The 230686-nt window shown below is 63.0% G+C and carries 196 protein-coding genes, 4 tRNA genes and 1 pseudogene (2 of these 201 only partly in view); 111 read left to right on the top strand and 90 right to left on the bottom strand.

The genetic code is table 11. From position 1 onward, the window contains the following. Positions 1 to 429: the 5' end (the start) of an ATP-binding protein gene (locus tag AFIC_RS09880; protein WP_275246062.1), read on the bottom strand. 1350 nt of this gene lie to the left of the window's left edge; only the first 429 of its 1779 coding nucleotides appear in the window; the start codon lies at positions 427 to 429; its stop codon lies off the left edge, out of view. A gap of 364 nt (positions 430 to 793) precedes the next feature. On the opposite strand from AFIC_RS09880, the gene AFIC_RS09875 reads away from it, so the two are divergent. From AFIC_RS09875 to AFIC_RS09855, 5 genes are all read left to right on the top strand, one after another. Next, positions 794 to 867: transfer RNA gene (locus AFIC_RS09875), tRNA-Gln, on the top strand. Between the two features lie 291 nt (positions 868 to 1158). Further along, positions 1159 to 1353, top strand: a complete 195-nt coding sequence (locus AFIC_RS09870) for a hypothetical protein (protein ID WP_275246061.1) — start codon at positions 1159 to 1161, stop codon at positions 1351 to 1353. 405 nt (positions 1354 to 1758) lie between these two features. Beyond that, positions 1759 to 4152 carry a TonB-dependent siderophore receptor gene (locus AFIC_RS09865; protein WP_275246060.1) on the top strand — a complete coding sequence of 798 codons (2394 nt, stop codon included), beginning with the start codon at positions 1759 to 1761 and terminating at the stop codon, positions 4150 to 4152. 11 nt (positions 4153 to 4163) lie between these two features. Beyond that, the gene (locus AFIC_RS09860) at positions 4164 to 5318 is read left to right on the top strand and encodes a PepSY-associated TM helix domain-containing protein (protein WP_275246059.1); all 1155 of its coding nucleotides are present in this window, start codon (positions 4164 to 4166) and stop codon (positions 5316 to 5318) included. Next, entirely contained in the window at positions 5315 to 5524 is a 210-nt protein-coding gene (locus tag AFIC_RS09855) for a hypothetical protein (protein WP_275246058.1), read from the top strand. The genes AFIC_RS09860 and AFIC_RS09855 overlap by 4 nt, the downstream gene beginning before the upstream one ends. Positions 5525 to 5554: 30 nt before the next feature. Here the strand turns inward: AFIC_RS09855 and AFIC_RS09850 are convergent, their stop codons facing one another. Further along, positions 5555 to 6046: a MarR family winged helix-turn-helix transcriptional regulator gene (locus tag AFIC_RS09850; protein ID WP_275246057.1), complete on the bottom strand. Its 492-nt coding sequence runs from the start codon at positions 6044 to 6046 to the stop codon at positions 5555 to 5557. Between the two features lie 147 nt (positions 6047 to 6193). Here AFIC_RS09850 and AFIC_RS09845 point away from each other — a divergent pair, with 147 nt between their 5' ends. Together AFIC_RS09845 and AFIC_RS09840 are read left to right on the top strand one after the other, a co-directional pair. Continuing rightward, positions 6194 to 7345 (top strand): efflux RND transporter periplasmic adaptor subunit, encoded by a 1152-nt coding sequence (locus AFIC_RS09845; RefSeq protein ID WP_275246056.1) that lies wholly within the window; start codon positions 6194 to 6196, stop codon positions 7343 to 7345. Between the two features lie 2 nt (positions 7346 to 7347). Continuing rightward, a complete protein-coding gene (locus AFIC_RS09840; RefSeq protein ID WP_275246055.1) occupies positions 7348 to 10497 on the top strand; it encodes a multidrug efflux RND transporter permease subunit in 3150 nt (1049 codons plus the stop codon). A gap of 132 nt (positions 10498 to 10629) precedes the next feature. Here the strand turns inward: AFIC_RS09840 and fabF (AFIC_RS09835) are convergent, their stop codons facing one another. Both fabF (AFIC_RS09835) and AFIC_RS09830 read right to left on the bottom strand, forming a co-directional pair. Next, a complete protein-coding gene (gene fabF, locus AFIC_RS09835) occupies positions 10630 to 11892 on the bottom strand; it encodes a beta-ketoacyl-ACP synthase II (RefSeq protein ID WP_275246054.1) in 1263 nt (420 codons plus the stop codon). Between the two features lie 38 nt (positions 11893 to 11930). Further along, the gene (locus tag AFIC_RS09830) at positions 11931 to 13214 is read right to left on the bottom strand and encodes an MFS transporter (RefSeq protein WP_275246053.1); all 1284 of its coding nucleotides are present in this window, start codon (positions 13212 to 13214) and stop codon (positions 11931 to 11933) included. A gap of 130 nt (positions 13215 to 13344) precedes the next feature. Here AFIC_RS09830 and AFIC_RS09825 point away from each other — a divergent pair, with 130 nt between their 5' ends. The 4 genes from AFIC_RS09825 (at position 13345) to AFIC_RS09810 (ending at position 17507) form a co-directional block, all read left to right on the top strand. Beyond that, the gene (locus tag AFIC_RS09825) at positions 13345 to 13974 is read left to right on the top strand and encodes a TetR/AcrR family transcriptional regulator (RefSeq protein ID WP_275246052.1); all 630 of its coding nucleotides are present in this window, start codon (positions 13345 to 13347) and stop codon (positions 13972 to 13974) included. A gap of 92 nt (positions 13975 to 14066) precedes the next feature. Beyond that, positions 14067 to 14954, top strand: coding sequence for a 3-hydroxyisobutyrate dehydrogenase (gene mmsB / locus AFIC_RS09820; RefSeq protein ID WP_275246051.1), 888 nt, complete (start codon positions 14067 to 14069; stop codon positions 14952 to 14954). A gap of 15 nt (positions 14955 to 14969) precedes the next feature. Then, positions 14970 to 16193 carry a BaiN/RdsA family NAD(P)/FAD-dependent oxidoreductase gene (locus AFIC_RS09815; protein WP_275246050.1) on the top strand — a complete coding sequence of 408 codons (1224 nt, stop codon included), beginning with the start codon at positions 14970 to 14972 and terminating at the stop codon, positions 16191 to 16193. A gap of 114 nt (positions 16194 to 16307) precedes the next feature. Then, positions 16308 to 17507, top strand: coding sequence for an ABC transporter substrate-binding protein (locus AFIC_RS09810; protein WP_275246049.1), 1200 nt, complete (start codon positions 16308 to 16310; stop codon positions 17505 to 17507). A 71-nt stretch (positions 17508 to 17578) separates the two neighbouring features. Here the strand turns inward: AFIC_RS09810 and AFIC_RS09805 are convergent, their stop codons facing one another. Continuing rightward, positions 17579 to 19396, bottom strand: a complete 1818-nt coding sequence (locus AFIC_RS09805; protein ID WP_275246048.1) for an ABC-F family ATP-binding cassette domain-containing protein — start codon at positions 19394 to 19396, stop codon at positions 17579 to 17581. Between the two features lie 5 nt (positions 19397 to 19401). Further along, positions 19402 to 19860, bottom strand: a complete 459-nt coding sequence (locus AFIC_RS09800) for a YaiI/YqxD family protein (protein WP_275246047.1) — start codon at positions 19858 to 19860, stop codon at positions 19402 to 19404. Between the two features lie 192 nt (positions 19861 to 20052). Between AFIC_RS09800 and AFIC_RS09795 the strand changes: the two genes are divergently transcribed. Both AFIC_RS09795 and AFIC_RS09790 read left to right on the top strand, forming a co-directional pair. After that, positions 20053 to 21105: a Ppx/GppA phosphatase family protein gene (locus AFIC_RS09795; protein WP_275246046.1), complete on the top strand. Its 1053-nt coding sequence runs from the start codon at positions 20053 to 20055 to the stop codon at positions 21103 to 21105. A gap of 30 nt (positions 21106 to 21135) precedes the next feature. After that, positions 21136 to 21816, top strand: coding sequence for an RlmE family RNA methyltransferase (locus AFIC_RS09790; RefSeq protein ID WP_275246045.1), 681 nt, complete (start codon positions 21136 to 21138; stop codon positions 21814 to 21816). Here the strand turns inward: AFIC_RS09790 and AFIC_RS09785 are convergent. Then, a complete protein-coding gene (locus AFIC_RS09785) occupies positions 21813 to 23276 on the bottom strand; it encodes an MFS transporter (RefSeq protein WP_275246044.1) in 1464 nt (487 codons plus the stop codon). The two genes, AFIC_RS09790 and AFIC_RS09785, sit on opposite strands and share 4 nt — an antisense overlap. Positions 23277 to 23619: 343 nt before the next feature. On the opposite strand from AFIC_RS09785, the gene guaB reads away from it, so the two are divergent. The 4 genes from guaB (at position 23620) to guaA (ending at position 28547) form a co-directional block, all read left to right on the top strand. Beyond that, the gene (gene guaB, locus AFIC_RS09780; RefSeq protein WP_275246043.1) at positions 23620 to 25116 is read left to right on the top strand and encodes an IMP dehydrogenase; all 1497 of its coding nucleotides are present in this window, start codon (positions 23620 to 23622) and stop codon (positions 25114 to 25116) included. Positions 25117 to 25195: 79 nt separating this feature from the next. Continuing rightward, the gene (locus AFIC_RS09775) at positions 25196 to 25558 is read left to right on the top strand and encodes a hypothetical protein (RefSeq protein WP_275246042.1); all 363 of its coding nucleotides are present in this window, start codon (positions 25196 to 25198) and stop codon (positions 25556 to 25558) included. Between the two features lie 16 nt (positions 25559 to 25574). After that, positions 25575 to 26879: an RsmB/NOP family class I SAM-dependent RNA methyltransferase gene (locus AFIC_RS09770; RefSeq protein ID WP_275246041.1), complete on the top strand. Its 1305-nt coding sequence runs from the start codon at positions 25575 to 25577 to the stop codon at positions 26877 to 26879. Between the two features lie 72 nt (positions 26880 to 26951). Next, entirely contained in the window at positions 26952 to 28547 is a 1596-nt protein-coding gene (guaA, locus tag AFIC_RS09765) for a glutamine-hydrolyzing GMP synthase (RefSeq protein WP_275246040.1), read from the top strand. Positions 28548 to 28567: 20 nt separating this feature from the next. On the opposite strand, the gene AFIC_RS09760 is transcribed toward guaA, so the two are convergent. The 4 genes from AFIC_RS09760 to AFIC_RS09745 all read right to left on the bottom strand — a co-directional run bounded on the left by AFIC_RS09760 (position 28568) and on the right by AFIC_RS09745 (position 31906). Then, positions 28568 to 29341 carry an anti-sigma factor family protein gene (locus AFIC_RS09760; RefSeq protein WP_420833321.1) on the bottom strand — a complete coding sequence of 258 codons (774 nt, stop codon included), beginning with the start codon at positions 29339 to 29341 and terminating at the stop codon, positions 28568 to 28570. Further along, positions 29341 to 29868 (bottom strand): RNA polymerase sigma factor, encoded by a 528-nt coding sequence (locus AFIC_RS09755; RefSeq protein ID WP_275246039.1) that lies wholly within the window; start codon positions 29866 to 29868, stop codon positions 29341 to 29343. Before AFIC_RS09755 ends, AFIC_RS09760 begins: the two co-directional genes overlap by 1 nt. A 63-nt stretch (positions 29869 to 29931) precedes the next feature. After that, the gene (locus tag AFIC_RS09750; protein ID WP_275246038.1) at positions 29932 to 31386 is read right to left on the bottom strand and encodes a YncE family protein; all 1455 of its coding nucleotides are present in this window, start codon (positions 31384 to 31386) and stop codon (positions 29932 to 29934) included. A 10-nt stretch (positions 31387 to 31396) separates the two neighbouring features. Continuing rightward, positions 31397 to 31906, bottom strand: coding sequence for a DUF305 domain-containing protein (locus tag AFIC_RS09745; protein ID WP_275246037.1), 510 nt, complete (start codon positions 31904 to 31906; stop codon positions 31397 to 31399). Positions 31907 to 32241: 335 nt separating this feature from the next. On the opposite strand from AFIC_RS09745, the gene AFIC_RS09740 reads away from it, so the two are divergent. Continuing rightward, the gene (locus AFIC_RS09740; RefSeq protein WP_275246036.1) at positions 32242 to 32583 is read left to right on the top strand and encodes a Lin0512 family protein; all 342 of its coding nucleotides are present in this window, start codon (positions 32242 to 32244) and stop codon (positions 32581 to 32583) included. A gap of 21 nt (positions 32584 to 32604) precedes the next feature. On the opposite strand, the gene AFIC_RS09735 is transcribed toward AFIC_RS09740, so the two are convergent. Together AFIC_RS09735 and AFIC_RS09730 are read right to left on the bottom strand one after the other, a co-directional pair. Continuing rightward, positions 32605 to 33000, bottom strand: coding sequence for a RidA family protein (locus tag AFIC_RS09735; protein ID WP_275246035.1), 396 nt, complete (start codon positions 32998 to 33000; stop codon positions 32605 to 32607). Then, positions 32997 to 33920, bottom strand: a complete 924-nt coding sequence (locus tag AFIC_RS09730; protein WP_275246034.1) for a LysR family transcriptional regulator — start codon at positions 33918 to 33920, stop codon at positions 32997 to 32999. The genes AFIC_RS09735 and AFIC_RS09730 overlap by 4 nt, the downstream gene beginning before the upstream one ends. A gap of 97 nt (positions 33921 to 34017) precedes the next feature. Between AFIC_RS09730 and AFIC_RS09725 the strand changes: the two genes are divergently transcribed. The 3 genes from AFIC_RS09725 to AFIC_RS09715 all read left to right on the top strand — a co-directional run bounded on the left by AFIC_RS09725 (position 34018) and on the right by AFIC_RS09715 (position 35679). Further along, positions 34018 to 34650: a pyridoxamine 5'-phosphate oxidase family protein gene (locus AFIC_RS09725; protein ID WP_275246033.1), complete on the top strand. Its 633-nt coding sequence runs from the start codon at positions 34018 to 34020 to the stop codon at positions 34648 to 34650. A 21-nt stretch (positions 34651 to 34671) separates the two neighbouring features. Further along, complete coding sequence (locus tag AFIC_RS09720; RefSeq protein WP_275246032.1) at positions 34672 to 35229, top strand: methylated-DNA--[protein]-cysteine S-methyltransferase; 558 nt, start codon at positions 34672 to 34674, stop codon at positions 35227 to 35229. Positions 35230 to 35301: 72 nt separating this feature from the next. After that, positions 35302 to 35679, top strand: a complete 378-nt coding sequence (locus AFIC_RS09715) for an ArsC family reductase (protein ID WP_275248691.1) — start codon at positions 35302 to 35304, stop codon at positions 35677 to 35679. 24 nt (positions 35680 to 35703) lie between these two features. Here AFIC_RS09715 and AFIC_RS09710 read toward each other — a convergent pair whose 3' ends face one another. Then, the gene (locus AFIC_RS09710) at positions 35704 to 36336 is read right to left on the bottom strand and encodes a PAS domain-containing protein (protein WP_275246031.1); all 633 of its coding nucleotides are present in this window, start codon (positions 36334 to 36336) and stop codon (positions 35704 to 35706) included. 257 nt (positions 36337 to 36593) lie between these two features. On the opposite strand from AFIC_RS09710, the gene AFIC_RS09705 reads away from it, so the two are divergent. Genes AFIC_RS09705 through AFIC_RS09690 form a run of 4 tightly spaced genes read left to right on the top strand, consistent with a single transcriptional unit; the run spans position 36594 to position 39891 of the window. Beyond that, positions 36594 to 37346, top strand: a complete 753-nt coding sequence (locus AFIC_RS09705; protein ID WP_275246030.1) for an ABC transporter ATP-binding protein — start codon at positions 36594 to 36596, stop codon at positions 37344 to 37346. Then, positions 37339 to 38055 (top strand): ABC transporter ATP-binding protein, encoded by a 717-nt coding sequence (locus AFIC_RS09700; protein ID WP_275246029.1) that lies wholly within the window; start codon positions 37339 to 37341, stop codon positions 38053 to 38055. The genes AFIC_RS09705 and AFIC_RS09700 overlap by 8 nt, the downstream gene beginning before the upstream one ends. A 2-nt stretch (positions 38056 to 38057) precedes the next feature. Next, on the top strand, positions 38058 to 38921 hold the full coding sequence (locus AFIC_RS09695; RefSeq protein WP_275246028.1) for a branched-chain amino acid ABC transporter permease: 864 nt from the start codon (positions 38058 to 38060) through the stop codon (positions 38919 to 38921). Between the two features lies 1 nt (position 38922). Further along, complete coding sequence (locus tag AFIC_RS09690; protein WP_275246027.1) at positions 38923 to 39891, top strand: branched-chain amino acid ABC transporter permease; 969 nt, start codon at positions 38923 to 38925, stop codon at positions 39889 to 39891. Between the two features lie 95 nt (positions 39892 to 39986). Here AFIC_RS09690 and sugE read toward each other — a convergent pair whose 3' ends face one another. Then, entirely contained in the window at positions 39987 to 40301 is a 315-nt protein-coding gene (gene sugE / locus AFIC_RS09685) for a quaternary ammonium compound efflux SMR transporter SugE (protein WP_275246026.1), read from the bottom strand. Positions 40302 to 40493: 192 nt separating this feature from the next. On the opposite strand from sugE, the gene AFIC_RS09680 reads away from it, so the two are divergent. The 6 genes from AFIC_RS09680 to der all read left to right on the top strand — a co-directional run bounded on the left by AFIC_RS09680 (position 40494) and on the right by der (position 46431). After that, positions 40494 to 42116: a peptide chain release factor 3 gene (locus AFIC_RS09680; protein ID WP_275248690.1), complete on the top strand. Its 1623-nt coding sequence runs from the start codon at positions 40494 to 40496 to the stop codon at positions 42114 to 42116. A gap of 120 nt (positions 42117 to 42236) precedes the next feature. Further along, positions 42237 to 42821, top strand: a complete 585-nt coding sequence (locus tag AFIC_RS09675) for an NnrU family protein (protein ID WP_275246025.1) — start codon at positions 42237 to 42239, stop codon at positions 42819 to 42821. Positions 42822 to 42823: 2 nt separating this feature from the next. Then, entirely contained in the window at positions 42824 to 43654 is an 831-nt protein-coding gene (gene panB / locus AFIC_RS09670; RefSeq protein ID WP_275248689.1) for a 3-methyl-2-oxobutanoate hydroxymethyltransferase, read from the top strand. A gap of 173 nt (positions 43655 to 43827) precedes the next feature. Beyond that, on the top strand, positions 43828 to 44472 hold the full coding sequence (locus AFIC_RS09665) for a tetratricopeptide repeat protein (protein WP_275246024.1): 645 nt from the start codon (positions 43828 to 43830) through the stop codon (positions 44470 to 44472). 4 nt (positions 44473 to 44476) lie between these two features. Next, a complete protein-coding gene (locus AFIC_RS09660) occupies positions 44477 to 44992 on the top strand; it encodes a hypothetical protein (RefSeq protein WP_275246023.1) in 516 nt (171 codons plus the stop codon). Positions 44993 to 45054: 62 nt separating this feature from the next. Continuing rightward, positions 45055 to 46431, top strand: a complete 1377-nt coding sequence (der, locus tag AFIC_RS09655) for a ribosome biogenesis GTPase Der (protein ID WP_275246022.1) — start codon at positions 45055 to 45057, stop codon at positions 46429 to 46431. A 6-nt stretch (positions 46432 to 46437) separates the two neighbouring features. Here der and AFIC_RS09650 read toward each other — a convergent pair whose 3' ends face one another. Continuing rightward, the gene (locus AFIC_RS09650) at positions 46438 to 47178 is read right to left on the bottom strand and encodes an SDR family NAD(P)-dependent oxidoreductase (protein ID WP_275246021.1); all 741 of its coding nucleotides are present in this window, start codon (positions 47176 to 47178) and stop codon (positions 46438 to 46440) included. A 192-nt stretch (positions 47179 to 47370) separates the two neighbouring features. Between AFIC_RS09650 and AFIC_RS09645 the strand changes: the two genes are divergently transcribed. Next, positions 47371 to 47874, top strand: coding sequence for a GNAT family N-acetyltransferase (locus AFIC_RS09645; RefSeq protein WP_275246020.1), 504 nt, complete (start codon positions 47371 to 47373; stop codon positions 47872 to 47874). Positions 47875 to 47880: 6 nt separating this feature from the next. Here the strand turns inward: AFIC_RS09645 and purF are convergent, their stop codons facing one another. The 6 genes from purF to AFIC_RS09615 all read right to left on the bottom strand — a co-directional run bounded on the left by purF (position 47881) and on the right by AFIC_RS09615 (position 56007). Next, complete coding sequence (gene purF / locus AFIC_RS09640) at positions 47881 to 49386, bottom strand: amidophosphoribosyltransferase (RefSeq protein WP_275246019.1); 1506 nt, start codon at positions 49384 to 49386, stop codon at positions 47881 to 47883. Between the two features lie 79 nt (positions 49387 to 49465). Next, entirely contained in the window at positions 49466 to 50110 is a 645-nt protein-coding gene (locus AFIC_RS09635; protein ID WP_275246018.1) for a CvpA family protein, read from the bottom strand. Positions 50111 to 50361: 251 nt separating this feature from the next. Continuing rightward, entirely contained in the window at positions 50362 to 51774 is a 1413-nt protein-coding gene (gene radA, locus AFIC_RS09630; protein ID WP_275246017.1) for a DNA repair protein RadA, read from the bottom strand. Positions 51775 to 51853: 79 nt separating this feature from the next. Beyond that, on the bottom strand, positions 51854 to 53059 hold the full coding sequence (alr, locus tag AFIC_RS09625; protein WP_275246016.1) for an alanine racemase: 1206 nt from the start codon (positions 53057 to 53059) through the stop codon (positions 51854 to 51856). Between the two features lie 59 nt (positions 53060 to 53118). Next, positions 53119 to 54615 (bottom strand): replicative DNA helicase, encoded by a 1497-nt coding sequence (locus AFIC_RS09620; RefSeq protein ID WP_275246015.1) that lies wholly within the window; start codon positions 54613 to 54615, stop codon positions 53119 to 53121. A 141-nt stretch (positions 54616 to 54756) separates the two neighbouring features. Continuing rightward, complete coding sequence (locus tag AFIC_RS09615; RefSeq protein ID WP_275246014.1) at positions 54757 to 56007, bottom strand: SAM-dependent methyltransferase; 1251 nt, start codon at positions 56005 to 56007, stop codon at positions 54757 to 54759. A 408-nt stretch (positions 56008 to 56415) separates the two neighbouring features. Here AFIC_RS09615 and AFIC_RS09610 point away from each other — a divergent pair, with 408 nt between their 5' ends. Next, positions 56416 to 57189: a hypothetical protein gene (locus AFIC_RS09610; protein ID WP_275246013.1), complete on the top strand. Its 774-nt coding sequence runs from the start codon at positions 56416 to 56418 to the stop codon at positions 57187 to 57189. 164 nt (positions 57190 to 57353) lie between these two features. On the opposite strand, the gene rplI is transcribed toward AFIC_RS09610, so the two are convergent. The 4 genes from rplI to rpsF all read right to left on the bottom strand — a co-directional run bounded on the left by rplI (position 57354) and on the right by rpsF (position 59811). After that, entirely contained in the window at positions 57354 to 57953 is a 600-nt protein-coding gene (gene rplI / locus AFIC_RS09605) for a 50S ribosomal protein L9 (protein WP_275246012.1), read from the bottom strand. Positions 57954 to 58009: 56 nt separating this feature from the next. Next, positions 58010 to 58975, bottom strand: coding sequence for a DUF2232 domain-containing protein (locus tag AFIC_RS09600; RefSeq protein WP_275246011.1), 966 nt, complete (start codon positions 58973 to 58975; stop codon positions 58010 to 58012). Between the two features lie 144 nt (positions 58976 to 59119). Further along, positions 59120 to 59359, bottom strand: a complete 240-nt coding sequence (gene rpsR / locus AFIC_RS09595) for a 30S ribosomal protein S18 (protein ID WP_009339254.1) — start codon at positions 59357 to 59359, stop codon at positions 59120 to 59122. A gap of 5 nt (positions 59360 to 59364) precedes the next feature. After that, positions 59365 to 59811, bottom strand: a complete 447-nt coding sequence (gene rpsF, locus AFIC_RS09590) for a 30S ribosomal protein S6 (RefSeq protein ID WP_275246010.1) — start codon at positions 59809 to 59811, stop codon at positions 59365 to 59367. A gap of 380 nt (positions 59812 to 60191) precedes the next feature. On the opposite strand from rpsF, the gene fabD reads away from it, so the two are divergent. From fabD to AFIC_RS09545, 9 genes are all read left to right on the top strand, one after another. Next, entirely contained in the window at positions 60192 to 61148 is a 957-nt protein-coding gene (fabD, locus tag AFIC_RS09585) for an ACP S-malonyltransferase (RefSeq protein ID WP_275246009.1), read from the top strand. Between the two features lie 15 nt (positions 61149 to 61163). Further along, positions 61164 to 61901, top strand: coding sequence for a 3-oxoacyl-[acyl-carrier-protein] reductase (gene fabG, locus AFIC_RS09580; RefSeq protein ID WP_275246008.1), 738 nt, complete (start codon positions 61164 to 61166; stop codon positions 61899 to 61901). A gap of 394 nt (positions 61902 to 62295) precedes the next feature. Continuing rightward, the gene (locus AFIC_RS09575; RefSeq protein ID WP_009339258.1) at positions 62296 to 62535 is read left to right on the top strand and encodes an acyl carrier protein; all 240 of its coding nucleotides are present in this window, start codon (positions 62296 to 62298) and stop codon (positions 62533 to 62535) included. Between the two features lie 84 nt (positions 62536 to 62619). Next, positions 62620 to 63885 carry a beta-ketoacyl-ACP synthase II gene (fabF, locus tag AFIC_RS09570; protein ID WP_275246007.1) on the top strand — a complete coding sequence of 422 codons (1266 nt, stop codon included), beginning with the start codon at positions 62620 to 62622 and terminating at the stop codon, positions 63883 to 63885. A 97-nt stretch (positions 63886 to 63982) separates the two neighbouring features. Continuing rightward, the gene (gene mltG, locus AFIC_RS09565; RefSeq protein ID WP_275246006.1) at positions 63983 to 65350 is read left to right on the top strand and encodes an endolytic transglycosylase MltG; all 1368 of its coding nucleotides are present in this window, start codon (positions 63983 to 63985) and stop codon (positions 65348 to 65350) included. A gap of 131 nt (positions 65351 to 65481) precedes the next feature. Continuing rightward, positions 65482 to 66369, top strand: coding sequence for a YicC/YloC family endoribonuclease (locus tag AFIC_RS09560; protein WP_275246005.1), 888 nt, complete (start codon positions 65482 to 65484; stop codon positions 66367 to 66369). A gap of 5 nt (positions 66370 to 66374) precedes the next feature. Further along, positions 66375 to 67025 carry a guanylate kinase gene (gmk, locus tag AFIC_RS09555; RefSeq protein ID WP_275246004.1) on the top strand — a complete coding sequence of 217 codons (651 nt, stop codon included), beginning with the start codon at positions 66375 to 66377 and terminating at the stop codon, positions 67023 to 67025. Positions 67026 to 67304: 279 nt separating this feature from the next. Further along, positions 67305 to 67535 carry a hypothetical protein gene (locus AFIC_RS09550; protein ID WP_275246003.1) on the top strand — a complete coding sequence of 77 codons (231 nt, stop codon included), beginning with the start codon at positions 67305 to 67307 and terminating at the stop codon, positions 67533 to 67535. Positions 67536 to 68340: 805 nt separating this feature from the next. Beyond that, positions 68341 to 68664, top strand: a complete 324-nt coding sequence (locus AFIC_RS09545; RefSeq protein WP_275246002.1) for a hypothetical protein — start codon at positions 68341 to 68343, stop codon at positions 68662 to 68664. 5 nt (positions 68665 to 68669) lie between these two features. Here the strand turns inward: AFIC_RS09545 and AFIC_RS09540 are convergent, their stop codons facing one another. The 6 genes from AFIC_RS09540 to lptG form a co-directional block, all read right to left on the bottom strand. After that, positions 68670 to 69734 (bottom strand): alcohol dehydrogenase catalytic domain-containing protein, encoded by a 1065-nt coding sequence (locus AFIC_RS09540; RefSeq protein WP_275246001.1) that lies wholly within the window; start codon positions 69732 to 69734, stop codon positions 68670 to 68672. Positions 69735 to 69739: 5 nt separating this feature from the next. Then, positions 69740 to 70591 (bottom strand): 16S rRNA (adenine(1518)-N(6)/adenine(1519)-N(6))-dimethyltransferase RsmA, encoded by an 852-nt coding sequence (gene rsmA / locus AFIC_RS09535; RefSeq protein WP_275246000.1) that lies wholly within the window; start codon positions 70589 to 70591, stop codon positions 69740 to 69742. After that, entirely contained in the window at positions 70588 to 71598 is a 1011-nt protein-coding gene (gene pdxA, locus AFIC_RS09530) for a 4-hydroxythreonine-4-phosphate dehydrogenase PdxA (RefSeq protein WP_275245999.1), read from the bottom strand. The genes rsmA and pdxA overlap by 4 nt, the downstream gene beginning before the upstream one ends. A 5-nt stretch (positions 71599 to 71603) precedes the next feature. After that, entirely contained in the window at positions 71604 to 72548 is a 945-nt protein-coding gene (locus AFIC_RS09525) for a SurA N-terminal domain-containing protein (RefSeq protein WP_275248688.1), read from the bottom strand. 64 nt (positions 72549 to 72612) lie between these two features. Then, positions 72613 to 75066, bottom strand: coding sequence for an LPS-assembly protein LptD (locus AFIC_RS09520; protein ID WP_275245998.1), 2454 nt, complete (start codon positions 75064 to 75066; stop codon positions 72613 to 72615). A gap of 50 nt (positions 75067 to 75116) precedes the next feature. Beyond that, positions 75117 to 76199: an LPS export ABC transporter permease LptG gene (lptG, locus tag AFIC_RS09515; RefSeq protein WP_275245997.1), complete on the bottom strand. Its 1083-nt coding sequence runs from the start codon at positions 76197 to 76199 to the stop codon at positions 75117 to 75119. A gap of 483 nt (positions 76200 to 76682) precedes the next feature. Between lptG and AFIC_RS09510 the strand changes: the two genes are divergently transcribed. The 3 genes from AFIC_RS09510 to AFIC_RS09500 all read left to right on the top strand — a co-directional run bounded on the left by AFIC_RS09510 (position 76683) and on the right by AFIC_RS09500 (position 79417). Then, positions 76683 to 78185: a leucyl aminopeptidase gene (locus tag AFIC_RS09510; protein ID WP_275245996.1), complete on the top strand. Its 1503-nt coding sequence runs from the start codon at positions 76683 to 76685 to the stop codon at positions 78183 to 78185. Positions 78186 to 78218: 33 nt separating this feature from the next. Continuing rightward, positions 78219 to 78686 (top strand): DNA polymerase III subunit chi, encoded by a 468-nt coding sequence (locus tag AFIC_RS09505; protein WP_275248687.1) that lies wholly within the window; start codon positions 78219 to 78221, stop codon positions 78684 to 78686. A gap of 191 nt (positions 78687 to 78877) precedes the next feature. Beyond that, complete coding sequence (locus AFIC_RS09500; protein ID WP_420833320.1) at positions 78878 to 79417, top strand: hypothetical protein; 540 nt, start codon at positions 78878 to 78880, stop codon at positions 79415 to 79417. A 6-nt stretch (positions 79418 to 79423) separates the two neighbouring features. On the opposite strand, the gene abc-f is transcribed toward AFIC_RS09500, so the two are convergent. The 3 genes from abc-f to AFIC_RS09485 form a co-directional block, all read right to left on the bottom strand. Then, positions 79424 to 81283, bottom strand: coding sequence for a ribosomal protection-like ABC-F family protein (gene abc-f, locus AFIC_RS09495; RefSeq protein WP_275245995.1), 1860 nt, complete (start codon positions 81281 to 81283; stop codon positions 79424 to 79426). 56 nt (positions 81284 to 81339) lie between these two features. After that, complete coding sequence (locus AFIC_RS09490; RefSeq protein ID WP_275245994.1) at positions 81340 to 81558, bottom strand: hypothetical protein; 219 nt, start codon at positions 81556 to 81558, stop codon at positions 81340 to 81342. A gap of 216 nt (positions 81559 to 81774) precedes the next feature. Then, on the bottom strand, positions 81775 to 82089 hold the full coding sequence (locus AFIC_RS09485) for a sulfur globule protein precursor (RefSeq protein ID WP_275245993.1): 315 nt from the start codon (positions 82087 to 82089) through the stop codon (positions 81775 to 81777). Positions 82090 to 82373: 284 nt separating this feature from the next. Between AFIC_RS09485 and ndk the strand changes: the two genes are divergently transcribed. The 3 genes from ndk (at position 82374) to AFIC_RS09470 (ending at position 84866) form a co-directional block, all read left to right on the top strand. Further along, a complete protein-coding gene (gene ndk, locus AFIC_RS09480) occupies positions 82374 to 82796 on the top strand; it encodes a nucleoside-diphosphate kinase (protein ID WP_009339292.1) in 423 nt (140 codons plus the stop codon). 130 nt (positions 82797 to 82926) lie between these two features. Then, on the top strand, positions 82927 to 83784 hold the full coding sequence (locus tag AFIC_RS09475; protein WP_420833319.1) for a TerC family protein: 858 nt from the start codon (positions 82927 to 82929) through the stop codon (positions 83782 to 83784). A 245-nt stretch (positions 83785 to 84029) separates the two neighbouring features. Continuing rightward, positions 84030 to 84866, top strand: a complete 837-nt coding sequence (locus tag AFIC_RS09470; RefSeq protein WP_275245992.1) for a YjbE family putative metal transport protein — start codon at positions 84030 to 84032, stop codon at positions 84864 to 84866. Here the strand turns inward: AFIC_RS09470 and AFIC_RS09465 are convergent. The 3 genes from AFIC_RS09465 to purM all read right to left on the bottom strand — a co-directional run bounded on the left by AFIC_RS09465 (position 84856) and on the right by purM (position 87777). Continuing rightward, positions 84856 to 85920: an autotransporter outer membrane beta-barrel domain-containing protein gene (locus AFIC_RS09465; protein ID WP_275245991.1), complete on the bottom strand. Its 1065-nt coding sequence runs from the start codon at positions 85918 to 85920 to the stop codon at positions 84856 to 84858. The genes AFIC_RS09470 and AFIC_RS09465 overlap by 11 nt on opposite strands. Positions 85921 to 86053: 133 nt before the next feature. Then, the gene (gene purN, locus AFIC_RS09460; RefSeq protein ID WP_275245990.1) at positions 86054 to 86707 is read right to left on the bottom strand and encodes a phosphoribosylglycinamide formyltransferase; all 654 of its coding nucleotides are present in this window, start codon (positions 86705 to 86707) and stop codon (positions 86054 to 86056) included. Continuing rightward, complete coding sequence (purM, locus tag AFIC_RS09455; protein WP_275245989.1) at positions 86704 to 87777, bottom strand: phosphoribosylformylglycinamidine cyclo-ligase; 1074 nt, start codon at positions 87775 to 87777, stop codon at positions 86704 to 86706. Before purM ends, purN begins: the two co-directional genes overlap by 4 nt. A gap of 160 nt (positions 87778 to 87937) precedes the next feature. Here purM and AFIC_RS09450 point away from each other — a divergent pair, with 160 nt between their 5' ends. The 5 genes from AFIC_RS09450 (at position 87938) to AFIC_RS09430 (ending at position 94360) form a co-directional block, all read left to right on the top strand. After that, entirely contained in the window at positions 87938 to 88480 is a 543-nt protein-coding gene (locus AFIC_RS09450) for a CDP-alcohol phosphatidyltransferase family protein (protein ID WP_275245988.1), read from the top strand. 8 nt (positions 88481 to 88488) lie between these two features. Then, a complete protein-coding gene (locus AFIC_RS09445; protein WP_275245987.1) occupies positions 88489 to 89178 on the top strand; it encodes a P-loop NTPase family protein in 690 nt (229 codons plus the stop codon). 172 nt (positions 89179 to 89350) lie between these two features. Next, complete coding sequence (locus AFIC_RS09440; RefSeq protein WP_275245986.1) at positions 89351 to 91552, top strand: RNA degradosome polyphosphate kinase; 2202 nt, start codon at positions 89351 to 89353, stop codon at positions 91550 to 91552. 79 nt (positions 91553 to 91631) lie between these two features. Then, positions 91632 to 93095, top strand: coding sequence for an exopolyphosphatase (ppx, locus tag AFIC_RS09435; protein WP_275248684.1), 1464 nt, complete (start codon positions 91632 to 91634; stop codon positions 93093 to 93095). A 146-nt stretch (positions 93096 to 93241) separates the two neighbouring features. After that, positions 93242 to 94360 (top strand): hypothetical protein, encoded by a 1119-nt coding sequence (locus tag AFIC_RS09430; protein ID WP_275245985.1) that lies wholly within the window; start codon positions 93242 to 93244, stop codon positions 94358 to 94360. A gap of 7 nt (positions 94361 to 94367) precedes the next feature. Here the strand turns inward: AFIC_RS09430 and rnd are convergent, their stop codons facing one another. Beyond that, entirely contained in the window at positions 94368 to 95516 is a 1149-nt protein-coding gene (gene rnd, locus AFIC_RS09425; protein ID WP_275245984.1) for a ribonuclease D, read from the bottom strand. A gap of 390 nt (positions 95517 to 95906) precedes the next feature. Here rnd and aspS point away from each other — a divergent pair, with 390 nt between their 5' ends. From aspS to AFIC_RS09410, 3 genes are all read left to right on the top strand, one after another. Continuing rightward, entirely contained in the window at positions 95907 to 97679 is a 1773-nt protein-coding gene (gene aspS / locus AFIC_RS09420; protein ID WP_275245983.1) for an aspartate--tRNA ligase, read from the top strand. A gap of 47 nt (positions 97680 to 97726) precedes the next feature. Further along, positions 97727 to 100027, top strand: coding sequence for an NADP-dependent malic enzyme (locus AFIC_RS09415; protein WP_275245982.1), 2301 nt, complete (start codon positions 97727 to 97729; stop codon positions 100025 to 100027). Positions 100028 to 100179: 152 nt separating this feature from the next. Beyond that, positions 100180 to 100635, top strand: a complete 456-nt coding sequence (locus tag AFIC_RS09410) for a DoxX family protein (RefSeq protein ID WP_275245981.1) — start codon at positions 100180 to 100182, stop codon at positions 100633 to 100635. A gap of 4 nt (positions 100636 to 100639) precedes the next feature. Here AFIC_RS09410 and AFIC_RS09405 read toward each other — a convergent pair whose 3' ends face one another. The 3 genes from AFIC_RS09405 to AFIC_RS09395 all read right to left on the bottom strand — a co-directional run bounded on the left by AFIC_RS09405 (position 100640) and on the right by AFIC_RS09395 (position 103573). After that, entirely contained in the window at positions 100640 to 101185 is a 546-nt protein-coding gene (locus tag AFIC_RS09405; protein ID WP_275245980.1) for a dihydrofolate reductase family protein, read from the bottom strand. A 10-nt stretch (positions 101186 to 101195) separates the two neighbouring features. Then, entirely contained in the window at positions 101196 to 102131 is a 936-nt protein-coding gene (locus AFIC_RS09400; RefSeq protein WP_275245979.1) for a polysaccharide deacetylase family protein, read from the bottom strand. 101 nt (positions 102132 to 102232) lie between these two features. Continuing rightward, positions 102233 to 103573, bottom strand: coding sequence for a L,D-transpeptidase (locus tag AFIC_RS09395; RefSeq protein WP_275245978.1), 1341 nt, complete (start codon positions 103571 to 103573; stop codon positions 102233 to 102235). A gap of 221 nt (positions 103574 to 103794) precedes the next feature. Here AFIC_RS09395 and AFIC_RS09390 point away from each other — a divergent pair, with 221 nt between their 5' ends. After that, complete coding sequence (locus AFIC_RS09390; protein WP_275245977.1) at positions 103795 to 104325, top strand: CreA family protein; 531 nt, start codon at positions 103795 to 103797, stop codon at positions 104323 to 104325. A 58-nt stretch (positions 104326 to 104383) separates the two neighbouring features. Here the strand turns inward: AFIC_RS09390 and AFIC_RS09385 are convergent, their stop codons facing one another. The 3 genes from AFIC_RS09385 to AFIC_RS09375 are packed head-to-tail and all read right to left on the bottom strand — an operon-like array spanning position 104384 to position 105131. After that, positions 104384 to 104641, bottom strand: coding sequence for a DUF6719 family protein (locus tag AFIC_RS09385; protein ID WP_275245976.1), 258 nt, complete (start codon positions 104639 to 104641; stop codon positions 104384 to 104386). Beyond that, a complete protein-coding gene (locus AFIC_RS09380) occupies positions 104638 to 104787 on the bottom strand; it encodes a hypothetical protein (RefSeq protein ID WP_275245975.1) in 150 nt (49 codons plus the stop codon). Before AFIC_RS09380 ends, AFIC_RS09385 begins: the two co-directional genes overlap by 4 nt. Before the next feature lie 11 nt (positions 104788 to 104798). Then, entirely contained in the window at positions 104799 to 105131 is a 333-nt protein-coding gene (locus tag AFIC_RS09375; RefSeq protein ID WP_420833390.1) for a DMT family transporter, read from the bottom strand. A 225-nt stretch (positions 105132 to 105356) separates the two neighbouring features. On the opposite strand from AFIC_RS09375, the gene AFIC_RS09370 reads away from it, so the two are divergent. From AFIC_RS09370 to AFIC_RS09350, 5 genes are all read left to right on the top strand, one after another. Continuing rightward, positions 105357 to 108548 carry an efflux RND transporter permease subunit gene (locus AFIC_RS09370; protein ID WP_275245973.1) on the top strand — a complete coding sequence of 1064 codons (3192 nt, stop codon included), beginning with the start codon at positions 105357 to 105359 and terminating at the stop codon, positions 108546 to 108548. Continuing rightward, positions 108538 to 109716: an efflux RND transporter periplasmic adaptor subunit gene (locus AFIC_RS09365; RefSeq protein ID WP_275245972.1), complete on the top strand. Its 1179-nt coding sequence runs from the start codon at positions 108538 to 108540 to the stop codon at positions 109714 to 109716. The genes AFIC_RS09370 and AFIC_RS09365 overlap by 11 nt, the downstream gene beginning before the upstream one ends. Positions 109717 to 109909: 193 nt before the next feature. Continuing rightward, positions 109910 to 111115 (top strand): methyl-accepting chemotaxis protein, encoded by a 1206-nt coding sequence (locus AFIC_RS09360; protein ID WP_275245971.1) that lies wholly within the window; start codon positions 109910 to 109912, stop codon positions 111113 to 111115. A gap of 242 nt (positions 111116 to 111357) precedes the next feature. After that, the gene (locus tag AFIC_RS09355) at positions 111358 to 112563 is read left to right on the top strand and encodes an efflux RND transporter periplasmic adaptor subunit (RefSeq protein ID WP_275245970.1); all 1206 of its coding nucleotides are present in this window, start codon (positions 111358 to 111360) and stop codon (positions 112561 to 112563) included. After that, positions 112560 to 115727 (top strand): efflux RND transporter permease subunit, encoded by a 3168-nt coding sequence (locus tag AFIC_RS09350; protein ID WP_275245969.1) that lies wholly within the window; start codon positions 112560 to 112562, stop codon positions 115725 to 115727. Before AFIC_RS09355 ends, AFIC_RS09350 begins: the two co-directional genes overlap by 4 nt. A 1-nt stretch (position 115728) precedes the next feature. Here the strand turns inward: AFIC_RS09350 and fabG (AFIC_RS09345) are convergent, their stop codons facing one another. The 3 genes from fabG (AFIC_RS09345) to AFIC_RS09335 all read right to left on the bottom strand — a co-directional run bounded on the left by fabG (AFIC_RS09345) (position 115729) and on the right by AFIC_RS09335 (position 118084). Further along, complete coding sequence (gene fabG, locus AFIC_RS09345; RefSeq protein WP_275245968.1) at positions 115729 to 116409, bottom strand: 3-oxoacyl-ACP reductase FabG; 681 nt, start codon at positions 116407 to 116409, stop codon at positions 115729 to 115731. Positions 116410 to 116445: 36 nt separating this feature from the next. Further along, positions 116446 to 117051, bottom strand: coding sequence for a hypothetical protein (locus AFIC_RS09340; protein WP_275245967.1), 606 nt, complete (start codon positions 117049 to 117051; stop codon positions 116446 to 116448). Between the two features lie 154 nt (positions 117052 to 117205). Continuing rightward, positions 117206 to 118084 (bottom strand): hypothetical protein, encoded by an 879-nt coding sequence (locus AFIC_RS09335; RefSeq protein ID WP_275245966.1) that lies wholly within the window; start codon positions 118082 to 118084, stop codon positions 117206 to 117208. A gap of 304 nt (positions 118085 to 118388) precedes the next feature. Here AFIC_RS09335 and AFIC_RS09330 point away from each other — a divergent pair, with 304 nt between their 5' ends. Beyond that, positions 118389 to 118610 (top strand): hypothetical protein, encoded by a 222-nt coding sequence (locus AFIC_RS09330; RefSeq protein WP_275245965.1) that lies wholly within the window; start codon positions 118389 to 118391, stop codon positions 118608 to 118610. Between the two features lie 64 nt (positions 118611 to 118674). Here AFIC_RS09330 and AFIC_RS09325 read toward each other — a convergent pair whose 3' ends face one another. Continuing rightward, the gene (locus AFIC_RS09325) at positions 118675 to 120045 is read right to left on the bottom strand and encodes a sigma-54-dependent transcriptional regulator (RefSeq protein WP_275245964.1); all 1371 of its coding nucleotides are present in this window, start codon (positions 120043 to 120045) and stop codon (positions 118675 to 118677) included. Beyond that, positions 120042 to 121901, bottom strand: a complete 1860-nt coding sequence (locus tag AFIC_RS09320) for a sensor histidine kinase (protein ID WP_275245963.1) — start codon at positions 121899 to 121901, stop codon at positions 120042 to 120044. Before AFIC_RS09320 ends, AFIC_RS09325 begins: the two co-directional genes overlap by 4 nt. 232 nt (positions 121902 to 122133) lie before the next feature. On the opposite strand from AFIC_RS09320, the gene AFIC_RS09315 reads away from it, so the two are divergent. Then, positions 122134 to 123465, top strand: coding sequence for a dicarboxylate/amino acid:cation symporter (locus AFIC_RS09315; protein ID WP_275245962.1), 1332 nt, complete (start codon positions 122134 to 122136; stop codon positions 123463 to 123465). Positions 123466 to 123552: 87 nt separating this feature from the next. Here AFIC_RS09315 and AFIC_RS09310 read toward each other — a convergent pair whose 3' ends face one another. From AFIC_RS09310 to AFIC_RS09295, 4 genes are all read right to left on the bottom strand, one after another. Then, positions 123553 to 124575 carry a c-type cytochrome gene (locus AFIC_RS09310; protein ID WP_275245961.1) on the bottom strand — a complete coding sequence of 341 codons (1023 nt, stop codon included), beginning with the start codon at positions 124573 to 124575 and terminating at the stop codon, positions 123553 to 123555. After that, the gene (locus tag AFIC_RS09305; RefSeq protein WP_275245960.1) at positions 124572 to 125246 is read right to left on the bottom strand and encodes a c-type cytochrome; all 675 of its coding nucleotides are present in this window, start codon (positions 125244 to 125246) and stop codon (positions 124572 to 124574) included. The genes AFIC_RS09310 and AFIC_RS09305 overlap by 4 nt, the downstream gene beginning before the upstream one ends. 607 nt (positions 125247 to 125853) lie before the next feature. Continuing rightward, the gene (locus AFIC_RS09300) at positions 125854 to 126777 is read right to left on the bottom strand and encodes a DUF5677 domain-containing protein (protein WP_275245959.1); all 924 of its coding nucleotides are present in this window, start codon (positions 126775 to 126777) and stop codon (positions 125854 to 125856) included. Positions 126778 to 126858: 81 nt separating this feature from the next. Continuing rightward, entirely contained in the window at positions 126859 to 130599 is a 3741-nt protein-coding gene (locus AFIC_RS09295; RefSeq protein WP_275245958.1) for a vitamin B12-dependent ribonucleotide reductase, read from the bottom strand. A 663-nt stretch (positions 130600 to 131262) separates the two neighbouring features. On the opposite strand from AFIC_RS09295, the gene AFIC_RS09290 reads away from it, so the two are divergent. Beyond that, on the top strand, positions 131263 to 132198 hold the full coding sequence (locus AFIC_RS09290; protein ID WP_275245957.1) for a DMT family transporter: 936 nt from the start codon (positions 131263 to 131265) through the stop codon (positions 132196 to 132198). Between the two features lie 58 nt (positions 132199 to 132256). Here AFIC_RS09290 and AFIC_RS09285 read toward each other — a convergent pair whose 3' ends face one another. Then, positions 132257 to 132676 carry a BA14K family protein gene (locus AFIC_RS09285; RefSeq protein WP_275245956.1) on the bottom strand — a complete coding sequence of 140 codons (420 nt, stop codon included), beginning with the start codon at positions 132674 to 132676 and terminating at the stop codon, positions 132257 to 132259. Positions 132677 to 132930: 254 nt separating this feature from the next. On the opposite strand from AFIC_RS09285, the gene AFIC_RS09280 reads away from it, so the two are divergent. Further along, on the top strand, positions 132931 to 133341 hold the full coding sequence (locus AFIC_RS09280; RefSeq protein ID WP_275245955.1) for an NADH:ubiquinone oxidoreductase subunit NDUFA12: 411 nt from the start codon (positions 132931 to 132933) through the stop codon (positions 133339 to 133341). A gap of 115 nt (positions 133342 to 133456) precedes the next feature. After that, entirely contained in the window at positions 133457 to 134374 is a 918-nt protein-coding gene (locus AFIC_RS09275) for a DUF2155 domain-containing protein (protein WP_275245954.1), read from the top strand. Positions 134375 to 134394: 20 nt separating this feature from the next. Here the strand turns inward: AFIC_RS09275 and aat are convergent, their stop codons facing one another. The 9 genes from aat to AFIC_RS09230 all read right to left on the bottom strand — a co-directional run bounded on the left by aat (position 134395) and on the right by AFIC_RS09230 (position 143071). Beyond that, entirely contained in the window at positions 134395 to 135081 is a 687-nt protein-coding gene (aat, locus tag AFIC_RS09270) for a leucyl/phenylalanyl-tRNA--protein transferase (RefSeq protein WP_275245953.1), read from the bottom strand. Between the two features lie 31 nt (positions 135082 to 135112). Further along, complete coding sequence (locus AFIC_RS09265; protein ID WP_275245952.1) at positions 135113 to 136195, bottom strand: sensor histidine kinase; 1083 nt, start codon at positions 136193 to 136195, stop codon at positions 135113 to 135115. Further along, positions 136192 to 136632, bottom strand: coding sequence for a response regulator (locus AFIC_RS09260; protein WP_275245951.1), 441 nt, complete (start codon positions 136630 to 136632; stop codon positions 136192 to 136194). The genes AFIC_RS09265 and AFIC_RS09260 overlap by 4 nt, the downstream gene beginning before the upstream one ends. Beyond that, positions 136625 to 138160 (bottom strand): sensor histidine kinase, encoded by a 1536-nt coding sequence (locus AFIC_RS09255; RefSeq protein WP_275245950.1) that lies wholly within the window; start codon positions 138158 to 138160, stop codon positions 136625 to 136627. Before AFIC_RS09255 ends, AFIC_RS09260 begins: the two co-directional genes overlap by 8 nt. Positions 138161 to 138234: 74 nt before the next feature. Continuing rightward, a complete protein-coding gene (accC, locus tag AFIC_RS09250; RefSeq protein ID WP_275245949.1) occupies positions 138235 to 139590 on the bottom strand; it encodes an acetyl-CoA carboxylase biotin carboxylase subunit in 1356 nt (451 codons plus the stop codon). 36 nt (positions 139591 to 139626) lie between these two features. Then, positions 139627 to 140118 carry an acetyl-CoA carboxylase biotin carboxyl carrier protein gene (gene accB, locus AFIC_RS09245; RefSeq protein ID WP_275245948.1) on the bottom strand — a complete coding sequence of 164 codons (492 nt, stop codon included), beginning with the start codon at positions 140116 to 140118 and terminating at the stop codon, positions 139627 to 139629. Positions 140119 to 140154: 36 nt separating this feature from the next. Continuing rightward, complete coding sequence (aroQ, locus tag AFIC_RS09240; protein WP_275245947.1) at positions 140155 to 140610, bottom strand: type II 3-dehydroquinate dehydratase; 456 nt, start codon at positions 140608 to 140610, stop codon at positions 140155 to 140157. A gap of 257 nt (positions 140611 to 140867) precedes the next feature. Further along, positions 140868 to 141632, bottom strand: a complete 765-nt coding sequence (locus AFIC_RS09235) for a DsbA family protein (protein WP_275245946.1) — start codon at positions 141630 to 141632, stop codon at positions 140868 to 140870. A gap of 29 nt (positions 141633 to 141661) precedes the next feature. After that, the gene (locus tag AFIC_RS09230; RefSeq protein ID WP_275245945.1) at positions 141662 to 143071 is read right to left on the bottom strand and encodes a M48 family metalloprotease; all 1410 of its coding nucleotides are present in this window, start codon (positions 143069 to 143071) and stop codon (positions 141662 to 141664) included. Between the two features lie 161 nt (positions 143072 to 143232). Between AFIC_RS09230 and AFIC_RS09225 the strand changes: the two genes are divergently transcribed. Continuing rightward, complete coding sequence (locus AFIC_RS09225) at positions 143233 to 144417, top strand: pyridoxal phosphate-dependent aminotransferase (RefSeq protein ID WP_275245944.1); 1185 nt, start codon at positions 143233 to 143235, stop codon at positions 144415 to 144417. 136 nt (positions 144418 to 144553) lie between these two features. Here the strand turns inward: AFIC_RS09225 and AFIC_RS09220 are convergent, their stop codons facing one another. Next, on the bottom strand, positions 144554 to 147496 hold the full coding sequence (locus AFIC_RS09220; RefSeq protein ID WP_275245943.1) for an Rne/Rng family ribonuclease: 2943 nt from the start codon (positions 147494 to 147496) through the stop codon (positions 144554 to 144556). Between the two features lie 731 nt (positions 147497 to 148227). Here AFIC_RS09220 and AFIC_RS09215 point away from each other — a divergent pair. The 4 genes from AFIC_RS09215 to AFIC_RS09200 all read left to right on the top strand — a co-directional run bounded on the left by AFIC_RS09215 (position 148228) and on the right by AFIC_RS09200 (position 154070). Continuing rightward, positions 148228 to 149493, top strand: coding sequence for an N-acetylmuramoyl-L-alanine amidase (locus tag AFIC_RS09215; RefSeq protein WP_420833389.1), 1266 nt, complete (start codon positions 148228 to 148230; stop codon positions 149491 to 149493). Between the two features lie 180 nt (positions 149494 to 149673). Continuing rightward, positions 149674 to 152163, top strand: a complete 2490-nt coding sequence (locus tag AFIC_RS09210; protein ID WP_275245942.1) for a penicillin-binding protein 1A — start codon at positions 149674 to 149676, stop codon at positions 152161 to 152163. Positions 152164 to 152256: 93 nt separating this feature from the next. Further along, positions 152257 to 153388 (top strand): peptide chain release factor 2 gene (gene prfB, locus AFIC_RS09205; protein WP_275245941.1). Its coding sequence is split into 2 segments (ribosomal slippage): positions 152257 to 152325 and positions 152327 to 153388, totalling 1131 coding nucleotides; the frame shifts between segments, so codons are not numbered across the junction. A gap of 22 nt (positions 153389 to 153410) precedes the next feature. Beyond that, entirely contained in the window at positions 153411 to 154070 is a 660-nt protein-coding gene (locus tag AFIC_RS09200; RefSeq protein WP_275248682.1) for a dihydrofolate reductase family protein, read from the top strand. A gap of 17 nt (positions 154071 to 154087) precedes the next feature. Here the strand turns inward: AFIC_RS09200 and AFIC_RS09195 are convergent, their stop codons facing one another. Continuing rightward, a complete protein-coding gene (locus tag AFIC_RS09195; protein WP_275245940.1) occupies positions 154088 to 155434 on the bottom strand; it encodes a M23 family metallopeptidase in 1347 nt (448 codons plus the stop codon). Positions 155435 to 155504: 70 nt separating this feature from the next. Beyond that, on the bottom strand, positions 155505 to 156122 hold the full coding sequence (gene bcp / locus AFIC_RS09190) for a thioredoxin-dependent thiol peroxidase (RefSeq protein WP_275248681.1): 618 nt from the start codon (positions 156120 to 156122) through the stop codon (positions 155505 to 155507). 279 nt (positions 156123 to 156401) lie between these two features. Between bcp and AFIC_RS09185 the strand changes: the two genes are divergently transcribed. Next, positions 156402 to 159977 (top strand): YhdP family protein, encoded by a 3576-nt coding sequence (locus AFIC_RS09185; protein ID WP_275245939.1) that lies wholly within the window; start codon positions 156402 to 156404, stop codon positions 159975 to 159977. Between the two features lie 14 nt (positions 159978 to 159991). Here the strand turns inward: AFIC_RS09185 and tyrS are convergent, their stop codons facing one another. Next, positions 159992 to 161245 carry a tyrosine--tRNA ligase gene (gene tyrS, locus AFIC_RS09180; RefSeq protein ID WP_275245938.1) on the bottom strand — a complete coding sequence of 418 codons (1254 nt, stop codon included), beginning with the start codon at positions 161243 to 161245 and terminating at the stop codon, positions 159992 to 159994. A gap of 85 nt (positions 161246 to 161330) precedes the next feature. Between tyrS and AFIC_RS09175 the strand changes: the two genes are divergently transcribed. After that, on the top strand, positions 161331 to 162428 hold the full coding sequence (locus AFIC_RS09175) for an anhydro-N-acetylmuramic acid kinase (RefSeq protein ID WP_275245937.1): 1098 nt from the start codon (positions 161331 to 161333) through the stop codon (positions 162426 to 162428). A 3-nt stretch (positions 162429 to 162431) separates the two neighbouring features. Here the strand turns inward: AFIC_RS09175 and AFIC_RS09170 are convergent, their stop codons facing one another. Then, entirely contained in the window at positions 162432 to 163079 is a 648-nt protein-coding gene (locus AFIC_RS09170; protein ID WP_002716045.1) for an alpha/beta hydrolase, read from the bottom strand. A 204-nt stretch (positions 163080 to 163283) separates the two neighbouring features. Here AFIC_RS09170 and AFIC_RS09165 point away from each other — a divergent pair, with 204 nt between their 5' ends. From AFIC_RS09165 to AFIC_RS09135, 7 genes are all read left to right on the top strand, one after another. Further along, entirely contained in the window at positions 163284 to 164465 is a 1182-nt protein-coding gene (locus AFIC_RS09165) for a cysteine desulfurase family protein (RefSeq protein WP_275245936.1), read from the top strand. Positions 164466 to 164558: 93 nt separating this feature from the next. Further along, positions 164559 to 166058, top strand: a complete 1500-nt coding sequence (sufB, locus tag AFIC_RS09160; RefSeq protein WP_275245935.1) for a Fe-S cluster assembly protein SufB — start codon at positions 164559 to 164561, stop codon at positions 166056 to 166058. After that, positions 166055 to 166813 (top strand): Fe-S cluster assembly ATPase SufC, encoded by a 759-nt coding sequence (gene sufC, locus AFIC_RS09155; RefSeq protein WP_275245934.1) that lies wholly within the window; start codon positions 166055 to 166057, stop codon positions 166811 to 166813. Before sufB ends, sufC begins: the two co-directional genes overlap by 4 nt. Before the next feature lie 12 nt (positions 166814 to 166825). Further along, positions 166826 to 168136, top strand: a complete 1311-nt coding sequence (gene sufD / locus AFIC_RS09150; protein ID WP_275248680.1) for a Fe-S cluster assembly protein SufD — start codon at positions 166826 to 166828, stop codon at positions 168134 to 168136. Next, positions 168133 to 169380, top strand: a complete 1248-nt coding sequence (locus tag AFIC_RS09145) for a cysteine desulfurase (protein ID WP_275248679.1) — start codon at positions 168133 to 168135, stop codon at positions 169378 to 169380. Before sufD ends, AFIC_RS09145 begins: the two co-directional genes overlap by 4 nt. Continuing rightward, positions 169377 to 169763, top strand: a complete 387-nt coding sequence (locus AFIC_RS09140) for an SUF system Fe-S cluster assembly protein (protein ID WP_275245933.1) — start codon at positions 169377 to 169379, stop codon at positions 169761 to 169763. Before AFIC_RS09145 ends, AFIC_RS09140 begins: the two co-directional genes overlap by 4 nt. A gap of 78 nt (positions 169764 to 169841) precedes the next feature. Further along, positions 169842 to 170249 carry a HesB/IscA family protein gene (locus AFIC_RS09135; protein ID WP_275245932.1) on the top strand — a complete coding sequence of 136 codons (408 nt, stop codon included), beginning with the start codon at positions 169842 to 169844 and terminating at the stop codon, positions 170247 to 170249. Positions 170250 to 170261: 12 nt separating this feature from the next. Here AFIC_RS09135 and AFIC_RS09130 read toward each other — a convergent pair whose 3' ends face one another. After that, positions 170262 to 171329 carry a GGDEF domain-containing protein gene (locus tag AFIC_RS09130; protein WP_275245931.1) on the bottom strand — a complete coding sequence of 356 codons (1068 nt, stop codon included), beginning with the start codon at positions 171327 to 171329 and terminating at the stop codon, positions 170262 to 170264. Positions 171330 to 171436: 107 nt separating this feature from the next. Beyond that, positions 171437 to 172855: a DEAD/DEAH box helicase gene (locus tag AFIC_RS09125; protein ID WP_275245930.1), complete on the bottom strand. Its 1419-nt coding sequence runs from the start codon at positions 172853 to 172855 to the stop codon at positions 171437 to 171439. A gap of 290 nt (positions 172856 to 173145) precedes the next feature. Here AFIC_RS09125 and AFIC_RS09120 point away from each other — a divergent pair, with 290 nt between their 5' ends. Beyond that, the gene (locus tag AFIC_RS09120; protein WP_275245929.1) at positions 173146 to 174390 is read left to right on the top strand and encodes an FAD-dependent oxidoreductase; all 1245 of its coding nucleotides are present in this window, start codon (positions 173146 to 173148) and stop codon (positions 174388 to 174390) included. On the opposite strand, the gene parE is transcribed toward AFIC_RS09120, so the two are convergent. Next, positions 174387 to 176456, bottom strand: coding sequence for a DNA topoisomerase IV subunit B (parE, locus tag AFIC_RS09115; RefSeq protein ID WP_275245928.1), 2070 nt, complete (start codon positions 176454 to 176456; stop codon positions 174387 to 174389). The genes AFIC_RS09120 and parE overlap by 4 nt on opposite strands. Positions 176457 to 176635: 179 nt before the next feature. On the opposite strand from parE, the gene AFIC_RS09110 reads away from it, so the two are divergent. Beyond that, positions 176636 to 177172 carry a DedA family protein gene (locus AFIC_RS09110; RefSeq protein WP_275245927.1) on the top strand — a complete coding sequence of 179 codons (537 nt, stop codon included), beginning with the start codon at positions 176636 to 176638 and terminating at the stop codon, positions 177170 to 177172. Positions 177173 to 177406: 234 nt separating this feature from the next. Next, on the top strand, positions 177407 to 178465 hold the full coding sequence (gene argC, locus AFIC_RS09105) for an N-acetyl-gamma-glutamyl-phosphate reductase (protein ID WP_275245926.1): 1059 nt from the start codon (positions 177407 to 177409) through the stop codon (positions 178463 to 178465). Between the two features lie 37 nt (positions 178466 to 178502). On the opposite strand, the gene AFIC_RS09100 is transcribed toward argC, so the two are convergent. Then, the gene (locus tag AFIC_RS09100) at positions 178503 to 178901 is read right to left on the bottom strand and encodes an MAPEG family protein (RefSeq protein WP_275245925.1); all 399 of its coding nucleotides are present in this window, start codon (positions 178899 to 178901) and stop codon (positions 178503 to 178505) included. A gap of 115 nt (positions 178902 to 179016) precedes the next feature. Then, entirely contained in the window at positions 179017 to 180816 is a 1800-nt protein-coding gene (locus tag AFIC_RS09095; RefSeq protein WP_275245924.1) for a PHA/PHB synthase family protein, read from the bottom strand. A 206-nt stretch (positions 180817 to 181022) separates the two neighbouring features. Between AFIC_RS09095 and AFIC_RS09090 the strand changes: the two genes are divergently transcribed. The 6 genes from AFIC_RS09090 to recJ all read left to right on the top strand — a co-directional run bounded on the left by AFIC_RS09090 (position 181023) and on the right by recJ (position 187682). After that, positions 181023 to 181373, top strand: a complete 351-nt coding sequence (locus AFIC_RS09090) for a hypothetical protein (protein WP_338063135.1) — start codon at positions 181023 to 181025, stop codon at positions 181371 to 181373. A 68-nt stretch (positions 181374 to 181441) separates the two neighbouring features. Continuing rightward, the gene (locus AFIC_RS09085) at positions 181442 to 182659 is read left to right on the top strand and encodes an LL-diaminopimelate aminotransferase (RefSeq protein ID WP_275245923.1); all 1218 of its coding nucleotides are present in this window, start codon (positions 181442 to 181444) and stop codon (positions 182657 to 182659) included. A 24-nt stretch (positions 182660 to 182683) separates the two neighbouring features. Then, a complete protein-coding gene (locus AFIC_RS09080) occupies positions 182684 to 184006 on the top strand; it encodes a homoserine dehydrogenase (RefSeq protein ID WP_275245922.1) in 1323 nt (440 codons plus the stop codon). Between the two features lie 50 nt (positions 184007 to 184056). Then, positions 184057 to 185052 (top strand): class II fructose-bisphosphatase, encoded by a 996-nt coding sequence (gene glpX, locus AFIC_RS09075; RefSeq protein WP_275245921.1) that lies wholly within the window; start codon positions 184057 to 184059, stop codon positions 185050 to 185052. 16 nt (positions 185053 to 185068) lie between these two features. Next, positions 185069 to 185779, top strand: a complete 711-nt coding sequence (locus AFIC_RS09070) for a haloacid dehalogenase type II (RefSeq protein ID WP_275245920.1) — start codon at positions 185069 to 185071, stop codon at positions 185777 to 185779. A 61-nt stretch (positions 185780 to 185840) separates the two neighbouring features. Further along, positions 185841 to 187682 carry a single-stranded-DNA-specific exonuclease RecJ gene (recJ, locus tag AFIC_RS09065; protein ID WP_275245919.1) on the top strand — a complete coding sequence of 614 codons (1842 nt, stop codon included), beginning with the start codon at positions 185841 to 185843 and terminating at the stop codon, positions 187680 to 187682. Positions 187683 to 187687: 5 nt separating this feature from the next. Here recJ and AFIC_RS09060 read toward each other — a convergent pair whose 3' ends face one another. Both AFIC_RS09060 and efp read right to left on the bottom strand, forming a co-directional pair. Beyond that, a complete protein-coding gene (locus AFIC_RS09060; protein WP_275245918.1) occupies positions 187688 to 188914 on the bottom strand; it encodes a lytic murein transglycosylase in 1227 nt (408 codons plus the stop codon). A gap of 77 nt (positions 188915 to 188991) precedes the next feature. Further along, positions 188992 to 189558, bottom strand: a complete 567-nt coding sequence (efp, locus tag AFIC_RS09055) for an elongation factor P (RefSeq protein WP_275245917.1) — start codon at positions 189556 to 189558, stop codon at positions 188992 to 188994. 141 nt (positions 189559 to 189699) lie between these two features. On the opposite strand from efp, the gene epmA reads away from it, so the two are divergent. The 5 genes from epmA to AFIC_RS09030 all read left to right on the top strand — a co-directional run bounded on the left by epmA (position 189700) and on the right by AFIC_RS09030 (position 192767). Then, positions 189700 to 190725: an EF-P lysine aminoacylase EpmA gene (epmA, locus tag AFIC_RS09050; protein ID WP_275245916.1), complete on the top strand. Its 1026-nt coding sequence runs from the start codon at positions 189700 to 189702 to the stop codon at positions 190723 to 190725. After that, positions 190722 to 191783 (top strand): lysine-2,3-aminomutase-like protein, encoded by a 1062-nt coding sequence (locus AFIC_RS09045; protein ID WP_420833318.1) that lies wholly within the window; start codon positions 190722 to 190724, stop codon positions 191781 to 191783. The genes epmA and AFIC_RS09045 overlap by 4 nt, the downstream gene beginning before the upstream one ends. Positions 191784 to 191817: 34 nt before the next feature. Continuing rightward, positions 191818 to 192093, top strand: coding sequence for a hypothetical protein (locus AFIC_RS09040; protein WP_275245914.1), 276 nt, complete (start codon positions 191818 to 191820; stop codon positions 192091 to 192093). Between the two features lie 189 nt (positions 192094 to 192282). Then, a tRNA-Glu gene (locus AFIC_RS09035) sits at positions 192283 to 192357 on the top strand. A 68-nt stretch (positions 192358 to 192425) separates the two neighbouring features. Beyond that, complete coding sequence (locus AFIC_RS09030) at positions 192426 to 192767, top strand: hypothetical protein (RefSeq protein WP_275245913.1); 342 nt, start codon at positions 192426 to 192428, stop codon at positions 192765 to 192767. A gap of 193 nt (positions 192768 to 192960) precedes the next feature. Here AFIC_RS09030 and AFIC_RS09025 read toward each other — a convergent pair whose 3' ends face one another. Beyond that, positions 192961 to 193410: a VOC family protein gene (locus tag AFIC_RS09025; protein ID WP_275245912.1), complete on the bottom strand. Its 450-nt coding sequence runs from the start codon at positions 193408 to 193410 to the stop codon at positions 192961 to 192963. 254 nt (positions 193411 to 193664) lie between these two features. Continuing rightward, positions 193665 to 193925, bottom strand: coding sequence for a hypothetical protein (locus tag AFIC_RS09020; RefSeq protein WP_275245911.1), 261 nt, complete (start codon positions 193923 to 193925; stop codon positions 193665 to 193667). A gap of 321 nt (positions 193926 to 194246) precedes the next feature. On the opposite strand from AFIC_RS09020, the gene AFIC_RS09015 reads away from it, so the two are divergent. From AFIC_RS09015 to AFIC_RS09005, 3 genes are all read left to right on the top strand, one after another. Continuing rightward, positions 194247 to 194909, top strand: coding sequence for a cold-shock protein (locus AFIC_RS09015; RefSeq protein WP_275245910.1), 663 nt, complete (start codon positions 194247 to 194249; stop codon positions 194907 to 194909). A 134-nt stretch (positions 194910 to 195043) separates the two neighbouring features. Continuing rightward, positions 195044 to 195526, top strand: coding sequence for a DUF192 domain-containing protein (locus AFIC_RS09010; protein ID WP_275245909.1), 483 nt, complete (start codon positions 195044 to 195046; stop codon positions 195524 to 195526). A 56-nt stretch (positions 195527 to 195582) separates the two neighbouring features. Next, positions 195583 to 195659, top strand: a tRNA-Pro gene (locus AFIC_RS09005). Between the two features lie 211 nt (positions 195660 to 195870). Here AFIC_RS09005 and AFIC_RS09000 read toward each other — a convergent pair. Beyond that, positions 195871 to 196260 carry a hypothetical protein gene (locus AFIC_RS09000; protein WP_275245908.1) on the bottom strand — a complete coding sequence of 130 codons (390 nt, stop codon included), beginning with the start codon at positions 196258 to 196260 and terminating at the stop codon, positions 195871 to 195873. Between the two features lie 237 nt (positions 196261 to 196497). Here AFIC_RS09000 and AFIC_RS08995 point away from each other — a divergent pair, with 237 nt between their 5' ends. Further along, positions 196498 to 206340, top strand: a complete 9843-nt coding sequence (locus AFIC_RS08995; RefSeq protein WP_275245907.1) for a DUF5801 repeats-in-toxin domain-containing protein — start codon at positions 196498 to 196500, stop codon at positions 206338 to 206340. A 91-nt stretch (positions 206341 to 206431) separates the two neighbouring features. Here the strand turns inward: AFIC_RS08995 and AFIC_RS08990 are convergent, their stop codons facing one another. The 6 genes and pseudogenes from AFIC_RS08990 to AFIC_RS08965 all read right to left on the bottom strand — a co-directional run bounded on the left by AFIC_RS08990 (position 206432) and on the right by AFIC_RS08965 (position 215041). After that, entirely contained in the window at positions 206432 to 207472 is a 1041-nt protein-coding gene (locus AFIC_RS08990) for a transglutaminase-like cysteine peptidase (protein ID WP_275245906.1), read from the bottom strand. Positions 207473 to 207707: 235 nt separating this feature from the next. After that, positions 207708 to 208961, bottom strand: coding sequence for an HlyD family type I secretion periplasmic adaptor subunit (locus AFIC_RS08985; RefSeq protein ID WP_275245905.1), 1254 nt, complete (start codon positions 208959 to 208961; stop codon positions 207708 to 207710). Beyond that, positions 208948 to 211188 (bottom strand): type I secretion system permease/ATPase, encoded by a 2241-nt coding sequence (locus tag AFIC_RS08980; RefSeq protein WP_275245904.1) that lies wholly within the window; start codon positions 211186 to 211188, stop codon positions 208948 to 208950. The genes AFIC_RS08985 and AFIC_RS08980 overlap by 14 nt, the downstream gene beginning before the upstream one ends. A gap of 187 nt (positions 211189 to 211375) precedes the next feature. After that, positions 211376 to 213057: pseudogene (locus tag AFIC_RS08975) on the bottom strand (TolC family outer membrane protein). A gap of 329 nt (positions 213058 to 213386) precedes the next feature. Further along, positions 213387 to 213848: a hypothetical protein gene (locus tag AFIC_RS08970; RefSeq protein WP_275245903.1), complete on the bottom strand. Its 462-nt coding sequence runs from the start codon at positions 213846 to 213848 to the stop codon at positions 213387 to 213389. Between the two features lie 47 nt (positions 213849 to 213895). Further along, positions 213896 to 215041 (bottom strand): OpgC domain-containing protein, encoded by a 1146-nt coding sequence (locus tag AFIC_RS08965; RefSeq protein ID WP_275245902.1) that lies wholly within the window; start codon positions 215039 to 215041, stop codon positions 213896 to 213898. A 177-nt stretch (positions 215042 to 215218) separates the two neighbouring features. Here AFIC_RS08965 and AFIC_RS08960 point away from each other — a divergent pair, with 177 nt between their 5' ends. Then, positions 215219 to 215524, top strand: a complete 306-nt coding sequence (locus AFIC_RS08960; RefSeq protein WP_275245901.1) for an ETC complex I subunit — start codon at positions 215219 to 215221, stop codon at positions 215522 to 215524. Positions 215525 to 215598: 74 nt separating this feature from the next. Here AFIC_RS08960 and AFIC_RS08955 read toward each other — a convergent pair whose 3' ends face one another. From AFIC_RS08955 to dctP, 3 genes are read right to left on the bottom strand one after another with little or no spacing between them, the layout of a single operon-like run. Further along, the gene (locus tag AFIC_RS08955) at positions 215599 to 216957 is read right to left on the bottom strand and encodes a TRAP transporter large permease (RefSeq protein WP_275245900.1); all 1359 of its coding nucleotides are present in this window, start codon (positions 216955 to 216957) and stop codon (positions 215599 to 215601) included. After that, a complete protein-coding gene (locus tag AFIC_RS08950) occupies positions 216954 to 217502 on the bottom strand; it encodes a TRAP transporter small permease (protein WP_275245899.1) in 549 nt (182 codons plus the stop codon). Before AFIC_RS08950 ends, AFIC_RS08955 begins: the two co-directional genes overlap by 4 nt. After that, the gene (dctP, locus tag AFIC_RS08945; RefSeq protein ID WP_275245898.1) at positions 217502 to 218515 is read right to left on the bottom strand and encodes a TRAP transporter substrate-binding protein DctP; all 1014 of its coding nucleotides are present in this window, start codon (positions 218513 to 218515) and stop codon (positions 217502 to 217504) included. The genes AFIC_RS08950 and dctP overlap by 1 nt, the downstream gene beginning before the upstream one ends. Positions 218516 to 218710: 195 nt before the next feature. Here dctP and AFIC_RS08940 point away from each other — a divergent pair, with 195 nt between their 5' ends. Both AFIC_RS08940 and AFIC_RS08935 read left to right on the top strand, forming a co-directional pair. Beyond that, positions 218711 to 218986 (top strand): DUF7662 domain-containing protein, encoded by a 276-nt coding sequence (locus AFIC_RS08940; RefSeq protein WP_275248677.1) that lies wholly within the window; start codon positions 218711 to 218713, stop codon positions 218984 to 218986. An 86-nt stretch (positions 218987 to 219072) separates the two neighbouring features. Continuing rightward, a tRNA-Arg gene (locus tag AFIC_RS08935) sits at positions 219073 to 219149 on the top strand. 132 nt (positions 219150 to 219281) lie between these two features. On the opposite strand, the gene AFIC_RS08930 is transcribed toward AFIC_RS08935, so the two are convergent. Continuing rightward, positions 219282 to 220091: an aspartyl/asparaginyl beta-hydroxylase domain-containing protein gene (locus AFIC_RS08930; protein ID WP_275245897.1), complete on the bottom strand. Its 810-nt coding sequence runs from the start codon at positions 220089 to 220091 to the stop codon at positions 219282 to 219284. A 257-nt stretch (positions 220092 to 220348) separates the two neighbouring features. Here AFIC_RS08930 and AFIC_RS08925 point away from each other — a divergent pair, with 257 nt between their 5' ends. The 4 genes from AFIC_RS08925 (at position 220349) to AFIC_RS08910 (ending at position 224088) form a co-directional block, all read left to right on the top strand. Further along, positions 220349 to 222091, top strand: a complete 1743-nt coding sequence (locus AFIC_RS08925) for an ArnT family glycosyltransferase (RefSeq protein ID WP_275245896.1) — start codon at positions 220349 to 220351, stop codon at positions 222089 to 222091. A gap of 24 nt (positions 222092 to 222115) precedes the next feature. Continuing rightward, on the top strand, positions 222116 to 222898 hold the full coding sequence (locus AFIC_RS08920) for a phosphatase PAP2 family protein (RefSeq protein ID WP_275245895.1): 783 nt from the start codon (positions 222116 to 222118) through the stop codon (positions 222896 to 222898). 96 nt (positions 222899 to 222994) lie between these two features. Beyond that, the gene (locus tag AFIC_RS08915) at positions 222995 to 223750 is read left to right on the top strand and encodes a glycosyltransferase family 2 protein (protein ID WP_275245894.1); all 756 of its coding nucleotides are present in this window, start codon (positions 222995 to 222997) and stop codon (positions 223748 to 223750) included. Then, the gene (locus tag AFIC_RS08910; protein ID WP_275245893.1) at positions 223750 to 224088 is read left to right on the top strand and encodes a lipid-A-disaccharide synthase N-terminal domain-containing protein; all 339 of its coding nucleotides are present in this window, start codon (positions 223750 to 223752) and stop codon (positions 224086 to 224088) included. Before AFIC_RS08915 ends, AFIC_RS08910 begins: the two co-directional genes overlap by 1 nt. 3 nt (positions 224089 to 224091) lie before the next feature. Here AFIC_RS08910 and metC read toward each other — a convergent pair whose 3' ends face one another. Further along, complete coding sequence (gene metC / locus AFIC_RS08905; protein ID WP_275245892.1) at positions 224092 to 225300, bottom strand: cystathionine beta-lyase; 1209 nt, start codon at positions 225298 to 225300, stop codon at positions 224092 to 224094. A 178-nt stretch (positions 225301 to 225478) separates the two neighbouring features. Between metC and AFIC_RS08900 the strand changes: the two genes are divergently transcribed. The 5 genes from AFIC_RS08900 to AFIC_RS08880 all read left to right on the top strand — a co-directional run. Further along, positions 225479 to 226498, top strand: coding sequence for an amino acid ABC transporter substrate-binding protein (locus AFIC_RS08900; protein ID WP_420833317.1), 1020 nt, complete (start codon positions 225479 to 225481; stop codon positions 226496 to 226498). 14 nt (positions 226499 to 226512) lie between these two features. Continuing rightward, positions 226513 to 227718: an amino acid ABC transporter permease gene (locus AFIC_RS08895; RefSeq protein WP_275245891.1), complete on the top strand. Its 1206-nt coding sequence runs from the start codon at positions 226513 to 226515 to the stop codon at positions 227716 to 227718. Then, positions 227715 to 229079 (top strand): amino acid ABC transporter permease, encoded by a 1365-nt coding sequence (locus tag AFIC_RS08890; RefSeq protein WP_275245890.1) that lies wholly within the window; start codon positions 227715 to 227717, stop codon positions 229077 to 229079. Before AFIC_RS08895 ends, AFIC_RS08890 begins: the two co-directional genes overlap by 4 nt. A gap of 13 nt (positions 229080 to 229092) precedes the next feature. Then, positions 229093 to 229833 (top strand): amino acid ABC transporter ATP-binding protein, encoded by a 741-nt coding sequence (locus AFIC_RS08885; protein WP_275245889.1) that lies wholly within the window; start codon positions 229093 to 229095, stop codon positions 229831 to 229833. Between the two features lie 445 nt (positions 229834 to 230278). Further along, positions 230279 to 230686, top strand: partial view of an OmpW/AlkL family protein gene (locus AFIC_RS08880; protein WP_275245888.1) — the 5' portion only. 135 nt of this gene lie beyond the right edge of the window; 408 of the gene's 543 nt are visible here — the first part of the coding sequence; its start codon is at positions 230279 to 230281; the stop codon falls past the right edge of the window.

Below are 230686 nucleotides of genomic sequence, written 5' to 3'. Positions count from 1 at the left end.
CTCGATATTGACGTAGGCCGAGATCGCCGAATCCTGCTGCAACGCGCCGATGTTGACCTGATCGCGGCCCGTCGGCGTATAGATGGTGCGCAACTCGTTGGTCGTGAGAATATCGACGGCGTCGCCGATGGTCGGATAGGAGGTCACGCCGCGCTGGAAGCGGCCTTCGTGCGAGATCTCGCCGAGCAGATCCACCGACGCGACGGCGATGTGGTTGTCGCGCATGTCGATGTTCTCGCGCGACATCTCGGTGATCATCGCGACGATGGTCCCCCTGGCGCTGCGGATACCGAAGAACTGGCCGACGGTGGCGCGCAGGGTTGTGGGCGTGATCTCGGGACTGGCGATCACGCCGATGCGGGCTTGCGAGCCGCGCACGGAGACGACTCTGCCAAGGGCGGCGATCTGGGGGACGGGCGGATTCAGCATATGAGTTTGGCTTCGGAGACCTGTTTTTCCGGCCAACTATGCGCCCGCCATGTTGCAGAAATTGTTAAGGGATCAGTGCAGTTTGGCTGCTCTTGGGCAGGCTGGAACGCCGCCGTTTCGGGGGCCGGGCGCCTGCGGTGCCGATTTTGCGGTGGTTGTCGTCATTATCTCGTGGTGACAGGGCCGGACGGCTGCCACGGCCTCAAGACATTATTTACCGTCGCGAAGGAGAGCGGTGGTTCCGTACCGTGGGGATGGCAGGTGGAAAGGGGTAGACCGCCGCCCGTTCGCACTTTATATCCACCCCGCGATCGCGATTTGCCCGCCGATCTGAGACGCTTTGCGTCCTGCGCCGGCAGCGCGTTGGGGAATGGTGTAACGGTAGCACAACAGACTCTGACTCTGTTTGTCTTGGTTCGAATCCAGGTTCCCCAGCCAATCATTGCCCAGCCAACTATTTCACTGGCTTGGCGTTTTTTCTTCCTGCCACCGGCAACCCCGGAAATCCGCTCGCGCGAGCCTTCACGCTGTGGGGTCTTGGCGCGGGCTGCTGCGACCAAAGCGCCGATGGGCGGGGTTTGGCTGGAGTCGGAGTCTTCAAAGGTATATTGGTGGGGCGTAGGCAGAGTCTGGCATATGGCCGCAAATGCCTGGGTTACGCCGAGAAGTCGGTTTTGATCTCGCCGGTCGGTGGCAGACGAACTTCCCGCGATTAAAGTGGGACATGTCATGTGGACATTGGACAAGAACGCGATCGGCAGAAAACCGGATGACGGTTCCGCCTCGCCAACCTTAATCCTCATAGCTCTGGGTCTGTTTTCGCTGCTCGTGCTTGGCGCGGCGGACGTGCATCGCGACTTGCTGGTCGCGGCGATCTTTGCAGTCGGCGAATACGGTATCGAACCTCCCTTCGTCGGCCCATAGCCTGCCCGAGACCGTTTAAGAGGCGGGAAGACAGACGGCGACCCGAAGCGGGACGCCGCCGCGAGAGTTCTTGTCCCGCCGTTTGAGAAAAACCGCCTTCGAGATTCGCGAGTGATGAAGGCGCGCGATCCTCGCTGCGATCAAGAATCGATTTTAGATATTCTGCGCCCGGTTCCCGCATGTTCGCACGGTGAGGCGCGGCGAAAAATTAGAACTCATCAAAATCCGAAAACTAGATTCTTTCAAAATTGATTGCGTGATCTCGTTGCGAGACATGAAAGCAACACGCGCGGCAACACTGCCGGTTTTCGATGCCTTCTAATTTTCAAAACCGTGTCGACGCGATTCAGCGTGATAGGAGGAAAAAGAAATCCGCTAGGGGCGGAATAAATTTCGGGGCACGATATGAATAGCAAGTCGAAGGTTTTCAAACGCGCTATCTGCATGGGCGCGGTCAGTTATCTCGCGCTGACGATCAATGCTCCTTCCACGGTTCACGCGCAGACCGCGCAACAATCATCGACGCTTCCCGCGGTCACCGTCGATGCGCCGAAGCCGCAGGTGAGACGCCGCGCGGCGGTGCGTCCTTCATCGCGCGCACGCAGCACCTCGCGCAGCGTTGCGCGGAACAGGGGCACGGAGCAGGTGGCGCCTGCGGGTGCCGTCAACGGACGCGGCGCTGGCGAACGCGGCACGGGGCCGGTCGATGGCTATCTCGCTCATCAAAGCGTGTCCGGCACCAAGACCGATACGCCGCTCTTGACGACGCCGCAGGCGATTTCGGTCGTGACGCAGGATCAGGTTCGCGCGCAAGGCGCGCAAAGCGTGCAGGATGCGCTTCAATACACGCCGGGCGTTTCCCTCCAGGGTTACGGCGCCAATGCGTTCTTCGATGGTTTCAAGATTCGCGGCTTCAACGCGGTGAGCTATCTCGACGGTTTGCGTCTGCCCGCGGACAGCACGACCTTCGCCACCCCCAAAATCGAAACCTATGGGCTCGAGCGTCTCGAGGTCGTGAAGGGTCCGTCGTCGGGTCTCTACGGGCAGACCGAGCCGGGCGGTCTCCTCAATATGGTGAGCAAGCGCCCGACGGCGACGGCGCATTACGATTTCGAGACGACGTTCGGAAACTTCAACTACAGGCAGGGCGCGTTCGACATCGGCGGCCCGATCGATAAGAACGGCGAGTTCCTGTATCGCATCGTCGGTCTGGGCCGGTTGGCCGATACGCAGACCGACTTCATGCAGAACAACATGACGTTCATCGCGCCGAGCTTCACGTGGCGTCCGACAAACGACACCAGCTTCACGATCCTGTCGCAGTATCAGAAGATCGACAACAAGGGTTATCAGCAATACGTGCCGGGACAGGTCTCGTTCCTGCCGAATCCGAACGGGCGCGTGCCGTACAATGTCTATATCGGCGAGCCCGCATACGATGGCTACAAACTGGAACAGAAGTCGATCGGCTATGCGTTCGAGCACAAGTTCGACAACAATCTCCAGTTCCGCCAGAACTTCCGCTACATGGAGGTCAGCAACGATCTGAATTCGGTTCGTTCGGAAGGCATGTTGCTGCTGAATCCGGGCTTTCCTCAGCCGCCGCCGATCTACAGCGATACTCTGGTCTCGCGTTCCTATAACTACGTGAAGGCGCATTCGCAGAACGTCACGCTCGACAACCAGTTGCAGGCCGATTTCCGCACCGGCCCGGTGACGCACAAGGTGCTGGTCGGCTTTGACTTCCTGCACCAGACGGGAAGCGTCGATTATCGCACGCAGGGCGGCCAGCCGTCCGGCACGTTCCCCAGCATCAATCCTTACAACCCGGTCTATGGCGCGGTTCCGACACCGTTCGATGCGCTGTCGCCCTTCATCCTGAACAACAACAAGATCGATCAGGCGGGCCTCTATGCGCAAGACCAGATGAAGCTCGACCGCTGGACGCTGACGCTCACTGGACGGCAGGACTTCGTCAACACGAGTCTGACCAGTCTGTCTCCGGCATTTTATCCGCCTCCCGGCGCATATTCGCGCAGCGATTCCGCGCAGACCGGCCGCGTGGGTCTGAACTATCTGTTCGATAACGGCGTGTCGCCCTACATCAGCTATTCGACGTCGTTCGTGCCGAACACGGGCGCCGCTGCGGGCAGCTCGACGCCGTTCAAGCCGACGACGGGCGACGGCAAGGAGATCGGTGTCAAGTTCATGCCGAATGGTATGAACCTGATGATGACCGCGGCGCTGTTCGAGATCAATCAGAACGACATTCTGACGGGCAACCCGACGATCTTCTTTACGAGCTTGCAGACCGACTCGGCGCGCTCGCGCGGTTTCGAATTCGAGGTGCGCGGAAACGTGACCCGCGAACTGGAGATCATCGGCGGCTACACCCGGCTGGATACGAAGATCACGAAAAGCCTCGCCCCGCCCACGGCCAACAATCTCGGCAAGCATCTCCAGGCTGCCCCGGAAGATCAGGCGTCGTTGTGGGCGAAATATACATGGTATAACGGTCCGATGGCGGGCCTTGGATTCGGCGCGGGCGTCCGCTATGTCGGCAAGAGCTGGGGCGACGGGCAGAACACGTTCGTCATCCCTGACCATACGCTCTTCGATGCGGCGGTCAGTTATGACTTCGCGTATCTGCGTCCGGACATGAAAGGCTGGAGCGCGCAGGTGACCGCGAAGAACCTGACCAACAAGTACTATGTCGAGTCGTGCCTGACCGGTCTTGCCTATTGCGGCCTTGGAACGGCCCGCACGGTTCTCGGCACCCTGCGATATAGCTGGAAATAAAGGAGTCAAAATTGGCGGCGAGCAAGTCACTACGACGATGGTCATGGGTGCACAAATGGTCGAGCATCATTTGCACTGTGTTCATGCTGTTGCTGTGCGTGACCGGCTTGCCGCTGATTTTCCACGAGCAGATCGATGATGTCCTGCATTCGCAGGTGAAGGCGGCGGAGGTGCCTCCCGGTACTCCGCCAGCCAATCTCGACGACGTCATGGCGGCGGTGAAGGCGCAGAAGCCGGACATGGTGCCGCACTTCCTGGTCTGGGATCGGGATGATCCCAACGCGATGATGGTGAGCGTCGGCAAGACGATCAACGCGGATCCTTCCAAGAATACGTTCGTGCGTGTCGATGCGCATACGGCGAAATATCTCGATGCGCCGGATGTCACCGGCCGCTTCACCTACATCATGCTGAGGCTGCACACCGACATGTTTGCCGGTCTGCCGGGCAAATTGTTTCTGGGCTTCATGGGCATCCTGTTCTGCGTGGCGATCATTTCCGGCATCGTGGTCTATGCGCCGTCGATGCGGAAACTCGATTTCGGCACCTACCGGCGCGAGCGCAAGCGGGTGGTGCGCTGGCTCGACGTGCACAATCTCGCGGGCATCCTTTTGGTGATGTGGACGCTGGTCGTCGGCTTCACCGGCGTCATCAACACATGGGCCGATCTCGTCATCAAATACTGGCAGTTCGACCAGCTCGCGGCGATGACGGCGCAGTACAAGGACCGTGCTATCGTCGTGAACCCGGCCTCGGTCAACGAGGCGGTGAAGGTCGCGGTCAAGGCGGAGCCTGACATGAAACCGGCCTTCGTCGCGTTTCCGGGCACGATCTTCAGCAGCAAGAGCCATTATGCCGTGTTCATGCGCGGCGACACGCCTTTGACATCTCGCCTGCTGAAACCCGCTTTGATCGACGCGCAGACCGGCGCGATGACGGACAGCCGCGAGATGCCGTGGTACGTCTCGACGCTGCTCTTGTCGCAGCCGCTGCATTTCGGCGATTACGGCGGCATGCCGCTGAAGATCATCTGGGCGATCCTCGACGTCATCACCATCGTGCTTCTGGTGACCGGGCTTTATCTCTGGCTGCGGCGGCGCAAGTCGGGCGTTTCCGTTGAGCGTTCGGTCGCGAGCGTCTCGGCGCTGGAGCCGCAGACGCCATGAGCGGACGCAGCGTTTTTTCAAGGCACCGCACGCTCGGGCAGATCTTCGCTGTCCCGGCGCTGATCGGCGTCATGAGCATCATCGGCCTCATCGCGGCACTGGTCGGTGACGGCATCTGGGATGGGCTGTCGTGGCTGATGCTGGTCACGCCGGTCATCATCTACGCGGCCTGCATCTACATTCCGCGCCGTCCGAAAACGCGCTGACCGGCGGGATGGCCGGTTGGCGAGCGCGATCTATCGTCGCATTCGCCGCGTCGGAGACGGAGGAGGCGGGGCCGTGTCGGCGGCGGCATCCCCGTTGTTCTTGACGTTATCCTTAACCTGCTGGAGCACGGCGAGCGCGGTCTGAAGCGCGGCCACCGGCGTTTCGCGCAGCGCCTCGGAGGCGATAGAATCGCGCAGGCTGTCGAGGTCATCGACGAGACGGCGTCCCGTATCGGTCAAATATAGTTGATTGGCGCGGCGGTCGGTGGGGTGCGGCCGGCGTTCGAGAAGATCCTGATCGACAAGGCGATCCAGCAGCCGCACCAGCGATATAGGCTGCAATTCCATCACTTCCGCGAGATCGACCTGCGACAACCCTTCCTGCTGACGCAATCGAAATAGCACGATCCACTGCGCGCGCGTGGTCCCGCGGCTCTTGGCGCGATGTTCGATATAATTGCGCAGCACGCGGGAAGATTCGACGAGCTGCGTGATGAACTGCCGTTTGAGATCGAGTGACATGGGCCGGACCGTGACGGTTGCCATGACCAAGGAGTGGGTTGGCCTGACGAAGAATTCATTAGCATGCCATGATATTAAGTGCTTGCATACTAAATAATCGCAGTCTTATGAGTGATATGTAAGAATATCGGGTTTACGAGAGACGGAATGACGAAGTCTGGAATGCCTCGCTGGGGATTTGTGCTGATCGCGCTGGCGATTGTCGGCGCGGGAGTGTTCGGCTGGCGCGAGTTCGGCTCGCGCAAGCCCAAGGCAGCGGCGGCGCCCGCGGTGCCGGTGACGATCGCTCCTGTCGAGAAGGCGGACTTCCTGGTCTACATGTCGGGCCTCGGCACCGTGCAGGGCTTCAACACCGTGCAGGTTCGCACGCGCGTCGATGGCGAGATCACGCAAATCGTTTTCAAGGAAGGGCAGTTCGTCAAGGAAGGCGATCTTCTGGCGCAGATCGATCCGCGTCCGTTCCAGGCGACGCTCGATGCGGCCAAGGCCAAGAAGGTGCAGGACGAGGCGAACCTCAACAACGCCAAGCTCGATCTTGCCCGCTCGACCAAGCTTGGCGAGTTCGCGACCCGCCAGACCGTCGATACCCAGAACGCCAATGTCGCGCAACTGACCGCGCAGATCGCGGGCGATCAGGCCGCGATCGACAACGCGCAGACGCAGCTCGACTACGCCAGCATCCGCGCCCCGATCGCCGGCGTCACCGGCATCCGCATGGTCGATGTCGGCAATATCGTCACCGCCGCGGCGCAGACGGCGATCGTGTCCATCGCGCAGGTCGAACCGATCTCGGTGATCTTCACCGCACCGGAGCAGCAACTGCCCGCGATCGCGGCCGCGATGAAGCGCGGCCCGCTCAAGGTGATCGCCTATACGACGGATGGGCGGAAGCAATTGTCGGAGGGCGTGCTGGCGCTGATCAACAATCAGGTCGACTCCACCAGCGGAACCATCCGGCTGAAAGCGACGTTCGACAATAAGGACCATGCGTTGTGGCCGGGATTGTCGGTTTCCACGCGGCTTCTGGTCGAGACGGTCAAGGATGCCACCGTGGTTCCGGAAGATGTTGTGCAGCATGGCCCGGACGGGCTGTTCGCCTTCGTCGTCGGCGAAGGCAACAAGGCGGTGGTGCGGCCGATCAAGGTCCGGGAAACCGGCAACGGCAAAAGCCTGATCGACAGCGGGCTCGCGCCGGGCGAGGAAGTGGTGACGCGGGGCCAGTACCGGGTTCAGGCGGGATCGCTTCTGGCCACCAGGGTTGCGGGCTCCGGCGACGGCGCCGAACCGAAAGCTGATTGATCATGAGCTACGGCGGCGTTTCGGCTCCCTTCATCCGCTACCCCATCGCAACCTCGTTGCTGATGGTGGGCGTGCTGTTCGTCGGCCTCGTGGCGTACCCGTCGCTGCCGATCGCGCCGCTGCCGCAGGTGGATTTTCCGACCATTCAGGTCTCGGCGAGCTTGCCGGGCGCGAGTCCCGAAACGATGGCGTCGTCGGTCGCCCAGCCTCTGGAGCGGCAGTTCGCGCAGATCCCTGGCGTCGCGCAATTGACCTCGACGAGTTCGCTCGGCTCGACGTCCGTGACGATCCAGTTCGATCTCAACCGCGCCATCGACGGTGCGGCCAATGACGTGCAGGCGGCGATCAATGCCGCCGGCGGCCAGTTGCCGAAAAACCTGCCGAGCCCGCCGACCTATCGCAAGGTCAATCCGGCGGATGCGCCGATCATGATCCTGTCGGCGACCTCCGACACCATGCCGCTGATCGATGTCAATGACGCGATCGACAGCCAGTTGGCCCAGCAGCTCAGCCAGATCACCGGCGTCGCCCAGGTCACCATCGGCGGTCAGCAGAAGCCCGCGATCCGCGTGCAGATCGACCCCGCCAAGCTGGTGGCGAAGGGACTCGGTCTGGAAGACGTGCGCGCCCAGCTGGTGCAGACCACGGTCGATAGCCCGAAGGGCAATATCGACGGCAAGACCCGCAGCTACACGATCTACGCCAACGACCAGTTGCCGGCGTCGAAGGACTGGAACGACGTCATCATCGCCTATCGCAATGGCGGTCCGTTGCGCATCCGCGACATCGGGCAGGCGGTGTCGGGCCCCGAGGACATGAAGCAGGCGGCGTGGGCGAACAACAAGCGCGGCGTGTTCCTTGTCGTCTTCAAACAGCCCGGCGCCAACGTCATCGAGACGGTCGACAAGATCAAGGCGCAGTTGCCGCGGCTGGAGAAAGCCATTCCGCCCGCGGTCAAGGTCACGATCATGAGCGACCGCACCACGACCATCCGTGCGGCGGTCGAGGACGTGCAGTTCACGCTGCTTCTCACCATCGCCCTCGTGGTCATGGTGATCTTCATTTTCCTGCGCAGCTTCTGGGCGACGGTGATTCCGAGCATCACTGTGCCGCTGGCGCTGCTCGGCGCCTGCGCGCTGATGTGGGTGGCGGGCTACACGCTCGACAATCTGTCCCTGATGGCGCTCACCATCGCGGTCGGTTTCGTGGTCGACGACGCCATCGTGATGCTGGAGAACATTTCGCGATACGTGGAGAAGGGGGAGGACCCATACCGGGCCGCGTTGAAGGGCGCGAGCGAGATCGGCTTCACCATCGTGTCGATCAGCGTGTCGCTGGTCGCGGTGCTGATTCCGCTGCTGCTGATGGGCGGCATCATCGGGCGCCTGTTCCGCGAATTCGCGGTGACGCTGGCGATGACGATCTTCGTCTCCATGATCGTGTCGCTGACGCTGACGCCGATGATGGCCTCACGCTTTCTGCAACCGCACCGGGAGCACCAGCAGCACGGCAGGTTCTACCAGTGGAGCGAGCGCATGTTCGACGGCATGCTCTATTGGTACGAGCGTGGCCTGAACGTGGTGATGCGCTGGCGCTTCACCACCCTGATGGTGTTCTTCGCGACGCTGGCATTGTCCGTGATCCTTTTCATCGCGATCCCGAAGGGCTTCTTCCCGCAACAGGACAACGGCCTGCTGACCGGCGCATCGCAGGCGGCGCAGGATATTTCCTTCGCCGACATGAAGCGCAAACAGGAAGAACTCGGCAAGATCGTGATGGAGGACCCCGACGTTTTCAGCGTCGCGATGGCGATCGGCGGCGGCGGCAGCGCGCTGAACACCGGCCGTCTTTACATCACACTGAAGCCGCGCAACGAGCGCACGGCGCTGGCGCCCCAGATCATCGCGCGGATTCGCGCCAAGGCCGAGAAGGTGGAAGGCGCGAAACTCTATCTGCAAGCGTCGCAGGACGTGCGCCTCGGCGGCCGAGCCACCCGCACGCAGTTTGAATACACCTTGCAGGATGCCAACCTTGCCGAACTGAACGAGTGGGCGCCGAAGATTCTGGCGAAGATGGAGACGTTGCCGCAACTGCGCGACGTCGCGACCGACCAGCAGACCAAGGGCACCACGCTGACGCTGACCATCGACCGCGATACGGCGTCGCGTTACGGCATCTCGCCGCAACTGATCGACGATACGCTGTACGATGCCTTCGGCCAGCGTCAGGTCGCGCAGTATTTCACCCAGCTCAACAGCTATCACGTGGTGATGGAGATTTTGCCCGAGATGCAGGGCGATCTGGACAGCCTCCAGAAAATCTACATCAAGTCACCGACGACGGGCGATCAGGTGCCGCTCTCGACCTTCGTGCGCTGGACAACCGATCCGGTGCGGCCGCTGTCGATCAGCCATCAGGGCCAATTCCCGGCGATCACCATCAGCTTCAATCTCGCGCAGGGCGTAGCACTCGGGCAGGCGACAGACGCCGTGCAGAAGGCGGTGGCCGATCTTGGCGTGCCGGGCACGTTGAGCGGCAGTTTCCAGGGCACCGCGCAGGCGTTCCAGCAATCGCTCGGCACCATTCCGCTCCTGATCTTCGCCGCGCTCATCGTGGTGTACCTGATCCTCGGCATTCTCTATGAAAGCTACATCCACCCGATCACCATTCTGTCCACGCTGCCATCGGCCGGCGTCGGCGCGCTCGCGACGCTGATGATCTTCGGCTACGACTTCAGCCTGATCGCGCTGATCGGCATCGTGCTTCTGATCGGCATCGTGAAGAAGAACGGCATCATGCTGGTGGACTTCGCGATCGCGGCTGAGCGCGACGAGCATCTGACCTCGGAGGAGGCCATCCACAAGGCGGCGCTGCTGCGCTTCCGCCCGATCATGATGACGACGATGGCGGCGCTGCTCGGCGGCGTGCCGCTGATGCTCGGCCACGGTACGGGTTCGGAAATCCGCCAGCCGCTCGGCTTCGCCATGGTCGGCGGCCTGCTTGTCAGCCAGGTGCTGACATTGTTCACCACGCCGGTGATCTATCTCTACCTCGACCGCCTGTCGAACTGGATGTCGCAGTTCGGACGCGGCACGCCGTCCGATAGCGATCATTCCGAGCCGCCGAGCGCGGTGTCGGAGGCGGCGGAGTAGATGGCGAGAGCGTCATCCTGAGGTGCGAGCGCGCAGCGCGAGCCTCGAAGGATGACATGCGCGGGTATCGTCACCCTTCGAGGGCCATGCTGCGCATGGCCGCCTCAGGATGACGGCTTGGGAAACCCTGACCTACATCTTGCGGAAGATCACGCTGGCGTTGACGCCGCCGAAGCCGAAGCCGTTGGACAGCACATGATCGATCTTCATGTTGCGGGCCTGGCCGCGGACGAGATCGACGCCTTCCGCCGCATCGTCGGGATCGTCGAGATTCAACGTGGCGGGCGCGGTCTGGTCGCGCAGCGACAGCACCGAGTAGATCGCCTCGAGGCCACCGGCCGCGCCGAGCAAATGACCGGTCGCGGATTTCGTCGAACTCACCGCCACGCTGTTGCTGGTTCCGAACACCGCTTTGATCGCGGCGAGTTCGCCGAGATCGCCCACCGGCGTCGAGGTGGCGTGCGCATTGAGATACTGGATTTGCGCCGGATCAAGTCCCGCCTGTTGCAGGGCTTGCACGACCGCGCGTCGCGCGCCGTCGCCATCCTCGGGACCTGACGTCATGTGATAGGCGTCGGCGCTGGTGCCGTAGCCGATCAGCTCGGCGATCGGCTTCGCTCCGCGCGCCAGCGCATGCTCCAGTTCCTCGATCACGAGGAGGCCCGCGCCTTCGCCCATCACGAAACCATCGCGTGCCTTGTCGAACGGGCGCGAGGCGCGCTCCGGCGTATCGTTGAAACCGGAGGAGAGCGCGCGCGCCGCCGCGAAGCCTCCGAGCGCGGTGCGCTCGACGCAGGCTTCCGCGCCGCCCGCCAGCGCAATGTCGGCTTCGCCCGCACGGATGATCCGCGCGGCGTCGCCGATCGCCTGCACGCCCGCCGCGCAGGCCGTCACCGGCGCACCGAGCGCGCCCTTGAAGCCGTGCTTGATCGACACCTGACCGGCGGCGAGATTGACGAGGAACGATGGCACGGTGAAAGGCGACAGCCGCCGCACGCCGCGCGAATCCGCCAGCCGCACGGAATCGGCGATGGCGGGGAAGCCGCCGACGCCGGAACCGATGATGGTGGCGGTTCGTGTGCGGTCCTTGTCTGTGGCCGGGTGCCAGTTCGCCTGCGCCACCGCTTCCTCCGCCGCGAGCAGCGCGAACAGGATGAAGCGGTCCATCTTCTTCTGGTCCTTGACCGGCGCGGCGCGGTTGGGATCGAAGCCTGCTTCCGGGTCGTCGGTCATGTCCGGCACGAGGCCCGCGACCTTGCAGGGCAGGTCGGCGGACGCTTCCTCAGACAGGCGGCGGATGCCTGATTTTCCGGCGATCAGCCGCGACCAGTTGGCTTCCACGCCGCAACCCAGCGGCGACACCGCACCCATACCCGTGACAACAATTCGCCGCATCGTCCTGCCTTGTCTTCCTAAATCTGGTGTGTACAGACCTAGGCGACTACGGCGCGTTTGTCACGGCGGATCGACAGGACGGCGAGCGAGGCAATCAGACACAGCAGCCCCGCTGTGAAGAATGCGGGCAAATAGCTCGACAAATAGGTCCGCGACAATCCGGCCCCCAGCGCCACCGATGCCGCGCCGATCTGGTGACCGGCGAAAATCCAGCCGAACATCAGATTGGTGCGTTCTGCCCCGAACGTCGAGGCGGTGAGCCGCACGGTCGGCGGAACCGTGGCGATCCAGTCGAGCCCGTAGAACACCGCGAACAGCGACAGGCCGTAGAAGGTGAAGTCGGTGAACGGCAGCATCAGCAGCGACAGCCCGCGCAGGCCGTAGTACCAGAACAGCAGCCAGCGATTGTCGTAGCGGTCCGACAGCCAGCCGGACATCAGGGTGCCCATGAAATCGAAGATGCCCATCGCCGCCAGGAGCGTCGCGGCACCCGTCGCCGGAATCGAATAATCGGCGCACAGCGTGATGAAGTGCGTCTGGATCAGGCCGTTGGTGCTCGCCCCGCAGATGTAGAAGGTGAAGAACAGCACCCAGAACACGCGGCTTCGCGAAGCCTCCTTCAAAGCACCGAGCGCGGCGGAGGTGATCGGCGCGTTCGCGGGCGCGATTGGAGGGATCGGCGTCGTGCCGTCATCGCCGAACGGACGCAGCGCCATGTCCGATGGACGGTCGCGCACCACCAGAAGCACGGCCAGCGCGGCGACGGCCATCAGCGCGCACAGCGCGAGCGTGGCGACGCGCCAGCTATAGAGCTCGGTGAGCTTTGCCATCACCGGCAGAAACAGAAGCTGGCCGGTGGCCGAACTCGCGGCGAACATCCCGACCACCAGTCCGCGCCGTGCGGTGAACCAGCGCGCGGCGACCGTTGCGCCGAGCACCAGCGCGGTCATGCCGGTGCCGAGGCCGACGACGAATCCCCACAGCACGATCAGTTGCCAGACTTCCGTCATGAACAGCGAGAGCACGAGGCCGGAGATGATCGTCGTCAGCGCGCAGATCACCACGTTGCGCATGCCGTAGCGATTGATGAGGGCGGCGGCGAATGGGGCCACCAGCCCGTACAGCAACAGGCGGATCGATAGCGCGCTGGAGATCTCCGCGTTGCTCCAGTGGAATTCCTGCTCCAGCGGCACGATGAACACGCCCGGCGCGCTGATCGAGGCGGCGCTCGCGAGCGTCGTCAGGAACGTCGCGGCGACGACAGCCCATCCGTAATGGATGTCGCGGGAGGCGAGGCGTGCCGAGAGCCAGTTGGAGATCATGATCGGTCCTGTGGGGCAAAGTCGAAAGCTGTGAATATGATAAGTATCATATCACGGAAATTGAATCACGATCCCTTTGCGGGACGGCTTCTTTCGTATTATATGATATGTGACATATAAAGGACAGACGATGCGCTACGCCCGGAATCACAAAGCGGCGACCCGCGAGAGGATCCTGCAAGGGGCGGTCACGCGCCTGAAGGAAAATGGGTCCGGCGGCATCGCCATCGCGGAGTTGATGGAGGATGCGGGCCTCACCCATGGCGGCTTCTATGCGCATTTCAAATCGCGCGATGCGCTGGTCGAGGAATCGTTCCGTCATGCGCTGGAGGGGATCGCGCAGCGCTGGCGGGCGCGGGCCGAGAAGGCGCCGCGAGGCGAGGGGCTGGAGGCCATCGTGAACGGCTATCTGACGCGCGAGCATCGCGACGACGCATCGGGCGGTTGCGCGTTACCGGCAATCGGTGCTGAGTTGGCCCGCTCCAGCGCAAGGACGCGGCGCATTTTCACCGAAAGGCTGGAGGATGCGATCGATGCCGTCGCCGCGCAAAGCGCGGAAAGTCCGGCGAAGGTCGCGCGCGAAGAGGCGATCGGCGTCATCGCGACCATGGTGGGAAGCCTTTTGCTGGCGCGCGCCGCCGGTCACGAACAATTATCGGCGGACATTCTGAAGGCCGGGCGGAAGAAAGCGCTCGCGGAACACAGACCGCGCGCCCGGCGCGCCATTGCGAAACCGGTGCGGACAAAGGTGCCTCGATAGAGGCCGGCGCGTTCGCCTCGTTCTTATGTTGAATATCGCACCCTCTGCGTTCGGGCGCTAAATTGTTTCACGTTCACCAGACGGAGCAGGTCATGACGCAGATTGCTTTTATCGGTCTCGGCAACATGGGCGGGCCGATGGCCGCCAATCTGGTGAAGGCGGGTTTCGCGGTGCGCGGTTTCGATCTGGCCGAATCCTCGAAGAAGGCGGCGGCTGAAGCAGGCATCGCCGTTGCATCCAGCATCAACGATGCGGTGCAGGGAGCCGAAACCGTCATCACCATGTTGCCTGCGGGTCAACATGTGCTCGATGTCTGGAACGAGATCGTGCCGCTGCTCGATAAGGGCGCCTTGATTATCGATTGCTCGACCATCGACGTGGGAAGCGCGGGACAGGCGCATGAACTGGCGGCGACCGCCGGCCTGCGCTCGGTCGATGCGCCGGTGTCCGGCGGCACCAACGGCGCGAAGAACGCGACGCTGACCTTCATGGCGGGCGGCGATCCGAAAGCATTCGCCGCCGCGAAGCCGATCCTGGAAAAGATGGGCGGCAAGATCATCCATTGCGGCGAGGCGGGCGCGGGGCAGGCGGCGAAGATCTGCAACAACATGATCCTCGGCATTTCGATGATCGGCGTGTCCGAAGCCTTCACGCTCGGCGAGAAGCTCGGGCTGTCGCATCAGGCATTGTTCGACGTGGCGTCCACATCTTCGGGACAATGCTGGTCGCTGACGAGCTATTGCCCGGTGCCGGGTCCGGTGCCCGCGTCGCCCGCCAATAACGATTACAAACCGGGATTTGCCACCGCGTTGATGCTGAAGGACCTGCGACTGTCGCAGGAGGCGGCGCGCGCGGCCGGCGCGTCCACCCCGCTCGGCGCGCATGCGCAGGCGCTTTATCAGGCTTTCTCGGATGCCGGACACGGCATGGTGGACTTTTCCGGCATCATCGCGCATCTCAGGGATCAGTCGAAGGGGTGAAACTGGTCTGATGCCGTGACCGCGCCGGATGTTGCCATCATAGGGGCCGGTCCGGCCGGTCTGATCGCGGCCGAGACGGTTGCGGCGGGCGGGGCGTCGGTCATTGTTTATGACCGGATGCCGTCGGTCGCGCGCAAATTCCTGATGGCCGGGCGCGGCGGGCTCAACCTCACCCACAGCGAACCGCTCGAGACTTTTCTCACCCGCTATGGCAACGCCTCTCCGCTGTTGCGCAATGCGATCGAGGCATTTCCGCCGCAGGCGTTGCGCGACTGGGCGCACGGGCTAGGGCAGGAGACGTTCATCGGCTCCAGCGGGCGGGTGTTTCCGAAAACCTTCAAGGCCTCGCCGTTGCTGCGCGCATGGTTGACACGGCTGGACGGTCTCGGCGTGCGGTTTTCGTTGCGACACCGCTGGCTGGGCTGGGACGAGAACGGTGCGTTGCGTTTCGAGACGCCGCAGGGAGTGCATAGCGTTAAGCCGCGCGCGACGATCCTCGCATTGGGCGGTGCAAGCTGGCCAAGGCTCGGATCGGATGGCGGCTGGCGCGACATAGTGTCGGCGCAGGGCATCGCGATCAGAGATCTGAAACCGGCGAATTGCGGTTTCCACGTCGCGTGGAGCGAGTCTTTCCGGGAGCGGTTCGAGGGCCAGCCGCTCAAGAACGTCGCGCTCAATTATGAGAAGCATACATCGCGCGGCGAAATGGTCATCACGAAGGATGGCATCGAGGGCGGCGGCATCTATGCGCTGTCGGCGGCGCTGCGCGACGGCATCGCCGCGAAGGGACACGCGACCCTTCTGATCGACCTGCGCCCGGACCTGTCCCAACCGGACATCGTGGCGCGCCTGTCGCGGCCGCGCGGCAAGCAGTCGGTCGCAACATTTTTACGCAAGGCGTTAACCTTGCCTCCGGCCGCCATCGGGCTTTTGCACGAGGCGGCATTGCATCGCGGTGCGAGGCTTGCGGCGCTCGATCCCGCCACGCTTGCCGGATTGATCCGGGCGCTGCCGCTCCGCTTGGAGGCGACCGCTTCGCTGGCGCGGGCGATTTCGACCGCGGGCGGGGTGTCTTTCGCGGAGATCAACCCCGATTTCAGCCTGCAAAAGCGGCCCGATGTCTTTATCGCGGGCGAGATGCTGGACTGGGAGGCGCCCACCGGCGGCTACCTCCTGCAAGGCTGTTTTGCCACCGGTGCCGCCGCCGGGCGGGGGGTCCTGGCGCGATTGGGCCGTTAAGCGCTTCGGACGATAGAACTATGGCGGCGTCACACAAAACCGGTAGGCTGAGGGGGAACTATTATCTCGTTCATCTCTTTCGCGTTGCAAAATAACGATAGTCGGGAGTGAAACATGAAATCCAAATATCTGTCGGCCATTTCCGCTCTGGCCCTTCTTGCTGCGGCTGGACCGGCGTTTGCCGCCGAGGGCGTCAAGATCGGCGTTCTGAATGACCAGTCCGGCGTCTACGCCGATTTCGGCGGCAAGTGGTCGGTCGAGGCCGCCCGCATGGCCATCGAGGATTTCGGCGGCTCCGTGCTCGGGCAGAAGATCGAACTGGTCGATGCCGATCACCAGAACAAGCCGGATCTGGGCGTCAGCATTGCGCGCCGCTGGTATGATGTCGAACACGTCGACATGATCACCGAACTGACGACATCGTCCGTCGCGCTTGCCGTGCAGGATCTGTCGAAGCAGGAAAAGAAGATCGACATGGTCGTCGGCGCGGGCTCCTCGCGCATCACCGGCGATTCCTGCTCGCCTTATGGTTTCCACTGGGCCTATGACACCCATGCGCTGGCTGTCGGTACCGGCGGCGCGCTCACCGAAGCGGGCGGTAACAGCTGGTTCTTCCTGACCGCCGATTATGCCTTCGGCTATTCGCTTGAGAAGGACACCGCCGAGATCGTGAAGGAGAAAGGCGGCAAGGTGCTTGGCGCGGTACGTCATCCGCTGAACACCTCGGACTTCTCGTCGTTCCTGTTGCAGGCGCAAAGCTCGAAGGCGAAGGTCATCGGTCTGGCCAACGCCGGTCTCGACACCTCCAATGCCATCAAGCAGGCGTCGGAATTCGGCATCGTGCAGGGCGGCCAGAAGCTCGCGGCGCTCCTGTTCACGCTGGCTGAAGTGCATGGCCTTGGTTTGCAAGCCGCTCAGGGCCTGCAACTGACCGAGAGCTATTACTGGGATCGCGACGACAAATCGCGCGAATTCGCCAACCGCTTCTTCAAGAAGACCGGCCGGATGCCGAACATGGTGCAGGCCGGTACCTATTCGGCCGTGACCTCGTATCTGAAGGCCGTGAAGGCCGCCGGTACCAAGGACACCGAGGCCGTCACCAAGAAGCTGAAGGAACTGCCGGTCGACGACGCCTTCACCTCGCACGGCAAGGTTCTCGCCAACGGCCGCATGGTGACCGACCTCTATCTGTTCGAGGTCAAGAAGCCTTCGGAAAGCAAGAAGCCGTGGGATTACTTCAAGGTGATCGCGACGGTTCCGGGCGACAAGGCTTACCCGACCGCGAAGGAAAGCGGCTGCCCGCTGACCAAGTAAGTCTCAACCGATAAAGGAATCCGCGCCGCGCGAAAGCCGGCGCGGATTTTCTTTTGCGCCGGAAAGCGGCATTACGTTCCGCTTTCGATGTCCTCGCGCAGGATTTCCAGCTCCAGCCATTGCTCCTCGGCGGCCGCGAGATCGGCATGGGCTTTAGTCATCGCGGCGGATGCGGAATCGAACGCCTTGCGGTCGCGCGCATAGAGCGTCGGATCGTCGAGTAGGGTTTGCAGCTTCGCGATCTCGGCTTGCAGCTTCGCCATGGTCTTCGGCAGCGTTTCCAGCGCGTGCTTGTCCTTGAAGGAGAGACGGCGTTTCGCGGCGGGCGCGTCCGGAGCAGGCGAGGATGTTTTCGCGGCTTTCGCGGGCGCGGGCGTGCCCTTGACGGTCTTTTCCTTCAGGTCGCTGCCGCGCTGCGCCAGCATGTCGGAGTAGCCGCCGGCATATTCGATCCAGCGGCCTTGTCCTTCCGGCGCGATCACGGAAGTGACGACGCGGTCGAGAAAGTCGCGGTCGTGGCTGATGAGCACCACGGTGCCCTCGTAATCGCCGAGCATGTCTTCCAGCACGTCCAGCGTCTCCAGATCGAGATCGTTGGTCGGCTCGTCCAGCACCAGCAGGTTCGATGGCTTGGCCAGCGCGCGCGCCAGCATCAGGCGTCCGCGCTCGCCGCCGGACAGCGCCTCGAGCGGGGTGCGCGCCTGCTCCTGCGAAAACAGGAAGTCCTTCATGTAACCGATGACATGCTTCGGCTTGCCGCCGACCATGATGTGGTCGCCGCGTCCGCCGGTCAGGGCTTCGGAGAGCGTCGATTTCGGATCGAGGCTTTCGCGATGCTGGTCGAGCGTCGCCATTTCGAGATTGACGCCGAGCCGCACCGTGCCTTCGTCCGGCGGCTGTGCGCCGGTGAGGATGTTGATGAGGGTGGTCTTGCCCGCGCCGTTGGGACCGACGATGCCGAGCCGGTCGCCGCGCGCGATGCGGGTGGAGAAATCGGCGACGATGGCGCGCTCGCCGAACGCCTTCGAGATGTGTTTCGCCTCGGCCACGAGCTTGCCGGACACATCGGATTCGGCGGCGGCGAGCGTCGCCTTGCCGGTTGCGCCGCGATAGTCGCGCCGCTGCTGGCGCAGCGCGTGCAGATTGCCGAGGCGTTTGACGTTGCGCTTGCGGCGGCCCGAGACGCCGTAGCGCAGCCAGTGCTCCTCCATTACGATCTTGCGGTCGAGCTTGTGCTGCTCGCGTTCTTCTTCCGCCAGCACCTCGTCGCGCCACTCTTCGAAAGCATCGAAGCCTTTCTCGATGCGACGGGTCTCGCCACGGTCGAGCCAGACGGTGGCGCGCGACAGGTTGGCCAAAAATCGCCGGTCGTGGCTGATGATGACGAGCGCGCTGCGGCGGGAGGCGAGTTCGCTCTCCAGCCATTCGATGGTGGTGAGGTCGAGATGGTTGGTCGGCTCGTCCAGCAGCAGGATGTCGGGCGAGGGCGCGAGCACCCGCGCCAGCGCCGCGCGTCTTGCTTCGCCGCCCGAAAGGTCCGCCGGATTTTCCTCGCCGGTAAGCCCGAGCTGTTCGAGCAGGTAGCGCGCCTGATAGGAGTCGTCTCCCGGATTAAGTCCCGCCTCGACATAGGCAAGCGTTGTGGCCGCGCCCGAGAAGTCCGGCTCCTGCGGCAGATACCGTACCGTCGCGCCTGGCTGCACGAAGCGCGTGCCGCGATCCGGGTCGATCAGTCCGGCGACGATCTTGAGCAGCGTGGACTTGCCCGAGCCGTTGCGGCCGATCAGGCAGACACGGTCGCCCGCTTCGACGGCCAGTTCCACGCCGGTCAGAAGCGGCGTGCCGCCGAAGGTGAGGGCGATGTCCTTGAGCTGGATGAGGGGAGCCATGTGCCTCAGTTTGCTGGTTGCGCGCGCAGGATGCGGCGGATGGCCTGATCCAGCGCCGAGAGAAATGCCGAACGATCCTTCGGCGAGAAGCCGCGCGGGCCGCCGGTGATCTCGCCGCTGGCGCGCAGATCCGTCATCAGGTTGCGCACCGCGAGCGTCATGCCGATCGACTCTTCCGTGAACGCCTTGCCGTTCGGCGCGATGACGGACGCACCGGCCTTCACGCAACGGCTGGCGAGCGGAATGTCGGCGGTAACGACGACATCGTCTTTCGTTGCGCGTTCGGCGATCCAGTCGTCGGCCGCATCCATGCCGGCCCCGGCGGCGATGCGTTCGATCATGGGATCGTCCGGCACGCGGATGAAATTCCCCGCGACGACGCTCACGGGCCAGTGGTGGCGCGCGGCGACGCGGTAAATTTCATCCTTCACCGGACAGGCATCTGCGTCGATATAGATTCGCATATTGTTCGTTCGTTTAACGTCCTGCGTTTTGCGTTGCGATAACATGGCTCGCGCCGCCGCGAAAGCAGGCGCATTCCTTAGTTTTCAGGCGTTTTGGCGGGGCTGGAACAGGATGGTTGCGCGCGACGCCTGCGCTGATACATTTGGCAACGAATGGTGTTTCGCGCCGCCTCGGCGCAGATTTGGATCTGCATGACGGAGCATGCACAGTTACGCGCCGCCGTGAAGCGGGACGCGACTTTGCTGGCGGGCGAGGCGGAAGCAAGCCATGCTTCCGGCGTGCCTGCCTATGCCGCGATCGATCTCGGCACCAACAATTGCAGATTGCTGATCGCGCGCCCGGCCGGTGACGGCTTCCGCGTGGTCGATTCATTTTCCCGCATCATCAGGCTCGGCGAGGGCATCGTATCGTCCGGCCGCATCAGCGATGCCGCGATCGAGCGCGCTGTCGTCGCACTGTCGGTCTGCCGAGACAAGATGGATGCGCGCGGCGCGGTCCGCCGCCGCACCATCGCCACCGAAGCCTGCCGCGCGGCGGACAACTCGGATTTTTTCCTGTCCCGCATCAAGTCGGAAACCGGAATCGAACTCGAGATCGTCGATCGCGAAACGGAATCGACCTTCGCCGCGATCGGCTGCTCGCCGCTGCTCGACGACCGCGCGCGCGGTGCGATCCTGTTCGACATCGGCGGCGGCTCGACCGAGGTGGTGAAGCTGATGCGGCCCGACGGTCAACCTGATGCGCCGCCGGTGAAAGGACCGTGGATATCGCTGCCGCTCGGCGTCGTGACGCTGGCGGAGCATTTCGGCGGCATCGACGTGACGCGGGAGTCCTATGCGGCGATGGTCGATGAAGTCGCCCGGCATCTCGCGCCGTTCGCGGCCGCGCATAACGGCAACCTCGAAGGCATGCACCTGCTCGGCACGTCCGGCACCGTCACCACGGTGGCGGGTGTCCATCTCGGCCTCGTACGGTACGACCGCCGCAGGGTCGACGGGCTCTGGATGAAGGGCCACGACATCGAGGCGGCGGTCGAGAAGCTGATGACGATGACCTATCGCCAGCGCGCCGATAATGCCTGTATCGGGTCCGAGCGCGCCGATCTCGTGCTGGCGGGCTGCGCCATTCTCGATGCGATCCGCGCGGCGTTCCCGGTGCCGAGGCTGCGGGTCGCCGACCGTGGCCTGCGCGAGGGGATGCTGGTCGAAATGATGCGCGAAGACGGCTATATCCAGCCCGTGTAAGGTCGCGCACGGAATTCTCAAGGCTCACGCATGGCGAAAGACACCACCGGACGGCTGCACGTCACGGTCAAGAGCGGCGGCAAGCGCAAGCTGTCGTCCAAGCTGTGGCTGGAGCGCCAGCTCAACGACCCTTATGTCGCGCAGGCCAAGCGCGACGGGTATCGTTCGCGTGCCGCCTACAAGTTGCGCGAGATGGACGACAAATATCGTTTCCTCAAGCAGGGGCAGGCGGTGGTCGATCTCGGCGCGGCACCCGGCGGCTGGAGCCAGATCGCGGCGAAGCGCGTCGGCGCGGAGGCAGGCAAAGGCAAGGTCGTCGCCATCGACCTTCTGGAGATGGGCGAGATACCCGGCGTCACCTTCGCGCAGCTCGATTTCCTCGCGGACGATGCCCCCGAGAAGTTGCGCGCGATGCTGGGGGGCGGCGCGGACATCGTGATGTCCGACATGGCCGCCAACACCACGGGGCACCGGAAGACCGACCAGTTGCGCATCGTCGGTCTGGTCGAGAGTGCCGCGGCTTTCGCGGCCGAGGTGCTCAATCCCGGTGGCGTGTTTCTGGCGAAGGTGTTCCAGAGCGGGGCGGATGCGACGTTGCAGGCGGAGCTGAAACGCAATTTCGCCACCGTGCGTCACGTCAAGCCCGCGGCGAGCCGTCAGGATTCATCCGAGCGCTACGTGCTGGCGATGGGCTTTCGCGGGGGCGATTAACCCAGCCGGTGGTCGCGCACTTCGGCAGTGGTTTCGTTGGCGGCGGTGTCGGCGGCTTTGGGGCCTTCCATCGCCTCGACCTTCTGGCCGGAGATCTGGTGCCCCGCATTGGCGGGCAGGCGATAGAACGACCAGAACGATGACAGCGAAATTAGCGAGACGACGACAAAGGCCGGCCAGAAATCGGCCGCGGTTAGCTCGGCGCCTTGCCGAAAGTGCACCGTCGCCTCGACCGCGAACGCGCCGACCGCGACGCCCGCCGAAATCGCAAGCTGCTGGTTGACGCTCGCAAGCGTGGTGGCGCGGCTCATCTGCGGCGGCTCGACTTCCGCGTAAGCCAATGTGTTGATCGCGGTGAATTGCAATGAGCGGAAGAAGCCGCCGACGATCAGCACGATCATGATGAGCAGAAGCGGCGTGCCGGGCGTGAACAGCGCGCAGGCGGCGAGCGACGCGGAGGCGACGAACACGTTGAACAGGATGACCGGCCTGAACCCGAAGGTGCGGATGATGCGTGCGGCGAACGTCTTCATGCCCATCGCGCCGATGGCGGAAGCAAACGTCACCATGCCGGACTGGAACGGCGATAGTCCGAAGCCGAGCTGCATCAGGAGCGGCAGCAGGAACGGCAACGCGCCGATGCCCATGCGGAACAGGAAGCCGCCGCCGAGGCTCGCGCGCAATGTCGGCAATTGCAGCAGCGAGAAGTCGAGCACCGGCGAGGCGGTCTTGCGGGCGTGGCGGATGTAGAACAGGCCGGAGACGGCGCCGCCGACGATCAATCCGACGACCAGTTGCCACGGCAGCAGGTTGAGCCCCGCGACCGACAGCCCGAAGGCAAGTCCGGCCACGGCGAGCCCCGCCAGCAGCAGGCCGACGAGATCGAAGCGTTCGGGATTGATGCTGCGGATCGGATCGATGAAGCGGACGGCGAGATAGATTCCGAGAAATCCGATCGGGATGTTGATGAGGAAGATCCAGTGCCACGAGAAATAGGTCGTGATGAAGCCGCCGAGCGGCGGGCCGATCACCGGGCCGAGCAAGGCGGGTACCGTCACCCATGCCATGGCGTTGACGAGTGCGCTCTTGTCGATGGTCCGCAGCAGCACCAGGCGGCCGACCGGCATCATCATCGCGCCACCCATGCCCTGAAGGATGCGGGCGAAGACGAAATCGGTCAGTGTGGAGGAGAGCGCGCAGCCGATCGAGCCGAGCATGAACACGCCGATGGCGGTCGCGAATACCGTGCGCGCGCCGAACCTGTCCGCCATCCAGCCGCTGCCGGGAATGAACACCGCGAGCGACAGCAGGTACGAGGTGATGGCGACCTTGAGCGCCAGCGGATTGGTGCCGATGTCGGCTGCAATCGCCGGGAGCGAGGTCGCGATCACCGTGGAGTCCATGTTCTCCATGAACAGCGCGCAGGCGACGATCAGCGGAATCAGGCGTTCTTTCTGCATCGTCAGGTTGGTAGCAACGGTGGGAGGATCGGCAAAGCCCGGCCAAGGGTGAACATGGGTGAAAAGGGACGAAACTGGCCGGTATCGCGGGCGAGGGCACTCTCGCGGGGTCAACTCGCCGTGACACCGGCCGTTCCGGCGCAAGGGGATGAGGCTGGTATGGCTGCCATCGCGCAAAAGCCTGTCAAAACCGCGAGAAAGGCTTTGAAATACGGGGTCGCCGTGCTATCGACCACCGCCAATCCCATCGATGGGCGACGATTCCCGTGTGGTGCCGCAGCGCCGCCGGATCGCCGCTTATCCTGAGATGTTAGCGCGGCGAGGCCGCTGGAGGGAGTTGGCAATGGCGTCCATCAATCAGACAATCCGGGAAGCGTTTACCTTCGACGACGTGTTGTTGAAGCCCGGCCTGTCGGAGGTGATGCCCTCCGAAGCCGATCTGCGGACCCATCTGACCCGTGCCGTTCCCCTCAACATTCCGATCATGGCCTCCGCCATGGATACCGTCACCGAGGCCCGCATGGCGATCGCGATGGCGCAGTCGGGCGGCATCGGCGTCATCCATCGCAATTTCAACAGCCCCGAGGATCAGGCCGCGCAGGTGCGGCAGGTGAAGAAGTTCGAATCCGGCATGGTGGTCAATCCGCTGACCATTTCGCCCGACGCGCGGCTCGCCGACGCGCTGGCGATGATGAAGGACCACGGCTTCTCCGGCATCCCGGTGGTCACCGGCGGCGGCAACGGCCAGCCCGGCAAGCTCGTCGGCATTCTTACCAACCGCGACGTGCGTTTCGCCACCAACCCGGACCAGAAGGTGTCCGAGCTGATGACGCACGAAAATCTCATCACCGTGCGCGAGGGCGGCGTCAACCAGACCGAAGCCAAGAAGCTCCTGCACCAGAACCGGATCGAGAAGCTGCTGGTGGTGGACGACCAGTACCGCTGCGTCGGCCTCATCACGGTGAAGGACATGGAGAAGGCGGTGGCCTATCCGCTGGCCTCCAAGGACGAGCAGGGCCGCCTGCGCGTCGCCGCCGCGACCACGGTGGGCGACGGGGGTTTTGAGCGCACCGAACGGCTGATCGACGCGGGCGTCGATGTCGTGGTGGTCGATACCGCGCACGGCCATTCGCAGCGCGTGCTCGATGCCGTCAACCGCATCAAGCGGCTGTCCAATGCAGTTCAGGTGGTGGCGGGCAACGTCGCGACCCGGGAAGGCACGCAGGCGCTGATCGATTCCGGCGCGGACGCGATCAAGGTCGGCATCGGCCCCGGCTCGATCTGCACCACGCGCATCGTCGCGGGCGTCGGCGTGCCGCAGCTCACCGCGATCATGGATTCGGTCGAGGCGGCGAAGAAGGCGGGCATCCCCGTGATCGCGGACGGCGGCATCAAGTTCTCGGGCGATCTCGCCAAGGCGCTGGCGGCGGGCGCGGATGTCGCCATGGTCGGCTCGCTGCTGGCGGGCACCGACGAGACGCCCGGCGAAGTGTTCCTGTGGCAGGGCCGCTCCTACAAGGCCTATCGCGGCATGGGCTCGGTCGGCGCGATGTCGCGCGGCTCGGCCGACCGCTACTTCCAGCAGGACATCAAGGACACCCTCAAGCTGGTGCCGGAAGGCATCGAGGGGCAGGTGCCCTACAAGGGGCCAGTCGCCAACGTGCTGCATCAGCTGGCGGGCGGCCTGCGCGCGGCGATGGGCTATGTCGGCGCCAGGACGTTGCAGGACTTCCACGCCAAGGCGGAATTCGTCCGCATCACCGGCGCGGGGTTGCGCGAAAGCCACGTCCACGATGTGACAATCACGCGCGAGAGCCCGAACTATCCCGGCGGAGCGTAGTTATCACGGCGAGCCCGCGATGCATCCCTGAGAGGGGTGCGCGCGGGCGATCCATACTTTGATATTTGGAGACGCCGTCATGATGTATCAGGGCATTTTGTTGCCGGTTTTCGTTCTCGTCGCGCTGACGTTCGGGGTGTTGTTCTGGACCGGGCGCCGCCTCTCGCTGGCGGGAGGGCCCGCCCAGGGCTGGTTCAACTACCACCTTCAGACGCTGTTCTATGTCGTTGTGGCGCTTGCATTGCCATTGCGGCAGGCCGATCTCGTCATGGTGCTGCTGGCATGGGTGTTCGTGGTGCTGCAAATCTTCCATGCGGGGCTGTTCGTCCGCTCATCGGGTGAAGCCGCGCAAGGCTCCTCGCTCTTTATCGCCGGCGCGCTGGTGTTGCTGGCGATGTGGGTGTACTTCGCGCTACGCATCCTGTTTCCCACACTCACATAACGACTGAAGGATAGTCATGACGCCCGCCGCACGGCTGTCCGCTGCCATTGAAGTTCTCGAAGCCATCGACACCGACCGCTCCCCGGCGCAGACCGCGCTGAAGGCGTGGGGCACCGCGCACCGTTTCGCGGGTTCGGGCGACCGCGCCGCGATCGCGGGGCTGGTGTTCGACGCGCTGCGCCGCCGTTCCTCGGCTACGTATGTGATGGACGAGGACAGCCCACGCGGGCGGCTGCTCGGCGCGTTGCGGCTGGAGCGCGGCTTTGAGACCGACGCCATCGCGGCACTGTGCAACGGCGAGCGTTTCGCGCCCGCGCCGCTGTCGGATGCCGAGCGCGCCGCCCTGAATTCACGCACGCTCGACGATGCACCACCCGCCATCGCGGGCGACTATCCCGAATGGCTCGACCCGCATCTGGCGGAAGCCTTCGGCGACGATCGCGTGAAGGAGGCGGCGGCGATGGCGAGCCGCGCGCCGCTCGACCTGCGCGTCAATACGCTGCGCTCAAAACCCGAGAAGGCGCTGGCCGCCCTGTCGCATCTGGGAGCGCAACCCACGCCATGGTCGCCGCTCGGGTTGCGCATCGTGCTCGGGGCGGATGCGCGCAATCCCGGCGTTCACGCCGAGGAGGTTTTCATCAAGGGCGGCGTTGAAGTTCAGGATGAAGGATCGCAGCTTGCGGCCTTGTTCACACAGGCAAAACCGGGCGAACAGGTGATCGACCTGTGCGCGGGCGCGGGCGGCAAGACGCTGGCGCTCGCGGCGATGATGGGCGGCAAGGGCCGCCTGATCGCGACGGATCGCGACAAGCGCCAGCTTGCGCCGATCCATGAGCGGCTGTCGCGCGCGGGAATTCATAACGCCGATATTCGTGCGCCCAAGAGGGCCGAGAACCCGCTCTCCGACATCAATGGGACCGCCGACCTCGTGGTGGTGGATGCCCCCTGTACCGGCACCGGGACGTGGCGGCGCAACCCGGACGCCAAGTGGCGGATGCGGCCTGGCGCGCTGGAGGTTCGGCTCAAGGATCAGGCCGAGGTGCTGGAGCGGGCGGCCTCATTGGTGAAGCCGGGCGGGCGCATCGCCTACATCACCTGTTCCGTCTTGCCGCAGGAGAACGGCGGCCAGATCGACGCCTTTACCGCCCGCCACGGGGACTTCGCCGTGGTCCCGCCTGCCGAGGTCATCGGGGTGCTTGGGGAGCGCGCCGTCGCTTTTGGAAAAGCCGTGCGCCAGTCCCCGCAGGGGCTGCTGATGACCCCGCTGCGCACCGGGACGGACGGGTTTTTCGTCTCCATCCTGCGCAAGGCAGATCACTAAAGCTGCCGATAAGCCCGGTTTGACGGGAGTTCCGGGGTTGCGACTCCGCCCCCCCTCGCGTATCTCCCAGCCATGACAGCACACAGCCAGACCGGTGCCGCGACGCCTGATGTGGCGGCCGCGCACGAGAAGATTCTGATCGTCGATTTCGGCTCTCAGGTCACGCAACTGATCGCCCGCCGCGTCCGCGAGGATGGCGTCTATTCCGAGATCGTGCCGTTCCAGAAAGCCGAGGAAGCCTTCGCGGCGATGAAGCCGAAGGCCGTCATCCTCTCCGGCGGACCGGCCTCGGTGCTGGACGAGGACGCGCCATCCGCGCCGATGTCGATCTTCACGTCGGGCGTGCCGGTGCTGGGCATCTGCTACGGCGAGCAGACCATGGCGCAGCAACTCGGCGGCACGGTCGAGGCGGGGCATCACCGCGAGTTCGGCCGCGCCGCCATCGAGATCACCGACGACTGCGCGCTGTTCGAGGGCATCTGGAAGAAGGGCGAGAAGCACGACGTCTGGATGAGCCACGGCGACCGCGTGACGAAACTGCCGGAGGGTTTTCGCGGCGTCGCCAAGGCGGCGGGCTCGCCGATTTCCATCATCGCGGATGATGCGCGCAAATTCTATGCGATGCAGTTTCACCCAGAGGTGGTGCACACGCCGGACGGCGCCAGGCTGATCAAGAATTTCGTGCGCAAGGTTGCGGGCCTCAAGGGCGACTGGACCATGCGCGCCTTCCGCGAGGAGGCCATTGAAAAAATCCGCGCGCAGGTCGGCAACGGCCGCGTGATCTGCGGCCTGTCCGGCGGCGTCGATTCAGCGGTGGCGGCGGTGCTGATTCATGAAGCGATCGGCGACCAGCTCACCTGCGTGTTCGTCGACCACGGCCTGTTGCGCATGGCGGAAGCCGAGACGGTGGTCGACCTGTTCCGGCATCACTACAACATTCCGCTGGTGCATGTGGACGCGTCCAAGACGTTCCTCGGGGAGTTGTCTGGCGTCACCGATCCGGAAGCGAAGCGCAAGATCATCGGCAAGCTGTTCATCGACGTGTTCGATGAGGAGGCCAAGAAGATCGGCGGCGCTGACTTCCTCGCGCAGGGCACGCTGTACCCGGACGTGATCGAAAGCGTGTCGTTCACGGGCGGACCTTCCGTCACCATCAAATCGCATCACAATGTCGGCGGTCTGCCCGCGCGCATGAAGATGAAGCTGGTCGAGCCGTTGCGCGAACTGTTCAAGGACGAAGTGCGCGCACTGGGCCGCGAACTCGGCCTGCCGGATGTGTTCGTCGGGCGGCATCCGTTTCCGGGGCCGGGGCTTGCGATCCGCTGTCCGGGCGAGATCACGCCGGAGAAGCTCGACATCCTGCGGCAGGCGGACGCAATCTACATCGAGGAAATCCGCCGCGCCGGATTGTACGATACCATCTGGCAGGCATTCGCGGTGCTGCTGCCGGTCAAGACCGTCGGCGTGATGGGCGACGGGCGGACCTACGAATTCGTGGTCGGCCTGCGCGCGGTGACATCGACCGATGGCATGACGGCGGACTTCTATCCGTTCGACATGAAATTCCTCGCCGAAACCGCGACGCGTATCATCAACGAAGTGAAGGGCGTCAACCGCGTGGTCTATGACGTGACGAGCAAGCCGCCCGGCACCATCGAGTGGGAATAAGCGCCGCGGCGAGCGCAGGGTTAAATATCGGGTGAAGTCTGCCTGCGGGCCTCGTCGGCGAGGGGATGGAGGCGCTGCGGCGACGCGGGAGCGACAAGACTGAAGCCGAGACCCTTGTCAGCCCAAGCATAGCCGTTGAGGCTGCCGTTTGTTTGGCGCGCCATCGGCATATTCTGGTCCACGGCCATGCGGCGGGCAAGAATGACGAGTCGCGTGCCATGGTCGTCATCATACATGAACATCGCAGCGGGACCGTGACCGGTCGCGACCACACGGCCGCCCATGAGCCGGAAACCGGATGCCGACAGGTCCGGGATGGCAACGACACGCCCCAGCCGCTCCGTCGTCCAGTTGACGAGGGCATCTCGGTCGGACGCCTTGATCTCGATGGGCCGCTGATGGTCGGGCGCGTACACCGCGTAACTCGCGCTTGCCTCCTCGACGAGGGCCGCGATGCCTTCTGACGGTTGCGTCATGTTCCGCAAGAACCATCCGCCCACTCCGCCCATGCAGAGCAGGACAATCGCGGCGGCGACGGCCATCCACCGTGTGGCGATGGACGGTCTCCGCTGGCGCTCGATGATCCGCGACAGGTTGAGCTGTGGCGGAATCGGTTCGTCGGCGATGGGAGCGTATCCTGCCTTGAGCAGTTTTCGCTGGCGGCTATAGGCGGCCACGCGCCCGGCGATATCCGGATGCGCATCGAGATAGGCTGCGATCTCCTCTTTCCGGCGAACGTCGAGCGTCTGATCGACGAAGGCGTGGAGGTCATCCTCGGTAGTGGGCCGTGCCATTATTTCACCCTCCGCAAATAAGGCTTCGGCGATTGTTCCGCGCTGGCGCCGTCCATCAGTTCGATCAGGCTATCGCGCGCGCGGGACAGGCGCGACATCACGGTGCCGACCGGCAGGCCAAGGACATCGGCCGTTTGCGCATAGGTCAGATCTTCCACGGCGGTGAGAAGAAGCACCGAGCGATGCTCCTCCGGAAGGAGTCCAACGCAACGTAACATATCCTGAACCTCTATTATTCCTTCCTGATGGGCTTCCCGGGAGATATCGCGCTCGCTCGCATGCTCGATAGCGATCTCGGGGGGCGTGCGCTTTTGTTGGCGGAAGCGGCTGACCGCGAGGTTATGGAGAATACTGAACATCCAGGTTTTCGGATCTCCGTCCAGCCGGCGCTGATGCCAGCGGCTGACGGCGCGCTCCAGGCAGTCCTGCACGAGATCGTCGGCGATCGAGCGGTCGCGGACCAGCGCGCGGGCATAGCGGCGCAGCGCCGGGATCAGCGGTTCGATCAGGTGCACCATGTCATTCATGGCAAATTCCCTAGAAAGCCCGCTGCCCGGCCGGTGGTTCGGCCGGGCAGCGCTTTTCGGCGGCTAGTGACCTTGTATCTGGACAACGGTGCCGGGCTTGCCCGCGTTACTTTCCGCGATCACGAGATAGCGCCTTTCGTTCTTCACATCGTTCTGAACGATCTGGCGGATCGGACCGGCGGCGTTGACGATGGCCGATCCCGCCGGGTTGGTCATGAAGTTTGCCAATGGCTGCAACATGCCTTTGCCCTCGGGCCCGGTGGAGAGCGCCAGAACGTAGGGTTTTTTGGCCTCAAGGCCGGTGACGGAGGCCTGGAGAATCTGGATCAAGCCCTGATCGAACAGGGACACACTGGTCGGAGTTTTGCCGTCGTGTTTTCCTGCTGGGGCCAGGGTCAGGTGAGCCGTTTGTCCGGCAAGGCCGAGCGGCTGGAGGTCGTCCGTCCCGGAACCCTCAGGCACTGCATTGGGAACGTAGGCAATTGCCTGCGGAGCCTGGCCGATGGGAATGTTGGCGACGACTTTATTCGTTTGCGTGTCGATCGCCGCCAGTGCATCCGCGTTTTCCAGACCCACGTAGATTCGGCTGCCGTCGCCTGACGGCCAGATGCCGTGGGGCAGGTTGCCAACCGGGATCGTCGCGACCTGCTCGAAATTGTCCGTCCGGAAGACCTTCACCTGATTCAGGCCGCCAATCGTGACATAGGCGAAAGAGCCGTTCTTGTTCACCGCGAAATTGACGTGGTTGGTGATCGGGCCGGTATCGATGGTCTTGATCAGATCGAAGGGAGGTTGTGCGTTGAAGACCTGCGTCTTGCCGATATCCTTCAGCGTGAACCAGACCTGCTTGCCGTCGGCCGTCGCGGCGATATTCGGACAGAAGGGGCTGGCCTGTTTGACGCGCGCCACGATCTGGTGATCGGCGACGCTGATGACATCCGTTTCGGGATTGAAGGACGAGCAGACATAGCCGTACTTGCCGTCCGGCGAAAATATCTGCATGCCGGGACCGTTCGGCGTTTTGATGCGGGTTTTTTCCTCGAAAGTGGCGGCATCGAGCACGTCGACATAATCCTCGCCGCGAACCGTGATCCAGACTTCCTTGCCGTCGGGTGTGAAGAAGGCCTCATGCGGCGAGCGTCCGACATAGGTCGTGTGCTTCACCGTATTCGTGGCCGTGTCGATAAAGGTGACGGAGTTGGAGCCGATCGAGACGATCGCGAGCGTCTTGTGATCGGGTGAGAAGCCCATGCCGTGGACAAGCACCTGTCCCTTGTAGAGGGGACTGAAATTGCCGGGCTGAGGATCGCCAAGACGAATAACGCCGAGCAGTTTGTTGTCGGCCGGATCGGTGACCGACACCGTGTTCGAAAACTGTTCCGCGGCATAGATCCTGTCGCGATGACTGACGGGGATGTCCGGCGCCGAGACAGGCCCCGGGGCTTGTCCGGCCAAGGCGGCCGTGCAGGCCAGAAAGGTGCTGGCGAGCAGACTCACGGAAAGCAGACTGCGGTTCATCTTGATGCTCCTATTTGGTTTTGTTGAGCGGGCTCATCATCATGCCGGGGGACATGAAGGAGTGGTTGTGGTGGGAGGGTGCAGGTGCGGTTGCCGCCGTCGCCTGGGTCGGCACCGCGGCGTCTGCGGGCAAAGGCTGGCCGAGCGCGAGGCGCATCGCCGCGATTTCCTGCTGTTGATCGACGATGATTTCCTGCGCGATGCGGCGGAGTTGCTCATTGTGCCCGTAGCGTAAATACGCGACGGCCATGTCGATCGCGCCCTGATGATGCGGGATCATCATCGCGGTGAAGTCCGCATCGACGTCGCCGGTCGGCTTGACGTCCATCCCGGCCATCATCTTGTCCATCGCCGCGCTGTTCTCGGTGAGAAAAGGCTGTTCCGCCTCGACCGGGAGACTTGCCTGATCTGTCTGGGCTTGCGGTTGGGTGGTCTGGGCGTGACTGCATATCGGGCCGATGGCGAAGCCAATGGCGGCGACAAGCTGAATGACGCCTGTATGTGGTGGGAAGAGAGACATGCGATCCAACTCCTGAACACGAAGGGGTGTTATTGGAGTGGACGCCCGCGCGAGCGAACTATTCCGCGGGGATCGGAAAAATTTTGTTCGGGCAATAAGGTGGAATTTGCGAGGCGGCGCCAACCGTCCGCCTGCTGGCTGCTTCGCGAAAACTTGATATCGCGCGTATCCCTTCTCTTTTTGGAATTAAAAACCTTGACGCCTCAGGGATCAGGGTTCAACCGTCAGCGGAAGGGTTTTGCGGCTATCAAACGGCGCATGACAGGTGTTTGAGAAATTTGGGCAAGAACAAGCGCCGCTGTCGCGGGCTGGAATGAAATAGAAGGACAAGAGCAATGGCAAAAGTACGTTGCATCACCGAGATGGGCATGGGCGTGGACGTTCATGGCAAGGATGGCACCAAGGCGGCCCGCCGCGCGGTGTCGGATGCGCTGCGTCACTCGAGCCTGAGCTTCTTCCCGCTGGTGGGAAAGACGCGCGACGATATGTTCGTCGATGTCACGGTCGCCGTTCCGGACCCGAGCGGAGTGGACACCGCGGCGGTCGCGAAGGAATTGCCGTATGGCAAGATCACCGTGAAGGCGGTGCAGGGCGGTCTGGAAGTGCCTTATGAGGGCAAGGATTCAATCCTGATCGCGAACGCTGCGATTATCGTTTACATCGACGACGGCAAGTAAGCCGTCCGTCTGCCTGCGGCCTCACACCGCCGCGATGCAGTCGATCTCGATGTCGAAATGACCGGGCCATGCCGGCACGTTGATGAAAATGCGTGCCGGCGGGTCTTTCGGAAAGTAGCGCGCATAGATCGCATTGACGGCGCCGAATTTCTCGACCGACGTGCAGTACACGTTGCACTTCAAAACCTTGTCGAGCGACGACCCAGCCGTTTCAAGGCACAGCTTCATCTGTTCGAGCACGATTTCCGTCTGCCTCTCGATGGAGGCATCGACGACTTCGCCCGTTGCCGGGTCGAAAGGCGGAAAGCCGGAGACATAGATCGTGTCGCCGTGGCGCGTGACGGCGGATGTCGGCGCCTTCCATCGTTCCAGATAAGTCGATAGCGGCTCGACCCGGATGATCTCGCGTTTGCTCATGGTGTCCTCTTTGTGGGGGTTGATCCAAGCGCCTTCCTGATCCTTGGTGCCGCGAATTCCAGAAAATGACGCATCTTCAGCGGCAGGATGTTTTGGCCCGCGTGCATGAGATGAACCGGGATCGGCGCGGGCTCGTCATCCTGCAAAACGATTTTCAGCTTTCCCTGCCGGATGGCTTGCTCCGCCTGATAGGACAGCACGCGGGTCAGGCCGATGCCCGCGATCGCGGCATCGACGGCGGCCTCCGCCGTGTTGACCGCAAGGCGGCAGACCGGACGGACCGGTTTCGCGGGTCCTGTCCCGTTTTTCGCGAAGGTCCAGGACGATGCCGGGGACGCGATCGCGAAGGCCACGCACATGTGCGCGTTGAGATCCTCCGGCGTCTGCGGGGTGCCATGCGCCTTGAAATAGGCGGGGCTGCCGCAGACCACCCGCCGGATCGCGCCGACACGGGTGGCGACCATCGTGCTGTCCGGCAGTTCCCCGATGCGCACGGCCATGTCGATCTGATCCTCGATCAGATCGACATTCCTGTCGGACAGGGTCATGCGCACGTTGATCTCGGGAAAGCGCAGCAGGAAGCCGTTGACGACAGGCAGGACGTGCAGCCTGCCGAACGCGACGGGCGCGGTGATGGCGAGGCCGCCGCGCGGCGCGCTGTATTCGCCCGTCGCCTGTTCTTCGGCCTCGTCCACCCATTCCAGGATTCGTTTGCAGGCGGCGATGTAGGCGGTGCCGGCTTCGGTCAGGCCGAGCTTGCGTGTCGAGCGGACGAGAAGCTGGGTTTTCAGGTGCGATTCGAGTTCCGAAACCTTGCGGCTGACGGTGGGGAGCGGAACGCCGAGCTTGCGTCCGGCGGCCGACAGGCTGCCTTCCTCGACGGCCGTGACCAGTAGCGACATCGCCTCGAGCCGATCCATCTTGTTCTCATTTTCCGAGAGAGTGCTTCTCAAAAATACAGGAATATTACTTTCTCCGGTAGGACATATTTTACGGGCAGCCGAGAGGGAGGATGCCATGATCCATCGATTTCTCGAGATTGCTTCAACGCCCAGCGTGAAGGCCGCGCAGGCCGCGAACGGTGTCGCCGAGTACTGGGAACACCTCACGAGCACGCGAACGCGGGATCGTTTCACCGGGGCCGAGATAGCCTTCATCGCCGAGCGCGACAGCTTCTACATCGCGACGTCGTCGGAAAACGGGTGGCCTTACATCCAGCATCGTGGTGGACCAAAGGGGGTCCTGCGCGTGCTGGATGAGAAGACCCTTGCCTTCGCCGACTACCGGGGCAACCGGCAGTACATCACGACCGGGAATCTGGCGGCCAACGACCGCGTCTGCCTGTTCCTGATGGATTATCCCCGGCGGGGACGGTTGAAGATTTATGCGCGCGCCGAGGTTCGGGAGGTTCGGGATGATGCCTCGCTGGCCGAACGTTTTGCGATTCCCGGATACCGGGCCAGGGTGGAGCGTGTGATGATCCTGCATCTGGAGGCGTTCGACTGGAACTGCTCGCAGCACATCACGCCCCGGTTCACTGAGGCCGAACTGGCCGAGGCGCTGGAGCCGGTCAGGGCGCATCTGGCCGAACTTGAGGCCGAGAATACGCGTTTGCGTGAGATGGTTGGGAAGGAGAAGGCGCTGATCTGAAAGCGCCGGATAGGGCAAGCGATGAAGGGTGACAGCTACGCCATTTTTGAAACACGCGCCGGATTTTGCGGCATCGCGTGGAGCGGTAACGGCATCACGCGCTTTCAATTGCCCACGGGTAACGCCGCGGCCACGGAACGGTTGCTGCTCCGGCGCATGTCCGGCGGAAAGGCTGCCGAGCCGACGCCCGACATCGCCGGCGTGATCGAGACGGTGCGGCGCTATTTCGAGGGCGATGCAGCCGACTTCTCGGATTTGAATCTCGACCTCGATGGTCAGGACGATCTGTTCAGGCGGATTTACGCTCTCGCCCGGCGTCTGCCATGGGGACAGACGACGACCTACGGCGCGCTGGCGAAAGAGATCGATGCCGATCCCCGGCTTGCGCGCGATGTCGGGCAGGCGATGGCCAAGAATCCGATCCCGCTTATCATCCCGTGCCATCGTGTGCTCGCGGCGGGCGGCAAGGTCGGCGGGTTTTCCGCGCCGGGCGGTGCGGCGTCGAAAGTCCGCATGCTGGCGCTGGAAGGCGTCGTTCTCGCGCCGGAAGAGCCCGCGCAGGCCTCGCTGGGGTTTTGAACGGCCCGGCGATTTACGCTGTGTGCGCGATGCCGTAGGGTCGGGAGAATGGTTCATCTCAGGGGCGGCGGCGTGTCAGTCACCATCTACGGCATCAAGAACTGCGACACGATGAAGAAGGCGTTCGCCTGGCTCGACAAGGCCGGCGTCGCCTATGATTTCCACGATTATAAGAAAGAGGGCGTCGCCAAGGGCGATCTTGAGAAGTGGTGCAAGGCAGCGGGCTGGGAAACGGTTCTCAACCGCGCGGGCACCACGTTCAGGAAACTGCCGGACGCCGACAGGGAGGGGCTGACCGAACGCAAGGCCATCGCCCTGATGATGGCGCAGCCCTCGATGATCAAGCGACCCGTGCTTGATGACGGCAAGCGCCTTCTGGTCGGCTTCAAGCCGGATGACTACGAGAAAGAACTCGGCGGCAAAAGCGCGCGCAAAAAAGCAGCCCGCTGACGCGGGCCGCAGGTCCGTGTGAGCCTACTCGAACTCGATCTTGTCGCGCGGCGAGATTCGCGGCGGCGGCGTGAAGTAGAGCTTCTTGTCGATCACGGCGCGGACGACATCGATCGGAAGCCGCTCGCGCATGAGCTTCTCGATTTCAAAATGCCCGTCGGGGCTGATCGTCTCGAATGAGGCGAAGATGCGGGTGATGCGCTGGCCGTCGCTGAAGGGCAGCAGCAGCCGTTCGAGATCGACCTTGCGTTTGTCGCGGTCATGCAGCCGCGACACGGTGTAGACCGGCAGCCCGCGCCTGATGCACTCCTCGTACAGAGGCATGATGACGGGGGCGAGCCTTGGGCCGAGATATTCACTGAGTTCCCGGCCGATCCCGATCGCGCCATAGGCTTTGGCGAGGCGCGTGCCGCCATTGTCGATCATGATGCGCTGGCGGCCGTTCTCGATCTTCACGGTATAGAAGACCGCCGCCGCACAGTCCGTCTCGTTGCATTCGAGACGGAATTCCTCGAATGGCGGGGCGTGCTGAAGGGGCGTGTAGAGGCTGAGCCACCTGTTCAGAAGGTCGCGCTGCTGGATGGCGCGAACGACTTCAATGGACGCCCCTAAAAATGGTGCGGTCTCGTCGGGAAGAATGTCTCGTTTGGCCGACATGGTGACAGCCTCCGAAATCAACTTCGATAAACATCCATCATGTTCCTGATATTCACAAACGCAAGGCGGAAATTGGGTTGAGCAGTTCCTAACGCCACTTTTTTAAACTTGAGAAGTTGTGCATCGCACCTCACTGTCCAAAGGTCTCGTTGCGCGGTACGGAAAATTCGCTGCATATTCGGCAAGGGCAGGTGGCGCTTGGGCAGATAAGGCAAACAATGCCGATGCTTATTGCAATGCGAAGGCGGGGATTTTGATTGTCCGACTATATTCTTGAAACACAGGGCCTGACCAAGGAGTTCGCGGGCTTTTCCGCGGTCAGCGACGTCAATCTACAGGTTCGGCGCCACACCATTCATGCGCTGATAGGGCCCAATGGCGCGGGCAAGACCACCTGTTTCAATCTTCTCACCAAATTCCTCCATCCCTCTAAAGGGAAGATTATCTATAACGGGCAGGACATCACCGCGATGAAGCCCGCCGACGTGGCGCGGCTCGGGCTTGTGCGCTCCTTCCAGATTTCGGCGGTGTTTCCCAACCTGACGGCGCTGGAGAATGTGCGCGTCGCCCTCCAGCGCGAACACGGCGAGTCGTTCGATTTCTGGCGGTCGAAATCGGTCCTGAACCGCTTCAACGAGCGGGCGAGGGCGCTCCTGGATGACGTGGGGCTGTCGGCTTTCGAGGACATCCGCGCGGCTGAAATGCCCTATGGACGCAAGCGCGCGCTGGAGATCGCGACCACGCTGGCGCTCGAGCCCGAGATGATGCTGCTCGACGAGCCGATGGCCGGCATGGGCCATGAGGACATTGACAAGATCGCCACGCTCATCAAGAGCATTGCCGCCAACCATACCATCCTGATGGTGGAGCATAACCTCAACGTGGTGTCGAACTTGTCGGACAAGATCACGGTGCTGACCCGCGGCCAGATACTGGCCGAGGGCGATTACGCGACGCTGACGCAGGACGAGCGCGTCAAGGAAGCTTATCTGGGAGCCGGGCATGGCTGAGGCAGCAGCGGTGCCGGTTCTCGACGTCAAGGGCCTGCAAGCCTGGTATGGCGAGTCGCACATTCTTCACGGCATGGATTTTCAGGTCCGGCCCGGCGAGGTGGTGACGCTGCTCGGCCGCAACGGCGCTGGCAAATCGACCACGCTGAAATCGATCATGGGCATCATCGGCAAGCGCCGGGGCTCGGTGATGTTCGAGGGCAGGGAAACGATCCGGCTGACGTCGGACAGGATCGCGCGCCTCGGCGCCGCTTTCTGCCCGGAGGAGCGCGGCATTTTCTCGAGCCTCGACGTGAAGGAAAACCTCTTGCTGCCGCCGACGATCCGTCCGGGCGGCATGCCGGTCGAGCGGATCTTCGACCTGTTTCCCAACCTCAAGGAGCGCCTCACCAGCCAGGGCACCAAATTGTCCGGCGGCGAGCAGCAGATGCTCGCCATCGCCCGCATCCTGCGCACCGGCGCGCGCTTTCTGATGCTGGACGAGCCGACCGAGGGCCTTGCCCCGGTCATCATCCAGCAGATCGGCCGCACCATCTCGCGGCTGAAGGCGGAAGGCTTCACGATCTTGCTGGTCGAGCAGAATTTCCGGTTCGCGGCGGATCTCGCGGATCGCTTCTACGTCGTCGAGCACGGGCAGGTGATCGACACCTTCGCCAGCAGCGAGCTGGAAGCCAATATGCAGAAACTTCACCAATATCTCGGCGTGTGACGATGCAGGCGCTTTACGGACAGCTTCTTGTCGGACTGATCAACGGCTCGTTCTACGCGCTGCTAAGTCTCGGTCTTGCCGTCATCTTCGGCATGCTCGAAATCATCAATTTCGCCCACGGCGCGCTCTATATGATGGGCGCGTTCACCGCGTATTTCCTGCTGTATTATTTTGGCCTGAACTACTGGTGGGCGCTGCTGCTTGCGCCGCTGATCGTGGGCGCGTTCGGCATGCTGCTGGAGCGCACGCTGCTGCGCTGGCTGCAAGGGCTCGATCCCCTGTACGGACTGCTTTTGACCTTCGGCCTCGCGCTGGTCATTCAGGGCATCTTCCAGAACTATTTCGGCTCCTCCGGCATGCCCTATGCGATGCCGGCCGAACTGCGCGGCGGCGTCAATCTCGGCTTCATGTATCTGCCGATCTATCGCGGCTGGGTCGTCATCATGTCGCTCGTTATCTGCCTTGCGACCTGGTACCTGATCGAACGCACGCGGCTTGGCGCGTACCTGCGCGCCGCGACCGAGAACCCGACGCTGGTGCGCGCCTTCGGCATCAACGTGCCGTTGATGATCACGCTGACCTACGGGCTCGGCGTCGGCCTCGCGGCGCTGGCGGGCGTTCTCTCGGCGCCGATCAATCAGGTCGGGCCTCTGATGGGAGCGGACCTCATCATCGTGGTGTTCGCGGTGGTGGTGATCGGCGGCATGGGCTCGATCATGGGTTCGGTCATCACCGGCTTTTCCCTCGGCGTGATCGAGGGACTGACCAAATATTTTTACCCCGAGGCATCCAACACCGTGGTCTTCGTGTTGATGGTGCTGGTGTTGCTGGTAAAGCCGACAGGGCTGACGGGACGGGCGAACTGACATGGCGAGCATCACCGAGAACGCGACGCCCACCAAGAACCGCTCGATGGCGGACGAGATCGTCGGCTTCATCGTCATGGCGGTGCTGCTGGCCGCCGTGCCGCTGACCGGCATCTACCCTTATTTCGTGATGCAGGCGCTGTGCTTTTCGCTGTTCGCCTGCGCCTTCAACCTGCTGATCGGATATAGCGGCCTGTTGTCGTTCGGCCATTCGATGTTCCTCGGCACCGCCGGCTATTTCACGGCCTATTCGCTGAAGTCGTGGGGCGTGCCGCCGGTGGCCGGCATCCTGATCGGCGTGTTCGCGGCGGCCGTATTGAGCGTCATCACCGGCGCGATCGCGATCCGTCGGCAGGGCATCTACTTCGCCATGATCACGCTGGCGCTGTCGCAACTGATGTTCTTCATCTATCTGCGCGCGCCGTTCACCGGCGGCGAGGACGGCATTCAGGGCATCCCGCAGGGCACGCTGTTCGGTTTCATCGACCTGTCGCACACCAACACGCTTTACTATTTCATCCTGGCGGTCTTCCTGCTGGCGTTCCTGCTGATCCACCGCATCGTCAACTCGCCGTTCGGCGAGGTGCTCAAATCGATCCGCGAGAATGAGCCGCGCGCGATCTCGCTCGGCTACAAGGTCGATCAATACAAGCTGATGGCGTTCATCCTGTCGGGTACGCTGGCCGGCCTCGCGGGATCACTGAAGATGTTCGTGACGCAAAACGCCTCGCTCACCGATGTGCACTGGACGATGTCGGGCGAGGTGGTGCTGATGACGCTGGTCGGCGGCCTCGGCACGTCTTTCGGCCCGGTCGTCGGCGCGTTCATCATCGTCGCGATGCAGCAGTATCTCGCGTCGTTCGGCCAATGGGTGATGGTGATGCAGGGCGCGGTGTTCATCATCTGCGTGCTGACCTTCCGCCGCGGCATCGTCGGCGAGATCGCGCATTACTTCAAGCGGTCGCTGTAAGTCTCCGTCATTGCGAGCGAAGCGAAGCAATCCAGAAATTGATGTAATGAAAGCTGGATTGCTTCGTCGCTAACGCTCCTCGCAATGACGAGGAGTCACGTCGCGAGTTTCAATCCGACGATCCCGGCGATAATCAGCCCGATGCAGGCGAGCCGCCCGGTGGTTGCCGGATCGCCGAACAGCACGATGCCGAGGATGGCGGTGCCGACAGCGCCGATTCCGGTCCAGACCGCATAGCCGGTTCCGACCGGCAGCGTTTTCAGCGCGATCGCGAGCAGGATGACGCTGATCGTCATCGCGGCAAGCGTCAGCACCGAGGGAACGAGCCGGGTAAAGCCTTCGGTATATTTGAGCCCGATGGCCCAGCAGATTTCCATTAATCCTGCGAAAAACAGAATGACCCACGCCATGAAGCGCTCCTTCAACTGGCAGGGTCGTCCCCGCGAAAATGATGGGATTTGACGGCTGGGAGAAATCCCGGAGCCGAGAAGCGGGGTCGTCCTCGCTTCCCCTTTATCTAGGCCGTGCGGCAGCGGGGAACAAGGCCGGGCCGGGCGGTTTTCCTTGATCCTGAGGCGTTTCCCTGCCACATGCTCGCGATCATGACCGACACCGCCATTGCCGCCGATTCCGCGTCTCCGCTTGCCCATGAAGTCGAGCGCAGGCGCACCTTCGCGATCATCTCCCATCCCGACGCGGGCAAGACCACGCTGACCGAAAAGCTGCTGCTGTTCGGCGGCGCGATCAATCTTGCCGGGCAGGTCAAGGCCAAGGGCGAGCGCCGCTCGACGCGCTCCGACTGGATGAAGATCGAGCGCGACCGCGGCATCTCGGTCGTCACCTCGGTGATGACGTTCGAGTTCGACAATCTCGTCTTCAACCTGCTCGACACGCCGGGCCACGAAGACTTCTCCGAGGACACCTATCGCACACTCACCGCCGTCGACTCCGCCGTGATGGTGATCGACGCCGCGAAGGGTATCGAAGACCGCACCCGCAAGCTGTTCGAGGTCTGCCGCCTGCGCGACATTCCGATCATCACCTTCATCAATAAAATGGATCGCGAGAGCCGCGATCCGTTCGATCTGATGGACGAGATCGAGAAGACGCTCGCGCTCGACACAACGCCGATGACGTGGCCGGTGGGGCGCGGCCGCGACTTCCTCGGCACCTACGATATCGCGACCGGCGGCGTGCGCCTGCTGGAAGGCGGCGGCGCGAAAACCGGACAGGCCGAGCAGATCGAGATCAAGGAGCTTGCGGGGCGCAATCCCAATCTCGATGCGGCTGCGATCAGCGAAGAACTCGCGCTGGTGTCGGAAGCCTGCAAGCCGTTCGATCTGGAGTCGTTCCGCGAGGGCCATCTCACGCCGGTGTTCTTCGGCTCGGCGCTGCGCAATTTCGGCGTCGGCGATCTGCTCGAAGGGCTCGGGCGCTATGCGCCGCCGCCGCGCGCGCAGGACTCAAGTTCGCGCAAGGTCGAGGCGTCGGAGCCGAAGATGAGCGCGTTCGTGTTCAAGATTCAGGCAAACATGGACCCGAACCATCGCGACCGCATCGCGTTCGCGCGGCTATGCTCGGGCAAGCTGACGCGCGGCATGAAATCGAAGCTGGTGCGCACCGGCAAGAACATGACGCTGTCCGCGCCGCAGTTCTTCTTCGCGCAGGATCGCGCCATTGCGGATGAAGCCTTCGCGGGTGACGTGGTCGGCATTCCGAACCACGGCACGCTCAGAATTGGCGATACGCTGACCGAGGGCGAGGACATCCAGTTCGTCGGCGTGCCGTCGTTCGCGCCGGAAATCCTGCGCCGCGTGCGTCTCGGTGACGCGATGAAGGCGAAGAAGCTGAAGGAAGCCTTGCAGCAGATGTCGGAAGAGGGCGTCGTGCAGGTGTTCCGCCCGCGCGACGGCTCGCCCGCGATGGTGGGTGTCGTCGGCCAGTTGCAGCTCGACGTGCTGAAGGCGCGGCTGGATGCGGAATATTCGCTACCGGTCGATTTCGAGATCAGCGAATTCCAGTTGGCGCGCTGGTTCACGGCGGAAGACCGCAAGGTGTTCGACACCTTCGTCAATGCCAACGGCTCCAGCATCGCCGAGGATGTCGATGGCGATCTGGTGTATCTGGCCAAGAACGAATTCTATCTTGGCTATACCCGCGAACGCTCGCCCGGCATCACCTTCACCAGCATCAAGGACGTAAAGAAGGCGGGCAAGGGCGAGTGAGCCGCGCGTGCCAGCGCAGACTGGCATGCCGGGGATGTGAAGGCGCAGCCGTCAGGCACATTGCGCGGTGCACCATAAAAATGCTACCCGAGCCCCATTGATCCGATGGGTGATGCTCTCATGGGTTTTGCGCTTCTGATTTTGGGACTGGCGCTTGTTCTGGGCGTTCATGTGCTGACGACACGCCGTGAGTTGCGGGCCTCGCTGGTCGCGCGGCTGGGCGAGGGTGGCTACAAGGCGGTTTACAGCGTCGTCGCCGTTATCGGCATTGCGCTCGCGGCCAAGGGCTTCAGCCTCTATCGCGCCACGGAATGGACCGACATCTGGTATCCGCCCAAGGCGATGCGGCATCTCACGCTCGCGCTGATGCTGCCCGCCGTCATTCTGGTTGCGGCGTCCTACATTCGCGGCCGCATTTTCGCGAAGCTGAAACATCCGATGCTGGCGGGCGTGAAGCTGTGGGCGCTGGCGCATCTTCTCGCCAACGGCGATCTCGGCTCGATCATCCTGTTCGGCTCGGTGCTGGCATGGGCGGTGTATGATCGTATCTCGCTGAAGCATCGCGCGGATGCCGGTGCGCCGCCGATTCCGGTCGGCGGCATCGGCAACGATCTCATCGCGGTCGGTGTCGGTGTCGTCGCCTATCTCGCGCTCGCTTTTGCCTTCCACCCGCTGGTGATCGGCGTTCCTGTCGTCGGAGTCTGATGATGTCCATTCAAAACGCAGCCAGGCGCAAGACCGCGCCCGAGATTTTCGCACGCAAGGGCGGCGAGCCGATCGTGATGCTGACCTCGTATCACGCGCACACTGCTGCATTGGTCGACAAATATTGCGACATCATTCTGGTCGGCGATTCACTCGGCAACGTGATGCACGGCTTCGAGACCACCGTGCCGGTCACGCTCGAGATGATGATCCTGCAAGGCCACGCGGTGATGCGCGGCTCGAAGCAGGCGATGGTCGTGGTCGATATGCCGTTCGGCTCCTACGAGGCATCGAAAGAGCAGGCATTCCATTCCGCCGCGCGTGTGCTGAAGGAAACCGGCTGCGGCGGCATCAAGGTCGAGGGCGGCGTGCGGATGGCGGAGACCATCGCGTTTCTCGTCGAGCGCGGCATTCCGGTGATGGGTCATGTCGGCCTCACGCCGCAGTCGATCAACACGCTCGGCTCATTCCGCGCGCGCGGCCGCGACGAGGCGGACTCCGCGATGATTCTGGAAGACGCCAAGGCGGTGTCGGAGGCGGGCGCGTTCTCGATCGTGGTCGAGGCCGTCGCCGAACCGCTGGGGCGCAAGATCACCGAGAGCGTTGCGTCACCGACCATCGGCATCGGCGCGAGCGTCGCCTGCGACGGGCAGGTGCTGGTGCTGGAAGACATGCTCGGTCTGTCGCCATGGGCGCCGAAGTTCGTCAAACGCTATGGCGACCTTGGCCCGGGCATCGAGAAGGCGATCCAGGACTACGCCGACGAGGTTCGCTCGCGCGCGTTTCCGGGGCCGGAGCACGTCTACAACCTCAAGCCGAAAGCCCCGAAGTAGCCACGATCCGGCCCTTATCGGCTTGGCCTATGCAAAACGGCGGTTAACGCTTTGATCCGCCTTGCTTTGCCTTGTGGCTGCCACAGCGTTACTGTATCGGCTTGCGTCGCCCAGGGGATCGGCGCTTTGGGTGCGCCATGGCGGCTGGCCGAAAATCGGTGGGGTTTTCTTAAGTGTCTGAATTATTTAGCGAAGTTGATGAGGAATTGCGGCGCGAACAGCTCAAGAAGCTGTGGGACCGCTATTCGCTGCATATCATCGCGCTGATTGTCCTGGTCGTGGCCGGCGTCGGCGGCTGGCGCGCCTACCAGTATTTCGAAAACCAGAAGGCCGAAGCCGCGGGCAAGGCTTTCGAGGCCGCGGTGGCGTTGACCGATCCCGCGCAGGCGCAGGCGGCGTTCGACAAGATCGCGAGCGGCAATGCGCAGGGCTACAGCACGCTGGCGCGGCTGCATGCGGCAGCGGAAGCGGCCAAGCAGGATTCGCAGAAGGGCATTGCCGCGTTTGACACCATCGCCAATGACGGCAAGGCCGAAGCGCCGATCCGCGAGATCGCCCGTTTGCGCGCGGCGGGCCTGATGCTCGACACCGCGCCTTACGCCGACATCGAAAAGCGGTTATCGGACGATGCCTCCGGCACTCACACGTTCCGCCATTCCGCGCGCGAGTTGCTGGCGCTGTCAGCCTGGCGGGCGAAGAACAACGACGCCGCGCGCAAGTGGCTCGATATGATCGGTGAGGATCCGCAAAGCCCGGCAACGCTGCGCAGGCGCGCGGAAGCCTTGCTGGCGCTGCTGCCTCCGGCCGCGAAGAGCTAAGCCCATGCCGGTCCGCTTTCCCAGACGCTCCGTATCCCGCGCGTTCACCGGCGTCATGTTGCTGGCTGTCGCTTGCGTTCTGTCGGGCTGCGGGGGTGCGGCGAACAGCTTCGATCCGACCGACATGTTGAGCTTCCTCGATACCAAGAAGCCGCTACCCGGAACACGTCATCCGGTATTCCCGGAAGGCGTGCCCGGCGTCGAGCAGGGCGTGCCGAAGGAGCTTTACAAGGGCGCGCAGCAAAACGATCTCGCGGCGACAGACCCTGCTGCGCCGGGAGCTCCCCCTGTAGCGGGTCAGGCAAACGCGGCGCCTGCCGCCGCCGCACCGCCGCCGGAGGAGAAACCGAAGAAGCGGGTGCGTACCGCCAAGCGCAGGAGCATCACCGCTCCGCCGCCGGATGAAGCACCGGCTGCCGCTCCGCCGCCGCCCCAGCAGCAACCGGCTGCCCCTCAGCCTCAGCAGCAGCAATTGTCGCCATTCCCGGCGCCGTTGCCGAGCGGCAGCTTCTCGCATTAAATCTCGACCGCGCCGCGCGGCACTCCGGCACATGACCGCATAAAGGGCGGACGGGATCGATCATGTCCTTCACCATTGCGATCATCGGCCGCCCCAACGTCGGCAAATCGACGCTGTTCAATCGGCTGGTCGGACAAAAACTCGCGCTGGTGGACGACCAGCCCGGTGTGACGCGTGATCGACGTGAAGGGCTGGGCCGTCTCGGAGATCTCGAATTCACCATCATTGATACGGCCGGTCTCGATTCAGGCCCGCGCGGCTCGCTCACCGCGCGGATGCAGGAGCAGACCGAGACGGCCATCGCCGCCGCCGATGCGCTGATGTTCGTGATCGATGCGCGCGCGGGCCTTACGCCGAACGACCGCGCCTTCGCCGACTTCGCGCGCCGCGCCAACAAGCCGGCGCTGCTGCTCGCCAACAAGAGCGAGGGCAAGCAGGGCGAGGCTGGTATCGCCGAATCCTATGCGCTCGGCCTCGGCGATCCGATCGGGATTTCCGCAGAGCATGGCGAGGGCATGGGCGATCTGTACGACGCGCTGCGCGAATTGATGCCCGAGCCCATCGAGGACGAGGATGAAGGCGACGCAGATGAGGACAACGCGGACGATCCCACGCGGCCGATCCGTGTCGCGGTGCTCGGCCGCCCCAATGCGGGCAAATCGACGCTGATTAATCATCTGCTCGGCGAGGAACGGCTGCTGACGAGCCCGGAAGCGGGCACCACGCGCGATTCCATCGCGGTGGATGTGGAATGGAAGGGCCGCAGGCTGCGGGTGTTCGACACCGCGGGGCTTCGCCGCCGCTCGCGCATCGACGACAAACTCGAGAAGCTGTCGGTGTCGGACGCGCTGCGCGCGGTGCGGTTCGCCGAAGTCGTGGTGCTGGTGATGGATGCGCAGAACCGCTTCGAGGAGCAGGATCTGCGTCTGGCCGATCTTGTCGAGCGGGAAGGCCGCGCGCTCGTGCTCGCCGTCAACAAATGGGATCTGGTGGAGCGCGCGCCGAGTGCGATCGGCAAGCTGCGCGAAACCGCCGATCATCTTTTGCCGCAGGTGCGCGGCGCGCCCGTGGTGGCGATCTCGGGCCTGATGGGCGAGGGCATCGACCGGCTGATCGGCGCGATCGAGAAGGCCTATGCCACCTGGAACAAGCGCATCCCGACCAGCGCGCTGAACCGCTGGTTCGAGCAGGCGACGCGCAACAATCCGCCGCCCGCCGTGTCGGGCCGCCGCCTCAAACTGAATTACGTGACACAGACCAAGGCACGGCCGCCGAGCTTCGTGGTGTTCTGCTCGCGCGCCGACGCGGTGCCGCAATCCTATCTGCGCTATCTCACCAACACCCTGCGCGAGGCGTTCGATCTACCCGGCACGCCGGTGCGCATCACGCTGCGCGAGAAGGCCAATCCGTTCGCGCACAAGGCGAAGCGGAAGTCCTAGCTTCCCTCACACCGGATGCCGGAAGCTCATCAGCGTGCGCGTGCGATAGTCGTAGACTTTCCCGGTCTCGTTCCAGTCGGGCATGCACATCGGCAGGATGTATTCGGCGGCCTGTTCGGGCGTGTCGAGCGTCATGGGATCTTCGCCCGGCATCACCGAGGCGCGCATGCGGGTGCGGATCGGTCCCGGATTGAACAGGTTGACGCGGATCGTACTTGTCGCCGTCTCATGCGCCCACACGCGGGCGAGAGCTTCCAGCCCTGCTTTCGAGGCGGCATAGGGGCCGCGATAGGCGCTGGCCTTGGAGGCGGTGCCGGAGGTGATGAACACCGCGCGCCCCGCATCCGAATGGATCAGCAGCGGCTCCATGCAGCGGATCAACTGGAAGTTCGCGGTGAGGTTGACCGCGATCGCATCCGTCCATGGTTTCAGGTCGATATGGCCGAGCGGCGAGGAGGGGCCAGCGACACCGGCATTGCCGATCAGGATATCGAGCTTGCCGTGGCGCTCGTTCAATGCGGCGCCCAGACGCGCCACGCCGTCGTAATCGGTGACATCGAGCGGCACCAGCGTGGTGCTGCCGCCTTCGCTGCGGATTTCATCGTCGAGTTCTTCCAGGCCGCCTTGCGTCCGCGCCACGGCGATGACATGGGCTCCGGCGCGGGCCAGCGCGCGCGCCGCCGCGTGGCCGATGCCGCGCGAGGCGCCGGTGACGAGGGCGATGCGGGAAGCGAGGGGTTTGGTCATGCGGAGCGCCCGTTCTTTCCCTCGCCCCGCTTGCGGGGAGAGGGTGGCGCGCTGCGTTTGCAGGGCGCCGGGTGAGGGGCTTGCTATGGCATATCGATGCCTGCGAATAAACCGTGTTGATTTGCCCTTCATCCGGATCGCCATAGCGATCCGACCCCTTCCCGCAAACGGGGGACAAACGACAGGCCCGAGATGACCGCAGCGTCCACCCGATGGCGTCCGATGACCGCAGCCGATCTGCCTGCCGTGCATGCGCTGGCTGCGCTGATCCATCCGGCCTATCCGGAGGATGCGGCGGTGTTCGCCGAGCGCCTGCGGCTGTACCCGCCGGGCTGCCGGGTGCTGGAGCGCGACGGGGAGCTTGCGGCTTATGTTGTCAGCCACCCGTGGCTTCACCATGCGCCGCCGGCGCTGAACGTGCTGCTCGGCGAATTGCCGGCCCGGCCCACGACCTATTATCTCCACGACCTCGCGCTGATGCCGGAGGTGCGGGGATCGGGCGCGTCGGTGCAGGTGGTGGGGGCGCTGGTTGAACAGGCTCGCAACGAACACCTGCCGTCACTGTCGCTGATTGCGGTCAATGGATCGGCTGCGTTCTGGCAGCGGCAGGGATTTGAATCTGTCGAGGATCAGACACTGACAGACAAACTGCGCAGCTATGGCGGCGATGCGCGGTTCATGATGCGAAGGCTGTAAGCGAACTCAGCTTGCTTCCGCCAGCAGCGAGAGCTGGTGCTGCGGCTGTTCCACCTGCGTCTGGTCGGTGAGGTGGGTCGGATAATCGCCGGTGAAGCAATGGTCCGAGAACTTCGGATTGGCCGGGTCGCGGCCCGGCTCGCCGACCGCGCGATACATGCCGTCGATAGACAGGAACGCGAGCGAATCCGCGCCGATGATATCGCGCATCTGTTCCAGCGTGTGGGTCGCCGCGAGCAGGCCTCCGCGATCCGGCAGGTCGATGCCGTAATAATCCGGGTTGATGATCGGCGGAGAGGCGAGGCGGAAATGCACTTCCTTGGCGCCCGCGTCGCGCATCATGCGCACGATCTTCTTTGAGGTGGTGCCGCGCACCAGCGAGTCGTCGATCAGGATGATGCGTTTGCCTTCGATCGCGGCACGGTTCGGCGCATGCTTCATGCGCACGCCAAGCTCGCGCACGCTCTGCGTCGGCTGGATGAAAGTGCGGCCGACATAATGGTTGCGGATGATGCCGAGTTCGAACGGCACGCCCGATTCCTGGCTGTAGCCGACGGCGGCGGGCACGCCGGAATCCGGCACCGGCACCACCACATCGACGTCCACATGGCTTTCGCGCGCGAGCTGCGCGCCGAATCCCTTGCGCACTTCATAAACGGAACGCCCGCCGACGATGGAATCCGGGCGGGCGAAATAGATGTACTCGAAGATGCAGGGGCGGGGCGGCTGCGGCGGGAAGGGTTTATGAATCTCGGTGCCCTTCTCGTCGAACACGATGACTTCGCCGGGCTCGATGTCGCGGACATATTTCGCGCCGATGATATCGAGTGCGCAGGTTTCCGAGGCGAGGATCGGGCAGCCGTCGAGTTCGCCGAGCACCAGCGGACGGATGCCGAGCGGGTCGCGCGCGCCGATCAGCTTCTTGTTGGTGAGCGCCACCAGCGCGTAGGCGCCCTCGATGGCGCGCAGCGCCTCGATGTAACGCTCGATGAAGCGGCCGCGCTTGGAGTGGGCGACGAGGTGGAGGACCACTTCGGTATCGGTGGTCGATTGCATCATCGCGCCCTGGCGGACCAGCTCGCGACGCAGCGTAAGGCCGTTGGTGAGATTGCCGTTATGGGCGATGGCGAAGCCGCCGGCATTGAGTTCGGCGAACAGCGGCTGGACGTTGCGCAGGATGGTTTCGCCGGTGGTGGAATAGCGGACGTGGCCGACGGCGTTGTCGCCGGGCAGGCGGGCGATGACGTCGCCGCGCGAGAAGGTGTCGCCGACGAGGCCGAGACGGCGCTCGGAATGGAAGCGATGGCCGTCGAAGGAGACGATGCCGGCGGCTTCCTGGCCGCGATGCTGGAGGGCGTGAAGCCCGAGGGCGGTGATGGCGGCGGCGTCGGGGTGACCGTAGATGCCGAACACGCCGCATTCTTCCCGAAGCGTATCGCCGTCGCCGTGCAGATCGATGTCGCGCTGGTCGCGTTCGCCTGTGGCGGCCGTGCTACCGGAGAAGTTGCTCATCGTGTCACCCAGCCTCCGCGCCATTGAGACGATATCTAGCTGAAACCACCACCCGATTCCCGATCATCATGGCCTACAGTTAACGCCCCGTGGCTTTGCCGTCGATTAACGACTTCATACCGTCGCGCTCCGACTTGGCGTAGCCGCCGGGGTCCGACGGGTTTTCCGTCCGGTTGTCCGGCGCGGAATCGGCCGGCTCGTCGCCGGGCTTGGTTTTCTTGAACCTCTGCAAAATGGTGTTTTCAGGGTCATCCGGCAAGAGCGACATCAGCCAGTCGCCGGTTCCTTGCAGCACGACACGCGATTTTGCGCCGCGAACCCAGTCGGGTTGCTGCTTCTCGGGTACCAGCCATGCAAAAAACAGGAAGGCGACGACCATGATCAGGAGCCCGCGGGCGAGGCCGAACAGGAATCCGAGGGTGCGGTCAAGCGCGCCGATTCGCGAATCCAGGATCATATCGGAGATGCGCACGGTGACGATCGACACCACGATCAGCGTGACGATGAAAATGCCGGCGACGACGGCGACGGTCGCGAGCGTGTCGCTGGCGATGTAGGTCTTCGCGGTCGGCAGCAGCTTCTGGTAGGCGTAAAGGGTGGTGAGCGCCGCAGCGCCCCATGCCGTGATCGACAGCACCTCGCGCACGAAACCACGGATCATCGCCAACAGGCCGGAGAGCAGGAGAACGGCGAGGACGATGATATCGAGAAGCGTGATCGGCATCGGAAGGGCTGTTCCATTCAGGGCGGCGGCCCGAATCGGAGGGCGCGCCGGGTTTCAGGAGACGGCGGAGCGGCACGGCGTGCAAGCCGCGCGGGCGTTGTATAACCAGCCATTTTTCGGGCGTCACGCGATGCGGACCCGAAGGGGCCTTGAATCGGGGGCCTGAGGCGGATTTTTCCCCCGCCTGTGGCTTTTCAAACCGTTCATCCGGCGCCATCGGGCCGCCGATACTTCAAATTTTATCTTTGGGCCTATCCCTGCGCGGCGGGACGCAAGCGCTTCTCGCTTCTTGCTGCGATGTCCGCGACCAGCGAGGTCAGGGAATTCACGGTGTTGAGACTCAATCCGACATCGCCCGCGCCTGCATCTCCGCGCGCGGTCTCCGGCAACACCGCACGGGCGAAGCCGAGCTTGGCGGCCTCCTTCAGCCGGGCGGAGGCTTGCGCGACAGGGCGCACCGCGCCCGACAGCGAGATTTCGCCGAAATAGACGGCATCGACCGGCAGCGGCGCGTTGGCGAGAGATGAGACGAGGGCGGCAGCGGCGGCAAGGTCTGCTGCGGGTTCCTGAATGCGCAGGCCGCCCGCGACATTGAGATAGACGTCATGGCCCGAGAGCTTGATGCCGCAATGGGCCTCCAGCACCGCCAGCACCATCGACAGGCGGCTTGGGTCCCAGCCGACCACGGCGCGGCGGGGCGTGCCGAGCGAGGTGGGTGCGACCAGCGCCTGCAATTCCACCAACACCGGGCGCGTGCCTTCGATGCCCGCGAACACCGCCGTGCCCGGACTGCCGAGATCGCGCTCGGACAGGAACAGTTCGGAAGGGTTGGTGACCTCGCGCAGGCCAAGCCCGGTCATCTCGAACACGCCGATCTCGTCGGTCGGCCCGAAACGGTTCTTGACCGAGCGCAGGATGCGGAACTGCTGGGAGCCTTCGCCCTCGAACGACAGCACGGCATCGACCATGTGTTCGACGACGCGGGGGCCCGCGATCTGGCCGTCCTTGGTGACGTGGCCGACGAGGATGAGCGCCGCGCCGGACTTCTTGGCGAAGCGAATGAGCGCCTGCGCCGAGGCGCGAACCTGCGTCACCGTGCCGGGGGCGGATTCCACCGTGTCGGTCCACATCGTCTGGATGGAATCGATGACGACGAGCCGGGGAGGCGCGCCTTCCGAAAGGGTTGCGATGATGTCTTCAACCGAAGTCTCGGCGGCGAGTTGAACCGCCGCATCCGCCAGACCGAGGCGCGCGGCGCGCAACCGCACTTGCGCCACGGCTTCCTCGCCCGAGATGTAGACAGCGCGATGGCCCGCGCGGGCGAGAAGGCTGGTGGCCTGTGTCAGCAGCGTCGATTTGCCGATGCCGGGGTCGCCGCCGACCAGAAGCACCGAGCCGCGCACGAAGCCGCCGCCGGTGACGCGGTCGAGCTCGGCCATGCCGGACGGCAGACGCGGGGCCTGCTGGGATTCGCCGGTCAGGGATTCCAGCGTGAACAGGCGGCCTTTGCGCTTGGGCCGGATGCTGGCGGGCATCGCGGCCGCCGCGATCGAGTCTTCCTCGGACAGCGTGTTCCACTCGCCGCAGCCTTCGCACTTGCCCTGCCACTTGTTGTAGGCGGAGCCGCAGTTCTGGCAGACGAAGGAAGGGGCATGTTTGGCCATCGGGCACCCGCGAACTGAGATGTTCTATCTTTGTTCTTATTCGGGTTAAAAAGTCAACCCATCCTCGGGCGACGGAGGATCAGGCTGACGTATTTTCCGGTGCGGTCTTGTTGTCTGACGCCGCAGGGTCGTGCGCCACGCCGCCCCGGTAGTCCCGTGCATAGCGATGACCGAGGCTGGTCAGCACCTCGTAGCCGATGGTGCCGAAATGATGCCCGAGTTCGTCGAGCGTGAGCCCGTCGCCGATCAGGGTGACGAAGTGGCCGCGCCGTACCGCGCCGTGCGGCACGTCGGTGATGTCGATCGCCATCAGGTCCATCGAAATGCGTCCGACGATCGGGCAGCGTTGCCCCGCGACAACGGCCTGCGCGCTGCGAGTGCCTTCGATGCCGCTGGCGGCGCGGAAATAGCCGTCGGCATATCCGGCGCTGACGATGGCGAGCCGTGTCGGGCGCTTGGCGTGCCACAGCGCGCCGTAGCCGACCGTCTCGCCCTTCGGCACGTTGCGGATCTGGGCGATGCGGACCTTGAGGCCGACCACCGGCTGCATCGGGTTATCGGCTTCCGGCGTCGGGTTGAGGCCGTAGAGTGCAGCACCGGGCCGCACCAGATCCATGTGAAAGTGCGAGCCGAGAAAAATGCCGGATGAATTCGCCAAAGAGGCGGTGACGCCGCTAAATTCGGACGCGATGCCGCGAAAGGCGGCGAGCTGGCGCGCGTTCATCGCGTTGTTCATGTCTTCGGAGCAGGCGAGGTGGCTCATCACCATCGCGATGCCATGGTCGGCCTGCCGGATGCGCGGCACCAGACCGCGCGCCTCGTCGATCGTCAGGCCGAGGCGGTTCATGCCGGTGTCGATCTGGATGCCGGCGAGGCCGCTCCAGCCGCGCGTGCGGCGGAAGGCGTCCCATTCCGCCAGCTCGTTGAGGTCGCCGATCACGGGGCGGGCGTCGATCCTGGCGAAGTCGTCGCCGCAATTGGCGAAGAAACCATTGAGCACATAGATCGCGGCTTTCGGTGCGGCCTCGCGCGCGAGCTTCGCTTCATCGAGGGTGGCGACGAAGAACGTCTTGCAGCCGACGCTGGCGAGCTTGCGCGTCACGGGTTTTAATCCGCAGCCATAGGCGTCGGCTTTCACCACGGCCGAGCATTCCGCAGGCACGGCGCGGCTTTCCAGCGACTTCCAGTTGGCGGCGAGCGTATCGAGATCGACGGTCAGAACGCCGGTCGCTCCCTGCAACGTGTGCGCATCAATCTGGACCGAGGTATCGGGAAAAGGTGTCATGAAGCAACGCGGCTGGAGGCAAAAGTCAGCCTCTCATATCATGCTTCCCGCGCCAAAGATCAAATATGCGCCGGCATGTGATCGTCTTCGACGAGATCGGCGAAGCGGGTGACGCTGGAATCGAAATGCAGCTTGATGGTGCCGGTGGGGCCATGGCGCTGCTTGCCGATGATGACCTCGGCCTTGCCGTGGACCAGCGACATTTCCAGTTGCCACTTCTCATGTTCCGGCGTCCCGACCTTCGGCTCCTTGTTCTGGAGGTAGTATTCCTCGCGGAACACGAACAGCACCACGTCGGCGTCCTGCTCGATGGAGCCGGATTCGCGAAGGTCGGCGAGTTGCGGGCGCTTGTCGTCGCGCGCTTCCACCTGACGCGAGAGCTGCGACAGCGCGATGATCGGAACATTCAGTTCCTTCGCCAGCGCCTTGAGGCTCGTGGTGATCTCGGTGATTTCCTGCACGCGGTTGTCGGAACGCTTGCCCGATCCCGACAGAAGCTGGATGTAGTCGATGATGAGAAGGTCGAGACCCTTCTGGCGTTTCAGCCGCCGTGCCCGCGCCATCAGTTGCGCGATCGACAGGCCGCCGGTGTCGTCGACGTGGAACGGCAGATGCTGCATCTCGGTGGCGTGATCGCGGATTTTCTCGAAATCGTTTTCGGTGATGCCGCCGCGCCGGATCATGCTCGATGAAATGCCGGTGCGCTCGGAGAGAATACGGGTGGCCAACTGCTCGGCCGACATTTCCAGCGAGAAGAAGCCGATCACGCCGCCGTTGACGGTCTTCATCGTGCCGTCGGGTTGCAGTTCGCCCTGATAGGAGCGCGCGACGTTGTAGGCGATGTTGGTGGCGAGCGCGGTCTTTCCCATCGCCGGGCGTCCGGCGAGGATGATGAGGTCGGATGGCTGCAACCCGCCCATCTTGACGTCCATGTCGCGCAGGCCCGAAGCGAGGCCGGAGAGATTGCCGTCGCGCTGATACGCCGCCGCCGCCATGTCGATGGCGACCGTCAGCGCCTGTCCGAATTTCTGGAAGCCGCCGCCATACTGGCCCTGTTCGGCAAGCTCATAGAGCCGCCGCTCGGCATCCTCGATCTGCGCGCGCGGCGCGAAGTCCACCGGCGCGTCATAGGCGACGTTGACCATGTCCTCGCCGATGCGGATCAGGTCGCGGCGCTGGGAGAGGTCGTAGATCGTGCGGCCGTAGTCCTGCGCGTTGATGATGGTCGTCGCTTCGGCCGCAAGGCGCGCGAGATACTGGCTGACCGTGATGCCGCCGAGATCGGTGTCAGCGGGCAGGAAGGTTTTCAGCGTGACCGGGGTCGCGACCTTGCCCGCGCGGATCAGGCTGGCCGCCGTCTCGAAGATCAACTGGTGGATCGGCTCGAAGAAGTGTTTCGGCTCAAGGAAATCGGAGACGCGGTAGAACGCGTCGTTGTTGACGAGGATCGCGCCGAGCAGGCTCTGCTCCGCCTCGATGTTGTGGGGCGCGGTGCGGTAGGCCGGTGCGCCGGCATCGGGCGCGAGCTTGACAATGTTGGAGTCGGAAACGGCCATGGCAGTCAGATGCGCTTTCAAATTGGCAAAGGCGGGGCAGCTATCAAGCACCTGCACCGCAAGAGGCGTAAGTCAGAACTGACTTTATGCCCGATTCCCACACCCGGCCGTGGAAACCCTGCTTCCCTGTAATTCCGCTTGCTATTCGCCGGCGATTTGGAGTGGGGGAGCTTTTGCCGCTTCCAACCCACGCAACCGCTGTTCCTCCTGCGCGATGTAGTCGCGGGTGATGGGAACCACGCCCTGCCTTTTGCTGAACTGAATCTGGAACACCATCATGTTCTGCTTGCGGAAACTCATTTCCGAGCAGGCGAGATAGAAACGCCACATCCGCACGAAGCGCTCGTCATAAATGCGTGCGGCCTCCTCCTGCCGGGCGAGGAACCGTTCGTGCCAGGCCTTCAGCGTGTCGGCGTAATGCAGGCGGAGGATTTCGATGTCATCCACCAGAAGGCCCGATCGCTCGACGGCGGGCAGCACTTCCGACAGCGCCGGAATGTAGCCACCGGGAAAAATGTATCTCGCGATCCACGGGTTGGTGATATCCGGGCCTTCGGAGCGGCCGATGGCATGCAGAACCATCACGCCGTCGTCCGCAAGCAGTTCGGCGCAGCGGTCGAAATAGGTCTGATAGTGGTCGATGCCGACATGCTCGAACATGCCCACCGAAACGATCCGGTCGAACGGTCCCGGCACCTTGCGGTAATCCTCGAGCAGGAATTTGGCGCGCTGGGACAGCCCCTTGGCCCTGGCGCGCTGGTTCGACATCTCGAACTGCTCGTTGGACAAAGTGACGCCGGTGACGAGGCCGCCCGCGATTTCCGCGATGTAGAGCCCAAGGCCGCCCCAGCCGGAGCCGATATCCAGAACACTCTGATCCGGTTTCACCAGCAGCTTGGCGGTGATGTGACGGCGCTTGGCCAACTGGGCCTCGTCGAGCGACATGTCCGGCTGCTCGAAATAGGCGCAGCTATATTGCCGGTCGGAATCGAGAAACAGCGAATAGATCCGGCTGTCGAGATCGTAATGGCTCTGGATGCGGCGCTTCGCCAGACCCATCGGATTGAACTGATGCCACCGGCGGATCAGAAAGCGCTGCAAGTGATGGAGCTTTGCCCAGCCGGGCAGGTCGTAGGGTTGGGCAAGGACCACGGCGAGGACGTCGGTGATCGATCCTTGCTCGATCACGAGTTCTCCATCCATGTAGATTTCGCCGAAGGCCATCTCCGGGTCGAGCAACAGCCTGCGTTGCGCCGAGGGGGTGGTGAAGCGGACCGTGACGGGTGTGCCGGTCCCGTCGCCGCAGGTGAAGGACTGGCCGTCAGCGGTGATGAAAGTAATTGAACCGTAGCGGAAAAACCGGCGGAGAACGGATTTCAGCAAAAAGCTCATGGGCAGTGGCCTTGGCTCTAATGTGCTATTCCTATTGAACTGGCCCCACGGCCCAAAGTTTCTCCCCTCCAGCCTGCTCCTTCAAGCCCGAATAGGGGGCAGGGTTGGCCATGCCGCATCACCGTAATCTTACCGGTGGGGTGGATCTGACATTCGCGCCGCGCTGGCCGCAGCTTCGCAAAGCGAATGCCAAATCCAAAACCCCACTGAAATCTTATATTTGCCAGCGGTCCTTTGATTCCAGCATTCGCAAACACGTGCTCGAATGGGATGCGAATGCTGGAATCGGATCACCAGGTGTTGCATTCTCAACATTTCCATCCGGCGGATTGTCCGCTAAGGACTTGTCATACGATCATTGACCTCCCGGCATGACGATGCCGGTCGAGCAATTTCTGGAGATCATCTATGTCGAGGCGAGCGCTCAGTCTGGCGGCGGCGGTGCTTTGGATGAGCGCTGCCGGTCCGGCGGCGGCGCAAAATCTCGAGGCCGGTAAAACTCCGGCCCAGATTTTCGCTGCGACATGCGCGGTTTGCCACAAGAGTCCCCATGGGCTGCTCAAGAGCGTGGCGCCCGGTTCTCTCCCCGGCTTCTTGCGCCAGCACTATACAACGAGCACCGACATGGCGGGCGCGATGAGCGCCTACGTCCTGTCGAACGGAGCCGCGAACAGGCGGGCCGGTGACGACCTCACGCGGGAGGGGCGCGAGTTGACGTCGCCGAAGCCGCGGGAGCGGGACGCCGAACCGAAGGAACGACAGGAGCGGCATATCGGGGCCGAGAAGCCCGTGCGCGGACATGCCGCCAAGCCGAAGGACGAAGGAGCGGGCGAGGCCGACGCCAAGGGTAAAAAGCCCAAGGTTGACAGGCGCAAGCCGAAGAATGCTCCCGCGAAGGATGAGCCGAAGGATACGTCCAGGCCGGCACCCGACACGGCTGCACAGCCGAAGCCGGAAGCACCGGTCGCCGCGCCTGCAAGCCCGGCGGAGCCGGCTGCTCAGCCCGAATCCAAACCGGCCGCGCCCGCGCCGGAAGCGCCTGCGAAGAAGCCCGACGAGGCCAAGCCCGCGTCGAACATGCCGGTCTTCAATGTCGAGCCGAAAGCGGACACGGCTCCGGCTGCACCTGCGCCGGACAAGCCGGCCGAGACTGCACCGGCGGGCGCCCCGGCCGCGCAATAGGCCTGTCCCGCCGAGAGCGTTTCAGATTTTTCTGGACGTAGATGATTTGTCATGGCCGGGCATGAACGTCCTTTTGTCCCGGCCATGATGAATTGCGGGTTCAACGCATGAAAAATCCGGCCCGTTTCCGGGCCGGATTTTTCACGATTGCAATGGAGTGAGGCTTACTGCTCGCTCGGGGCCGCTTCCGGCGCGTCGCCATGGTCCTGCGCTTCCGGATCGAAGAACTCGCCGGCAGCCGCGATCGCTTCCGCCGCCGCGTCCTGATCTTCCTGACGCGTGGAGATGTCCTCGCCGCGGTTGATGCGCTCGGCTTCCGCCTCGCTGCGCGCGACGGTGGCGGTCACATGAATCTCGACCTCGGGATGAACGGCGATCGTGATCTTGTGCTGGCCGATTTCCTTGATCGGGTGCTCGAGCAGAACCTGATGACGGCTGAGCGAAACGCCGTCGGCAGCCAGAGCCGCCATGATGTCGCGCACCGAGACCGAACCGAAGAGCTGGCCGCTTTCGGAAGCCTGACGGATGACGATGACGTTGCGGCCCTCGATCTTCTCGGCAACCTTGGAGGCTTCGCCCTTGGCCGCGATGTTCTTGGCTTCGAGGTCGGCCTTCATGCCGTCATACTTGGCGCGGTTCGCCTCGGTCGCGCGCAGCGCCTTGTGGCGCTTGAGCAGGAAATTGCGGGCGTAGCCGTTTTTGACGTTCACGATGTCGCCCATCTGGCCGAGTTTGGCGACGCGTTCGAGCAGGATGACTTCCATTGGTATTCTCCTTGAGAAGAGGTGATAGAGGGATCTCTTGAGGTGAAGGTTAAAGTTCAGCCGGGGTCCGGCAGCCCGCCTTGTTTCCGCCAGTAGCGTTTGCGGATGCCGAAGGCGGCGTCGGCGAGGCCGAGCACGATCGCGCCTGCGAGCGGCCAGCCGATGAAAGCGGTGAGGGCGTAGATGCCGCTCAGCATGAAGGAGCGCCCCGCCATGGTCTGGCTGACGGTGTGCAGGACGGCGAATCCGGTCATGCCGTAGGCGAGCAGCAGCGAGGCGGTGATGATCTTGGCGATCAGCGCGGTCAGCCCGCCGAAGAAGCAGAGCACGAGCGCGATGGCGAGCGCGGCGAGTACCGGCTGCGGCATCTCGGTCGCGCGCAGGTCCGGCCACGGGCGCTTCAGAAGCTGCGAGGTCTGGGCGATCTTGGCCGCGAGCCACAGGTTGAGCGTCAGGGTGAGCATCGCGACCAGCGCGGCCGCGCCGGGGGCGATCGCAACCAGTGCCTCGATGACGGGATCGGGCGCGGTGCCATGGGCGATTCCGCCCTGGTTTGCGACGTCGGAGAGGTGCGTCAAACTTTTACGCATCACACCCAGGATCGTATCGACGTCGGTGCCCAGCGTCAGAAGCGCCCCGGCGGTGGTGAGGGACGCAAAGCCCGCGATCCACACAAGGATGCGGCCGACCGGGTACCAGTCGAGAGTGGACGGCGGGGTGTAGCCGTCATCGTTGGTGCGCGCGAGCAGCGCAAGATGGCCGAGCCAGAGCGCGGGCAGGGCGACCATCACGGCGTAGGCCAGCATGTACATCGGGCCGAAGGCCGCGCCGAGACCGAGCACCGCGGCCACGCCCGCGATAAGCCCGGCCCGCGATCCCCAGCCGAGTGCAACGACCATCAGCGGCAGCGGCGCGAGATAAAACAGCGCAAGCGACAGCACCGCGCCCGATGCGATCGAGGCGAACATCATGGCCGACGCGAGCGCGGCCGCCAGTGCGATGAGAATCGTCGTTGCCATCATCAGCTGTCCCGCCCCCTTCGAGCGGTTAGAGGCTTCTGCCCCAACCATCCACGACTGCTGTCGCCGCCGTGTTATGAAAATCGCTCCTCATGGAGCGCGAAATTTGCTCCTCATCCCGTGGGATGAGGAGCGGAATTGTTCGCCTTAGCGGATCACGTAAGGCAGGAGGCCCAAGAACCGCGCGCGCTTGATGGCGCGGGCCAGTTCGCGCTGCTTCAGCGCGGACACGGCCGTGATGCGGCTCGGCACGATCTTGCCGCGCTCCGACACGTAACGCATCAGCAGCTTGGAATCCTTGAAGTCGATCTTCGGCGCATTCGGACCCGTGAACGGGCAGGTCTTGCGACGGCGGAAGAACGGACGGCGTGCACCAGCGTCAGCCATGATTCTTACTCCTCTACCGATGCGGTTGCGTCTTCGTCACGCGACCGGCGCGGGCCGCGCTCGGAACGGAAACCGCCATCGCGGCCGCCGCCGAATCCACCGCCACGGTCATCGCGCTCGCGATCCCGGTCGGCCTTGCGCATCATCGCGGACGGGCCTTCCTCGAGTTCGTCGACGCGAACGGTCAGATAACGGATGATGTCTTCGTTGATGCGCTCCTGCCGCTCGATCTCGGAAACGATCGCGGCCGGGCCATCGATATTCAGCAGCACGAAGTGAGCCTTGCGGTTCTTGTTCATGCGGTAGGTGAGCGAACGCACGCCCCAGTTCTCGGTCTTGGCGACCTTGCCGCCGAGACCTTCGATCACGGAGGTGATCTGGGTGGTGAATTCTTCGACCTGTTGGGCGCTCGCGTCCTGACGCGCGAGGAAGACATGCTCGTAAAGAGGCATGGGAGTCCTTTCCAGTGTTGGCGCGGGTCCTGGCGGCAAGCCCTTCGAGACCTTCGGAAAGGACCTCGATATTGCTCAGAAGGCGGAAGCACGGGACGACGGGCCGACTGGCCCTGTAACCTCAATCGAACGATGATTGATGAAACCGTCCGTTCAGCTCCCGGCCGGGACCCACGGATGCGCGCTTTATAGGCGATTTGCGGCGGTTGGCAAGGGATTAGCGAGGCGGTTTGAGCCGGATTTGGCGCGAAAATCGAGACGTTTACGGTGGTTTGAGGGGCCATGCGCTCAAAACCGGGGATTTGCCTGCGGTTCCGCGCCGTCAGCTTGACAGCCCCCGGCCTGGCGGTGTCTTACCACCCCACGTTTGGGAGGCCTTTATGACGGCAGCATTTACATTTCCGGGACAGGGTTCGCAGGCCGTCGGCATGGGCAAGGCGCTGGCCGAGGCGTTTCCGGCCGCGCGCGCGGTGTTCGACGAGGTCGATGCGGCGCTCGGCGAGAAACTCAGCACCGTGATCTGGGACGGCCCCGCCGAGGCGCTTCAACTCACCGAAAACACCCAGCCCGCGCTGATGGCGATGTCGCTCGCGACCTTGCGGGTGCTCGAGACGGAGGCAGGGATCGACCTTGCGCGGGATGCCGCGTTCGTCGCGGGCCATTCGCTCGGGGAATATTCGGCGCTGGCGGCGGCGGGCAGCCTGTCGATCGCCGACACAGCGCGGCTGTTGCGGATTCGCGGAACCGCGATGCAGAAGGCGACGCCGGTCGGCGTCGGTGCGATGGCCGCCTTGCTTGGCCTCGACTACGAGACCGCCGTGGCGGCGGCCAATGAGGCCGCACAGGGACAGGTCTGTCAGGCCGCGAACGACAATGGCGGCGGTCAGGTCGTCGTCTCCGGCGACAAGGCCGCGGTGGAGCGCGCGGTCGAGATCGCCAAAGCCAGGGGCGCCAAGCGCGCGATGCTGTTGCAGGTGTCCGCACCGTTTCATTGCCGCCTGATGCAGCCTGCCGCCGATGCGATGGCCGAGGCGCTCGCGAAGGTCACCGTCAACAAGCCGGTGGTGCCGGTGGTTGCGAACATCCTCGCGGGTCCGGTCACTGATCCCGATCAAATTCGCAAGCTGCTGGTGGAGCAGGTCACCGGCACGGTGCGCTGGCGCGAAAGCGTCGCTTATATGGCTGCCCACGGTGTCACGCATTTTCTGGAGATCGGTTCGGGCAAGGTGCTCACCGGCCTCGTGAAGCGGATCGCGGATGGCGCGGTCGGCGTCGCGGTCGGCGGCCCCGGCGACATCGCCGCAGCCAAGGATGCCATCGCCGCCGCGCGCGGGTGATTGAAGGAGACGTTGATGTTCGATCTGACAGGCAAGACCGCGCTCGTCACCGGCGCGACCGGCGGCATCGGCAACGCCATCGCCAGGGCGTTGCACACGCAGGGTGCGACGGTCGCGATTTCCGGAACCCGGCGCGAGGTGCTCGATGCGCTCGCGGGTGAGTTGAAGGAGCGCGTTCACGTTCTGCCGTGCAATTTGTCCGACAAGGATGAGGTCGAGGCGCTGGTTCCGGCATCCGAGAAGGCGATGGGGCAGCTCGACATCCTCGTCGCCAACGCAGGCATCACCCGGGACAATCTCTTTGTGCAATTGCGCGACGAGGATTGGGATCAGGTGATCGACGTCAATCTCACCGCGACCTTTCGCCTCGCGCGCGCCGCGACCAAATTGATGATGCGCAAGCGCTTCGGCCGCATCATCGGCATCACCTCGGTGGTCGGCGTCACCGGCAATGCGGGGCAGGTCAATTACGTGTCGTCGAAGGCGGGCCTGATCGGCATGATGAAGTCGATCGGCCAGGAATACGCCCGGCGAAATGTGACGGCGAATTGCATCGCACCCGGTTTTATTGCGACCGCGATGACGGATGCGCTGAACGACAAGCAGAAGGAAGCCATTCTCGGCAAGGTTCCGGCGGGACGGCTTGGCTCGCCCGACGACATCGCGGCGGCGGCAGTCTATCTGGCCTCCAACGAGGCGGCCTACGTCACGGGCCAGACCATTCATGTCAATGGCGGAATGGCAATGATTTGAGCATCTTGGGAGATTCGTTGTGCCGTTTTATGACGGTTTGACGGTATCGCCCGGCTTGGCCAAGCCCCCCGACCTGTGCTATTCGGATGCCGTCTCGTTGCGCGATGTCCGGTCGTATGGGGAAGGTTTTCGACCGGTCGGACCTCAGGGTCGGGGCGGATTCGCCGCAAAACGGCTGGCCGTTTTGGGGTGGGCGCGCAAGGGGAAGAACGTCGTTGCAGGAAATCAAAACCCTGTATATTCCCGATGCGTCATCTGTTGAGGTTCGCAGGGGACTGTCGGTCTGCGGGTGCGCGGATCGAACCGGGCGGGCGGCATAGAGTTTTTAGAAGGTCAACACCGGCTCGTATCGTTTTACGATCGGGTTAAACGAAGCAAACACGAGGTTGAAACGATGAGTGAGATTGGCGAGCGCGTGAAGAAGATCGTTGTGGAGCACCTCGGTGTCGAACCGGAGAAAGTGGTGGATACCGCGAGCTTCATCGACGACCTCGGCGCCGACAGCCTCGACACTGTCGAACTGGTGATGGCTTTCGAAGAAGAATTCGGTTGCGAGATTCCGGACGACGCGGCGGAGACCATCCTCACGGTTGGCGACGCCACCAAGTTCCTCGAAAAGAACGCGAAGAGCTAAGCTCCTTCTGCGGTAGCTGATGTCGGCGGGTTGTTGTGCGCAACGGCCCGCCGTCTTTCTGTTTGGCACATCGGAGCATCTGATATGAGGCGAGTGGTCGTCACCGGCCTCGGCATGGTCTCGCCGCTGGGGGGCGGCGTGGAGCCGACCTGGAAGCGCATCCTCAACGGTGAAAGCGGCGCGCGGAAGATCGAGCATTTCGATGTCTCCGACCTCACCAGCCAGATTGCCTGCGTTGTGCCGCGCGGCGACGGCACCGAGGGCACCTTCAATCCCGATCTGTGGATGGAGCCGAAAGAGCAGCGCAAGGTCGATGACTTCATCATCTTCGCGATGGCGGCAGCATCCGAGGCGCTCAACGACGCCGGCTGGCATCCGTCCACCGAGGAAGAGCGTTGCGCCACCGGCACGATGATCGGCTCCGGCATCGGCGGCATTCAGGGCATCGGCGAGACGGCCGTGCTGCTGCATGAGCGCGGTCCGCGCAAGGTTTCGCCGTTCTTTATCCCGGGACGCCTCATCAATCTCGCCTCCGGCTATGTCTCGATCCAGCACGGCCTCAAGGGTCCGAACCATTCGGTTGTGACAGCCTGCTCGACCGGCGCGCACGCCATCGGCGATGCGTCGCGGCTGATCATGCTCGGCGATGCCGACGTGATGGTCGCGGGCGGTGCGGAATCCCCGGTCAATCGTCTGGCGATGGCGGGCTTCTGCGCGTTGCGCGCGATGTCCACGAAATTCAACGACAAGCCCACGGCGGCCTCGCGGCCTTACGACGCCGACCGCGACGGCTTCGTGATGGGCGAGGGCGCGGGCATTGTGGTGCTCGAAGAATACGAGCACGCGAAAAAACGCGGCGCGAAGATCTACGCCGAAATCGTTGGCTACGGTCTGTCCGGCGACGCCTATCATATCACCGCGCCGGCATCCGATGGCGATGGCGCCTATCGCTGCATGAGTGCCGCGATGAAGCGCGCGGGCCTTCTTGCCTCCGACATCGACTACATCAATTCCCACGGCACCTCGACGCCGCTCGGCGACGAGATCGAACTGGGCGCGGTGCAGAAGCTGCTGGGCAACACGGCCTCGAAGGTGGCGATGTCATCGACGAAATCGTCGATCGGCCATCTGCTCGGCGCGGCAGGAGCCGTGGAGGCGATCTTCTGCGTGCTGGCGCTGCGCGACAATATGGCGCCTCCGACGCTGAACCTCGACAATCCGTCGATCGAGACCGCCATCGATCTTGTGCCGCACAAGGCCAAGTCACGCGAAATTAATGTCGTCCTGTCGAACTCGTTCGGTTTTGGCGGCACCAATGCATCGTTGATCATGAAGCGGGTGGTGAACTGAGGGGGACGCCTCGGCTTCACCGCGAGAGAACTTTCGGTCATATTGCGATCCCAAGTTTGTGCGAGAGATCGGGCCAGAACGGATTCGGATTTCGGACATGAGTCAAAGGCCTCCCATTGAACCGCGCAGCCCGCGCGCGGCGTTAGAGCCGCAGCAGGTTCCGCCTCCGAAGCGTTCCGACAGCGCGCGCAATCCGTTTGTGATCGCGGGCAACGCCATCATCACGATTCTCCTGGTCCTGATGCTGGGCGCGGGCGGTCTTTATATCTACGGCAAGCAGATGCTGGCCGCGAAAGGGCCGCTGACCGCCGACAAGGTCGTCAATATTCCGCCGCGTGCTGGCATGACGGACATCGGCGACATCCTGTTGCGCGAAGGCGTCATCAAGGCGGACCGCTGGACCTTTATCGGCGGCGTGCTGGCGCTCAACGCGCGCACCTCGCTCAAGTCGGGCGAATTCCTGTTCCAGAAGAATGCGAGCCTGTCGGATGTCATCGGAACCATCGTCGATGGCAAGGTGGTGCAGCATGCCTTCACCATTCCGGAAGGTCTGACATCGGAACAGATCGTCCAGCGCTTGCAGGATAACGACATCTTCGCAGGCTCGTTGCGCGAGGTGCCGCGCGAAGGCACGCTGCTGCCGGACACCTACAAGTTTCCGCGCGGCACGCAGCGCGAGCAGGTGATCCAGCGCATGCAGCAGGCGCAGAAGCGGCTGCTCGCGGAAGTCTGGGAGCATCGCAATCCCGATCTGCCATTACGTTCGCCGGAACAGCTCGTGACGCTGGCATCCATCGTCGAGAAGGAAACCGGCCGCGCCGACGAGCGAAGCCGCGTCGCCTCGGTGTTCGTCAACCGGTTGCGCCAGAAGATCAAGCTGCAATCCGATCCGACCATCATCTATGGCCTTGTCGGCGGCAAGGGCACGCTCGGACGGCCGATCAAGCGCAGCGAGATCCAGCAGCCGACGCCATACAACACCTACGTCATCGAGGGGTTGCCGCCGGGACCGATCGCCAATCCGGGACGCGCCTCGCTTGAGGCGACCGCCAATCCCGCGCGCACGCGTGACCTGTATTTCGTGGCTGACGGCACCGGCGGGCATACGTTCACCGAGAATTATAACGAGCATCAGAAAGCGGTGGCGAAGCTGCGCTCGATCGAGCGTCAACAGAACGACGCCGCCGCGCCGGACGACGTGCCGCCTCCGGTCGCAGTTCCCTCCAGCGCGCCATCCGAGCCCGCTGCCGCGCAGCCGCAGCCTCCGGCCGCGCCCGCCAGACGCGCCGCGCCGAAGGCCGCTCCGAAATCATCTCACGGCAAGCAATCGCTGGCTCCCAAGGCCGGTGATGCATGGGCGGGCGTGACCTCGGCGGCGGCGCAAACCCGCAAGCCGGCATCCCACGCCAGACCGGCCACGGCATCGGCCCACGCTGCGGCGGATACGGCTTCCGCAACGCGCTGAATTTCAGGCAATTCGCAGGAAATTCTCAAGGGACGGACGCCAAAACGGTCTGCACCATGGCCCAATTCGGGGTATGGTCGCGGCGGTTCACGCACAGCGAATCCATCTGATTTGAACGGAGCTTTTCGACAATGGCGTTGTCGAGCATGACCGGCTTTTCGCGAAGCCACGGCACCAGCGGACCTTATACGTTCGAATGGGAATTGAAGTCGGTCAACGCCAAGGGTCTGGACCTGCGTGTGCGCCTGCCGCAGGGGTGGGACGATCTCGAAGGCACGGTGCGCAAACGGATCGGTGAGGCGGTGTCGCGCGGCACGGTCTATGCCAACCTCACCGCCAAGCGCGCGGGCTCCGCTTCTGTCGCGCGCATTAACGACGACATTCTCGCTTCGGTGCTCGCCACCGCGCGCGATCTCGCAGCAAAGACAGGCGCCGCGCCGCCGACGGTCGATGGCCTGCTGGCGGTGAAGGGCGTGATCGACATTGTCGAGCCCGAGAGCGACGAGGCCGAAATCGCCGCGGCCAAGGCCGCCGCCATCGCCGCATTCGAGACGGCGCTGTCCGGCCTTGTCGAGATGCGGGATCGCGAAGGCGTTTCGCTCGGCGAGATCCTGACGCAGCGCGTCAACGACATCGAGCGGCTTGCGGCGAAAGCCGAGGCCGCGCCGGGGCGCAAGCCGGAAGCGATCAAGGCGCGCCTCGCCGAGCAGATCGCGACATTGCTCGATGCGTCGGATCGCTTCGATCCGGACCGGCTGTCGCAGGAAGCGCTGCTGATCGCGACCAGGGCCGACATCCGCGAGGAGCTCGACCGGATCGGCTCGCATGTCGCACAGGCACGCGAGCTGTTGGCGAAGGGCGGCCCGGTCGGACGGCGGCTCGACTTCCTGTCGCAGGAATTCAACCGGGAAGTGAACACCACCTGTTCGAAATCGAACGATGTCGAACTGACCAATATCGGCCTCGAGATGAAGAACATCGTCGAGCAGTTCCGCGAGCAGGTTCAGAATCTGGAGTGACCGCGATGGTTCGCAATGCGCTCGCCGGAGAGCGGCGTGGCCTGATGTTCGTGTTGTCGTCGCCATCCGGCGCGGGCAAGTCCACGCTGTCGCGGATGCTGATCGAGAAGACGCCGGGCCTGCGGATGTCGGTATCCGTCACGACGCGCGCGAAGCGGCCGGGGGAAGTCGAGGGCGATCATTATTACTTCGTCGACAAGGAGCGTTTCGACGAGATGGTTCGGAAAAAAGAACTGCTCGAACATGCGCCGGTGTTCGACAATCATTACGGCACGCCGCGCCATGCGGTGGAGAAGGCGCTGTCCGCAGGTGAGGACGTGCTGTTCGATATCGACTGGCAGGGCACGCAGCAACTGCGCGAGAAGGCGCGGGCCGATGTCGTCAGCGTGTTCATCCTGCCGCCGTCGGCGCAGGACCTTGAAAGGCGGCTTCATACCCGCGCGCAGGATTCCGACGCGGTGATCCGTGGCCGCATGGATCGCGCGGCGCATGAACTGAGCCATTGGGCCGAGTACGACTATGTCGTGCTCAACAACGATCTCGATCAGGCCTTCAGCGAGGTCGAGACGATCCTGCGTGCCGAACGGCTGAAGCGCGAGCGGCAGACGGGGCTGTCGGCGTTCGTGCGCGGATTGCAGGATCAGCTAGAGAAATAACATTTTCCTGCTCGTGCGCGGCGCGACGCAGAAGCTGCTCGATCTCGTCGAGGTCCTGCGGTGCCAGCGATGCGCGCGCGGCGGATGCCCATCGCGATGGTGCGATCATCTGATCGTAGGACGGGGCCATCGGAGCCGTGCCTTCGTTCCTGTCGCCCCATATGTCGCGGCGAGGGCCGGGCGTGTTGCGTGCAGCGTGCTCTGCTCGTCCGAAATACCGGAACGTGACGAATCCGAGAATGCCCGCGAACCCCAGGGCGATGAGGAGTGCGCCGAGCATTGTCCGCCACGATGAAAGACTGGCGGGCTGATCGGACGGCGCGGCGTTTTGATCTGGTGTGGCGGTTGTGGACTGTGCGGCAGGCGAGGGAGATGCTGCCGGAGCGGGTTCTGCGTCTTGCGATGGCGCTGGTTGCAGAGGCGCGGGCTGCGAATTCGCAAGTGATGTCGATTGCCCTGTGGTCTGGCTTGTTGGGCGAAAGGCATCTGCGTCCGGCCATTGCTGCGTGAGCAGCGGCGCGGACGCGATGCTGTCAGATGTTGCTTGCGTCGCCGCAGGTTCGCTTGCTTCGGTCGCGGTCGCGGTCGCGGCTTTCGGTGTGAACGGCGCTGCCCGCGAAGGTTTGGCGGTCGGTTGCTCCGGAGCCTCGGCGCGCGCATCGAGATCCTGCCGGGTCGCGGGCTTCGCGTCCGACGTGGATGAGGCTTTGGGTTGTGCTGCCTGCCGCGTGGTTATCTTCGCGCCGGCCTCGCCGAGATACCAGCACTTGCGCCCGGCGCTGCGGTCCGTGTGGTAATACCAATGCTTGCCTTGAGGTGCCGCACCTTTGGGTACGGGCTGGCAGGCATCGGCATTGGCCTGCTGTGCCGGAGGCGCTTGCTGTCCGGAGGTCGCTGCCTGTTGTGCGAGCGACGGCGTTAGGCCGCAGAGAACGGCGATCAGGGCCATCGGCGCAAGTTTGAAATTCCGGTTTGTCATGGTTCCCCCGCGTCGGATCGTGACGTCGTGCGCGGTGCGCGATGGGATCGTTGTCAACGAGATGGGCCGCAATGGGCCGCAAATGCGAAACGCATGAGACAAAATTGGGGCGGTGAAAATCCTCCGGGATCGCCACAATTCCGATTCTCTCGCCGAGAGCGCACAAGGTGAGTGAGCAGGGATGGAATAGGCCGGCTTCACGGTAAGCCCGTGAAGTCTTGCCTACGTATCAACACGGCATTCGCGCCGTGCAACCATGAAATTAAAATCGCATTAACCATGCGGCTTCGATGCTTCGCGTCATCGATCGGCTGACATCGGGAAGCGAGGATTGCCATGACTGGAGACTCTGCAAACGGCGCGGGCGTGTTGAACGAGGAGATCAAGGCGCTTCTGATTTTACTGTTGTTGAAGGGGGGTACGCCGTCCGACGAGATCGAGACGGCGCTGCGTCTTGCAGGCAGCCGTCCGGTGCATTCCAGTTCGCTCGAGCAGGAGGCCATGTGTCCGCTGGCCCGCGCGGCGGTGCTCGCGATGGCGCCGCCGGTAACGGTTGCACAGCGGCCGCAGGCACGACCGGCATCGTTGCAGCCCGTGGCGTCGGCGAAACAGATTTTCAGAAACGATCAATTGGCGCCGCTGCACGGTTACGCCGCGTAGGTGCTTCACACGTCATTGGTGAGAATGATCCGCCCGGTGACGTGACCCCGGCGCAGCTTGTCCATCCAGACGGCCGCTTCGTGCATCGGCGCTTCCTGCATCGGCACGGGTGCGATGCGCCCGCTGCGGGCGAGGTCGAGCAATTCGCGCGCCTCGGTAAGCGTGCCGGTCATGAAGCCTTCGATGCTCATGCGCTTGTGCACCCAGCTTATCGCAGGGACGCTGAAGGAGCCGCCGATCAGGCCGGAGACCACGATCTTGCCGCCGCGCGCGAGCGCGCCCATCGCGAATGCGAGCGAGTTTTCGCTCCCCGCGAAATCGACGATGACATCGAAGCCGCCGCCGCTTTCCTTCAGCATGCGGCGCGCAGTCTCCCGTGCCGCCGGATCGTAAGCCGTCGCAGCGCCTGCTTCGATCGCCGCGGCACGCGCGGCCTTGCTGAGGTCGGCGACCGCGATGGTCTCGATGCCCATCGCGCGGGCGATCGACAGTCCCATCAGCCCGACGCCGCCCATACCGATCAGCAGGAGGTTGCGGCGGCGCGGATGCATAGCGGCGCGCTTCATCGCGCCATAGGCGGTGAGGCCGGAACACATCAGAGCTGCGGCGAAGCTCGCGGGCAGCGGATCGTAGGACAGCAGATAGCGGCTGTCGGGCACGATGACATGGCTGGCGAAGCCGCCGTCGAGTGCCACGCCGAGATAGCGATTGCGCGCGCACAGGTTCTCGTCGCCATTGACGCAGTCGCGGCATGTGCCGCAGCCGATCCATGGAAATGCGACGCGCCGCTGTCCGATCAGATCGCGCGGCAGGTCAGGGCCGACAGCTTCGATGGCGCCGACGATCTCGTGGCCGAGCGTGAAGGGGAGTTTGATGCCGCGCGTGATGTCGATGCGCTGGCCATTTCCCGCGTCGAAGAAGCCGTCCTGCAAATGCAGGTCGGAATGGCACAGACCGCATTTCTCGACGCGCAGCAGCACCTCGCCGCCCTGCGGCACGGGGACATCCACAACGGTCTCGCACACGGGCGCTGCGAATTGCACGAGGGACTGGCGGTGCATCAGGGCCATAGAGATCAGGGTTGCTTGAGTTCGGACAGCCGATTGGCCATCGCGACGAAACCGGAGATCGGCACCGTCTCGGCGCGCCGTGTCGGATCGATTCCGGCGGCTTCGGTGAGCAGCGCGGGATCGACGCCGAGCGGCTTGAGACTCTGGCGCAGCATCTTGCGGCGCTGGTTGAAGGCGGCGGCGGCGACCTGTTCCAGCGCGCGGCGCGGGCAAGGCAGCGGCTTCGCTCTCGGGACGAGGCGCACCACGGATGACGTGACCTTCGGCGGCGGCACGAACGCACCGGGCGCGATATCGAACAGGATTTTCGTCTCCGCGCGCCAGTTGGCGAGCACGCCAAGGCGGCCATAGGCGTCGTCGTTTTCCTGCGCGACGATGCGCTCCGCCACCTCGCGCTGGAACATCAGCACCATCATGTCGAACCATGGCGGCCATGGGTCCGCCGTGAGCCAACCGGTGAGCAAGAGCGTTGCGATGTTGTAGGGCAAATTGGCGACGATTTTCGCGCGCGCGCCATTCAGCATCCTGGCGGGATCGAAGTCGATGGCGTCGCCATGCACGATCTCAAGGCGGCCGGGATAGTGCCGCGCGATATCCTCAAGTGCGGGGATCGCGCGGTCGTCGCGCTCCACCGCGATCACGCGTTTTGCGCCCGTGGCGAGCAAGGCCCGCGTCAGCCCGCCGGGGCCGGGACCGATCTCGATCACGGTTGCCTCGTCCAGCGGGCCTGCCGCGCGGGCGATCCGCGCCGTCAGATTGAGGTCGAACAGGAAATTCTGGCCGAGCGATTTGCGCGGGGCGAGATCGTATTTGCGGATGACCTCGCGCAGCGGCGGCAGATCGTCGATCTGGCTCATGATGCGGCGTTCGCGCGCGCCATGCGGGCGGCGAGACGCAGCGCCGCGATCAGGCTCGACGGGTTGGCGCGTCCGGTGCCCGCGATGTCGAACGCGGTGCCGTGATCGGGCGAGGTGCGGATGAAGGGAAGCCCGAGCGTGACGTTGACGCCGCTGTCGAACGCGAGCGTCTTGACCGGGATCAGTGCCTGGTCGTGATACATGCAGATCGCGCAATCGTAGGTCTTGCGCGCGGCTTCGTGAAACATGGTGTCGGCGGGCAAGGGGCCGCGCGCGTCGATACCCTCGCGCCGCAACTGTTCGACGGCGGGCGCGACGATGGCGTCGTCTTCCTTGCCGAGGGAACCGCCTTCGCCAGCATGCGGATTGAGTCCTGCGATGGCGAGGCGTGGCGCGCGCAGCTTCATCCGGTGCGTCATGTCGGCGACGACGATGCGCGCGGTCTCGACGATCATCCCGGTGGTGAGAGTATCAATCGCTTCACGCAGCGGCAGGTGGATCGTGACGGGTACGACGGCGAGCGTCTCGGACCAGATCATCATCACCGGCATCGGCACTTTGCCGTTCGCGGCCGCCAGTTCGGCGAGGAATTCGGTATGGCCGGGATGCTTGAAGCCCGCGCTGTAGAGCACGCTCTTGGCGATCGGGTTGGTCACGATCGCGGAGGCGATGCCCGCCTTCACATCCGCCACGGCCTGTTCGATGGAGGCGATCGCGGCCCACGCGCTGGTTGCGTCAGGCTGTCCGGGCGTGCCGGTGGCGGTATGTCCGGTCGGTGCGACGGGCAGGGCGCGCGCGAAAATTCCGGCAGCGTCCTGTGGCGATGTTTCGGCGATCTCGATTTGCGCGCCAAGCAGCGCGGCGCGGCGGCGGATCAGGTCGGCGTCGCCGGTCAGGTAAAACGGAGGAAGGTTATCGGCGTTACGCCTCAACCATGCGGCAATCGTGATGTCAGGCCCGATCCCGGAGGGCTCACCGATCGTGAGAGCAAGCGGGGCTTGGTGCATCGGCCTTATTTCTGCTTGTACTCGATCATCGCACCCTTGCGGAGGTCGTCGAGATAGGATTTCGACTTCGCTTCATATTTCTGGGCGAACAGCTTGTCGCGCGCCGCCCGCTTGGCGGGCGTATCTGCGGCGGTCACCTTGCGGTCGCACAACGCGACCATCTCGATGCCCTGCTTGGTGACTTCCGGCGGGGTCATCTTGCCGACCGGTGTTTTGTCGAGAAGCTCGCGCAAATTCGATGGCAGGTCGGCCGAGGTCTTGACGATGGTGTCGCGGATGCTGGCCTGACGCAGCGACTTGAATGTAGTGGCGGCTTCCGCACAACTCTGGACACGGTCGCGGATGATCTCGGCTTCCTTCTTGCGTTGCTCGACGACACCCGGGGACGAGCCGCGCGGGACGAAGATCACGACCGGGCGCAACTGGTACTCGTAGCTTTCCGTCTGTTCCGGCGATGTCGCATCCCCGGAGGCGGCGCGCACGTCGCGCTCGCCGACCATCAGGCTTTGCTTGTAGCGTCCGCGCACCAGTGCGCCCCAGGCGGTGTCGGCTTGCAGGCGCAGCTTCATGGTTTCGGGGCGGACGCCCTGTGCCGTGAGAACCTTGGCCAATTGGTCCGCGGACATGCCCATCCGCTGGCCCATGCCCGCAAAAGCGCCATCGACATCCGATGCGCTCAAATTGATTCCGAACTTCTTGGCCTCCTTGATCTTGAGGCGGTCGTCGATCAACTGCTGGATCACTTCCTGACGCGGCGCGGTCTTGCGTGTGGTCAGGGTGATGAGCCGCGAGCGCTGTTCGATGTCGTAGGTCGTGATCGGCTCGCCATTGACCATCACCACCACGGCTTGCGCTCGCGCGTGCGGCGTCGCTGCGAGAAGCGTCAGCAAGGTTGCGAGGGAAAGAGCGAGGCGGCTGGCAAAAACAGAGAGGAATGTCGCTTTCATCATCACATTGCTGTCGGTTTCACCACGGTCGGGCTGCACCGTAGACGTGCAATCGACCACAATTATGTCACGGGGTGGATGAGGAGACGTTCTGCGAAAGCGAGGTTCCGCCGATGGTACGCAAGCCAAGCTGGAACATCACGCGGTGATCGGTGACGGGCGCGATGCTGCCGATCGTCGTGTAGTTGTAGTCCGTCACGTAGTTGACGGCGAGCAGGAAGCAGTCGTCCACGTATCCTGCGCCCACGATGTACTGGTTCACCTTGCTGTTGGCGATGTCGTAGCGCAATCCGCCCGAGACCTGCCAGTTGGCGGCGAGCTTGAACGAACCGGTGCCGAGCAGGCCCTGACGCTCGGTCAGATAGCCGAGTTCAGGTTGTGGCGCATACTTGCCGTACAGGATGCTCGCCGACCAGCGATCGAAATTGGCGCGGCCTTCGGCTTCGAAACGCTTGATGTCCATCGTCGCTTCGTCGAGCCGGAAGCGCGTCGTCAGACTGAAGATCTTGTTGGGCGCGTAGGAGAGGCGGCCGACATAATCCGAGGCTGGCTTGTCGAGACCGGAATCGAGGCCGGTGTTGGTCAGGCTCTGCACCGTATAGGAGTTCAGGCCGTAAAGCTGGTAGGACTGGCCGAACAGCATGTTGACGGTACCGCCGCGATCGAATTGCGTCGTCGCCTGCACGCCGATGTTGGCGCGGCCGCCGCCCTCGACGCGATCCCAGCCGGAGAATTTGTTGACGCTGAACAGATTGGTGTCGTCGAAGGTGAGGCTCTGCGCGTCTTCGTTCGGCAACTGCCCGGCCTTCTGCTCGTTCGGGCGGATGATGACCTGCGCGATCGGCTCGATCGTCGTGGTGCCCCACGGCTGCACGTTGATGAACGGATAGCGATATTCGAGGCCGACCGCCGGCATCAGGCGGGCTTCCTGATAAGTACCGGGAGCGATGAAGTTGGAAACGCCGGGCTGATTGGCAACGCTGGCGTTGATCAAGTCACCGCGCAACGAGACGAACGGCGTGAAAATCTGGCCCCACGGATCGGTGAAGGACCGTCTCCACTGAGCTTCGCCTGACAAGCGGGTGTAATCCCCTGGTACGCCACGAAGAACGCAATTCGTTCGAGCGAGTGGATCTGCGTTCATGATGCAGGACGTCGGATTCGGCGTCCAATTCGTCTGCATCTGGGTCTGTGCGTTCTTCGAGATTGCGTCGAAGTTTGCTTCGCTGCGCGTCAGGTTGACGAAGTTGCCCTTGTAGCTGAACTCGCCGCCCAGCAGGTTGTGGCCGAGCACGTTGTTGTAGTCGACCACCGGCGCGACGATGGGAATCTGCTTCTGCACGTCGGCGGCGTTGAAGCCGTAGTAGTAGATCGAGCGAATGTCGAAATAGCTGCGGTTGCCGACGCCGGTGAGGTAGACCTGCGAGATGCCTTCGGTCGGCGTCAGCAGGAACGAGCCCAGCGGGTTCTTGTAGGGGCCGAGCTTGTAGTCGCTGAAGAAGCGGTTGTCGGTCGCAAGCACGGCGGTCCAGCCCGCGACCCATTTGTCGTTCAGCGCGAACTGACCGTTCGAATCGAGGCCGCCGCGCCAGTTGCGGTCGCCGACCTGCCCGGCATACGCGCTTGGGTCTTCCTGATGGATGCCGTAGCCGCGGATTTCATACGCGCCATTGACGAGACGCTGGCGGAAGTCGATCTGGCCGAGCACGCCCTGCCGCGTCGTGATGCGCGGCGAAATGGTCATGTCGTAGTTCGGCGCGATCGCCCAGTAGAACGGAATTTCCGCGCTGTAGCCGGTGTACGAGTTGTAGCCCGCCCACGGCATCAGGAAGCCGGTCTTGCGCTTCACGGTCGGATCGGGCGTCGAGAAATACGGCAGGTAGGCGAGCGGCTGGCCGAAGAACTCCACCTTCGCATCCTCGAAGTAGAGCATCTGCTCGGTCTTGTTGTGGATGATGCGCGCGGCCTTCACCTGCCACAACGGCGGACGTTCGGGATGATCGCGGCAGGGCGCGCAGGCGGTGTAGGTGCCGCTCTGGAAAATCGTGATGTCGCCATTGCTGCGATCGGCGCGCGCCGCCGACATCCGCGTCTCGTCGGGCGTGTTGAGGCGCAACGAATCGACGAAGCCGTCGCGATAGTCGTCGGACAGATCGAGCAGGTTGGCATTCACCACCTTGCCGTCGGCCTCGGTGAGGCGGACGTTGCCCTCGGCGTGAAGGCGCTTGGTCTTCTGGTCATAGATGACCTTGTCGGCTTCGAGCGTCGAGCCGTTGTAGTAGATCTGGACGTTGCCGACGGCGGCGACGCGATTGTTGTTGTAGTCGTAATTGATCTCGAGCGCCTTCACGAGCATCTGCCCGTTATTGGCATTCGGGTCCTTCGGCGGTTTCGGCACCGGCGGACGCTTGTTGTAGATGAAATTGTTGGTGGCCGCCGTGGCGGAACCGGGCAGGGCCAGCGCGCCCGCGCCGAGCATCAGGACGGCGGACATGACGAGGCGATAGCGGCGCAGCCTCATGCGCCGCCTGAACCCAGGCGTCCGTCCATGGAGGGCGGCAAAACCAGCCACTACCCGTCCTCCTGATGCAGCAAGGCCAAAAAGCCGGTCAGGCCGCCCACACAGACAGGCAGCCATGCGGCAGCGAGCGGATGCATCAACTCGGCCTTGCTTAAATCCTCAGTTACTTTCGACAGGACATAGAGCAGAAAGCCCGCTGCCACGCCACTTAAAACCATCTTTTGCACGCCGCCGAAGCGGAAGAACCGCAGGCTGACGGCGGCCGCGACGAGCACCATCGAGGCCAGCAAAAACGGCCTCGCGAGCAGCTTCTGGTACTGCAAACGGTACCCCGCTGTGGCCAGACCGGAGCTTGCCGAGGACTGGATGTACCCCGGAAGTTGCCAAAATGACACAGTTTCGGGCGTGGCAAAGCTGTTCCGGACCTGCGCGGGGGTGAGATTCGTTCTGAGCAGGAGGTTGTCCTGAATGACCGGCGCGGCGGTCATGGAATGGATTCGCGCGCCTCCGAGCCTCCATTCGCCGGGCTCCAGATTCGCGTCATTGGCGTCGATTCGGTCGCGGAAGCTGCCATCCGGGTTGAAGCGGAAGACGGTCACGCCGGAGAGCCGCGTGCCCTGATTCTGGGAAAGCGCCGCGCTGATGATGGACTGGCCTTCCGATGTCACCTGATTGATCCAGGACTGTTCGACGTTCTGGACGCCGCCGTTGGAAAACAGCTTCGCTTCCATCTCCTTGCTGCGTTCCTGCATCGCGGCCGAAATCGGATTGTAAACGACGGTCGCCAACACGCCCATGAGGAGGGCGGCGACCAGCGCGGGCGTGATGAACTGCCACGCCGAAATCCCGGCGGCGCGCGCCACAACCAGTTCGAGGCTTCGCGACAGCGCGAGGTAGCAGCTCATCGCGCCGATCAGGATGCAGAACGGCATCAGCTTTTCCAGCAGTTGCGGCACCCGGAACAGCGATGTTTCCGCCACCATGATCGCGGACGCGGTCGGAATGCTCGATGTCCGGCGCACCATTTCGATGTAGTCGACCAGAACCAGCAGCAGGAAAATGCCGAGGAACACCGCGAGCGAGGCGGTGATGAAACGTCTGGCGAAATAGCGGGCGAGCGTGGTGGTCAGCATGCGGCCGATGGCTCGTTTGCGGAATGCTGCGTCAGCGCGCGGGCCCGCCGCGCGCACGCCGCGCAACGACCGAAGGCCGGGTCCGGCATAACGGCCAGCCCCGCGCAGGCGATATCAATCGACGCCATCGAACTACAGTATCCCCAATGTCTCCAGGCGATGCCGGTCCGGACTGGCTGTGAGGCCAAATCCCCCTCGGGCCGGTATCGCCCGGCGTCATTATAACTCAACTATCCCGTTGATCCGCCGATAAAATGGCTGACCCAAGGCAGCGCGGGCGGAGTGGTTAACAAAACCTGCTTGCGTGGCTTTCGCGTCACGATTCGAGGTATCTCCGTCTGCAATCGTGATGCCGCAGCCTTCTCCATCCTTTGCAGGGCGGATGCGGAGGCGCATATAGTGATAATCCCGCCGCATAACACCGTGGTTCGATTCCGATCGACGTATCCGCGATCCGCACGTTCAAGTTTGGAGGATTTTCGTATGACCGACGCCGTCAAGGTCGGCTTTGTCCCGTTTTCGACCGCGCCGAAGGGCGTCCTCGTGGTTTTCACCGATGAATCGATGAAGTTCGGCCCCGCGAGCCGCAAATTGCTGGCGGGCGCGGAGGACTCCATCAAGCGCGCGGCGTCGGCGGCCGACTTTAAGGGCAAAAGCGGCGCGGCGCTCGATCTGCTTGCGCCTCAGGGGTTGAAGGTCGGTCGCCTGATCGTGGCCGGCACCGGCAAGGCCGGTTCGGTGAAGGATGAGGATTTCATCAAGCTCGGCGGCGCCGTGACCGGCAAGCTCGGATCGAATGCGAGCGCGGTAACGCTTGTCGCCGAATTGCCGGGCGGCGCGATGAAGCCGCATCAGGCGGCGGCTGTTGCTGCGGGCGCGCGGCTGCGCGGCTACAAGTTCGACCGCTACAAGACCAAAACGAAAGACAAGGACAAGGCGCTCGTCGCGCAGGTTTCGGTCGCCGTCGCCGATGTCGCGGCCACGCGCAAGGCATTTACGCGCGATGCCAACGTCGTCGATGGCGTTTTGCTCGCGCGAGAACTCGTCAACGAGCCGCCGAATGTGCTGTTTCCGGCCGAATTCGCGCGCCGCGCCGCGCAATTGCGCAAGCTCGGCGTCCAGGTCGAGATCCTCGACGTCAAGGCGATGGAGAAGCTCGGCATGGGCGCGCTGCTCGGCGTGTCGCAGGGCTCGTACCATGAAGGCCGCATGGTGGTGATGCGCTGGAACGGCGCCGCCAACAAATCCGACAAGCCAGTTGCCTTCGTCGGCAAGGGCGTGTGCTTCGATACCGGCGGCATCTCGATCAAGCCAGCAGGCAGCATGGAGGACATGAAGGGCGACATGGCGGGCGCGGCCTGCGTGGTTGGCCTGATGCATGCGCTCGCCGCACGCAAGGCGAAGGCCAATGTCGTCGGCGCGATCGGCCTTGTCGAGAACATGCCGGACGGCAACGCGCAGCGCCCCGGCGATATCGTCACCACGATGTCGGGCCAGACCATCGAAATCATCAACACCGATGCCGAAGGCCGCCTCGTGCTGGCGGACGTGCTGTGGTACGTCGCGCAGAAGTACAAGCCGAAATTCATGATCGATCTCGCGACCCTGACAGGCGCGATCATGGTCGCGCTCGGCACCGAATATGCGGGCCTGTTCTCCAACAACGATCAGTTGTCGGAGCGGCTGTCGAAATCCGGCGACGCCACCGGCGAGCGCGTCTGGCGCATGCCGCTCGGCCCCGAATACGACAAGCAGATCGATTCCAAATTCGCCGACATGAAGAACGCGGCCGGGCGCTGGGGCGGTTCGATCACCGCCGCTCAACTGTTGCAGCGCTTTGTCGATGACGTGCCATGGGCGCATCTCGACATCGCGGGCACCGGGATGGGCGCGCCGTCGAGCGACATCAACACGAGCTGGGGCTCGGGCTATGGCGTGCGTCTGCTCGATCATCTCGTCGCGGAGCATTACGAGGCGAAGCGCTAGCCGCCTGCGATCCAGCGCCGGAGTCCGATGACGATGACGGAAGTCCTGTTCTATCATTTGCAGGATATGAAGCTGGAAAACGTGCTGCCGCCGCTGCTCGAGAAATCGCTCGAGCGCGGCTGGCGCGTCGTCGTGCTGGCGGGCTCGGAGGAGCGCGCCGACATGCTCGATTCCCATCTGTGGACGTATCGCGACGATTCATTCCTGCCGCACGGCACATGGCGCGAAGCCGATGCGGCAAATCAGCCGGTGGTGCTGACGGTGAACGACGCCAATCCCAACAATGCGTCGGTGTGCTTTCTGGTCGATGGCGCGCCGGTGCCAGCGGATTGTTCGGCGTACCAGCGCGTCGTTCTGATCTTCAATGGCGATGACGACGAGGCGCTTGGTGCGGCGCGTGCGGCCTGGAGCGATTGCAAGGCGAGGGGATTCGAGCAGACTTACTGGCAGGCGGACGAGCGGGGCCGCTGGCAGCGCAAGGATTTGCGCGGCGGGGGTTAAGGATAGGTCCAGCTTTCTGTTTTGAGACTTGCGATTAGCCACCATGGTGCCGCAAAGTGATGGTGCAAGCGCCCGTGGGGACGGGTGATTGCCGTTTGCGGGATGAATTTGCCGCAGGCGGGTGATGATGGAACGTGGGGGTTCCAGTTTTGTGGTCGTGTGAATTGAACTGTTCTGTATCTCGATCCGTCGTGAAAGCGGCGCTGGCCGTGCTCGTCATCGCGCCGATGATGAGCGGTTGCGGCGGGACGCTGAGCGATTACTCAATCAAGGATCAGGAATGGTTCACCCGCCCCGGAAAGCTTTTCAATACCAAGTCGCTGTCGCTTGAGACGCCGCCGCTGCATGCGGACAAGCCGGTTTCGCCGGACGATCTGATCACCGCGGAGGGGGCATGTCCCGGCATGGCGCCTGCCGGCTTGCCGGCGGACGTCAATGCGCAGCAGCAGGGCGACCCTGCTGCGCCGCAGGCCGCCCCGGCATTGCCTGCGGGAGGCGTGATCGCGCTCGGTCATACCGAATGCGATGTGGCGCGCGCCGCCGGCACGCCCAACAACGTCAATATCGGAGCGAATGAGCGCGGCGAGCGCCAGACCGTGCTGACCTATACGCAGGGTCCGCGTCCGGGCATCTACACCTTTACCGCAGGACGCCTGTCCGCGATCGATGCGGTGCAGGCGCCGCCACCGCCGAAAAAACCGGCCAAGCCTGCCCGGAAGAAGCGCACGTAATTCGCTTTAACCGGCGCTCTCGTAGGACGCGCTGGCCTCCAGCCATTCTTCCTCGGCTTTTTTGAGCGCCGCTTCGGCGGCGGCGCGTGCCTTGGTGAGCTGGGTTGCCTGCTTCGGATCGCGCTGGAAAATATCGGGCAGAGCGAGCGCGGTATCGATCTTCTCAATGATGCCGCCGATGCGTTCGATCTCGGCTTCCGCGCTGGAGATTTTCTGTTTGAGCGAATTCTTCTCGACCTTGTTCCGCACGGGCTTTTCCGTCTCGCGCTCGGTGCGCGCCTGTGTGGGCGCGCGCGTGCCGCGCGAACTCAGAACGGAGCGGCGATATTCATCGAGATCGCCGTCATACGGTTTCACGGCGCGATCCGCCACCACCCACAATTGATCGGCGCAAGCCTCGATCAGATAGCGGTCGTGCGAGACCATGATGATCGCGCCGGGAAATTCGTTGATCGCTTCGGCGAGCGCGGCGCGGCTGTCGATATCGAGATGGTTGGTCGGCTCGTCGAGGATGATCATGTTCGGTGCGGCAAAGGTCGCAAGCCCGAGCAGCAGTCGCGCTTTCTCGCCGCCGGAGAGATTACTCACCTTGGTGTCGCCGGCCTTGCCGGAGAAACCGATCGCGCCGACGCGGGCGCGCACCTTCGTCTCCGTGGCATCGGGCATCAACCGTCGCAGATGATCGTAGGATGAGCCTTCGAGATCGAGTTCGTCGGTCTGGTGTTGCGCGAAATAGCCCACCGAGAGGTTTGCGGCGCGCACGATCTTGCCTGAGAACGGCGGCAGCTTGCCCGCGAGCAGTTTCACCAGCGTGGATTTGCCGTTGCCGTTGGAGCCGAGCAGGGCGATGCGGTCGTCATTGTCGATACGCAGCGTCACTTTTCGCAGCACCGGCTTGCCGGGCTCGTAGCCGACGCTGACATCGTCGACCGCGATGATCGGCGGCGACAGCAGCTTCTCGGGCGCGGGAAACGTGATCTCGCGCACGTCCTGCGTCACCAGCGCCGTGACCGGCTTCATCCGCTCCAGCATCTTGACGCGTGACTGCGCCTGTTTGGCTTTCGACGCCTTGGCCTTGAAGCGGTCCACGAAATCTTGCAGCCGCTTGCGCTCGTCCGCCTGCCGCTTGGCGTGCTTGGCATCGAGCATCTCGCGCGTGGCGCGTTGCTCCTCGAACGCCGAATAGCTGCCTTTGTAAAGCGTGAGCCTGCCATGATCGAGATGCAGGATCTGATCGACCGAGGTGTCAAGCAGATCTCGGTCATGGCTGATGACGATGACGGTGCGCGGATAGTTCGAGAGGTGATCCTCAAGCCACAACGTGCCTTCGAGATCGAGATAATTGGTCGGCTCGTCGAGCAGCAACAGATCGGGCGCGGCGAACAACGTCGCGGCGAGCGCCACGCGCATTCGCCAACCGCCGGAGAACTCCTGGCAGGCACGCAACTGGTCAGTGGCTGAAAAACCGAGGCCGCTCAGGATTGCGGCGGCGCGCGCGGGCGCGGAATGGGCCTCGATATCGACGAGCCGGGTCTGGATGTCGGCGATCCGTGCTGGATCGTGCGCGGTCTCAGCCTCTTGCAATAGCGCGTGGCGTTCGACGTCCGCTTTCAGAACGACATCGATCAGGCTTTCGGGTCCATCAGGCGCTTCCTGCGCGAGGCTGCCGATCCGCCAGCGCGGAGGGATGGAGATCGATCCGCTCTCCAGCGCAAGGTCGCCACGGATGGCGCGGAACAGCGTGGATTTGCCGACGCCGTTGCGGCCGACGAAACCGACGCGCGCACCCGGCACGATCTGGGCCGTGCTGTTTTCGATCAGCACGCGCCCGGCGATGCGGATGGAGATGTCCTGGATGGAAAGCATGCCGGGGTTCTCCCCGGAATGACGCGCGAGCGCAAGCCGCCTGAATGCGAAAAAAACTAGCGCTGCCGGGCCATGCCCGCATCAGGGACGATCGAGGGGGCATCCTCGATCTCCCGGAAGCGGTTCATGAGTTCCTGAAGATGGCGGGGCAACGTCGCGCTCGGCTTCATCTGATCGCGCAACCGCTCGCCGATGCCGTCGCATACCGCGACGCTGGTGCGGTGATCGATCTCGATGCCGCCATGAGAGGACGGTCTTGCCGAAAGGTTTGCCATGATGCTCACCATCGCCACCATTTCATTCAAATTGATCGTATCTCACCAATGGCGGGAGCCAAGAAATGTTTCGGGCGTTCGAAAATGATGGTGATCAATCGGTAAATATTGAATCGATTTGTCACGACCCGAATCGGGAACCATCGGCGCGCACTGATTCATGCGCACACAAAAAAGCCCGGCGGTGCCGGGCTTTTCTGAAAGAAAGGTCGCGCCTTAGTAGCAGCGATTGATAAGCCGCCAGCGCGGACCCCACGGCGTCGGAACCAGCCGGCGCACGTAGCAGCCGCCATAGCCGCCGTAATAATAGGGGCCGCCATAACCGTAGAAGCGCGGGCCGCCCCATCCGCGATGACCCCAGCCGCCGTGCCAGCCGCCACCGCCATGCCAGTGACCGCCGCCACCGCCGTGCCAATGACCGCCGCCATGGCCACCATGTCCGCCGCGCGCAGAAGCGGTGGATGTCATACCGGCCATGCCGATGACGAGGGCAGAAGCGGCAACCAGTCCGAGACCGAATTTGCGTAACATGATCATTTCTCCTTGCCATGGTGCGTGCGTCACGCCGGTGAGATCTGGCCCGACGTGAACGGCTCACGCGCCGTCAGGTCAAAACTCTATGTCCGTCAACGTGAATGGCGTGCGGATGGCCCCTTCAGATCGGGTTCATTTGGATGAAATCGGCGTAATGTTACGCGTGAAATTCCGGCCGCCGGAAAAGCCTTGGTCTTGAGATACCGGTGCTTGCCGCGCTGCGGGGGCGCCGCTATAAGCCCCGCACATTTCCATTTTCATCCCATCAAGGATTAAGTCTCATGGCGACCGAGCGCACGTTTTCGATCATCAAGCCCGACGCGACCGAGCGCAACCTGACGGGCGCCGTCAACGCCATCATCGAAAAGGCCGGTCTGCGCATCGTCGCCCAGAAGCGCATCCTCATGACCCGCGCCCAGGCCGAGACGTTCTACGCCGTCCATAAGGCCCGCCCGTTTTTCGGCGAGCTGGTCGATTTCATGACCTCCGGTCCGGTCGTGGTGCAGGTTCTCGAGGGCGAGGGCGCCATCGCGAAATACCGTGACGTCATGGGCGCAACCGACCCCTCGAAGGCGGCCGAAGGTACGATCCGCAAGGTGCATGCCAAGTCGATCGGCGAGAATTCGGTCCACGGTTCCGATGCAGCGGAGACCGCGGCCATTGAGATTGCACAGTTTTTCTCCGGCAATGAGATCGTTGGGTAAGAAAGGGAACTGCCGCGCGTCACTTTGACGCGGACAGCCCGACCCCTACGAAAATACTGGTATTGAATATGCCACCTGCGGCAAAATAGCCTGCGGCATAATAACCAGTAGAAAAAATGGGGGAGACACGGTGCACGACATATTCCAGGCAATCGGCTCATTTTCCTTTGTCGATGCGTTCGCTCAAATGCGGGCTGAGGTTGTCCAGCCTCAGTTCTGGGTTGGCCTGAGCAAAATCATCTGGATCAATATTCTGCTCTCGGGCGACAACGCGCTCGTCATTGCGTTGGCGTGCCGTGGCCTTCCGCCGAAGGAGCGCCGTCTCGGCATGGTGATCGGCGCGGGTATCGCGGTCGTCCTGCTGATCCTGTTCACCGGCATCGTTGCGCAGTTGATGACGCTTCCGTTCCTGAAGCTCGTGGGCGGACTGGCGCTCGTCATCATCGCGGCCAAGCTGCTGGTTCCGGATGACGGCGAGGGCCATGTCGCGCAGGGTGCAAACCTGTGGCACGCCGTCCGCATCGTCGTCATCGCCGACATCATCATGAGTCTCGACAACGTCATCGCGGTGGCCGCTGCCGCGAACGGCCAGCTCACCTTGCTGATCGTCGGCCTTGCCGTCAGCATCCCGATGATCATCGCCGGTGCCGCGCTCATCATGGCGATCCTTGATCGTCTGCCGATTCTCGTCTGGCTTGGCGCGGTTCTGCTCGGCTGGATCGGCGGCGCCGTGATCGCGACCGACCCGGCGGTCGCGCCGCGCCTGCATGCGATGCTCAACGGCGACATCAGCATCAACGTCGATACGACGTCGCCGCTGTTCGGCTTCGTCGAGCACCTGCGCCTCGACGGTGAGGTGGATGAGCTGATCTTCGCCGTGCTCGGTGTGGTCTTCGTTCTGGTGATCGGAACGATCTGGCGCCGCCGCAAGCTCGAGGAGATGGCGGCCGCCTCGACGGAAGCGGAAACCGCGCCTGCGGCAACCTGACCGCCGCGCCGCTCTTCGGAGCGAAGCGCATCAGCTGCGACATTCTGTTCAAATTCGTCAAAGCCGGGGCTGCCTAGCCCCGGCTTTGCGACATATCGTCTCAAAACTTTGCGACATATCGCCTCCCAGACAAGACTCATCATTTGCGGTACCGAGGGACGGGTGCCCAATGAGAGGTACCGAGGGATGGTATCGTCTCAGCGATACCAAGGGATGATCCCAAGTGGAGGCGAAGTTCAGAGACGATGTTGGATATATTTAGCGCCACGGCAATCAGCGATTTCTTCACCAGCTTTTCGACGGAACTTCAGCACCCGCAGTTCTGGGTGGCGCTGACCAAGATCATCTGGATCAACATCCTGCTCTCAGGCGACAACGCGCTCGTCATCGCGCTGGCTTGCCGCAGCCTCGAGCCGCGTCAGCGGATGTGGGGCATGGTTCTCGGCGCGGGTGTCGCGGTATTTTTGCGTATCATCTTCACCTTCATCGTCGCCTCGCTGCTGGCACTGCCTTATCTCAAGCTGGTCGGCGGCATTGCGCTGCTCGTCATCGCGGCGAAGCTGCTGGTCCCCGAGAAGCACGAAGAAGATAATGTGCAGGCGGCGCAGCATCTGTGGGCGGCCGTCAAGATCGTCGCCGTCGCCGACATCATCATGAGTCTCGACAACGTCATCGCTGTCGCCGCCGCCGCGAACGGCAGCGTAGTTCTGCTGGTGCTGGGTCTGTTGATCAGCATTCCGATGATCATCGCCGGTGCGGCTCTCATCATGGCGCTGCTCGACCGCGTGCCTGCGCTGGTCTGGCTCGGTGCCGCGCTGCTGGGCTGGGTTGCCGGCGAAGTGATCGCGACCGACCCGGGTGTGCATCCGTACCTCCAGCGCGTGCTCGACGGTCAGATCTCGCTGAATATCGACCCGACGTCGTCGGTCTTCAGCCTGCCGAGCCATATGCAGGCCGGCACCAATTTGGGCGAGCTTGTTCTTGGCCTTCTTGGTGTGGCGATCGTGCTGATCGTGGGCTCGATATGGCGCAAGCGTGCTCTTTCAGAGCATGCCGCCGTGCCCGCGGAGGCTACCACTTAAACTCGAGGCCCAGCGTGCCCTGGTGAGAGTGGAAGCCGTCACGGAACTTCCCGTCGTAATTCGCATAAAGCCGCGCCGACCTGTTCATGCTCCATGACAGGCCGGCGCCGGCGTCTGCGCCATACCGGCTTTCGCGGATGCCCTGCATGAGAATGCTGCTGGAGCCGAGGCTGACCAGCACGGGCGAGCCCGTTTGCGAGAAGTTGTCGACGAACTTGCCATAGCCCGACACGTCGACGACCTGCTGGCCCACGATCCAGTAATGACCGGCCTCAGCGCCCGCCATCACGCGGGCGCGCTGCGCATTCGACTCGCCGACATTCACCGGCTCGAAGCCACCGGTTTCGCTGAAGGCGTTTGTGTTGGCGACGACATATTCGAGCGCGACCTTCGGCACGATGCGGCTGCGGCCGAGCGCCTGGTAGTAGCTCAGTTCACCCAGCGCGCCGTCGATGGCGCCGCGATAGTTTGACATCGCGAAGCCGCCGGCCGTCTGCCGTTTCGCATCGATGGATGCGAAGCCGTGCACGGCGGCGAAGGCGACGGTCCACGGTCCGTTGACATAGGAGGCGTTGACGCCGAGTTGGGTCAGGTCGAGCTTCGCGGATTGCAAGGCGAGCGGCACGTCGATGCTGGTGCGGCTCTGGTCGATCGCGAAGCCGAGATTGAATCCCGGCGCGACCGTCATGCCGATGCCCGCGACGCCGCCGCCGGTCGAGCGCTTGTCGCCGGGAAATCCCGCTTGCGCGCCGGTACGCGCCGAGGTGCCGTAGCCTTCGAACCAGCTTCGATAGACCGGCTCGGCGAAATCGGACGACGCGCCGCCGCCCGCGCTGTTGTCGCGCGCGGCGTATCCGGTCGCGGCCGCGCGGCCCAGCCGTTGCAGGAAGTTGCTGCCGAGATCGAGCTGCGCCGCGCTTGCCGAACCCATGGTGTAAAGCGGCGCCGGTGACGGAGCGATTTGCGCATGGGCAACGGAAGGCAGCGTGGCCGCCGCGCAGGCGAGTGCAGCCACGGAGCAGGTGCGTTTTGCGGCGGATTCAAATGCGTTCATGCGGCGGGCGCTACCGGAGATACGATATATGGCCGGAATGATCGCATGGAACGACGCGCGGCCTCAACGCGCCGCAATCGCGGCAAGGAGCTATTGAAGGACTTTGTGGTCAATGCGCCACAGTTTTGGAGCGTCAGAACGCGGGCGAAATCAGCGTCTTCTCGGTCGCCGTCGCGCTGATGCTTTTGCAGATTCCGCCATCGACAGAAATCTGACCGCTCGCCACCATGCGCAGCGCCTGCGGGTAGATGCGATGCTCGATCTGGAGCACGCGCGCGCCAAGGGAATCCGGCGTGTCGTTGTCATGCACCGTGACCGCGCCTTGCACGATGATCGGCCCGGCATCGACATCGGGGATGACGAAATGCACGGTCGCGCCGTGGATCTTCACACCGTCCGCGAGCGCGCGCTCGTGGGTGTGCAGGCCGCGATAGGACGGCAGGAGGGCAGGGTGGATGTTGATCATCCGTCCGTCCCATTGCTGGACGAACCACGGCGTCAGCAGGCGCAGGAATCCGGCGAGGCAGACGAGATCGATGTTGTGCCTGGCGAGTTCGTCCTGCATCGCGCGCTCGAAGGCCTCGCGATCTTTCCCGAACGGTTTGCTCTCTATAGTCACAGTCTCGATACTGGCGTCGCGTGCGGTCTCAAGCCCGCCCGCGCCCGCGATGTTCGACATCACCAGCACGATTTCGGCGGGAAAGTTCGGAGCCTTGGCCGCCTGGATCAGGGCCGCCATGTTGGAGCCCCGGCCGGAAATCAGAATGGCGACGCGGCGCTTGGTCATGGTGCGAGATCGAGATGGCCGTCATAGACGACGCGCTCGGAGCCGGTGGCGTCCGTCACCTCGCCGAGCATCACGGCGCGCTCGCCATTATCCGAGAGCACCTTCATGATATCGACGGCCTTGTCGCGTTCGACCACTGCGATCATGCCGATGCCGCAGTTGAAGGTCCGCAGCATCTCCAGTTCGGCGATGTTGCCTTCGGCGGCGAGCCATTTGAACACCGGCAGCACCGGTACAGCGGCGAGGTCGATGCGGACGCCGAGGTTCTTCGGCAGCACGCGCGGAATGTTGTCGGTGAAACCGCCGCCGGTGATATGGGCCAGCGCCTTGATGCCGCCGGTCTCGCGGATCGCCTTCAGGCAGGATTTTACATAAAGTTTCGTCGGCGTGAGCAACGCGCCGCCGAGCTTCATCACCGGCGCGAACGGGGCGGGGGCGTCGAAGGCAAGCCCGCTGCGCTCGACCACCTTGCGCACCAGCGAGAAGCCGTTGGAGTGCACGCCTGAGGAGGCCAGACCGATTACGGCGTCGCCCGGCCCGATGTCCCTGCGGGGAAGCAGCGTGCCGCGCTCGGCCGCGCCGACCGCGAAGCCCGCGAGGTCGTAATCGTCCTTCTGGTAGAGGCCGGGCATTTCGGCGGTTTCGCCGCCGATCAGCGCGCAACCGGATTCCCGGCAGCCTTCCGCGATTCCGGCCACGATGGTCGCGGCGGCGTTCGGATCGAGCTTGCCGCAGGCAAAATAATCCAGAAAGAACAAGGGCTCGGCGCCCTGAACGACGAGATCGTTGACCGACATGGCGACGAGATCGATGCCGATCCCGTCATGGATGCCGGTTTCGATGGCGATCTTCAGCTTGGTTCCGACGCCGTCGGTGGCCGCGACCAGCACCGGATCGCGAAAACCGGCCCCCTTGAGGTCGAACAGGCCGCCGAAGCCGCCGATCTCGGCATCCGCGCCGGAGCGGGCGGTCGCGCGCACCATCGGCTTGATGAGATCGACCAGCCGGTTACCGGCATCGATATCGACGCCGGAAGACGAATAAGTGAGGCCGGATTGTTTGTCGCTCATACCATTTTCCCGAAACCTGGGCGGTGGTTACGTTGAATTCCCAAGCCGTGCAATGGCTCGCCTCCGCAGCAAGGGTAGATTATTAGAAGGAACGGAGCCGGAGCGCATCACCGCTGCCCCGGGCCTGCGCAAATGAAGCCGCCAAACGGGATTTTACCTGTTGAATATCCCCAATTTCATTACCCTCGGCCGCATCGTCCTCGTCCCGCTGGTGGTGTGGGCCATCGCGGCCTCGCAAATGACGGTTGCCTTCTTCCTGTTCGCGGCGGCGGGTCTTAGCGATGCCGTGGACGGGTTCCTGGCCAAGCGCTTCAACATGACCACCGAACTCGGCGCGCTGCTCGACCCGATCGCCGACAAGGCGCTTCTGGTCTCGATTTATGTTGCGCTGGGGATTACAGGAGCGGTCCCGCGCTGGCTCGTCATTCTGGTGGTGTCGCGCGATTTCATGATCGTGGGTGCGATGATCGTTTCGTGGATACTGGACAATCCGATGCCGGTGAAACCTCTGATGGCCTCGAAGCTGAACACCGTGGCGCAGGTCAGCTTCGCGGGACTGGTGCTGGCCGCGCTTGGGTTCAAGTTCAACGCCTCGCCCTATGATGTGATCCTCATGGCGGCGGTGACCATTCTGACGCTGTGGTCGGTTGTCCTCTATTTCATCGCCTGGGTCCGGCATATCGGCACCACGGAGGCGATGTGAGCGCGCCGATGTCCCGTACGCCGCCCCGCCAGCTTGCGCTCGAATTGCCGCATGCCGAAAGCCTGTCGCGCGACGATTATCTGGAAGGGCCGAGCAACGCGCAGGCGCTTGCGCTGGTGGAGCGCTGGCCTGACTGGTCGAACCGCGTGATGATGCTGGTTGGGCCGGAAGGGTGCGGCAAGAGCCATCTCGCGGCGATCTGGGCGGCGATTTCCGGCGCGCGCATCGTGGGGGCGCATGCGCTGACGGCGGCCGATGTCCCGGCCTCGCTCGCGACCGGCGCGCTGGTGGTCGAGCATCTGGAGCCGGGTCACTTCGACGAGCGCGCGATCTTTCACCTGCTCAACCTCGCGCGGGAAACCAACGCGTTCGTGCTGATGACGGCGCGGACGGCTCCGGCATCGTTCGAGATCGAACTGCGCGACGCCGGTTCGCGCCTGCGCGCCATTCCGGTGGTGAGCGTCGAGCCGCCGGACGATCAGTTGCTGCGTGCGCTCCTGGTGAAATTCTGCGCCGACCGGCAGATGGCGGTGGACGAGGGCGTGGTGGGCTATCTCGCGACCCATATCGAGCGCTCGTTCGCGTCCGCCCGTCAGGCGGTGGAACTGCTCGATGCGGAGGCCCTGAGGCAGGGTCGACCCGTCACCCGCGCCCTGGCGGCGACGCTGTTTCGCAGTCAGGGGACGCTGCCGCTCTAAAGCATGCCCGCTGGGCCTTAAGGCTCCGCTGACCACTCCCCGGATATCCTGACCTTAATCAAGTACACCGGCTGCCCGCGTCTAATTGACGGACGGAACGATCCTGTCATTGAATGGTCATGTGCTTTGCCGATGATGGCCGGGAATCGCTTTAATCTTAACAGGTTACATCATGGACGCAGTGCAAGTATCTGTAAATAAAAATGAAACTGCTACAGAGGTCGCGCTGCCGGATATCGCCGAGAGTCCCGAACGCTTCATCAACCGCGAATTGTCCTGGCTTCATTTCAATCGCCGGGTGCTGGAGGAAGCGGTCAATACCGATCATCCCGTGTTGGAGCGGGTCCGGTTCCTGTCGATTTCGGCCAACAATCTGGACGAGTTCTTCATGGTCCGCGTCGCCGGCCTGAAGGCGCAGATACGGGAAGGCGTCGCCGAGCGCAGCCCGGACGGCCTGACCCCCGCCGAGCAGCTACAGGTCATCAACAAGGCCGTCTCCACGCTGGCTATCGACCAGCAGGCGATCTGGCGCGACCTGCACAAGGTGCTGGCGGATGCCGGGATCGTGCTGGTGGAAGGGCGCGACGTCACCAAGACCGAACTGAAATGGATTGAGGAGCATTTCCTCCATCACATCTTCCCGCTGCTGACGCCGCTCGCGATCGACCCCGCGCATCCGTTTCCGTTCATTCCGAGCCTCGGCTTCACCATCGCGCTGCATCTGGTCCGCAAGTCGGACGGCAAGGCGATGAATGCGCTGATCCGCATGCCGATCAAGATCGATCGTTTCATCCGCCTGCCGTCGAACGAAGAGGGCGTGGTGCGGATGATCACGGTCGAGCAGGCGACGAGCCTGTTCATCGGCCGGTTGTTCCCCGGTTACACCGTCAGCGGCCGCGGCGCGTTCCGCATCATCCGCGACAGCGAACTGGAAATCGAGGAAGAGGCCGAGGATCTTGTGCGCCTGTTCGAGACGGCGCTGAAACGCCGCCGCCGGGGTTCGGTGATCCGCCTTGAGATGGAAGCGGCAATGCCGGAAGACCTGCGCGCCTTCGTGCAGCGCGCGCTCTCCACGCCCGACGACGATGTGCTGCTGGTGGACGGCGTGCTGGCGATGAACGAACTGTCGCAGCTCACCCGCGTGGACCGGCCCGACCTCGAATTCACGCCTTACGTGCCGCGCCATCCCGAGCGCGTCCGCGACCATGGCGGCGATATCTTCGCGGCGATCCGGCAGAAGGATTTGATCGTCCATCACCCCTACGAGTCGTTCGATATCGTCGTGCAGTTCCTGCAACAGGCGGCGCGCGATCCCGATGTCGTGGCGATCAAACAGACACTTTATCGTACCTCGCGCGATTCGCCGATCGTGCGCGCGCTGGCGGAAGCGGCGGAGGCGGGCAAGTCCGTCACCGCGCTCGTGGAACTGAAGGCGCGCTTCGACGAGGAGGCCAATATCCGCTGGGCGCGCAATCTCGAACGCGCGGGCGTGCAGGTCGTCTACGGCTTCCTCGAACTCAAGACTCACGCGAAACTGTCGTTCGTGGTGCGCCGCGAGGGCGGCGGGTTGACCACCTATGTTCATACCGGAACCGGCAACTATCATCCGGTCACGGCGCGCATTTACACCGATCTGTCGTATTTCACCTCCGATCCGGTGATCGCACGCGACGCCGCGCGGGTGTTCAATTTCATCACCGGCTATGCCGAGCCTGTCGATATCGAGAAGATGGCTGTGTCGCCGCTAACGCTGCGCAAGCGCATTCTCGAACATATCGAGGCGGAGGCGAACTTCGCGCGCCACGGCAAGCCCGCCGTAATCTGGATGAAGATGAACTCGCTGGTCGATCCCGACATCATCGACGCGCTTTATGCCGCCTCGCAGGCGGGCGTATCGATCGATCTCGTGGTGCGAGGTATTTGCTGTTTGCGGCCGGGCGTGCCCGGATTGTCTGAGAACATCCGCGTCAAGTCGATCATCGGCCGATTCCTGGAACATGGCCGCATCTATTGTTTCGGCATGGGGCATGGCCTGCCGAGCGTGAAGGCGGCTGTGTATATTTCCTCCGCCGACATGATGCCGCGCAATCTCGACCGCCGCGTCGAGGTATTGTGTCCGTTGCAGAATCCGACGGTGCATTCGCAGGTTCTCGATCAGATCATGGTGGCGAACCTGGAAGACAACGAGCAGAGCTGGCAGTTATTGCCGGATGGATCGTCAACGCGTATGAAAGCCGGGAAGGGTGAGGAGCCCTTCAACGTGCACAAATACTTCATGACGAACCCGAGTCTGTCCGGCCGTGGAAAATCGCTTAAAGAATCTTCGCCGCGTCGTCTTACGCGCCGTTCGCAGCGTCAGCGCGAACGAGATTGAGACTGCCGCGTCGCCGGACGAGCGGCGCGTTCTTCGTTCGGTCAAGCGATATAAGCCTGCGGCGAAGACGGTCGGCGTCATCGACATCGGCTCCAACTCCGTTCGTCTGGTGGTGTATGAGGGGCTGACGCGCAGCCTCGCGCCGATCTTCAACGAGAAGGTGTTGTGTGGCCTCGGCCGCGCCGTCCAGACCACGGGCCTCCTTGGCGAAAGCGAGGTCGAGACGGCGCTGGTGGCGCTGCGGCGCTTCCGCATGCTGTGCAAGGTCATGAAGGTCGGTCGCGTTTATGCGATCGCGACGGCGGCCTGCCGCGATGCTTCCAACGGTCCTGCCTTCATCGCAAAGGCCGAACGCATCTGCGGCGTGAAGATCGAAATCCTGTCCGGCGCGCGCGAGGCGTATCTCTCCGCGCTCGGCGTGGTGTCCGGCGTCCATAAGCCCGACGGCATCGTCGGCGACCTCGGCGGCGGGTCGCTCGAATTGATCGATGTGCGCGGCCACCGGGTCCGCTCCGGGGTGACGCTTCCGCTGGGTGGCCTTGCCTTGCAGGACAGCGCGCAAAAGTCCCTGAAGAAGGCCGAGCGCATCGTCAAGACGAAGATTGCCGAAGTCGCTCAACTACAGGGCGGGGAAGGACGCACCTTCTACGCCGTCGGCGGCACATGGCGCGCGCTGGCGCGCATCCACATCATCCAGAGCGGTTATCCGTTGCGGGTGATGCACGGCTATACGCTGCCCGCGGCCGATGCGCTGGCCTTCGTGCGGCGTCTGCGCCGGCTGGTGGAAGCAGGCGCGCTCGCGGATATCGAAACGGTGACGGAAGCCCGCCGCCCGTTGCTGGCCTATGCAGCTCTCGTGCTCGAATACATCATCCTCACCGCGAAGCCGGACCGGATCGTGTTCTCGACGTTCGGCGTGCGCGAGGGCCTGCTGTTCGAGATGCTGCCCGAGCGCGTCAGGCAGGAGGACGGCCTGATCTCGACGGCGCGGAAGATGAACGCGTTGCGCGCGCGCGCGCCGCGCCATGCCGACGACCTGATCGACTGGACCGACCGCTTCGTCAAGGCCGTGAAACTTGCCGAGACCGACGAGGACCGCCGTTTGCGCCATGCCGCGTGCCTGCTCTCAGATATCGGCTGGCGCGCGCATCCCGACTATCGCGGCGACGAGACGTTGCATGTGATCGCCAACGGCAATTTCGGCGCGACCACCCACGAGGCGCGGGTGTTTCTCGCGCTGGCGGTTTATTTCCGCTACGCCGGGATCGGGGAGAAGAACCAGCCGCGAACCGGGCTGCGGGTGCTGCTGACGCCGCCGATGGTGGAGCGCGCGCGACTGGTCGGACAGATGCTGCGCGTCGGCCATCTCATCTCGGCGGCGCATCCGGGCGTGCTGCCCGCGACGCATTTCCGCAATCAGAAACGCAAGCTCATCCTGACGTTCGATGCGCGAATCGGCAACCTCGTCGGCGAACGCATCGCCAACCGCTTCAAGCAGCTTGCGCGGCTGGTGGCGCGCAGCGGCGCGGTCGAGGTGCGCTGAAAGCCCGGCAGATTTTGCCCGGACGCGGCTGTTTCTGCACCGGCGGCGGTGGAAATTCTCCCAAAGCCCCGTGAATCTTGCGCATCGGCGTGGCACGACTCCTGCAATGCATCCGGCGAGGCCGCAATGGTCTCGCGGAGCCAGCCATGACGACCATCGGAGCCTATTCGCCCTCGCTGCTCAATTCGGCCTCGCAGGGTTATGCGGCGACAGCGCAGCCGAGCCTCGCGCAGACGCTCAACGAACAGGAAACCGGTTCGACGCCGTTTTCCTCGACCAACGTGACGCTGTCGGACGCCGCGAAGAACTATCTCGCGAGCATGCAGGATACGGCGGCAACCACGGACACCACGCCCGCCACTTTGGCGGCAAACGCGCGCAAATGGTTCGACGCGCAGTACAAATCGCTCGGCATCTCCTCGGCGATGCTCGACGGGCAGGTGGCGGTCGATTTCAGTTCGCAGAGCCGCGCGACATTGTCGGCGGTGGCCTCCAATGCGAGCGGACTTTTCTCCTCGGACGAGAGCAAGGCTGCGGCCAGCGAGATGCAGGCGCGCTTCAACAACGCGATGGCGTCCCATGTCGTCATCGCCCGCCATACGGGGGACTATGCGAGCCTCTATCAGGCGGCATCCGACTATCTCAATCAGGCGAGCGACGGCGAGAAGGCGACGGCGACATGGAAGGCGCAAAGTCTCGCGGTGGCGACCGGACTGTCCGCAGCAAAGGCCGGCTTCGGCAAGGCGCCCGACACGGGCGACGCCAACGATCCGGTGGCCGCGTTGCTCAATACCCAGGGCAGCGGGATCACCAAGCTCGGCTCGGACGCAACCACGTCGCAGGTCGCGTCCAATGCCCGCGCGATGCTCGACGATCAGATCGGCAAGGCCAGGGACAAAGGCAGCGCGCTGGTGTTCAATTCGCTGCAAAGCGGCCAGAAGGTCGATTTCACCAATTTCGACAATCGCTCCCTCGCGACGATCGTGCTCAACCCGGACTCGACATTCTCGAATGACGAGATCTACGCGGCGAAGCAGGAACTCAATCAGCGCACGCGCATGTCGATGTACAACGCGCTGTTTCCCGCCAGCAACGGCAAGAGCGATTCAAGCCAGACCGGCGCGCTCGGCCTGATGCAGACCTACAATGGCATGAGCGCGGAGGAAAAATCCGTGCTGGGCGTCACGGACGCCACCACCAACCGCGTGCTGGCGAGCTACAAGACCCAGCAGTCGGTGCAGAACACGCTGGCGTCGTATCTGTAACGCGAAGCTATTTCCGCTCGGTGCCGATCACGCGGCCCTTTTCGATCGCGAGCGCGAGCTTGCCATGTTTGAGCGCCAGCGCGGATTCGCCGAACAATTCGCGCCGCCAGCCGTGCATCGCCGCGACATCGGCGGCGTCGTCGGCCGCGATCTGCTCGAGATCGTCCACCGTGGCGATCACCTTGCTCGCGACCGCATGCTTCTCGGAGGTCATCCGCAGCAGCACCTTCAAAAGTTCGACGGTGGCCGCGCCGTTGTTGTTGCCGCGCGGCTTGTCGAGCTTGGGCAGCGTCGCGGGATCGCGATCGACGCCACGCTTGACGGCCTCGACGATGTCCTGGCCCCAGCGCGAGCGGTCGAAACCCTTGGGCAATGAGCGCAGATGCGCGAGTTTCTCCAGCGTGGTCGGCGCATGGGTGGCGATGTCGCCGATGGCGTCGTCCTTCAGCACGCGCGAACGCGGCACGTCGCGGGTCTGCGCCTCGCGTTCGCGCCATGCCGCGACTTCCATCAGAACGGCCAGTTCGCGCGGCTTGCGCACGCGGGTCTTGAGCCGCTCCCATGCGCGCTCGGGCGGGGCGTTGTAGGTGGAGGGCGAGGTGAGGATTTCCATTTCCTCGCTGACCCAGTCGGCGCGCTTGCGTTTCTGGAGATCGGCGTCGAGCGCCGTGAACACGTCGCGCAGATGGGTGACGTCGGCGAGCGCGTAGGCGCTCTGCTCCTGCGTCAGCGGGCGGCGCGACCAGTCGGTGAAGCGATGGGTCTTGTCGAGCTTGTGGCCGGTGATGCGGGCGACGAGTTGGTCGTAGGCGATGGAATCGCCATAGCCGAGCACCATGGCGGCGACCTGTGTGTCGAACACCGGATGCGGCACGATCCCCGCCAGATGCCAGACGATCTCGATGTCCTGCCGCGCGGCATGGAACACCTTCAGCACCTTCTCGTCGGCCATCAGGTCGAAGAACGGCTTGAGGTCGATGCCCTCGGCCAGGGAGTCCACCACCACCGCTTCCTCGGCGCTGGCGAGCTGCACCACGCAGAGCAGGGGGTAGTAGGTCGTCTCGCGAAGGAATTCGGTATCGACGGTGACGAACGGGTGCCGGGCGAGCCGCGCGCAGACGGCGGCCAGTTGCTCGGTGGTGGTAATCAATTCCATGGATGCTGCATAAACGTTCCTCGGCCGGATGTCGCGTCCGTTTGGGCGGCCGGCCGTTTTTTTGATCTGCTTTTTCAAGCAATCTGAAGGGGTAACGTCAACCGCCATACTTCACATGGCGGGTTTGGCGGTGCGGTTTCCTGTTTTCGGTATCTGGCGTGGCTCCCCGCCCGAAGCCCGGCGATCAGGCCGGAAGGAAGTTGGGGCCGGAGCATATCAGCCTTTCAGGTGGTGATATTTTGTGTTGTTTTTATTGGCCTTTTAGGCCGATTTGATCCCGCTTTTGGCGATCGGTCGGTTGCCCGGTGAACCCGGCTCGGGTAAACCCCTGCCACGCGCGCCGTCCGCGCATTTTCCGATTCTTCATTCGACGCCTTTTTCAGGATTCCCATGCATCGCTACCGGTCCCATACCTGCGGCGCGCTCCGCGAGAGCGACATCGACTCCAACGTTCGCCTCTCCGGCTGGTGCCACCGCATCCGCGACCATGGCGGTCTCCTGTTTATCGACCTGCGCGACCATTACGGCATGACGCAATGCGTCATCGATCCGGATTCCAAGGCGTTCAAGCTCGCGGAAAAGCTGCGCTCGGAGTGGGTGGTGAAGATCGACGGCAAGGTTCGCCGCCGCCCTGACGGTACCGACAATCCCGACCTGCCGACCGGCGCGGTCGAGGTGTTCATCGCCGACATCGAGGTGCTGGGCGAGGCGGCCGAACTGCCGCTGCCGGTGTTCGGCGATCTGGAATACCCGGAAGAGGTCCGGCTGAAGTACCGCTTCCTCGACCTGCGCCGCGAGAAGCTGCACCAGAACATCATGACTCGCGGACAAATCATTGATTCCATGCGGGCACGGATGAAGAAGGAGGGCTTCTTCGAATTCCAGACCCCGATCCTCACGGCGTCCTCGCCGGAAGGCGCGCGCGACTTCCTGGTGCCGAGCCGCATCCATGCCGGCAAGTTCTACGCGCTGCCGCAGGCGCCGCAGCAATACAAGCAGCTTCTGATGATGTCGGGCTTCGACCGCTACTTCCAGATAGCGCCGTGCTTCCGCGACGAGGACCCGCGCGCCGACCGGTTGCCGGGCGAATTCTATCAGCTCGACCTCGAGATGAGCTTCGTGACGCAAGACGATGTTTTTGCTGCGATGGAGCCGGTCATCACCGGGGTGTTCGAGGATTTCGCGAACGGCAAGCCGGTGACGAAGAACTGGCCGCGCATTCCGTTCGCCGAGAGCTTGCGCAAATACGGCACCGACAAGCCGGACCTGCGCAATCCGCTGGTGATGCAGGACGTCTCCGAGCATTTCCGAGGCTCGGGCTTCAAGGTGTTCGCGCGGATGCTTGAACAGTCCGGCAACGAGGTCTGGGCGATTCCGGGTCCCGCAGGTGGTTCGCGCGCGTTCTGCGATCGCATGAACTCGTGGGCGCAGGGCGAGGGCCAGCCGGGGCTCGGCTACATCATGTGGCGCGAAGGCGGAGAAGGCGCAGGCCCGCTCGCCAACAACATCGGACCGGAGCGCACCGCCGCGATCCGCGCGCAACTCGGCCTCAAGGACGGCGACGCCGCGTTCTTCGTCGCGGGGGATCCGCAGAAGTTCTGGAAGTTCGCCGGTGCGGCGCGCACGAAACTCGGCGAGGAACTGAACCTGATCGACAAGGACCGGTTCGAGCTCGCCTGGATCGTCGATTTCCCGATGTACGAATACAACGAGGAAGAAAAGAAGGTCGATTTCTCCCACAATCCGTTCTCGATGCCGCAGGGCGGCCTCGAAGCATTGGAGACGCAGGACCCGCTCACCATCAAGGCGTTCCAGTACGACATCGCCTGCAACGGCTACGAGATCGCCTCGGGTGGTATCCGCAACCACAAGCCGGCCGCGATGGTAAAGGCGTTCGAGATCGCCGGTTACGGCGAGGAGACCGTGGTCGAGCGTTTCGGCGGCATGTATCGCGCCTTCCAGTACGGCGCGCCGCCCCATGGCGGCATGGCGGCGGGCGTCGATCGCATCGTCATGCTGCTTTGCGGTACCAACAACCTGCGCGAAATCTCGCTGTTCCCGATGAACCAGCGCGCCGAGGATCTGTTGATGGGCGCGCCGTCGGAGGTATCGACCAAGCAGTTGCGCGAACTGCACATCAGGCTCAACCTGCCACAAAACTGATCGAGGGAGCGCCGAGAGAACATCGGCGGAAAGCATTGGCTTCAGAAATGGGTAATTCGTCGGACGAATTGCGTAACGCCGCGTTGTCGTACCATCGCTTGCCGCGTCCCGGTAAGTTCGAGATCCAGGCGACCAAGCCGCTCGGCAACCAGCGCGACCTGGCGCTGGCCTATACGCCCGGCGTCGCGGCGGCTTGCGAAGTGATCGCCGCCGATCCCGCGCAGGCGGCCTCGCTGACGATCCGATCCAACCTCGTCGCCGTCGTCACCAACGGTACCGCCGTTCTCGGCCTCGGCAATATCGGCCCGCTGGCGTCCAAGCCGGTGATGGAAGGCAAGGCGGTCCTGTTCAAGAAATTCGCCGGCATCGACGTGTTCGACATCGAGATCGACGCGCACACGGTGTCGCATGTGGTGGACACGGTGGCGGCGCTGGAGCCGACCTTCGGCGGCATCAACCTCGAGGACATCAAGGCGCCCGAGTGCTTCGAGATCGAGGAGCAGCTCAAGGCCAAGATGAAAATCCCGGTGTTCCATGACGATCAGCATGGCACCGCGATCATCGTCTGCGCCGCGATCCGCAATGCGCTGGTGCTGAACGGCAAGAAGCTCGAGGACATCAAGATCGTGACGGCGGGCGCGGGCGCTGCTGCACTCGCCTGTCTCAACCTTCTCGTCTCGATGGGCGCGAAGCGCCAGAACATCTGGGTCAACGACATCGACGGCCTCGTTTACGAGGGCCGCAATACGCTGATGGACAAATGGAAGTCCATCTACGCGCAGAAGACCGACAAGCGCACGCTCAAGGAATCCATCGTCGGCGCGGACGTGTTCCTCGGCCTGTCCGGCCCGAACGTGCTGACGCCGGAAATGCTCAAGACGATGGCGGACGGCCCGCTGATCATGGCGCTGGCCAATCCGACGCCGGAGATCATGCCGGAGGTGGCGCGCGAGGCGCGCCCCGATGCGATGATCTGCACCGGCCGCTCGGACTTCCCCAATCAGGTCAATAACGTCCTGTGCTTCCCCTTCATCTTCCGTGGCGCGCTCGATGTCGGCGCCACCGCAATCAACGAGGAGATGAAGCGCGCGGCCGTCGATGCGCTGGCGCAACTGGCGCGCGATCCGCCGTCCGACGTGGTGACGCGCGGTTTCGACGGCTCGGAGTCGACCGGCTTCGGGCCGGGCTCGCTGATCCCCGGCGCGTTCGATCCCCGCATCATCCTGCGCGTGGCCCCCGCCGTCGCCAAGGCGGCGATGGACTCCGGAGTGGCGACGCGGCCGATCGCGGATTTCGATGCCTATGTCGAGCAACTCGACCGTTTCGTGTTCCGCTCCGGCTTCATCATGAAGCCGCTGTTCGCCAAGGCCCGCAAGGAGCCGATGCGCGTGATCTACGCCGAAGGCGAGGACGAGCGCGTGCTGCGCGCGACGCAGGCCGTGGTGGAAGAAAAGATCGCGCGTCCGATTCTGGTCGGCCGTCCGAATGTCGTGACCACGCGGCTCAAGCGCGCCGGTTTCTCGATCAAGCCCGGCGAGGATTTCGACCTCATCAATCCGGAAGACGATCCGCGCTATCGCTCTTACGTTCAGAGCTACGTCGATATCGCCGGCCGTCACGGCATCACGCCGGATGCGGCACGCACGCTGGTGCGCACCAACTCGACGGTGATCGCGGCGCTGTCGGTTCAACGGGGCGAGGCGGATGCGATGCTGTGCGGCGTCGATGGCCGATACCTCAGCCACCTGCGCCGCGTGCGCGAGATCATCGGCATCCGCCCCGAACTGACCGACTACTCGGCGCTGGCGCTGCTGATCACCAACAAGGGCTCGTACTTCATCGCCGACACGCAGATCCGCGCCAATCCCACGGCGGAGGAACTGGCGGAGATCGCCGCGCTCGCGGCGGTGCATGTGCAGCGTTTCGGCATCAAGCCGCGCATCGCCTTCCTGTCGCATTCCGATTTCGGCAGCCATGACTCGGAGTCGGCGCGCAAGATGCGCCGCGCCACCGAACTGCTGGCGCAGTCTCATCCCGAGATCGAGGCGGACGGCGAAATGCAGGGCGACAGCGCGCTGTCGGAAGTCACCCGCAAGCTGGTGCTGCCGCATTCACGCGTCGAGGGTTCGGCCAACATCATGATCATGCCGAATCTGGACGCGGCGAACATCGCCTTCCAGATGATCAAGGTGCTCTCCGGCGCGTTGCCGGTCGGGCCGATCCTGATCGGGCCTGCGAAACCCGCGCACATCCTGACGCCGTCCGTGACCGCGCGCGGCATCCTCAACATGACGGCGGTGGCCGTTGTGGAAGCGCAGGAACGGATGAAGCAGCCGAACCTGCTGTGACTTGACCGGCAGGCCGGGCAGGGTGGCGCTCTTGGGAGCATCCGCTATGCTGGTCCGGCTGACATGATGGGGATGGCCTGAAGGGCCATCCTGTATGACGGCGTTGTGACTTCGTTTGTTGAACCGTCTCATTCGGACAATGGGGTTAAGTCATGTCGGCGCTTTACGTCATCGGACGGATTCTGTTCGCGGCCCTGTTTCTGGTGTCGGGCATCAATAAATTTCTCGATCTTCAAAGTGCCGCGCAAGCCATCAGCGCGCACTTCGCGGTGCCCGCGCAATTGACGGAGTACACGTCGCAGATCGAGGCTTTCACGGGAATGCCGATCGCGCAGGTCATCGCCATTCTCGGCGGAGCGATCGAAATTCTGGGCGCGCTGGCGATAGCGACCAATCTGGGCGCACGGGTTTTCGCGGTGGTGCTTGCGCTGTTTCTCGTTCTCACGGTTTTCTATTTCAACGATTTCTGGAACGCGGCCGCCACCGAGCGGACGGCGAGTTTGTTCGAGGCGCTGAAGAATCTGGCGCTGATCGGCGCGCTGTTGATGATCGCGGGCCGTCCGCGCGAACTCGTCGCGTCGTCGGGATCGTCCTACACGGATATCTGAGGCGTCAGCGCCGCCATGCGGTGAGATCGACGCGCCTGGCGGCGTCGAGGACGCGCGTCTCCGCCGCATGCAGGCCCGCGGCGGCGAGAATGTCCTGAGGCGTCTTTTGCGGCACGCCAGGCATGACGCCGAGGCCGTCCGCAAGGTGGACGTCATGCGCCTGCGACAGCCAGAACGCATCGTAGCGGTCGAGAAAGAACGCATAGACGTGCGGCCCGCCGATGATCGCGATCTTCGCGGAAGGCGAGATGCCGATGGCTTCGCAGGCTTCCTCGAACGTCGCGCCCGCGGGATTCCACAAGGTCGAATGCGGATGCGCGGTATCGGGCGCGAGCGCGGGGATGGACGTGGTCAGAACGAGCCGGGTCCGCTCGTTCGAGCGTTTCTGTTCCTCATGCGAGTGGCGGCCGTGCACGATCAGGTCGGCCTCGTCGAGGACATTCTCGAAGAATGTCTGATCCGCCGGGAACTTCAGCGAATCCGGCATGACTCCGGTGGAATCCGCCAGCATGCCGTTGGCGGAGACGATGACGTAGGCTTCGATCGGCAAGACGGACCTGCTATTGGGAAATGGTTTCGACCACGCTCGACAGCGGCCGCGAATTGACGACCGGCTGCTTCAGGCCTTTTACGACTTCCTCGTCGTATTGCGCAATCGACTCCAGTTTCGTCTTGGCCTTGACCTCCACGACCTTGTAGCCGCCGGCCTTCAGCCGTTTCAGCAGTTCCGGCAGAGCCTCGCCGGTGTGCTTCTGGAAGTCGTGCATCAGGATGATGCCCTTGCCGGTCTTGTCGAGCTTGTTCATCACGGTCTCGACGATCTTCCTGGCGTTGCGCGCCTTGAAGTCGAAGGAGTCGACGTCGCACGACCACATCGCGATGTTGCGTTCGCCCATATAAGTCACCATCGACGGCGGATGCTGAAGGGCCGGGAAACGGATGAACGGCGCGGGTGAATAGCCCAGCGCCCATTTCACCGCGCTGATGCCTTTCTCGATCTCGGCCTTGCGCTGATCGTCGGTCAGTTTCTTGTTGTTGAGATTGGCGTGCGACCAGGTGTGCGAGCCGATGGTGTGGCCGTGCGCGGCCACCGATTTCAGGATTTCAGGATGCCAGGTCGCGTGCTTGCCGATGGGGAAGAAGATCGCCTTGGTGCATTCCTCGTCCAGCGCCTTGATGACGGCGGGCGTGTTCACGGGCCATGGGCCGTCGTCGAAGGTCAGCACCACTTCCTTGTCGCGCAGGAAGTCGAGTTGCTTGAAATGTTCGAAGCCGAAACCGGGGCCGCCCGTGGTGTTGATGGCGACGACGCGGGAGACGCCGAGTGCGTTCGGATTGGCGCAAGCGGATGTCGCGGGGGCGGGCGGTGGCGGCGCAGGCGTCGCGGCTGGCGTTGCAGGGTTTGCGGACGGCGCGGCCTTTTGCGCGGCGGCGGTCTGGATCGCCAGCATCGATATGGCGGCAGCCAAAGGAATAACGGCGGTCGTGATACGCATCGGACAACTCCCCCAGCATGGCTTCCCTGCGGGAAGCCTACCTGTGGCGCCGCGCGGCCGCCAAGGGGAATTCGTGGCGGAGAACGAACTCCGCACAGATGTCAGCGCAGCGGCACGATGAAGTCGGTGCCGAGGCCGGTTTCGCCGCCAAGGCCGAGGTCGGACACGATCAGGGAGTCGCCGGGCATGACTGCTTCGGCGATTTTTTGCATCGCATCCTCGGGAATGGTGATGCGGTCGAGCGCGGCCGAAGGCGAGGGCAGCGCCACTTCGGCCGTGGGGCGTTCGATCTCGCCCCGCCGATGTTTGCGCGCCTGAGACGCGGGCGGCTGGCGGGGAGGCAGCGACACCACCGACCATTGGAAGGTCCTGGGGTCGTCGTTCGATGCGCGGATGGTGAAAACGTGGGTGCCGAGGGGGCCGCCATCGGTGATGGTGACGGGCGCCTCGAACAGCGGCGCGAAGTTTTGCCGCACGAAGATCTTGCCTTCCTTCCGGCTGATGAAAGCGGCGATGTGGCCGGTGCGCTTGACCGGCTTGACCTCGGTGGCAGGCGTTTGCGGCGCAGTGGGTTCAGGTTTGGCTGCATCGCCGTTGGCGGGCTCGACGGCCGTCCCGGAGGCGGCGAGCGGAACGGTGCCGCTGGCATCCGCGGTGCGGATCGGCGCGGCGATGCTGTTGGTGGTCTGCAAGCCGCTTTCCAGATTGAGGATCGGCTTCAGCTCCGGCAGGGCGGCGATGGTGTCGCCCTTGTCGGTGGCGGCCGTCACCTTTGGCTCGGGCCTGTGGGTGAACAGGAGCGGATGCGAGAAATCGACCGGCGACAATTCACCGGGCGCGATCACGACGCGCGCGCCCATCCGCGTCCAGCCATACATGCGGGTCGCGAAGTTCATCGGCATGCGTATGCAGCCGTGCGAGGCGGGGTAGCCCGGCAGCACGCCGGCGTGCATAGCGATCCCTGACCATGTGATGCGCTGCATGTACGGCATCGGCGCGCCGCTGTAGATGTTGGAGCGGTGAAACTTCTCCTTGCCGATCACGCTGAACACACCCATCGGGGTGGAGTGGCCGCGCATGCCGGTGGAAATCGGCGTTTCCGCGTACAGGCCGTTTGAATCGTAGATCTTGAGCCTTTGTTCCTCGATCGAGATCGAGATCAGGAGCGGGCCTTTCGGCTTGGTGGTTTCCTTGATGACGATGGGCTTCTGCGCCTTGCGGACGTGCTTGACGCGCGGCCGTTCAGGCTGCGGCGCCGGAATGCCCCGGTCGGAATCGAAGCCATCATTGTCCCAGAAGAACTGCGCGTGCGCGGCCGCGGGCAGGACGACCAGCGCCATCGCCGATATCAGGGTGATCCGCCGGATCGCGGCCATGGAGTTCGATGTCCGCAAGGTCTGCTGCCTGGTGCTCATGAAAGGTAATTGCTTATTCACGCCCATTCCCGCTGTTGGCTGCCTGGTGCCTGAATCTCAGTGTCGCGAACGGCCCGGCGGGTTCACCGCCGAATCGACAGGGGAACGCTATCCATTGAGGGCTGATATCCGATTAATAAACCCCGGATTTTTGGTCACAAAGGCGTTCCTTTCCCCGAAAAGCTGCCTATTTGCGGTTCAGCCGGCTGCCTGTGCCCGTGTGGGTTGCGCCAGCCTGAAAGGCCCAAATGTTCCAGCCAAGTTGTTTCTGGCGCGGTCTTGCCTGCGCCGCCGTCCTGTCTGTTTCCCTCGTTGCGCCCGCGCGGGCGGCCGATGAGCCCGACCTGATCTTCCGCCGCTCGACCGTGTTCAAGTTGCTCAGCCCCGATGACAAGCTCGCGACATACGGCATCGACGATCCGGACGTCGAAGGCGTCGCCTGTCATTTCACCGTGCCGGAGAAGGGTGGCTACAAGGGCTGGCTCGGACTTGCCGAACAGGTTTCAGACATTTCGCTATCTTGCCGTCAGATCGGGCCAATCCGGTTCAAGGCGAAGTTCGAGCAGGGTGAGGACATGTTCCGTCAGCGCCGCTCGCTGTTCTTCAAGAAGATGCAGATCGTGCGGGGCTGCGACGTCAATCGCAACGTGCTCGTCTACATGGTGTACTCGGACAAGCTGATCGACGGCTCGCCGAAGAACTCGACCTCGTCGGTGCCGATCATGCCATGGGGCGCGGCGGATTCGATCCAGAAGTGCGGCGACTTCCTCTCGAAATAGGGCCTAGTGTCCCGAATTCGAAGTTCGCCTCACTGAAGCGAACTTCTGAACTACCACACTAGTTCGGCCGCGCGCCCCGCCGTGACACGCATTGCTTGACGGTGCTGACGCCCTGCGGCGTCAGCTTGGTGCCGGTGACCTGCTTGATCTCGCCGGCCTTGCAACTGCCATCGTCGACCCAAATGCGCTGCCCGAGCCGGATACTCGTGATATCGCTCTCGCGCGAGACGATCTCGGCGGAGGCGGGCGATGCGGCCGCAACAAGAGCGAGCGTGCCAAGAACCAGTCCGGCCCGGACGATGCCCGCCCGCGTCACTTGTTTTGCACCTTCAGGCCGTCCGGCCCGACGTTGATTTGCAGGCCCTTCGGCTCCTTCTTGGCCTCGTAGAGGTTGTAGCCGAGGATGCCGATGCCGGCGATCAGCACCGCGATGATGAGAACGAGAAGATTGCGGTTGGGCATGTTTGTCTTTCCTAGTGAACGGCGGTTCGGGAAAACAGGTTGATGACGGCGACCCCGGCGATGATCAGCGCAAGGCCGGCGATGGCCGCGGCATCGAGGCGCTGGCCGAACCAGATCAGCCCGACAAGGGTGATCAGCACCACGCCGAGGCCCGACCAGATCGCATAGGCGATGCCGACCGGCATCGTGCGCAGCACCAGCGACAGAAAATAGAACGCCGCCATGTAACCGAGCGCGGTCAGGATCAGCGGCTTTGGCCGTGTGAACTGCTCGGACGCTTGCAGTGCGGCAGTTCCAATGACCTCAAAGACGATGGCCATGATCAGATACAGATACGTCATGATCTATCGTACCGGGGCAGGGCTGATTCTAGAAGCCGGCAGCGGTACGGCGCGGTGCGAGAACTTGTAAATGAGACGTTCTTACAGCCACATGGACGTCATGGAACACCACACTGTGACAGTTGTGGCGTTGCCTCACGCCCCCTGAATTCCGTATAGATTACGGGCGGCTTTGAGCCGCTTCCCTTCGGGGACTTTCACAAGATTGCCGGTCGGAATGCGCAGCCCATGAACAAGCTCGTCAGTATCGCTCTGCGGCGGCCATATACGTTCGTGGTTCTTGCCCTGTTGCTGATGATCGCGGGTCCGCTGGCGGCGCTGCGCACGCCCACCGACATCTTCCCGGATATTGGAATTCCGGTGATCGGCGTGGTCTGGAACTATACCGGCCTGCCGCCTGACCAGATGGCCGGGCGCATCGTGACGCCGTTCCAGCGCGCGCTCACCACCACCGTCAACGACATCGAGCATATCTCGGCCAATTCCTACACCGGAATCGGCATCATCAAGATTTTCTTCCAGCCCAATGTCGATATCCGCACGGCCAACGCGCAGGTGACGGCGATCGCGCAGACCATGCTCAAGCAGTTGCCCGCGGGCGCGACGCCTCCGCTGATCCTGAACTACAGCGCCTCGACCGTGCCGATCCTGCAACTGGCGCTCTCGGGCGACGGGCTGACCGAACAGAACCTTGCCGACTTCGCCACCAACCAGTTGCGCACGCCGCTCGTCACGGTGCCGGGCGCGGCGATCCCGTGGCCCTATGGCGGCAAGCTGCGCCAGATCCAGATCGATCTCAACGCCACCGCGCTTCAGGCGCTTGGCCTGTCGGCACAGGATGTCGCCAATGCGCTGGCGGCGCAAAACCTGATCACGCCGGTCGGTACGCAGAAGATCGGATCGTTCGAATACAGCATCCAGCTCAACAACTCGCCGCTGAGGATCGACGAACTGGGCAACCTGCCGATCAAGACGGTCAACGGCGCGATGGTGTATGTCCGCGACGTCGCCCATGTGCGTGACGGCAATCCGCCGCAGACCAACATCGTGCATGTCGATGGCAACCGCTCGGTGCTGATGATGGTGCTGAAGGCGGGCTCGATCTCGACACTCGACATCATCGACGGCATCAAGAAGAAGATCGTCGAGATCAAGGACACCTTGCCGGAGACGCTGAAGATCGGTCTTGTCGGCGATCAGTCGATCTTCGTGCGCGGCGCGATCTCGGGTGTCGCCAAGGAAGGCATCCTCGCCGCGATCCTGACCAGCATCATGATCCTGCTGTTTCTGGGAAGCTGGCGCTCGACGGTCATCATCGCGATCTCGATCCCGCTGTCGGTGATGGGTGCGATCATATGTCTGTCGCTGATCGGAGAGACGCTCAACATCATGACGCTCGGCGGTCTCGCGCTGGCGGTCGGCATTCTGGTCGACGACGCCACGGTGACGATCGAGAACATCAACTACCATCTGGAGCAGGGCAAGGAGGTCGAGACGTCGATCCTCGACGGCGCCGCGCAGATCGTGACGCCTGCGTTCGTGTCGCTGTTGTGCATCTGCATCGTGTTCGTGCCGATGTTCTTCCTTGAGGGCGTGTCGCGCTTCCTGTTCGTGCCGATGGCCGAAGCGGTGATGTTCGCGATGATCTGGTCGTTCATCCTGTCGCGCACGCTGGTGCCGACGATGGCGAAGTATCTGCTGCATCCGCATCCTCACGACGAGAACGGCAATCCCATTCCGCCCGCGCCGAGCAACAATCCGCTGGTGCGTTTCCAGCGCGGTTTCGAGCGGCGCTTCGAGCGGTTCAGGGACGGCTATCGCGCGCTGCTGGAAATGGCGCTGCATCATCGCGGCGTGTTCGTCGCGGGATTTTTCGGATTCGTCGCTCTATCGTTCCTGCTGGTGCCGTTTCTCGGCCGGAATTTCTTTCCGTCCGTCGATGCGGGCCAGATCCTGATTCACGTCCGTACCCAGATCGGCACGCGGGTGGAGGAGACCGCCAATCAGCTCGCGGACATCCAGAGTGTCATCCGTCAGACCATTCCGCCGGGCGAACTGGATACCATGACCGACAACATCGGTATCCCGTATAGCGGCATCAACATGACCTATAACAACACCGGCGTGATCGGGACGCAGGATGGCGACATCCAGATCAAGCTGAAGGAAGGCCACCAGCCGACGGATATCTACGTCAAGACGCTGCGCGAGCAGTTGCCGCGCGCTTTCCCCGGCGTGACGTTCGCGTTCCTGCCGGCCGATATCGTCAGCCAGATCCTGAATTTCGGCTCGCCCGCGCCGATCGACCTGCAAATTCGCGGCGCCAACATCGATGCCAATTTCAAATATGCCAACGATCTGTTGCGGCGCATCCGTCGCATTCCCGGCGTGGCGGATGCACGCATCCAGCAGTCGCCGAACGCGCCCGCGTTTCAGGTCAATGTCGATCGCACGCGCGCGCAATATGTCGGGGTGACCGAGCGGGACGTGACCAACAGTCTCGTCGTCAATCTGGCAGGCTCATCGCAGGTGGCGCCGACCTATTACCTCAATCCGGAAAACGGCGTGTCGTATTCCGTGGTGATGCAGACGCCGCAATACCAGATCGACTCGCTGAACAAGCTCGAGACCCTGCCGATCAACGCGGTCGGCGCGACGAGCCTGCCGATCCTCGGCGGCATCGCCGATATCAAGCGGTCGGCCACGAGCGCGGTGGTGACGCAATACGACATCCAGCCGATGGTCGAGATCTACGCGATTCCGCAGGACCGCGATCTTGGCGCGGTCGCCGCCGACATTCACAAGGTTCTGGACGAGACGGCGAAGGATTTGCCGAAAGGCAGCTCCGCGGTGCTGCTCGGGCAGGTGCAGACCATGAACAGCGCATTCTCGGGGCTGCTGTTCGGCCTGATCGGCGCGATCGTGCTGATCTATCTTCTGATCGTGGTGAACTTCCAGTCATGGTCCGATCCGTTCGTGATCGTCACGGCATTGCCGGCGGCATTGGCGGGCATCGTCTGGATGCTGTTCGTCACGGGCACCACGCTGTCCGTTCCCGCGTTGACCGGCGCGATCATGTGCATGGGCGTCGCCACCGCCAACAGCGTGCTGGTCATCGCCTTCGCCCGCGAGGAACTGGATCGCCTCGGCGATCCGGTCGAAGCCGCGCTGCAAGCAGGCTTCGTGCGTTGCCGCCCGGTGCTGATGACGGCGCTGGCCATGATCATCGGCATGACGCCGATGGCGTTGAGCCTGGGCGAGGGCGGCGAACAGAACGCACCGCTTGGCCGCGCCGTGATCGGCGGCCTGATATTCGCAACCGTTGCAACCCTCATGCTCGTTCCCGTGGTGTTCAGCATGGTCCATCACAAGCGTTATGCGAAGCCGCAGGCTTCCCCGGAGATGTCTCATGCCGTCTGAACCGCGCGTCCAGATTTCACAGCGCAAGCTGCGCCTCGCGGGAATTGCCGCCGGTGCCGTGATCGTGGTGGCCGTGGTGACGGGAATCGTGCTGCGCGAGAACGGCAATGCGCGGTTGCGCGAGTGGACCGATGCGCAGGCGATCCCGACCGTTGCCGTCTCCAAACCCGGCGTCAAGGCGCCGAGCGCGAATCTGACCTTGCCGGGCCGTCTCGAAGCCTATTACCGCGCGCCGATCTATGCGCGCGTCAGCGGCTACCTGAAAGACTGGAAGGTCGATATCGGCGCCAGGGTGAAGGCCGGTCAACTGCTCGCGGAGATCGATGCGCCGGATCTCGACCAGCAATTGCTGCAAGCCCGCGCCGACCTCGCCAACGCGGAGGCCGCCTCGAAACTCTCCGCCGCCACGCTGAAGCGCCGCCGGGCGCTGCTCGCGTCCAACTTCGTGTCGTTGCAGGAGATCGACGAGCGCACCGCCGATCTGTCCAGCAAGGATGCCCAGGTCAAGGCGATGCAGGCGAATGTCGACCGGTTGCAGGCGCTGGCAGGATACAAGCGTGTCGAGGCGCCGTTCGACGGTGTCGTGACCGAGCGCAACACCGACGTCGGCGCGCTGATCAATGGCGGCACCGGCACGGGTGCCGCGATGTTCGTCGTCTCCGACATCAAGAAGCTGCGCGTCTACGTCAACGTGCCGCAAAGCTACCTCGCGTCCGTCAAGGTCGGCGGCGCGGCGTCGATCTCGGTGCCGGAATATGTCGGGCGTTCGTTCCCGGCGGTTGTTGAATCGTCCTCACAGGCGGTCGATGTGGGCTCCGGCACCTCACGGATGCAGTTGACGCTCGACAATGCCAGCGGCGAATTGCGGCCCGGCTCCTATGCCGATGTGACGCTGAACCTGACGAGCGAGAACAATCTGCTGACGGTCCCGTCCAGCGCCCTCATTTTCAACCGGGACGGCTTGAGCGTGGCGACGGTCGATGGCGATGATCGCCTTCGTTTCAAGAAGGTGACGATAGCCCGCGATCTGGGCCGCGAGATCGAGATCGCGACCGGGCTTGCGGCGCAGGATCGGATCGTGGTGACGCCCGCCGATGGCGTGGTCGATGGCGATCGCGTCCGGATCGCCGGCAAGCAGCCGGGCGAGAAGACCTCCAGCGCCCAATAGCGCCCAGACGGCCTGAGAGAGGCGATTTTCCCGGCGCTGCGCGGCGTGGGGAAGGCCGCGCGCGCGGGGCCGGTTTTGTTTGGTTAAGGGAATCACAATCAATCGAGGGGTACTATCTTGCCGCTCGAATAATCCGATTCTTTTCCCGGGGGACATGATGTCGCTTCACGATAGGTTTTCGCTTGTTGCCAGAATGGGATCGGTCGCCGCGATCGCGACCGCGCTGGCCGGAGGCTTGGGTTTTTATGCGGGAAGCGCGTTGGAAGCCGGGTCGGTCTCGAGTGCGGCGGTTGTGATCGGCGGGATGTGTATCGGCACCGGCCTCGTTCTCTGGGCCGTCAAAGCTGGCCCGATGCGGGCCATTCAGGCGATTGGCGAGAGCTTGCGGGCGATCTCGGCGGGGCAGGTTGGCGGCGGCATTCCCTATGCCGCGCAGCGTGGCGAACTCGGTGCGCTGGCGGCGGCTGTTGAGACGGTGCAGGGCAGGATCGCCCATTTACAGATGATGCAATCGCAGAACGACGATGCCCGGCAGCGTTCGGCCGGGGAGCGGCGGGAGGCGATGGCCTCGCTCGCCGACAGGTTCGAGACCAGCATCAACGCGGTGGTCGAGGCGGTCGCGACCTCCGCGACGCAAATGCAGTCCACGGCGGAATCGATGGCGGCGAATGCCGGCCACAACAGCGAGCGTGCCTCGGTCGTGGGCCGGGCGTCGGACAATGCGCGCGAAAACGTGCAGACCGTGGCCGCCGCGGCCGAAGAACTCAACGCCTCGGTGGCCGAGGTCTCGCGTCAGGTGATGCAGTCGAGCGAAATCGCGCGCAAGGCGGTCGGCGAAGCCGAGCAAACCAATTCCACGGTGCAATTGCTGTCGGGCGGCGCCGAGAAGATCGGACTTGTGGTCCAGCTCATTCAGAGCATCGCCGAACAGACCAATCTTCTGGCGCTCAATGCGACCATCGAGGCGGCGCGCGCGGGCGAAGCAGGGCGGGGGTTCGCCGTGGTCGCTTCCGAAGTGAAGGCGCTCGCGACACAGACGGCGAAGGCGACCGAGGAAATCGCGGCGCAGGTCACCAACATGCAGTCCACCACGGCGGATGCCGTTCTGGCGATCAGCGGCATTGCCGGGACCATCAAGCAGATGAGCGAGATCGCAGGCGAAATCTCGTCGGCGGTTGAGAAGCAGGGCGCCGCGACCGGCGAGATTGCCCGCAGCATTCACGCGGCGGCCACGGGCTCCCATGAGATCAGCGAGCATATCGGCGGCGTCGGCGAGGCCGCGGCCGCGACCGGTGCGACGGCAGCGGAAGTTCTTGCACGGGCGCGTGAGCTCGATCAGCAGGCCGGATTGTTGCGCCGTTCTGTCGATGAATTCCTGACACAGGTCCGCGTTGCGTAACCCGCATCCATCGTGCCGGATTTGAAGATCCGGTGCCTTTGGTTTTCTTTACAAAAGAATCGTCTTGGTCTTTTGGCTAGAGGTGGTTGCGCGAGTTGCTTCGCGTGACCATCTTGCCCCGACCGGCATATGCCGGCCTCGCATGGCACAGTCGTTGATCGCTTCGGCTTGAGCACGATTGCAAAATGCATCTGGATCGTTTCAGATGGCCATGCGTGTTGTTTCTTTCGGGGCTGACTTGAATGATTGAACGATCCGCGACGCCTTTTCATTTTCATTCCGCTCGTCTGTCCGCTATTGCGCGTCTTGCCGCCATGGCTGCGCCGCTGATGGCAGTCGGTCTGTCGGGCTGCGGCCCGAGCCAGAACCAGCAGGCCGTCGCGTCACCGCCTTCCGTTACCGTCGCTCATCCCGTCAAACGAACTGTCACGGACTGGGACGAATTCAGCGGGCGCTTCGATGCCGTCGAGCAGGTGCAGATTCGTGCGCGCGTCACCGGCTTTGTCACCGGCGTCGAGTTCAAGGACGGCGCCATCGTCAAGGCTGGCGACCTTCTCTACACGATCGACCCCCGGCAATATCAGGCGGTCGCCGAACAGGCGCAGGGCCAGTTGCAGGACGCCAAGGCCCATGTCGAACTCGCCAGGCGCGAACTGGAGCGCGCCACCTCGCTGATCAAGACCGACGCGGTTTCGCAATCGGTGGTCGATCAGCGCACCCAGCAATTGCAGACCGCGCAGGCCTCCGCGTTGCAGGCCGAGGGCGCATTGAAGCGGGCGCAACTCGATGTCGAATTCAGCCAGGTGCGTGCGCCGATCACCGGGCGCATCAGCCGCCATCTCGTCACTGTCGGCAATCTCGTGCAGGGCAGCGAAAGCGGCGCGACGCTTCTGACCTCGATCGTGTCGATGGACCCGATTCACCTTTACTTCGACATGGACGAATCCATCTATCTGAAGAATTCCCGACTCTGGTTCGAGGGCAAGCGCCCGAGCTCGCGCGATACGCCGAACCCCGTACAGGTGCTGCTCGCGGGAGAAACCAAGCCCTCGCACATGGGCAAGATGGACTTCCTCGACAACCGGCTCGATGTCGGCACCGGCACGCTACGCGGCCGCGCGCTGGTCGACAATCACGACCTTTCGATTTTGCCCGGCCAGTTCGCGCGCGTTCGCGTGCTCGGCAGTTCGCCTTACGAGGCGCTGCTGCTGCCGGACACCGCGATTGCCACCGACCAGTCGCGAAAGATCGTGTTCGTCGTCAAAAGCGACGATACGGTGATCGCGAAACCCGTGGTGCTCGGCCCCATCGACGATGGGTTGCGCGTGATCCGTGAAGGGCTGGATGCGAATGACAACGTCATCATCGAAGGATTACAGCGCGCGCGCATTGGCGCGAAAGTCTCGCCGCATGCGCCGGAATCCGACAAGGGCAACGCCAAGCCATGAACCTCGGCCGTCTTTCCATCAATCAGCCCATCCTCGCGATGGTGCTGTCGATTGTGCTGCTGATCGTCGGCGCGATTGCCTATACCACGCTGCCTGTCGCTGAGTATCCGCAGGTCGCGCCGCCGACGGTTGTCGTCACCACGCAATATCCGGGCGCGTCGGCGCAGACGGTGTCCGACACGGTCGCGACGCCGATCGAGCAGCAGATCAACGGCGTCGAGGACATGCTGTACATGTACAGCCAGGCGACCTCCGACGGCCAGTTGAAGATCACCATCACCTTCAAGCTCGGCACCGATCTCGACAAGGCGCAGGTGCTGGTGCAGAACCGCGTCGCGATCGCGCAGCCGCAACTGCCTGAGGAGGTGCAGCGCAACGGCGTCGTCACCCGCAAGAACAGTCCCGACCTGTTGATGGTCGTGTTCATGCTGTCGCCGAACGACGCCTACGACCAGCTTTATATTTCAAACTATGCGTTGCGGCAGGTGCGCGATCAGTTGCTGCGGCTCGACGGCATCGGCGACATCCAGATTTTCGGCGCGCGCGACTATTCGATGCGGCTGTGGCTCGACCCGGACAAGATCGCCAACCTCGGCATGACGGCGGGCGACGTGCTCAAGGCGATCCGTGCGCAGAACCTGCAAATTGCGGGCGGCATTCTCGGCGAGCCCCCGATTTCGGATAGGGCCTTTCAGGAAAGCCTGACCTTTACCGGCCGCCTGAAGGATGCATCGCAATTCGAGGACATCGTCATCAAGGCAGGCGCGGACGGGCGCACCGTGCGGCTGCGCGACGTGGCGCGGATCGAACTCGGAGCGCTGTCCTATACCACCAACAGCTTCCTGCTGCGCAAGTCGGCGGTCGCGCTTCTGGTCTCGCAGCGGCCGGGGTCGAACGCGCTGGCAACCTCGAAAAACATCTCGAACGAGATGGAGAGGCTGAAGGCCGATTTCCCGCCCGGGCTTGAATACAATATCGGCTACAATCCGACCGAATTCATCGCGCAGTCGGTGAACGAACTCATCAAGACGATCTATGAGGCGATGGTCCTCGTCGTCATCGTCGTACTGGTGTTCCTGCAAGGATGGCGGCCGGCGATCATCCCGATCATTGCGATTCCGGTGTCGCTGGTCGGCACCTTCGCGGTGATGGCCGCGCTCGGATTCTCGGTCAACAACCTGACGCTGTTCGGCCTGGTGCTGGCGGTCGGCATCGTGGTGGACGACGCCATCGTCGTCGTCGAAAATGTCGAGCGCCATCTCGGTGCGGGCATGACGCGGCGGGACGCGGCGCTTCTGACGATGCAGGAGGTCGGCGGCGCGCTTGTTTCCATCGCGCTGGTGCTGTGCGCGGTGTTCGTGCCGACGGCGTTTCTCGGCGGCATTTCAGGGCAGTTCTTCCAGCAATTCGCGGTGACGATTGCGGTCGCGACCGCGATCTCGTGCTTCTGCTCGCTGACGCTGTCGCCCGCGCTGGCCTCGCTCATCCTTGAATCGCATCACGAGAAGAAGCCGCCCGCCAGATGGAACATCGTCGCGCGGTGGTGGGGACGCTTCACGGCCTATTTCAATCGCGGGTTCGACTGGCTGTCGAACAATTATGCCGTCACCGCCGAGTACGTCATTCGCCATTCGGCGGCGATGCTGGCGGTCTATGCGGTGCTGATCGGCTCCGCCGGGTGGCTTCTGGTGAGCACGTCGAAGGGATTCATTCCGGCGCAGGATCGCGGCTACGTCATCATCTCGGTGCAGTTGCCGGGTGCCGCGTCGCTGGCGCGGACCACGGCGGTCGTGCGTCAGATCGAGAACATTGCGCTCGGCGTTCCGGGCGTGGTGCGCGTCCCGGCGTTCGCGGGCCTGTCGGGTGCGACGCGCACACAGGCGAGCAACGCGGCGGCGCTGTTTCCCGTGTTCGACGAACCGGAGGAGCGGGCCCATAAGGGGCTGACCGCGCAGGTGATTACCGACGAATTGCGCAAGCGGCTCGCGAAGATCGAGAACGCCTTTGTGATCGTGGTGCCGCCTCCGGCCGTGCCGGGCATCGGCACCGGCGGCGGTTTCGCCATGCGCGTGCAGGATCGCGAAGGGCGTGGCGCGGAATTGCTCTCCGCGGCGACGACGGAACTGGTCGCCGCGGCCAGAAAGGCGCCGGGCCTGACGGCGGTGTTCTCGCCGTTCACCGCCGACACGCCGCAGGTGTTTGTCGATATCGACCGGCAGAAAGCGCAAATGCTCAGCGTGCCGATCCAGAACGTGACGGAAGCGATCGAGACCTATTTCGGCTCGACCTACGTCAACGACTTCAACATTCTGGGCCGCACCTATCACGTCACCGCGCAGGCTGACCTGCCGTTCCGCAGGGAAACGACCGATCTTGCGCGCGTCAAGACGCGCAATGCGGCCGGCGACATGGTGCTGCTGGGCAGCGTGGTCAACTTCCGCAATATCTCGGGCCCGGATCGCGTAGCGCGCTACAATCTGTATCCGACGGCGGAGTTGCAGGGCGACACGCTCCCCGGCACCAGTTCGGCCACGGCCATCGAGGAGATGAAGAAACTCGCATCGGATATTCTGCCGAGCGGATTTTCCTATGAGTGGACCGACCTGTCGTACCAGCAGGTGACGGCGGCGAACGCGGGACTTTATGTATTCCCGGTCTGCGTGCTGTTCGTGTTCCTGGTGCTCGCCGCGCAATACGGAAGCTGGACGCTGCCGCTGTCGGTGATCCTGATCGTGCCGATGTGCCTGCTCGCCGCCACCATCGGCGTGCGGCTGATGGGGCAGGACATCAACATCCTCACCCAGATCGGTTTCGTCGTGCTGGTCGGCCTCGCCGCGAAGAACGCGATCCTGATCGTGGAATTCGCGCGCGACATCGAGCACGAGGGCAAGGACACGCTGCATGCGGTGATCGAGGCGTGCCGGTTGCGTCTGCGGCCGATCCTGATGACCTCGTTCGCCTTCATCCTCGGCGTGCTGCCGCTGGTGATCTCGACCGGCTCCGGCTCGGAGATGCGTCAGGCGGTCGGCGTCGCGGTGTTCTTCGGAATGCTGGGCGTCACGCTGTTCGGGCTGCTGTTCACGCCGATCTTCTACATGCTGATCCGCAGGATGTTCCCGAGTTCGGTCGTGGTGCCGAGCCGCGATGCCGGGGCGAACATCTGAATTACACGCGCCCGCTGACCGGGATCAATGTGCCGGTGACGGCGCTGGCCTCAGTGCTTGCGAGAAACAGGATGACACTCGCCAGTTCCTCCGGGCTGACCCACGCGGAAAAATCCGCCTTCGGCATGTCGCGGCGGTTGGCGGGCGTGTCGATGGTGGAAGGTAGCACGGCGTTGACCGTGACCTTGCCCTTCAGCTCGCTTGCGAGCGCCTCGGTGAGGCGATGCACGCCGGACTTGGAGGCCGCATAAGCGCCCATGCCGATGCCCGCTTTCAGCGCGCCCAGCGCGCCGATATTGACGATGCGTCCCGAGCCTGAGGCGATCAGATGCGGAATCGCTGCACGAGAGGCATTCAGTGCGGTCAGGGTGTTGACACGATAGAGCCGCTCCCATGTCGCGGTATCGCCTTCGCTGACGGTCTGAAATGAAAAGGCGCCTGCGATGTTGATGAGGGCATCGAGCCGCCCGTAATGCGTGACAGCCGCTTCAATCGCGCGGTTGGCTTCGCTGGGTTCGGCAAGGTCGATGCCGCCGATCTCGATCCGGTTGGGACGTGGCGCGCTGCGGGCCCCGGCATGGTCGATCAAGGCGAGGCGCGCGCCGCGCTCAACCGCTTCGGCGACCACCGCGCGGCCGAGCGCACCGGATGCACCGGTGATCGCGACGACTCTGTCCTGCATCGATGCTCTCCGCTACGGCGGGTCTTGAGGCCGCCGTTACAGGCTGAAAATACTGACGTCGCGCAGCAGCGCGCTGGCACGGGTCGTGGCGGCGGAGTCGGGCGGCGGACCATCGCGCCGTTCGCTGTCGCGGCGCTCGGTGTCGAACACCTGCTTGGGCGTCAGAGCGGGGCGCTCGCGGCCGAACACCGGCGTCTCCATCCATGACGGCTTCGGTGGAAGCAGGCGCATCGAGCCGAACGGAGCCGGTGCGTCGTGATGCTCCGTCATCTCGTTGTCGTCATCATCGTCGTCGGCCGGATCATTTGCCGCAATGAGGTTGTCCGTCGGACCGGCATCATCAGCCTTCAGGGCAAACAGGGGTGCTTCGCGCGACTTGCGGAACGGGAAGGGGAAGTCCTCCATCACGGTCACGTCGTCGCTGGCGGGCTTGTGCGGCTCGGGTGCGGCTACACGCGCGGCCGGGATCACATCCTCCCCCACGGGACGGTCGATCTCATGACCGCAACCGGCGCAGCCATAGGTGAAGGAGACGCGGTCGGCGGTCCACTGTACGTCCTTCACGCCCATCAGGTGCTGGGTACAATGGGGGCAGATCACGACGTCGGGCTTGAAATCGCGAAGCTGGACGTGACTGAACATGGGTACACCCTCCGCGCGCGCGAGCGGAGAACCCGGAACGGACGCCGACTCGCCACAACACACTGCTGGAACTTACGCCTGCAACGGCGCGGATTCGTAGGCCGAAGCCGCGTCATGCACAGCTTATTTGACGCTGTGGAAGACCGTCCGGCCGTCAGTGCCTGACCAGATAAAGCGGTGTGCGCAGGGTGAACTGGAACGCGGGCTTCGGCGTCCAGAACACCGTCGCGGTCAAGCCGAACAGGCGGTTATCGTTGTCGTCCATCCGGTCGAGATCGGCCCGAAGCATCGGCTGGGTGAAGGAGCGCAGCGACAGCAGCGACTGGCCGGACGGCAAATACGGGGCGAGTGCCGAAGTGTTCGCACCGCCGAAGGACTGGATGCCCGCGCGCCCGGTCAGTTTCCAGTTGCTCGGCCATTGGTAATAGGCGCCGACATAGCCGATGATGGCCGGGCGGACCGAGGCGAGGCCGGAATCCACCCGGATATTGGTCAGTTGCACACCCGCGAGCAGGGCTCGCGTCTCGTCGGTATCGAAAGCGTAGGCCGCCTCGGCCACAGTGGTGAGACTGGTGGTCGCCAGCGGGCCTTCGGTTGCGGATTTGGTGAGCGTCGAAAGCACCGTCACGGTAGGGAACGGCCCGCCGTTCTGTTCGATGATGTCGGCCTGAACGCCGACGTTCCAGCTTATGACCGCCAGCGACGACCAGGGCGTGAGATCGGTTTTCGAGGCGCTGGCCGTGATCCCCCCGAATACCGAGAAGCGCTCGTTGAAATCGACAGTCAGCGGCAGGTCGATCGAGGCTCCCTGACCCGAGACCGACGACAGGGATGATAATGAGGGCAGCGACAGCGAATTGCCGAAGCCGATATTCAGCGTCCCGGCGGGCACGGTGAAATAGTTGGTCCGCATGTCGAGATAGACGTTCGGCAGTTGCGAGGCGTCCGCCTTGGCGGGCTTGGCGTCGTCGCCGGCGTCACGCGCGAAGGCAGCGCCTGTCGCGGCGATCATGAATGCGGCCGCGACGGCCATGGCCGTCTGCCGATGCATGGAAGGCGGCCGGGAAGAAAATACCTGTCTTGTGATGTTCGCGGTCACGATGGCCCAGCCTGATGTCCCCAATTCGAGCCGCGTTTTCCCAATGAGGATTATAGCCAGACCCTGCGCGGGCCGCCAAGCGGGCGCGGACCGGCAGCGCCGGGGACCACGCTGGTCATAAAAAGTTCGTGTGATCTGCCTCAGGATCCGGAGCAGCCTATAAATTCCATCGTTCCGGCTGTTGTCAGAATAAATGGATCGGATAGGCTGGGGACCTTATTTCACCGGGAGTACCCCCATGAAGCGCTTCTCTCTTGCGATCCTGTTGAGCCTTTTCGTTGCCTCGCCCGCTTTCGCCGATTCAGCCTGCAAGGCGGTGGGCGCCGACGGCAAGCCGCTCGCTGGCGCCGCCAAGGTTAGCCATATGAAGAAATGCTGCGAGGACAACGCCAAGAGCGCCGACGGCAAGGCGCTGTCCGGCGCGGCCAAGACCAGCTTCGTCAAGAAGTGCATGGGTTGAGGCGCAGCATCATACCGAACACGAAGCCCCGCGCGAGCGGGGCTTTTTGTTTCCGGCGATGTGTTCAATTGGCTTTCGAGAACTCGCTGCGCACGATGCCGTGACGTTGCAGCTTGTCGTAGAAGGTCTTGCGCGGGATGCCGAGTGCTTCGATGGTGCGGCGGACGTCGCCGTCATGATTTTCGAGCGCCTCGCGGATGATCGACGCCTCGAACAGCTCCAGGCGTTCGGGCAGAGGCAATATGTTTTCGAGGCGTCCTCTGGCGTTGTCCTGCGTTTCATTGTCGAGGCCGAGCACGAAGCGCTCGGCGAAATGCGACAGCTCGCGCACGTTTCCCGGCCACTGGTGGTCGCGCAGGTAGCGATGCACGGAAGCCGGAACGTCAGGCACGGCCCGCTGGAAGCGCGCGGCGGCGCGGTTGGTGAAATAACCGAACAGCATCGGGATGTCGTCGCGCCGTTCCCGCAGCGGCGGGATCGACAATGTGATGACGTTGAGGCGGTAGTAAAGGTCCTCACGGAAATTGCCGCGCTGGGCGGGATCGCCGAGATCGACCTTTGAAGCGGCAACGATACGCAGGTCGATAGGGCGGACTTCATTGGTGCCGAGCGGTGCGACCTCGCGCATTTCCAGCACGCGCAACATCTGCACCTGAACCGATTGCGGCATGCTTTCGATTTCGTCGAGAAACAGCGTGCCGCCATCGGCATGCTGGATACGCCCGAGCCGGCGCTTCTGGGCGCCGGTGAATGCGCCTTGCTCGTGGCCGAACAGCTCGCTCTCGATGATGCTCTCCGGCAGGGCGCTGCAATTGAGGGCCACGAAATTGTTGGCTGAGCGGCGGCTGCTCCAGCGGTGCAGCAGCGTTGCGACGACTTCCTTGCCCGAACCGGTTTCTCCCGTCACCAGCACATCGACATCGGTATCGGCGATCTGGCGCAGCGTATGGCGCAACCATTCCATCGCCGGTGTCTGGCCGATCAGCGGCAGGCCGTTCTCGGCTTCGCCTGCGGCCTCACGCAGCGCGCGGTTTTCCATCACCAACTGGCGCTTCTCCGCCGCCTGCCGCACGCTGTGCGCCAGCCGCTCGGTGGCGAAAGGCTTGGTGATGAAATCGTAGGCTCCATCCTGGATAGCTTTCACCGCCATCGAAATATCGCCGTGGCCGGTGATGAGGATCACCGGAATGTCGGCATCCACGTGTTGCAGGCGCTGGAAGAACTGCAACCCGTCGATGCCCGGCATGCGGATGTCGGATACGACGACGCCATTGAAATGCCGGTCGAGCACGGCAAGCGCATCCGCCGCAGCGGTGAATGCCTGAACCTGGAATCCGGCAAGCTCCAGCGTCTGCTGGGTCGCCTTCAGAAGATCGCGGTCGTCATCCAGCAGGACGACGGAGAAAGAGGCGTTCATTGCTGCGCTCTGTGTCATGGAGCCCTCACCAGATAGATCGTGAAGCATGTGCCGTGTTCGCTGCTGTCAACCTCGATGCGCCCGCCATAATCGGAGACGATCTCCTTGGAGATCACGAGGCCGAGGCCGAGCCCGTTTTCCTTCGATGTATTGAATGGCGAGAACAGCGCGCGCCGGATGGCTTCGGGAATGCCGGGACCGTTGTCGGAGATTTTTACAGCGACCTCGTCGCCATGGGTTTCGACGGACACCTCGACACGCGGGTCGTCGCGTCCCTGTAGCGCTTCCAGCGCGTTCTGGAACAGGTTGATGAGCACCTGCTCGAGGCGGATGCGGGTGCCGGACACCTTGATGCCGGAGGCGGGCAGGTCGTATTTCAGTGCGTCCAGATGTCCAGCGAAGCGGCTTCTCAACAGCACCACCGCGCCGTCGATGGCGGCGCGCAGTTCGACGGATTCGGCGGCGGTGCGCCCCTTGCGGGCGAACGCCTTCAATTCGTCGGTGATGGAGCCGATGCGCTCCGTCAGCGAGGCGATCTTGCCCAGATTGTCGGCGGCTGATGAGGGCTGGCCGCGATCGAGGAAGATGCGGGCATTGTCGGCATAGGCGCGGATGGTCGCGACCGGCTGGTTGATTTCGTGCGCGACGCCTGCCGTCACCTGTCCGAGGATGGCGAGGCGATTGGCCTGCACCAGTTCCTGCTGGACGATCTGCAATTTTGCTCCGGTGGTGCGGTGATCGGAAATCTCGATCTCGAGCCGGTCGCGGGCGCGGCTCAGATCCTCGGTGCGTTCGGTGACGCGCCGTTCCAGTTCGACCCGCGCCATTTCGCTTGTGGCGATGCGCATCTGCGCCGCGTGGCGGCGCCACAGCAGGAAGGCGGCCAGCGCGAGCAGAGGGATGACGACGCCGAGCGCCAGCAGGCGCGCTTCGCGCATGGCGGCGGCCGTCGCCGGTTCGACAGGCACCAGATAATCCAGCCGCCAGGGCGTCGATGGCACCCGCGTCGTCAGCCTGAGATAGTTCGTATTGCGGCGGCCGGGCAATGTCGCCTGCACCAGCGAGGTGCCGGATGCGAGAGCCTGATTCTCGGCAATGGGAAGCGGCGTAAGCGGCGCGTCGCCGAATTGCAGGCTGCCGACAACGGTGGCGTACACCGTATCGGAGAGCTTACCGTCGGTCAGGAAGCGCCACGACGGGACACTGGTCAGCAGCACGACCCCGTGCTCGTCGATGACGTAAGACGGGCGGTTGCTTTCGCGCCAGTCGGCCTCGAGCTGGTCGAATTCCATCTTCACGACGACGATGCCGAGCGGCTTCTGCAAGCTGCCGACGATGCGCGAGATGTACAGGCCCGGCCGCTTGCTGATGCTGCCGAACGCGAAATACTCCGCCGTACCCTCGCGCATGGCGCGGAAGAAATACTCGCGGTAGGCATAGTCGTTGCCGACGAAGCTGTCGGATTCCTGGAAGTTGCTGGAAGCGATGGTCACGCCATCGGTGCCGATCACGTAAAGCACGGCGGCCTTGGTGCCCGCCACGAGCCCTTCCAGTTTCTCGTTCAGTCTCGCGACGGACGCGGCATCGCCGATGGCGAGGGCGTCATGCACCCGCTGGTCCTGCGACAGCAGTAACGGAATGGCGCGCGGGCTTTCCAGACTGGCGCGCAGCAGCGCCACTTTCAGGTTGGCGTCGGTTCGGCCCTGCTCGGTGAGGGTCGCGATTTCGCGGACCCGGCCGAAATATCCGGCGACGACCAACGTGATGCCGATCAGCGCGAGTGCCAGCACGGCAAAGCCGATCCAGACACGGCGGGTCCGTCTCCGGAGCTGGGCGGGCGTGAGGACAGGGGCTGGCTGTGCGGCCGGTGGCATGGCGTATCTGTGCATTTTTCTGCACATCTCTCAATACCATAAGTGCGAATTATCGCCCAAAACTGGTTTGAGGCGGACGCAGTAGCAAACAAAATCAAGAAATATCAATGCGTTGAAGAAAATAAAGCGGCTGGCACGGGGGTTGCTGATGTCTGCCGTGGCGGCTGTTGGCCGCGACAGTTCAACAATCGACCCCGAGGCGGAACATGGCCATCGGGGCAGGGAGGCTAACATGCAGACCACTTTCGAGGCCGTGGAGAAGCACGGCAAGGTTCCGTTCTACCGGCATCTCTATGTCCAGGTTCTGGCGGCGATCGTCGCGGGCGTTTTGCTCGGGCATTTCGATCCCGGCGTCGGCGCGGCGATGAAGCCGCTCGGCGATGCCTTCATCAAGCTGGTGAAGATGGTGATCACGCCGGTGATCTTCCTCACGGTCGCGACCGGCATCGCGGGCGTGTCGGATCTCAAGCGCGTCGGCCGCGTCGCCGGCAAGGCGATGCTCTACTTCCTGACGTTCTCGACGCTGGCGCTGATCATCGGTTTGATCATTTCCAACGTGGTGCAGCCGGGCGCGGGCATGCACATCGACCCCGCGACGCTCGACGCCAAGGCCGCCGCCGCTTACGCCGCGAAGGCGCACGACGCTTCCATCGTCGGCTTCCTGATGGACATCATTCCGAACACCATCGTCGGCGCGTTCGCCAAGGGCGACATCTTGCAGGTGCTGTTCTTCTCGGTGCTGTTCGGCGTGGCGCTGGCGATGGCGGGCGACCACGGCAAGCCGGTCGTCGATTTTCTACAGGCGCTGACCAATCCGGTGTTCCGTCTGGTCGCGATCCTGATGAAGGCAGCGCCCATCGGCGCGTTCGGCGCGATGGCCTTCACCATCGGCAAATACGGCATCGGCTCGATCGCCAATCTCGCCTTCCTGATCGGCACGTTCTACGTCACGTCGCTGTTGTTCGTGCTGGTCGTGCTCGGCGCGGTCGCCCGCTACAACGGCTTCTCGATCCTGGCGCTGATCCGCTACATCAAGGAAGAACTCTTGCTGGTGCTCGGCACATCGTCGTCGGAAGCGGCACTGCCCGCGCTGATGACGAAGATGGAGCGCGCGGGCTGCGACCGCTCGGTCGTCGGCCTCGTGATTCCGACCGGCTATTCCTTCAACCTCGACGGCACCAACATCTACATGACGCTGGCGGCGTTGTTCATCGCGCAGGCGACCGACACGCATCTGAGCCTCGCGAACCAGATCCTGCTGCTTTTGGTGGCGATGCTGAGCTCGAAGGGCGCGGCGGGCATCACGGGTGCTGGCTTCATCACACTGGCGGCGACGCTGTCGGTGGTGCCGTCGGTGCCGATCGCGGGCATGGCGCTGATCCTCGGCATCGACCGCTTCATGTCGGAATGCCGCGCGCTGACGAATTTCGTCGGCAACGCGGTCGCGACCGTCGTCGTCGCGCGCTGGGAGAACGAACTCGACCAGACGAAATTCGCGGCCGCACTGGCCGGCGAATTGCCGGAGGACGAAGCAGCCTACGAGCCTGAATTGCAGGCGGCGTGAGGAGGCGACCTTCGGGTTACAAAGCCGCTGCATGACAAATACGAAAGCCCCGCGCGAGCGGGGCTTTTTTGTCAGGCGGCGAAGATTCTATTTGTCGTCGGGGTTTGCCGCGTTGATCGTGCCGGACGGCGTGGACTTCTCGCCCAGAAGCACGCCGTTGACGACGATCCCGTATTTCGATGTCGGCTCGTCGTGATATTTCTTGCGGGTCTCGGCGACGGAGCCGTTGAAACGCGGGTCCTGAGGCCTTTCCTGGCTGTCCATGTAAGTGGCGACATCCCACGCATCCTGATCGCTGAGCGTGCCTCCCAGACCAAGCGGCATGTTGGCCTTGATGAACCCGGCGGCGTTGTTGATCGATCCCATGCCCGCGCCCCAGTTGAAGGAGCGCGCGCCCCACAGCGCCGGAAACACGGTCTGCCCGTCAGCGGATTTTTGTCCCTCGCCGTTGCCGCCATGGCAGACGGCGCAATGCTGCGCATAGACCTGCGCGCCGCGATCGTAATCCGCGGGCTTCTCCGGCGGCTTCAATTTGGGATAGCCATGGCCTTCCACGGCGACGCCGGTCGGGCCGCCCTTGGCGAGGAAGTAGGCGTATGTCTCCAGCGCGACCAGCACCTTGTCATTGAAGGCGGGCGCCTTGCCGTTCATGCTGAAGCGGAAACAACCCTGCAATCGCTCCTGAAACGAATTCACATGGCCGTTCTTCGCGCGATAGGCGGGATACAGCAGATACGCAGCGCCCAAGGGGGCCGAGTGAGGCTGGCGGCCGCGATCGATGTGGCAATTCGAGCATTGCAGATCGTTGCCGACAAACTCCTTGGCGTTGTTTTGTGTGTCGTGAAAAATCGCTTCGCCGAGCCGCACCATGTCGCCGAACGGGCCTTTCGGAATCTCGCTTTCCGGAGGAGGCGCGTAAGACGATGATGCTTTTGCCTGAGGCTTTGCAGCAACCGGCGTAACCTTCGCAGGAGCCGGGGATGAGGCCGGGGCAGCGGTCACTGTTGTCTCGGTCGATGCCTTTGGCAGCGTGTAGCCGATGAAACCGGCCGCGGCGAGGGCAAGGACGCCTGCGAACCAGGCGGAGGGTGTCAGCTGATTATCATTCATGGCTTGTTGCCCGATGCAATCGTCGAGGAGATGACCGGAAGGCTCGCGTAATAAGCGGCAACCGCCTTGATCTGATTGTCGTCGAGTTTTTTGGCGACGTTGGCCATCAGGCCCATCGGATCGTTTTTCCGCTCGCCCGATTTCCAGGCGTTCAACTCGGTTTCGATGTAAGCGGCGGATTGTCCCGCGATGCCCGGAAATGACGCGCCGACGCCGAGACCGCTCGATCCGTGGCATTGTCCGCATCCGGGCAACCCTTTGGGCCAGTCTCCGACGGCGGCCAGTGAAGCGCCGGCTTTGACGAGATCGGGGTCAGGCGCGGAATCCTCGGCGGCTTTCGGCGCCTTGAGACCGGCATAATAGGCGGCGATGGCCTTGCGCTCGTCATTGCTCAACGCCGCTGCGACCGGCTGCATGGTGTCGCTTTTCCGCGAATTGTCTTGGAAGTTCGCGAGCTGATGCGCGATGTAAGTCGCGTTCAACCCGGCAAGGCGGGGAAAACCGGCGGCGGGCTGTCCTTCGCCTTGCTCGCCATGGCATGAAGAGCAGCCCGGCGCGCCGTTCGAGGTGCCGTTCGCGGCGATGTCCTTGCCGTCCGCCGCATAGGTCGCGGTCGTGACAGGCAGCAGGGCAATAGCAAGCGCCATCAGGCGCAAGGAAGAAGACTTCATGGAAGACCTCTCCGATCCTTTCAATCATCTTTGATGTTCGACTGCGCGAACATCCGCCCATGACGGGCGGAAAAGAAAAAGCGGAATCGTCAGGATACACGCAGGCCGCATTTTCAGCGGCCTTCGCGAACACTTCTGTGTTGCAGGCGGGAAGCAAACGGTGCGCCACATGCGCGTTATGTACTTTAGAACTTACTAAAGTTACGATTCAACGCAAGTTGTTTCGCGACAAATTTTTGCGAGCGGGTGGGGGAATTGGTCATAAAATGCGAAAGCCCCGCGAGAGCGGGGCTTTTTGTTTGATGTAAGGAAAACGCGGCAGCTGATTTACAGTCAGCTCCCTTGGGGATAATACACCATTCTGCATAACGGGCCTTCACCTTCGCCGCGACAGCGCTTCCCGTTTGCCTTCTGAGCTTCGTGATGCGCGGCGAGAGCGGCATCTATGAATGGCTCGCCGCCGGCAAATTCGCGGTCGCCAATGCCATTATCGGGCGATCTTTATTGGGACGGTGTGGCTGCTGGTGAGGGCGAAGCTGTTTCCTGTTCCGCCGAGCGTGGTGCAAGAAGTGAAGAAGGCGGCGTAGGAAGATCCGTAGTCGGGAGATTAGAGCGCTTTAGAATTGATCAGGAACGCCTCGTGAGCTTCCATCGCCCTATGAATTCGATGGAATAAATCATCAAGACGATCATCGAAGAACTCACTGTCTTCTTCAAATAGCAGCTGAAAATAATCTTTGACCGCATCCACCGCGAGAAGCGCCGTCGTATCCGCTATTTGTGGCCGTGGATGTGTCCAAGTTAAGCTTGGTGTAAAGCCCTCCGTCTCGTCTTCGCTTTCTAAGTGCATTTCCAACAAATCCATCCAATTACCGTGGACGGCTGCCGAGGGCCCTCCGAACGTGCCCAAATAAACTTTATGCAACCCAATTTCTTCTGCGCGTTGATACAAATTTTTGTTGCCCCATTCTTTTGGCTTTGAGGGCGATAAATTGTCGAGATTCATCTCAGACATATTTACGGCGCGAGCGATTGACGCGAGCATTCTCTTTTCGACAGGTAAGATGTCTCCATCTCTCTTTTCTATATTCTCAGAGATTCTGTTATGAAGTCGCTTTTCCTGTTTAAATGAATAAGCGACATAAGAATCGAAAATCTCCGGATTTTTTGAATGTCGTATCAAAAAGCGAAGATTTACGATGCATTCAAAGGTAAGGCGAGCAATAATAAAAGTGATTTCTCGTCGCCGCTGGCACACTTGATCGAGAAGCGCGGAAATTAGTTTGTAGAGTCGAACTAGATGGCCGCCTAAGATGGCTTGATTTCTGTTCCAACGCCCCGTCTGGCCGGGAAGAATACTTCCGGCAACACAAATATATGAGCCAACCTCGATAAGAAGTTCGACTGAAAGAGCGTTAAATTCGTCTTCGGACTCGAAACCCTCAAGTCGAGTATCACTCACATCAGCGATCTTTATGTCTTCGATTTGAGTAAATAAGCCCGTAGAGTTTTCATTGGATTCGTCGCTCAAAAATATGCCCTTGTATTGAAAAGGCCCACCGATCGATGAATCGGTGGGCTAATGTTTCTTGCTAGAATTTAAGGGCACCCCTCACGAACACCCCGTCGTGCTTCCGCACGTATCGCACTTCATGCAGGTGCCGTTGCGCACCAGCGTGAAGTTGGAGCACTCCGAGCACATGTCGCCTTCGTAGCCGCGGGCTTTCGCTTCCGCGCGGCGCTCGGCTTTTGACAACGTGGCGGGGGCGGCTGCGGCCTGCGCGGTGCCTGCCTTGCTCCAGTTCTGCTGCTCGAGCTTTTCTGTCGGCGACAATGCGCGCTCCGGCTCCGCCGTCTTCAGCGCGGCGGCGCTTTCCGCACCTGAGGCCATCGCGGTGACGCGCGATCCGCCGACCGGGGCGGAGTCATTATGCGCGGTGACGGCCGCGCTCGCGCCGCCCTGCATGACAACGAGGTTGTCGGAACGGGAGCGGGTGAGGCCCTTGGAGAGATACTTGCTCGGGCCGCTCTGCGCCTTGCCCTCTGACACGCCCTTGCCGAGCGCGTCGAACTGCGTCTCGCTCGGATCGACATGGGCGAGGTCGTAGCGCGACAGGTAGCTCACCGCGAGTTCGCGGAACACGTAGTCGAGGATCGAGGTCGCGTATTTGATGGAGTCGTTGCCCTGCACCGGGCCGGCGGGCTCGAAGCGGGTGAAGGTGAACGCATCGACATACTCGTCCAGCGGCACGCCGTATTGCAGGCCCAATGAAACTGCAATGGCGAAGTTGTTGATGAAGGAGCGCAGAGCCGCGCCTTCCTTGTGCATGTCGACGAAGATCTCGCCGAGGCGGCCGTCGTCATATTCGCCGGTACGCAGATAAACCTTGTGCCCGCCGACGATGGCCTTCTGGGTGTAGCCCTTGCGGCGGTCCGGCATCTTCTCGCGCTCGCGCGAGACATGCTCGACCACGCGTTCGACGATCTTCTCCACCACCTGCGTGGCGCGCGCGGCCATCGGCTTGTCGTGGAATGCCTCGATCGCATCGTCCTCGTCGTCATCGTCGGCGATGAGCTGCGAGTTTAGCGGCTGCGACAGTTTCGAGCCGTCGCGATAGAGCGCGTTGGCTTTCAGCGCGAGCTTCCACGATAGCAGGTACGCCGACTTGCAGTCGTCCACCGTGGCGTCGTTCGGCATGTTGATGGTCTTGGAGATCGCACCCGAGATGAAGGGCTGCGACGCCGCCATCATGCGGATGTGGCTCTCGACCGACAGATAACGCTTGCCGACCTTGCCGCACGGGTTGGCGCAGTCGAACACCGCGTAGTGCTCGTCCTTGAGATGCGGCGCGCCTTCCACGGTCATCGCGCCGCAGATGTGGACGTTGGCGGCCTCGATGTCGCGTCTGGAGAAGCCGAGTGCCGCGAGCAAATCGAAGCCGGGAGCGTTCATCACTTCGGGCGCGATGTGCAGGCTGTCGCGGATGAAATCCTCGCCCAGCGTCCACTTGTTGAACACGAACTTGATGTCGAAGGCGGTCGGCAGCGCCTTCTCGACCTTCGCCAGCGCTTCATCGGTGAAGCCCTTGGTCTTGAGCGAGGAGGCGTTGATGCCGGGCGCGTTCGACAGCGAGCCGTGGCCCACCGCGTAGGCTTCGATCTCGGCGATCTCGCTCTCGCGATAGCCGAGCGCGCGCAGCGCTTCCGGCACGGCGCGGTTGATGATCTTCCAATAGCCGCCGCCCGCGAGCTTCTTGAACTTCACCAGCGCGAAGTCGGGCTCGATGCCGGTGGTGTCGCAATCCATCACAAGGCCGATGGTGCCGGTCGGCGCCACCACCGTGGTCTGCGCGTTGCGGTAGCCGTTGGCCTTGCCGAGTTCCAGTGCGCGGTCCCACACCGCCCTGGCGTGGTCCACGATGTCCGCCTGCGGGCAGGAGGCATGGTCGAGCGGCACCGGGTTGACGGCGAGCGCCTCGTAACCGGCTGCTTCGCCATGCGCGGCGCGGCGATGGTTGCGGATCACGCGCAGCATGTGGCTCGCGTTCTTCTTGTAGCCGGGGAAGGTGCCAAGCTCGGCCGCCATTTCGGCGGAGGTCGCGTAGGCGGTGCCGGTCATGATCGCGGAGAGGGCGCCGCACAGCGCGCGGCCCTCCTTGGAGTCGTAGGACAGGCCCATGGTCATCAACAGGCCGCCGATGTTGGCGTAGCCGAGGCCGAGCGTGCGGAATTCGTAGGACAGCTCCGCGATCGCCTTCGACGGGAATTGCGCCATCATGACGGAGATTTCGAGCACGACGGTCCACAACCGGCACAGATGCTCGTAAGCGTCGGTGTCAAAACGGCGGGTGTGGGTGTCGTAGAACGTCAGCAGGTTCGCGGAGGCGAGGTTGCACGCCGTATCGTCGAGGAACATGTATTCCGAGCACGGGTTCGACGCGCGGATGTCGCCGGACGCCTTGCAGGTATGCCAGTCGTTCATCGTGGTGTTGAAGTGCAGGCCAGGATCGGCGGAGGCCCATGCGGCGTAGCCGATCTTCTCCCACAAATCGCGGGCCTTGAGCGTCTTGGTCACCTTGCCGTTGGTGCGGCCGATCAGATTCCACGAACCATCGGTCTCCACCGCGCGCAGGAAGTCGTCCTTCAGCGACACCGAGTTGTTGGAGTTCTGGCCGGAGACCGTGAGGTAGGCTTCCGAATCCCAGTCGGTATCGTAGGTGTCGAACTGGATATCGGTGTAGCCCTGACGCGCGAACTGGATCACGCGTTTGATCATGTTGTCGGTGACGAGCGCGCGGCGGGCGAGCTTGATCTCGCGCTTCAGCGCGGGGTTCTTCTCGGGCAGATAGCAGTCGTCGCCGGGGCCTTCGCAGTTCACGCAGGCCTTCATGATGGCCTTGAGGTGCTTCTGGTTGATCTTGGAGCCGGTCACGAGGGCCGCGACCTTCTGCTCCTCGCGCACCTTCCAGTCGATATAGGTTTCGATGTCCGGATGATCGGCATCGACCACCACCATCTTCGCCGCGCGGCGCGTGGTGCCCCCGGACTTGATTGCGCCCGCCGCGCGGTCGCCGATCTTGAGGAAGCTCATGAGGCCCGACGAGCGGCCGCCGCCCGACAGTCTCTCGCCTTCGCCGCGCAGCCGCGAGAAGTTCGAGCCGGTGCCCGAGCCGTATTTGAATAGGCGCGCTTCACGCACCCACAGGTCCATGATGCCGCCCTCGTTGACGAGATCGTCCTCGATGCCCTGGATGAAGCAGGCGTGCGGCTGCGGATGCTCGTACGACGATTTCGACTTGGTCAGCTTGCCGGTCTTCCAGTCGACGTAATAGTGGCCCTGTCCGGGACCGTCGATGCCGTAGGCCCAATGCAGGCCGGTGTTGAACCATTGCGGCGAGTTCGGCGCGACCATCTGCTTTGCGAGCATGAAGCGCAGCTCGTCATGGAAGGCGTGCGCGTCGTCCTCGGAAGTGAAGTAGCCGCCCTTCCAGCCCCAATAGGTCCAGCAACCGGCGAGGCGATCGAACACTTGCTTTGCCGTGAGTTCGCCGATGAAGCGCTCGGACTCGGGCAGGGCCTTGAGCGCCTCGGTGTCCGGCACCGAGCGCCACAGCCATGAGGGGACGGTTTCTTCCTCGACCTTCTTCAACTTCGCTGCGACACCGGCCTTGCGGAAATATTTCTGCGCCAGCACATCGGAGGCGACCTGCGACCAGAACTCCGGCACCTCGACATTGTCGAGCTTGAACACCACGGAGCCATCGGGATTGCGAATCTCGCTCGTCGTCAGCCGGAAGGAAATCTCGGCGTAGGGTGACTGATCGACCTTGGTGTAGCGGCGTTGAATTCGCATCGTATGCCCCGTCTCAATGTCCGGCAGGCCCGCATTCTCGCGGCGCCGGAAGATTTCAGTTCGCGAACCTAAGGTTCGCCGTTTGGCCATGATCTGGCCCGAATGCGGCCCCGGCCTGTTTAACTCTGCGGAGCGTCGTCAGGTTCTGCGCCCGACCGGCTCCAACGCCACCCACCCGTTCATGCCCGCGTTGTGTTCGCGGGCTAGACTTCAAAAACCGCAGACAAGTCCTCTGTCCGCGGCCTGTCCCGGCACGGCGGAGCTGTCTGCTGGCTTGTTGCGATAGGGTCTGGCGCCAACGCGAATACTCCGCACCCGACAGTCCGAACGCTAGGACGACTCCCGCGCGCCCGTCAAGAATTAGTACTCAATCCTGAATCAAACACTAAATATGGTGGAAAACGGGGATTGCCAGTGGCGTTCAGCCTCGTTGGGCCGTGTGTCCCGCCAGCAAAGTATGGGTGAGTCCGTCCCGATTCCAAAGGCGAAAATGCCCCTTTCGGCAGGTTCCTTGCTCACCGTTCCCGGCCTTGGAAGACATGCAGAAACTGCCGTCGTCCATGCATCCAGTCTGGCGCTTTTCGGGTGGACCGTGGGGCCGCCGCGTGGCTTTCTCCCCGTCTTCCACAATCACTGTGGGTATAGATTCTCCGAGAGCAGCCGATGGACCAACGCGCGCCGGACGAGCCGATTGCGGTGTCGCCTCCAACTTCCTCGACCCAACCGCCGCACGAAAACCGTGCCGTCGGCTACGCGTTGCTGTTCGTCGCCACCATTATCTGGGGCATCAACTGGCCCGTCGCCAAGTATCTGCTGCATGAACTGCCGCCGTTGACGCTCCGTGGCCTGCCGGGGGTGTTCAGCGCGCTGATTCTTGCGGGTTTCGTTCTGGCGAAGGGGCAGTCATTGCGCGCACCGCGTGGCGAATGGGGCAAGCTCGTTCTTTATGCGGCGCTGATGGTCGGCTTCTGGATGGGGCTGATGGGGCTGTCGCTGGTGCATCTGCCGGCTTCGGAAACCGCGATTCTCGGTGCCACGATTCCAGTGTGGGCCGCGGGTCTTGCGTGGCCGATGCTTGGCGAACGGCTTTCCGTGCTGCGGGTCATTGCCATTGCAATGGCGATCGGCGGCGTCGTGCTGTTGATGGGCGGCGACAGCATCAACGTCTCCTGGGAGAAGATACCGGGAATCGCTTACGCGCTGATAGCGGCCCTTCTGTTCGCTCTCGGCGCGGTTCTCGCCAAACGGCGGCCCATCGCGATTCGTCCGCTGCCGGCTGCGGTCTGGCAGATCGGGCTTGGCTGCTTTCCCGTGGCGCTGATCGGCATCCTGTTCGAGCATCCACACTTCGGCGGGATGTCGGCGCTTGGCTGGTTGCTGTTCGGATTCAGCACCATTTTTCAGGGAGCGATCGGCTATGCCTGCTGGTTTGCCGCGCTGGAGCGGTTGCCGGCCTCGACGGCCGCGATCGGGACATTGATCGTGCCGGTCACCGGCGTGGTGGCGTCGGCGATCTCCCTTGGAGAGCCGCTCGGCATTCCCCAGATCGGCGCATTGCTGCTGACGGTCATAGGCGTCGCCATCGCGGCGCGTTCGTAAGGCAACAAAAAAAGCGGCGTATTGCTACGCCGCTTTTCTTCATCCGTTACATGAAGATTTACGGGCAAGGATGGCGCAGGCCATCGTAACCGAGGAACGTGCCGCTGCGGGGGTCGTAGGATTTGTAGCGCTGCATGCAGTACGATACCGAGTCGCCTTCCACATAGGCAGGAGCGGGCGCGTAATAGCCCGGACCCGGACCGTAGTAATAGGGAGCCTGGCTTGCCGCGATGGCACCGCCGATCAGCGCACCGGCCGCGAGACCTGCGCCGACGCCGCCCCAGCCATAGCCGCCACGGCGGTAATAGCCATGACGACGCCACTGGACGTCGATGAGGTTGGAGGACGCGGTTGCGCCGCTTGCGGCCGACAGGGCCGACCCCGCCATCAGCGGCGCGGCATTCGCACTGGAACCCATGGTCAACGGCAGCGCCAACGCAATAGCGGCAACTGCGATACCCTTGGTCAAATTGCTCATTCTGTAACTCCAAAAAATCCCTGTCGGGCGATGTTCGCCATATTCTAACGCGCGGGATAAGGACGCGTTCCATGAAGTTCCCGAAATGTCGGGAGGGTTTTCGGCGCTTCTGTGGCAAAGTTCCATGACAAAATGCCCTACCTTTCCGTACCTTGCCCAAGCCGGAAGCGGTATCCGAAGCTGCATCTGGACAAGGGCAGAGGCGGGTGGCATCAAGGGCGCGCGCAAGACTCCCCGATCGCACGGATTCTCCCATGAAGCTGTTTTTCTTGAGGATTTTTACCTGGTGGAACGGATTCACGTTCGGGACCCAGCTTTGGACCTGGCGATTTGGTGAACTGGTCGGCACCGACGAGATGGGCAACCGCTATTACCGCACCAGGGGCGGCAAGATCGATCCGACTCTCGGAATCGAGCGGCGGTGGGTGATCTATGACGGCTATGCCGAAGCCACCAAGGTTTCGCCGGACTGGCATGGCTGGCTGCATCACACCGTCGATGTGCCGCCGACCGAGGAACATTACACGCCGCGCGAATGGCAGAAACCGCACCGCCCGAACCTGACCGGCACGCCGGCGGCCTATCGTCCGTCGGGTTCGACTCTGGCAAGCGGCCAGCGTCCCAAGGCGACCGGCGACTATCAGGCCTGGACGCCGGGTAGCTGAAAGACGAGCGGGCGCGCGCCCTTTCGCTGCCGCAATGCCCGTGTTAACCGATGGCCTCGCGCCGTGCGGTTTCCGTAGAATGTCGCGAGTTCGAATCGCTTAAGCAGAGCGCGCAATGTCCCGAACCGCCGCCACGATTTTGTTTGCGACATTGATCGCGGTGCCGCCGCTCGCCTTGCCGTCCGCGCGCGCGCAGATCGGCAATATCTTTTCCGATCAGCCATTGCGTCCTCCCGCCGGAATCCAGCGCGGCGATCCTTCACAGGACCCCGACGAAGAAGAAGTGCCCGAAATTCCGCAGGGCCGCCTGTTGCCCGCGCCGCAGCAGTCCCGGCCATTGCCGCGAGGGCAGGCCGCGCCCTTGCCGGGCGCCGTGCAATCCCAGCCACTGGCGCCGCCGCCGGGCAGCGCGGCGGTCCCTCCGCAGCAACAGCATCCGGGTGTCGCGGCCAATCCGCCGGCAGCCAATCCGCTGCCCGGCCTGCCACCGGGCCAGAAGCAGCCGCGCGGCAATCCGCAGCAATCTCCGGCGACGTTGCAGCCCGGCGACGAGATCGTGACCGAGCCGCCCGCCGTGAAGATTCCGAACAGGAAGGCGGTGTTCTCCGGTCTCGACAAGATCACCGGCCGCATCATCACCTTCGATGAAGATATCGGCGAAACCGTTCAGTTCGGCGCGCTGCGGGTGAAGACCGATGCCTGCTACACGCGCCCCGCGACAGAGGCGGCGAACACCGACGCGTTCGTCGAGGTCGATGAGATCACGCTCCAGAATGAAGTGAAGCGGATCTTCTCCGGCTGGATGTTCGCGGCGAGCCCCGGCCTGCATGCGGTCGAACATCCCATCTATGACGTCTGGCTGACGGATTGTAAGGGCCCTGAGCAGCCGGTAACGGCGCAGAACGAGCCGGTGAAGCCTCCGCCGCCTGTGCAACAGCAGCAGCCGAAGCGCCAGCCGCGGCCTCAGCCGCCAGCTCAGCAACCTGTGCAGCAGCGCCAAATGCTGCCGCCGCCGCCCGGTGCTTTCCGTTAGGCTTACCTAACAGCGCAGAGTTACGTCTGGCCGCCTGTCCCGCGCACGATCGCGAGTGCATCCGCGCCATTCACAGGGCGATCGGCAGGCAGTGCGAAAAAATCTCCCGGCAATTGAATGGCGTGGTCGAGCAGCGAACGATATTTGCGGCGGGATATCTCGACGGCGCCAAGGCTACGCAGATGTTCGGTGACGAATTGCGTATCGAGCAGCCCGAAGCCGCCCGCGATCAGGCGCGCGGCGAGATGAACCAGCGCCACCTTGGAAGCGTCGCGGCTGCGGTGGAACATGCTCTCGCCGAAGAATGCGCCGCCGAGCGACACGCCATACAGCCCGCCCGCAAGCTCGTCGCCGTCCCATGCCTCGATGCTGTGGCAGTGGCCGATCCCATGCAGCGCGCCGTAGAGCTTGCGGATGCGGTGGTTGATCCATGTGTCCTCGCGCCCGGGCTGGGGAGCCGCGCATTCGCCGATGACGCGCTCGAAAGCGGCATTGACCGTGACGCGGTAGCGGTCCGAGCGCACGGTGCGTGCGAGGCGAGAGGAAATATGCAGGCCATCGAGCGGAAAGATGCCGCGCTGTTCCGGCTCCACCCAGAACAGGCTCGGATCGTCGGCGCTTTCCGCCATCGGAAAGATGCCGCAGGCATAGGCCCGCAACAACACCTCGGGCGTGATTTCGGACGTTGCGGTGTCGCGCGAGCTCATGGGCTCATTGTAGCGGAAGATGCCGCCGCCGTCAGGCGTGTGCGGCGGGGGGCGTTTTGCCGGAGGGGCTGAAATTGATCACGATCCGCGTGCCGGAATGCGAGGGATCGCGTTCCACGCTCGCATCGAGCTTGATGGCCATGGCGCTGACGATGCGCTGGCCCATGCCGGTGGAGCGGGGGTCCTGCTTGGCCTGAAAGCCGACACCTTCGTCGGAGATCACGAGTTCGATGTTCTTCGCGCGATTGTGCAGATCGACATGGATCGGGCCTGCGCCGTCGGGGTAAGCGTATTTGACGGCGTTCATCACCAGTTCGTTGACGATGATGCCGATGCCGACCGCGCGGTCCGGATCGATCTCGACGGGATCGGCTTTCAGCGTCAGGCGCGACATGCGGTTGCCTTCGGCGGAACGGCGCAGATCCTCCAGCAGGGCTTCGAGATACTGGTTCAGCATGACGCTCTTGAGGTCGTGCGACGTGTAAAGGCGGCGATGAACTTGCGCGACCGCTGCGACACGGCCCATCGCATTGGTGAGCGCGGCCTTGACGTGTTCGTCGCTGCTCGACGACGCCTGAAGATGCAGCAGCGAAGCGATGATCTGAAGGGAGTTGCCGACGCGGTGGTTGACCTCGCGCAGCAACATCTCGCGTTCGGCCGCAAGTGCCGCATAGCGGTCGCGTGAGGCGTGGACCTCGGCCTCGGCTTCCTCGCGGGCCTTGCGCAGGCGCGCGGTTTCCAGTGCGCCGGTGACGGCCGCATGAAGCAGGGGAACGAAATCGCCCTTGGTGTCCTTGACGATATAATCGATGGCGCCGGCCTTCAGCGCGGTGATGGCGACCTGACTGTCTTCCGAGGCGGTGACGAAAACGATCGGCGGTGTCGCCATCGGCAGCCGGTAGATTTGCTCGAGCGTATCGAGGCCGTCGAGGCCGGGCATGTGCTGGTCGAGCGCGACGACGTCGATGCCGCCGCTTTTCAGGCGCGCGATTCCGCTTGCTCCATCGAGCGCGTGATCGACGTCGATGCCATGGCGTTCCAGTCCACGCTGGACGAGCCGGGCAAGGCCCGGATCGTCGTCGATATACAGCAATCGCGGTTTGGGGGGCGTCATGCTTTGACCGGCGGCACCTGTATCACGGAAAAGAACAGGCCGAGCTGACGAATGGCGTTGGCGAAGTTTTCGTAATTGACGGGCTTGGTGATGTAGACGTTGCAGCCGAGTTCGTAGCAGCGCTTGATCTCCTGCGCGTCGTCGGTGGTGGTGAGCACGACGACGGGCGCGGACTTCAGCGTTGCGTTGTCCTTGACGCGCCTGAGGATGTCGATGCCGGTCATGTCCGGCAGATTGAGGTCGAGCAGGATCAGAAGCGCCTGTCCCTTGTGCTGGTCGGCGGTTCCGTCCGCGCCGAACAGATAGTTGACGGCCTCGGTGCCGGTGGTGAAGGGGATGATGTCGTTATTGACGCCGGAACGGCGGATATTCCGCTCGATCAGGCGGGCGTGTCCCTCGTCGTCCTCGATCATCACGATTTTGACAGGATTACCCATACGACTTCCCTTGCCTTGATAAATTCCACTGTGCGGGCAGCGCTATCGTAAACGTGCTGCCCTTGTCGAGTTCGGACGAGACCGTAATGGAACCGCCGAGCCGGCGGACCAGGGCTCTCACATGCGCGAGGCCGATGCCTTGGCCGGGCTTGTCCTGCATGCCCGCGCGGCGAAACAGGTCGAAAATACGATCGTGATCATTGGGATCGATACCCCGCCCGTTGTCGATGACGTCGTATACCACAAAGCCCAGCTTGGTGCGGCCACGGATGCTGATTTCGCCGGGAACATCGTTCCGCAGATACTTCAGCGCATTTTCAATCAAATTGGAGAAGATCTGCTCGAGCGCAAGACGGTCGCTGACCAGATTGGGCAGGGGATCGATATTGATCTGCGCCTGAGCCTCGGTGGTCTGGTGGGTCATGCTGTTGGCGATTTCCTGAATCAGCGCGCGCATGTCCACATGGACAGGGTTGAACTCCCGCCGTCCCTCGCGCGTGAGCTTGAGGATCGCGCTGATGAGGCGATCCATTTTCCCGATCGACGATTTGATGAACCCAAGCGCCTCCGAAAAATCCTCCGACAGCTTGTGATCTTCAGGCGCGAGAACGAGTTCGTCGGCGCCTCCTTCCGAGACGGCCTGAGGCGGTGCGCCGGCCGCGGCGCGGCTATAGCGGGCGATGCGGTTGAAAATGTCTCCGCGCAATTCTTCCAGTTCGCTGGTGAAACCCATGATGTTGACGAGTGGCGAGCGCAGGTCGTGGCTGACGATATAAGCAAAGCGCTGGATTTCCTGATTGGCCTCGCGCAGATCGCCGGTGCGCTCATCCACGGTGGATTCGAGATTAAGATTGATGTCCCGCAGTCGTGCCTCGGCATCGTTGCGCGCACGCGCCGACGTGCGAAGCAGCAGAATGGAAAGGACCGCGAACAGAATGATGAAGCCGCTGCCGATGATCGTGACCATCACATTCAGCGACTGGCTGCGATCCGCTGCATCGGTGCGAAGCTCGAACAGGCGATTTTCCTCCGCACGCATGTCACGCGCAACATCCAGCAGGTGGCTCATTTCATCGCCCTGCGAGGATTTCATCAGGGCCGTTCGGGCTTGGTCGATCCGGCCGGAATCAATCTCTGGGATGACGGTGTGGAAGAATTGAAGCCGCTGCTTTACCAGCTTTTCAAGTGTCGCAATGTTGCTTTGTTCGACGGGATTATCCTGTGTTAATTCCCGCAACCGGGAAATCGATGGAGTGATCAGCGCTTCGGCCTGCTCGAAGTCGGACCGGTAGCTCTTGTCCTGGGTCAGGAGGAAGCCACGCAGGGCGCTTTCGGCGCGCTGGAGCTGGAGCTGGACGATGCCGATCTGGCCTTCGACCTCGATCGTATGCGTCACCCACAATGAGTCGGTGCGGGCGCGATGGCCGAGATAAAGCGAGGCGGCACTGATTGCGACGAGTATGAGAAAGCCGGCCGTCAAAAGGCCAATCTGCCACATCGTACGAAGGCGCGCGGCTTCCGAAGTCACGACAGCCTCTCGGTCACGTTCGTCAATCCGGCTGGCTCCGCTGGTTGGCAGGACGAGGCGGGGGTGCCGTTCTTTTAATGGGGCTTTGTATCTCCGCTGGCAAGATATTGTTCGAGCCAGTGGATGTGATAGTCGCCGTCGATGATGCTGGGCTCGCGGGCGAGTGCCCGGAACAGCGGCAGTGTGGTTTCGACGCCATCGATGACGATTTCATCCAGTGCACGGCGCAGCCGCATCAGGCATTCGCCGCGGGTTTTGCCATGGACGATCAGCTTGCCGACCAGAGAGTCGTAATAGGGCGGAATGACATAGCCCTGATAGACTGCTGAATCGATCCGCACGCCGAGGCCGCCGGGCGGATGGAACTGGGTGATCTTGCCCGGCGAGGGGCGGAAGGTCACCGGGTTCTCCGCATTGATGCGGCACTCGATGGCGTGGCCGTTGATGGCGACATCCTTCTGCGTGCAGGGCAGGTCGCCGCCCGCCGCGACCCGGATTTGCTCCAGCACGAGATCGATGCCGGTGATCATTTCGGTGACCGGATGCTCGACCTGGATGCGGGTGTTCATTTCGATGAAGTAGAATTCGCCGTCCTCGTAGAGGAACTCGATGGTGCCGACGCCGAGATATTTCATCTCGCGCATCGCCTTCGCGCAGACCTCGCCGATGCGCGCGCGCGCTTCGGGCGAAATGATCGGCGAGGGGCTTTCCTCCCAGACCTTCTGATGGCGGCGCTGCAACGAGCAGTCGCGTTCGCCGAGATGGATCGCGCCGCCGCGGCCGTCGCCCAGAATCTGGATTTCGATATGGCGCGGCTTGCCGAGATATTTCTCGAGATAGACCGAGCCGTCGCCGAAAGCGGCCTTGGCCTCGTTGCTCGCCGTGGACAGCGCCAGCATCAAATCGGCTTCGGTCTGCGCGACTTTCATGCCGCGCCCGCCGCCGCCAGCGGCTGCTTTCACCAGAACCGGGAAGCCGATCTTTTTGGCGATCGCCATGGCGTCGTCGCCCGGGCTGACGCTGCCGTCGGAACCTGGAACGACCGGAATGCCGAGGCGCTTGGCGGTTTTCTTCGCCTCGATCTTGTCGCCCATGGTGCGGATGTGCTCGGCCTTCGGTCCGATGAAGTCGAGATCGTGTTCGGCGAGAATTTCCGCGAAGCGTGCATTTTCCGACAGAAAGCCGTAACCGGGATGCACGGCTTCGGCGCCGGTGATTTCGCAGGCGGCGAGCAGCGCGGGGATGTTGAGATAGCTGTCCTTGGCGGCGGGTGGGCCGATGCAGACGCTCTCGTCGGCGAGGCGCACATGCATGGCGTTGGCGTCGGCAGTGGAGTGCACGGCGACCGTCGCGATGCCGAGCTCCTTGCACGCACGCAGCACACGCAGGGCGATTTCGCCACGATTGGCAATCAGAATCTTGTCGAACATCGTGCCTGCCTTGGCGGCCCCTTGGAGGCCGTGGGTTTATTCAATGATGACGAGCGGCTCGCCGAATTCGATCGGCTGGCCGTCTTCGACAAGAACCTGCGTGACCGTGCCGGTGCGTGGCGACGGAATCTGGTTCATCGTCTTCATCGCCTCGACGATCAGCAGCGTGTCGCCGGCCTTCACCTTGGTGCCCACCTCGACGAAGGGTTTCGCGCCGGGTTCCGACGCGAGATAGGCGGTACCGACCATCGGTGAGGGGACCATGCCGGGATGCTTGGCGACGTCGAGGATCGCGGCGCCGGTGGCTGCCGGGGCGGCGGCTGCGGCGACCGGCGCGGCCGCGACAACGGGCGCAACCGGAACACTCGCCGCGACCGTGATGTTGCGTGCGATGCGGACGCGAAGGCCCGAGCGCTCGACTTCGATTTCGGTCAGATTGGATTCATCCAGCAGCGCCGCGAGATCGCGAATGAGATCGCGCTCGTCGGTTTTGCCGGGGGTGGTTTTATCTTGCGGCTCACGGGCCATGTCGGATTCCAGAATTGCGCGGGGGACAGTGATCGATCAGGTTTTCGCCGAAAGACCGATCCGGGCGGCGAGGCCCTGGATCGCGAGCCTGTAGCCCTCGATGCCGAACCCGCACAGACTCGCGAAAGCTGCCTTTGCGATGAAAGATTGGTGACGGAAACGCTCGCGTGCATAGACGTTCGAGACGTGAACTTCAACCGTCGGGATTTGGACGCCAACGAGGGCGTCATGGATGGCAATCGAGGTATGCGAATAGCCGCCCGCATTGATGATGATGCCAACGGCTTTCTTGGCCGCGGCCTCCTGGATGAGATCGACGATTTCACCTTCGCGGTTGGTCTGGCGGCAGACGGCTTCCGCGCCGAAGCGGCTGGCGGTGTCGCGGCACAGCTTCTCGACATCGGCGAGGGTATGATGACCGTAGATTTCAGGTTCTCGCGTGCCCAGAAGGTTCAGGTTCGGGCCGTTGAGCACGTAAATCGTCCTGGTCATCCGAATGCCGATCCCTGAAATCGCGAGATGCGCCAAAAAGCGAAGCGCTGCCGGGGGTTATAGGTAATCTTAACCCGCGAGGGAAGCCTTTCCGCCGCGCCTTGGGGATAGGCGGGTTCCCGCCGGTGCGGGGAAAACCCCGGAAAAACCATGCAAATCTTTGATTAACCAATGTCCAAGGTCCGACACGCGCGAACCTGACAAAAAGCCCGCGCCGGCAGCAGGCGCGGGCTTTTGAATGCAGAATGGAATGACGGTCAGCAGCTTTCCTTGCCGCAGCGGGCCAGCGCGACCTTCTTGGTGAGGTCGGAGAGCCCGACCGCGCCGACCACGACATCCTTGCCGATCACGTAGCTCGGCGTGCCGGTGAGGCCCATGTCCTCGGCGATCTTGAAGTTCTCCTTCAGGGTCTCGTTGATCTGCGGGCTGGTCAGGTCCTTCTCGAGCCGGGCCATGTCGACTCCGGCTTCCTTGGCGACAGCGAGCGCACGGGCCTTGTCGGCCTGTCCGTGGCCGCCCAGCAGCTTCTGGTGGAAGGCGAGATATTTCTGGCCCGACGGGTCCTGCATGTGCACGGCGATCGCGACGCGCGCGGCTTCGACCGAGCCGGGGCTGAGCACCGGAAATTCCTTCAGCGTGACGCGCAGCTTCGGATCGAACTTGATGAGGTCGAGCATGTCGCTCATCGCGCGCTTGCAGTAGCCGCAATTGTAATCGAAGAACTCGACGAAATTGACGTCGCCCTTCGGATTGCCGAGCACCACGCCGTTGGGGGAGTTGAACAGAGCGTCGGCGTGCTTCTCGACAGCGGCCTTCTGCTTGGTGACTTCGGCGGCGGCCTGGCGGCGGCCGAGTTCGGCGGAGGCTTCTTCCAGCACTTCGGGATGCGCGATCAGATAATCCCTGACCACCGTCTCGATGTCCTTGCGTTGCGCGTCGGTGAACGACTGCGCCGACGCGGCGATGGGTAGGCTCACGGCAAGCGCGAGAGCGAATGGTGTGAGCGAGCGAAAGAACGGCATGGAGACTCCTTTGGGCCGGTCAGGCGGCATCAGTTCTTGATCGGTTTCGTATTGACGATGTCGTCGGCGCGAACCCATCCGGGCGAGCCGATCGGAAAACGGGTCTTGGCGCGCGAGGCGAGGTCGCGCGCGGTCTTGTGGTCGCCGCGCAGATAGGCGGCATTCGCTGAGGCGAGATCGGCGTCGGCAAGATCGCCCTTGCGGCCATAGGCCATGGCAATCTGGGTGTAGCCGAGAGGGGCTTCGGGTTCGCGCGCCAGCGCAGCCTTGAGAATCGAAATGGCCTCGTTTGCGTAGGCCTTATTATCCGACGCCACCAGCGCCTGACCAAGTAACATCTCAATGAGCGGCGCCTGATGCGACAGTTGGACCGCCTTGCGAAGGGGCGCGATGGCCTCCGTGGGACGGCCTCCCTCAAGCAGCGCCTGTCCCTTGAGTTCGTAAAAATACGGGTTGGCAGGCTCGACCTTGATCAGTCCGTCGATCTGGACGATGGCGCTGCGCGGATCGCCGTGGAGATAGGTGGCGATGGCGCGGGCGTAGCGGGCAGGCAGGCTGTTGTCGGAGATCGGATAGCGGCGGTACACGGTCTCGGCGCGCTCCATGAAGCCGGAGACCTTCGCGCGCATCATATCGTGGCGATGCTGAAGCGCCGGATCGTCCTTCTTGCTCCAGTAGGGACTCGACTTCGCGAGTCCTTCGAGAGCCTCGACGCGCTCGGCGGGCATCGGGTGCGACTGCATGTAAGGATCCGCGCCGTAAGCGGAGAACAGGCTCTCGCTCTGGAAGCGCTTGAACGTCTCGTACATGCCCTTCGCGGATTGTCCGGTCGCGTTGAGGAATTTGACGCCGGCCTTGTCGGCGCTTTCTTCCTGCTGGCGCTGGTATGACAGCAGCGTGCGCATGATCATGGATTGCGGCGCGGCGATCGCGGCCGCGCCCCCGGCGCCTGCGCCCGCTCTTGCACCCGCAACCGCCGCGCCGACGCCGAGCAGCATGGCGACGATCATCTGGGTTTGGGCGTTCGCGATCTGCTGGCGCATTTTCGCAAGATGGCCGCCCGCGAGATGGCCCGTCTCGTGGGCGAGCACGCCGATGATCTGGTTGGGCGTTTCCGATTTTAGGAGCGCACCGTAATTGACGAAGATGCGCCGGCCGTCGGCGACGAAAGCGTTGAAACTCGGATCGTTGATGATGACGACCTGGATGTTCTGCTTCTCCAGCCCGGCAGCGCGCAGGATCGGCCGGGAATAGTCGCGCAACAATTGCTCGGTTTCGGTATCGCGCAGCAGGGGCGGACCCTTGGCCTTGGTCTGCGCCGACAGCGGCCCCACGGCAGGCCAGCTCGTCAGCAACAGCGCCGTCGCGGTGAGCGTCGCGATCGCGCGGCGGGCGAAGCCGGGTCGGGCCGGTGCTGTCTGGGCGGCAAGTGACGTCATGGGCGCGGCAGGCAAATCCATCTGGTGCGACCGCAGGCAATGGAGTGCAGCGGTAGCGCGTGGTAAAGACCGTTCAAGGGACGGAATGCGGCGGGAGCGCGGCGGCGTTATCGAACCGCACCTGGCCAGTTCCGTTTTCAATCATGGGCATAGCAGATTTCATGCGTGATGGGAGAATTCGCTCCGCGACGGAGCTTTTGACGGCCTCGCGCCGTGGCGATGTTCCGCCCTTCATGGTGATGGACGTGATGGCGGCGGCAGCCCGAATCGAGGCGACGGGCGGCCATGTGATCCATATGGAGGTCGGCCAGCCCGCGTCGCCGGCGCCGGCCACGGCACGGGCGGCGGCCAGGGCCGCGATCGACGCCGGGCGGCTCGATTACACCTCTGCACTGGGCATTCCGTCATTGCGCCGGCGGATCGCGCGCTATTATCGCGAGACGCATGGCCATGACCTCGATCCCGAGCGGATCGTTGTCACCACCGGCTCGTCGAACGCTTTCATTCTGGCGTTTCTGACGCTGTTCGAGCCGGGCGACCGGGTGGCGGTGACGCTGCCGGGCTATCCGCCGTATCGTCATATTCTGACGGCGCTCGGCTGCGAGCCGGTGCCGATCGAAACCACCGCCGCGACCCGCCATGCGCTCTCCGGCGCGATGCTGCTCGCCGCGCATCGCAAGACGCCTCTCAAGGGCGTTCTTGTGGCGAGCCCCGCCAACCCCACAGGCACGATGATGAGCCGCGAGGCGATGGCGGAATTGATGGCCGCCGCCGCCAGCGAGAACATCCGCTTCATCTCCGACGAAATTTATCATGGCCTCGACTACGCATTCCCGGCGACCACAGCGGCTGCGCTGTCGGATGACGCGCTCGTCATCAACTCGTTCTCGAAATATTTCTGCATGACGGGATGGCGGATCGGCTGGATGGTGGTGCCGGCGCCTTTGGTGCGCGCGGTCGAGCGGTTGCAGCAGAATCTCGCGATCTCGGTGCCGACGCTGTCGCAGATCGCGGCCGAAGCCGCGTTCGAGGGCACGGCCGAGATGGATGCAATCAAGCACGGCTATCAGGACAACCGCCGCTTGCTGATCGAGGGATTGCCGCGCGCGGGTCTCGATAGTTTTCTGCCCGCCGATGGGGCGTTCTATCTCTATGCCGATGTCTCGCGCTTCACGAACGACAGTTTCGATTTTGCCCGCCGTATGCTGGAGGAGGCGCATGTCGCGGCGACGCCCGGTATCGATTTCGATCCGGTCCACGGCAGATCGTTCCTGCGTTTCTGCTACGCAGGCTCAAGGGCTGAGACGGAAGAGGCGATCGCGCGGATCACGCGCTGGCTTGCGTAAAGCAATTCCGGGCAACAAGGCTGAGATGTTGTCATTGCGAGGAGCATAAGCGACGAAGCAATCCAGTCTAGAAAACTGGATTGCTTCGCTTCGCTCGCAATGACGATGCGGCGGGGTTTAAGGCCCCGTCGGTTTGTTACTCGCTGGAGCGTCTCCACCAGCCCATGCGGCGCGGCGATGTCGGCGCGGGCTCGGCAGGTGGCGGCGGCTCGGACGGTTCAGGAGAAGCCGCCGGAACGGGCGCCTCGGACGCAGGCGTATCGCCGAAGAAGAAGCTGACCTTCTCGCGCACGGTGGAGCGGCGCGGAGCCTTTTCCTCGTCGTGCATGGAAGCCGGAGCTTCGTCCGCGGATGGCCGTGCGGTCTCGGTAACTTCCGCAACCGCAGGCTCGGATGTCTCTGGCTGCGGCGCCTCGAAGGATGGCATCCCGAGATCGCGTGGTTCCTCATGGGTCTCGAACGAGGAATCCGCCTCGATGTCATTGCCGGAAGCGGCCATTTCCTCGCCATTGGCATTGTCTTGGTTGCCACGGCGGCGGCGGCCGCCACGGCGGCCACGGCGGCGGGGGCGGCGCTCGCCGTTTTCCTGATCGGCGCGGGCGGGCGCGGCTTCGGAATCGTCTTCGCCATCTTCGCCGGATTCAACCTGGGACTCTTCACCGGCAACAGCTTCGCCATTGGCGGAAGATGGCTGCGCGGCATCGCGGCCTTCGCCACGGCCGCGTCCACGACGGCGACGACGCCTGCGGCGCGGACCTTCTTCGCCCTCGCTGCGCGCTTCGCTCGACTCGGCGTCCGCGGTTTCACCGTTCTCGGTCTCGGCTTCGACGTCTTCCTCGAAGAACTCTTCCTCGTCGTCGAATTCCTCGACCTCGACCGGCTGCGCGGCAACGCGCGCGGCGAGGAGGGCCTTGGCGGCTTCGGTGGTGTGCACCTGTTCGCCGCGCTCGATGATGAAGGCCTGCTGGCCGTTCACTGTCGGGTCGGCGATCACCGAGAGCGTCACCTGGAAGGCTTCCTCGAGGTCGCGCAGATGGCCGCGCTTGTGGTTGAGAACGTAGAGCGCCACATCGGTGCGGGTGCGCACCGAGTAATTGTGGGTGCCGCTCTTCATCAGTTGCTCTTCGAGGCTGCGCAGCAGTTGCAGCGCGACCGACGCGACGGAACGAACGTGGCCGGTGCCGCCGCAGGTCGGGCAGGGCTCGGTGGAGCTCTCCAGCACACTGGCGCGGATGCGCTGGCGCGACATTTCCAGAAGGCCGAAATGCGAGATGCGCCCGACCTGAATGCGCGCGCGGTCCTGCCGCAGGCAATCGCTCATCCTGCGTTCGACCGCGCGGTTGTTGCGCTTCTCGTCCATGTCGATGAAGTCGATGACGATCAGGCCCGCGAGGTCGCGCAGCCGCAACTGGCGGGCGACTTCTTCGGCGGCTTCGAGGTTGGTCTTGAGCGCGGTGTCCTCGATGTGGTGTTCGCGCGTGGAGCGGCCCGAGTTCACGTCGATCGAGACCAGCGCCTCGGTCTGGTTGATGACGATGTAGCCGCCGGACCGCAGCGTCACGGTCGGCGAGAACATCGCGTCCAGCTGGCTCTCGACGCCCATCCGCGAGAACAAAGGTTGCGTGTCGCGATAGGGCTTCACGGCGCGGACGCTCGACGGCATCAGCATCTTCATGAAGTCACGCGCTTCCTGATAACCGGAATCGCCGGCCACCAGCACCTCGTCGATCTCCTTGTTGTAGAGATCGCGCAGCGAGCGCTTGATGAGAGAACCCTCTTCATAAACGAGGGTCGGGGCCTGCGACTTCAGCGTGAGGTCGCGCACCGTCTCCCACATGCGGATCAGGTATTCAAAGTCGCGCTTGATTTCCGGCTTGGTGCGCGAGGCGCCCGCCGTGCGCAGGATGATGCCCATGCCTTCCGGCACGTCGAGGTCCTGCACCACGTCCTTGAGACGGTTGCGGTCCTGCGCCGAGGTGATCTTGCGGCTGATGCCGCCGCCGCGCGCGGTGTTCGGCATCAACACGGCATAGCGGCCGGCGAGCGACAGGTAGGTCGTGAGCGCCGCACCCTTGTTGCCGCGCTCCTCCTTGACCACCTGCACCAGCATCACCTGGCGGCGCTTGATGACTTCCTGAATCTTGTACTGGCGGCGCGGGCGGAAGGCGCGCTCCGGCACTTCCTCCAGCGCGTCGTCGCCGCCGACGGATTCGACCTGTTCTTCTTCCTCGGCCTCGTCGTCATCCTCGTCTTCGTCGCTGTCTGCGACGGGCGACTCGACATGTTCGCCTTCGGCATGGTCGTGATCGTGTTCGTCATGCGCATCGTGATGAGATTCGTCGTCAGACGCATGGTCATGGTCATGGTCATGGTCATGGTCATGGTCATGGTCGTGGTCATGCTCATCATGCTGATGGGCGGAATCGCTTTCGGTGTGCACCGCCGCGGGTGCTTCGAAATACGGATCGTCGGTGCTTTCGTCGGCCTGGTCGCCGTAATCGTTGCCTTCGATGCTCGGCAGCGGTTGCGTATCGGCGCTCGGGACCATCGAAGGCGCGACGGAGGCGGGCGTCACGCCGGCTTCGGTGGGTTCGTCATCGTAGCCATAACTGCCGAAAGGCTGCGGTTCGCTGGAATCGTGCGGGAAGGCGGGCGCCGCGTCGGCGGCCGGTGCGCTGTCCTCGACGATCGCGCTCTGCACGCGCTCGCCACGGTCGCGGCGGCGCGAATTGCGGTGGCGGGAACGGCGTCGGCTGGCGCGGTTCTCGTTTTCCTCCTCGGCCTCGCGATGCGCGCGCTCGTCGGCCTCGATCAGCGCCTGACGGTCGGCGACCGGAATCTGGTAGTAGTCGGGATGGATTTCGCTGAAGGCGAGGAAGCCGTGGCGATTGCCGCCGTACTCGATGAACGCGGCCTGGAGCGAGGGCTCCACGCGCGTGACCTTGGCGAGATAGATGTTGCCGCGAAGCTGCTTGCGTTGTGCGGATTCGAAATCAAACTCTTCGACGCGATTGCCGCGAACCACGACGACCCGGGTCTCCTCCGGGTGGGTGGCGTCGATCAACATTTTGTTGGGCATTTTGGGACTCATGGCGGCGGACGGCAGGCCCGGCGGCCAGCGCAGCATGCGCGGCCGGACGGCGGAACGGTCCACCTGATTCGGGGGTGAGGGGAAGGCCAAACCACAAGGCGATGCCCCGTGCCGAATCCAGCCCGAACGTCTTCCGTCGCGCAAACGTGTCGCGTTGGATTGTCGTGGGACCTGGGAAGACCTCACGGGAGGTCCGGATCGGCGTAACAGTGTGGCGCATCTAAGCGGCGGCCCGTCTAAATCGTTCGGCAGCGGTGTGCTGCCTTGTCTTGCCAACGGGGCCAGCAGAAGCTGGTGCATTAAAAGCCAGTCGGCATTGTGAGCGCCGGAGTGGCAGTCCGCGTCCTTGCGGGCGCGAGCCGGTTGCCGTCTGGCTTCCTGTTTCTCCCGAACCTCGAACCGGCTTTCCGGGCCCGGCCGCGCGCTGCGCTGGCTGGGAGGAGGGCCGGTCAATCCGTTGGGCCTCAATGCATTATCGGGGCCGAACGCTGGTGCGGGAGTTGAACGCGATACAACCGGAAGTTCAAACCGTCAGCGGACAAAACATACGGTCATTGGGGTCTTCTGGCAAGGGAAGCGTCACGCGGCTGCAACACAAGCCTGTAAACAGTCTTTCAGGGGTAAGCAGCGGTTAACCGTGGAGTCCTATTGGGATAAAAGGGGGCGCCGAGGCGGGGGATTCCTTGAAAAGCTGGACGAAAATCCGCGTTCTGCGAGCGATCACCGCCGGTTTTGCCTGGGTGGCACTGTTGGGTGCCCCGGCGGCGTACGCGGTCGAGTCGGTTCCACCACGCCCGGAAGTTGCAGCCAGCCTGCCGGTCGCATCCGATGCGCGCGTTGCGGGTGACGAGCGGCAATCGCGCTTCATCCTCGATCTGGATCGCAAGGTCGACGTGCATGGTTTCGTGCTGGCCGATCCTTACCGGGTCGTGGTCGATATTCCGCAGGTGGCGTTCCGCCTGCCCGAGGGCAGCGGCAAGTCCGGCCGGGGACTCGTGCGGGCCTTCCGCTACGGCATGGTGATGCCCGGCGCCTCGCGGATCGTGATGGATTTGAGCGGCCCGGCGAAGATCGAAAAGGCGTACTCGCTGGATGCCGCGAACGGCCAGCCGGCCAGACTGGTGGTTGAGCTGGCGGCGTCCGACGCGGAAACGGTGAAGCGCGAGGCGAGGCAGGCCGCGACGCAGGATTTGCGTCCCACCGTCGTCGCCGATGCCGATCCAAATGCGAAAATTCCGCCGCAGAATGCCAAGCCCGAGGATTCCCGCCCCGTCATCGTGCTCGATCCCGGCCATGGCGGCATCGACAATGGTACAGTCGCTTCCAGCGGCGAAAACGAGAAGGATCTCGTGCTTGCCTTCGCCAAGGCGCTGCGCGAGCGCATCGAAAAATCCGGCAAATATCGCGTGGTGATGACGCGCGACGACGACACCTTCATTCCGCTCGCCGAACGCGTGAAGTTCGCCCGCGACCATACGGCGTCGCTGTTCGTCTCGATCCATGCCGATGCCTTGCCGAAGCGGGAAGGCGATGCGCAGGGCGCCACGATCTACACGTTGTCGGAGCGGGCGTCCGATGCCGAGGCCGAGCGGCTCGCCGAGTCGGAGAACAAGGCCGACGCCATAGCGGGTATCGATTTGACCGAGGAACCCACAGAGGTCGCGGACATCCTGATCGACCTCACGCAGCGGGAAACGCGTGCATTCTCAAGCCGGTTCGCCAAAACCTTGGTGCAGGAGATGAAGACGGTGGCGCGGATGCATAAACATCCGCTGAAGTCCGCCGGGTTCCGGGTTCTGAAGGCGCATGATGTGCCGTCGGTGTTGATCGAATTGGGCTACGTGTCGAACAAGGGTGATTTGCACAATCTGGTTTCGGAAGGCTGGCGGGGGAAGATGGCCGGTTCCGTTGCCGCCGCGATCGATGCCTTTTTCGGCCCCCGTGGTGGCGCGCAGGCCACACGGATGAGCGCAGGGCATCCGTGAACGCCAAGCCCTGACAGGAGCCCTAGTTTGGACACAGCCTCCGCTCTATAGAGGGGATCGTGAAAACTGAATCGGTCGCCCGCAAGCGCCTGCCTCAGTGCTATGGTTCCGCCACGATCCGGTCGCGCGGAGCGAGATCGCCCCGGCCAGAGGCGTCTTTAAACTGAATATGGATTGAGAATGCGGTTGCTGGTGCGCTTCCTGGGGTTCCTTTTTGCCGCCGGAACGATCCTGTTCCTGGTCGGCGTCAGCGCCGTCGCGGGCCTGCTCTGGCATTATTCCAAGGACCTGCCGGACTACACCCAGCTCAAGAACTACGAGCCCCCGGTGATGACGCGCGTTCATGCCGCCGACGGTTCGCTGCTGGCCGAATACGCCAAGGAACGCCGGCTCTATCTGCCGATCCAGGCGATCCCCAAGCGCGTCATCAACGCGTTCCTCGCGGCTGAGGACAAGAATTTCTACGAGCATGGCGGCATTGACTTCACCGGCATGGCGCGCGCCGCGCTCCTGTATGCGCAGAACTACGGTTCGAACCGCCGTCCGCAGGGCGCATCCACCATCACCCAGCAGGTCGCCAAGAACTTCCTGCTGACGAACGAAGTCTCCTTTACCCGCAAGATCAAGGAAGCCTTGCTCGCGATGCGCATCGAGCGCACCTACAGCAAGGAAAAGATCCTCGAGCTTTATCTCAACGAAATCTATCTTGGTCTCGGCGCCTATGGCATCGCTGCGGCTTCGCTCGTTTACTTCGACAAGTCGGTCAACGAGCTGTCGATCGCGGAAGCGGCCTATCTCGCTGCCTTGCCGAAGGCGCCCGCCCAGCTTCATCCGGTGCGCAACCATGATCGCGCTGTCGAGCGCCGCAATTACGTAATCGATCGTCTTGCCGAGAATGGCTGGATCAAGCCCGCGGAAGCTGCCGCCGCGCGCAAGGAGCCGCTTGTCGTCACCAGCCGCAGCAACGCGACGCATGTCTTCGCGGGCGAGTATTTCGCCGAGGAGGTCCGCCGCGACATCTTCGAGCGCTACGGCGAAAAGAAGCTCTATGAGGGCGGCCTGTCGGTGCGCGCCACGCTCGATCCGAAATTGCAGGTGATCGCGCGGCAGGCGATGGTCAAGGGCCTCGTCAATTACGACGAGTCGGTCGGCTGGCGCGGGCCTGTCACCAAGATCGATATCAGCGGCGACTGGGGCATAAAACTCGCCGAGGTCAAATCGCTGTCCGATGTTTCGCCGTGGCGCATGGCGGTGGTGCTGGAGGCGAATGACCAGTCGGCGCGCATCGGCTTCCAGCCGGGCCGCGTGCTCGGCGGCGCGATCTCCAAGGCGCGTGATACCGGCCTCGTGACCATGGACGGCGTGCGCTGGGCCAAGGCGGCCTCGGGGCCGACCCGCTACAAGGCGCCGACCAAGGTGACGCAAGTGCTGACGCCGGGCGATGTCGTCTACGTCGATCCGCTGCTTGGCAAGGACGGCAAGGCCGTCGAGGGGCAATACCGGCTGCGCCAGATTCCCGAAGTGTCGGGCGGCATGATCGTGATGGACCCGAGCACCGGCCGCGTGCTGGCGATGAGCGGCGGCTTCTCGTTCGACCAGAGCCAGTTCAACCGCGCCACGCAGGCCTACCGGCAGCCCGGCTCATCCTTCAAGCCGATCGTCTATTCGACCGCGCTGGATAACGGCTACACGCCGTCGAGCATCGTGGTCGATGCGCCGATCGAAATCGATCAGGGCTCGGGCAATGTGTGGCGGCCGGAAAACTATTCGACCGGCAAGTATTACGGCCCGCAGACGCTGCGTTTCGGCCTCGAGCACTCCGTCAACAACATGACGGTGCGGCTTGCGCAGGATATCGGCATGCCGATCATCGGCGAATACGCCAAGCGCTTCGGCGTCTATGACGAGTTGCCGAACTACCTGTCCTACGCGCTCGGTGCGGGCGAGACGACCGTGATGCGCATGGTGACCGCGTATTCGATGATCGCCAATGGCGGCAAGCGTGTGAAGGCGACGCTGATCGATCGCATCCAGGACCGTTTCGGCCACACCATCTATAAGCACGACCAGCGCGAATGCCGTGGCTGCGATGCGCCGGAAGGCTGGCACAACCAGCCCGAGCCGACGCTGATCGACCGGCGTGAGCAGGTGCTCGATCCGATGACGGCCTACCAGATCACCTCGATGATGGAAGGCGTGGTCCAGCGCGGCACCGCGACCGTCGTGCGCGAGGTCGGCAAGCCGATCGCGGGCAAGACCGGCACCACCAACGAGGAAAAGGACGCCTGGTTCGTCGGCTTCTCGCCGAATGTCGTCGTCGGTCTGTATATCGGCTACGACAAGCCGAAGCCGCTCGGCCGTGGCGGCACCGGCGGCCATCTCGCCGCCCCGATCGCCAAGGACTTCCTGAAAGTCGCGCTGGCGGACAAGCCCGCGGTGCCGTTCCGTGTGCCTGCGGGCATCAAGCTCGTACGCGTCGATCTCAAGAGCGGCATGCGGGCGGGGCCGGGCGATACCGGCCGCACCATCCTCGAGGCCTTCAAGCCGGGCACCGCGCCGCCTGACAATTACGCGGCCATCGGCATGGCCGACGGTAACGGGCAGGTACTCACCGTGTCGCCAGACGCGGATCGCGCGATCATGCGCCCGGGTACCGGCGGCCTTTACTGACCTGATTGCATCGGCGCGCCGCAGCGGCTAAGTCCTGCGGCACGAATTTGCGCGTGCGCGCCTCCTTGTTTCAATGAAAGACGAAGAACCAAGATGCGTCCTGAAATCGAACGCCTTGTCGAAGAGATCAAGCAGTCAGTCGGGCTGCTGAGGAGGCATCTTTGACGTCGATACCGCAACCGCGCGTCTCGCCGAACTGAACAATCTCGCCGAAGACCCCAATCTCTGGAACGACCCGCAGAAAGCCCAGAAGCTGATGCAGGAGCGGACCTCGCTGGAAAACCAGCTTGGTGGCATCGGGCGGACCGAACGTGAACTCGAAGACCAGATCGGCATGATCGAACTCGGCGAGGCCGAGAACGACGAGGCCGTGGTGCTTGAGGCCGAAAACGCGCTGAAGGCGCTCAAGAAGGACGTTGCGCGTCAGGAACTGGAGGCGCTGCTAAGCGGCGAGGCCGACAGGTTCGATACCTACCTCGAAGTCCATGCGGGCGCGGGCGGAACCGAGAGCCAGGACTGGGCCTCGATGCTGTTGCGCATGTACACGCGCTGGGCCGAGCGCAAGGGTTTCAAGATCGAGTATCTCGAAGAGACGCAAGGCGAAGAAGCGGGCATCAAGTCCGCGACGATCCAGATCAGCGGCCACAATGCCTATGGCTGGCTCAAGACCGAAGCAGGCGTGCACCGCCTCGTGCGCATTTCTCCTTACGATTCGAACGCACGTCGGCACACGTCGTTTTCGAGTATCGCGATTTTCCCGGTGGTCGATAATTCGATCAAGATCGACATCAACGAATCCGATGTGCGCGTCGATACCATGCGTTCGGGTGGCGCGGGTGGTCAGCACGTCAACAAGACCGAATCCGCGGTGCGCCTCACGCATATCCCGACCGGCGTCGCCGTCGTCTGTCAGGCCGGGCGTTCGCAGCACAAGAACCGCGCGCAGGCGTGGGACATGCTGCGCGCGCGCCTTTACGAGATCGAACTCAAGAAGCGCGAGGAGCAGGCCGCCGCCGATCAGGCCGCCAAGACCGATATTGGTTGGGGCCACCAGATCCGTTCTTACGTCCTGCAACCGTACCAGATGGTGAAGGATCTTCGCACCGGCGTGCAGACCTCGGACACGTCCGGCGTGCTCGATGGCGATCTCGACGAGTTCATGGCCGCGACGCTGGCGCAGAAGGCCTTCGGCACCGCGCCCGGCCAGATCGAGGACGTGGACTGATTTTTCTTTGTCAGGAGCTGCGATGAATCCACAAGGCAGACTAATCGTTCGCAGTTTCTCGGTCTCCTTCGATGGCTATGGCGCGGGCCCTGACCAGAGCCTTGAGAGTCCTCTTGGCATTGGCGGGTTTGGTCTGCATCAATGGGCCATGGCCACGCGCACGTTCCAGAAAAAGGTCTTTGGGAAGGACGGCGGCGCAACCGGGCCTGACGACGATCTGGCCGCGATGGGTTTTGAAAATCTCGGCGCGTGGATCATGGGACGGAACATGTTCGGTCCCATTCGCGGCGCCTGGCCGGATGAAACGTGGAAGGGATGGTGGGGCGATGAGCCGCCTTATCACTGTCCGGTTTTTGTCCTGACCCATCACGCACGTGCGCCGATTACGATGAAGGGCGGCACCGTCTTTCATTTCGTAACGGACGGAATCGAGGCGGCGCTTGACCGCGCGAGGCAGGCGGCCGGAACCAAGGACATTCGGGTCGGCGGCGGCGCGGCAACGATCCGCGAGTATCTTCGCGCAGGGCTGATCGACGATTTGCACATCGCGATTTCGCCGGTCCTGCTGGGGCGCGGCGAATCCCTTTTTGACGGGATCGATCTTCCTGCGCTCGGCTACACGGTCAGCGAACACATCGCGACACCGAACGCCATGCATCTGCGGTTTCGCCGCGAGGATTAAATGGGCACGTAAGACGGTCAGCCCTGAGCGAACCGTGCGCCCGCCCGCAGGAAGCGTTGCGGATCGACGGCTTCGCCATTGATGCGCGTTTCATAATGCAGGTGCGGTCCGGTCGAACGGCCGGTGGAGCCGACTTCGCCGACCACTTCGCCGATCTTCACGACATCGCCGACTTTCACGTCGATCTGCGACAGGTGCCCGTAACGGGTAGCAAGACCGTTGCCATGATCGATCTCGACCATCCGGCCATAGCCGCCTGACCATCCGGCGGATGTAACCTTGCCGTCAGCGGTGGCGCGCACCGGATCGCCGGTCGAAGCGCGGAAATCGAGGCCGGTGTGCATCGCGGGCCGCCCCATGAACGGATCGTTTCGGACGCCGAAGCCCGAGGACAATTCGATCTCGCCGACCACCGGCTTGCGATAGGGCACCATCGCCAGCGTGCGGTTGAGCTTGTCGACCTGCGCGCGATTCAGCGCGACGCGGTAGACCTGCTTATCGAAATCGTTAGCATTAGCCGCCGGAGCGCGCACGGGAACGTACGGGCCGCCGACATGACTCTTCGGCGTCGCGGCTTCGAGTTGCGACATGTTCAGGCCGAGGTCGGAGATCAGGCCGCGCACACGCTTCAGTCGCGTGTCGTAGCGGGTCTCGGCGGCATTCAAGCTTGCGACCTGCCGTTTTTCGATCTTGTCGAGTGAGGTTTCGAGCCGCGCCAGCATGTTTCCGTTGCCGCGTTTCCCGGTCACGTGCGTGCGGATTTTTTCGAAGAGGGACGGGCGCTCCTCAAGATTAGCCTCGCGGCCGGACGGCGTGGTGTCGACCGGCGCGATGTCGTTGATCGGGGAGGGCTTCGGCGTTCCGCGTGGCGTATGGGTCGGCCGGATCGAGCCGGTGGCCGCGTTGTCCGGCAGGCCCATCAGCGCATTGGCGCGCGATTCCAGCGTGGACTGACGGCGCAGGATCTGCGTGAGCTTCTGGTCGTATTCCTCCTGATCGAGCAACTGACGGCTGGTCGTCCGGTCGATCCGCGAGCGAAGCTCCGCGATGCGGTCCTCATAGGCGTATTGCATCTCGGCCTGACGTGCGATCAGGCGTGTCAGCACGTCGTCGCGGAAGGCGAAATAGGTCGCGGTTGCCGCCGACCACGCGCCCATCAGGATGATGGAGCCGGTGATGATCCAGAACACGACCGGCCCGACGCGGACCTGCCTGCCGTGATGGATGAGGGCATAGCCGTTGGGCTTGGATCGCCGTTGCGGAGTGTTCCGGGCCGGTGGAGGCGGGCGATGAGGCATCTGACGCCCGTCATCATGCGGAAAATGGTGGGGCGTCTGGTTGTACTGGCGGTGGGGCGGCGACATCGGAACTCCTGAGCCGGCCAAACAAGCGGCGCGGCTGCCAGAGGCGATCTGACACCGTCATGGTTAATATTCAGGAAAATGCCTCGCGAATGGCGTCGAACACGGCCTCGGCGTGGCCGGGGACTTTGACGTTCCGCCAGATCCGGGCGATGCGGCCCTTGGGGCCGATCCAAACCGTTGTGCGAAGAATTCCGTCGAAGGTTCTCCCCATAAAGGTTTTTTTGCCCCACACGCCGTAGGCCTTGAGCATCGCAAGCGTCTCATCCGAGGCGAGGGCGATGTTGAGGTCATGCTTTTTGCGGAATCGCTGCAAGGCCGCCTGCGAATCGGCGGAGACGCCAAGGATGGCGGTGTCGAGGGCCTCGAACCGGGGCGAGAGGCGGGTGAAATCGGCGGCTTCCAGTGTGCAGCCGGGGGTGTTCGCGCGCGGATAGAAATACAGGACGAGATTGTGTCCGGCGAAGTCCTTGAGCGACACGTTGCCACCGTCGTCGCGGGACAGCCGGAAGGCGGGAGCCGCCATGCCTTCGTTGAGGGTGTGGGCTGGCCCGGTTGTGGCAGGGCCAGTGCTGGCGGTTGTTCGGGATTTCTTCGCCGCAGCGGCTTTCGTGACAGCTTTCGTGACAGCTTTCGTGGCGGCTTTCCTGACGGTTTTCTTGGAGGTTTTCTTGTTCGTTTTCTTGGTCATACGCCTTCCTTTCGTCGCTTTCAGCCCGTCAATTGGCTCCGCCTGACGCTGCGGCAGGAAGGGGCCTGCCGGGATCGCCTGCTGGGCATTTGCCAGCCCTTGGTTCACGCACCTTGGGATTTACCGGCCTTGGGATACACTGACGCGGGATTCGCCACGCCCGCTGTTGGACGGGACATATAACAGACGGGATTCGCTGCATGCCGCGTTCTGAGCCATTTTCCCCGGCGATCAGAACCCGCATCGTAGCCAATCGACGCTCAACGCCAACGTGAGGCAATGCAGGACTCGAAGCCTCAGAAAGCGTCGCGACCTCAAACGAGCCATTGGGATGCTCCCGAGTGGGAAGATGAACGCTGCCATCAGGCCCGGCGCCTGCTCAAGCGCCGCCGTGTCGGCCTGCACCGCCTGACCGCTCCCTTCGCAAGACTTGGTCATCGGATTCTCGACACGGTCTGGCTGCGCCGGACCATCGCCACGCTCGGCGTTCTCGCCGTCGTCTTTGGCGTCGGCTTTTTCGGATTGTGGCTGCGCCTCGGCGCGGGACCGATCAATCTCGATGTCGTCACGCCATGGCTTGCCTCCGCCATCGAGCAGAACCTCGGGCGCGATCACACCGTCCAGGTTGGAGGCACCCAGATCGAACGCGCGGGACGGATCAGGGTCGCGGTGCGCCTGCGCGACATCGTGGTGCGCGACCACAACGGCGCCATCGTTGCGAGCGCCCCGAAAGCGGAAGTGCGCCTGTCCGGCATGGCGCTTTTGTTCGGTACGCTGCGCGCCGAGACGCTGCGGCTCGTCGATGCGGAATTGTCGGTGCGGATTACGCCGGAGGGCGAGGTAATCGTGTCCACCGCGGGCACCACGCAGCCGCTCGCCACCGGCAAGGTGCCGGTGAAGCCGCTGGTGATCGCGCCACCGGATTACCCGCAGGCTCCTCCCGCAGCGGGACAACCCTCAGCGGTCCCGGCGTCCGCGCCCGGATTACTTGCGGTGATGAACTGGCTCGACACGCTCGGCTCCAAGGGACTGGATGGCCAGAGCCTGAACGAGATCGGTCTGCGCAATGGCTCGCTTCTGGTGGACGACCAGCAGAGCAAGACAAAAATCTCCTTCGACAATATCAGCCTCAGCCTGAGGCGGCCCACGGCGGGCGGCGTTGTGATGACCGTGGGTGAGGAAGGTGCGGATGCCTGGTCGCTCAGGCTCGGCGTCGGTGCGCCGCAGAACGGCGTGCGGCAGGTCGAACTGACGGCCAACAAGGTGCCGACCAAAAACCTCATCCTTGCCGCGCGGCTGAAGGACTTCACCTACACCACCGACGGCATGCTGCTGAGCGGCGAGATCAAGGGTGAGGTCGGCCGCGACGGCTTGCCGACTTATCTCGGCGGTGTTCTCTCCATCGGCAAGGGCAGCGTCATCGATCGCGCTACGCCGGACTATCCGATGGCGATCGATCAGATCGAGGCCCGCCTCGACTGGGATGCCGGGCGACGCGTCATGGTCGCGCCTTTCCAGATCACCTCGGGAAGCAATCGCGTCACCTCGCTTGCGCATCTCGAGGCTCCGAACGGACGCACGCCGAACTGGCAACTGGGACTGTCCGGCGGCACCATCGTGCTCGCCGGTCCGAAGGGAGAGAACCCGGTCATCTTCAACCGCATCGCGGTGCGCCTGCGGTTCGATACCGAACATCGCCGGATCGTCATGACCCAGTGCGATATCAGCAACGGAGAGGTCGGCGTCGCGGGCTCGGGCGCGGTCGATTACTCGATGCCCGCGGCGCAGGTTCAACTCGGCCTCGCGACGACGGCGATGCCCGCATCGACGCTGAAGAACATCTGGCCGATCCTGATCGTGCCGGAGGTGCGCGAATGGCTGATCGAACGCGTCAGCGGCGGCACCTTGCAGCATCTCGACATCGCGGTGAACGCGCCGATCCACACCCTTGCGCGCGGCGGCCCGCCGATTCCGGACGAGGGCTTGTCGGTCGATTTCTCGGCGGCGGGCGTTGAGCTGCATCCGCTCGACGAATTACCCATGGTCCATAACGCCGACATGAAGGGCCATGTCAGCGGCCGGACGGTGAAGGTCACGATAGGTCAGGGCGGCGTCGATACGCCGGGAGGGCGCAAGCTCACGATTTCCGATGTCCTGTTCCAGGTCCCCGACCTCGTGCCGAAACCCGCGCCGGCCAGCGTGCGCTTCCGCCTCGACGGGCCGGTGCCGGCGGCGGCCGAGATCCTTCAATCGGACCGGTTGAAGGACGTCGGCGGGAATACGATCGATCCCGCCACCAGCAAGGGCAATGTCGCGGCGATCGTCACTCTGAACATGCCGCTGAAAACCGCGCTGACCAAGGAAGACACCAAATACTCCGTCAGTGTCGATCTCGGCGCGGTGTCGATCGACAAGCTGGCGATGAACCAGAAGCTGGAAGCCAATACGCTCAAGCTCGTCGCCGACAATCAGGGCTATCGCGTCAAGGGCGATGTGAAGATCGCGGGCCAGCCGGCCTCGATCGACTATCACAAGGACGCCGATGGCGATGCGGACATCCGTCTCGCGGCGACGCTCGACGATGCCGCGCGCGCCAAGCTCGGGGTCGATCTTGGCTCAAGCGTCTCTGGCGCGATCCCTGTGAAGATCAGCGGCAAGATCGGCGGCGACGACAGCAAACTCGGGGTGGATGCGGATCTCACGCCCGCCAAGATCGACAACATCCTGCCGGGCTGGACCAAGATCGCGGGTAAGGCGGGCCGCATCACCTTCAACATCGTTCACAAGCCGCAAGGCACCCGTTTCGAGGATATCGTCATCGACGGCGGCGGAACATCGATCAAGGGCGCCGTGGAGGTTGACCAGAACAACGATCTGGTCAGCGCTTTATTTCCGACCTTCGCGCCGTCGGAGGGCGACAAGGCCTCGCTCAAGGCGGAGCGGGTAAGCGATGGCTCGCTGAAGGTGACGCTGCGCGGCGATGTGTTCGACGGACGCGGATTCATCAAGAGCGCGTTGTCGGGCAGCACAAAGAACGGAGCCGGAAAGTCGGCGGTCAAGCTCGACAATTTCGATGTCGATGCCAAGCTTGGCGCGATTGCGGGTTATTATGGCGAAGCGCTTCGCAGCGTCGATCTCAAGCTCTCGCGCCGTGGCGGCACGATCCGGGCTTTTTCGCTGTCCGGCAAACTTGGCCGGGACACGCCGGTGACCGGCAGCCTGCGGTCGCGCGGGCGGGGCCGTGATCTGCTGTTCGTCGAAACCCACGATGCGGGCGCGCTGTTCCGTTTCACCGACACTTACTCGAAGATGGTCGGCGGTGAGATGTGGGTGGCGATGGACACGCCGACCGCCGATGATACGCCGCAGGAAGGCCTGCTCAATGTCACCGATTTCACCGTCAAGGGCGAGGCGGCGCTGGATCGGGTGGTCAACAATGGCGGCAACGTCAACAATCCGAAGGGGATTGCCTTCACGCGCATGCGCACCGAATTCACCCGCCAGACCGGCCAGCTTCGGATCAAGGACGGCGTGGTACGCGGGCCCGCGGTCGGTGCGACTATCGAGGGGGATATCGACTACACGGCCAATCAGGTGCGGATGAGCGGCACCTTTGTGCCGATGTACGGATTGAACAACATGTTCGGACAAATCCCGATCGTCGGTCTCGTGCTCGGCGGCGGCAGCAACGAGGGCTTGATCGGCGTGACCTATGAGGTCGTCGGCACGCCTGGCGCGCCGGTGCTGCGCGTCAATCCGATTTCGGCGATGGCGCCGGGTGTGCTGCGCAAGATCTTCGACTTCAACACCGGCAAGCAGCAGAGCCTGCCGCCGGACTTCCAGTCGATGCAGTAGCGGCAGGAGGCCGGTCAGACCGGCTTCAGCAGGACGTGCCGTTTTTTCCCAAGAGACAGTTTGATGACGCCCTCCGGTGTGAGGACGTCCGGCGTGAGCATCATCTTGTCATCGGTTACGGGCGTGTCGTTGACGCGAATGCCGCCGCCCTTGATCTGGCGGCGGGCTTCACCGTTCGAGGCGACGAGACCGGCTTTCACGAACAGGGCAAGCACGTTTGCGCCGGACTCCAGTTCGGCGCGTGGAATTTCCAGCGTGGGCAGGTTCTGAGCGATCGCGCCTTCCTCGAACGTACGCCGCGCGGTTTCCGCGGCCTCGATCGCTGCTTCGCGCCCGTGCACCACGGCGGTCGCCTCGGTCGCGAGGGTCTTCTTCGCTTCGTTGATCTCAGCGCCGCCGAGCTTTTCGAGCCGTGCAATTTCGTCGAGCGGCAGCCGCGTGAATACCTTGAGGAAACGGCCGACATCGGCGTCCTCGGTGTTGCGGAAGTACTGCCAGAAATCATACGGGCTGAACACGTCGCCGTTGAGCCAGACCGCGCCTTTCGCGGTCTTGCCCATCTTTGCGCCGGACGAGGTGGTGAGCAGCGGCGTGGTCAGCGCGTAGAGCTGGGGGCCGCCCATGCGATGGCTGAGATCGACGCCGTTGATGATGTTGCCCCACTGATCGGAGCCGCCCATTTGCAGGATGCAGCCGTAACGGCGGTTGATTTCGACGAAATCGTAGCCCTGCATGATCATGTAGTTGAATTCGAGGAACGACAGCGACTGCTCGCGGTCGAGCCGCAGCTTCACGCTGTCGAACGACAGCATGCGGTTGACCGAGAAGTAGCGGCCGACATCGCGCAGGAAGGAGACGTAGTTGAGTTTCAGCAGCCATTCGGCGTTGTTGATCATCAGTGCGTCGGTCGCGCCGTCGCCGTAGCGCAGGATGCGTCCGAAGATTTTCTTGATGCCTTCGATGTTGGACGCGATGGTGGCTTCGTCGAGCATCTTGCGCTGCTCGTCGCGGAACGAGGGATCGCCGACCATGGAGGTGCCGCCGCCCATCAGCGTGATCGGGCGGTGACCGGTCTGCTGTAGCCAGTAGAGCATCGTCACCGAGATCAGGTTGCCGATATGCAGGCTGGTGGCGGTCGCGTCATAGCCGACATAGGCTGTGATCGGGCCTTTGGTGCAGGCATCGTCCAGCGCCACGGGGTCAGAAATCTGATGGATCAGTCCGCGTTGTTCCAGAACATTGAGGAAATCTGACTTGTAGGCGGTCATGCGGGACTCTTTGGCGATTTAGCGATTTTTAGAGGCTCCGTGGTGTATCAGGTCCGGCATCCAATTCAACCGGAGGAACCGGGCCATGCGTAACGCGATCGGTCTGATGAGCGGCACCTCGCTCGACGGGGTCGATGTCGCGTGGCTGCGGACCGACGGCGAGCAGATCGAATCCTTCGGTCCCACGGGATACCGGCCCTACAGCGCCGCCGAACGGGATGTGCTGCGCGCGGCGCTCGATGCCGCGCCCCGGATCGTGCGGCGCGAGGAGCGCCCGGCCGGGGTGGCGGCTGCTGAAGACCTCGTTACGCGCGTCCACGCCGAGGCTGTGGAATCGTATCTCGCCGCAAACCGGATCGACCGCCGCACGGTCGATGTCGTGGGCTTTCACGGCCAGACTGTTTTGCATCGCCCGCACGATCGCCTCACGGTGCAGATCGGCGATGGTGCGACACTCGCGAAAGCCTTGAAGCTGCCCGTGGTGTATGACCTCCGTGCCGCCGATGTTGCGGCCGGCGGGCAGGGTGCGCCGCTGGTGCCGGTCTATCACCGCGCGCTCGCGCGGCTCGCCGATTGCGCCATGCCCGCATGCATCGTCAATATCGGAGGTGTCGCCAATGTCACCTATATCGACGACGATACGCTGATCGCCTGCGATACAGGCCCCGGCAATGCGCTGCTGGATGATTACCTTCTGCGGCACACAAGTGAAGCGATGGACCGGGACGGGCAGATCGCCGCGCAGGGCGAGCCTGACTCCGACTGGATAGCGCAGGCGCTCGAACATCCGTTCTTCGATGCGCCCGCGCCGAAATCGCTCGACCGCAACGATTTTGCATCCTTCGCCGTCGATGGCCTATCGCTTGAGGACGGCGCGGCGACGCTCACGGCCTTCACGGCAGCCTCGATTGCGCGGATTGTCGATGAATTGCCGAACCAGCCTGCGAGCTGGATCGTGACCGGCGGCGGCGCCAACAATCCGACCTTGATGCGGATGCTGTCAGAACAGCTTGCGCCGATATCTGTGATTACCGGCCATGATCTCGGCTGGCAGAACGATGCCGTCGAGGCGCAGGCATTCGCCTATCTCGCGGTGCGCAGCCTCAAAGGATTGCCGCTGACTTATCCCGGAACGACAGGGGTTTCCGCGCCGCTGACCGGCGGCGTGCTCGTGCGTCCGTGATTTTTACCGCACGTTGGCGAGGCGCATGTCGAGATAGGACGTGATCGATTCCATCAGCGGTTCGAGCCGGTCCTGAAAGAAGTGATTGGCGCCGGGGATCACCTGCTGGTCGATCACGATGCCCTTCTGCGTCTTCAACTTCTCGACCAGCGTGTTGACGTCCTTGGCGGGCGCCACGATGTCCTTGTCGCCGTGAACGATCAGGCCGGACGACGGGCAGGGCGCGAGGAAGGAGAAGTCGTAACGGTTCGGCTCGGGCGCGATCGAGATAAAACCCTCGACCTCGGGCCGGCGCATCAGAAGCTGCATGCCGATCCATGCGCCGAACGAGAAGCCCGCGACCCAGCAGGCACGCGCTTCGGGGTTGATGGTCTGCGCCCAGTCGAGCGCGGCCGCCGCGTCGGACAATTCGCCGGTGCCGTGGTCGAACGAGCCCTGGCTGCGGCCGACGCCGCGGAAATTGAAGCGCAGCACAGAAAAGCCACGGGCGACGAACGAATAATACACCTGATAAACGATCGGGTGATTCATGTTACCCTGGAACTGCGGATGCGGATGCAACACCATCGCAATCGGGGCGTTCTTCTGTTTCGCGGGGTGGTAGCGTCCTTCAAGACGGCCGGCGGGGCCGGTGAAAATAACTTCAGGCATCGTGGTCCTTAAGAATATGCTCGTTCAACGCCGTGCCCGCCAAGCCTCTGTCGCAGCCTCCTGTCAGGATGCCGCCACGCCGAGGGAAGGCGCCCGAATACGAGGCCGACTTCTAACATGGGTGGCAGGTGAAAAAGCAAGCAGATTGCGCCGTATCCGCCTGTTCGGGGCCGGAAAGTGACGACAGAGCAATGAGTTGATGTGATGGTTGGTATGACTGGACGGCAATTGGCAAAAACCCGCGTCTATCTCGACTGGAACGCCACCGCGCCGATGCGGCCTCAGGCCAAGGCGGCGATGCTACAGGCCATGGATCTACAGGGGAATCCATCCTCGGTTCATGCGGAAGGCCGTGCGGCGCGGAAGATCATCGAAGATGCCCGCGCCAACATCGCCAGGGCCCTTGGTGCGCGCAGCGCCGATGTGATTTTCACCTCCGGCGGCACCGAGGCCAATGCGCTCGCCTTGATGCCCGGGCTGCGCCGCGACCGTGACGTGGCGACGCGGCTTATCGTGTCGGCCATCGAGCATGCGTCGGTGCGCTCCGGCGGCCGGTTCCCGGTCGAGGATATTCAAACCGCGCCGGTTACATCTGCCGGTGTGGTCGATCTTGAGCGGCTCCGGGCCTTGTTCGCGGACGGCGCTCCGGCGCTGGTTTCGGTGATGCTCGCCAATAACGAAACCGGTGCGATCCAGCCCATCGCGGAGATCGCGGAACTCGTCCACGCCGCCCACGGTATCCTGCATGTCGATGCGGTTCAGGGATTTGGAAAGATTGATATTGATATCAATGAATTGGGAGTCGATCTTCTATCTGTTTCTGCGCACAAGATTGGAGGCTCCAAGGGAGTTGGAGCCTTGGTGCTGACCGAGCGCGTTACAGGTTTTGAGCCTTTCATCACGGCGGGAGGGCAGGAGAAGGGCCGCAGGGGTGGAACCGAGAATCTGCCGGGTATCGCCGCATTCGGGGCCGCCGTCGCCGCCCATCTTGAAACCGGCGCAGCCGCCATGGCGCGGATGCAGAAGCTGCGGGCGAAATTCGAGGCAGGACTGCGCGCGGTCACGCCGGAACTGGTGATCTTTTCCGGCGATGTTCCCCGTGTGCCTAACACCACCCTGTTTGCGGCCCCCGGCATGAAGGCGGAAACCGCCGTGATTGCCTTCGATCTGGAAGGCATGGCGGTCTCGTCCGGCTCGGCCTGTTCCTCCGGGAAAGTCCATGCCTCGCCCGTCCTGACCGCGATGGGCGTTAAGCCCGAATTGGCGCAGGGAGCCGTGCGTTTAAGTCTGGGCTGGGACACGACGGAGGCGGAGGTCGAATACCTTCTGGAGGCTTGGATATCGCTCTCGAACGTATTAGTTAAAGGACCGGATGTCGTCGCTTGAAGCGTTCTAAAAAATAGACGATAACAAGAACGAAAGACGCCGACATTCACGTTGGCCCACTGCGGTCCTTGAAACCGCGAGCGGAGAAGTCAAATGCCAGCCGTCCAGGAGACGGTCGATCGGGTTCGCCAGATCGACGTCGATCAGTACCGCTATGGGTTTGAAACCCAGATCGAATCGGAAAAGGCCCCGCGTGGCCTGACCGAAGAAACCATCCGGTTCATATCCGCCAAGAAAAACGAACCCGCCTGGATGCTGGAATGGCGTCTGGAGGCGTTCCGCCGTTGGCTCACCATGGAAGAGCCGACCTGGGCGCGCGTCGATTATCCGAAGATCGACTATCAGGATCTCTATTATTACGCGGCGCCGAAAAAGAAGAAGGAAGTCGCTTCTCTCGACGAGATCGACCCCGAAATTCTCAAGACCTACGAAAAACTCGGCATTCCGCTGCGCGAAGTCGAAGTGCTCGAAGGCGTCGTGCGCAGGGACGAGGATGGCAACGAGATAGCCGAGCGCCGTGTCGCGGTCGACGCCGTGTTCGACTCGGTGTCGGTCGCTACCACGTTTCAGGCCGAGCTGAAGAAGGCCGGCGTGATCTTCATGCCGATCTCGGACGCGATCCGCGAACACCCGGACCTCGTGAAGAAGTATCTCGGTTCGGTCGTGCCGACCTCGGACAATTTCTTCGCGACGCTGAATTCGGCGGTGTTCTCCGACGGCTCCTTCGTCTACCTCCCGCCGGGCGTTCGCTGCCCGATGGAGTTGTCGACCTATTTCCGCATCAACGAGCGTAACACCGGCCAGTTCGAGCGCACGCTGATCATCGCCGACAAGGGCGCTTACGTCAGCTACCTCGAAGGCTGCACCGCTCCGCAGCGCGACGAGAACCAGTTGCACGCCGCCGTGGTCGAACTCGTCGCTCATGACGATGCCGAGATCAAATACTCGACGGTGCAGAACTGGTATCCGGGCAACTCGGAAGGCAAGGGCGGCATCTACAATTTCGTCACCAAGCGCGGCGATTGCCGCGGCAAGAATTCCAAGATTTCGTGGACTCAGGTTGAGACCGGCTCCGCGATCACCTGGAAATATCCGAGCTGCATCCTGCGCGGCGACAATTCGCGCGGCGAGTTCTACTCGATCGCGATTTCGAACGGCTATCAGCAGGTCGATTCCGGCACCAAGATGCTTCATCTTGGCAAGAACACCACGAGCCGCATCATCTCCAAGGGTATCGCGGCGGGCGTTTCGCAAAACACCTATCGCGGCCTCGTCACCGCGCATCGCAAGGCGACCGGCGCGCGCAACTTCACTGCCTGCGACTCGCTGTTGATCGGCGACAAGTGCGGCGCGCACACCGTGCCCTATATCGAAGCCAAGAACTCATCGACCCAGTTCGAGCATGAGGCGACGACCTCGAAGATTTCCGAAGACATGCTGTTCTACTGCGTGCAGCGCGGTCTTTCGCAGGAGGAGGCGGTTGCCCTCGTCGTCAACGGGTTCGTCCGCGACGTGTTGCAACAGTTGCCGATGGAATTTGCAGTCGAGGCGCAGAAGCTGATCTCGATTTCGCTGGAAGGAAGTGTGGGATGACCGCGTTACTGGAAGTCAAAGGCCTCAAGGTTCAAGTCGAGGACAACGAGATCCTGCATGGGCTCGACCTCACCGTGAACGAAGGCGAGATTCACGCGATCATGGGGCCGAACGGCTCCGGCAAATCGACGCTGTCGCATGTCATCGCGGGCAAGCCCGGTTATGACGTGACCGGCGGCGAAATTTTGTTCAAGGGCGAGGATCTTCTGGAGATGGAGCCGAACGAGCGCGCCGCCAAGGGCGTGTTCCTCGCCTTCCAGTACCCGATGGAAATTCCGGGCGTCGCCACCATGACGTTCCTGCGCACCGCGCTCAATGCGCAGCGCAAGGCGCGCGGCGAGAGCGAATTCTCGACGCCTGATTTCCTCAAGAAGGTGAAGGAAGTTTCCGCGCGGCTGAACATTCCGCAGGACATGCTCAAGCGCGGCGTCAATGTCGGTTTCTCCGGCGGCGAAAAGAAGCGCAACGAAGTGTTGCAGATGGCGCTGTTCGAGCCGAGCCTGTGCATCCTCGATGAGATGGATTCCGGCCTCGACATCGACGCGCTGCGCATCGCGGCTGACGGCGTTAACGCCCTGCGCGGGAAGGACCGCTCGATGATCGTCATCACGCACTATCAGCGGTTGCTGAACTATATCATCCCGGACGTGGTCCATGTGATGTCGAAGGGCCGTGTGGTGAAGACCGGCGGCAAGGACCTTGCGCTGGAGCTGGAGAAGTCCGGCTATGCGCAGTTCGAAGACAAGGCGGCATAAGTGAGTATCGTGATGAACATCGCGGCGGCGAAGGCGGCGGGAGATCCGTCCGCCGATCTGTTTGCCGCCGCACGCGACCGCCTGCCGGGCGATGGCCTCGTTGCGAGCGCGCGCAAGGCAGCCTTCGATGATTTCGCCGAGCGCGGCCTGCCGCATCGGCGGATCGAGGAATGGAAATACACCGATCTGCGCGCGCTGTTGCGCACGGTGGCGCCTCTCGCGCCGTCGCCGGACAAGGCGGCATCGGCAGCGGCTGCGAAAGCGGTGGCCGCACTCGGCATCGAGAATACATGTCGCCTGACGCTGGTCGATGGTGCGTTCGCGCCTGAATTGTCCGATCTCGCCAAGCTCGAGAAGGGCGTGCGCGTGCAAACGCTGCGTGAAGTGCTGACCGAGGGCAACGCCGGCTTATTGAAGACCAAGGTCGCCTCCGATGCGATGATTTCGCTGAACGGCGCGCTGGCGACCGATGGCGTGATCGTCACCGTGGACGATAACGTCACCCTGAGCCGACCGCTTCACATCGCGCATGTCGCAACGGCCTCGTCGGCGTCCGCCGTGACACGCTCGCATGTGCGGATTGGCGACAAGGCGCGCGTGACGCTGGTCGAGAGCTTTGTCGGCACCGAAGGGGCTTCGGCCTATCAGGTTTATGATCAAGTTGAAGTGTCAATCGGCGATGACACCGAGTTGCAGCATGTGCGCCTGATGGAAGACGCGCGCGATGCGGCCAACATCACCACAGCTGCGTTCCGGCTCGGTGCGCGCACCAAGCTTAACAGCTTCGGCCTGACCCAGGGTGGCGTGGTCAGCCGCTATCAGGGTTTCATTACTTTCGCGGGCGAGGGCAGCGAACTGTCCACCAACGGCGTGAATCTGCTCGGCGGCCGCCGCCATGGCGACACCACGCTGGTGGTCGATCATACGGTTCCGAACTGCGTCAGCCGCGAGGTGTTCCGCGCGGTGCTGGACGACCAGTCTCATTCGGTGTTCCAAGGCCGCATCATTGTGCGGCAGGACGCCCAGAAGACCGACGGCAAGATGATGACGCGCGCGCTTCTTTTGTCAGATGAGGCGGAGGCCGACAACAAGCCTGAGCTTGAGATTTTCGCGGACGACGTGGCTTGCGGCCATGGCGCGACGGCGGGCGCAATCGACGAGGAACTGCTGTTCTATCTGCGTGCGCGTGGCTTGCCGGAAAAGGAAGCTCAGGGCTTGCTGATCGCGGCCTTCGTCGGCGAAGCGATCGAGTCGATCGCCGATGAAGGATTACGTGACATCGCGATTGCCACGGCCGATCGATGGCTGGCGGCGCGGGGCTGACCATGCATCCCGCAGTCGCCAACGGCTCCTACGACGTCGAGAAAATTCGCGCGGATTTCCCCGCGCTGGCGACGAAAGTGTACGGCAAGCCGCTGGTGTATCTCGATAACGCAGCGTCGGCGCAGAAGCCGAATGCCGTGCTGGACCGGATGACGCAAGCGTATCACTCCGAATACGCCAACGTGCATCGCGGCCTGCATTACCTCGCCAACGCGGCGACGGATGCCTATGAGGGCGGCCGCGCCAAGGTCGCCGCTTTTCTCAATGCCGCGCGCAAGGAAGAAATCATTTTCACCCGCAATGCGACCGAGGCCATCAATCTCGTGGCTTCGTCCTGGGGTGAGCCGAATATCGATGTGGGCGACGAGATCGTCCTTTCGATCATGGAGCATCACTCCAACATCGTGCCGTGGCACTTTCTGCGCGCGCGCAAGGGCGCGGTGTTGAAATGGGCGCCGGTCGATGATGAGGGGAATTTCCTGATCGAGGAGTTCGAAAAACTCCTCACCGAGAAAACCAAACTCGTCGCCATCACCCAGATGTCGAACGCACTCGGCACCGTGGTGCCGGTGAAGGATGTGGTGCGGATCGCGCATGCGCGCGGCATTCCGGTGCTGGTCGACGGCAGCCAGGCGGCGGTGCATCTGACCATCGACGTGCGGGACATCGGCTGCGATTTCTATGTCTGCACCGGTCACAAGATTTATGGCCCGACCGGGATCGGCGCGCTGTACGCCAAGTATGATCATCTGGTTGCGATGCGCCCCTTCAACGGCGGCGGCGAGATGATCCGCGAGGTTGCGCAGGACTGGGTGACTTATGGCGATCCGCCGCACAAATTCGAGGCAGGCACGCCGGCGATCGTGGAAGCGATCGGGTTCGGCGCCGCCATCGATTACGTGAATTCCATCGGCAAGGACCGCATCGCCGCTCACGAGCACGATCTGCTGGTTTACGCGACCGAACGGTTGCGCGAGATCAACTCGCTGCGGCTGATCGGTACCGCGAAGAACAAGGGACCTGTGATCTCCTTCGAAATGAAGGGTGCGCATCCGCACGACGTCGCCACCGTGATCGACCGCTCCGGCATCGCGGTGCGGGCAGGGACGCATTGCGTCATGCCGCTTCTGGAGCGATTCAACGTGACGGCGACCTGCCGTGCCTCATTCGGGATGTATAATACCAGGGCCGAGGTCGATCACCTGGCGCAGGCGCTCGTTAAGGCAGGAGAGCTTTTCTCATGAGCGAAGCAGATTCCGCAGAGAAGGTGGCAGAGGCCGCAAACCGGGTGGACACCACCTCGGCGCTGTCGCCGGAGGAAACCGAACGGCTCGGTGCGGATATTGTTGCCGCGCTGAAGACCGTCTACGACCCCGAAATCCCGGCCGATATTTACGAACTCGGCCTGATCTACAAGGTCGATATCAAGGATAGCCGGGCCGTGGATGTGCAGATGACGCTGACCACGCCGAACTGCCCCGCTGCCGGCGACCTGCCGAATTTTGTCGAGAATGCCATTGCGAGCGTGCCGGGCATCGGCCCCGTGACCGTGAACGTGGTGTGGGAACCGCCGTGGACACCGGACCGGATGTCTGACGAGGCCCGCCTTGTCCTCAACATGTGGTGAGTTGGACGAATCGACCATTTCTGGTGTGATCCGGAATATGGTCGCGTCCGGCATTGAAATGCCGAAGGAAAGAGCCAAATGACGGGTATGACCCCTGACGCTCCCTCATCCGCAGCCAAGCCCGCGCGCCCGCGCCCGCAGGTGATGCGCCTGACCGATGCCGCTGCCAGCCGTGTGCGTGAGCTTTCCTCGCGCGCTGACTCCGAGATCGTGGGGCTGCGTGTCGGCATCAAGAACGGCGGCTGCGCCGGGATGGAATACACCGTCGAATACGCCCACGACATCCGTCCGACCGACGAGGTCGTGGAAGACAAGGGCGTGAAGATTCTGGTCGATCCGAAAGCGGTGATGTTCCTGCTCGGCACCGAGATGGATTTCAAGGTCGACAGGATGGCCGCTCAGTTCGTCTTCAATAATCCGAACCAGACAAGCGCATGCGGCTGCGGCGAGTCCGTGCAACTGACGCCGGCCAAGATCGACGGTTAAAGTCGTCGCTTTTCAAGCCACCTGAATACGAACGTTCGGTGTGAATTCGGGGTCTGCTTCGCAGATCACGCGATTGCGGCCGTGCCGCTTGGCGGCGTAGAGGCAGGCATCGGCGCGGTCGATCAGGGCGGGCGCATCGTCACCGGACTGGAAGACCGAAACACCGGCGGAGATGGTGACACGACCGAGAATCTCCCCGGTCGATTTTTTCTTCAATTGCTTGGACATCACTGCGCGGCGGATATTGTCGGCCACGGCGAGGGCCTGGCGCATAGAGGTGTTAGGTAAGATCACGGCGAACTCCTCGCCGCCATAACGCGCCGTGAGGTCCTGGCCCTTGATATTGGCCTTCAACGCCAGCGCCACCAGGCGGAGCACCTGATCGCCGGTAAGGTGGCCGTAATTGTCATTGAACGATTTGAAGTGGTCGATGTCGATCATCAGGAGCGACAACGGCTCGCTATTCTGCTGGGCATGTTCGACGGCGGCATCGAGCACGCGGTCGAAATATTTGCGGTTGCCGAGCGAAGTCAGCGGGTCGGTCAGGCTTTCGGTGCGGATCGCTTCGAGGCTGTCCTGAAGGCTTGCGATTTCGAGCTTCGAAGTGGCCAGCCGCGCTTCCAGGGCCTTGTTGGTGAGGTTCATCTCGCGGGTGGACTGGACCAGCGCATGGATCACGAGGTTGATCTGCGTCTTGTCCTTGGCCTTCTGGAGCCGGGTGGTGGCGCCCTCAAGATCAGTGCTGAACGAACTCGTCATGCCGATCGCATCGGTGATGAGACCCATCACGTCGTCGATCTCGTTGATGACGCGGGAGCCGACCTTGTCGATCCGGTCGGTCATCCGGGTTTGCGACAGATATGTATCGTGGATCTGTTCGAGGTCGGCTTCGGTCAGCTTGCCGCTGCGCAGCAGCGTTTCGTTGATGACCTTGTTGAGCTCGATATTATAGCCGGTCGCGTAGATGTACCAGATCTCGTAATTGCGGGGAATCGCACTCTGGCGCAGGGATCTGATTTGACCCAACGCTACTTCTGCGAATGCGAGGGTGCGCTCGTGCTCTTCAAGAAGACTAATCACGTTGGCGTCCCCAGGCAGCCTTCTGCAGCCGGCAAATCCTAAAATATGGCGGGACGATAGGGGACGTTCGTGAAGGAGGGGTAAACACCTCCGGTCATATACGTACTTTACCCACGGGCGCGGACGGGACGCAGCAGGAACGCCGGCAAATGTGAATGATCGCCGGGCTCTACGTGATCCTGCGTTGCGGCAGCCATCGGAATCCGGCCGAGTGACGGCGGCGGGGCCGCAGGCGTCCTGGCCGATGATTTCGGCGATGGAGCCTGTTTGGCGGCAGGCTTGGCCGAGGTCTTTTCGCGATCGCGGTGCTTCGAGCGCTGACCGCCGCGCCGCGATTTGCGGGACGCCGGGCCATTCTCCGCGGTCGCGGTATCGGATTCAACGGAGACGGCTGCGGTCCGCGCGTGGCCTTCCACGTGAGGGATGGATTGCCCGATCAGCTTTTCGATCGCGAGGATCGATTTTTGGTCCAGAGGCGAGACGATCGAGATTGCGGTACCGAGACGGCCGGCGCGGCCGGTACGGCCGATGCGGTGAACGTAATCGTCCGGATGATGAGGGACATCGAAATTGAAGACGTGGCTCACTTCGGGAATATCGAGGCCACGGGCCGCGACGTCGGAAGCGACCAGCAACGGCAATTCGCCCTTGCGGAATTGTTCGAGCGCGGCCATGCGCGCGCTCTGGTCCATGTCGCCGTGCAGGGCTGCGGCGCCGAAGCCGTGCTTTTGCAGCGATTTGTGCAGGACCGCGACTTCGCGCTTGCGGTTGCAGAAGATGATCGCGTTCTTCAGATCCTTGGCGTCGCGCAGGAGCTGGCGCAGCAGTTCGCGCTTTTCGTGTGGCTCCTTGCCGGTGCTGATCTGGGACTGCGTGACGGTGACGGCGGTCGAGGCCGGTTTGGAAACCTCGACCTTCATCGGATTGTGCAGGAAGGTTTCGGTGATGCGGCGGATTTCCGTGGGCATCGTCGCGGTGAAGAACAGGGTCTGGCGCGTGAACGGCACCAGCTTGCAGATGCGCTCGATGTCGGGAATGAAGCCCATGTCCAGCATGCGGTCGGCCTCGTCGATCACGAGGAGTTCGACGCCGGTCATCAGGAGCTTGCCGCGCTCGGTATGATCGAGCAGGCGGCCCGGAGTGGCGATCAGCACATCGACGCCGCGCCCGAGCTTGGCGTCCTGGTCGCCGAACGAGACGCCGCCGATCAGGAGGGCGACGTTGAGTTTCTGGCCGACGCCGTAGCGGTCGAAATTCTCCTTCACCTGCGCTGCGAGCTCGCGCGTCGGTTCGAGAATGAGGGTGCGCGGCATCCGTGCCCGCGCGCGGCCTTTTTCAAGCAGCGTCAGCATGGGCAGCACGAACGCCGCCGTCTTGCCGGTGCCGGTCTGGGCGATGCCGAGCACGTCGCGCCGGGCGAGAACGTGGGGAATGGCCTGTTCTTGAATGGGGGTAGGAGAGGTGTAACCGGTGGCCGCGACTGCGGCGAGAACCTTGTCGGACAAGCCGAGATTGGAAAAGGACATTGAGCCTCTACACGAGATCGCCGTTCGGACTTCTCGGAAATACTGCCGCGCTCAACCCCGGAACGGCATGCAGTTCATGCACGGGGATGACTAAATCGCGGACAAGCGGCTTATCAGACGGTCGCGTTTTCGACTCTGGCCGCGTGCCCGGAACATAGAACGGAATCGCCCAAAGTCAATGTTTTTGGCGTAAAACCACCTGAAACCCTTAATATTTATCCATTTCATGACATTCTCGGCCGCCGCCGATGACTTTGTTGAGCCGGGTTCCGGAACAGGAGGATAAGGACATGGACGAGGTATCCCGATCCGTCGAAACCATTCATGTCCAGTGTTGTGTCGTGGGCGGTGGCCCTGCGGGAATGATGCTCGGCTATCTGTTGGGCCGCGCCGGCATCAAAACCGTGGTGCTGGAAAAGCACGCCGATTTCTTCCGTGATTTTCGTGGCGACACGGTGCACCCCTCGACCATGACGGTGATGCAGGAACTGGGCGTTCTCCAGGATTTTCTGAAGGTCCCGCATGACGAGGTCAGTAAACTCAACGCGCTGTTCGGCACGGCGTCGATCCGGCTTGCGGACCTGACGCGGCTCGACACGCCGTGCCCGTTCATCGCTTTCATGCCGCAATGGGACTTTTTGAACTTCATCGACAGTCAGGGCAGGCGATTTCCCCAATTGGAAGTTCGCAAGAAAGCGGAGGCCGTCGAACTGGTGCGGGATGCCGACAGCGTCACCGGCGTCGTCGCGAAAACCGAACAGGGGCCGCTTCGTATCAGTGCCGACCTGACGGTGGCTTGCGATGGCCGTCATTCCTTGATGCGCGCACAGGCCGGAATGGAAGTGCGCGATATTGGCGCGCCGATGGACGTGCTGTGGTTTCGCGTGAGCAAGCCTGCGAATGCGGGTGAGAGTGTCTTCGCGCGCATCCAGTCCGGACAAATGATGGTGATGCTCGATCGGAACGACTATTGGCAATGCGCCTATGTGATCGCGAAAAACGGATACGAGAAAGTCAAGGAAGCCGGCCTCGATAACTTCCGTTCCAACATCGTCAGGCTGGCTCCGCTGACGCGCGAACACATGGCGGACGTCAAAAGCTGGGACGATGTGAAGCTGTTGTCCGTTCAGATCGACCGGTTGGCAAAATGGGCCAAGCCCGGATTTCTCTGCATTGGCGATGCGGCGCATGCGATGTCGCCGGTCGGCGGTGTCGGCGTCAATCTGGCAATTCAGGATGCGGTCGCGGCGGCGAACCTGCTGTATGACAAGTTCGGCGGCGGCGGTCCGTCGCTGGACGATCTCAATCGCGTGCAGGCGCGGCGCGAATTTCCGGTACGCGCGACGCAGGCCATTCAGGTGTTCGTGCAGAACCGGCTGATCAATCGCGCGATCACCGACAGGCAGTTCTCGCCGCCGCTGGTGATGCGGCTGGTCGGCAGTTCACCGTGGCTTCAGGGCCTGACAGCGCGCGCCATCGGTATCGGTATTCGTCCCGAGCATGTCCATACGCCCGAGGCAAAGCGTACTGGTTAAACGTCCAGCAATTCTTCCGGCGCGAATTCGGCCTTCTCGGTGATGAACTCGAAGCGCGCTTCTGCCTTGCTGCCCATCAGCCGTTCTACCGATGTCGCGGTGCTGTCGCGGTCTTCCGTCGCCAGCACGACCCGCAGCAGCGTGCGCTTTCTTGGGTCCATCGTGGTTTCCTTGAGCTGATTGGGCATCATCTCGCCGAGGCCTTTGAAGCGGCCGATCTCGACCTTGGCGTTGGCGTGGAATTCCTTTTTCAAAAGCTCGTCGCGATGCGCCTCGTCGCGCGCGTAGAACGTCTTGCTGCCGTGGGTCAGCCGGTAGAGCGGCGGCACGGCGAGGTAGAGATGGCCTTCGTCGATCAGCTTCGGCATCTGCCGGTAGAAGAAGGTGATGAGCAGGGAGGCAATGTGCGCTCCGTCCACGTCGGCGTCGGTCATGATGATGATGCGCGAGTAGCGCAGATCGTCTTCACGATAGTTGATGCCGGTGCCCGCGCCGATCGCCTGAATGAGATCGGACAATTGCGCGTTGGCCACCATCTTGTCGCGGGTCGCGGAGGCGACATTGAGGATCTTGCCGCGCAGCGGAAGAATGGCCTGAGTCTTGCGGTCGCGCGCCTGCTTGGCGCTGCCGCCTGCGGAATCGCCTTCGACGATGAACAACTCGGAACCTTCGGTCGCGGTGTTGGTGCAGTCGGCGAGCTTGCCGGGCAGGCGCAGTTTCTTCACCGCGGTCTTGCGCGAGATTTCCTTCTCGGCGCGGCGGCGCAGCCGCTCGTCGGCGCGCTCGATGATGAATTCGAGGAGCTTGTTGGCTTGCGTCGGATTGCCGGACAGCCAGTGGTCGAACGGGTCCTTCACGGCCTGCTCGACGATGCGTTGCGCCTCGGCGGTTGCGAGACGGTCCTTGGTCTGCCCCTGAAACTCCGGCTCGCGCACGAACACCGAGAGCATCACGGCCGCGCCCACCATCACGTCCTCGGAGGTGATGGAGGACGCCTTCTTGCCCTGGCCGGTACGCTCGGCGTGATCCCGGATGCCGCGCAGCAGCGCGCTGCGCATGCCGGTTTCGTGCGTGCCGCCGTCAGGCGTCGGCACCGTGTTGGTGTAGGACGACATGAAGCCGTCGGCATCGGCGGTCCACGCCACCGCCCATTCGCAGGCGCCGTGTGCGCCGTTGCGCCCGGATTTGCCGGAGAAAATGTCCGGGTGCACCAGCGTGTCGGAATGGATGGCGGCGGCGAGGTAATCCTTCAGGCCACCGGGGAAATGAAACGTATCCTCGGCGGGCACATCCTCGATACCCTTGAGGAGTTCGGGCGCGCACTTCCAGCGGATTTCGACGCCGCCGAACAGATAGGCTTTCGAGCGCGCCATCTTGAACAGACGCTGCGGCTTGAAGGCGGCCTTGCCGCCGAAGATCTCCGAATCCGGCTTGAAGCGGATCGAGGTGCCGCGTCGGTTATGGACCTTGCCGAGTTCCTCCAGCTTGCCCTTCGGCTTGCCGCGCTCGAACGTCATCCGGTAGAGCTTCTGGTTGCGCGCCACCTCGACGACAAGCTGCGAGGACAGTGCGTTCACCACCGAGACGCCCACGCCGTGAAGGCCGCCCGAGGTCTCATAGACCTTGGAGTCGAACTTGCCGCCGGCGTGCAGCGTGCACATGATGATTTCCAGCGCCGACTTGTTCTTGAATTTAGGGTGCGGATCGACCGGAATGCCACGGCCGTTATCGATAACGGTCAGATAGCCGTCCGCGCCAAGCTCGACCTCGATGAAACTCGCGTGACCGGCCAGTGCCTCGTCCATCGAGTTGTCGATGACCTCGGCGAACAGGTGGTGCAGCGCCTTTTCGTCGGTTCCGCCGATATACATGCCGGGGCGGCGGCGCACCGGTTCCAGACCCTCCAGAACCTCGATGTCGGCGGCGGTGTAGCCAGCCTCCGCCCCCGAGGGCTTGGCGGCGGGTGCGGCGGACCCGCGCGCCCCACGGCCTCCTGAAGCAAACAGATCGGTCGCCGCTTTCGCGGAGGATGTGGATTTTGCGTTTGCTTTCAGTGGTTTCGCCATGGACTTCAGTTCTAACAGTCTGATAAAGGGCACGAATCGTTGATGATCACTATGACATGAACGACGTGACAATGTGGCGGGCAACCCTCATCTAGGCAGGGTCGCATTGCCCGGAGGGCAGGAGCCTTCAGTGCCGGGCCGGTTTTTCGTGTGCCGGTTCTCAAGAATGAGGGACGTGAATGGCACTGGAAGAGATGGTTCGCGGCGTGGTCGAGTTCGTCCGGGAACATCAGGTGTGGGCCGCACCCGTTGTCGGCGCTCTCGCATTCGGTGAATCGCTGGCTTTCGTCTCGCTCGTGATTCCCGCATGGAGTGCGCTGATCGGTATCGGCGCATTGGTCGGCGCGAGCGACATCAAGTTCTGGCCGGTCTGGCTGGCGGCGTCGCTGGGCGCGGCGTTGGGCGATTGGTTGTCCTATTGGCTCGGCTTTACCTTCAAGGACCAGGTCACGCATATGTGGCCGCTGTCGCGCTATCCAGAAATGCTGCCGCGCGCGGAGCGGTTCGTCGGCAAATGGGGCGTGCCGGGCATTTTCATCGGGCGGTTTTTCGGGCCGCTGCGCGCCGCCGTGCCGCTGGCCGCCGGGGTGTTCGAGATGCCGTACTGGCACTTTCAGCTTGCCAATTTCTCCTCCGCCTTTGTCTGGTCGGCGACACTCTTGCTGTTCGGCGACGCCATCTCGAAGCTGGCGGCCTGGTTCTGGGGGATGGTCTGACGGCGGCGAAGGGGTGAAGGGCCGGAGTGCTGCTTGACCCTGCGCCAAGGGGGTTTTATATGCGGCCCCATGATCGGACCCGCAAACAGAACCCTCCGTCGCCGCCGCTTTGCAATCTAGCGGCTGGTCGCGTTTGCTCGATCCAATGCCGCAGGACAAGTCCGCGGCGCCTTGTCTCTTTCAACAAATCGCCGCATCACCTGTCCCGCGCTCTGTCGGATAAGGACTATTGTCATGGCTGAAAAGAAGAAGATCGGCATTCTGGGTGCCTCCGGCTACACCGGGGCAGAACTCGTGCGCCTGTTGCTGCGGCATCCGCGCGTCGAGATCGTTCTTCTGACGGCCGACCGCCGCGCCGGGCACAAGCTGGGCGATGTATTCCCGCAGTTCGCGCCCTACGATCTGCCGCAGCTTGTGTCGATTGAAAGCGTCGATTGGGCCGCCGCCAAACTCGATCTGGTGTTCTGCGCGCTTCCGCATGCGACGACGCAAAAGGTGCTGAAAGACCTGCTGGCGAAAGCACCCGAGACGAAAGTGGTCGACCTGTCGGCCGACTTCCGGCTGGCCGATCCGGCCGTGTATGCGAAGTGGTACGGACACGAGCATCATGCGCTCGAATTGCAGGAGGAGGCGGTCTATGGCCTCACCGAAATCTATCGGCGCGACGTGAAGAAGGCGCGGCTTGTCGCCAATCCCGGCTGCTACACCACCTGCGCGCAACTGCCTCTCATTCCGCTCCTGAAAGCCAGGGCGATCGAGAGCGACGAGATCGTGATCGACGCCAAGTCAGGCGCGACGGGGGCGGGACGCTCGGCGAAGGAAGACACGCTGTTCTCGGAAGTCTCCGAGGGCTTCCATGCCTATGGCGTGGGGCACCATCGGCATATGTCGGAACTCGATCAGGAATTCTCCAAGGCGGCGGGCAAGGATGTGATGGCGACGTTCACGCCGCACCTCACGCCGATGAACCGCGGCATTTATTCGACGATCTATGTGCGCGGACGGCGCGGCAAGACCGCGCATGAACTGCACGATATTCTCAGCAAACAGTACGAGAAGGACCCGTTCGTCTACGTACTGCCGTTCGGCAAGACGCCGGACTCGCGCCATGTGCGCGGCTCGAACATGACGTTCATCGGCGTTGCTGAGGATCGCATTCCGGGTCGGGCGATCATCGTCTCGACGCTCGACAATCTCACCAAGGGCGCGTCGGGGCAGGCGGTGCAGAACATGAATGTCATGCTCGGGTTTGCCGAGACGCTCGGCATCGACCAGCCCGCGCTGTCGTCGTGATGTGAAAAGAGCCGCGCAAGCGGCTCTTTTTTTGTTCTCAGAAAACGCGAAAGATCGCGAGCGCAAGAACAGCCTGCGCCAGGAAGCCGACGACGAAAGTCAGCGTCCGCAGCACCGGCACGCCGAGCGCGTAGATGATGACGTGGGCGAGCCGCGACCAGAAGTAGACCGCGCAAGCCAGAACGGTCCATTTGCTCGAATAGTCGATCGCGTTGAGGATCAGCACCAGCGGCGCGAAGATCGCGAGGTTTTCGATTGCGTTGTCGTGCGCGAACATCATCCGGTTAGCCCACTCGGCATGCGGCTTGTCGTTGCGTGCCGGATTGGCCATCGCGCCGCCGATGCCGCGCACCGCGCAGCGGTTCAGGATGTAGGGAACCCACAGCACGCCGGTCAAAATCACGGTCAATGTCAGCCAGAACAATTCTCGCGTCATCGCCTCTTCCTTTCCTCGCGGCCTGCGCCGAATCTCGCCGGTCATGCGCCGGCGCCGATGCCCTGTTCATAGCTGAACTGCGTGACGGGGCCAACTGCGTGAGGCAGGCGGCGGCTCAGGCGCGCATGCGGACATAGCTGCCCGGCGCTTCCTCAAGGATTGTCATCGAGGCCCCGGGGGTGCGGGCTGGGACGGTTTCGGAATCGAGACCCTCGATCCAGGCCCGCCAGTCCGGCCACCACGAACCCTGATGTTCGGTCGCGCCCTTGAGCCAGTCGGTAACGGTTTCGGCGGCAGGCTTGTCGTTCGTCCAGTACTGGTATTTGCCGGTGACGGGCGGATTGACCACGCCAGCGATATGGCCCGAGCCGCTCAGGACGAAGCGGACGGGTCCGCCGAAGAATTGCGAGCCGTACAATACCGATTGCGCGGGGGCGATATGATCGTCCCTGGTGGCGAGGTTGTAGATCGGCGTCTTGACCTTGGAGAGATCGAGCCGGGTATTGTCGATCACCATGGTCCCGGCCGACAGCCGGTTCTCGAGATAGCAATTACGCAGATAGAAAGAGTGGTTCGCGCCGGGCATCCGCGTGGCGTCGGCATTCCAGAACAACAGGTCGAAACTCGAAGGCTCCTTGCCCTTGAGGTAATTGCTGATGACGTAAGGCCAGATCAGGTCGTTCGAGCGCAGCATGTTGAAGGCCATCGCCATGCGCGTGCCGTGCAGGACGCCGGTCTGTTGCATGTCGCGGTCGAGCGCGGCGAGCTGGCTTTCGTCGATGTAGACCATCAGGTCGCCGGCATGGGTGAAGTCCACCTGCGCCGCCATGAAGGTTGCCGATGTGGTGCGCACCCGGCGCTTGTCGGCGAGCCATGCCAGCGTAGTGGCGAGCAGGGTGCCGCCGATGCAATAGCCCATGGTGTGGACCTTCATCTCGCCGGTCGCCTTCTCGATCACGTCCATCGCCGCGAGCGGGCCTTCGCGCATGTAGTCGTCGAAAGTTTTTGCGCCGAGAGATTTGTCCGGGTTGATCCACGAGATGACGAACACCGTCAGCCCCTGATCCACCAGCCATTTGATGAACGACTTTTGCGGTGTGAGGTCGAGGATGTAGTACTTGTTGATCCATGGCGGCACGATCAGCAGCGGCGTGCGCAGCACATGCTCCGTCGTCGGCTCATACTGGATGAGCTGCATGATCTCGTTCTGGTAGATCACCTTGCCCGGCGTCAGCGCGAGATCCTTGCCGACCTCGAACGTGCCGCCCGATTGCCTGATCTTCAGCGTGCCGCCGCCGGCCTGAATATCCTCGGCCAGCATCCGCATGCCGCGAAACAGATTGTCGCCGCTGCTGGCGAGAGTTTCTCGCAGCAGTTCAGGATTGGTCAGCACGAAGTTCGACGGCGCGAAGGCGTTGGTCAGCACCTGAACGTAGAATTCGGCCTTTTTGCGGGTGTGTGGATCGAGGCCTTCCGCATTCTCAACCAGTTCGTGCGCCCATTTTGTCGTGAGCAGATAGAGCTGCATGATGAAATCGAAGAACTGGTTGGATTTCCACTCCGGGTCGAGAAAACGCTTGTCCCTCGGCGCGGGCGCGATGGAGGGTTCTTCCTCGGCGCCGGCGAGCTTGCGCGAGAACTGGCCCCACAATTCGAGATAGGCTTTGCCGAGCCGCATCTGCACGTCACCGGCGCGCTCGGCGTCCGCGAGCCAATACTCGGCGACTTCGGCGAAGGTCTTGATGACTTCGCCCATCTCGCCGGGGGCACGGTTGTTGATGTCGCCGGTCTCGCGCGGTTGCAGGAAGGCCGAGAGCGCCTTGCCGCCGTGTTCCATGGCGCGGGCGAGATTGAACGCGAACGCATCGGCATCGAAGGACTTAGTCGTCGGAGTGTCGGTCGGAAGCGCGCTCATAAAGACGATATATCCGCGTGGCGTGACGAAGGGTTATTTTGCCCGTTTCTCAGTTAAACGAGCTTTCTTTCCAATAGCTATATGCGTTGCAGCAGATGTCTTGGTTCGGACATATTCGGCCTGCAATGCGCCGCGGCCGGAAATTTAACGCTTTTCCGGAATATCGGTGCGCCGACCGCCTTCCAGTGGAATTGGCGCGGAATCGAATGGGACCGAAGTTGATGCGCGTGTTGCGCCACCATGGAAAGCGGGTCTGGATCGGAGCGGCCATGCTGGCGCTCGGCCAGATGCTGGGCGGCTGCGCGTCCCACGTCGCCGACATGCCCGTGGTCGGCCTTCCGGCCAATACGCCGGCGCGGCCCGCCGTCGCGCCCGATTACCTTCCGGTCAACGATACGCTGCCCTCGCGCACGGATACCCCCCTGACCCCCGAGCAGCGCGCCCAGCTCACGCGCGAGCTCACGGCGGCGAGGGACCGGCAGGAGGGCGTGAAGGCAAAGGCGTCAAAGGCTTCAAATCCTCGCGCGGACTGTGGCGCGGACCGAGGTTCGTGTTAGAAAGAGCCATCGCGTCCTCAGTGATTTGCCGTCTGGGGGCCCTTAACCGGGCTCGGAGCCTTGAATCCATGGAAGAATTCTACCGCATTCGCCGTCTGCCACCTTACGTTTTCGAGCAGGTGAATCGGGCCAAGGCCGCCGCGCGCAACGCGGGCGCCGATATTATCGATCTTGGCATGGGGAACCCGGATTTGCCGGCCCCGCCGCACGTCCTGGAGAAGCTCAAGGAGACGCTGGGCAAGCCCCGGACGGACCGTTATTCGGCGTCCAAGGGCATTCCCGGCCTGCGCCGGGCACAGGCCGCGTATTACGAGCGCCGCTTCGGGGTGAAGCTCAACCCCGAGACCCAGATCGTGGCTACACTGGGGTCAAAGGAAGGCTTCGCCAACATGGCGCAGGCGATCACATCGCCGGGCGATGTGGTGCTGGTGCCCAACCCGAGCTACCCGATTCATGCGTTCGGATTTCTGATGGCTGGCGGCGTGGTCCGCTCGGTCCCGGCGGAGCCGACGCCGGAACTGTTCAGCGCGCTGGAGCGCGCGATCATCCATTCGATCCCCAAGCCGATCGCGATGGTGGTGTGCTATCCGTCGAACCCGACGTCCTATGTCGCCTCGCTCGATTTCTACAAGGAGCTTGTCGCGTTCGCGAAGAAGCACGAGGTCTTCATCCTGTCCGACCTCGCTTACGCCGAGTTGTATTACAACGGCGAGCCGCCGCCGTCTGTGTTGCAGGTGCCGGGCGCGATGGATATCGCGGTCGAGTTCACCTCGATGTCGAAGACCTATTCGATGGCCGGATGGCGCATGGGTTTCGCGGTCGGCAACGAGCGCCTGATCGCGGCTCTGACGCGCGTGAAATCCTATCTCGACTACGGCGCGTTCACGCCGATTCAGGTCGCGGCCGTCGCCGCGCTGAACGGCCCGCAGGACTGCATCCAGGAAATGCGCGACACCTATCACAAGCGCCGCGACGCGATGGTCGAGGCATTCGGCCGCGCGGGCTGGGACATTCCGCCGCCCGCCGCGTCGATGTTCGCCTGGGCGCCGCTGCCCGAGAAATTCCGTCACATCAGCAGCATGGATTTCGCGACCCTCATGGTCGAGAAGTCCGGCGTGGCGGTATCGCCCGGCTCGGGCTTCGGCGAACATGGCGAAGGCTTTGTGCGCATCGCCATGGTGGAAAACGAACAGCGCATCCGCCAGGCGGCGCGAAATGTCCGCCGTTTCCTTGAAGCGGGGCTTGATTCATTGCACAACGTGGTTCCTCTCGCCAACCGGCGCTAACCTATCCGGCAGGTCAAACAGAAAATGGTCGCTCCGCTCAGAGTGGGGATTGCGGGGCTCGGCACCGTGGGTGCCGAGGTCGTCGGTCTGATCGAACAACAGAAGCGCGCTTTGTCGTTGCGTTGCGGACGCACCGTGCGCGTGGTTGCCGTATCGGCGCGCTCGAAGGTCAAGAAGCGTAACGTCGATCTCACCGGCATCGCCTGGGCGAAGAACGCGCTCGCGATCGCGACCGATCCGAAGGTCGATGTGTTCGTCGAACTGATGGGCGGCGTTGGCGATCCTGCGCTCTCCGCCATCGAGGCGGCGTTGCGCGGCGGCAAATCGGTTGTGACCGCGAACAAGGCGCTGATCGCCAAACATGGCTCGAAGCTCGCGGCGCTCGCCGAGAAGCATGGCGGCGCGCTGAACTACGAGGCCGCCGTTGGTGCTGCCATTCCCGTCATCAAGACGCTGCGCGAAGGGCTGGCCGGCACCGGCATCGACCGCGTCTACGGCATTCTCAACGGCACTTGCAACTACATCCTGACGCGGATGGAGCGGGAAGGGTTGTCGTTCGCCGAATGTTTGAAGGATGCGCAGCGGCTCGGCTACGCGGAGGCCAATCCGTCATTCGACGTCGATGGTCACGACACCGCGCAGAAACTGGCGATCCTCGCGAGCCTCGCGTTCGGCACCAAGGTCAACCAGAGCGCGGTCTATGTCGAGGGTATCTCCTCGATCGCGCCGGAAGATCTGCGCGCCGCCGAAGAACTGGGCTACCGCGTCAAGCTGCTCGGCGTCGCGGTGAGGACCGAAACCGGCATCGAGCAGCGCGTGCATCCGACCATGGTGCCGCGCACCTCGTCGATCGCGCAGGTGATGGACGTGACCAACGCCGTGACCATCGATGGCGACGGCATTCCACCGATCACATTGGTCGGCCCCGGCGCGGGCGGTGCTGCGACCGCGTCTGCCGTCGTCGCGGATATCGCCGACATCGCGCGCGGCGTGCGCGCGCTGCCGTTCGGCCGTCCTGTCGCCAGGCTGAAGCCGACCGCGAAGGCGCCGATGAAGCGCCATGAAGGCGGCTATTACATCCGCCTGATGGCGCGCGATCTCGCGGGCACGGCGGCGACCATCGCCACGCGGCTGGCGGAGCAGAAGATTTCGATCGAGTCGATCGTGCAGCGTCACCCTGACGGTACGTTCGACGCGAACAAGGCGAACGGCAAATCCTCGCCGGTGCCGGTCATCCTGATCACCTACGCGACCACGGAGGACGCGGTGCGCCGCGCGTTGCAGGCCGTGCAGCAGGATCGCGTCATCACCGGCAGGCCGCAGGTCATCCGGATCGAGAAGAATTAAAACGATAAAACACATGCCGCCACCAGCGGCAGACGATAGGAGCTTCACTGATGTCGACCATTTCCGTTCCGCCGCAGCTCTTGCTTGAGCGCATCCTGACGCTGGAAATCGTGCGCGTGACGGAGCGGGCCGCGGTGTCGGCGGCGCGGTTGCGCGGTCATGGCAACGAGAAGGGCGCCGATCAGGCGGCGGTCGATGCGATGCGCCGCGAGTTGAACAAGATTCCGATCAAGGGCACGGTCGTGATCGGCGAGGGCGAGCGCGACGAAGCGCCGATGCTGTTCATCGGCGAAAAGGTCGGCGCGGAATTCGGACCCGAGGTGGACATCGCGGTTGATCCTCTCGAAGGAACGACGCTGTGCGCCAAGAACATGCCGGGCTCCATTGCCACCATGGCGATGGCCGAAGGCGGCACGCTGCTGAACGCACCCGACGTTTACATGCAGAAGATCGCCGTCGGTCCCGGTTACGCCAAGAACGTGATCGATATCGATGCGCCGCCTGCCGAGAACATCCGCCGTCTGGCGCGCGCGAAGGACGTGCATCCCTCCGCAATCACCGCGCTGATCCTCGACCGTCCGCGCCACGCCGACATCATCAACGCCGTGCGCTCCACCGGCGCGGCCGTGCGCCTCATTACCGATGGCGACGTCGCAGGCGTGATCCACACGGCGGACCCGGAGAACACCGGTGTCGATATCTACATCGGCACCGGCGGCGCGCCCGAAGGCGTGCTGGCCGCGTCCGCTCTGCGCTGCATCGGCGGCCAGATGCAGTGCCGCCTGATCCTCGACACCGACGAGAAGCGCGAGCGTGCCGCCAAGATGGGCGTGACCGATCCCGGCATGATCTACGGCATCGATGACATGGTGAAGGGCGACTGCCTGTTCGCGGCAACCGGCGTCACCGATGGCTCGCTGCTCTCGGGCGTCAAGTTCCGCAAGCACACCATCGAGACCGAGACGGTGGTGATGCGCTCGGTCACCGGCACGGTGCGCTACATCAAGGCGGAGCATCGCCAGCTCGAGAAATTCCATCTCGATTGATACGCGAGGCGCTGCGATGCCGGACGTGAAGGCGCTGTTGTTCGACACCTTCGGCACCGTGGTGGACTGGCGCGGCAGCCTGATCGCGGAATTCACCGCGTGGGGCGAGGCGAGGGGTATCAACGCCGATTGGGCCGCGCTGGTCGATGCGTGGCGCGGCGCGTATCGTCCGTCGATGGACGCGGTGCGCGATCATCCCGAGCGCGGCTTTCTCACGCTCGATGAATTGCAGCGCCAGTCCGTCGAGCCACTCGCCGCGCGGCTCGGGATCACGGGCCTGAGCAAGGCTGATTTTGATCATCTGACATTCGGCTGGCATCGGCTGAGGCCGTGGCCGGACAGCGTGCCGGGCCTGACGCGGCTCAAGACAAAATTCGTGATCTCGCCGTTGTCGAACGGCAACGTCGCCTTGATGACGAATTTGTCCAAGAATGCGGGTCTGCCGTGGGACCTGATCCTGTGCGCCGAAATTTTTCGACGTTACAAGCCGGACCCGGAAATCTATCTCGGCGCGGCGAAGCTCCTTGGCCTCAAGCCGGAGCAGGTGATGATGGTGGCGGCGCATAATTACGATCTTGTCGCCGCGCGCAGCCTCGGATTGAAAACCGCCTTCGTGCCGCGCGTGACCGAATACGGACCGCATCAGAAAGAGGATTTCGAAGCCGCAAGCGACTGGGATTTCGTGGTTGCGGATATCGAGGATTTGGCCGGGCGGCTGGGTTGCTGACGGCGCGGTTTTCGCCAATCATTGCAACGGTTGCACGCGATCCCTATCTGCGGTTCTCACCATGACGCCTCCCGCCACCGCATTGCCCGTCGAGACGCCGCACGCCTTTCTCGGCGTGACGCGCTCGGCCACGGGCAAATTGTGGCGCGACCGGCTGGACGCGCGCGGCGCGGCGCAGGCACTTGCCATCGCGCAGCGTTATCAATTGCCGGAAATGCTGGCGCGCATCATCGCCGGGCGCGGCATCGATATCGACGCGGTCGAGGATTTTCTCGATCCGACCATCCGCAAATTGCTGCCCGATCCCTCGACCGTGACGCAGATGGAGGCGGCCGCCAAGCGCATCGCGGATGCGGCGACGCGCGGCGAGAGGGTCGCGATCTTCGGCGATTACGATGTGGACGGCGCGACCTCGGCGGCGCTGCTGGCATGGCATCTGCGCCATTGCGGGCTCGATCCGCTGATCCACATTCCCGACCGGATTTTCGAAGGCTATGGCCCGAACGTGGAGGCGATCCGCTCGCTGTCGTCACGCGGCGCGAAGCTGCTGGTCACGGTCGATTGCGGTACCACGAGCCTTGAGCCGCTCGCGGAAGCACGCAAGCTTGGCATGGATGTGGTGGTGATCGATCATCATCAATGCGGCGATGAACTGCCCATCGTCAACGCCATCGTCAATCCGAACCGGCCGGACGATCTGTCCGGGCTCGGCCATCTCGCGGCGGTCGGCCTTGTGTTCGTGACGCTGGTGGCGGTGAACCGCGAATTGCGTGTGCGTAATTTCTGGACGCCCGAGCGGCCGGAGCCGAACCTCCTCGACATGCTGCATCACGTCGCGCTCGGCACGGTCGCGGACGTGGCGCCGCTCCTGGGGCTGAACCGTGCCTTCGTCGCCAAGGGGCTGGTCGCGATGCGCCGCCGCGATCATGTCGGCCATACCGCGTTGATGGATGTTGCGCGTCTCAATGGCCCGCCGGAGGCATGGCACCTGGGCTTCATGCTCGGGCCGCGTATCAACGCCGGCGGCCGCATCGGGCAGGCCGATCTCGGAGTGAAACTGCTGCTGGAAGGCGACGTGTCGGAAGCAGCAAGGATCGCCGCCGAACTCGATCGCCTCAACATCGAGCGGCGGCTGATCGAACAGGCGGCCGTCGAGCAGGCCGAGGCCGAGGCGCTGGCCTCGCTCGGGCTGGAGGACAAGGGATCGGTGATCGTCACGGCGTCCGAGGGCTGGCATCCGGGCGTGGTCGGTCTCGTGGCGTCGCGTCTGAAAGAGAAATTCTCACGGCCTGCCTTCGCGGTGGCGCTGGAGCCGGGCGGCATCGGTACCGGTTCGGGCCGCTCCATCGCGGGCGTCGATCTCGGCAAGGCGGTGCGGGAAGCCGTGTCCGAAGGTCTGCTCATGAAAGGCGGCGGCCACGCCATGGCGGCGGGCGTGACCTTGAAGAAGGATCGCCTCGCAGAATTCCGCGCCTATCTCGAACAGACGCTGGCTGCGGATGTGGCCAAGGCGCGGCATGTCGATGAACTGTTCATCGACGGCGCGGTGAGCGCGCGCGCCGTCACTACCGATTTCGTCGCGACGCTCAATCGTGCCGGGCCGTTCGGTACCGGCAATCCGGAGCCGGTGATCGCGCTGCCGTCGCATCAACTCGTCTATGCCGACGAGGTCGGCGGCGCGCATTTCCGCGTGCGGCTGAAGTCCGGCGACGGCGCCATCGTCAACGGCATCGCGTTCCGCTCGGTCGGCCAGAAACTCGGCAACGCGCTCGCCGACAATCGCGGGCAGATGGTTCATGTTGCCGGATCGCTCAGCATCGACCGCTGGCAGGGCGCGGAGCGGGTGCAGTTACGGATTTCCGACATCGCCGTGCCGGAGCGCGAACCGGTTTCGATCAGGTAGGCGCGTTACATGCCGCGCAGCCGCGCCAGCACCTTCAGTCCTGCATAGCCGTCTGCCGGCTCGATCCCGGCGCGGGTCTGGAAATTCTTCACAGCCTTCATGGTGTCGTTGCCGACGCGGCCATCCGTGCCGCCGGTGTTGAAACCGGCTTTGGTCAGGCGGGTCTGCACTTCCTGAATTTCCGCGAGCGTCAGCGCGCGTTCGGAGCCGGGGAAGGGATGCCGGAACGGCGGCTCGCCGAGGATGCGGTCGCCGAGGTGGACGATGGCGAGCGCGTAGTTCATCGACGGGTTGTAGCTGCGCACCGCGAAAAAATTCGGCCCGATCAGAAATGAAGGCCCGCCATCGACCGGCGTCCACAGCTTCGCCATGTCGCTGGGCCGCGGAAACGGCTTGCCGTCCGCGCGCGTCACACCCGCCGCCGCCCACTGCGCGTAGCTGCGATCTCCCTTCGCATGACTGCCGCCGACGACCTCGCAACCCCAATGCTGGTTGCGGTGATACTTGCCGCGATTGACGAGATAACGCGCCGTCGAGCCGAGGGCGTCGTCGGGCTTGCCGAACGGCGAGACGCGGCCGTCATGGTCATAGTCAAAACCGACATTGAGCCAGACCTCCGGCATCCATTGGGTGTGGCCCATCGCACCGGCCCACGAGCCGCGCATTTCCTCCGGCGTGCTCCAGCCGCGCTCGACGATACGCAGCGCGTTGATGAGTTCGGTTTCCCAATACGCCTTGCGGCGCGGCGCCCGCCACGCCAGCGCGGCGAGCGAGGGGAATACCGGCTTCATATGGTTCTTCTGCACCAGCGGATCGCCGTAGGCGCTCTCGACGCCCCACAGCGCCAGCAGCGTGCCGCGCTCGACGCCGAAATCGTGCTCGATCCGCGTGAACAGCGCGCCGTGCTGGCGCAACGCTTCCTTGCCCGCGCGGATGCGCCAGTCGGACGCGCGGCGGTTGATGTATTGCCAGAGCTGTTCCTTGAACTCCGGCTGGTTGCCCATCTGCGCGAACACGCTCATGTCCGGCTCGATCCGGCCCATCACCCGCGTATAGGTGGCGCTGGAGACGCCCTTGGCGAGCGCTTTTGCACGGAACGACTCCCGCCATGCGTCGAAGCCCGGCGGGGTGTTGGCGAAAGCTGATGTGGAGGCAAGCGCGAGCGCGCCCGCGCCGAGCACAACGTCGCGGCGAGTCAGTGCGGATCGCGAAAGGGAATCACTCTCGGTCATCGGGCCAGTCTAGCGGCGCGCGTATCGCGCCGCCAAAGCCAAAACCGCGCAGATGCGAGGCCGACGATGAGGGAACCTCAGTCCTTGGCGCGCTCGACGTAGGAGCCGTCTTCCGTCATCACCACGATGCGGGTGCCGACGCCGATGTGCGGCGGCACGGCGGAGCGGACGCCGTTCGACAGCACGGCGGGCTTGTAGGAGGACGACGCGGTCTGACCCTTGGTGACCGGCTCGGTCTCGACCACTTCGAGCGTGATGCGCTGGGGCAGGGTGATCGCCACCGCGACGCCTTCGTGGATCGCGAGCTTCACGGTCAGGTTCTCGGACAGATACGGCGCGGAGGAGCCGACGACATCCTTCGGCACCATGAGCTGCTCGTAGCTCTCGTTGTTCATGAAGTGGAAGCCGTCATCGTCGGAATAGAGGAAGTTGAAGTCGTGATCCTCGACGTGGGCGCGCTCGACCTGATCCGTGGTCTTGTAGCGTTCGGAAATCTTCACGCCGTCGCTGATCCGGCGCATTTCGATCTGGCTCACCGGCGTGCCCTTGCCGGGATGGATGTTCTCCGCGCTCAGGACCACATATAGCTTGCCGTCCTGCTCGATGATGTTGCCTTTGCGGATCGAACTTGCGATGACTCTCACGGATCAATTTCCTAATCTGAAGGGCCGGCGGCGGACCCGCGAAGGGGTGCGAACGGCGTTTGGGGCGGTTTCGGGCCGCAACATACTGATTTGTCCCGCTGACGCCAGCCCCAAGGGTAGCTTTGAGAGCCGATTTTGCTGATGCCGGTTCCCCCCAAAACCTCGCCCTGGTGGGACAGGGACCGCCACCGGGACCGCCAGCCGTTCCTGCGCCAGCGCGCGGCCATCACCCGCGCGGTCCGGGACTGGTTCGGCGCGCAGCGCTTCGTCGAGGTCGAAACCGGGATTTTGCAGGTCTCTCCGGGCAACGAGACCCATCTGCACGCCCTGCGGGCCGATCCGGGCAATGAGGCGTGCTATCTGCGGACCTCGCCGGAATTCGCCTGCAAGAAGCTGCTGGCGGCGGGTGAGGACAGGATCGTCGAGTTCGCGAAGGTGTTTCGCGGCCGCGAGGACAGCCCCCTGCATCTGACCGAATTCACCATGCTGGAATGGTACCGGGCCAATGCGCCTTACGAGATCATCATGGCGGATTGCATCGCGGTGATCGCGCGGGCGGCCGGGGCGGCGGCCACAAGGCAGTTTTCATTTCGCGGGAAAACGCTCGACCCATTTGCGCCGCCGCTGCGGCTGACCGTGGCCGAGGCATTCGACCGTTTCGCGGGGATCGATCTTCTCGCGACCATCGACGGCGCGCATGGCAACCGCGATGTGCTGGCAGCACGGGCGGCCGGGAAAACCCATGTCAGCGCCGACGACGACTGGTCGGATATCTTCAGCAAGATCCTGACCGAGCATGTCGAGCCGCGACTCGGCGAGGGGACGCTGACGATTTTGCACGAATATCCTTCGCCGGAAGCCGCACTGGCGCGCGCCAAGGCGGGCGATCCGCGTGTCGCGGAGCGGTTCGAGGTCTATGGCTGCGGGGTGGAGCTTGCCAACGGCTTCGGCGAACTGACCGATGCCGCCGAACAGCGCCGCCGCTTCATCGCTGCGATGGATGAGAAGGAGCGGCGCTATAACGAACGCTATCCGCTCGACGAGGGCTTTCTCGCAGCACTCGCGCAGATGCCGCCGTCCTCGGGCGTGGCGCTCGGCTTCGACCGTCTGGTGATGCTGGCAAGCGGCGCGACGCGGCTCGATCAGGTCGTATGGGCGCCGTCATGAAGCCTTCCACCACGCTGCGGCGGCCAGCCGAACTCGCAGATCATAATTTGATTGCGCGCGAGGCGCTGCCCGCGCTGGAAGCCGTGGCGGCGCGTTACGCCATCGCGATTACGCCCGCCGTGGCGGCGTTGATCGATCCCAACGACCCGGACGATCCGATCGCGCGGCAATACGTGCCGACCGTGCAGGAATTGCGGACCGAGCCCGTCGAGCGCGCCGACCCCATCGGCGACGCCGCGCGTTCGCCGGTCGAAGGCATTGTGCATCGTTACCCGGATCGCGTGCTGCTCAAGCTCGTGCATGTCTGCGCGGTCTATTGCCGGTTCTGTTTCCGCCGCGAGATGGTCGGGCCGGGCAAGGATTCCGCGCTGTCGGATCGCGCCTATGGCAAGGCCATCGATTACATCCGCGCGCATTCCGAAATCTGGGAGGTGATCCTCACCGGCGGCGATCCCCTGATGCTGTCGGCGCGGCGGCTGAAGGAGATCGTGAACGATCTGGCTGCGATCCCGCATGTCAAAATCGTCCGCTTCCACACCCGCGTGCCGGTCGCCGATCCGGCGCGCATGACGGACGAGGTCGCGGAGGCATTGCATCATCGCGACGTGACGACGTGGGTTGCGCTGCACGCGAATCATCCGCGCGAGTTAACGGCGGCTGCTCGCGAAGCCTGCGCGCGATTGATCGATCGCGGCATTCCGATGGTCAGCCAGTCGGTTTTGCTGCGCGGCGTGAATGACGATACAGAAACTCTAACCGCGCTGATGCGCGCCTTCGTCGAGTGCCGCATCAAGCCTTATTACCTGCATCATGGCGACCTCGCGCCCGGCACTTCGCACCTGCGAACGACTCTGGAGGAAGGCGAAGCACTGATGAGGCAGTTGCGCGGACACGTCTCCGGTCTTTGCCAGCCTGACTATGTTCTCGACATTCCGGGCGGCCACGGCAAGATTCCTGTGGGTCCCGTCTATCTGTCGCAGCAACGTGACGGCGAAAAGATGCAACCGAGACGGCTTGTGGATTATTGTGGTGGTGTGCACTCTTATCCGCCGGCGTGACGTCGCCGGCATGGATCAGAAGAAAGGAGTCGCCATGCGGACATCGATGAAAACGATCGGATCGTTCTCTGCGCTTGCGATGACCGTGGCTTTGGTGACTGCGCCGGGTGCGTTCGCGCAAAGCGGGCGTAACGCAGCAGGAGGCAGCGCTCCCGCCAATTCCACCTTGGGCGCAGGCTCTGTGATGCAGGCGCCGGTCGGGCACCTACAGCCTCGCCGCGATCCTTCCGCGGGCGATCAGCCCTATCAGGCAACGGCGGAAGAAAAGGCGCTGGATCGCAAGATCAAGAGCATCTGTCGCGGTTGCTGAAACGGCGTTCACCGGAGAAGGGTGCTTGCCGCTGCGGTGAAACGCCATTATACGTTCCCAGCCTTGAGCCGGAGCGCTGTTCCGGCCATGGGAAAGCCGCAGGAATCGACCACCTAACCCGTTGATCCTGTAAGAATTTCCTCGCGAACACCCGCAGCTTGCGCGCCTGGCGCGAAGGCGGCCGGATTCGCTCCCTTCGTCTATCGGTTAGGACGCCACCCTTTCACGGTGGAGAGAGCGGTTCGATTCCGCTAGGGAGCGCCACCTTTCCCCGGATTTTCACGACGATGTGCCGATTGCAGGCCATGCGCCCGCTTTGATAGAGCGAGCCTATGTTGCTTCCGCATCCTAAACTGATTGCTCTGGTGGCGATCCTGTCGGCGGCCTGCCTCGTGGCGGGTACACGCCTGTCATCGGCGGACATCGCGACGGTGCGCTGCGTGATCCAGCCCGACGCAAAATCGGCGACCATCTCCGTGACCAATTCGCTGAACGGCGAGGCCTCGTGCCGCGCGACATGCGCGTTCGAAACCGCAACCTACGACGACAAGCCGCGCATCATCTGCGCCGGTCCCGTCGCGGCAGGCAAAGAGGCCGAGCTGTGCGTGATGCATGCGCAGACCAGTCCTCTGGTGAAATTTCTCGAAGGCTCCGCCGACTGCCGCAAGCTGTGATGAAAAAAGCCCCGCCAATGCGGGGCTTCTGGTTCAACGGCCGAAAAACAGCCACAACAGAATAATCACCGGAATCGGCACGCCCAACAGCCATAGCAATATGCCGCGACCCATCCTGTCCTCCTTGATTGATCTTCGATGTCAGGAGAACAGGCAGGTCCGATGCAGGTTCCGCGAATGAAACGCGAAATCCTCACCAGTGTCCGGTGTTCTTCATCGACAGCCACGGCTCCTGCGGCGGCAGCGCGTCGCCTTTTTGCAGAAGCTCGATCGAATGCAGATCGGGCGATCGGATGAACGCCATCTGCCCGTCGCGCGGCGGACGGTTGATGACGATGCCGAGTTTGGAGAGACGCTCGCAGGTGGCATAGATGTCGTCGACTTCGTAGGCGAGATGGCCGAAGAAACGATCCTCGCCATACGCTTCCTCGTCCCAATTCCATGTCAGTTCGACCAGCGGCGCAGGACGCCCCGGCGATTGTTTCACGAGTCCTTCATCTTCCGGCGCGGCAAGAAAGACCAGCGTGAAGCGGCCTTTTTCATTTGCCATCCGGTGGGTTTCCTTCAACCCCAAAGCGTCGCAGTAAAACTTGAGGGCGGCATCGAGATCGCGGACGCGAAGCATGGTGTGGAGGTAGCGCATCTTGAAATTTCCGGTCTGGGAGGAAGAGGAGCAGATGATTTATAGTCCCGCCGCCTTCAATTGAAGGGGTGAACGCGTGGGCAACTGAACGCGCGTGCAGCGGCATATGGAAAAGCCCCGCCAGTGGGGACTGGGCGGGGCTTTTTGGGAATGAAGCCTGGGGGAGAGCTTCATGCCGTCAACGCGCCTCACGTGGATATGTTCCGCCTGTTTCATCTGAAATGATAAAATTGCGGTCCGTACTGGCGGCACTTCTAGCGCGCGGACGATGAATGCCTTTGCCGGGCTGGCCCGGAATCCGCATCTGTGGTGGTCGCGGGGCGATTGTCTGTCTCATCGGGCTGGCAGGACTGGATGTGATAACCCTCGTCGAGCACCTGCTTCGGTTTATTCTTCTCCTCGTCAGCAGGAAGATCGACGACAAGACCGGCTTCCTCGGCTTTCTTCCAAACTTCCTCGCGCGAGCGATAGGCCTTGCTGATCTGCTCGCCGTTCGTAAAGAGCGCATAAGGCATGGATACCTCCGTCCGCATCAACGCGCGGCACGGTTTTCCGGTTCCCGCCATGGCTGGAGAACAACCGGCTGGGTGCGGACTAATCCTGCGATGGCGCTTCTGGCTGACGCCTTATCGAGAAACCGGATCGATTCGCAGCGCCAAGCTGTTCATAGCTCTTGCCGGATTCGATTTTGGGCTTTTCCGCCTAACGCGGAATGTTATCGTTTCCCTACGCGAATCGCGTCGCAGCATCGTTGAAAGATCATCGATGGGCGCAATCCAGCCGGGCTCGCAGCGCAGGCTTCATAGCGCAGGGTTTGGCAGTGTGGGGCCGGAGTCATGGGGACGGACAATTTCGAGTCCAAACGGCTTGCCGAGCAACAGCTCGGAGGTGGTTCAGCCTCTCGGCTTGGCCCGCATGAGTTTACGCCTCAGGGCCGCGACAGCACCGATCCGTTCGCGGGCCTGGACGATGGCGCAGCCGCCAATCTCGTCGAGCTCAGCGGCGTCATCAAATGGTTCGACGCCTCCAAGGGCTACGGCTTCATCGTTCCAGACAATGGCTGGCCGGATATTCTCCTGCACGTAACCGTGCTGCGGCGCGACGGCTTCCAGACCGCCTATGAAGGCGCGCGGCTGGTGTGCGAATGCGTGCAGCGGCAGAAGGGCTATCAGGCGTTCCGCATCCTCTCGATGGATGAATCCACCGCTATCCATCCGGCGCAGATGCTGCCGCCGCGCACCCATGTCAGCGTGACGCCAACAAGCGGGCTCGAGCGCGCGCAGGTGAAATGGTTCAACCGCCTGCGCGGATTCGGTTTCGTGTCGTGCGGCGAGGGCACGCCGGACATCTTCGTCCACATGGAGACGCTGCGTCGCTACGGCATGACCGAACTGCGCCCCGGCCAGTACGTGCTGGTGCGCTACGGGCCCGGCTCCAAGGGCATGATGGCCGCGGAGATCCAGCCCGAGGTCGGCGCGGGCGGGCTGTCCTCCCACTAATCCAGCCATCCCCCGGACCGCTGGCCGCGTGAATGGCGGAAGCCGGCGCTTGTCCACGTCAACGTGATGATGTGGAAGCTGACGCCCGCCGGGCGATTTGCTATGGGGCCGCTGGATCGAAACCAAGGCGGCCGATGATGTCTGGAGTTCCGGGATTGAGAGCAAGGTGGGCGGCTGTGGCGCTTTTGGCGCTCGGTCTTGTCTGCGGTCTTGCGACAGGCCCCGCGCGGGCGGCGGACATGCAGACGCTCGAGATCGTCACCAAATCCGGCGTCAAGGTTTTCAACGTCGAGATCGCCCGGACCACCGAAGAGCGCGAGCGCGGGCTGATGTATCGCAAGGAACTGCCGGACGGGCAGGGCATGCTGTTCGATTTTTCGCCGCAGCAGGAAGTGTCGATGTGGATGAAGAACACCTATGTCTCGCTCGACATGATCTTCATCCGGGCCGATGGCCGGATCCTGCGGATCGCGGAAAGCACCAAGCCGCTATCGGAGCGGATCATCTCCTCGGGCGGTCCGGTGAAGGCTGTGCTGGAGGTGGTGGCCGGAACCGCGCGGAAGGACGGTATCGCTGCGGGCGATCGCGTCGCGAGCCCGCTGTTCGACCGGAATTAGGTCTCCATATCCGATACCTTGCTGGGGTGATGCGAACAGTGTAACCACTGGCGTTCCGGGGTATAGCGTAGCCTGGTAGCGCGGCGGTTTTGGGTACCGCAGGTCGCAGGTTCGAATCCTGCTGCCCCGACCATCTCACCTTAAATCTGAATATTGCTAGATTTCTAATTGAAAAATCAGCGTTTTTGACGCTCGGCTATAAGCCGGGCGCGCCGCGACGGCACCCAGCCTCGCGGGTCCATGGGTGCTGTCTCGAAAATGGAAAGCACTGAGAAGCCGCTGGCGATGGCGCGGCTTGCATTTGTCTCGTCGAAATCCCGGTTCGCGATCCTGGGGCTCCAGGATCAGCCCTTGGTGTAGAGCACCGCTGGCGCGGCGGGGTCCAACGTCTGGCGCGACACGGTGCAGGAGACCGAGGCGTTCTTGTGCAGGAAGAGCAGGGCCTGATCCTGCATGCCGTCAAACCAGATGCCACGGCCGGCATAACGGTAGCCGACGCCCATCGGGATCAGCCGCATCCGTACGGCGCTATGCGGCGCAAGGCTCAGCGTGCCGGTCACGACATCGCCCTCGGGGCTGGTTGCGCGCGGGCAGAACGGGTAGTCGCGGCCGTTGTCACAGCTCAGGACGAAATCCGCGCAGTTTGCCCTGGCCGGCGTCGTCGTGGTGCAAGCGATTGAAAAGGCAAGAGCAAATGTGGCGGACGAAGCAATGAGAATGCGTTGAATCATCATAATGAAATCCCCCGATGGGGTTTCTAGCGGAAGTTCTTGCCGACAACAAGCCGGAGTTAACGAACCTTAACGGGCAATCGCCTCTGGGTTGTGTGTGGCGCGCTTAACCCAAACCAAACAATTTGAAGCAAAAGCGCTTGCGTTTTCTTGACGTCGTAACGCTAGAAAGGGATTATTCAGCTTAATGATTTCTTAATTTTTTGAAGGGCCGCAAGGTTCGGCTCCCGGGAGGATTTTATGAACGAGCGCGTCTGGATTGCTCAGGCTGACACCACTCCTGTTCAAAACCCTGCTCCTCTCAAAGTTGTAACGGTCGTGAAGCCTGGAAGCGAACAGGCGATCACGATTGATCTTGGCTTCGATCAAAAAACGAAGGTCGATCTCTCGGCGGTCGCGAGCGAGAAGATGACGATGGTGCATGTCGGCACCAAGCTCATCGTTCTGTTCGACAACCATTCGACGGTGACGATCGAGCCGTTCTTCGATTCAACTGGCAAGCCGCTCGCCAATCTCGATGTGAATCTCGGTGCGGGCCATGATGTCACGGGCGACCAGTTCGCTTCGCTGTTTCCGATCACCGAGGATCAGTCCGTGCTGCCGGCGGCCGGCGCGGGCGGCAGCCCCGCGAGCGGCGCCGACTTCCACAACCCCACGGTCGATCCGCTCGCGATCGGCAACCCGTTGCCGCTGCTTGGACCGGAGGAGCTGGGTAATTTCCAGGTCAACCTTCCGCTCGGCCCGCAATCCAACTTCGTGGATACCGCGCCGGAAATCACGCTGACGCCTGCGGGCGTTGACCTGAATGGTCACAACATCGTGGACGAGGCGGGCATCGTTGCGCATGGAGCGCAGCCGGCCGGCACTTCGGCAGGCAATGGCAGCGCCGAGGCTCACGGCACGTTCGTGCTGAGCGATGTCGACGGCCTTTCCGACATCAAGAGCCTGACCATCAATGGCACCGTGATCGCGATCGCCGATCTGGTCACGGCGACGGCGGCGACGCCGATCGTCGGCTCCAACGGTCACGGCACGCTGGTGATCACGGACTATGACGCCGCCACCGGCATCGGCCATTACACCTACACGCTCACCACCTCCGTGACGGAGAGTCCCGCTCAGAACAACGGCACCGATACGATCCCGAACGGTGACTCGTTCACGATCGTGGTGACGGACAACAGCAATGTCGCATCGAATCCGGCGACGCTTCTTGTCGATATCAAGGACGACGTGCCGTCGATCACGGTGAGCCAGAGCGTGCCGACGCTGACGGTGGATGAAAGCTTCCTGCCGAATGGCACCACGCCGGATCCGGGTCTCGGCCACACCGTCGATACGGCGGATTTTTCGTCTGCGTTCACGGTGGTGGAGGGCGCCGACGGCGGAACGGTCAGCTACGCGCTGAGCCTCGTGTCCGGTGCGTCCAATCTGATCGACAGCGCGACCGATAAGGCCGTGGTGCTGACGCAGAGCGGCAATACGATCTCCGGATATGTGACGGGGCATGTGGGTGACGCGAGCTACCTCGTCTTCACTCTGTCTGTCGATTCCGCCAGCGGCAGCGCGACGCTGACGCAGGATCGTGCGGTTCACGAGCTTAATACGAACAGCAATAACGAAGGCATCAGCCTTGATAGCAACCTGGTGACGCTGACGGTCACGGCGACCGACGGGGACGGCGATGTCACCTCGAAGACGCTGGATCTTGGCAGCCGGGTGACGTTCCATGACGACGGCCCGGCGCTGGTGGCGAATGCTTCCGCGACCGCGACAGTCGATGAAGACAACATTTACGACCTGTTGTCGCATGGCAGCAGCCCGGACTTTCCCGGCCACACGAACCTGCTGGGCGCCGCCTATGCGACCGGCTCGCTGTCGGGTCTGGTGAACTTCGGCGCGGACGGCAAAGGTGGCTTCTCGTTCGTCACCGGCGCTGAACTGACCAGCGCGCTGGCGGCGCTCAACAGCCTCGGCCTGACGTCGCATGGAAGCGACCTGCATTTTTCGATTGCCACCAATGGCCCGTTTGCCGGCGACCTCATCGCGACCACGGGCTCGGGTTTCAACACCCATGTCGTTCTGGATCTGCATCTGTCCTCGAACGGCAATTATGTCGTGCAGTTGTTCGATGCGGTCGATCACGACAAGCCCCAGGCGGGCACCTCAGACGAGAACGAGACGCTTCAGGAGCACGGGCAGAACACCCCGGTCGATTCCATCAATTTCGGCCAGATCATCCAGGCCACCGATGGCGACGGCGATCACATCACGCTTGATGGTGCGTTCAGCGTGAAGGTGATCGACGACGTTCCGCATGTTTCGTTGTCGGCCAATCCGCTTGTCTATGTCGGGATCGACGAATCCGCCGGTTCGCAGGATGGGTTCCTTGGTTTGCCTCCGAACGACACGACTAACGGTTCGGTTCGCGGTATTTTCGCGGCCTTCGAATCCGCCAATGCCAGCAAGCTCGGCAACGATACCGATATCGCGCATGCGGTGCCTGGCTCGCCCGCAATTGCCTATGCGCACGGTCCGTTTCCAATTGTAATCCCCACGATCGTCGGCGGCGCCGATGGCGTGTCGTCCATTGTCTATTCGTTGCAGGTTGCGCCGGGTGGCGTGGATTCCGGTGTGCAGACCACCAATGGAACACATATCTACCTGTTCGAGGATTCCGGCCTGATTGTCGGCCGGGCTGGCTCAGATGCCGCTCATGCCGCCACCGGCACCATCGCCTTCGCCATTGCGATTGAGCAGAACGGCGACGTCGATATCGCGCAGTATCTGTCGCTGCGGGAGTTCAACACCAACAGCAACAACGAAACGATCTCGCTCACCGATGGCGTGATCCAGGCGAAGGTCGTCGTCACAGATGGTGACGGCGACACCGCTTCCGACACGGTCAACATCGGCAGCCACATTCTGTTCTACGACGACGGCCCGGTTCTGGTGAAGAACGCTTCCGTGACCGCGACCGTCGATGAAGACAACATTTACGACCTGCTGTCGCATGGCAGCAGCCCGGATTTTCCTGGCCATACGGATTTGCTTGGCGCCGCCTATGCGACCGGCTCGCTGTCGGGTCTGGTGAACTTCGGCGCCGACGGCAAGGGCGGCTTCTCATTCGTCACCGGCGCTGAACTGACCAGCGCGCTGGGCGCACTGAACGGGCTCGGCCTGTCGTCGCACGGCGATGCGCTCACTTTCAGCATCAGCAACCTGACCGGCGATCTCATTGCGACAGCAGGTTCGGGCCCCAACTTCCGCGTCGTCCTCGACCTGCATCTCTCGTCGGATGGCAATTATCTCGTGCAGTTGTTTGATCAGGTCGATCACAGCAAGACGGCTGGCGAGAACGAGACGCTTCAGGAGCACGGGCAGAACACCTCGGTCGATTCCATCGATTTCGGCCAGATCATCCAGGCCACCGATGGCGACGGCGATCACATCACGCTTGATGGTGCGTTCAGCGTGAAGGTGATCGACGACGTTCCGCACGTTTCGTTGTCGATCAATCCGCTTGTCTATGTCGGAATCGACGAATCCGCCGGTTCGCAGGATGGGTTCCTTGGTTTGCCTCCGAACGACACGACCGACGGTTCGGTGCGCGGTATTTTCGCGGCATTCGAATCCGCCAATGCCAGCAAGCTCGGCAACGATACTGATATCGCGCATGCGGTGCCTGGCTCGCCCGCGATTGCCTATGCGCACGGTCCGTTTCCAATCGTAATCCCCACGATCGTCGGCGGTGCCGACGGAGTGGCGAATGTTGCCTATTCGTTGCAGGTTGCGCCGGGTGGCGTGGATTCAGGCGTGCAGACCACCGATGGAACACATATCTATCTGTTCCAGGACTCCACCGGTCTCATCGTCGGCCGGGCTGGCTCAGACGCAGCCCACGCCGCCACCGGCACCATCGCCTTCGCCATCGCGATCGAGCAGAACGGCGACGTCGATATCGCGCAGTATCTGTCGCTGCGGGAGTTCAACACCAACAGCAACAACGAAACGATCTCGCTCACCGATGGCGTGATCCAGGCGAAGGTCGTCGTCACCGATGGCGACGGCGACACCGCTTCCGACACGGTCAATATCGGCAGCCACATTCTGTTCTACGACGACGGCCCGAGCGTATCGGTTGCCGCGGCCTCGGATGTGAACGTGGTGGTCACGACCTACGACATTTCGGGCGGCAGCGATTCTTCGACGGGTCTCTTTGGCTCACTGTTCACGGCGACGCCGGTCTATGGCGCGGACGGAAAGGGAGCGGATACGACTTGGAACTACAGCCTGAGCGTCAATGGTTTCGGAAACCATGTGAACTCCGGCCTGACGGCCATGGCTGGCGGCAAGATCTATCTGGCCGAACTGCCCGATGGCACGATCGTCGGCTACACCGGCTCGCAGGCGCCTCACGGCATCGACAGCTCTGTCGTGTTCTCGATATCGGTTGACGGCAACGGCACCGTGACGCTGACGCAGTACGCCGCGATTAATCATGGGTCCGGCGACCTGGCCTCGCTTGCCGACAACCTTATTCAGTTGACGGCGTCGGCACACGTGACGGATGGCGATGGCGATGGCGCGGACGCAAGCAAGACCATCAACATCGGAGCCAACCTCCACTTCCAGGACGCCATGCCGTCCGCCGGCTCCAATGATACCGTCAAGCTCGACGACGAAACCGCTGTACATACCTACGGCACTCAGAATGCGGGTGGCGCGGGTGACGTCCCGGCTGCAAACACCACGGGCACGCTTGCGCACACGTTTGGTGCCGATGGTGCGGGTTCGGTCCTGCTGCAAAGTGCGACCTTCCCGGCAAACCAGGGCTTTACACAGGTCGTCACTAACGGCGGCATGACCCTGACTATCTATCAGGAGCAGAACGGCCATACAGTCGCGGTTGTCCAGGTCTCGCTGACCGATGCAACCTCTGGCAATTACACCGTCACCGAACTGAATCCGGTCTTTCAGCCGACGCACAGCACGATCGAGGACAACGTCCAGTTCACTGTCAACTATCAGGTGACTGACGGCGATAACGATAGCGCGCCGGGCAGCTTCCTGATTTCCGTGAACGACGACACCCCGACGCTCGGCGCGATCGAGTCGATCACGGTTGGCGATAGCGCCATTCATACCGGAACGATCGCGTTCAGCGCAGGCGCGGACGGCGTGGGGGCGGGAATCCTCTCTGGTACGCCGCCAGCCAATCTGACATCGGGCGGGCAGGCCGTGCATTACTGGGTCAGTGCCGACGGGCACACCCTGATCGGCTACACCGGCAGCGCACCGTCAGGCAGCAATCAGCCTGATCCGGGCCATCAAGTGTTTGTGTTGACGCTGAATGCTGACGATCAAGGGTATTCGTACCAGCAGATTCAGAAATTCGACAGCATCCATACGACGACCGCTCCCGTCAACGGTGCCGACTTTAGCTATACCCATCAGCCGTCTGGCGAAGTGGACGTGACCTATAACCATGGCGCGAACACGATCGCGAAGGTGACTGGCTCCGGGGACGTCAATGGTTCGGGCACCGGTTTCGGAGTCGATGCAAATAAATTTACGAATGGGGATGTCCTGCATTTCGACTTCAGTCAGTCGGATACGGGCACGGCAACGAGCAGTGTAACCTTCAGCTTCACGAAAGATGGAAGCGTCAATTATGTCGTGCACTACTCCGATGGCAGCTCTGAAACTGTTAATAATCAAGCAGTCACAACTTCGGGTCTGACCTTCAACGCTCCGACGGGTGCCACGATTGATTATGTCGAGTTCGCCGGTAATAATCAGACCCCCAACGGCGGCTTCAAGATTGTGCTCAATGGCGTTGATGTCGACACGACCACCTCGACGCCGACGAGCGATCTTGGATTCCATGTCGCGCTGACCGATGGCGACGGCGATCCCGTCGGCGGCGACTTCAGCGTCACGGCCCAGAACAACACGCCGCCGACGATCGATGTGCATCCCACGGACCCGACCAACCCGGCCGACGCCCATAACCTCGTGAACGAGGCGGGGCTCTCGGTTATCGGCTCGGATGCGGGCTCGGACAGCGAGATTACGCACGGCACGATCCATCTTTCCGACGCGGACGGCGCCTCAACCATTCAGTCTCTGACGGTCAGCCTCGGCGGGTCGTCCGAGCAGGTGACTATTGCGGACATCACCGGTGGCAATAGTCATACATTCGACTTCACCAGCGGCAGCGCGCACGGCACGCTCACCATCACCAACTACGATTCGAGCACCGGAAACGCGAACTACACCTACGAACTGACCAAGCCCGTTGACGATGCGACGCCGAACAATGGTCCGGACATCGTCACCGACGGCGATAGCTTCGTGCTGAAGGTGACGGACAGCAGCGGCGCCACCGGCAATGCCACCCTGAACATTGATATTCAGGATGATGTGCCGCAGGCGCACGATATTTCGCAAACCGCGAGCGCTGGATCGAACCCCACGATGAACGCCATTCTCGTGCTCGACCTTTCGTTGAGTATGGCCGACGAGGTGGGACATACCGGCGAGTCGCGCCTCCAACTGATGCAGACGGCTGTTCAGAACTTCTTGAGCAGCTCCGGCGTGACCTTCAACCAGATCACCATCTATACTTTCGGAACCAGCGGCTCGACCGAGCTTCTCGGCCAATTCACGATCGGGGATCATTCCAACAGCCATGGCGATTATCTTGGTCAAGCCAAGTTCGCTGTGGGCAGTCTGAATAACAGCGATCTCTCGGCGGGAACAGACTATGTCGCCGCGACGAAACTCGTGGGCAGCAGCACCGGCGACGGCTACGCGAACCTGACCCATCCCGCCGCGGATACGACAAACCTCTATTTCCTCAGCGATGGCGATCCGACCGCGGGCGCTCACCTCAGCACGGCGCAAGAAACCGCATGGACGAACTTCCTCAACAACAGCTCGAATGATCCAAGCTATACGCACGTCGATACGGTTTATGCGGTCGGTTTCGGCGGCACCAGCGGCACAGGCTTCCTGAGCGAGATCGCGCATCGTGCCGGAGACACCGCAGAGGTTGTCACGGATACGAATGCCTTGTCAGAAACGCTCACCGGCACGCTGCCTTCCAGTGCCGAAGGCAACGTGCTGCTCGGCAGCGACAACGCAGCCGGTGGGACTGGCGGCGGCGCCGACATCAACTTCGGTGCCGACGGCCCGCACACCGTGAACGGCCACTATGACGGCATCATCTCGATCAAGGTGGGCGATGTCACTTACAGCTTCGACGGCACACATACGACCTCGTCCGGCGGGGCGACGCCGTCCGGCTTTGAAAATCATGACTCATGGATCGTCGTGCCGACCGCTCTGGGCGGCGCGCTGACGTTCTACTTCGCCGATACGGGAACGCATCATGCGGGCGACTATTCCTACGCCGCTCCTTCGAACCTGACCGCGAACGCGAACGAGACTTTCCACTATGTCGTCGAGGATGGCGACGGGGATCAGGCCGGCGCCAATCTCGTGATCTCGGTGAAGAACATCCTTCATGCGCCGACTGGCCTGGACCTCAACGCCAGCGACGATCAAGGCACCAGCAACAGCGACAACATCACTAACCAGACCACCGGCCTGACGATCGCCGGAAAGGCGGACAACGGCACGTCCGTGACGCTGTTCGATGACACCAACCACGACGGCATACAGAACAATGGTGAAGTAACGCTGGCGAGCAATGTGACCGTAACCAACGGTTCGTTCTCGACCGATGTCACGTTAACCGGCGATGGCACGCATCACGTCGTTGCATTCGAGACGGATGGGTCGGGCGACACCAGCCCGACATCCACCTCGCTCGACATCGTGATCGACACGACGCCTCCCGCGGTGGCCGTGACCGGAATTCAGAATGACTCGGGCGTTGTCGGCGATCACCTGACCAATGACAATCGCCTTGTCATTCTGGGCACGGCTGAAGCCGGCGCATCCGTCGATGTCTATCGTGGCAACGTCTATATAGGTAGCACGACTGCGGACGGCACCGGACATTGGTCGGTCAGCAACGAGAACACAGCTCTGAGCGACGGAACTTATCTGTACACGGCTGTTGCAAAAGACGTGGCCGGGAACAGCGCAACCGCAGCGCCCTATGCCGTGACCATTGATCGGACCCCGCCTACGGTCACGATCGACACCGTTGCCGGTGACAATACGATCAATCTGGCGGAGAAGACCGCTGGCGTGACGATCACCGGCACCAATGAAATCGGCTCAACTGTCACGTTGGACGGTCATGCGGTGACGCAAACGGATGCGACGCACTGGAGCTACACCCTGACCGATAGCGATTATACGGCTTTTGGTCAGGGCAGCGAGTCGCTGACAGCCATTGCCACCGATGCGGCGGGCAACCCTGCAACCTCGACGCGGAATATCACCATCGATACGATCGCACCCGCTGCGGGGACGCTCTCTTTCAGCAGCCTCAATGATACCGGCGTGCAGCAGACCCCGCCTATCACCACCGACAATAAATTCAGCCTCAATCTGTCGGGCGAAGGGTCCGGCTCCGTTATTTATCAGGTTTCGACCGATAACGGCCAGAACTGGGTCACGACCGGCACCAACCAGAACAATATTGCCGATGGCGATTATCAATATCGGGCGATTGTTACGGACAGTGCCGGCAACAGTTCGACCAGCAATGTCATCGAGGTTGTGATCGACACGGCGGCGCCAGGCAAGCCGACCATCACGGGCGTTACGGACGATGTCGCGCCGTTCACGGGGACCGTTGCGAACAATGGTCTGACCAACGACGCCACGCCGACGCTGACGGGCATGGCGGAGGCCAATTCCATCGTCACCATCAAGGACGGGTCGACAACACTCGGCACCACCTTGGCCGGCACCGACGGCTCATGGACCTATACGACAACCCCGCTGTCCGACGGCACCCATACCTTCACGGCAACGGCGACGGATGCAGCGGGCAATGTCGGTTCGGCGTCGTCCAGCTACATCGTCAAGACCGATACGACGGCGACGATCGCGATTGCCACGCTCATTGCCGATGACAATATCGTCAATGCGGCAGAGGATCATGCGGTCGTCATTCGCGGCACTACGACAGGGGTCGAGCAGGGGCAGGTGGTCACTGTGACGCTGTCCGATGGCACTCATGTGCTGACCGAGACGGCTACGGTCCAGAGCAATGGTTCGTGGACGGCCTCATCGGCCGATATTCACACCTTCACCAACGGCAATATCACGGTGCACGCTGATGTGTCCGATAAGGCAGGTAATGCTGCCAGCCAGGATACAAACCTGACGCTCGACAATATTGCGCCGGAGACGCACCTCGACAATATCATCCTTCAAACATGGACGACGTCCGGCGGAGGCACTTCGGTTTCCTTTACTGACCATGCCTTCCTGGATGCCGGATCTGATCCGACATCTGTGGTGTTCGGCAGCTTCTCAAGTCAGAGCGGCCTCTCGATATCGGACAACTCATCGACAGACATTGCGACGCTGAAAAACACCTCAAGCTCCGGCAGCGATAACTTCTCGTTCACCCTCAAGGATCTTGCGGGGAACGAGTCGATTCCGGACTCCGTCCATGTCATGACGGACGGTAATCCAGGCGACTCCACAATAACCGGCACGACAGGTAACGACCTGATCATCGACAACTCGACCGGCGGCACCCACTACACGCTCGATGGCGGTATCGGAAACGATATTTTGATCGGCCGCGATGGAGATACGCTGCACGGCGGAGACGGTGCGGACACGTTCATGCTGACAAGCGCGTCGGCACGGGTCATCATTGACGATTTCCATCTGAATCAGAACGACACGATCGATGTGACGTCACTGTTCTCGGTTAGCCATAGTGGCAGCAACCATGAACTGAGCGATTACGTCCGTTTGAATGGCAACCAGCTTCAGGTGGATACAGATGGTGGCAGCCACGGTTCTGGCGGCAATCAATGGACTACGGTCGCCACATTCTCGGCAGGATCGGTGCCGACGGAGATTACGATCCTGTATCAGGATTCCCAGCACGCCACGGCGCAGCAGGCGCACTTGACCTGATCTGATGATGGCCTGACATTCAAAAACCCGCCGGATTTCTCCGGCGGGTTTTTTCGTGTTCGTTATTCACGCTGGCTCGTTGCTAAATTACTCACATCAGCAGCGGCAGCTCTCCGATCGCGCCATTTGCGGGCGAGGTGCTGGCCTCGGCGCCGGTCCACTCGGCGGCGCCGAGCGCGTCGGTTGCGGGTGCGGTGTCGGTCTGGCCGTCGAGCGTGTCGCGTTTCGCATAAGGCGTGGCGAACAGTTGCACGCCGCGATAGTTGATGGCGAACAGCGGCGTGAAGGACGAGATCTGGTTGTCCTCGCGCAACAGTGCGCTGCGGTTGTCCATGATCAGCCACTTGCCCTCATGGTGCACGGCGAGCACCGCATGATCCTCGCGCACGGCGCGGTCCCGCACCAGCACGAGACGCAGGTCCTCGGCGGCAAATCCCGCCTCGCTCAGCGCGGCATATTTGGCGATGGCGTAATCCTCGCAGTCACCCTGGCCGGTCGCGAAAGAGGAGAGCGCCGAACTCCAGCGGTCTGCGACGCCGTACTGCATGCTGTCGCTGACGTAGCGGATGGCGAGGTTGACGTTCTGGTTGATGTCCTCGAGTTGAGCGCGGCCGCTTTTCGCCTTTGCCGAGGCGACGAGACGCGCGAACTGCGCGGCGGCGGGCGAGCAGGAGCCGGTATCGTTCTGACAGCGGTGCAGGCTTTCCGCATCCTTCGCCATGTCGGCTTCAAGCCCGCGCCACTTGCTCCACAGCGCACCTTCCGGCGCGCGGAACGCGAACAGACCGAACGGCTCGGGGCCGTTCACTGGGGTGATCTGGACGGAAGGCGTATCGGTGACAATGCCGGTCGGCGTCAGCGAGGCCAGTTCGACATCGTTGCCGGGCGCGGCACTCGGGCCAGTGCCGCGCTTGGCGGCGTCGAGCTTGGCCAGCACGCCGTTGATGGTGAAGAACTTCGCCTGCGGCGGTGCCACCGGCGCGTCATCGAAGCGCAGCACGTGGTCGCCGGCCTGCACGCTGCCGCGCGCACGCGCCGAGACGTTCGTGGCTGTCGCGGTCAGCAGCAACATGCCGCTCAGCGCGGCAACGCCGGCGGCGAATGGTTTGGACACCCTTGAGACAGGCGACATTGTTGACGTCCCGTATTGCGGGACCGTCAGCCAGCGTCTTCGCGCCGTACTTCGTCCCTTCTGTTATCGGGACCAGTGTTAGGGGCGTGCCGCTTCGCGAGAGTTAAATGCACCCAAGGCGGGGAACTATTGTCAAAAGCGCGGTCAATCGAGGCTTTTTGGAAAAGTTCGGATTTGATCAAACCAAATCCATAAAACGTTAACGATACGCAGCCGCCTCGAATAGGCGGCCGCGTCAATGCTCGCGCAACGCCTCGTCGCGCAGCATGCGGGCGGGCTTCATCATGTAATCGAGCACCGACTTCTCCCCGGTCTGTACTTCCACGGTCGCCACCATGCCGGGAATGATGGGAAGAGGGTGCTCCGCCGTGCCGAGGTGGTTCTTCTCGGTGCGGACGATCACGCGATAGAAGCTCTCGCCTTTCTCGCCTCGCTGCTCAGACTTGTCATCGACAATGGAGTCGGCGCTGATGCGCTCGACCTTGCCTTTCAGCGAACCGTAAACCGACGAGTCATAGGCGGTGATCTTCACCACGGCATTCTGCTGCGGGCGAATGAAGGCGATGTCCTGCGGGCGGATGCGGCCCTCGACAAGCAGCGAGTCATCCAGCGGCACGATATCCATCAGATTGGCGCCGGGCTGCACCACGGCGCCGACCGTCGTGACGTTGAGCTTGTTGATGATGCCGTTGACCGGCGATTTCAGGTCGGCGCGGCGCACGCGGTCCTGCGCCGACTTGGTGGTTTCCTCGAGCACGGCGAGATCGGCGCGGGATTTCGCGAGATCTTCCTCGGCCTGCGAACGGAAGGTGGCCTCGGCAGTGGAAATGCGCGCCTGCGTTTCCGCGAGTTGGCCGCGCATGTCGGCCTCCTGCCGCTGGAGGCGCAGCATCTCGATCTCGGGCACCACCTTCTGCGCGTAGAGGTTTTGCGTCAGCTGGACTTCACGGCTGAGGAGCTTCAGTGAATCCGACAGCCGCGTCGCCTGCTGGGTCAGCACATCGACATCCTGCGCGAGTTTTTTGGCGCGCGCGTCGAACACATTCTGTTCGGTCTGCACGGCCTGAGGCGAGCGCTCCGCCAGTCGGTCCGGAAATACCGGTTTAGGCAGTCCTTTGACTTCGGCTTCGAGGCGCGCGACGCGCGCGGCGTTGGCGAAGCGACGTTCGCGGACTTCACCAAGATCGGCCAGGAATTTGGTGTCGTCGATCCGCATCAACACCTGGCCCTGTTTGACGATATCGCCTTCCTGCACCAGGATTTCCTGAACGATGCCGCCTTCCAGGCTTTGCACCACCTGCAATTGCCGCGAGGGGATGACCTTGGCATTGCCGCGTTTGACTTCATCGAGGATGGCAAAATGCGCCCAGATGATGCCGACGACCATCAGGGCAATGGTCGTTCCCAGCAGGATCAGCGAGGCGCGGGGCGTCTTCAGCTCGGCAGCGGCCCGCACGTCATTGGCGAAGGAGAAATCAGAGCTTCGCATGGGGAGCCGTCTGGGGCCTGGTATTGGGTTTTGCGCCTTGCGCGGCCGCCGTGTTCTGTAGCCGTGCGATCACCAGATCTCGCGGACCGTCGGCGATGAGCTTGCCCTGTTCGAACACCAGAAGGCGATCGACCAGCGCAAGCAGCGACAGGCGATGGGTGGAGACGATGACCGTCATGTCCTTTTCCTTCAGGGCCTTCAGACGCTCAAGGAATTCCGCTTCGCTGCGCGTGTCGAAATGCGCGGTCGGCTCATCGAGGAACAGCACCTGCGGCTTGCGGATCAGCGCGCGCGCAAGGCCGATCGCCTGCTTTTGCCCGCCGGACAGGCTGCGGCCGCCTTCCGCGATCGGCAGATCGTAACCGAGCGGATGATGGGCCGCGAACTGCTCGACACCGGCAAGGCGAGCCGCCTCGAGAATTTCGGCATCGGTCGCAGCCGGATAACCGAGCGCGATGTTGTCGCGCAGCTTGCCGAAGAACAGATCGGTGTCTTGCAGCACAAAGCCGACGCCGCGGCGCAGATCCGCCGGATCGAACTGCCGCAGATCGACGCCATCGACCAGCACGCGGCCTTCATCGGGTTGATAGAAACCCGAGATCAGCCGGCCGACCGTGGTCTTGCCCGAGCCGATCCGCCCGATAATGCCGACACGCTCGCCCGGGTTGATCTTGAAGGAGACGCCGTCCAGCGCATTGACGGACGCATTGGGATATTTGAAGCGGACGTTGTCGAAGGTGATGGACTCTCCCTTCACCTCGCGGGCGATATAGGTGCGGCCCACCGGGCGCTCCCGTTCCAGCGTCATCAGCTTGTCGATCGAACGCATGGCGACGATCGTCTGCGTCGCGCGGGTGATGACGGCGGCGATGCCGGCGATCGGCGCGAGCACGCGCCCGGCCAGCATGTTGGATGCGATCAGCGCGCCCATTGACAGCTTGCCGTCGAGAATGAGGAACACGCCGACGACGATCATCATCATGCTGGTGAGCTGCTGCGCGGTACTCGCGGCGGTCAGCGACAGGGTCGACCAGAAGTGCACGTCCTCGCCCGAGCGCGCGGTCGCCGCGACCGAACGCTCCCAGGCGTTCTGCATCTTGGCTTCGGCGCCGGAAGCGCGGACCGTCTCGATATAGGAGAGGCTTTCGACCAGCACGCCATGACGTGCGCTGGATTCGGCCTGCAAGCGGTTGACCGCGTCGTTGAGCGGGCGTTGCAGGATCACGCCGACCAGGATCATGATCGGCAGCATGGCGAGGGGAATCCAGGCGAGCGGGCCTGCGATGATGAACAGCACGGCGATGAAGATCAGCGCGAACAGAAGATCGGTTGCCGACACCACGGTGCCGGAGGTGAAGAAGTCGCGCACGGAATCGAAATCGCGCATCTGGTTGGCGAGGATGCCGACCGATTGCGGCCGTTGCGCCATCTTGATCGAGAGAATGTGTTCGAAGATCTCGGCCGCCAGCACCACGTCGATCTTCTTGCCGGTGACGTCGATGATGCGGGCGCGCACGGTGCGCAGGATGAAATCGAACACAATCGCCAGACCAAGTCCGATCGCCAGCGCGATCAGCGAGGGAATGGCGCCGTTCGGCACCACGCGGTCGTAGACGTTCATCACGAACAGCGGCGCTCCGAGCGCCAGCATGTTGACGATCAGGGCGGCGATCGCGACGTGGCGGTAGTTGGCGCCGAAGCGCTGGACCACCGACCAGAACCAGTGCTTGCCCGGTATGCCACCCGCGGCCGCGACGCGATCCGTGGTCATGGCGACGGGCCGCAGCAGGAAGGCGTAGCCGAGATAATCCCGCTCCATTTCCTGGATCAGGAGTCGTTCGCGCTTGCGGGTCGAGGGATTGATGATCTCGACCGTCTCGCCATCGGTCGCCATCAGGATGCGCGTGCTGCGATCATGGAAGATCAAAACCGCGGGCAGGACGAGCGACGGGATGTCGGCGAGATCGCGCTTGGTGGCTTCGACTTCAAGCCCGGCACGGGTAGCGGCGCGCGAGAACAGGTTGGGGGTCAGCTGGTCGTTTTCGACCGGCAGACCGGACAGCAGCGCATCACGCGTGATTGCGCGGCCGTGATGGGCGGCGACAAACAGGAGAGCGTCGGAAAAGAAATCGTGTTCAGGCTTCGCATCCGCCACAGGCGCAGCATCCGGCAACGGCGAGCCGATCGGCTGCCCGGAAGGAAACGCTGCACGCGCCTGAAGATTCACGGTCCTGGTCCTTTGGCCGACCCTCCGGCCAGCGGCTGACGATCATAATCGATCGCCGTACTTCCGGCCTCAAGATTCGAGCCCGGAAAATCCCGAGCCCTGCGGACCGCGACCCGACCGATCCGCACTAATATTCAGGCTATTTTTAGCCTTTCAGCGGACTGGGCGGGTTAATAGGACCTGCCTTTTAGGGGTTAGTCTTAACGCCTCGGGCGGCCGCATTGAACCACGCCGGCACCGAGGAACTGCTTCCCGTGAACTCGGCTGCCGCGAAGGACAGTGCACTGCCATCACCGGCGGTCTGGTTCGAGGAGCGCAGATCGACCGGCCTCGGGGAACGGCTCTGCTCAAGCCATGCGGGATTGTGGCCGTTCTGGATGGTCGGTGTGGGCGACCAGACCTGCCAGCGGTCCCCGGAGTTCACGATAGCGCCGGCAGCCGGGGTATACGGAATCGCGGAAGGGGTGCCCGCGACATTGAGCGGGTTCGACCCCGTGGACGGCAGGTTCCATACGAACGGCGCGATCTTGGTCGGGAACGGCCCGAACGCGACCTGATCGAGCGGAGCGGCTTCGACCGGCGGCGGCGCCTTCAGATAATGAGGAGGGTGCCCATCGCGGCCAGCAACTGATAGTCGGCGAACACGATGACACCGCGCGCCGAGGTCAGCGAAACGGCTGCGTTGAAGTACTGGTTCTCGGCATTGAGAAGGTCGATCAGCGAGCGCTGGCCGAGTTCATATTCCTTGCGGTAGGCGTCGATCGCCTTGCGGTCGGCGGCAAGCTGACGGGTGAGGGCGCCGATGCGGCTCACGGTGATCGTGCGCGCGGACCATGCCTTGTCGATCGATTCCAGCGCATCACGCTGGAGCCTGGCGTGGGCCATGTTCTGCTGGTTGTAGCGCTCGGCCATTTCCGTGCGCCGCCAGGTGTCCTGGCCGCCGCGGAAGATGTCCCATGACATCACGACCTTGCCGGATACGTCGTCCCGGCGGCCGATATAGGTGTCGGAATCGATGCCGCGCGAGGCGCGACCCTCAAGCGAAACGGTCGGCACGAACGAACCGGCGGTCGCATGGAAGGCATGGCGTGCCGCATCGGTATCGGCCTGAGAGGCCTGAAGCGTCGCATTGCGGTGGATTGCGACCGCAAGCGAGGCGTCCTTGCTGGCTGGCATGCCCCTCAGCGTGCTGGGGAAGCGCAGATTGTAGGGCTCGACGCCGACGACCTTGCGATACTTCGCACGGGCATCCTCAAGGCTGCGTTCAAACTCGGACATCGCGGCTTTCGCTGCTTCGACACGTTCCAGCGCCTGCTGCAAATCGCCTTCGCCGGAGCGGCCGCCTTTGTAGCGGGACTCGACGTTGTTGAAGATCGCCTCGTGGTTGGCCACGTTCTGGCGCGCGAGTTCGACAAGACGCGTATAACGGACGACATCGATATAGGCTTCCGCCGCATCGAGCGCGATCAGTTCGGTGCGTTCCCGGACGCGGAAGGCGGAAGCGTTTACGCGCGCGGTCTGACGCCAAACATCATTGATCGAGGCGAATCCATCGAACAGCAACTGACGGACAACAACGGAGGCGTAGCGGCCATGCATCGTCGTGCCGCTGCCTGCCGGAGGAAGGGCGATATTCTGGGTGAAGCGTTCGGGGCCTGCATTGGCTTCCAAACGCACCTGCGGCAGCAGCGTGCCTTGCGTCTGCCGCAACTCGCTTTCGGTCGCGCGTCGGTTAGCCGACGCCTCACCGACGCCTGGATTGGTCTGGATCGCCTGTTTCAGAGCATCGTTGATCGAAAACGGTTCAGCGTGAACCGAAGACACGCCAAACGACAACGCAAGCAATGATGCGGATAAAATAAACTTCATGAAATTTGTCCCCAGTAACGGGACATTAACTTGGAGCAGGATTCCAGACAATGGCGCGATTGTGAAACTTCAGCGCAAAATTGCCATGTTTTAAAATATCGTTTGGTATCAATAATTTATGTAAGGCAATAGGCGTCGTGCAGTAAATTATGCTCACATTTCACATCTTTTTTAGAATATTATTCTATGTATGTCGGAATCAAATATAAGAAACAGGATTATCTCCATACAATAGAAAAAATAATTCTCAGAACGAAATTCCAAATTGTTGTTTGGGGGTTACAGCCAGGAACTATTCGGTTGTAGAGGGCGATGCTGACAACCCTGTCCTAGATTTCCCGGCCGTGATTCTGCCCCGTGCCGACCGTGATGGTGATCCGCTGCGTTTCGGTGCGGCCGTTGGGATAGGACACGACTAGGGTTAGATGATCGCTGCCGGCGAAGTCCGGTTTGGAGCGGTAGATGCCAATGAAGGCGGGCACCTCTAGCGCCATGCAATTCTTGTAATTGGTCAGGGAGACTTTCGCGCGCTTGACCGTTGCGGAGCCATTTTCGGGGGGCACGACCATCTGAATCGCAGGCAGAGGGCCGGAACTGCAATTCGCCAGCACGTTGATGTAGACGCCGATCCGGATGTCCTTGCCGCTTGCACCCTTGGCGGTGCGCTGGACCGTGGCGCTTTGTGCGTTTGCCCATTGCGGCAGGCAGGCTGTGATCGCCGCCGCGAACAGGCAGGCAAGCCACGGCCGTCCGCCCGGTCCACCCATCATCCGCGACGATTGCCTGCGCATCGGATATCTCCCAACTCCAATTCCTATAGCGCCGCGCGATCCATCCATCAATTTTTCGGAGGGGCCGGCGGCGGTGCGGGCAGCTTGTCCTGCCGCTTAGACCAGTTTCCGTAATAGGCGACGGCGGTCATGATCGCGAGGCCGGCAAGGCTGACGCCGATCTGGCTCCAGAGCGTGCCGTAGCTCATCATCAGGACGAAATGCGCAGCGAAGGACAGGAAGACGCCGACGCAGAACACCTGCAACGATTGCTGGCCGCATTTGATCAGCGGATCGAAGATCTTCCACTGAAGGCCCGGCCAGTCCTTGCGGACGAAGCGCGTGACGAGAAAAGCCAGCGCTATGAAATGCAGGAAGCGATAGGGCGCGAGGTTGGTCTTGTCGTTCGGATTGAAGCTCTCCACGAGCCAGGCGGGAAACAGTGCGCCGAAATCCGGAAAACGCCCGGCCAGCGTCATCAGGAACGCAAAAACGAGATAGAGCGCGGCCAGCCACAGCAGGGGGCGCAGGCGGATCGCGACCCGGACCTCGCGGATTCCGGCCACCGCCACCCATGCGCCGAGCACGAACAGCACCTGCCAGCAGAACGGGTTGAAGTACCAGACGCCGCCCGGGTAACCCGGCAAATTCCAGCCGAAATGCCGGGCCGCGAGATAAAGCGCGATCGAGGCCGCCATGGTGAGGTTGGGCTTGCGCAGCAACAGCCACAGCACCGGACCGAAACAGGCCATCAGCACGATGTAGAGCGGCAACACGTCGAGGTTGAGCGGCTTGAAGCGCAGCAGCAGGCCTTGGGAAATGGTCTGGATCGGGCTGTCGACCAGCCCCGCGATGTTGAACTCGTTGACGATCTGGGGATCGCTGTAGCGCAGCGCCACCCAGCCGATGGCGGCGACGTAGATCACGAACAGCAGGACATGCGCGACGTAGAGTTGCCAGACTCGCTTGAACAGCCGCGTCACGCCGACGATGAAGCCGCGCTGGATCATCATCCGCGCGTAGACGAAGGCGGCGGTGTAGCCCGAGATAAAGACGAACAGGTCGGCCGCGTCGCTGAATCCGTAATTCCGCGTGGTGATCCAGTTCACGGCGTTGTTGGGGATGTGGTCGAGGAAAATAGCCCAGTTGGCGACGCCGCGGAACAGGTCGAGTCGCAGGTCGCGGCCTTTGGAAAGGGTTGCCTTGAGGTTCATCAAAAATTCCGTCTCGAAGCCGGATAAAGGCGAGGTAGAGGCGGGAAACACCCGGCCGGGTGAGGCAGGGCGCGGATTGTGACGCGAACGGAGTGCGGTTATATAGGAGCTTGAGCCATTCACGGAACACGTCCGCGAACAAGCTCATGTGATTTTTCGATCCTCAAGGCCCGCGACATGACAGCCCGTATCTTCAAGCCCGCCAAGAACGCCATGCAGTCCGGCAAGGCCAAGACCAAGGAATGGCAGCTCGATTACGAACCCGAAAAGCCGCGCGTGGTCGAACCGCTGATGGGCTGGACCAGTTCGGGCGACATGAAGCAGCAGGTGACCCTGCATTTCCACACCCGCGAGGAAGCCGTGGCGTATTGCGAGGCCAACGGGATCGCCTATCAGGTGCAGGAGCCGAAGGAATCGATCCGCCGCCAGGTCGCTTACGCGGATAACTTCGCGTTCCGCCGCAGCGAGCCCTGGACGCACTGAGTTCAGACGAATTCCGGGATCAAAAAACCGCGCGAGCCTGGCTCGCGCGGTTTTTACTTGTGCTGAATTCACCGTCAGCGGCCGATTTCCGGTCCCATGAAGAAGTCGGGAATGGCGGTCGCGATCTGCGGCACGAAGCACATGATGATGACGGCAACCATCATCAGGATCACGAAGGGCAGCGTGCCCCAGATGATCTCGCTCAACGTCAAATCCGGCGCCACGTTTCGTATCACGAAGATATTCAATCCCACCGGCGGGTGTATCAGCCCCATCTCCATGACGATCGTCATGATGACGCCGAACCAGATGATGTCGAAATTCGCCGCACGCAGCGGCGGCAGAATGATCGGCGCGGTCATCAGGATGATCGAGACCGGAGGCAGGAAGAAGCCAAGCACGATGACCATCAGCAGGATCGCCGCAAGCAGTGCGTATTTCGGCAGATTGAGATGGACGATGCCTTCCGCCGCCGATTGCGAAATGTGCAGATAGCTCATCACGTAGGAATAGAATAGCGACATGCCGATGATCAGCATCAGCATGGTTGATTCACGGATCGTCGAGCGCAGGATCGGGGCGAGGTCTGTCGGCTTCCACACGCCATAGATCGATGCGATCAGGAACAGCGCGAGCAACCCGCCAAGGCCGGCGGTTTCCGAGGGCGTGGCATAACCGCCGTAAAGCGCGATCATCACGCCGGTCAGCAGGATCACGAAGGGCAGCACGCGCGGCAGGATCTTGAAGCGCTCCGCCATGGTGTAATTGTCGTCGGCAAGGATCGGCGAGGTCGTGCCGTCCGCCTCGTAGGCCGCCTTGGCAAGCCGGAATTCCTTGCGGAAGCGGACCATCGCGTAAGCCGCGAACAGGAACACAAGCAGCATGCCCGGCCCGATCGCGGCGAGGAACAGCCGGCCGAGCGATTGCTCGGCGGCGACCGCGAACAGGATCATGGTGATCGAGGGCGGCAGCAGGATTCCGAGCGTGCCGCCTGCGGCGATGATGCCGGCCGCGAAGCTGCCGGAATAGCCGCGCTTGCGCATTTCGGGAATTCCGGCCGAGCCGATCGCCGAACAGGTCGCGGGAGAGGAGCCTGCCATGGCCGCGAACAGGGCGCAGGCGAACACGTTGGCGATGCCAAGGCCGCCGGGAATACGATGCAGCCACGCATGCAGCGCGAGGTAGAGATCCTGCCCGGCCTTGGATTTGCCGATCGCCGCGCCCTTCAGGATGAAAAGGGGAATCGAGAGCAGCGTGATGGAGGCCATTTCCTCATAGACGTTCTGCGTCACCGTATCGAGTGACGAGGTCGGCATGTAGATGCCCATGAAGATCAGGGACACCGCGCCGAGCGCGAATGCGATCGGCATGCCGGAAAACATGATGATGAGGGTGACGATTCCGTAGGAAATTCCGATTCCGACGACGGTCATGAACGATTTCTTCCGCAGAGTTCGGACAGAATTTGCACCAGGATTTGCACACACAGGAGCGTCATGCCCACAGCCATCAGCGAATAGGGAATCGCCAGCGGCGGCGCCCAGATGGAGTCCGTGATCTGTCCATCGACATACGCTTCATGCGTCAGGGTCCATGATTTCCATGCGAAGAACGCGCAGAACAGGAAACTTCCGATATCTACCAGAATGAGACGGATGCGGTTGGCGCGAGGCGACAGCAGTTCGATGAACGCCTCGATGCCGATGTGGCCGCGATCGTGCTGCACATAGGCGGCCGTGAGGAAGGTCGCGCCGACCAGCAGAAAGACCGAAGCCTCGTCCTGCCAGTAGGTCGCGGCCTCGAAGAAGCTGCGGCTGATGACGCTGTAGCTCAGGATGAAGCACGCCAGGATCATCGCGATCGCCGAAACGATCATGATGATCCGGTTGACAACCTGCAAAGCCCGATCGACCGCCGCCAGCGGGGGTGGCAGGGCGGCGGCGCTCTCGGGCGCCGCCGTCTCGAGGGATGAATGCATCAGGTCACGTCAGCGGCGAGCTTCATCAAGTTGGCGCAGTTCGCGCTACGGGCGGAGTAATCCTTCCACGCCGTATCGCGCGCGATATCCCGCCATTTGCCGACAGTCGCGGCATCCAGCTCGCTGACCTTCGCGCCGGCTTTTTCGTAGACCTTGGCGACTCCCTTGTCGTCGTCCTGCGCGCCCTGACGGCCGAAGGCCTCCATTTCCGTGCCGACGGAAGTGAGGATGTCCTGATGCTTCTTCGGCAATTTGTCGAAGACATCCTTGGACATCAGAAGCGGCTCAAGCATGAACCAGTAGGACTGGCCCGCGCCCGAGGTCAGCGACTTGGACACTTCTTCCAGACGGAAGGAGATCAGGCTGGTCGACGAGGTGATGCCCGCATCGCAGGCGCCGGTCTGCATCGCGGCATAGATTTCATTCGACGGCAGCGACAGCACCGCCGCACCGGCCTTTTGCAGCACCATGTCCATTTCGCGCGAGCCGCCGCGAACCTTCAGGCCCTTGGCGTCTTCCGGCGCGATCAGCGGACGGGAGCGGCTGGCGACGCCGCCTGCCTGCCAGACCCAGGTCAGGATCACGATGCCCTTGTCGGCGAGCAGATCCGTCAGCGCCTTGCCGACCGGCTTGTTCTTCCAGGAGAGTCCCTGATCGTAGTTCGCCACGAGGCCCGGCATCAGGCCGATGTTGGTTTCCGGCACTTCGCCGCCGGCGTAGGGGAGCGGGAACAGGCTCATGTCGAGCGCGCCCTTGCGCATGGCGGAGAACTGCGCCTTGGTCTTCATGAGCGAGGAGTTCGGATAGACTTCGGCGGCAAGTTCGCCGCCGCTGCGCTTGGAGATTTCGGCGGCGAATTTGCGCACCAGACGATCGCGGAAGTCGCCCTTGTCGATGGTGCCGCCGGGAAACTGGTGAGAGATTTTCAAGGTGGTTGCGGCTTCGGCAGTTCCGAATCGCAGGATGGCGGGGGCGGCCAATGCCGAAGCCAGAAGATGGCGGCGTGTAAGCATGTTTCTCTCCCTGAGCTGACGCATATGATCTTTTTTATTTTGTATGCAGTCTAGCAGGAAGGTCCACGGCGAGAACCCCTTTTGATTCAGCCATTGGTATGGTTCTAGTGGATGGCGTCATGCGAGCGCATGATGCGTTCACCGCAGTGCACCAATGAAATCGAGGCAGCGGTTTTTCGAGCGAATGGAAGCGACGTGATAGAGGCCGACAAATACGATGCGCTGCGCGACTACCTGAAGGAACGCACGGAGGCGGAACTGGTGCTGTCCTTCGAGGAGATCGAGTCCATTCTCGGCTTCGCCCTGTCGCGCAGTTCGCAGCGCGCCCGCTGGTGGGAGAAAGAGCGCAACCCGCAGGATGCGATGCCGCAACGCAATGCGATCCGCGATGGTGGCTATGAAGCGACCCGGCTGCCCGACGGCACGGGCGTCCGCTTTCGCCGGATCGGCTTGAAGCGGACCTGGCGTTAGGGAGAGCCATCCGCAGGCAAAAAATCGTTCAAAAGCCGGGTGGCGGTTACTGGCGGTTCAGTCCTCGGGTGGTATGAAACCAGCACGGTCCCGTAGCTCAACTGGATAGAGTAGCGGATTTCTACTCCGCGGGTTGCAGGTTCGAATCCTGCCGGGATCGCCAGTTTTCAGAGATGAAATCTCTATTGATTTCAATTCGTAATAGAGATCGGTCGATCTTCTTGTAAAACCTTAAATCAGGCTATCGGACCGCCCCGGCCTCAAACCCTTTGAAAATGGCGCGAGGCTTGCGCGATCAGCGGATGAACGACCAGTTCTTGTAGAACATGGTTTTCAGCGATCCGGAGATGAATGCGGCAATATCGACGGCGCGGTCGAACATGCCCTGCGCGCGGTTCGGGCGCACGATATCCATGAAGAGGCAGTACCGCACCTGATCCACATCGTTGATGGAGCAATGGAAGAAGGTGTCGTCGAAGATAAACAGCGGATCATCGACCCAGTAGTGAATCTTGTCGTCGGCCCGAATGTACACGTCGCGGCTGTTGATCGGGTCGAGGTTGCACAACACGCGGAAGGTCAGGCGCAGAGGGCCAAAATGCCAGGACGTGCGCTCGCGGGTATTGAAGACCGAAATCGCCACGGTCTTGATGAAGCGATGCTCGCGTTCAAGCTCCGGAATCCGGATCAGGCTGGGCTGGGGCTTGTTGAACCAGCGGAAGGTGAGCATGCCGCGCTTGCTGGTGCCGAGCGTTTCCGCCACCCGCTGCTTGATGAGATCGCCGTTGGTGCGGAATGCCTCCACGCAGGCCTCGATTTCGGCGCGATGCTCCGGCGGCATATCCTGTAGTTTGAAGACGCCGATATTCTTCCGGGAAAAGAGATCGATCAGCAGATTCAGCGGCGACAGCAGCCAGGTCAGGATGCCATTGCCCATGAAGTATTTTTCGACGAGTTCATAAGTGATCTTGTGATGGCGGGCGACGTCGAGCGCTCCGCAGATCAGATAGAAGACCAGCAAATAGGGCACGAAATAGAGCCCGGCGAGGATGACGACGGCAAAAATGCCAAGGCGGCGTAACCGCTTCCGGGTGCCCTTATCCATGTTCTGTACTCTCTTACTTCACGGTTCGAGCCCGGCGTTCGCCGTTTTGGCGGCTCATGATACCGGCAAGACCGCCTTCGTTACCGGAGTGAAGGCGACTTGGCGAACAACAAATTTTTGAAGTGACATGAGCCGCCTCGCCGTGACGGGGGCAGAGCATCGGCGATGAGGACCGTAAGGCAACACTTGCGGCATTTGTGCAACGCGGCTCGGCCGGGCCAATTGTCGGCTAAGTGGTTTCATCGTATGCGAAACTCATGATCGATATGGTGCAGCGCCGCGGATTTGGCCGGCCTCCAGCCTCGGAAAACGAGGGCCGGGGGCTGACGGCTTTGCTCGATGCCGTGTCGGGGAGCCACATCCGCTCGGTCGCGTTCCTGATCGTCTGCGGGTTTCTGTTTTTTCTGCCTGGCTTGTTTCACATCGGGCCGATCGACCGCGACGAGGCCCGTTTCGCGCAGGCCTCCAAGCAGATGGCGGAAACCGGCGATCCGGTCGATATCCGCTTTCAGGACGAGGTCCGTTACAAGAAACCGGTCGGAATCTACTGGCTACAGGCCGGTGTGGTGAAGACCGCCGAGAAGCTCGGCCTGCCACGTCCGGAAATCCGGATCTGGCTGTATCGCGTCCCTTCGTTGTTCGGCGCGATCGGGGCGGTGCTGCTGACCTACTGGACGGCGCTGGCTTTCGTTACCCGGCGGGGCGCCGTGCTGGCGGGCCTTCTGATGTGTGCGTCGGTAATGCTCGGCATCGAGGCGCGGCTTGCGACGACCGACGCGGTGCTGCTCATGACCACGACGACGGTGATGGGCGCGCTGGCGCGGGTTTATCTGTCCTGGCAGCGGGGCGAGGCATTCGAACGGGGCGCGTGGGCATTGCCCGCGATCTTCTGGACCGCGATGGCCGCAAGTGTGCTGGTCAAGGGGCCGCTGATTTTCCTGATCGCGGGCCTCACCATCGCAGCGCTCGGCTTTCTCGACCGCTCGGTGCAATGGCTGCGGCGCCTGCATCCCGTGCCCGGCGTGCTCTGGATGCTGCTCCTGATCCTGCCGTGGTTCGTCGCGATCTATCTGAAATCCGGCGACAGCTTTTTCGTCAACTCGGTCGGCGGCGACATGCTGAGCAAGGTGGCGTCGCCTCAGGAGTCGCATGGGGCACCGCCCGGCCTTTATTTCGTTCTGTTCTGGGTGACGTTCTGGCCCGGTTCGACGCTCGCGGGCGTGGCCGCGCCGGCGGTGTGGCGCGCCCGGCGGGAACCCGGCGCGCAGTTCCTGCTGGCCTGGCTGGTGCCGTCATGGATCGTGTTTGAACTCATCATCACCAAGCTGCCGCATTACGTGCTGCCGATGTATCCGGCGATCGCGATCCTGATCGTCGGAGCGCTGCAAAGTCATGCGCTGTCGCGCTCGGCCTGGATCGTGCGCGGCGCGGCATGGTGGTTCGTGTTTCCCGCCATTGCCTCAGTCGCAGCCGTCGTGCTGGGCATCTCCGTCCTGAAGCAGCCGGTGTTCGCCGCATGGCCGTTCGCCGCCGCCGCCATGGTGTTCGGGCTGTTCGCGTGGTGGATGTACGACGAGGCTCACGCCGAGCGTTCGCTGCTTAATTCGGTGGCTTCCTCGCTCGCACTGAGCGCCTGCGTGTTCGGCATTGTGCTGCCCGCCTTGACGCCGCTGTTTCCAAGCGTGCAGATCGCCAAGGCGCTGCGCAGCGTCGAGTGCAAGGGGCCGCTCGCGGCGGCGGCCGGTTATCAGGAGCCGAGTCTCGTTTTCATGGTCGGCACGCAGACCTTGCTCACCAACGGTTCCGGCGCCGCCGATTTCCTGCAACAGGGAAGCTGCCGCTTCGCACTGGTGGAGTGGCGCGAGGAGAGAGCCTTCGCGCAACGCGCCGATGCGATCGGGCTGCATTACGCCATCGTGACCCGGATCGAGGGCTACAACATCTCGCAAGGACGCGAGGTTTCCGTCGCTGTGTTCAGGTCGGACATCGATGATGAATGACGTGGCCGTGTCGTGTGACACCCCATGAGCATGCTTTCACAAACCCTGATGCTGGCCGGCCGGGGCGTGGCCCGTCTGTTCGAGCCACCCGCGCACTCGCGCCGTTTCGATGCGCGCCGCAGGCTTGCACGCCACTGGCTCTGGACGGTGATGCTGGGCGGCATTGCCATTATTGCGCTGATGGCTCTAGTCGATGCGCCGGAAATCCGTCTGATGCCGCCGCGTGGCACGGCCTCGCTGTGGCCGTTCCGGATCATGACCGATTTCGGCAAATCCGTGTACGTGCTGACGGTCCTCGGCCTCGGCACCTTGCTTGTGTTCCTGTCGAGCGCCTTCATGAAGAATGTGGCGCGGACCAGAATGATCGGACTGTCCCGGCGGCTCGCTTTTCTTTTTCTTGCGGTTCTGGTTCCGGTCGAGGCCGGTGAAGTCCTGAAAGGCATCGTCGGGCGTGGACGCCCGTTCGTCGGCGGCGCGGCGGACGCGTTCCATTACTCCCATTTCGCATGGACCGAGGCCTATGCGAGCTTTCCCTCGGGCCATGCGATCACGGCCTTTGCGCTGGCTTTCGCGCTGGCCTCGCTTGCCCCGAAATGGCGGATCGCGATCTGGGCCTATGCGGCGATCATCGCGATGACCCGGCTGGTCCTGCTGGCGCATCACCCGAGTGACGTGCTGGCGGGGGCGCTGGTCGGCATCCTCGGCGCGATGGCGGTGCGTTACTGGTTCGCCGCGCGTCACCTGATTTTCACGATCGCCCCGGATGGAGCCATCAAGGTGGCGCGGGACGGCCCTGCGGGCGGCTGAAAGGGGTTGCCCGCTGGCGGAACGCCCCATAAAAGGCGCCGGACGTAGCGGGCCATCGTGTAAAAGACCCGCGTCAGATCACAGATCGATGGACCAATGAGCGAAGCATCGTCTCCCACAAATAACGCCGGACCGGCGGTCTCGGTCGTTGTTCCCGTCCGTAACGAAGAAAACAACATCGGGCCGCTGATTGACGAGATCGACACCGCGCTCGGCAAGCAGTGGTCCTACGAGATCATCTATGTCAACGACGGCTCGACGGATGCGACCGGCGAGCGGCTGCTGGAACGCATGAAGGCGCGCAACAATCTGCGCCAGATTCGCCATGAGAAATCCGCCGGTCAGTCGGCCGCCGTGCGCACCGGCGTTCGGGCCGCGCGCGGCAACATCGTGGTGACGCTGGATGGCGACGGACAGAACAACCCCGCGTTTCTCCCGGCGCTGATCCTCGCGATCGAGCAGGGTGAAGGACGCGTCGGACTCGCCGCCGGGCAAAGAGTCGGACGGCAGGATACGGCGTTCAAGAAGTGGCAATCGCGCATCGCCAATGCCGTGCGCAATGCCATCCTTAAAGATGGAACTCGCGACACCGGCTGCGGGTTGAAAGGATTCCGCCGCGAAGTGTTTCTGGCATTGCCTTACTTCGACGGGTTGCATCGCTTCCTGCCCGCGCTGGTCCGGCGCGAGGGATTCGACATCGTTTACGTGGATGTGATCGATCGTCCGCGCCGCTCCGGAGTATCGAACTATGGTTTCTTCGACCGGCTGTGGGTGGGTTTGATGGATCTCGCCGGCGTCTGGTGGTTGATCCGCCGCAAGAAGTCGAAGCCGGTCGCGACCGAGGTGCGTTGATGCTGATCCAGTTCGGTCAGGCGTTTCATGACTACATTTACGATGTGTTCGTCGCCAAGTTCGACTTCTGGCTGGCGTTCGGTCTTGTCGCGCAATTGCTGTTCACCGCGCGGTTTCTGGTGCAGTGGATTTCCAGCGAGCGCGCCGGGCAGAGCGTGGTGCCGATGGCGTTCTGGTTCTTCTCGATGGGCGGCGGCGTGATGACGCTGATTTACGGCATCGCCAAGCGCGAGCCGATCATCATCCTCGGCCAGTCGCTTGCGACGGTGATTTACCTTCGCAACATCATGCTGATCATCAAGAACCGCACGCGCGGATCGAAGACGCTTGAAAACTAAATGTCACTTCGCCGCATTGAACGCGGCGAACCCGTTTTCGAAATCCGCCTTGAGGTCGTCGAGACTTTCCAATCCGATATGCAGTCGCAGCGTGGGGCCGCCGGGCGCCCATGCCGTCGCGGTGCGGTAGTCGCTGCAATCGAACGGGATCACGAGGCTCTCGAAGCCGCCCCATGAATAGCCCATGCCGAACAGCGTCAGCGTGTCGAGCAGCGCATCGACCGCCTTTTGCGGCGCGGGCTTGAGCACGATGCCGAATAGCCCGCTCGCGCCGGTGAAATCCCGCTTCCAGATCGCGTGGCCCGGATCGCTCTCCAGAGCCGGATAGAGCACGCGCGCGACTTCCGGACGTGCCTGGAACCAATGCGCCATCTCCAGTGCCGACGCCTGATGATGCGCGAGCCGCACCTTCAGCGTGCGCAACCCGCGCAAGGCGAGAAACACATCGTCCGGACCGCAGCAGACGCCGAGCAGGCGGATCGCTTCCTTCACCATGGGCCATGCCCTGGCATTGGCCGCGATGGTGCCGAACATGATGTCGGAATGGCCGCCGATATATTTGGTCGCGGCCTGAATGCTGATGTCGACGCCCTGATCGAGCGAACGATGATAGAGCGGCGTCGCCCAGGTGTTGTCGTCGATCACCAGCGCGCCCTTGTCGTGGGCGACAGCGGCGATCGCGGGAATGTCGCTCATCTCGAAGGATTGCGAACCGGGAGCCTCGACCAGCACGGCGCGCGTGTTCGGCTTAAAGAGGCTGGCGATGCCGCCGCCGATCATCGGATCGAAATAGGTCGTCTCGACGCCATAACGCGCGAGCATCCCGTCGCAGAAGCCGCGCGTTGGGCGGTAGGCATTGTCTGTCACCAGCACGTGATCGCCGGATTTGAGAACCGCGAGCAGGGCGGTGGTGATCGCGGCGACGCCGGACGGCGCGAGGCCGACTCCGGCGCAATTGTCGCCTTCGAGCGCCATCAATGCCTGCTGCAATGCCTTGGTGGTCGGGGTGCCGTGACGGCCGTACTGGAATTCGCCGCGATGGGCATGCAAATCCCCGGCGCTCGGATACAGCACCGTCGAGCCTCGCACCACGGGCGGATTGATGAACCCGCGCTGCGCCTCGGTGTCGCGCCCCGCCGTGACGAGGGTGGTGGCGATGCCGTGACGGGATGACGGAGCTGATGGAGTTTTGGGGCCGGATGGTGCTTTCATCGCATGCAATAAGGCGGCAGCGGCCCTAAACGTCAACCCCTGCCGCGTGCGCTGGAATAGCGCTATCCGGGAGATCGGGGAACGGCTGCCGCCGATCCGCTTCAGGGGCCGGATATTGGCCAGCCGCGCGGAGACGTGTATCAGGGACGGGCGCGTTCACAGTCAAAGAGGCCCTTTCATGAAATACGGATGGCTCGGTATCGTGATGACCTCGGTGTTCCTCGGAAGCCTTGCGCCGGCGAACGCGCAGGCGACGCTCAAGGCCGTTCAGGAACGAGGGGTCCTGAGCTGTGGCGTAAGCCAGGGGTTGCCCGGATTTTCCGCGCCGGACGACACCGGCAAATGGAGCGGCCTCGATGTCGATTTCTGCCGCGCGCTGGCCGCCGTCACATTGAACGATCCGCTCAAGGTGAAGTTCGTGCCGCTCTCCGCGAAGGACCGCTTCACCGCGCTGCAATCCAGCGAGATCGACGTGCTGTCGCGCAACACCACATGGAGCCTGTCGCGCGACACCTCGCTCGGCCTGAATTTCACGGCCGTGATGTATTACGACGGGCAGGGCTTCCTCGTTCGCAAGGCGTTGAAGGTGAATTCGGCGCTGGAACTGAACGGCGCGTCCGTGTGCGTGCAGACCGGCACTACCAACGAGCAGAACCTCGCCGATTATTTCCGCGCCAACAACATGAAGTATGAGGTGGTCGCGTTTGCGACGGCGGATGAAACCATCAAGGCCTACGAATCCGGCCGCTGCGACGTGTTCACGTCAGACGTGTCGCAGCTTTATGCCGAACGCCTGAAGCTCACGGTGCCGGACGATCATGTGGTGCTGCCCGAGATCATTTCCAAGGAACCGCTCGGCCCGGTGGTTCGCCACGGCGACGACCAGTGGTTCGACATTGTGAAGTGGACACTGTTTGCGATGATCAACGCCGAGGAGCTGAACGTCACGCAGAAGAACGTCGGCGAAATGCTCAAGTCGAACAAGCCCGAGATCGCGCGTCTGCTCGGCACGGACGGCAATCTCGGCGAACAGCTTGGCCTGACCAAAGACTGGGTGGTGCGGATCGTGAAGGCGGTCGGCAATTACGGTGAATCGTTCGACCGCAATGTCGGCGCAGGCTCCAAGCTGCGTATTTCGCGCGGCCTCAACAAGCTCTGGAACCAGGGCGGCATCCAGTACGCGCCGCCGATCCGCTGATCGCGGGTATAACGATGGCAACCGCGCCGCGCCGGCCTCCGTTTCGCCCTCTGACGCGCCTGTGGCGCGCGTTGTCGGGCGGCACGGGCTGGAAGGGCATCGCGGGGCAACTGGCATTCGCGGGTTTGCTCGCGTGGCTTGCATTCGACATCGTCACCAACGCGCAGGACAACCTGCGGGCACAGCACATCGCATCCGGCTTCGGCTTTCTGTCGGGGACGGCGGGATTCAGCGTCAACCAGGCGCTGATCCGCTATTCGGAAGCCGACACCTATCTGCGTGTGTTTGAAGTCGGCCTTTTGAATACGCTGCTCGTGTCTATCCTCGGCATCGTGTTCGCCACGATAATCGGCTTCGCCGTGGCATTGGGGCGATTGTCGCCGAACTGGCTGCTGGCGCGGTTGTCCGGCGGTTATGTCGAGATCATCCGCAACCTGCCGCTCTTGTTCCAGTTGCTGTTCTGGTACCTCGCGGTGCTGGCGACTCTGCCGAACCCGCGCCAGAGCTTGTCGGTATTCGGCCTCGCATTCCTCAACAATCGCGGATTCGTCGTGCCGCATGTGGTGCCGCAACAGGGCGCCGGCGTATTCGTCGTCGCCTTCCTCGCGGCGATTGCGGCCTCGCTTGTGATGACAGCGTATGCGCGCCGGCGGCTTTACAGGTACGGCGAGCGGTTGCGGGTGTGGCCGTTCGCGCTGGCGCTGCTGGCTGGCCTGCCGCTCCTCAGCCTCATCCTGTTCGGCGCTCCGGCGTCGTTCGATCTGCCGGTGCTGCGCGGATTCAATTTCGCGGGCGGCACGCGGGTGACGCCCGAATTCGTCGCGCTGACGATCGCGCTCTCGACCTACACCGCGGCCTTCATCGCCGAGATCGTGCGCGGCGGATTGCTCGCCGTGCCGAAAGGGCAGATGGAGGCGGGTGCGTCGCTCGGCCTGTCGCGGCCCGCGATCCTGCGGCTCGTCATCATCCCGCAGGCGATGCGGCTGATCCTGCCGCCGCTGACAAACCAGTATCTCAACCTGACCAAGAATTCCTCGCTCGCGGTCGCGATCGGCTATCCCGACCTGTTCTCGGTGTTCGCCGGAACGACCCTGAGCCAGACCGGGCAGGCGGTCGAGATCATCGCGATGACGATGGCTGTCTATCTCGCGATCTCGCTGGTCACGAGCGCCCTCATGAATCTTTACGGCTGGCGCATCGCGAGGGGCCAACCAGCATGAACGGGAGCGAAGCCACCTTCGTCCGCAAGACGCTGGCACCGGCACGCAAGGCGCCGGTCGTCACCACGGGATTTATCGGTCTCCTGCGCACGCGGCTGTTCAATTCGCCACTCAACATCGCGCTGACGTTTGCAAGCATGGCGCTCGCGTGGCTCATCCTTGAGCCGACGATCCGTTTCCTGCTCGTTGATGCGGTATGGACGGGAGCAGACCGTACCGCGTGTCTTGCGGACAAAACAGGTCATCCGGTCGGCGCGTGCTGGCCGTTCATCCAGGCGAAGTTCACGCAATTGATCTACGGCTTCTATCCCGAGGATCAGCGCTGGCGCGCCAATTTGACATTCGGACTCGCGGCACTTCTGCTGGCGCCGCTGCTGGTGCCGAAAATTCACGGCAAGATACTCAATGCCGCGCTGTTCTTCATCGCCTTTCCCTTCCTCGCATTCTTCCTGCTGCGCGGCGGCGGCCTCAATGGCTTCGCTTTCTACTGGCTGGCCGAACTGTTCGGCGCGGCATGGAAGCCTTCGCTGACACGGTTCTGGCTCGACTTCAGTCTGACGACGACCGTGGTGACGGCCGCCGTCATCGCATTGTGGGGCGGGTGGCGGAACGGACGCCGCGCCGGGTTGTCGAGCGCGCTGACATTCGCCGGAATCGCTCTCGTGATCGAGACGTTGCATCTCGACCGGGGCGGCTTGCCGGCTGTCGATACGCGGCAATGGGGCGGCTTGCTGGTGACGCTTGTGGTGTCGATCACCGGAATCGTCGCCTCGATGCCGGTCGGAATCGCACTCGCGCTGGGCCGCACCTCGCGCATTCCGCTGCTGCGTATTTTCTCTGTGGCATTCATCGAGTTCTGGCGCGGCGTGCCGCTGATCACGGTGCTGTTCTTCGCGACCTACATGCTGCCGCTGTTCCTGCCGGGCGACTTCACCATCGACGCACTGGTGCGCGTACTGGTCGGTATCGCGCTGTTCGCGGGCGCCTACAATGCCGAAGTGATCCGTGGCGGACTGCTCGCGATCCCGCGCGGCCAGCGCGAGGCGGCCAATGCACTCGGCCTGTCGTACTGGAAGACCACGGGCCTGATCGTGCTGCCGCAGGCGTTGCGCCATGTGATCCCGGCTCTGGTCAACAGTTTCATCGCCCTGTTCAAGGACACCACGCTGGTGCTGATCGTCGCGCTGTTCGATCTGCTCGGCCAGTTGCGCGCCGCCTTCGCAGACCCGACATGGGCGACGCCGACGACGCTGTTCACCGGATTTGCCTTCACCGGCATTATTTACTGGGTGGGCTGTTTTGCGATGTCGCGCTATTCGCTGTTTGTCGAGCGGCGTCTCAATGCGCACCGCCAGACCTGATATGGACAATTGCATGGTTGCCGATCCCATCATCCGCATCGAGGGTCTGAACAAGTGGTTCGGCGATTTTCACGTGCTGCGCGACATCGACCTTGCCGTGGCGCGCAAGGAGCGGATCGTAATCTGCGGTCCATCCGGCTCCGGCAAATCGACGCTGATCCGCTGCATCAATGCGCTGGAGGAGTTTCAGGAAGGCAGGATCATCGTTGATGGCATCGAACTCGGCCCCAATCTCAAGCGTGTCGATGACGTGCGCCGCGAGATCGGCATGGTGTTCCAGAGCTTCAACCTGTTTCCGCATCTGACGGTTCTTGAGAACTGCACGCTGGCGCCGATCTGGGTGCGCAGCATGCCGAAGAAGGACGCCGAAGCAGCGGCGATGAAATATCTCGAACGTGTGCGGATACCCGAGCAGGCCAATAAATATCCCGGCCAGATTTCAGGCGGCCAGCAGCAGCGCGTCGCGATCGCGCGCGCGCTGACCATGAACCCGAAGGTGATGCTGTTCGACGAGCCGACATCGGCGCTCGATCCCGAGATGGTCAAGGAGGTGCTCGACACCATCATGGATCTCGCCAATGACGGCATGACCATGATCGTGGTGACGCACGAAATGGGTTTCGCGCGCGAGGTCGCCAACCGCGTGGCGTTCATGGATGCGGGGCAGGTGATCGAGGTCAACACGCCTGACGAATTCTTCGGCCACCCGAAGCACGAGCGAACCCGGCTGTTTCTCAGCCAGATACTGCGCTGAACTGCAAACCTCGCTTTCACCTGCAAAGCGCAAGCGATTCGCGCTCCGTGTCTCGTTCATGTCGTAACGCGTGATATCGCGCTCGGACTGGCAAGTAGCTTTGCTGCGGCGTCACCGGATTGCCGGTGTGAAGACGATATATGTTTCTTCGTCTGTCCGGATGCCCTGAAAACCTCCCGAAAAACCTCATTTCCCGCGTGAGCGCCAAAACCGGCACGGCCCTTGCTTTCGTTTCCCCAAAACAAGAACAGGCCGGATCGAATGTGATCCCGGCCGCGAGGAAGCGAACTGTGGTCCAATGGAGATTGATATAAAGAGAATTTATTTCGGGGCAGGAATTGCGTGTCTGCTGTCGGCTTTCGGAGGTTCGGCCAGCCCCGCCGCCGCCGCAGATCTGGCGTACAAGGCGAAGCCTCCTGTCGAGATCTACGAGCAGAATCCCTGGATGATTCGTGTGCGTGCGATTACCGTGGTGCCGGATGCTTCCGCGAACCTGGGTATCGCGGGGGCATCGGTCGACGTCAGCAAGTCGGTCATGCCCGAGCTTGACGTCACTTACTTCTTTACCAAGAACATCGCCCTTGAAGTTGTGGCGGCCTTCTCGCCCCATTCGGTGACCGGCACCGGAACCATCGAGCCTCTCGGCAAGCTGATGCACACGCTTCTGCTGCCGCCAGTCGCGACGTTGCAATATCACTTCACCGATTTCGGCGCGTTCAAGCCGTATATCGGCGTCGGCGTGAACTATACCTGGTTCCTCGATCAAAGCCTGAAGCAACCGGCACTCGTGACCGGCCACATCAGCAATTCAGTCGGCGTGGTCGGCAATGTCGGCTTCGACTACATGATCGAC

The sequence above is a fragment of the [Pseudomonas] carboxydohydrogena genome (assembly GCF_029030725.1).
GTDB lineage: Bacteria > Pseudomonadota > Alphaproteobacteria > Rhizobiales > Xanthobacteraceae > Afipia > Afipia carboxydohydrogena.
The sequence above is the reverse complement of the archived record's forward strand: the minus strand, read 5'-3'. Positions and strand labels throughout refer to the sequence as shown.

What these genes read in the sequence shown, in the direction of transcription:
- AFIC_RS09290 (WP_275245957.1), top strand. Translation starts at nt 131,263, where the DNA reads ATGGACCAACGCGCGCCGGACGAGCCGATTGCGGTGTCGCCTCCAACT.
- AFIC_RS09390 (WP_275245977.1), top strand. Translation starts at nt 103,795, where the DNA reads ATGTTCCAGCCAAGTTGTTTCTGGCGCGGTCTTGCCTGCGCCGCCGTC.
- purN (WP_275245990.1), bottom strand. Translation starts at nt 86,707, where the DNA reads ATGACCAAGCGCCGCGTCGCCATTCTGATTTCCGGCCGGGGCTCCAAC.
- AFIC_RS09865 (WP_275246060.1), top strand. Translation starts at nt 1,759, where the DNA reads ATGAATAGCAAGTCGAAGGTTTTCAAACGCGCTATCTGCATGGGCGCG.
- AFIC_RS09695 (WP_275246028.1), top strand. Translation starts at nt 38,058, where the DNA reads ATGCAGGCGCTTTACGGACAGCTTCTTGTCGGACTGATCAACGGCTCG.
- AFIC_RS09230 (WP_275245945.1), bottom strand. Translation starts at nt 143,071, where the DNA reads ATGACGTCACTTGCCGCCCAGACAGCACCGGCCCGACCCGGCTTCGCC.
- AFIC_RS09100 (WP_275245925.1), bottom strand. Translation starts at nt 178,901, where the DNA reads ATGACGCGAGAATTGTTCTGGCTGACATTGACCGTGATTTTGACCGGC.
- AFIC_RS09445 (WP_275245987.1), top strand. Translation starts at nt 88,489, where the DNA reads ATGTCCCGTACGCCGCCCCGCCAGCTTGCGCTCGAATTGCCGCATGCC.
- AFIC_RS09635 (WP_275246018.1), bottom strand. Translation starts at nt 50,110, where the DNA reads ATGCCGATCACGCTTCTCGATATCATCGTCCTCGCCGTTCTCCTGCTC.
- AFIC_RS09645 (WP_275246020.1), top strand. Translation starts at nt 47,371, where the DNA reads ATGACCGCAGCGTCCACCCGATGGCGTCCGATGACCGCAGCCGATCTG.
- lptG (WP_275245997.1), bottom strand. Translation starts at nt 76,199, where the DNA reads ATGCTGACCACCACGCTCGCCCGCTATTTCGCCAGACGTTTCATCACC.
- AFIC_RS08930 (WP_275245897.1), bottom strand. Translation starts at nt 220,091, where the DNA reads ATGGATAAGGGCACCCGGAAGCGGTTACGCCGCCTTGGCATTTTTGCC.
- AFIC_RS09510 (WP_275245996.1), top strand. Translation starts at nt 76,683, where the DNA reads ATGACCGACGCCGTCAAGGTCGGCTTTGTCCCGTTTTCGACCGCGCCG.
- aroQ (WP_275245947.1), bottom strand. Translation starts at nt 140,610, where the DNA reads ATGACCAGGACGATTTACGTGCTCAACGGCCCGAACCTGAACCTTCTG.
- AFIC_RS09080 (WP_275245922.1), top strand. Translation starts at nt 182,684, where the DNA reads ATGGTCGCTCCGCTCAGAGTGGGGATTGCGGGGCTCGGCACCGTGGGT.
- AFIC_RS09730 (WP_275246034.1), bottom strand. Translation starts at nt 33,920, where the DNA reads ATGGATCGGCTCGAGGCGATGTCGCTACTGGTCACGGCCGTCGAGGAA.
- der (WP_275246022.1), top strand. Translation starts at nt 45,055, where the DNA reads ATGTCCTTCACCATTGCGATCATCGGCCGCCCCAACGTCGGCAAATCG.
- sufC (WP_275245934.1), top strand. Translation starts at nt 166,055, where the DNA reads ATGACCGCGTTACTGGAAGTCAAAGGCCTCAAGGTTCAAGTCGAGGAC.
- AFIC_RS09575 (WP_009339258.1), top strand. Translation starts at nt 62,296, where the DNA reads ATGAGTGAGATTGGCGAGCGCGTGAAGAAGATCGTTGTGGAGCACCTC.
- argC (WP_275245926.1), top strand. Translation starts at nt 177,407, where the DNA reads ATGGCTGAAAAGAAGAAGATCGGCATTCTGGGTGCCTCCGGCTACACC.
- AFIC_RS09540 (WP_275246001.1), bottom strand. Translation starts at nt 69,734, where the DNA reads ATGGCCCTGATGCACCGCCAGTCCCTCGTGCAATTCGCAGCGCCCGTG.
- AFIC_RS09545 (WP_275246002.1), top strand. Translation starts at nt 68,341, where the DNA reads ATGACTGGAGACTCTGCAAACGGCGCGGGCGTGTTGAACGAGGAGATC.
- AFIC_RS09040 (WP_275245914.1), top strand. Translation starts at nt 191,818, where the DNA reads ATGCGGACATCGATGAAAACGATCGGATCGTTCTCTGCGCTTGCGATG.
- AFIC_RS08995 (WP_275245907.1), top strand. Translation starts at nt 196,498, where the DNA reads ATGAACGAGCGCGTCTGGATTGCTCAGGCTGACACCACTCCTGTTCAA.
- AFIC_RS09025 (WP_275245912.1), bottom strand. Translation starts at nt 193,410, where the DNA reads ATGCGCTACCTCCACACCATGCTTCGCGTCCGCGATCTCGATGCCGCC.
- AFIC_RS09350 (WP_275245969.1), top strand. Translation starts at nt 112,560, where the DNA reads ATGAACCTCGGCCGTCTTTCCATCAATCAGCCCATCCTCGCGATGGTG.
- AFIC_RS09745 (WP_275246037.1), bottom strand. Translation starts at nt 31,906, where the DNA reads ATGTCTCTCTTCCCACCACATACAGGCGTCATTCAGCTTGTCGCCGCC.
- AFIC_RS09175 (WP_275245937.1), top strand. Translation starts at nt 161,331, where the DNA reads ATGCGTAACGCGATCGGTCTGATGAGCGGCACCTCGCTCGACGGGGTC.
- AFIC_RS09015 (WP_275245910.1), top strand. Translation starts at nt 194,247, where the DNA reads ATGGGGACGGACAATTTCGAGTCCAAACGGCTTGCCGAGCAACAGCTC.
- AFIC_RS09870 (WP_275246061.1), top strand. Translation starts at nt 1,159, where the DNA reads ATGTGGACATTGGACAAGAACGCGATCGGCAGAAAACCGGATGACGGT.
- AFIC_RS09170 (WP_002716045.1), bottom strand. Translation starts at nt 163,079, where the DNA reads ATGCCTGAAGTTATTTTCACCGGCCCCGCCGGCCGTCTTGAAGGACGC.
- AFIC_RS09680 (WP_275248690.1), top strand. Translation starts at nt 40,494, where the DNA reads ATGACCGACACCGCCATTGCCGCCGATTCCGCGTCTCCGCTTGCCCAT.
- AFIC_RS09735 (WP_275246035.1), bottom strand. Translation starts at nt 33,000, where the DNA reads ATGAGCAAACGCGAGATCATCCGGGTCGAGCCGCTATCGACTTATCTG.
- AFIC_RS09470 (WP_275245992.1), top strand. Translation starts at nt 84,030, where the DNA reads ATGTTGGATATATTTAGCGCCACGGCAATCAGCGATTTCTTCACCAGC.
- AFIC_RS09095 (WP_275245924.1), bottom strand. Translation starts at nt 180,816, where the DNA reads ATGAGCGCGCTTCCGACCGACACTCCGACGACTAAGTCCTTCGATGCC.
- AFIC_RS09320 (WP_275245963.1), bottom strand. Translation starts at nt 121,901, where the DNA reads ATGCCACCGGCCGCACAGCCAGCCCCTGTCCTCACGCCCGCCCAGCTC.
- AFIC_RS08915 (WP_275245894.1), top strand. Translation starts at nt 222,995, where the DNA reads ATGAGCGAAGCATCGTCTCCCACAAATAACGCCGGACCGGCGGTCTCG.
- rplI (WP_275246012.1), bottom strand. Translation starts at nt 57,953, where the DNA reads ATGGAAGTCATCCTGCTCGAACGCGTCGCCAAACTCGGCCAGATGGGC.
- AFIC_RS09125 (WP_275245930.1), bottom strand. Translation starts at nt 172,855, where the DNA reads ATGTCCTTTTCCAATCTCGGCTTGTCCGACAAGGTTCTCGCCGCAGTC.
- fabF (WP_275246054.1), bottom strand. Translation starts at nt 11,892, where the DNA reads ATGCGGCGAATTGTTGTCACGGGTATGGGTGCGGTGTCGCCGCTGGGT.
- AFIC_RS09315 (WP_275245962.1), top strand. Translation starts at nt 122,134, where the DNA reads ATGCAGACCACTTTCGAGGCCGTGGAGAAGCACGGCAAGGTTCCGTTC.
- purF (WP_275246019.1), bottom strand. Translation starts at nt 49,386, where the DNA reads ATGAGCAACTTCTCCGGTAGCACGGCCGCCACAGGCGAACGCGACCAG.
- AFIC_RS08985 (WP_275245905.1), bottom strand. Translation starts at nt 208,961, where the DNA reads ATGCGAAGCTCTGATTTCTCCTTCGCCAATGACGTGCGGGCCGCTGCC.
- AFIC_RS09020 (WP_275245911.1), bottom strand. Translation starts at nt 193,925, where the DNA reads ATGCCTTATGCGCTCTTTACGAACGGCGAGCAGATCAGCAAGGCCTAT.
- rsmA (WP_275246000.1), bottom strand. Translation starts at nt 70,591, where the DNA reads ATGAGCCAGATCGACGATCTGCCGCCGCTGCGCGAGGTCATCCGCAAA.
- AFIC_RS08955 (WP_275245900.1), bottom strand. Translation starts at nt 216,957, where the DNA reads ATGACCGTCGTCGGAATCGGAATTTCCTACGGAATCGTCACCCTCATC.
- AFIC_RS09135 (WP_275245932.1), top strand. Translation starts at nt 169,842, where the DNA reads ATGACGGGTATGACCCCTGACGCTCCCTCATCCGCAGCCAAGCCCGCG.
- AFIC_RS09295 (WP_275245958.1), bottom strand. Translation starts at nt 130,599, where the DNA reads ATGCGAATTCAACGCCGCTACACCAAGGTCGATCAGTCACCCTACGCC.
- rnd (WP_275245984.1), bottom strand. Translation starts at nt 95,516, where the DNA reads ATGGAATTGATTACCACCACCGAGCAACTGGCCGCCGTCTGCGCGCGG.
- AFIC_RS09610 (WP_275246013.1), top strand. Translation starts at nt 56,416, where the DNA reads ATGTCGAGGCGAGCGCTCAGTCTGGCGGCGGCGGTGCTTTGGATGAGC.
- AFIC_RS09210 (WP_275245942.1), top strand. Translation starts at nt 149,674, where the DNA reads ATGCGGTTGCTGGTGCGCTTCCTGGGGTTCCTTTTTGCCGCCGGAACG.
- AFIC_RS09760 (WP_420833321.1), bottom strand. Translation starts at nt 29,341, where the DNA reads ATGGCACGGCCCACTACCGAGGATGACCTCCACGCCTTCGTCGATCAG.
- AFIC_RS09755 (WP_275246039.1), bottom strand. Translation starts at nt 29,868, where the DNA reads ATGAATGACATGGTGCACCTGATCGAACCGCTGATCCCGGCGCTGCGC.
- AFIC_RS09830 (WP_275246053.1), bottom strand. Translation starts at nt 13,214, where the DNA reads ATGATCTCCAACTGGCTCTCGGCACGCCTCGCCTCCCGCGACATCCAT.
- AFIC_RS09740 (WP_275246036.1), top strand. Translation starts at nt 32,242, where the DNA reads ATGGCAAAAGTACGTTGCATCACCGAGATGGGCATGGGCGTGGACGTT.
- AFIC_RS09070 (WP_275245920.1), top strand. Translation starts at nt 185,069, where the DNA reads ATGCCGGACGTGAAGGCGCTGTTGTTCGACACCTTCGGCACCGTGGTG.
- guaB (WP_275246043.1), top strand. Translation starts at nt 23,620, where the DNA reads ATGGCGTCCATCAATCAGACAATCCGGGAAGCGTTTACCTTCGACGAC.
- AFIC_RS09810 (WP_275246049.1), top strand. Translation starts at nt 16,308, where the DNA reads ATGAAATCCAAATATCTGTCGGCCATTTCCGCTCTGGCCCTTCTTGCT.
- alr (WP_275246016.1), bottom strand. Translation starts at nt 53,059, where the DNA reads ATGACACCTTTTCCCGATACCTCGGTCCAGATTGATGCGCACACGTTG.
- purM (WP_275245989.1), bottom strand. Translation starts at nt 87,777, where the DNA reads ATGAGCGACAAACAATCCGGCCTCACTTATTCGTCTTCCGGCGTCGAT.
- AFIC_RS09275 (WP_275245954.1), top strand. Translation starts at nt 133,457, where the DNA reads ATGTCCCGAACCGCCGCCACGATTTTGTTTGCGACATTGATCGCGGTG.
- fabG (WP_275245968.1), bottom strand. Translation starts at nt 116,409, where the DNA reads ATGCAGGACAGAGTCGTCGCGATCACCGGTGCATCCGGTGCGCTCGGC.
- AFIC_RS09700 (WP_275246029.1), top strand. Translation starts at nt 37,339, where the DNA reads ATGGCTGAGGCAGCAGCGGTGCCGGTTCTCGACGTCAAGGGCCTGCAA.
- AFIC_RS09840 (WP_275246055.1), top strand. Translation starts at nt 7,348, where the DNA reads ATGAGCTACGGCGGCGTTTCGGCTCCCTTCATCCGCTACCCCATCGCA.
- AFIC_RS09400 (WP_275245979.1), bottom strand. Translation starts at nt 102,131, where the DNA reads ATGCGTATCACGACCGCCGTTATTCCTTTGGCTGCCGCCATATCGATG.
- AFIC_RS09775 (WP_275246042.1), top strand. Translation starts at nt 25,196, where the DNA reads ATGATGTATCAGGGCATTTTGTTGCCGGTTTTCGTTCTCGTCGCGCTG.
- AFIC_RS09030 (WP_275245913.1), top strand. Translation starts at nt 192,426, where the DNA reads ATGTTGCTTCCGCATCCTAAACTGATTGCTCTGGTGGCGATCCTGTCG.
- AFIC_RS09340 (WP_275245967.1), bottom strand. Translation starts at nt 117,051, where the DNA reads ATGTTCAGTCACGTCCAGCTTCGCGATTTCAAGCCCGACGTCGTGATC.
- AFIC_RS09310 (WP_275245961.1), bottom strand. Translation starts at nt 124,575, where the DNA reads ATGAATGATAATCAGCTGACACCCTCCGCCTGGTTCGCAGGCGTCCTT.
- AFIC_RS09120 (WP_275245929.1), top strand. Translation starts at nt 173,146, where the DNA reads ATGGACGAGGTATCCCGATCCGTCGAAACCATTCATGTCCAGTGTTGT.
- rpsR (WP_009339254.1), bottom strand. Translation starts at nt 59,359, where the DNA reads ATGGCTGACGCTGGTGCACGCCGTCCGTTCTTCCGCCGTCGCAAGACC.
- AFIC_RS09795 (WP_275246046.1), top strand. Translation starts at nt 20,053, where the DNA reads ATGACGGAGCATGCACAGTTACGCGCCGCCGTGAAGCGGGACGCGACT.
- pdxA (WP_275245999.1), bottom strand. Translation starts at nt 71,598, where the DNA reads ATGCACCAAGCCCCGCTTGCTCTCACGATCGGTGAGCCCTCCGGGATC.
- AFIC_RS09850 (WP_275246057.1), bottom strand. Translation starts at nt 6,046, where the DNA reads ATGTCACTCGATCTCAAACGGCAGTTCATCACGCAGCTCGTCGAATCT.
- panB (WP_275248689.1), top strand. Translation starts at nt 42,824, where the DNA reads ATGTCCATTCAAAACGCAGCCAGGCGCAAGACCGCGCCCGAGATTTTC.
- AFIC_RS09410 (WP_275245981.1), top strand. Translation starts at nt 100,180, where the DNA reads ATGTCGGCGCTTTACGTCATCGGACGGATTCTGTTCGCGGCCCTGTTT.
- AFIC_RS09330 (WP_275245965.1), top strand. Translation starts at nt 118,389, where the DNA reads ATGAAGCGCTTCTCTCTTGCGATCCTGTTGAGCCTTTTCGTTGCCTCG.
- bcp (WP_275248681.1), bottom strand. Translation starts at nt 156,122, where the DNA reads ATGACCAAGAAAACGAACAAGAAAACCTCCAAGAAAACCGTCAGGAAA.
- AFIC_RS09305 (WP_275245960.1), bottom strand. Translation starts at nt 125,246, where the DNA reads ATGAAGTCTTCTTCCTTGCGCCTGATGGCGCTTGCTATTGCCCTGCTG.
- AFIC_RS09280 (WP_275245955.1), top strand. Translation starts at nt 132,931, where the DNA reads ATGAAGCTGTTTTTCTTGAGGATTTTTACCTGGTGGAACGGATTCACG.
- tyrS (WP_275245938.1), bottom strand. Translation starts at nt 161,245, where the DNA reads ATGACCGCCTACAAGTCAGATTTCCTCAATGTTCTGGAACAACGCGGA.
- AFIC_RS08920 (WP_275245895.1), top strand. Translation starts at nt 222,116, where the DNA reads ATGAGCATGCTTTCACAAACCCTGATGCTGGCCGGCCGGGGCGTGGCC.
- AFIC_RS09825 (WP_275246052.1), top strand. Translation starts at nt 13,345, where the DNA reads ATGCGCTACGCCCGGAATCACAAAGCGGCGACCCGCGAGAGGATCCTG.
- sufB (WP_275245935.1), top strand. Translation starts at nt 164,559, where the DNA reads ATGCCAGCCGTCCAGGAGACGGTCGATCGGGTTCGCCAGATCGACGTC.
- recJ (WP_275245919.1), top strand. Translation starts at nt 185,841, where the DNA reads ATGACGCCTCCCGCCACCGCATTGCCCGTCGAGACGCCGCACGCCTTT.
- AFIC_RS09790 (WP_275246045.1), top strand. Translation starts at nt 21,136, where the DNA reads ATGGCGAAAGACACCACCGGACGGCTGCACGTCACGGTCAAGAGCGGC.
- AFIC_RS09620 (WP_275246015.1), bottom strand. Translation starts at nt 54,615, where the DNA reads ATGGCCGTTTCCGACTCCAACATTGTCAAGCTCGCGCCCGATGCCGGC.
- gmk (WP_275246004.1), top strand. Translation starts at nt 66,375, where the DNA reads ATGGTTCGCAATGCGCTCGCCGGAGAGCGGCGTGGCCTGATGTTCGTG.
- sufD (WP_275248680.1), top strand. Translation starts at nt 166,826, where the DNA reads ATGAACATCGCGGCGGCGAAGGCGGCGGGAGATCCGTCCGCCGATCTG.
- parE (WP_275245928.1), bottom strand. Translation starts at nt 176,456, where the DNA reads ATGGCGAAACCACTGAAAGCAAACGCAAAATCCACATCCTCCGCGAAA.
- AFIC_RS09600 (WP_275246011.1), bottom strand. Translation starts at nt 58,975, where the DNA reads ATGATGGCAACGACGATTCTCATCGCACTGGCGGCCGCGCTCGCGTCG.
- AFIC_RS09440 (WP_275245986.1), top strand. Translation starts at nt 89,351, where the DNA reads ATGGACGCAGTGCAAGTATCTGTAAATAAAAATGAAACTGCTACAGAG.
- AFIC_RS09560 (WP_275246005.1), top strand. Translation starts at nt 65,482, where the DNA reads ATGGCGTTGTCGAGCATGACCGGCTTTTCGCGAAGCCACGGCACCAGC.
- accB (WP_275245948.1), bottom strand. Translation starts at nt 140,118, where the DNA reads ATGGCCCGTGAGCCGCAAGATAAAACCACCCCCGGCAAAACCGACGAG.
- AFIC_RS09265 (WP_275245952.1), bottom strand. Translation starts at nt 136,195, where the DNA reads ATGACGCCCCCCAAACCGCGATTGCTGTATATCGACGACGATCCGGGC.
- AFIC_RS09370 (WP_275245973.1), top strand. Translation starts at nt 105,357, where the DNA reads ATGAACAAGCTCGTCAGTATCGCTCTGCGGCGGCCATATACGTTCGTG.
- AFIC_RS09615 (WP_275246014.1), bottom strand. Translation starts at nt 56,007, where the DNA reads ATGAGCTTTTTGCTGAAATCCGTTCTCCGCCGGTTTTTCCGCTACGGT.
- AFIC_RS09845 (WP_275246056.1), top strand. Translation starts at nt 6,194, where the DNA reads ATGACGAAGTCTGGAATGCCTCGCTGGGGATTTGTGCTGATCGCGCTG.
- sugE (WP_275246026.1), bottom strand. Translation starts at nt 40,301, where the DNA reads ATGGCGTGGGTCATTCTGTTTTTCGCAGGATTAATGGAAATCTGCTGG.
- AFIC_RS09140 (WP_275245933.1), top strand. Translation starts at nt 169,377, where the DNA reads ATGAGCGAAGCAGATTCCGCAGAGAAGGTGGCAGAGGCCGCAAACCGG.
- accC (WP_275245949.1), bottom strand. Translation starts at nt 139,590, where the DNA reads ATGTTCGACAAGATTCTGATTGCCAATCGTGGCGAAATCGCCCTGCGT.
- AFIC_RS09430 (WP_275245985.1), top strand. Translation starts at nt 93,242, where the DNA reads ATGACGACCATCGGAGCCTATTCGCCCTCGCTGCTCAATTCGGCCTCG.
- AFIC_RS09085 (WP_275245923.1), top strand. Translation starts at nt 181,442, where the DNA reads ATGGAAGAATTCTACCGCATTCGCCGTCTGCCACCTTACGTTTTCGAG.
- AFIC_RS08965 (WP_275245902.1), bottom strand. Translation starts at nt 215,041, where the DNA reads ATGAACCTCAAGGCAACCCTTTCCAAAGGCCGCGACCTGCGACTCGAC.
- dctP (WP_275245898.1), bottom strand. Translation starts at nt 218,515, where the DNA reads ATGCTTACACGCCGCCATCTTCTGGCTTCGGCATTGGCCGCCCCCGCC.
- AFIC_RS09235 (WP_275245946.1), bottom strand. Translation starts at nt 141,632, where the DNA reads ATGCCGTTCTTTCGCTCGCTCACACCATTCGCTCTCGCGCTTGCCGTG.
- fabG (WP_275246008.1), top strand. Translation starts at nt 61,164, where the DNA reads ATGTTCGATCTGACAGGCAAGACCGCGCTCGTCACCGGCGCGACCGGC.
- AFIC_RS09770 (WP_275246041.1), top strand. Translation starts at nt 25,575, where the DNA reads ATGACGCCCGCCGCACGGCTGTCCGCTGCCATTGAAGTTCTCGAAGCC.
- metC (WP_275245892.1), bottom strand. Translation starts at nt 225,300, where the DNA reads ATGAAAGCACCATCCGGCCCCAAAACTCCATCAGCTCCGTCATCCCGT.
- AFIC_RS09650 (WP_275246021.1), bottom strand. Translation starts at nt 47,178, where the DNA reads ATGACCAAACCCCTCGCTTCCCGCATCGCCCTCGTCACCGGCGCCTCG.
- guaA (WP_275246040.1), top strand. Translation starts at nt 26,952, where the DNA reads ATGACAGCACACAGCCAGACCGGTGCCGCGACGCCTGATGTGGCGGCC.
- AFIC_RS09415 (WP_275245982.1), top strand. Translation starts at nt 97,727, where the DNA reads ATGGGTAATTCGTCGGACGAATTGCGTAACGCCGCGTTGTCGTACCAT.
- AFIC_RS09750 (WP_275246038.1), bottom strand. Translation starts at nt 31,386, where the DNA reads ATGAACCGCAGTCTGCTTTCCGTGAGTCTGCTCGCCAGCACCTTTCTG.
- AFIC_RS09675 (WP_275246025.1), top strand. Translation starts at nt 42,237, where the DNA reads ATGGGTTTTGCGCTTCTGATTTTGGGACTGGCGCTTGTTCTGGGCGTT.
- AFIC_RS08900 (WP_420833317.1), top strand. Translation starts at nt 225,479, where the DNA reads ATGAAATACGGATGGCTCGGTATCGTGATGACCTCGGTGTTCCTCGGA.
- AFIC_RS09325 (WP_275245964.1), bottom strand. Translation starts at nt 120,045, where the DNA reads ATGACACAGAGCGCAGCAATGAACGCCTCTTTCTCCGTCGTCCTGCTG.
- AFIC_RS08925 (WP_275245896.1), top strand. Translation starts at nt 220,349, where the DNA reads ATGATCGATATGGTGCAGCGCCGCGGATTTGGCCGGCCTCCAGCCTCG.
- AFIC_RS09520 (WP_275245998.1), bottom strand. Translation starts at nt 75,066, where the DNA reads ATGAGGCTGCGCCGCTATCGCCTCGTCATGTCCGCCGTCCTGATGCTC.
- AFIC_RS08990 (WP_275245906.1), bottom strand. Translation starts at nt 207,472, where the DNA reads ATGTCGCCTGTCTCAAGGGTGTCCAAACCATTCGCCGCCGGCGTTGCC.
- AFIC_RS09395 (WP_275245978.1), bottom strand. Translation starts at nt 103,573, where the DNA reads ATGGGCGTGAATAAGCAATTACCTTTCATGAGCACCAGGCAGCAGACC.
- AFIC_RS09505 (WP_275248687.1), top strand. Translation starts at nt 78,219, where the DNA reads ATGACGGAAGTCCTGTTCTATCATTTGCAGGATATGAAGCTGGAAAAC.
- AFIC_RS09110 (WP_275245927.1), top strand. Translation starts at nt 176,636, where the DNA reads ATGGCACTGGAAGAGATGGTTCGCGGCGTGGTCGAGTTCGTCCGGGAA.
- AFIC_RS08890 (WP_275245890.1), top strand. Translation starts at nt 227,715, where the DNA reads ATGAACGGGAGCGAAGCCACCTTCGTCCGCAAGACGCTGGCACCGGCA.
- epmA (WP_275245916.1), top strand. Translation starts at nt 189,700, where the DNA reads ATGCCGGTTCCCCCCAAAACCTCGCCCTGGTGGGACAGGGACCGCCAC.
- fabD (WP_275246009.1), top strand. Translation starts at nt 60,192, where the DNA reads ATGACGGCAGCATTTACATTTCCGGGACAGGGTTCGCAGGCCGTCGGC.
- AFIC_RS09285 (WP_275245956.1), bottom strand. Translation starts at nt 132,676, where the DNA reads ATGAGCAATTTGACCAAGGGTATCGCAGTTGCCGCTATTGCGTTGGCG.
- fabF (WP_275246007.1), top strand. Translation starts at nt 62,620, where the DNA reads ATGAGGCGAGTGGTCGTCACCGGCCTCGGCATGGTCTCGCCGCTGGGG.
- AFIC_RS09010 (WP_275245909.1), top strand. Translation starts at nt 195,044, where the DNA reads ATGATGTCTGGAGTTCCGGGATTGAGAGCAAGGTGGGCGGCTGTGGCG.
- AFIC_RS09225 (WP_275245944.1), top strand. Translation starts at nt 143,233, where the DNA reads ATGCGTGATGGGAGAATTCGCTCCGCGACGGAGCTTTTGACGGCCTCG.
- AFIC_RS09195 (WP_275245940.1), bottom strand. Translation starts at nt 155,434, where the DNA reads ATGTCGCCGCCCCACCGCCAGTACAACCAGACGCCCCACCATTTTCCG.
- AFIC_RS09360 (WP_275245971.1), top strand. Translation starts at nt 109,910, where the DNA reads ATGGGATCGGTCGCCGCGATCGCGACCGCGCTGGCCGGAGGCTTGGGT.
- AFIC_RS09710 (WP_275246031.1), bottom strand. Translation starts at nt 36,336, where the DNA reads ATGTCGGCCAAACGAGACATTCTTCCCGACGAGACCGCACCATTTTTA.
- glpX (WP_275245921.1), top strand. Translation starts at nt 184,057, where the DNA reads ATGTCGACCATTTCCGTTCCGCCGCAGCTCTTGCTTGAGCGCATCCTG.
- AFIC_RS09465 (WP_275245991.1), bottom strand. Translation starts at nt 85,920, where the DNA reads ATGAACGCATTTGAATCCGCCGCAAAACGCACCTGCTCCGTGGCTGCA.
- mmsB (WP_275246051.1), top strand. Translation starts at nt 14,067, where the DNA reads ATGACGCAGATTGCTTTTATCGGTCTCGGCAACATGGGCGGGCCGATG.
- ndk (WP_009339292.1), top strand. Translation starts at nt 82,374, where the DNA reads ATGGCGACCGAGCGCACGTTTTCGATCATCAAGCCCGACGCGACCGAG.
- mltG (WP_275246006.1), top strand. Translation starts at nt 63,983, where the DNA reads ATGAGTCAAAGGCCTCCCATTGAACCGCGCAGCCCGCGCGCGGCGTTA.
- AFIC_RS09355 (WP_275245970.1), top strand. Translation starts at nt 111,358, where the DNA reads ATGATTGAACGATCCGCGACGCCTTTTCATTTTCATTCCGCTCGTCTG.
- AFIC_RS09000 (WP_275245908.1), bottom strand. Translation starts at nt 196,260, where the DNA reads ATGATGATTCAACGCATTCTCATTGCTTCGTCCGCCACATTTGCTCTT.
- AFIC_RS09380 (WP_275245975.1), bottom strand. Translation starts at nt 104,787, where the DNA reads ATGCCCAACCGCAATCTTCTCGTTCTCATCATCGCGGTGCTGATCGCC.
- AFIC_RS08950 (WP_275245899.1), bottom strand. Translation starts at nt 217,502, where the DNA reads ATGCATTCATCCCTCGAGACGGCGGCGCCCGAGAGCGCCGCCGCCCTG.
- AFIC_RS09805 (WP_275246048.1), bottom strand. Translation starts at nt 19,396, where the DNA reads ATGGCTCCCCTCATCCAGCTCAAGGACATCGCCCTCACCTTCGGCGGC.
- AFIC_RS09165 (WP_275245936.1), top strand. Translation starts at nt 163,284, where the DNA reads ATGGTTGGTATGACTGGACGGCAATTGGCAAAAACCCGCGTCTATCTC.
- AFIC_RS09365 (WP_275245972.1), top strand. Translation starts at nt 108,538, where the DNA reads ATGCCGTCTGAACCGCGCGTCCAGATTTCACAGCGCAAGCTGCGCCTC.
- AFIC_RS09045 (WP_420833318.1), top strand. Translation starts at nt 190,722, where the DNA reads ATGAAGCCTTCCACCACGCTGCGGCGGCCAGCCGAACTCGCAGATCAT.
- AFIC_RS09260 (WP_275245951.1), bottom strand. Translation starts at nt 136,632, where the DNA reads ATGGGTAATCCTGTCAAAATCGTGATGATCGAGGACGACGAGGGACAC.
- rpsF (WP_275246010.1), bottom strand. Translation starts at nt 59,811, where the DNA reads ATGCCTCTTTACGAGCATGTCTTCCTCGCGCGTCAGGACGCGAGCGCC.
- AFIC_RS09485 (WP_275245993.1), bottom strand. Translation starts at nt 82,089, where the DNA reads ATGTTACGCAAATTCGGTCTCGGACTGGTTGCCGCTTCTGCCCTCGTC.
- AFIC_RS09525 (WP_275248688.1), bottom strand. Translation starts at nt 72,548, where the DNA reads ATGATGAAAGCGACATTCCTCTCTGTTTTTGCCAGCCGCCTCGCTCTT.
- AFIC_RS09690 (WP_275246027.1), top strand. Translation starts at nt 38,923, where the DNA reads ATGGCGAGCATCACCGAGAACGCGACGCCCACCAAGAACCGCTCGATG.
- aspS (WP_275245983.1), top strand. Translation starts at nt 95,907, where the DNA reads ATGCATCGCTACCGGTCCCATACCTGCGGCGCGCTCCGCGAGAGCGAC.
- AFIC_RS09060 (WP_275245918.1), bottom strand. Translation starts at nt 188,914, where the DNA reads ATGACCGAGAGTGATTCCCTTTCGCGATCCGCACTGACTCGCCGCGAC.
- AFIC_RS09090 (WP_338063135.1), top strand. Translation starts at nt 181,023, where the DNA reads ATGGGACCGAAGTTGATGCGCGTGTTGCGCCACCATGGAAAGCGGGTC.
- AFIC_RS08960 (WP_275245901.1), top strand. Translation starts at nt 215,219, where the DNA reads ATGACAGCCCGTATCTTCAAGCCCGCCAAGAACGCCATGCAGTCCGGC.
- AFIC_RS09220 (WP_275245943.1), bottom strand. Translation starts at nt 147,496, where the DNA reads ATGCCCAACAAAATGTTGATCGACGCCACCCACCCGGAGGAGACCCGG.
- AFIC_RS09800 (WP_275246047.1), bottom strand. Translation starts at nt 19,860, where the DNA reads ATGCGAATCTATATCGACGCAGATGCCTGTCCGGTGAAGGATGAAATT.
- AFIC_RS09335 (WP_275245966.1), bottom strand. Translation starts at nt 118,084, where the DNA reads ATGGCCGTCGCGGCCGCATTCATGATCGCCGCGACAGGCGCTGCCTTC.
- radA (WP_275246017.1), bottom strand. Translation starts at nt 51,774, where the DNA reads ATGGCCAAACATGCCCCTTCCTTCGTCTGCCAGAACTGCGGCTCCGCC.
- AFIC_RS09200 (WP_275248682.1), top strand. Translation starts at nt 153,411, where the DNA reads ATGAATCCACAAGGCAGACTAATCGTTCGCAGTTTCTCGGTCTCCTTC.
- AFIC_RS08885 (WP_275245889.1), top strand. Translation starts at nt 229,093, where the DNA reads ATGGTTGCCGATCCCATCATCCGCATCGAGGGTCTGAACAAGTGGTTC.
- AFIC_RS09490 (WP_275245994.1), bottom strand. Translation starts at nt 81,558, where the DNA reads ATGGCAAACCTTTCGGCAAGACCGTCCTCTCATGGCGGCATCGAGATC.
- AFIC_RS09720 (WP_275246032.1), top strand. Translation starts at nt 34,672, where the DNA reads ATGAAGGGTGACAGCTACGCCATTTTTGAAACACGCGCCGGATTTTGC.
- aat (WP_275245953.1), bottom strand. Translation starts at nt 135,081, where the DNA reads ATGAGCTCGCGCGACACCGCAACGTCCGAAATCACGCCCGAGGTGTTG.
- AFIC_RS08895 (WP_275245891.1), top strand. Translation starts at nt 226,513, where the DNA reads ATGGCAACCGCGCCGCGCCGGCCTCCGTTTCGCCCTCTGACGCGCCTG.
- abc-f (WP_275245995.1), bottom strand. Translation starts at nt 81,283, where the DNA reads ATGCTTTCCATCCAGGACATCTCCATCCGCATCGCCGGGCGCGTGCTG.
- AFIC_RS09785 (WP_275246044.1), bottom strand. Translation starts at nt 23,276, where the DNA reads ATGCAGAAAGAACGCCTGATTCCGCTGATCGTCGCCTGCGCGCTGTTC.
- AFIC_RS08970 (WP_275245903.1), bottom strand. Translation starts at nt 213,848, where the DNA reads ATGCGCAGGCAATCGTCGCGGATGATGGGTGGACCGGGCGGACGGCCG.
- AFIC_RS09660 (WP_275246023.1), top strand. Translation starts at nt 44,477, where the DNA reads ATGCCGGTCCGCTTTCCCAGACGCTCCGTATCCCGCGCGTTCACCGGC.
- AFIC_RS09185 (WP_275245939.1), top strand. Translation starts at nt 156,402, where the DNA reads ATGCAGGACTCGAAGCCTCAGAAAGCGTCGCGACCTCAAACGAGCCAT.
- AFIC_RS09725 (WP_275246033.1), top strand. Translation starts at nt 34,018, where the DNA reads ATGATCCATCGATTTCTCGAGATTGCTTCAACGCCCAGCGTGAAGGCC.
- AFIC_RS08910 (WP_275245893.1), top strand. Translation starts at nt 223,750, where the DNA reads ATGCTGATCCAGTTCGGTCAGGCGTTTCATGACTACATTTACGATGTG.
- AFIC_RS09855 (WP_275246058.1), top strand. Translation starts at nt 5,315, where the DNA reads ATGAGCGGACGCAGCGTTTTTTCAAGGCACCGCACGCTCGGGCAGATC.